The 230,686-nt window shown below is 50.6% G+C and carries 215 protein-coding genes, 1 tRNA gene, 1 other RNA gene and 10 pseudogenes (1 of these 227 only partly in view); 142 read left to right on the top strand and 85 right to left on the bottom strand.

Going from position 1 to position 230,686, the window contains the following annotated elements; translation table 11 throughout:
* From EP25_RS0104440 to EP25_RS0104405, 7 genes are all read left to right on the top strand, one after another.
* Positions 1–224, top strand: partial view of an FAD:protein FMN transferase gene (locus tag EP25_RS0104440; protein WP_031432777.1) — the final stretch only. 703 nt of this gene lie to the left of the window's left edge; only the last 224 of its 927 coding nucleotides appear in the window; its start codon lies beyond the left edge, outside the window; it ends in the stop codon at positions 222–224.
* Complete coding sequence (gene nqrM / locus EP25_RS0104435; protein WP_031432776.1) at positions 221–406, top strand: (Na+)-NQR maturation NqrM; 186 nt, start codon at positions 221–223, stop codon at positions 404–406. The genes EP25_RS0104440 and nqrM overlap by 4 nt, the downstream gene beginning before the upstream one ends.
* 203 nt (positions 407–609) lie before the next feature.
* Positions 610–1,005, top strand: coding sequence for a CBS domain-containing protein (locus tag EP25_RS0104430; protein WP_031432775.1), 396 nt, complete (start codon positions 610–612; stop codon positions 1,003–1,005).
* A 13-nt stretch (positions 1,006–1,018) separates the two neighbouring features.
* A complete protein-coding gene (gene sbcB, locus EP25_RS0104425; protein WP_031432774.1) occupies positions 1,019–2,461 on the top strand; it encodes an exodeoxyribonuclease I in 1,443 nt (480 codons plus the stop codon).
* A 156-nt stretch (positions 2,462–2,617) separates the two neighbouring features.
* On the top strand, positions 2,618–3,220 hold the full coding sequence (locus EP25_RS0104420; RefSeq protein WP_031432773.1) for an SRPBCC family protein: 603 nt from the start codon (positions 2,618–2,620) through the stop codon (positions 3,218–3,220).
* Between the two features lie 102 nt (positions 3,221–3,322).
* A complete protein-coding gene (locus tag EP25_RS0104410; protein WP_031432772.1) occupies positions 3,323–4,270 on the top strand; it encodes a cytochrome D1 domain-containing protein in 948 nt (315 codons plus the stop codon).
* A gap of 69 nt (positions 4,271–4,339) precedes the next feature.
* Positions 4,340–4,627: a hypothetical protein gene (locus EP25_RS0104405; protein ID WP_031432771.1), complete on the top strand. Its 288-nt coding sequence runs from the start codon at positions 4,340–4,342 to the stop codon at positions 4,625–4,627.
* 22 nt (positions 4,628–4,649) lie between these two features.
* Here EP25_RS0104405 and EP25_RS0104400 read toward each other — a convergent pair whose 3' ends face one another.
* The 5 genes from EP25_RS0104400 to EP25_RS0104380 all read right to left on the bottom strand — a co-directional run bounded on the left by EP25_RS0104400 (position 4,650) and on the right by EP25_RS0104380 (position 10,104).
* Positions 4,650–5,078, bottom strand: coding sequence for a YcgN family cysteine cluster protein (locus EP25_RS0104400; RefSeq protein ID WP_031432770.1), 429 nt, complete (start codon positions 5,076–5,078; stop codon positions 4,650–4,652).
* Positions 5,075–6,085 carry a M14 family metallopeptidase gene (locus EP25_RS0104395; protein ID WP_031432769.1) on the bottom strand — a complete coding sequence of 337 codons (1,011 nt, stop codon included), beginning with the start codon at positions 6,083–6,085 and terminating at the stop codon, positions 5,075–5,077. Before EP25_RS0104395 ends, EP25_RS0104400 begins: the two co-directional genes overlap by 4 nt.
* 1 nt (position 6,086) lies before the next feature.
* Positions 6,087–7,520 carry a glutamate--cysteine ligase family protein gene (locus EP25_RS0104390; RefSeq protein WP_031432768.1) on the bottom strand — a complete coding sequence of 478 codons (1,434 nt, stop codon included), beginning with the start codon at positions 7,518–7,520 and terminating at the stop codon, positions 6,087–6,089.
* A gap of 97 nt (positions 7,521–7,617) precedes the next feature.
* The gene (locus EP25_RS0104385; RefSeq protein WP_031432767.1) at positions 7,618–8,451 is read right to left on the bottom strand and encodes a PHP domain-containing protein; all 834 of its coding nucleotides are present in this window, start codon (positions 8,449–8,451) and stop codon (positions 7,618–7,620) included.
* On the bottom strand, positions 8,452–10,104 hold the full coding sequence (locus EP25_RS0104380; RefSeq protein WP_235185982.1) for an ABC transporter ATP-binding protein: 1,653 nt from the start codon (positions 10,102–10,104) through the stop codon (positions 8,452–8,454).
* 475 nt (positions 10,105–10,579) lie between these two features.
* On the opposite strand from EP25_RS0104380, the gene EP25_RS0104375 reads away from it, so the two are divergent.
* The 13 genes and pseudogenes from EP25_RS0104375 to EP25_RS0104315 all read left to right on the top strand — a co-directional run bounded on the left by EP25_RS0104375 (position 10,580) and on the right by EP25_RS0104315 (position 24,871).
* The gene (locus EP25_RS0104375; RefSeq protein ID WP_235185838.1) at positions 10,580–12,391 is read left to right on the top strand and encodes a transglycosylase SLT domain-containing protein; all 1,812 of its coding nucleotides are present in this window, start codon (positions 10,580–10,582) and stop codon (positions 12,389–12,391) included.
* A gap of 123 nt (positions 12,392–12,514) precedes the next feature.
* Positions 12,515–12,946: pseudogene (gene tnpA / locus EP25_RS0104370) on the top strand (IS200/IS605 family transposase).
* A 105-nt stretch (positions 12,947–13,051) separates the two neighbouring features.
* A complete protein-coding gene (gene fabA / locus EP25_RS0104360) occupies positions 13,052–13,567 on the top strand; it encodes a 3-hydroxyacyl-[acyl-carrier-protein] dehydratase FabA (protein ID WP_031432764.1) in 516 nt (171 codons plus the stop codon).
* An 11-nt stretch (positions 13,568–13,578) separates the two neighbouring features.
* Positions 13,579–14,799 (top strand): beta-ketoacyl-ACP synthase I, encoded by a 1,221-nt coding sequence (gene fabB / locus EP25_RS0104355; RefSeq protein WP_031432763.1) that lies wholly within the window; start codon positions 13,579–13,581, stop codon positions 14,797–14,799.
* A gap of 133 nt (positions 14,800–14,932) precedes the next feature.
* Positions 14,933–15,318, top strand: a transfer-messenger RNA (tmRNA) gene (gene ssrA / locus EP25_RS22865).
* A 308-nt stretch (positions 15,319–15,626) separates the two neighbouring features.
* Positions 15,627–17,333, top strand: coding sequence for a thiol reductant ABC exporter subunit CydD (gene cydD / locus EP25_RS0104350; protein WP_051906383.1), 1,707 nt, complete (start codon positions 15,627–15,629; stop codon positions 17,331–17,333).
* A complete protein-coding gene (gene cydC, locus EP25_RS0104345) occupies positions 17,330–19,012 on the top strand; it encodes a thiol reductant ABC exporter subunit CydC (protein WP_031432761.1) in 1,683 nt (560 codons plus the stop codon). Before cydD ends, cydC begins: the two co-directional genes overlap by 4 nt.
* Before the next feature lie 583 nt (positions 19,013–19,595).
* The gene (locus EP25_RS0104340) at positions 19,596–20,381 is read left to right on the top strand and encodes a sterol desaturase family protein (RefSeq protein WP_031432760.1); all 786 of its coding nucleotides are present in this window, start codon (positions 19,596–19,598) and stop codon (positions 20,379–20,381) included.
* 202 nt (positions 20,382–20,583) lie between these two features.
* Positions 20,584–21,471, top strand: a complete 888-nt coding sequence (locus EP25_RS0104335; RefSeq protein ID WP_031432759.1) for a LysR family transcriptional regulator — start codon at positions 20,584–20,586, stop codon at positions 21,469–21,471.
* A 5-nt stretch (positions 21,472–21,476) separates the two neighbouring features.
* A complete protein-coding gene (locus tag EP25_RS0104330; RefSeq protein WP_031432758.1) occupies positions 21,477–22,394 on the top strand; it encodes a quinoprotein relay system zinc metallohydrolase 2 in 918 nt (305 codons plus the stop codon).
* Between the two features lie 52 nt (positions 22,395–22,446).
* Positions 22,447–23,271 (top strand): quinoprotein dehydrogenase-associated SoxYZ-like carrier, encoded by an 825-nt coding sequence (locus tag EP25_RS0104325; protein ID WP_031432757.1) that lies wholly within the window; start codon positions 22,447–22,449, stop codon positions 23,269–23,271.
* A gap of 147 nt (positions 23,272–23,418) precedes the next feature.
* Complete coding sequence (locus tag EP25_RS0104320) at positions 23,419–24,021, top strand: GNAT family N-acetyltransferase (protein ID WP_031432756.1); 603 nt, start codon at positions 23,419–23,421, stop codon at positions 24,019–24,021.
* A complete protein-coding gene (locus tag EP25_RS0104315; protein ID WP_031432755.1) occupies positions 24,014–24,871 on the top strand; it encodes a carbon-nitrogen hydrolase family protein in 858 nt (285 codons plus the stop codon). The genes EP25_RS0104320 and EP25_RS0104315 overlap by 8 nt, the downstream gene beginning before the upstream one ends.
* A 72-nt stretch (positions 24,872–24,943) precedes the next feature.
* On the opposite strand, the gene EP25_RS0104310 is transcribed toward EP25_RS0104315, so the two are convergent.
* The 5 genes from EP25_RS0104310 to EP25_RS23230 form a co-directional block, all read right to left on the bottom strand.
* Positions 24,944–25,375: a host attachment protein gene (locus EP25_RS0104310; RefSeq protein ID WP_031432754.1), complete on the bottom strand. Its 432-nt coding sequence runs from the start codon at positions 25,373–25,375 to the stop codon at positions 24,944–24,946.
* 130 nt (positions 25,376–25,505) lie between these two features.
* Positions 25,506–26,435: a hypothetical protein gene (locus EP25_RS0104305; RefSeq protein ID WP_031432753.1), complete on the bottom strand. Its 930-nt coding sequence runs from the start codon at positions 26,433–26,435 to the stop codon at positions 25,506–25,508.
* Complete coding sequence (locus EP25_RS0104300) at positions 26,432–28,339, bottom strand: B12-binding domain-containing radical SAM protein (protein WP_031432752.1); 1,908 nt, start codon at positions 28,337–28,339, stop codon at positions 26,432–26,434. Before EP25_RS0104300 ends, EP25_RS0104305 begins: the two co-directional genes overlap by 4 nt.
* Positions 28,340–28,430: 91 nt before the next feature.
* Positions 28,431–31,754, bottom strand: coding sequence for a VanZ family protein (locus tag EP25_RS0104295; RefSeq protein WP_031432751.1), 3,324 nt, complete (start codon positions 31,752–31,754; stop codon positions 28,431–28,433).
* A gap of 28 nt (positions 31,755–31,782) precedes the next feature.
* Positions 31,783–32,247: a hypothetical protein gene (locus tag EP25_RS23230; RefSeq protein WP_152555597.1), complete on the bottom strand. Its 465-nt coding sequence runs from the start codon at positions 32,245–32,247 to the stop codon at positions 31,783–31,785.
* A gap of 500 nt (positions 32,248–32,747) precedes the next feature.
* On the opposite strand from EP25_RS23230, the gene EP25_RS0104285 reads away from it, so the two are divergent.
* A complete protein-coding gene (locus tag EP25_RS0104285) occupies positions 32,748–33,386 on the top strand; it encodes a S1 family peptidase (RefSeq protein ID WP_235185837.1) in 639 nt (212 codons plus the stop codon).
* Positions 33,387–33,401: 15 nt separating this feature from the next.
* Positions 33,402–34,790: a TIGR03013 family XrtA/PEP-CTERM system glycosyltransferase gene (locus EP25_RS0104280; protein ID WP_031432749.1), complete on the top strand. Its 1,389-nt coding sequence runs from the start codon at positions 33,402–33,404 to the stop codon at positions 34,788–34,790.
* Here EP25_RS0104280 and EP25_RS0104275 read toward each other — a convergent pair whose 3' ends face one another.
* The 4 genes from EP25_RS0104275 to EP25_RS0104260 all read right to left on the bottom strand — a co-directional run bounded on the left by EP25_RS0104275 (position 34,791) and on the right by EP25_RS0104260 (position 42,682).
* Positions 34,791–34,979: a hypothetical protein gene (locus tag EP25_RS0104275; protein ID WP_031432748.1), complete on the bottom strand. Its 189-nt coding sequence runs from the start codon at positions 34,977–34,979 to the stop codon at positions 34,791–34,793. It abuts the gene before it with no gap.
* Complete coding sequence (locus EP25_RS0104270) at positions 34,979–35,182, bottom strand: hypothetical protein (protein WP_031432747.1); 204 nt, start codon at positions 35,180–35,182, stop codon at positions 34,979–34,981. Before EP25_RS0104270 ends, EP25_RS0104275 begins: the two co-directional genes overlap by 1 nt.
* A 152-nt stretch (positions 35,183–35,334) precedes the next feature.
* Positions 35,335–37,074: a sulfite reductase subunit alpha gene (locus EP25_RS0104265; protein ID WP_031432746.1), complete on the bottom strand. Its 1,740-nt coding sequence runs from the start codon at positions 37,072–37,074 to the stop codon at positions 35,335–35,337.
* Positions 37,075–37,195: 121 nt separating this feature from the next.
* On the bottom strand, positions 37,196–42,682 hold the full coding sequence (locus EP25_RS0104260; protein WP_031432745.1) for a glutamate synthase-related protein: 5,487 nt from the start codon (positions 42,680–42,682) through the stop codon (positions 37,196–37,198).
* A gap of 298 nt (positions 42,683–42,980) precedes the next feature.
* Here EP25_RS0104260 and EP25_RS0104255 point away from each other — a divergent pair, with 298 nt between their 5' ends.
* From EP25_RS0104255 to EP25_RS0104240, 3 genes and pseudogenes are all read left to right on the top strand, one after another.
* Positions 42,981–44,195: a UbiH/UbiF/VisC/COQ6 family ubiquinone biosynthesis hydroxylase gene (locus tag EP25_RS0104255; RefSeq protein ID WP_031432744.1), complete on the top strand. Its 1,215-nt coding sequence runs from the start codon at positions 42,981–42,983 to the stop codon at positions 44,193–44,195.
* 173 nt (positions 44,196–44,368) lie between these two features.
* A pseudogene (gene tnpA, locus EP25_RS0104250) lies at positions 44,369–44,800 on the top strand (IS200/IS605 family transposase).
* Positions 44,801–45,190: 390 nt separating this feature from the next.
* A complete protein-coding gene (locus EP25_RS0104240) occupies positions 45,191–45,589 on the top strand; it encodes a PilZ domain-containing protein (protein WP_031432743.1) in 399 nt (132 codons plus the stop codon).
* A 71-nt stretch (positions 45,590–45,660) separates the two neighbouring features.
* Here the strand turns inward: EP25_RS0104240 and glnD are convergent, their stop codons facing one another.
* Positions 45,661–48,300 carry a [protein-PII] uridylyltransferase gene (gene glnD, locus EP25_RS0104235; RefSeq protein WP_235185836.1) on the bottom strand — a complete coding sequence of 880 codons (2,640 nt, stop codon included), beginning with the start codon at positions 48,298–48,300 and terminating at the stop codon, positions 45,661–45,663.
* Positions 48,297–49,061, bottom strand: a complete 765-nt coding sequence (map, locus tag EP25_RS0104230; RefSeq protein ID WP_031432741.1) for a type I methionyl aminopeptidase — start codon at positions 49,059–49,061, stop codon at positions 48,297–48,299. The genes glnD and map overlap by 4 nt, the downstream gene beginning before the upstream one ends.
* A gap of 480 nt (positions 49,062–49,541) precedes the next feature.
* Between map and rpsB the strand changes: the two genes are divergently transcribed.
* From rpsB to EP25_RS24230, 11 genes and pseudogenes are all read left to right on the top strand, one after another.
* A complete protein-coding gene (gene rpsB, locus EP25_RS0104225; protein WP_031432740.1) occupies positions 49,542–50,285 on the top strand; it encodes a 30S ribosomal protein S2 in 744 nt (247 codons plus the stop codon).
* A gap of 142 nt (positions 50,286–50,427) precedes the next feature.
* Positions 50,428–51,303: a translation elongation factor Ts gene (gene tsf / locus EP25_RS0104220; RefSeq protein WP_031432739.1), complete on the top strand. Its 876-nt coding sequence runs from the start codon at positions 50,428–50,430 to the stop codon at positions 51,301–51,303.
* Between the two features lie 87 nt (positions 51,304–51,390).
* Positions 51,391–52,125, top strand: coding sequence for a UMP kinase (pyrH, locus tag EP25_RS0104215; protein ID WP_031432738.1), 735 nt, complete (start codon positions 51,391–51,393; stop codon positions 52,123–52,125).
* Positions 52,115–52,672 carry a ribosome recycling factor gene (frr, locus tag EP25_RS0104210; RefSeq protein WP_031432737.1) on the top strand — a complete coding sequence of 186 codons (558 nt, stop codon included), beginning with the start codon at positions 52,115–52,117 and terminating at the stop codon, positions 52,670–52,672. The genes pyrH and frr overlap by 11 nt, the downstream gene beginning before the upstream one ends.
* A 12-nt stretch (positions 52,673–52,684) precedes the next feature.
* Positions 52,685–53,443, top strand: a complete 759-nt coding sequence (locus EP25_RS0104205; RefSeq protein WP_031432736.1) for an isoprenyl transferase — start codon at positions 52,685–52,687, stop codon at positions 53,441–53,443.
* Between the two features lie 16 nt (positions 53,444–53,459).
* Entirely contained in the window at positions 53,460–54,335 is an 876-nt protein-coding gene (locus EP25_RS0104200) for a phosphatidate cytidylyltransferase (protein ID WP_031432735.1), read from the top strand.
* Complete coding sequence (ispC, locus tag EP25_RS0104195) at positions 54,332–55,516, top strand: 1-deoxy-D-xylulose-5-phosphate reductoisomerase (RefSeq protein WP_031432734.1); 1,185 nt, start codon at positions 54,332–54,334, stop codon at positions 55,514–55,516. Before EP25_RS0104200 ends, ispC begins: the two co-directional genes overlap by 4 nt.
* Positions 55,516–56,877: an RIP metalloprotease RseP gene (gene rseP / locus EP25_RS0104190; RefSeq protein WP_031432733.1), complete on the top strand. Its 1,362-nt coding sequence runs from the start codon at positions 55,516–55,518 to the stop codon at positions 56,875–56,877. Before ispC ends, rseP begins: the two co-directional genes overlap by 1 nt.
* 89 nt (positions 56,878–56,966) lie before the next feature.
* Positions 56,967–57,674, top strand: coding sequence for a DsbC family protein (locus tag EP25_RS0104185; RefSeq protein ID WP_031432732.1), 708 nt, complete (start codon positions 56,967–56,969; stop codon positions 57,672–57,674).
* Between the two features lie 362 nt (positions 57,675–58,036).
* Positions 58,037–58,124 (top strand) — tRNA-Ser (locus EP25_RS0104180).
* Between the two features lie 137 nt (positions 58,125–58,261).
* Positions 58,262–58,627: pseudogene (locus EP25_RS24230) on the top strand (DUF6538 domain-containing protein); the annotation flags it as partial.
* 329 nt (positions 58,628–58,956) lie between these two features.
* Here the strand turns inward: EP25_RS24230 and EP25_RS23415 are convergent.
* From EP25_RS23415 to EP25_RS23410, 4 genes are all read right to left on the bottom strand, one after another.
* Positions 58,957–59,136, bottom strand: coding sequence for a hypothetical protein (locus EP25_RS23415; protein ID WP_160172694.1), 180 nt, complete (start codon positions 59,134–59,136; stop codon positions 58,957–58,959).
* A 357-nt stretch (positions 59,137–59,493) separates the two neighbouring features.
* Positions 59,494–60,807 carry an IS1380 family transposase gene (locus EP25_RS0104165; protein ID WP_031432730.1) on the bottom strand — a complete coding sequence of 438 codons (1,314 nt, stop codon included), beginning with the start codon at positions 60,805–60,807 and terminating at the stop codon, positions 59,494–59,496.
* 365 nt (positions 60,808–61,172) lie between these two features.
* Positions 61,173–61,271, bottom strand: a complete 99-nt coding sequence (locus EP25_RS23795; RefSeq protein ID WP_235185835.1) for a hypothetical protein — start codon at positions 61,269–61,271, stop codon at positions 61,173–61,175.
* A gap of 574 nt (positions 61,272–61,845) precedes the next feature.
* Positions 61,846–62,100, bottom strand: coding sequence for a hypothetical protein (locus tag EP25_RS23410; protein ID WP_160172693.1), 255 nt, complete (start codon positions 62,098–62,100; stop codon positions 61,846–61,848).
* Positions 62,101–62,211: 111 nt separating this feature from the next.
* Here EP25_RS23410 and EP25_RS0104160 point away from each other — a divergent pair, with 111 nt between their 5' ends.
* Positions 62,212–62,685, top strand: a complete 474-nt coding sequence (locus EP25_RS0104160; protein ID WP_031432729.1) for a hypothetical protein — start codon at positions 62,212–62,214, stop codon at positions 62,683–62,685.
* Between the two features lie 21 nt (positions 62,686–62,706).
* Positions 62,707–62,973 (top strand): hypothetical protein, encoded by a 267-nt coding sequence (locus tag EP25_RS0104155; RefSeq protein WP_031432728.1) that lies wholly within the window; start codon positions 62,707–62,709, stop codon positions 62,971–62,973.
* 164 nt (positions 62,974–63,137) lie between these two features.
* On the opposite strand, the gene EP25_RS0104150 is transcribed toward EP25_RS0104155, so the two are convergent.
* The 3 genes from EP25_RS0104150 to EP25_RS0104140 form a co-directional block, all read right to left on the bottom strand.
* Positions 63,138–63,719, bottom strand: a complete 582-nt coding sequence (locus tag EP25_RS0104150) for a ceramidase domain-containing protein (protein ID WP_268745436.1) — start codon at positions 63,717–63,719, stop codon at positions 63,138–63,140.
* Positions 63,720–63,926: 207 nt separating this feature from the next.
* Positions 63,927–65,240 (bottom strand): IS1380 family transposase, encoded by a 1,314-nt coding sequence (locus EP25_RS0104145; protein WP_031432630.1) that lies wholly within the window; start codon positions 65,238–65,240, stop codon positions 63,927–63,929.
* 140 nt (positions 65,241–65,380) lie between these two features.
* A complete protein-coding gene (locus tag EP25_RS0104140) occupies positions 65,381–69,001 on the bottom strand; it encodes a hydantoinase B/oxoprolinase family protein (protein ID WP_031432726.1) in 3,621 nt (1,206 codons plus the stop codon).
* A 133-nt stretch (positions 69,002–69,134) separates the two neighbouring features.
* Here EP25_RS0104140 and cysK point away from each other — a divergent pair, with 133 nt between their 5' ends.
* Positions 69,135–70,043, top strand: a complete 909-nt coding sequence (gene cysK / locus EP25_RS0104135) for a cysteine synthase A (RefSeq protein ID WP_031432725.1) — start codon at positions 69,135–69,137, stop codon at positions 70,041–70,043.
* Positions 70,044–70,207: 164 nt separating this feature from the next.
* Here the strand turns inward: cysK and ppnP are convergent, their stop codons facing one another.
* From ppnP to smpB, 5 genes are read right to left on the bottom strand one after another with little or no spacing between them, the layout of a single operon-like run.
* Entirely contained in the window at positions 70,208–70,522 is a 315-nt protein-coding gene (gene ppnP, locus EP25_RS0104130; protein ID WP_031432724.1) for a pyrimidine/purine nucleoside phosphorylase, read from the bottom strand.
* A gap of 25 nt (positions 70,523–70,547) precedes the next feature.
* Positions 70,548–71,135 (bottom strand): class I SAM-dependent methyltransferase, encoded by a 588-nt coding sequence (locus EP25_RS0104125; protein ID WP_031432723.1) that lies wholly within the window; start codon positions 71,133–71,135, stop codon positions 70,548–70,550.
* Positions 71,113–72,168, bottom strand: coding sequence for an NAD(P)/FAD-dependent oxidoreductase (locus EP25_RS0104120; RefSeq protein WP_031432722.1), 1,056 nt, complete (start codon positions 72,166–72,168; stop codon positions 71,113–71,115). Before EP25_RS0104120 ends, EP25_RS0104125 begins: the two co-directional genes overlap by 23 nt.
* Before the next feature lie 42 nt (positions 72,169–72,210).
* Positions 72,211–72,564 (bottom strand): HopJ type III effector protein, encoded by a 354-nt coding sequence (locus EP25_RS0104115; protein WP_031432721.1) that lies wholly within the window; start codon positions 72,562–72,564, stop codon positions 72,211–72,213.
* Between the two features lie 39 nt (positions 72,565–72,603).
* Positions 72,604–73,089, bottom strand: a complete 486-nt coding sequence (smpB, locus tag EP25_RS0104110; protein ID WP_031432720.1) for an SsrA-binding protein SmpB — start codon at positions 73,087–73,089, stop codon at positions 72,604–72,606.
* Positions 73,090–73,193: 104 nt separating this feature from the next.
* Between smpB and EP25_RS0104105 the strand changes: the two genes are divergently transcribed.
* From EP25_RS0104105 to EP25_RS0104095, 3 genes are read left to right on the top strand one after another with little or no spacing between them, the layout of a single operon-like run.
* Complete coding sequence (locus EP25_RS0104105) at positions 73,194–74,552, top strand: sodium-dependent transporter (protein ID WP_031432719.1); 1,359 nt, start codon at positions 73,194–73,196, stop codon at positions 74,550–74,552.
* 2 nt (positions 74,553–74,554) lie between these two features.
* Positions 74,555–74,989 (top strand): type II toxin-antitoxin system RatA family toxin, encoded by a 435-nt coding sequence (locus tag EP25_RS0104100; RefSeq protein ID WP_031432718.1) that lies wholly within the window; start codon positions 74,555–74,557, stop codon positions 74,987–74,989.
* Positions 74,982–75,263 carry an RnfH family protein gene (locus EP25_RS0104095; RefSeq protein ID WP_407661357.1) on the top strand — a complete coding sequence of 94 codons (282 nt, stop codon included), beginning with the start codon at positions 74,982–74,984 and terminating at the stop codon, positions 75,261–75,263. Before EP25_RS0104100 ends, EP25_RS0104095 begins: the two co-directional genes overlap by 8 nt.
* A 55-nt stretch (positions 75,264–75,318) precedes the next feature.
* Here EP25_RS0104095 and EP25_RS0104090 read toward each other — a convergent pair whose 3' ends face one another.
* Complete coding sequence (locus EP25_RS0104090) at positions 75,319–75,804, bottom strand: outer membrane protein assembly factor BamE (protein WP_235185834.1); 486 nt, start codon at positions 75,802–75,804, stop codon at positions 75,319–75,321.
* A 255-nt stretch (positions 75,805–76,059) separates the two neighbouring features.
* On the opposite strand from EP25_RS0104090, the gene fur reads away from it, so the two are divergent.
* From fur to EP25_RS0104065, 5 genes are all read left to right on the top strand, one after another.
* The gene (fur, locus tag EP25_RS0104085; RefSeq protein WP_031432715.1) at positions 76,060–76,482 is read left to right on the top strand and encodes a ferric iron uptake transcriptional regulator; all 423 of its coding nucleotides are present in this window, start codon (positions 76,060–76,062) and stop codon (positions 76,480–76,482) included.
* A gap of 10 nt (positions 76,483–76,492) precedes the next feature.
* Positions 76,493–77,740, top strand: a complete 1,248-nt coding sequence (locus tag EP25_RS0104080) for a lipoprotein-releasing ABC transporter permease subunit (protein ID WP_031432714.1) — start codon at positions 76,493–76,495, stop codon at positions 77,738–77,740.
* A complete protein-coding gene (gene lolD, locus EP25_RS0104075) occupies positions 77,733–78,413 on the top strand; it encodes a lipoprotein-releasing ABC transporter ATP-binding protein LolD (protein ID WP_031432713.1) in 681 nt (226 codons plus the stop codon). Before EP25_RS0104080 ends, lolD begins: the two co-directional genes overlap by 8 nt.
* A 91-nt stretch (positions 78,414–78,504) precedes the next feature.
* Entirely contained in the window at positions 78,505–79,563 is a 1,059-nt protein-coding gene (locus EP25_RS0104070; protein WP_031432712.1) for an efflux RND transporter periplasmic adaptor subunit, read from the top strand.
* The gene (locus EP25_RS0104065) at positions 79,563–82,658 is read left to right on the top strand and encodes an efflux RND transporter permease subunit (protein WP_051906379.1); all 3,096 of its coding nucleotides are present in this window, start codon (positions 79,563–79,565) and stop codon (positions 82,656–82,658) included. The genes EP25_RS0104070 and EP25_RS0104065 overlap by 1 nt, the downstream gene beginning before the upstream one ends.
* Positions 82,659–82,669: 11 nt before the next feature.
* Here the strand turns inward: EP25_RS0104065 and EP25_RS0104060 are convergent, their stop codons facing one another.
* Positions 82,670–83,398, bottom strand: a complete 729-nt coding sequence (locus EP25_RS0104060) for a DUF2490 domain-containing protein (RefSeq protein WP_031432710.1) — start codon at positions 83,396–83,398, stop codon at positions 82,670–82,672.
* Between the two features lie 113 nt (positions 83,399–83,511).
* Here EP25_RS0104060 and EP25_RS0104055 point away from each other — a divergent pair, with 113 nt between their 5' ends.
* Positions 83,512–84,072, top strand: coding sequence for a thioredoxin family protein (locus EP25_RS0104055; RefSeq protein WP_031432709.1), 561 nt, complete (start codon positions 83,512–83,514; stop codon positions 84,070–84,072).
* Here EP25_RS0104055 and EP25_RS0104050 read toward each other — a convergent pair.
* Positions 84,056–86,281 (bottom strand): zeta toxin family protein, encoded by a 2,226-nt coding sequence (locus EP25_RS0104050; protein ID WP_084190951.1) that lies wholly within the window; start codon positions 86,279–86,281, stop codon positions 84,056–84,058. The genes EP25_RS0104055 and EP25_RS0104050 overlap by 17 nt on opposite strands.
* 198 nt (positions 86,282–86,479) lie before the next feature.
* Between EP25_RS0104050 and EP25_RS0104045 the strand changes: the two genes are divergently transcribed.
* The 11 genes from EP25_RS0104045 to EP25_RS0103995 all read left to right on the top strand — a co-directional run bounded on the left by EP25_RS0104045 (position 86,480) and on the right by EP25_RS0103995 (position 93,791).
* Positions 86,480–87,751, top strand: coding sequence for a cobyrinate a,c-diamide synthase (locus tag EP25_RS0104045; RefSeq protein WP_031432707.1), 1,272 nt, complete (start codon positions 86,480–86,482; stop codon positions 87,749–87,751).
* Positions 87,748–88,284, top strand: coding sequence for a cob(I)yrinic acid a,c-diamide adenosyltransferase (cobO, locus tag EP25_RS0104040; protein WP_031432706.1), 537 nt, complete (start codon positions 87,748–87,750; stop codon positions 88,282–88,284). Before EP25_RS0104045 ends, cobO begins: the two co-directional genes overlap by 4 nt.
* 61 nt (positions 88,285–88,345) lie before the next feature.
* Positions 88,346–88,750, top strand: coding sequence for a ketosteroid isomerase-related protein (locus EP25_RS0104035; RefSeq protein ID WP_031432705.1), 405 nt, complete (start codon positions 88,346–88,348; stop codon positions 88,748–88,750).
* A 317-nt stretch (positions 88,751–89,067) separates the two neighbouring features.
* Positions 89,068–89,433, top strand: coding sequence for a hypothetical protein (locus EP25_RS0104030; RefSeq protein WP_031432704.1), 366 nt, complete (start codon positions 89,068–89,070; stop codon positions 89,431–89,433).
* A 411-nt stretch (positions 89,434–89,844) separates the two neighbouring features.
* Positions 89,845–90,183 (top strand): (2Fe-2S) ferredoxin domain-containing protein, encoded by a 339-nt coding sequence (locus EP25_RS0104025; protein WP_031432703.1) that lies wholly within the window; start codon positions 89,845–89,847, stop codon positions 90,181–90,183.
* Positions 90,184–90,402: 219 nt separating this feature from the next.
* Positions 90,403–90,726, top strand: coding sequence for a cold shock domain-containing protein (locus EP25_RS0104020; protein ID WP_031432702.1), 324 nt, complete (start codon positions 90,403–90,405; stop codon positions 90,724–90,726).
* A 160-nt stretch (positions 90,727–90,886) separates the two neighbouring features.
* The gene (locus EP25_RS0104015) at positions 90,887–91,966 is read left to right on the top strand and encodes an AI-2E family transporter (RefSeq protein ID WP_031432701.1); all 1,080 of its coding nucleotides are present in this window, start codon (positions 90,887–90,889) and stop codon (positions 91,964–91,966) included.
* Entirely contained in the window at positions 91,966–92,739 is a 774-nt protein-coding gene (locus EP25_RS0104010; protein ID WP_235185833.1) for a DUF3530 family protein, read from the top strand. Before EP25_RS0104015 ends, EP25_RS0104010 begins: the two co-directional genes overlap by 1 nt.
* Positions 92,740–92,782: 43 nt before the next feature.
* Complete coding sequence (locus tag EP25_RS0104005; protein WP_031432699.1) at positions 92,783–93,019, top strand: TIGR02647 family protein; 237 nt, start codon at positions 92,783–92,785, stop codon at positions 93,017–93,019.
* 92 nt (positions 93,020–93,111) lie between these two features.
* A complete protein-coding gene (locus EP25_RS21750; protein ID WP_036300217.1) occupies positions 93,112–93,435 on the top strand; it encodes a DUF3301 domain-containing protein in 324 nt (107 codons plus the stop codon).
* A gap of 20 nt (positions 93,436–93,455) precedes the next feature.
* On the top strand, positions 93,456–93,791 hold the full coding sequence (locus EP25_RS0103995) for a DUF2956 domain-containing protein (RefSeq protein WP_031432697.1): 336 nt from the start codon (positions 93,456–93,458) through the stop codon (positions 93,789–93,791).
* A gap of 143 nt (positions 93,792–93,934) precedes the next feature.
* On the opposite strand, the pseudogene tnpA (EP25_RS0103985) reads toward EP25_RS0103995, so the two are convergent.
* Positions 93,935–94,366 (bottom strand): annotated as a pseudogene (tnpA, locus tag EP25_RS0103985) (IS200/IS605 family transposase).
* A gap of 88 nt (positions 94,367–94,454) precedes the next feature.
* Between tnpA (EP25_RS0103985) and EP25_RS0103980 the strand changes: the two are divergent.
* From EP25_RS0103980 to EP25_RS0103900, 14 genes and pseudogenes are all read left to right on the top strand, one after another.
* Complete coding sequence (locus tag EP25_RS0103980; protein ID WP_051906377.1) at positions 94,455–96,146, top strand: SpoIIE family protein phosphatase; 1,692 nt, start codon at positions 94,455–94,457, stop codon at positions 96,144–96,146.
* 955 nt (positions 96,147–97,101) lie between these two features.
* Complete coding sequence (locus EP25_RS0103970) at positions 97,102–98,712, top strand: IS5 family transposase (RefSeq protein ID WP_235185832.1); 1,611 nt, start codon at positions 97,102–97,104, stop codon at positions 98,710–98,712.
* Between the two features lie 35 nt (positions 98,713–98,747).
* The gene (locus tag EP25_RS0103965) at positions 98,748–100,439 is read left to right on the top strand and encodes a SpoIIE family protein phosphatase (protein ID WP_051906377.1); all 1,692 of its coding nucleotides are present in this window, start codon (positions 98,748–98,750) and stop codon (positions 100,437–100,439) included.
* A 982-nt stretch (positions 100,440–101,421) separates the two neighbouring features.
* Positions 101,422–103,005, top strand: a complete 1,584-nt coding sequence (locus tag EP25_RS21745) for an IS5 family transposase (RefSeq protein WP_152555596.1) — start codon at positions 101,422–101,424, stop codon at positions 103,003–103,005.
* Positions 102,998–105,481, top strand: a complete 2,484-nt coding sequence (locus EP25_RS0103950; protein ID WP_051906375.1) for a bifunctional diguanylate cyclase/phosphodiesterase — start codon at positions 102,998–103,000, stop codon at positions 105,479–105,481. Before EP25_RS21745 ends, EP25_RS0103950 begins: the two co-directional genes overlap by 8 nt.
* Positions 105,482–105,639: 158 nt before the next feature.
* Complete coding sequence (locus tag EP25_RS0103945; protein ID WP_051906374.1) at positions 105,640–106,080, top strand: hypothetical protein; 441 nt, start codon at positions 105,640–105,642, stop codon at positions 106,078–106,080.
* Between the two features lie 163 nt (positions 106,081–106,243).
* Positions 106,244–107,155 carry a TolC family protein gene (locus tag EP25_RS21740; RefSeq protein ID WP_051906373.1) on the top strand — a complete coding sequence of 304 codons (912 nt, stop codon included), beginning with the start codon at positions 106,244–106,246 and terminating at the stop codon, positions 107,153–107,155.
* A 6-nt stretch (positions 107,156–107,161) separates the two neighbouring features.
* Positions 107,162–107,581, top strand: coding sequence for a TolC family protein (locus EP25_RS22385; RefSeq protein ID WP_084190950.1), 420 nt, complete (start codon positions 107,162–107,164; stop codon positions 107,579–107,581).
* Entirely contained in the window at positions 107,578–109,071 is a 1,494-nt protein-coding gene (locus tag EP25_RS0103930; protein WP_036300212.1) for an efflux RND transporter periplasmic adaptor subunit, read from the top strand. Before EP25_RS22385 ends, EP25_RS0103930 begins: the two co-directional genes overlap by 4 nt.
* Positions 109,065–112,217, top strand: coding sequence for an efflux RND transporter permease subunit (locus EP25_RS0103925; RefSeq protein ID WP_031432691.1), 3,153 nt, complete (start codon positions 109,065–109,067; stop codon positions 112,215–112,217). Before EP25_RS0103930 ends, EP25_RS0103925 begins: the two co-directional genes overlap by 7 nt.
* A 119-nt stretch (positions 112,218–112,336) precedes the next feature.
* Positions 112,337–112,744, top strand: coding sequence for a MerR family transcriptional regulator (locus tag EP25_RS0103920; protein ID WP_031432690.1), 408 nt, complete (start codon positions 112,337–112,339; stop codon positions 112,742–112,744).
* 81 nt (positions 112,745–112,825) lie between these two features.
* Positions 112,826–113,523 (top strand): annotated as a pseudogene (locus EP25_RS24225) (mercuric transporter MerT family protein).
* A gap of 19 nt (positions 113,524–113,542) precedes the next feature.
* Positions 113,543–113,971: a putative iron-sulfur cluster-binding metallochaperone gene (locus tag EP25_RS0103905; RefSeq protein ID WP_084190949.1), complete on the top strand. Its 429-nt coding sequence runs from the start codon at positions 113,543–113,545 to the stop codon at positions 113,969–113,971.
* 72 nt (positions 113,972–114,043) lie between these two features.
* A complete protein-coding gene (locus EP25_RS0103900; protein WP_031432686.1) occupies positions 114,044–114,652 on the top strand; it encodes a cation transporter in 609 nt (202 codons plus the stop codon).
* A gap of 338 nt (positions 114,653–114,990) precedes the next feature.
* Here EP25_RS0103900 and EP25_RS0103895 read toward each other — a convergent pair whose 3' ends face one another.
* Positions 114,991–116,415 carry an aminotransferase-like domain-containing protein gene (locus EP25_RS0103895; protein WP_031432685.1) on the bottom strand — a complete coding sequence of 475 codons (1,425 nt, stop codon included), beginning with the start codon at positions 116,413–116,415 and terminating at the stop codon, positions 114,991–114,993.
* 144 nt (positions 116,416–116,559) lie between these two features.
* Between EP25_RS0103895 and EP25_RS0103890 the strand changes: the two genes are divergently transcribed.
* From EP25_RS0103890 to EP25_RS0103875, 4 genes are read left to right on the top strand one after another with little or no spacing between them, the layout of a single operon-like run.
* On the top strand, positions 116,560–117,360 hold the full coding sequence (locus tag EP25_RS0103890) for a PhzF family phenazine biosynthesis protein (protein ID WP_031432684.1): 801 nt from the start codon (positions 116,560–116,562) through the stop codon (positions 117,358–117,360).
* Positions 117,353–118,234, top strand: a complete 882-nt coding sequence (ilvE, locus tag EP25_RS0103885; protein WP_031432683.1) for a branched-chain-amino-acid transaminase — start codon at positions 117,353–117,355, stop codon at positions 118,232–118,234. Before EP25_RS0103890 ends, ilvE begins: the two co-directional genes overlap by 8 nt.
* Positions 118,231–118,731 (top strand): DinB family protein, encoded by a 501-nt coding sequence (locus EP25_RS0103880; RefSeq protein ID WP_031432682.1) that lies wholly within the window; start codon positions 118,231–118,233, stop codon positions 118,729–118,731. The genes ilvE and EP25_RS0103880 overlap by 4 nt, the downstream gene beginning before the upstream one ends.
* Positions 118,732–118,739: 8 nt before the next feature.
* The gene (locus EP25_RS0103875) at positions 118,740–119,444 is read left to right on the top strand and encodes a class I SAM-dependent methyltransferase (RefSeq protein ID WP_031432681.1); all 705 of its coding nucleotides are present in this window, start codon (positions 118,740–118,742) and stop codon (positions 119,442–119,444) included.
* Between the two features lie 130 nt (positions 119,445–119,574).
* Here the strand turns inward: EP25_RS0103875 and EP25_RS0103870 are convergent, their stop codons facing one another.
* Positions 119,575–120,588: a zinc-binding alcohol dehydrogenase family protein gene (locus EP25_RS0103870; RefSeq protein WP_031432680.1), complete on the bottom strand. Its 1,014-nt coding sequence runs from the start codon at positions 120,586–120,588 to the stop codon at positions 119,575–119,577.
* A 23-nt stretch (positions 120,589–120,611) separates the two neighbouring features.
* Complete coding sequence (locus tag EP25_RS0103865; protein ID WP_036300208.1) at positions 120,612–121,037, bottom strand: gamma-glutamylcyclotransferase family protein; 426 nt, start codon at positions 121,035–121,037, stop codon at positions 120,612–120,614.
* Positions 121,038–121,145: 108 nt separating this feature from the next.
* Between EP25_RS0103865 and rnd the strand changes: the two genes are divergently transcribed.
* On the top strand, positions 121,146–122,294 hold the full coding sequence (gene rnd / locus EP25_RS0103860; RefSeq protein WP_031432678.1) for a ribonuclease D: 1,149 nt from the start codon (positions 121,146–121,148) through the stop codon (positions 122,292–122,294).
* 55 nt (positions 122,295–122,349) lie between these two features.
* Here the strand turns inward: rnd and gcvP are convergent, their stop codons facing one another.
* The 4 genes from gcvP to EP25_RS0103840 form a co-directional block, all read right to left on the bottom strand.
* On the bottom strand, positions 122,350–125,247 hold the full coding sequence (gene gcvP / locus EP25_RS0103855; protein ID WP_031432677.1) for an aminomethyl-transferring glycine dehydrogenase: 2,898 nt from the start codon (positions 125,245–125,247) through the stop codon (positions 122,350–122,352).
* A gap of 2 nt (positions 125,248–125,249) precedes the next feature.
* Entirely contained in the window at positions 125,250–126,329 is a 1,080-nt protein-coding gene (gene gcvT, locus EP25_RS0103850) for a glycine cleavage system aminomethyltransferase GcvT (RefSeq protein ID WP_031432676.1), read from the bottom strand.
* A gap of 67 nt (positions 126,330–126,396) precedes the next feature.
* Positions 126,397–127,074, bottom strand: coding sequence for a TMEM165/GDT1 family protein (locus EP25_RS0103845; RefSeq protein ID WP_051906985.1), 678 nt, complete (start codon positions 127,072–127,074; stop codon positions 126,397–126,399).
* Positions 127,075–127,164: 90 nt separating this feature from the next.
* Positions 127,165–128,094: a ZIP family metal transporter gene (locus EP25_RS0103840; protein ID WP_031432674.1), complete on the bottom strand. Its 930-nt coding sequence runs from the start codon at positions 128,092–128,094 to the stop codon at positions 127,165–127,167.
* 198 nt (positions 128,095–128,292) lie between these two features.
* Here EP25_RS0103840 and EP25_RS0103835 point away from each other — a divergent pair, with 198 nt between their 5' ends.
* Entirely contained in the window at positions 128,293–130,611 is a 2,319-nt protein-coding gene (locus EP25_RS0103835) for a TonB-dependent receptor (protein ID WP_031432673.1), read from the top strand.
* 515 nt (positions 130,612–131,126) lie between these two features.
* Here EP25_RS0103835 and EP25_RS0103830 read toward each other — a convergent pair.
* The 3 genes from EP25_RS0103830 to EP25_RS0103820 are packed head-to-tail and all read right to left on the bottom strand — an operon-like array spanning position 131,127 to position 137,002.
* Positions 131,127–132,575 (bottom strand): M48 family metalloprotease, encoded by a 1,449-nt coding sequence (locus EP25_RS0103830; RefSeq protein WP_031432672.1) that lies wholly within the window; start codon positions 132,573–132,575, stop codon positions 131,127–131,129.
* A 15-nt stretch (positions 132,576–132,590) separates the two neighbouring features.
* Positions 132,591–135,995, bottom strand: a complete 3,405-nt coding sequence (locus EP25_RS22380) for an EAL domain-containing protein (protein ID WP_051906371.1) — start codon at positions 135,993–135,995, stop codon at positions 132,591–132,593.
* Positions 135,992–137,002 carry an ABC transporter substrate-binding protein gene (locus EP25_RS0103820; protein WP_051906370.1) on the bottom strand — a complete coding sequence of 337 codons (1,011 nt, stop codon included), beginning with the start codon at positions 137,000–137,002 and terminating at the stop codon, positions 135,992–135,994. Before EP25_RS0103820 ends, EP25_RS22380 begins: the two co-directional genes overlap by 4 nt.
* A 54-nt stretch (positions 137,003–137,056) precedes the next feature.
* Between EP25_RS0103820 and tusD the strand changes: the two genes are divergently transcribed.
* The 9 genes from tusD to EP25_RS0103775 all read left to right on the top strand — a co-directional run bounded on the left by tusD (position 137,057) and on the right by EP25_RS0103775 (position 143,465).
* Positions 137,057–137,446: a sulfurtransferase complex subunit TusD gene (tusD, locus tag EP25_RS0103815; RefSeq protein WP_031432669.1), complete on the top strand. Its 390-nt coding sequence runs from the start codon at positions 137,057–137,059 to the stop codon at positions 137,444–137,446.
* A gap of 9 nt (positions 137,447–137,455) precedes the next feature.
* Positions 137,456–137,812, top strand: a complete 357-nt coding sequence (gene tusC / locus EP25_RS0103810; protein WP_031432668.1) for a sulfurtransferase complex subunit TusC — start codon at positions 137,456–137,458, stop codon at positions 137,810–137,812.
* A 115-nt stretch (positions 137,813–137,927) separates the two neighbouring features.
* Complete coding sequence (locus EP25_RS0103805; RefSeq protein WP_031432667.1) at positions 137,928–138,692, top strand: MotA/TolQ/ExbB proton channel family protein; 765 nt, start codon at positions 137,928–137,930, stop codon at positions 138,690–138,692.
* Complete coding sequence (locus tag EP25_RS0103800) at positions 138,692–139,573, top strand: flagellar motor protein MotB (RefSeq protein ID WP_031432666.1); 882 nt, start codon at positions 138,692–138,694, stop codon at positions 139,571–139,573. The genes EP25_RS0103805 and EP25_RS0103800 overlap by 1 nt, the downstream gene beginning before the upstream one ends.
* A gap of 20 nt (positions 139,574–139,593) precedes the next feature.
* Positions 139,594–140,178 (top strand): PilZ domain-containing protein, encoded by a 585-nt coding sequence (locus EP25_RS0103795; protein ID WP_031432665.1) that lies wholly within the window; start codon positions 139,594–139,596, stop codon positions 140,176–140,178.
* Between the two features lie 16 nt (positions 140,179–140,194).
* Positions 140,195–141,187 carry a bifunctional biotin--[acetyl-CoA-carboxylase] ligase/biotin operon repressor BirA gene (gene birA / locus EP25_RS0103790; protein WP_031432664.1) on the top strand — a complete coding sequence of 331 codons (993 nt, stop codon included), beginning with the start codon at positions 140,195–140,197 and terminating at the stop codon, positions 141,185–141,187.
* Positions 141,184–141,909, top strand: a complete 726-nt coding sequence (locus tag EP25_RS0103785) for a type III pantothenate kinase (RefSeq protein WP_031432663.1) — start codon at positions 141,184–141,186, stop codon at positions 141,907–141,909. Before birA ends, EP25_RS0103785 begins: the two co-directional genes overlap by 4 nt.
* A 13-nt stretch (positions 141,910–141,922) precedes the next feature.
* Positions 141,923–143,005, top strand: a complete 1,083-nt coding sequence (locus EP25_RS0103780) for a hypothetical protein (RefSeq protein WP_031432662.1) — start codon at positions 141,923–141,925, stop codon at positions 143,003–143,005.
* A gap of 145 nt (positions 143,006–143,150) precedes the next feature.
* Positions 143,151–143,465, top strand: a complete 315-nt coding sequence (locus EP25_RS0103775) for a DUF1840 domain-containing protein (RefSeq protein WP_031432661.1) — start codon at positions 143,151–143,153, stop codon at positions 143,463–143,465.
* Here EP25_RS0103775 and EP25_RS0103770 read toward each other — a convergent pair.
* Positions 143,462–144,781, bottom strand: a complete 1,320-nt coding sequence (locus tag EP25_RS0103770) for a pyridoxal-dependent decarboxylase (RefSeq protein WP_031432660.1) — start codon at positions 144,779–144,781, stop codon at positions 143,462–143,464. The two genes, EP25_RS0103775 and EP25_RS0103770, sit on opposite strands and share 4 nt — an antisense overlap.
* A gap of 282 nt (positions 144,782–145,063) precedes the next feature.
* Here EP25_RS0103770 and EP25_RS0103760 point away from each other — a divergent pair, with 282 nt between their 5' ends.
* The 4 genes from EP25_RS0103760 to EP25_RS0103745 all read left to right on the top strand — a co-directional run bounded on the left by EP25_RS0103760 (position 145,064) and on the right by EP25_RS0103745 (position 147,490).
* Positions 145,064–145,678 carry a methylthioribulose 1-phosphate dehydratase gene (locus EP25_RS0103760; protein ID WP_200875013.1) on the top strand — a complete coding sequence of 205 codons (615 nt, stop codon included), beginning with the start codon at positions 145,064–145,066 and terminating at the stop codon, positions 145,676–145,678.
* Complete coding sequence (locus EP25_RS0103755) at positions 145,675–146,235, top strand: 1,2-dihydroxy-3-keto-5-methylthiopentene dioxygenase (RefSeq protein ID WP_031432657.1); 561 nt, start codon at positions 145,675–145,677, stop codon at positions 146,233–146,235. Before EP25_RS0103760 ends, EP25_RS0103755 begins: the two co-directional genes overlap by 4 nt.
* Positions 146,232–146,918, top strand: a complete 687-nt coding sequence (gene mtnC, locus EP25_RS0103750; protein WP_031432656.1) for an acireductone synthase — start codon at positions 146,232–146,234, stop codon at positions 146,916–146,918. Before EP25_RS0103755 ends, mtnC begins: the two co-directional genes overlap by 4 nt.
* A gap of 83 nt (positions 146,919–147,001) precedes the next feature.
* The gene (locus tag EP25_RS0103745; protein ID WP_235185829.1) at positions 147,002–147,490 is read left to right on the top strand and encodes a cytochrome P460 family protein; all 489 of its coding nucleotides are present in this window, start codon (positions 147,002–147,004) and stop codon (positions 147,488–147,490) included.
* 116 nt (positions 147,491–147,606) lie between these two features.
* On the opposite strand, the gene purB is transcribed toward EP25_RS0103745, so the two are convergent.
* From purB to EP25_RS0103730, 3 genes are read right to left on the bottom strand one after another with little or no spacing between them, the layout of a single operon-like run.
* Positions 147,607–148,968 carry an adenylosuccinate lyase gene (purB, locus tag EP25_RS0103740; RefSeq protein ID WP_031432654.1) on the bottom strand — a complete coding sequence of 454 codons (1,362 nt, stop codon included), beginning with the start codon at positions 148,966–148,968 and terminating at the stop codon, positions 147,607–147,609.
* A 36-nt stretch (positions 148,969–149,004) separates the two neighbouring features.
* Positions 149,005–150,096 (bottom strand): tRNA 2-thiouridine(34) synthase MnmA, encoded by a 1,092-nt coding sequence (mnmA, locus tag EP25_RS0103735; protein WP_031432653.1) that lies wholly within the window; start codon positions 150,094–150,096, stop codon positions 149,005–149,007.
* The gene (locus EP25_RS0103730) at positions 150,089–150,550 is read right to left on the bottom strand and encodes an NUDIX hydrolase (protein WP_031432652.1); all 462 of its coding nucleotides are present in this window, start codon (positions 150,548–150,550) and stop codon (positions 150,089–150,091) included. The genes mnmA and EP25_RS0103730 overlap by 8 nt, the downstream gene beginning before the upstream one ends.
* Positions 150,551–150,734: 184 nt before the next feature.
* On the opposite strand from EP25_RS0103730, the gene clpS reads away from it, so the two are divergent.
* Together clpS and clpA are read left to right on the top strand one after the other, a co-directional pair.
* Positions 150,735–151,058 (top strand): ATP-dependent Clp protease adapter ClpS, encoded by a 324-nt coding sequence (gene clpS, locus EP25_RS0103725; RefSeq protein ID WP_031432651.1) that lies wholly within the window; start codon positions 150,735–150,737, stop codon positions 151,056–151,058.
* Between the two features lie 11 nt (positions 151,059–151,069).
* Complete coding sequence (clpA, locus tag EP25_RS0103720) at positions 151,070–153,343, top strand: ATP-dependent Clp protease ATP-binding subunit ClpA (RefSeq protein ID WP_031432650.1); 2,274 nt, start codon at positions 151,070–151,072, stop codon at positions 153,341–153,343.
* Positions 153,344–153,380: 37 nt separating this feature from the next.
* Here the strand turns inward: clpA and infA are convergent, their stop codons facing one another.
* The 6 genes from infA to EP25_RS0103690 all read right to left on the bottom strand — a co-directional run bounded on the left by infA (position 153,381) and on the right by EP25_RS0103690 (position 158,334).
* Positions 153,381–153,599 carry a translation initiation factor IF-1 gene (gene infA, locus EP25_RS0103715; RefSeq protein WP_031432649.1) on the bottom strand — a complete coding sequence of 73 codons (219 nt, stop codon included), beginning with the start codon at positions 153,597–153,599 and terminating at the stop codon, positions 153,381–153,383.
* A gap of 154 nt (positions 153,600–153,753) precedes the next feature.
* The gene (locus EP25_RS0103710; protein WP_031432648.1) at positions 153,754–155,061 is read right to left on the bottom strand and encodes a dicarboxylate/amino acid:cation symporter; all 1,308 of its coding nucleotides are present in this window, start codon (positions 155,059–155,061) and stop codon (positions 153,754–153,756) included.
* Between the two features lie 93 nt (positions 155,062–155,154).
* The gene (locus tag EP25_RS0103705) at positions 155,155–155,850 is read right to left on the bottom strand and encodes a (5-formylfuran-3-yl)methyl phosphate synthase (RefSeq protein WP_036300203.1); all 696 of its coding nucleotides are present in this window, start codon (positions 155,848–155,850) and stop codon (positions 155,155–155,157) included.
* Positions 155,847–156,413 (bottom strand): DUF447 domain-containing protein, encoded by a 567-nt coding sequence (locus EP25_RS0103700; RefSeq protein ID WP_031432646.1) that lies wholly within the window; start codon positions 156,411–156,413, stop codon positions 155,847–155,849. The genes EP25_RS0103705 and EP25_RS0103700 overlap by 4 nt, the downstream gene beginning before the upstream one ends.
* Positions 156,410–157,798 carry a DUF6513 domain-containing protein gene (locus EP25_RS0103695; protein WP_031432645.1) on the bottom strand — a complete coding sequence of 463 codons (1,389 nt, stop codon included), beginning with the start codon at positions 157,796–157,798 and terminating at the stop codon, positions 156,410–156,412. Before EP25_RS0103695 ends, EP25_RS0103700 begins: the two co-directional genes overlap by 4 nt.
* Positions 157,795–158,334, bottom strand: coding sequence for a flavoprotein (locus EP25_RS0103690; protein ID WP_031432644.1), 540 nt, complete (start codon positions 158,332–158,334; stop codon positions 157,795–157,797). The genes EP25_RS0103695 and EP25_RS0103690 overlap by 4 nt, the downstream gene beginning before the upstream one ends.
* 80 nt (positions 158,335–158,414) lie before the next feature.
* Between EP25_RS0103690 and folP the strand changes: the two genes are divergently transcribed.
* The 20 genes from folP to dnaQ all read left to right on the top strand — a co-directional run bounded on the left by folP (position 158,415) and on the right by dnaQ (position 184,644).
* On the top strand, positions 158,415–159,239 hold the full coding sequence (gene folP, locus EP25_RS0103685) for a dihydropteroate synthase (protein WP_031432643.1): 825 nt from the start codon (positions 158,415–158,417) through the stop codon (positions 159,237–159,239).
* A gap of 30 nt (positions 159,240–159,269) precedes the next feature.
* A complete protein-coding gene (locus tag EP25_RS0103680; RefSeq protein WP_327036910.1) occupies positions 159,270–160,136 on the top strand; it encodes a 1-aminocyclopropane-1-carboxylate deaminase/D-cysteine desulfhydrase in 867 nt (288 codons plus the stop codon).
* A gap of 409 nt (positions 160,137–160,545) precedes the next feature.
* Positions 160,546–161,991, top strand: a complete 1,446-nt coding sequence (gene gnd / locus EP25_RS0103675) for a decarboxylating NADP(+)-dependent phosphogluconate dehydrogenase (protein ID WP_031432641.1) — start codon at positions 160,546–160,548, stop codon at positions 161,989–161,991.
* 8 nt (positions 161,992–161,999) lie between these two features.
* Positions 162,000–163,487 (top strand): glucose-6-phosphate dehydrogenase, encoded by a 1,488-nt coding sequence (gene zwf, locus EP25_RS0103670; protein WP_031432640.1) that lies wholly within the window; start codon positions 162,000–162,002, stop codon positions 163,485–163,487.
* A gap of 419 nt (positions 163,488–163,906) precedes the next feature.
* A complete protein-coding gene (locus EP25_RS0103665; RefSeq protein ID WP_031432639.1) occupies positions 163,907–164,446 on the top strand; it encodes a copper resistance protein NlpE in 540 nt (179 codons plus the stop codon).
* A 260-nt stretch (positions 164,447–164,706) separates the two neighbouring features.
* Positions 164,707–166,818, top strand: coding sequence for a polyphosphate kinase 1 (ppk1, locus tag EP25_RS0103660; protein WP_051906369.1), 2,112 nt, complete (start codon positions 164,707–164,709; stop codon positions 166,816–166,818).
* A 41-nt stretch (positions 166,819–166,859) separates the two neighbouring features.
* Positions 166,860–167,261 carry a DUF4405 domain-containing protein gene (locus EP25_RS0103655; RefSeq protein ID WP_031432637.1) on the top strand — a complete coding sequence of 134 codons (402 nt, stop codon included), beginning with the start codon at positions 166,860–166,862 and terminating at the stop codon, positions 167,259–167,261.
* Positions 167,262–167,482: 221 nt separating this feature from the next.
* A complete protein-coding gene (locus EP25_RS21735) occupies positions 167,483–167,851 on the top strand; it encodes a type 2 periplasmic-binding domain-containing protein (RefSeq protein WP_036300979.1) in 369 nt (122 codons plus the stop codon).
* Between the two features lie 31 nt (positions 167,852–167,882).
* Positions 167,883–169,091, top strand: a complete 1,209-nt coding sequence (locus EP25_RS0103645; RefSeq protein WP_036300200.1) for a hypothetical protein — start codon at positions 167,883–167,885, stop codon at positions 169,089–169,091.
* Positions 169,092–169,113: 22 nt separating this feature from the next.
* Positions 169,114–171,975, top strand: coding sequence for a bifunctional diguanylate cyclase/phosphodiesterase (locus EP25_RS0103640; protein ID WP_152555595.1), 2,862 nt, complete (start codon positions 169,114–169,116; stop codon positions 171,973–171,975).
* A 131-nt stretch (positions 171,976–172,106) separates the two neighbouring features.
* Positions 172,107–173,108: a terpene synthase family protein gene (locus EP25_RS0103635; protein WP_200875012.1), complete on the top strand. Its 1,002-nt coding sequence runs from the start codon at positions 172,107–172,109 to the stop codon at positions 173,106–173,108.
* A gap of 96 nt (positions 173,109–173,204) precedes the next feature.
* Complete coding sequence (locus EP25_RS0103630) at positions 173,205–173,771, top strand: hypothetical protein (RefSeq protein WP_031432632.1); 567 nt, start codon at positions 173,205–173,207, stop codon at positions 173,769–173,771.
* A 163-nt stretch (positions 173,772–173,934) separates the two neighbouring features.
* The gene (locus EP25_RS0103625; protein WP_031432631.1) at positions 173,935–174,117 is read left to right on the top strand and encodes a hypothetical protein; all 183 of its coding nucleotides are present in this window, start codon (positions 173,935–173,937) and stop codon (positions 174,115–174,117) included.
* Between the two features lie 50 nt (positions 174,118–174,167).
* Complete coding sequence (locus EP25_RS0103620) at positions 174,168–175,481, top strand: IS1380 family transposase (protein WP_031432630.1); 1,314 nt, start codon at positions 174,168–174,170, stop codon at positions 175,479–175,481.
* 186 nt (positions 175,482–175,667) lie between these two features.
* Positions 175,668–177,533, top strand: coding sequence for a B12-binding domain-containing radical SAM protein (locus tag EP25_RS0103615; protein ID WP_031432629.1), 1,866 nt, complete (start codon positions 175,668–175,670; stop codon positions 177,531–177,533).
* 12 nt (positions 177,534–177,545) lie between these two features.
* Complete coding sequence (locus EP25_RS0103610) at positions 177,546–179,291, top strand: carbamoyltransferase family protein (protein ID WP_031432628.1); 1,746 nt, start codon at positions 177,546–177,548, stop codon at positions 179,289–179,291.
* Positions 179,284–181,428: an iron-containing redox enzyme family protein gene (locus tag EP25_RS0103605; RefSeq protein WP_084190947.1), complete on the top strand. Its 2,145-nt coding sequence runs from the start codon at positions 179,284–179,286 to the stop codon at positions 181,426–181,428. Before EP25_RS0103610 ends, EP25_RS0103605 begins: the two co-directional genes overlap by 8 nt.
* 13 nt (positions 181,429–181,441) lie before the next feature.
* Positions 181,442–182,479, top strand: coding sequence for a fatty acid desaturase (locus EP25_RS0103600; protein WP_031432626.1), 1,038 nt, complete (start codon positions 181,442–181,444; stop codon positions 182,477–182,479).
* 151 nt (positions 182,480–182,630) lie between these two features.
* Positions 182,631–183,929, top strand: a complete 1,299-nt coding sequence (gltA, locus tag EP25_RS0103595; RefSeq protein ID WP_031432625.1) for a citrate synthase — start codon at positions 182,631–182,633, stop codon at positions 183,927–183,929.
* A 4-nt stretch (positions 183,930–183,933) separates the two neighbouring features.
* Positions 183,934–184,644 carry a DNA polymerase III subunit epsilon gene (gene dnaQ / locus EP25_RS0103590; protein ID WP_031432624.1) on the top strand — a complete coding sequence of 237 codons (711 nt, stop codon included), beginning with the start codon at positions 183,934–183,936 and terminating at the stop codon, positions 184,642–184,644.
* Between the two features lie 202 nt (positions 184,645–184,846).
* Here the strand turns inward: dnaQ and EP25_RS0103585 are convergent, their stop codons facing one another.
* The 9 genes and pseudogenes from EP25_RS0103585 to EP25_RS0103545 form a co-directional block, all read right to left on the bottom strand.
* Complete coding sequence (locus tag EP25_RS0103585; RefSeq protein ID WP_200875011.1) at positions 184,847–185,161, bottom strand: HigA family addiction module antitoxin; 315 nt, start codon at positions 185,159–185,161, stop codon at positions 184,847–184,849.
* Between the two features lie 11 nt (positions 185,162–185,172).
* A complete protein-coding gene (locus EP25_RS22855) occupies positions 185,173–185,466 on the bottom strand; it encodes a type II toxin-antitoxin system RelE/ParE family toxin (RefSeq protein ID WP_084190946.1) in 294 nt (97 codons plus the stop codon).
* Between the two features lie 184 nt (positions 185,467–185,650).
* A complete protein-coding gene (locus EP25_RS0103580) occupies positions 185,651–186,181 on the bottom strand; it encodes an REP-associated tyrosine transposase (RefSeq protein WP_031432622.1) in 531 nt (176 codons plus the stop codon).
* A gap of 443 nt (positions 186,182–186,624) precedes the next feature.
* Positions 186,625–186,948, bottom strand: a complete 324-nt coding sequence (locus tag EP25_RS21730; RefSeq protein ID WP_235185828.1) for a PIN domain-containing protein — start codon at positions 186,946–186,948, stop codon at positions 186,625–186,627.
* Positions 186,936–187,220 (bottom strand): type II toxin-antitoxin system Phd/YefM family antitoxin, encoded by a 285-nt coding sequence (locus EP25_RS0103570; protein ID WP_031432621.1) that lies wholly within the window; start codon positions 187,218–187,220, stop codon positions 186,936–186,938. The genes EP25_RS21730 and EP25_RS0103570 overlap by 13 nt, the downstream gene beginning before the upstream one ends.
* A 610-nt stretch (positions 187,221–187,830) precedes the next feature.
* Positions 187,831–188,379 (bottom strand): HD domain-containing protein, encoded by a 549-nt coding sequence (locus EP25_RS0103565; RefSeq protein WP_200875010.1) that lies wholly within the window; start codon positions 188,377–188,379, stop codon positions 187,831–187,833.
* A 176-nt stretch (positions 188,380–188,555) separates the two neighbouring features.
* Positions 188,556–189,098: pseudogene (locus EP25_RS0103560) on the bottom strand (SIR2 family protein); the annotation flags it as partial.
* A 20-nt stretch (positions 189,099–189,118) separates the two neighbouring features.
* Positions 189,119–190,729: an IS5 family transposase gene (locus tag EP25_RS0103555; RefSeq protein WP_235185817.1), complete on the bottom strand. Its 1,611-nt coding sequence runs from the start codon at positions 190,727–190,729 to the stop codon at positions 189,119–189,121.
* A gap of 421 nt (positions 190,730–191,150) precedes the next feature.
* Positions 191,151–191,681 carry a hypothetical protein gene (locus EP25_RS0103545; protein ID WP_235185826.1) on the bottom strand — a complete coding sequence of 177 codons (531 nt, stop codon included), beginning with the start codon at positions 191,679–191,681 and terminating at the stop codon, positions 191,151–191,153.
* Between the two features lie 235 nt (positions 191,682–191,916).
* On the opposite strand from EP25_RS0103545, the gene nifE reads away from it, so the two are divergent.
* From nifE to EP25_RS0103470, 14 genes and pseudogenes are all read left to right on the top strand, one after another.
* Complete coding sequence (nifE, locus tag EP25_RS0103540) at positions 191,917–193,308, top strand: nitrogenase iron-molybdenum cofactor biosynthesis protein NifE (RefSeq protein ID WP_031432616.1); 1,392 nt, start codon at positions 191,917–191,919, stop codon at positions 193,306–193,308.
* 1 nt (position 193,309) lies between these two features.
* Positions 193,310–194,170 (top strand): nitrogenase iron-molybdenum cofactor biosynthesis protein NifN, encoded by an 861-nt coding sequence (nifN, locus tag EP25_RS0103535; protein WP_235185825.1) that lies wholly within the window; start codon positions 193,310–193,312, stop codon positions 194,168–194,170.
* 56 nt (positions 194,171–194,226) lie between these two features.
* Positions 194,227–194,658, top strand: a pseudogene (tnpA, locus tag EP25_RS0103530) (IS200/IS605 family transposase).
* A gap of 59 nt (positions 194,659–194,717) precedes the next feature.
* Positions 194,718–195,284: a nitrogenase component 1 gene (locus EP25_RS0103520; protein WP_235185824.1), complete on the top strand. Its 567-nt coding sequence runs from the start codon at positions 194,718–194,720 to the stop codon at positions 195,282–195,284.
* The gene (gene nifX, locus EP25_RS0103515) at positions 195,275–195,760 is read left to right on the top strand and encodes a nitrogen fixation protein NifX (protein WP_031432613.1); all 486 of its coding nucleotides are present in this window, start codon (positions 195,275–195,277) and stop codon (positions 195,758–195,760) included. The genes EP25_RS0103520 and nifX overlap by 10 nt, the downstream gene beginning before the upstream one ends.
* Before the next feature lie 93 nt (positions 195,761–195,853).
* On the top strand, positions 195,854–196,330 hold the full coding sequence (locus EP25_RS0103510; RefSeq protein ID WP_031432612.1) for a NifX-associated nitrogen fixation protein: 477 nt from the start codon (positions 195,854–195,856) through the stop codon (positions 196,328–196,330).
* A gap of 55 nt (positions 196,331–196,385) precedes the next feature.
* Positions 196,386–196,601: a CCE_0567 family metalloprotein gene (locus EP25_RS0103505; protein WP_031432611.1), complete on the top strand. Its 216-nt coding sequence runs from the start codon at positions 196,386–196,388 to the stop codon at positions 196,599–196,601.
* 10 nt (positions 196,602–196,611) lie between these two features.
* Positions 196,612–196,929 (top strand): ferredoxin III, nif-specific, encoded by a 318-nt coding sequence (gene fdxB, locus EP25_RS0103500; protein ID WP_031432610.1) that lies wholly within the window; start codon positions 196,612–196,614, stop codon positions 196,927–196,929.
* Positions 196,930–196,940: 11 nt separating this feature from the next.
* Complete coding sequence (locus EP25_RS0103495; protein ID WP_031432609.1) at positions 196,941–197,264, top strand: (2Fe-2S) ferredoxin domain-containing protein; 324 nt, start codon at positions 196,941–196,943, stop codon at positions 197,262–197,264.
* A gap of 2 nt (positions 197,265–197,266) precedes the next feature.
* A complete protein-coding gene (locus tag EP25_RS0103490; protein ID WP_031432608.1) occupies positions 197,267–197,770 on the top strand; it encodes a hypothetical protein in 504 nt (167 codons plus the stop codon).
* Positions 197,770–198,153, top strand: coding sequence for a hypothetical protein (locus EP25_RS0103485; RefSeq protein ID WP_051906367.1), 384 nt, complete (start codon positions 197,770–197,772; stop codon positions 198,151–198,153). The genes EP25_RS0103490 and EP25_RS0103485 overlap by 1 nt, the downstream gene beginning before the upstream one ends.
* Positions 198,153–199,118, top strand: a complete 966-nt coding sequence (locus tag EP25_RS0103480; RefSeq protein ID WP_031432606.1) for a DUF364 domain-containing protein — start codon at positions 198,153–198,155, stop codon at positions 199,116–199,118. The genes EP25_RS0103485 and EP25_RS0103480 overlap by 1 nt, the downstream gene beginning before the upstream one ends.
* Before the next feature lie 11 nt (positions 199,119–199,129).
* Positions 199,130–199,471 carry a hypothetical protein gene (locus EP25_RS21725; protein WP_235185823.1) on the top strand — a complete coding sequence of 114 codons (342 nt, stop codon included), beginning with the start codon at positions 199,130–199,132 and terminating at the stop codon, positions 199,469–199,471.
* 83 nt (positions 199,472–199,554) lie between these two features.
* Positions 199,555–200,820: a (Fe-S)-binding protein gene (locus EP25_RS0103470; RefSeq protein WP_031432605.1), complete on the top strand. Its 1,266-nt coding sequence runs from the start codon at positions 199,555–199,557 to the stop codon at positions 200,818–200,820.
* Positions 200,821–200,925: 105 nt separating this feature from the next.
* Here the strand turns inward: EP25_RS0103470 and EP25_RS0103465 are convergent, their stop codons facing one another.
* Both EP25_RS0103465 and EP25_RS0103460 read right to left on the bottom strand, forming a co-directional pair.
* Positions 200,926–201,240, bottom strand: coding sequence for a hypothetical protein (locus EP25_RS0103465; protein WP_031432604.1), 315 nt, complete (start codon positions 201,238–201,240; stop codon positions 200,926–200,928).
* A 47-nt stretch (positions 201,241–201,287) separates the two neighbouring features.
* Complete coding sequence (locus EP25_RS0103460; RefSeq protein WP_031432603.1) at positions 201,288–202,478, bottom strand: coiled-coil domain-containing protein; 1,191 nt, start codon at positions 202,476–202,478, stop codon at positions 201,288–201,290.
* A gap of 666 nt (positions 202,479–203,144) precedes the next feature.
* Here EP25_RS0103460 and tnpA (EP25_RS0103455) point away from each other — a divergent pair.
* The 3 genes from tnpA (EP25_RS0103455) to EP25_RS0103445 all read left to right on the top strand — a co-directional run bounded on the left by tnpA (EP25_RS0103455) (position 203,145) and on the right by EP25_RS0103445 (position 206,474).
* Positions 203,145–203,576: an IS200/IS605 family transposase gene (gene tnpA, locus EP25_RS0103455; protein WP_031432165.1), complete on the top strand. Its 432-nt coding sequence runs from the start codon at positions 203,145–203,147 to the stop codon at positions 203,574–203,576.
* Positions 203,577–203,859: 283 nt separating this feature from the next.
* The gene (locus EP25_RS21720; protein WP_051906357.1) at positions 203,860–205,440 is read left to right on the top strand and encodes an IS1182 family transposase; all 1,581 of its coding nucleotides are present in this window, start codon (positions 203,860–203,862) and stop codon (positions 205,438–205,440) included.
* A 542-nt stretch (positions 205,441–205,982) separates the two neighbouring features.
* Complete coding sequence (locus EP25_RS0103445) at positions 205,983–206,474, top strand: retropepsin-like aspartic protease (protein ID WP_084190943.1); 492 nt, start codon at positions 205,983–205,985, stop codon at positions 206,472–206,474.
* 7 nt (positions 206,475–206,481) lie between these two features.
* Here EP25_RS0103445 and modC read toward each other — a convergent pair whose 3' ends face one another.
* The 6 genes and pseudogenes from modC to EP25_RS0103420 all read right to left on the bottom strand — a co-directional run bounded on the left by modC (position 206,482) and on the right by EP25_RS0103420 (position 211,386).
* Positions 206,482–207,609: a molybdenum ABC transporter ATP-binding protein gene (gene modC, locus EP25_RS0103440; protein ID WP_051906366.1), complete on the bottom strand. Its 1,128-nt coding sequence runs from the start codon at positions 207,607–207,609 to the stop codon at positions 206,482–206,484.
* A gap of 55 nt (positions 207,610–207,664) precedes the next feature.
* Positions 207,665–208,045: an alginate export family protein gene (locus EP25_RS24020; RefSeq protein ID WP_268745410.1), complete on the bottom strand. Its 381-nt coding sequence runs from the start codon at positions 208,043–208,045 to the stop codon at positions 207,665–207,667.
* Positions 208,026–209,057 (bottom strand): annotated as a pseudogene (locus EP25_RS21715) (alginate export family protein); the annotation flags it as partial. The pseudogene EP25_RS21715 and the gene EP25_RS24020, both read right to left, overlap by 20 nt.
* Positions 209,058–209,122: 65 nt before the next feature.
* Positions 209,123–209,803, bottom strand: coding sequence for a molybdate ABC transporter permease subunit (modB, locus tag EP25_RS0103430; protein WP_031432600.1), 681 nt, complete (start codon positions 209,801–209,803; stop codon positions 209,123–209,125).
* A 9-nt stretch (positions 209,804–209,812) separates the two neighbouring features.
* Positions 209,813–210,574, bottom strand: coding sequence for a molybdate ABC transporter substrate-binding protein (gene modA, locus EP25_RS0103425; protein ID WP_031432599.1), 762 nt, complete (start codon positions 210,572–210,574; stop codon positions 209,813–209,815).
* A 32-nt stretch (positions 210,575–210,606) separates the two neighbouring features.
* On the bottom strand, positions 210,607–211,386 hold the full coding sequence (locus EP25_RS0103420; protein ID WP_152555594.1) for a TOBE domain-containing protein: 780 nt from the start codon (positions 211,384–211,386) through the stop codon (positions 210,607–210,609).
* A 428-nt stretch (positions 211,387–211,814) separates the two neighbouring features.
* On the opposite strand from EP25_RS0103420, the pseudogene EP25_RS0103410 reads away from it, so the two are divergent.
* The 9 genes and pseudogenes from EP25_RS0103410 (at position 211,815) to EP25_RS0103355 (ending at position 218,295) form a co-directional block, all read left to right on the top strand.
* Positions 211,815–212,722: pseudogene (locus EP25_RS0103410) on the top strand (tyrosine-type recombinase/integrase).
* Positions 212,719–213,816 carry an IS91 family transposase gene (locus tag EP25_RS0103400; RefSeq protein ID WP_036300033.1) on the top strand — a complete coding sequence of 366 codons (1,098 nt, stop codon included), beginning with the start codon at positions 212,719–212,721 and terminating at the stop codon, positions 213,814–213,816. The pseudogene EP25_RS0103410 and the gene EP25_RS0103400 overlap by 4 nt, the downstream one beginning before the upstream one ends.
* Before the next feature lie 687 nt (positions 213,817–214,503).
* Entirely contained in the window at positions 214,504–214,920 is a 417-nt protein-coding gene (locus EP25_RS0103385) for a hypothetical protein (protein ID WP_031432597.1), read from the top strand.
* Between the two features lie 11 nt (positions 214,921–214,931).
* Positions 214,932–215,501 carry a hypothetical protein gene (locus EP25_RS0103380; RefSeq protein WP_031432596.1) on the top strand — a complete coding sequence of 190 codons (570 nt, stop codon included), beginning with the start codon at positions 214,932–214,934 and terminating at the stop codon, positions 215,499–215,501.
* Positions 215,502–215,527: 26 nt separating this feature from the next.
* Positions 215,528–215,842 carry a rhodanese-like domain-containing protein gene (locus EP25_RS0103375; RefSeq protein ID WP_031432595.1) on the top strand — a complete coding sequence of 105 codons (315 nt, stop codon included), beginning with the start codon at positions 215,528–215,530 and terminating at the stop codon, positions 215,840–215,842.
* An 11-nt stretch (positions 215,843–215,853) separates the two neighbouring features.
* On the top strand, positions 215,854–216,240 hold the full coding sequence (locus EP25_RS21710; RefSeq protein WP_152555593.1) for an ankyrin repeat domain-containing protein: 387 nt from the start codon (positions 215,854–215,856) through the stop codon (positions 216,238–216,240).
* A gap of 177 nt (positions 216,241–216,417) precedes the next feature.
* A complete protein-coding gene (locus tag EP25_RS0103365; protein WP_031432594.1) occupies positions 216,418–217,131 on the top strand; it encodes a dinitrogenase iron-molybdenum cofactor biosynthesis protein in 714 nt (237 codons plus the stop codon).
* A gap of 45 nt (positions 217,132–217,176) precedes the next feature.
* Complete coding sequence (gene clpP, locus EP25_RS0103360) at positions 217,177–217,803, top strand: ATP-dependent Clp endopeptidase proteolytic subunit ClpP (protein WP_031432593.1); 627 nt, start codon at positions 217,177–217,179, stop codon at positions 217,801–217,803.
* A 15-nt stretch (positions 217,804–217,818) separates the two neighbouring features.
* A complete protein-coding gene (locus tag EP25_RS0103355; protein ID WP_235185822.1) occupies positions 217,819–218,295 on the top strand; it encodes a GNAT family N-acetyltransferase in 477 nt (158 codons plus the stop codon).
* 116 nt (positions 218,296–218,411) lie between these two features.
* Here EP25_RS0103355 and EP25_RS0103350 read toward each other — a convergent pair whose 3' ends face one another.
* From EP25_RS0103350 to EP25_RS0103310, 9 genes are all read right to left on the bottom strand, one after another.
* Positions 218,412–218,696, bottom strand: a complete 285-nt coding sequence (locus EP25_RS0103350) for a DUF6156 family protein (RefSeq protein WP_031432591.1) — start codon at positions 218,694–218,696, stop codon at positions 218,412–218,414.
* Positions 218,693–218,998 carry a hypothetical protein gene (locus EP25_RS0103345; protein ID WP_031432590.1) on the bottom strand — a complete coding sequence of 102 codons (306 nt, stop codon included), beginning with the start codon at positions 218,996–218,998 and terminating at the stop codon, positions 218,693–218,695. Before EP25_RS0103345 ends, EP25_RS0103350 begins: the two co-directional genes overlap by 4 nt.
* Before the next feature lie 6 nt (positions 218,999–219,004).
* Positions 219,005–219,418: a SoxR reducing system RseC family protein gene (locus EP25_RS0103340; RefSeq protein ID WP_031432589.1), complete on the bottom strand. Its 414-nt coding sequence runs from the start codon at positions 219,416–219,418 to the stop codon at positions 219,005–219,007.
* 3 nt (positions 219,419–219,421) lie between these two features.
* Positions 219,422–219,961 (bottom strand): flavodoxin, encoded by a 540-nt coding sequence (locus tag EP25_RS0103335; RefSeq protein ID WP_031432588.1) that lies wholly within the window; start codon positions 219,959–219,961, stop codon positions 219,422–219,424.
* 74 nt (positions 219,962–220,035) lie between these two features.
* A complete protein-coding gene (grxD, locus tag EP25_RS0103330; RefSeq protein WP_031432587.1) occupies positions 220,036–220,659 on the bottom strand; it encodes a Grx4 family monothiol glutaredoxin in 624 nt (207 codons plus the stop codon).
* A 22-nt stretch (positions 220,660–220,681) separates the two neighbouring features.
* Positions 220,682–221,965: an ATP-dependent Clp protease ATP-binding subunit ClpX gene (gene clpX, locus EP25_RS0103325; RefSeq protein WP_031432586.1), complete on the bottom strand. Its 1,284-nt coding sequence runs from the start codon at positions 221,963–221,965 to the stop codon at positions 220,682–220,684.
* 11 nt (positions 221,966–221,976) lie between these two features.
* Positions 221,977–222,852 (bottom strand): nitrogen fixation protein NifM, encoded by an 876-nt coding sequence (gene nifM / locus EP25_RS0103320; RefSeq protein WP_031432585.1) that lies wholly within the window; start codon positions 222,850–222,852, stop codon positions 221,977–221,979.
* Positions 222,849–223,331, bottom strand: coding sequence for a nitrogen fixation protein NifZ (locus EP25_RS0103315; protein ID WP_031432584.1), 483 nt, complete (start codon positions 223,329–223,331; stop codon positions 222,849–222,851). The genes nifM and EP25_RS0103315 overlap by 4 nt, the downstream gene beginning before the upstream one ends.
* Positions 223,328–223,519, bottom strand: coding sequence for a nitrogenase-stabilizing/protective protein NifW (locus EP25_RS0103310; protein WP_084190941.1), 192 nt, complete (start codon positions 223,517–223,519; stop codon positions 223,328–223,330). Before EP25_RS0103310 ends, EP25_RS0103315 begins: the two co-directional genes overlap by 4 nt.
* A gap of 51 nt (positions 223,520–223,570) precedes the next feature.
* Between EP25_RS0103310 and EP25_RS0103305 the strand changes: the two are divergent.
* Positions 223,571–224,478, top strand: a pseudogene (locus EP25_RS0103305) (tyrosine-type recombinase/integrase).
* On the top strand, positions 224,475–225,572 hold the full coding sequence (locus tag EP25_RS0103295; protein WP_036300033.1) for an IS91 family transposase: 1,098 nt from the start codon (positions 224,475–224,477) through the stop codon (positions 225,570–225,572). Before EP25_RS0103305 ends, EP25_RS0103295 begins: the two are co-directional and overlap by 4 nt.
* 302 nt (positions 225,573–225,874) lie before the next feature.
* Here the strand turns inward: EP25_RS0103295 and EP25_RS21705 are convergent, their stop codons facing one another.
* The 7 genes from EP25_RS21705 to EP25_RS0103250 all read right to left on the bottom strand — a co-directional run bounded on the left by EP25_RS21705 (position 225,875) and on the right by EP25_RS0103250 (position 230,359).
* Positions 225,875–226,072, bottom strand: a complete 198-nt coding sequence (locus tag EP25_RS21705) for a nitrogen fixation protein NifW (RefSeq protein WP_031432582.1) — start codon at positions 226,070–226,072, stop codon at positions 225,875–225,877.
* Between the two features lie 221 nt (positions 226,073–226,293).
* Positions 226,294–226,812: a hypothetical protein gene (locus tag EP25_RS0103275; RefSeq protein WP_031432581.1), complete on the bottom strand. Its 519-nt coding sequence runs from the start codon at positions 226,810–226,812 to the stop codon at positions 226,294–226,296.
* A gap of 4 nt (positions 226,813–226,816) precedes the next feature.
* Complete coding sequence (gene cysE, locus EP25_RS0103270) at positions 226,817–227,578, bottom strand: serine O-acetyltransferase (RefSeq protein WP_031432580.1); 762 nt, start codon at positions 227,576–227,578, stop codon at positions 226,817–226,819.
* Positions 227,579–227,651: 73 nt separating this feature from the next.
* Entirely contained in the window at positions 227,652–227,807 is a 156-nt protein-coding gene (locus EP25_RS23400) for a hypothetical protein (protein ID WP_160172691.1), read from the bottom strand.
* Between the two features lie 11 nt (positions 227,808–227,818).
* A complete protein-coding gene (gene nifV, locus EP25_RS0103260; RefSeq protein WP_031432579.1) occupies positions 227,819–228,943 on the bottom strand; it encodes a homocitrate synthase in 1,125 nt (374 codons plus the stop codon).
* Between the two features lie 210 nt (positions 228,944–229,153).
* Positions 229,154–229,360, bottom strand: coding sequence for a hypothetical protein (locus EP25_RS23790; protein ID WP_235185821.1), 207 nt, complete (start codon positions 229,358–229,360; stop codon positions 229,154–229,156).
* Positions 229,361–229,408: 48 nt separating this feature from the next.
* Complete coding sequence (locus tag EP25_RS0103250) at positions 229,409–230,359, bottom strand: MlaA family lipoprotein (RefSeq protein ID WP_051906983.1); 951 nt, start codon at positions 230,357–230,359, stop codon at positions 229,409–229,411.
* Positions 230,360–230,686: the final 327 nt, after the last annotated feature.

The following is a 230,686-nucleotide window of genomic DNA, read 5'->3' as shown; positions in this document are numbered from 1 at the left end:
CCGGCCGGCCCATTACCCACAAATTGGCATCGGTGACGGTTTTAAGCCAAACGACGATGACGGCGGATGCTTGGGCTACGGCGTTGACGGTATTAGGACCGGTGCAAGGTTTTGAGTTGGCTCAGCAAAAAAACATTGCGGCTTTATTTATAATTAAAACCGATGCGGGGTTTATGGAAAAAAGCACGTCGGCTTTTAACGATTTCTTTGAGGTGAAATCATGACATATTTTCTGATTACATTTGCATTTATGCTGTTGGTCATCGTTATCATGGCGATTGGTGTTATATTCGGGCGCAAGGCGATCAAAGGTTCCTGTGGCGGGGCCAATAATGGCAATTGTATTTGTGTGGAAAAATGCGACAAGCGCAAAAAACTTGAAGCCGAGACCGAAGGGAAACTGTAAAATGTCGAAGTACAGCGTTGAGGGCGCCGTCGCGAAATAGGTAAGCATTGGCTCAGTTGCTGATTATTTCGGCTGTTTTTCAGTTTGCGCGGTATCATATTAAATTTACAATAAAAGCCTTTTCAGCACTCGTATGAAACCTAAGGAACGAGATTGTCGAGCGGCTTATCTTCAATAATAAATTTATTCTAAAGAGGATCTATATGCTGGCTAAAATTACCATAGCGGACTATATGACTAAGCATGTTTTCACATTGAAGAGGGAAACCAGTGTTTTAGAAGCCATTAAGTCGTTATTAGCCCATAAAGTAACTTGTGCCCCAGTCGTGGATGAACACGGTAAGTTAGTGGGCATGTTTTCCGAAAAAGACAGTATGAAGGTTGTATTGGATTGCGCCTATAATCAGGGTATGAGTGGCACGGTCGGCGAGTTCATGACCAGCGACATCATCAGCGTGGATGCCGATGCCAGCATTGTCGACCTAGCGGAACGATTTGAGGATTCAACAATCAGGAGTTTTCCGGTTTTCCGTGATAACGACTTGGTTGGCGTGGTTAGCAGAACAGACGTATTGAAGGCATTGACGTCGATAAAATAACCTTTAGATAGTCATGGCAAAACCTACATTTTATTGGCATGACTACGAAACCTTCGGCACTGATCCGCAACGCGACCGGGTCTGTCAATTTGCCGGTATCCGAACCGATCTGGACTTCAACATCATCGGCGAGCCGTTAATGCTCTATTGCAAGCCGGCCGCCGATTGTTTGCCCCATCCGCTAGCCTGTTTCATCACCGGCATCACGCCGCAAATAGCCGAACGCAATGGCGTTTGCGAGGCAGAGTTTATTCGCATCATTCATCGGGAATTAGTGGAACCGGCCACCTGTACGGTCGGTTATAACAACCTCCGCTTTGACGATGAAGTGACGCGCAACCTGCTTTACCGTAATTTTTACGATCCCTATGCCCGGGAATGGCAAAACAACAACTCACGATGGGATCTGATCGATGTGGCCAGGGCGGCGCGGGCATTACGGCCGGCCGGCATCGAATGGCCCGATAACGAAGAGGGAACCCCCAGTTTTCGCCTGGAGGAGTTGACCCGAGTCAATGGCTTAGAACACGGTGCGGCCCACGATGCGTTATCGGATGTCTATGCGACGATCGCGATTGCGAAGTTAATTAAACAGAAACAGCCCAAGCTTTATCAATTCCTGTTCGATCACCGTATTAAACAAGAAGCGTTAAAATTACTCCGTCTAGGCTCTTACCGACCTGTCGTGCATATTTCCGGTAAATACCCGGCGAGCAGGCATTGCATGGCGGTGGTGGTTGCTATCTGTCAACATCCCGAGAATAGTAACGGGGTGATCGTGTACGATTTGTCGGTGGACCCGCAACCATTACTGGAATTAACGGCGGAAGAGATCAAACAACGCGTGTTTACGGCAACAGCCGATCTGGCCGAGGGGATGGATAGAATTCCGTTAAAAACGGTGCATATTAACAAATGTCCCGTATTAGCCCCGGTATCGGTGATTCGCGAGCAGGATGCCGAGAGGCTCGGATGCGATTTAAGTCAATGCCATGCCAATCTTGAACGCATCAAGGCGGCGAAGAGGTTGGACGATAAGCTCATGGAAGTTTTCAAAAGCAATTTTGATGACACGCCGACAGACCCGGATTTGATGATTTACAGCGGCGGATTTTTTTCTCCGCATGATAAAGCCGAAATGAACAAGGTCAGGGACGCGACGCCTGAGCAGCTGTCGACCCTAGCGCTGGATTTTCGGGATAAACGTTTGCCGAAAATGTTATTCAGATATAAAGGCCGGAATTTTCCGGAAACGCTAAATTGCGCCGAACAACAACGCTGGCGGCAATATTGTATCGAAGTGCTGCAAGACGAGCAGGTTGGGCCATCCTTGAACTTGGCCTCCTTTTTGCCACAGCTGGAACAACTGCGCCGGGAATATCCGGGAAAAAATTCCGTTTTTGAAGATTTGCAAGCGTTTGCCGAGAATAGGAAAAGTTTTTTGTCAACCTCCTGAATGAGGTGTCCTGATGGATTCGTTCAATTGTTATTCACTCGCAGTTCAGGACAATGGCGGAATAATTTATTGCGATCTTAGTGAGTTGTTAGCAATCTCCTAACCACTATCATATAATTAACCGTTTTATTTTTGCGTCCATAATAGGAAATCAATATGAAAAAAATCTCGTTATTTCTGTTTTTCATTCCATTGCTGTTTGTCGCCACGGCGAAGGCGCACGGCCCGGTGAGAGGAAAAATGACCGCTTCCGTAATCGTCAATGCACCGGCCGAGCAAGTTTGGGACGTCATTAAAAACTATGACGATATGTCATGGCACCCCAGCATTCAAAGCGTGACAGCCGACAAGGGTAATAAAAAGGGTTCCGTGCGTGTCTTGACATTAACCAATGGCGGCAAAATCACCGAAAAGATGAAAGATTATAAGGCCGACAAAATGTCTTATAAATATAAAATCATCGAAATGACTTCAACCGGCACCGTGCATCACGCCGGTCAAGACGAGCCAATTCCGGTATTGCCAGTGGAAAACTATGCCGCTACCTTGTCAGTGAAGGATAAAGGCGGCAAAGCCTTAGTCACTTGGGTAGCGACTTACTACCGCGCTTATGTCAACAACAACCCGCCGGCGGAATTGAACGAGGAAGCGGCCGACAAAGCCGTGACTGCGGTTTTGACTGATGGGTTGGCTAATTTGGCTAAAAAATTCGATTCCAGCGCATCTGCTTCCGATGTCAAGATTAAATTGAAACGTTAAATTAGCGTTTTATTCTCGTATCCGGTTCCCGGCTTTCTGTCCGGGGACCAGCTCATCCTCCCGTTTTTCCGAATATTCTGTATCGGCCACGGAACATCAGCCATGAAAAAATTAATTACGGCAACCGTTACCGCCTTTCTGTTCAGCATTGCTGCGCAGGCAGGGACATACGCCTTCATTACCGACCAGCTCGACAATAATGTGTCGGTACTCGATACCGGGCAGCAGAAAGTGATTAAGAATATCGCGGTAAGCGGAAAGCCGGCCGGCGTTGCCGTTAACCAACCTCTGCGTCAAGTTTACATCAGCACCCCGGAGGGTGGTGGTTTCGCCGTGCTGGATAGCCAAAATCTGCAATTACTCGACAAGGTCAAGGTGGGCGGCGCTTCCTTAGGGATCGCCGTCGATATTCCCGGCGATAGAATCTTTGTCGCCGATTGGTACGAAAATACCGTCGACGTTTTCGACAGCCGTTCTTTAGCCCACCTCAGTAAAATTCAGGTAGGCCGGTCGCCATCCGGCATGGTGGTAAGTCCCGATAATCGCTGGCTGTATGTCGCCAACCGCATGGACGATTCAATTTCACAAATAGACTTGAGCAGTCTGAAAATCCGAAATACCACCAAGGTCGGGATACACCCATTTGGCATTACCGTTTCAGCCGATGGTCGACACATTTATACGGCGAATGTGGAAAGCGATGACGTCACGGTGTTGGTCCCCGGTCATCTGAAACGTCGGGCTACCGTTAAAGTGGGTGCCAGACCTTATGCGGTCGCTTTAGCGCTCGATGACAGCCGCTTATTCGTCACCAATCAGGACGACAGCACCGTTTCGGTGATCGATACCGCCAGTTTAAAACCGATTGCGGTCATCGAAGTCGGTGAAAAGCCCGAAGGGATTAGCACGCATCCCGACGACAGGCATGTCTACGTGGCCAATTGGTTCGACGGGACCGTCTCGGTGATCGACGCAAAAACTTTGCAAGTCACCGCGACGATCGTATCCGGAGAAGGCAGTCGTGCATTCGGCCAATTCATGATGAAATAGTGCCGAGCGTATTGGCAGTACGGCATTTACTTGATAGACTGCTGCCCGGTTAACATTTAGGAGAATACTATGGCCGAAACGGTTGATGAACTGACTGTCAGCTATGAAGATGGCGGCATAGAAACAGTCAAAGAGCTGGATAAAAAAGTGCTTAGCAAAGGCGCCTGGGCAACCGTTATTTTTCGATATCAGGATTGGAACCGCAGTAAAGAAGAATACGGTCCGGATAAATTCACTATTCGCCGTTATCAGAAACGCAACGGCGAATACCGGCAACAGTCCAAATTCAATATATCCAGCGAAAAACAAGCCAAAGAAATTATCGAGGCCTTGTCCGAATGGATTGACAAGGAGTGATGTTATTATTTGGCTGGAAGGGTCAATCCAGCCACTCGATAATATGATCCTCCAGATTATCCACTTCGGATTCTTTCATGGCATAACTGCTGATCGCGGCGCCGGCGTCTTTGACCGACTCATGCGTGCCGCTGATTAACGGATGCCAGTCCGGTAAAGGGTGGCCGTCCGCCAGTAAGCGATAGGCGCAAGTCGACGGCAACCACGTATATTCGGTGAAGTCGTGCTGCTTAAGATCCAGACAGTCCGGCACGAGCCGGCAGCGGTCGTCGTAGCGGGTGCAGCGGCAGCTGTCCAGATCGATTAGGTCGCATGCCACGCTGGTGAAATAAATGTCGCCAGTGTCTTCGTCCTCCAATTTATTTAGGCAGCATTTTCCGCAATTGTCACATAATGACTCCCATTCCTCGGTGGTCATTTCGGCCAGTGTTTTTTGCTCCCAAAATCTCATATCGACAACCTTTCCATTAAATAGCAGAGACAGTCCTGGCGGATGACTCTTTCATCCAAGGTTAACATGGAAGGCATGGTTCGACGTTTCATCAGTAACTCATTGTTATTGATTTCAAAAAAATGCTCGGTCACGATGTTGCCCTGTTCGTCCTGGGCAATAACCGGCATTTGACCATTGTGGTTGACGGTGCCGAAGAGGGTGCCGGGAGCGAGTTCGGTGAAATTCATTTTTTCCAGGTCTTTGTCCAGTAATAAGTCGCAGTCTTGCTGTTCGAAGCTGAATTCGATCTCTTCGCGGGTTTTGACCTGGGCCACGGTATGAAAGAGATCGATATTGCGTTCGGCTATCGGATGGTCGCTGATTTCCTGTAAATGAAGGCAAGTATTTAGAAAATCGAAAGCATGTTCGATTCCATGCTGCTGTCCGGGGCGGCCGCATTCCAACGTGACGGCGGGACATAACTCGGCAAAAGCCATCGATTGCACGCCCTTGGGACGGGTAAAGTAGACGATCAAGTGTCCGAACAACGAAGCCAATTGCAAATAGCGGTTATCCAATTTGTTAATACAGGCATAATGGGGATTCAGTCCGGTATTATTGTGCACATCGACGCTGGCGAATACTCGACGGTGTTTCATGACATCGACGATTTCCCGCATCACTCGGGTTTCTTCGCATTCCTCCATTTCCGTGCCCGGCCACACGCGGTTAAAGTCGGGTTGGCGTTGCAAACGGCGTAAGCCGTGTTTGGCGGCTTGCGTGTTGCCGAGAAAGATAGACAGCGAACGCGGTAGCGGCGAATCCTTGTATTTTTTCAACAACTCTTGCAAGGCGAGTAAGCCGGTGGGTTCGTTACCGTGTAACAAAACCGAGATAAACAAAGGGTCTCGTTGTTGGCCCTGTAAGTGAATCAGGGTCGGTTCGGGGACGATTTTCCACAGGGATTTCGCCGATGCCGTTAAAATGCCTTCGGGTAGATAATCCAATTGCCGCAATCTCGACATATCAGGCAATACTCCATTCGCTGACTGGTTTGCCGGATTGTTGGTTGTGCAGATACGTTTCAGTCATTAGCTTAAAGTTCTTACCTTGTTCTTGAATAAACTGCCGTTGCCATTGGCAACCGGTTTGTTTGTTATTGAGTCTTTGCATCATTATATCGAGATAATCCTCACTATCACAGCGACTGACCCCGAGCGATGCCAGTCCCAGCACCGCGCGCTTGATCAGCTCTTTTTGAATAAGGGTGTGCAAGCGTATTTTTTCACCGCCGATCCAATTGATATGGGCATCGATACCATGCCGGGCGGCTTGATAAAAATTATCCTTGGCTTGGGAAAAAGGTATGGGCGGGCCTTTTTCCATAATTTCATCGCAGAGGTTTTTTGCCAGTCCGTAATAAAAAGCGGCGTTGGCGATCGAGTCGATGACCGTCGGCCCGGACGCCGGAGTGCGGTGTTCGATTCTAATATGCGGGGTACCGTCGTCGTCGAATCCGATCAACGGCCGGTTCCAGCGCCAGATGGTGCCGTTATGCAATTTCAAATGGGCAAAGGCTTCAGGAACTGTGTCCAATTTTTCCGGCAATAAAATTGGAAAATGCTGTAGATTTTCGTTAAAGCATTCAAAAATGGATTTTCGGGCATAATCGGTACCGAAACTGACGCGCCTGACCGGCCCTTGCGAGGCGCCCGCATAGCCGCCGGTTTCGATTGCTTGTTCGAACAAGGGAATGCGCGATTCGTGCCATAAATCCTTGCCGAATAAATAGGGCGCGTTGGCGCAAATGGCAACGATCGCGGCCGAGGCGATAATCGAGGCATTGTAGAAATGATGGGCGACGGTTAATGGTACCTGAATATGTATCTGGAAAGAGGTCGTGGCCGACTCCAGCATCACATCGTGGTGGTCGAGCTTCAGGTGTTCATTGCCGTTAATGTCCAGGTGTAACGGTTTGCCCCGTGATTGCAGGATTTGCTCGTTCAAGGCGCGGTAGCGATTAAGGTCCGACATGTTTTTTAGGGTCAGATCGCTTTGCCGCAATGTGGGTAAAATACCAATCATCAGCAACCTGTTTTGCATCGACTCGGCATGTCGCGAGGCGCTATCCCAAGTGGTTTGGAGCTGTTTTTGTAAGCGGCTGAAGACATTGCCGGCCAAGGGCGTGGGGGTGCTGTTCAATTCAATGTTGAACTTTGCCAATTCCTCGAATGCCAAGGGATGGTCGAGCGTCTTTAAGAATTGGGCGTTGATCGGTGAGGGACGAAAATGTCGATCTACTATCCAGGCTTCAATTTCAAAGCCGGCTACCGGAGAACGTGTGGAGAAACCGTTTTTCTCCATGATCCGCTCGAGTAATGCGGTTTCCTGCTGAAGTTTTTGATAATAACGATCAAAATCTCCTTGCTCGAAACTCGAAAATGAGATTTCTTGACCCATGTTGCGGCCCGCGATAGTTACATAGCTGTTGGCAATCTACCGGAATTATCGGCGGCTGGCAAACCTTCTGAAGATCATTTTCTAGGCTTGAAGAGGATTAATCGAACAGATCCCAGACCGGGCGGCTGCCATAAGGGAGTTCGGCCAGGCGCCCCAGTTCTACCCAAGGATCTTTGGGCGTATGAAAATCGGAACCTTGTGATGCAAATAATTGGAACTTTTGCGCCAGGAAATGGCTACGTTGTATGTCATCGACCGAGCTGCGTCCGGTCACGACCTCCATGCCTTGGCCGCCGGCATTCTTGAACGCCGTCAAGGCGCGAGTCATCCAATTTCCGCTCAGGTTATAACGCAAAGGGTGCGCCAACACGGCAATGCCGCCGCTAGTTTTGATCCAGTCGATGGCCTGTTGTAGGTCCGCCCAAACGGTGGCGACGTAGGCCGGTTTCCCCCGGCCCAGATATTTATCGAATGCGTGCTGCTGGCTGTCGACAAAATGATTGGTGACCAGAAAATCGGCGAAATGCGAGCGGGTGATCATGCCCGTCCCGGCAGCTGCCTTGACGGCCTCGTAGGCGCCGGGGATGCGTTTTTTCTCTAGCTTCCAGGCGATTTTTCTGGCCCGTTCCGCGCGAATACCCTGTTGGGTTCGAATACCGTCGAGTAGGGCGGGGTGGCAAGGATCTATGTCTAAACCCACGACATGAAAACATTTGTTTTCCCAAGTGGTCGATAATTCAATGCCGGAGATGAAACGGATGCCGAGTTCCGTAGCGGTTTGTTGCGCTTCATCGAGTCCGTCGATGGTATCGTGGTCGGTCAAGGCCAGAACGGTAACGCCTTGTTCGCGGGCTCTGAGCACCAACTTTTTAGGCGACAAGGCGCCGTCCGAAGCGGTAGAGTGGCAGTGTAGATCGTATTTTTCCATGATTTATTGGTACTCTCCATAGAGTTTGGCATAAAGACCGTTTTGTTGAATCAAAGTTGCATGCTTGCCTTGCTCGCAAATACGGCCTTCTTCGAAGACATAGACATGATTGGCCTGCTTAACGGCGCTTAAGCGGTGGGCGATGATGATGGTGGTCTTGTCATGAAGAAAGTCGGCCAAGGCGCTATGGACTTGATGTTCGGTGTCCGTGTCCAGGGCCGATGTTGCTTCATCCAGGATCACCACCTTGGGGTTGCTGACGATCATACGCGCAATTGCCAGGCGTTGCCGTTGTCCGCCCGACAGGCGCATGCCGTGTAAGCCGACGATAGTATCCAGGCCTTGATCTAAGGCAGAGATGGCGGTTTTTAATTGCGCGATTTCCAAGGCTTGCCATAAATCCTGGTCCGGAATATCGCGGCCCAACGTCAGATTGGCCCTGATCGTATCGTTAAACAGTGCAGGGTGTTGCAATACGGTGGCGACATGTTCGCGGACGACTTCCATGCCGATCCGCTCAATCGGAACATTGTCGAAATAAATTTTACCCCGATTGGGGGGGTACAGTCCGATCAAGGTTTGCGCCAAAGTCGATTTGCCTCCGCCGCTGGCTCCGACCAGTGCAACTTTTTCGCCTTTTTTGATGTTGAGATGAATGCCATTCAGCACCGGCTCGTCTTTGTAACTGAAATGCAAGTCCTCGATTCTGACGCTGACTGTGTTGCTGTGCAGAAACGGGTTGTCAAGATGAGGATAATGCGGTTCTTGCCGTAACTGGTTTAAATTGTTGACTCTATGCAGCGCGGCTTTGGCGGCATAATAGGCATGCTGAATGCCCAAGATTTCCTGAACCGGTGCCATCATGAACCAAAGATAGCCGAACACCGCCAGCATTTGGCCAATGGTTAAGTCCGAATAGAGCACCATGAACATCGCCGTCGCCCTGAAAATGTCGAAACCGAACAAGAAGACCAGAAAGCTGAGGCGGCCGGCGGCATCGCTTTTCCAGGCAAAGGCTGTCGAATGATTTTTTACCGTCAGGGCGGAATCTATCAGGCGTTGGCAATAGTGTTTTTCACGATTGCTAGCACGGATTTGGTGAATGGCTTCCAATGTTTCGGTCAAGGCCTGCTGGAATAGGCCATATGCCCGGTTTTCCCTGGCCTTCAAATCCTTGATGCGGGAGCCGACGACCTTGGCGAAATAAATAACTACCGGGTTTAGAAACAAAATGAATAAGCCTAATTGCCAGTGCATCCATAACAAGATAATTGCCGTACCGATGACAGTCAGACACGCGATCAACAGTTTACTGATTGTCGAGCCGATAAACGTATCGATGGTGTCGAGATCGGTGACCAAATGGGTGACAACCGTTCCACTACCCAGGCTTTCGTATTCCGACATGGAAATACTCTGTAGATGGTTGATTAGGTTGCGGCGGATACGAAAAATGACATCCTTGGCGACCAGTGAAAACTGGCGGGTTTGAATGATATTGAGGATTAGTGCGAACAATCTCATCAGCAGGCTGACGATTAGGATGATACCGATGTAAGTCAGCGGCTGTTGCCAATCGGCGGGAATAAAACGATTAATGAATGCGACGGTTACCCCGGGTTTTTCTAACAGCACTTCGTCCACTAGCAGCGGCATCAAAAGGGGGACCGGCACACTGGCAATCGTGGCTAATATGGCGATGACATGAGCCGAAAACAGTTCCTTTTTGTGTTCCAGTGCTATTTTATAAATATAGTTCCATGAATAATGGCGCGCTTGTGATGAGCGAGAACGAGTCACGTCGAGAATGTGGCGATTGCTTAAATCTGATCAATTATAACTGTCGGAGCAGCGTTTTGGAAAATTAGTTTTGCGTTCTATCGGCATTGTTCTTTCGATAAAATCTTGTGGTTTGTTGGGGAACAACACTCTTATTTCTCGGTCGAGAAGGAAGGCATTGCAGATCACGCAAACTTATACTACCGTTTAGTTTAGTTCACTCATTCACATTTTATCAGACCCATTTCTGATGTTTGACACACTTCGACTGATAATTCTCTGCTGTTTTTGCTTAATGGAAGGTATAACGTTAGCTTCAGCGGCTTCCTTGTCTGAATCGAGAGAAAAATTCTTGCAAGCGGAAAAGTATATTCGTTTACACAAAAATAGCGAATATCAACAATTGGCCGAGCAACTGAGGGATTATCCGTTATATCCCTATTTACGCTATCAGTGGCTAAAAACCCATCTCGATCATAATGAAGAGATAGAAAGCTTTATTTTAAAATATCGAACGACGCGTTACGCCGGTTTGTTGCAAAACCGATGGCTGCGACAATTGGCCAAGAATAAAAACTGGAAAGCATTGATTAAGCATTACCGGAGTTCTAGCAGTGCTGAATTGCAATGCGATTATCATTGGGCCAAGTATAATGCCGGACAAAAAACCACGGCATTGAAAGCGGCCAGAAAACTCTGGGTCGTTGGCCATTCGCAACCGTCCAACTGCGATTCATTATTCAATCGCCTTATTAAATCAAAATATTTTACTCGCGATATGCTTTGGCAGCGATTTCAAGCGGCGCTAGGTAATGACAAGGTGCAACTGGCCTCCTATATTGAAAGCTTAATGTCCACCAAGGATAGGGATGTCGCTGAATTATGGTTGAAAGTCCATCGTAATCCGCAATTAGTCAGTAATGGCACCAACTGGAGTCAGGGGGGCAGCCAGGCGGGTTTGATATTCGCTCATGCCGTGGATCGTATCGCTAGAGGCAACTCGGCCACGGCGGCCGAAATATGGGACCGGTATAAAGATCAATACATTATCCCACAACATCGGGCGGAACAGATTGAAAGGCGTTTGGCGTTGGGCTTGGCATTCAGGCGCGATAAGCAGGCTTACGCTCGGCTTGATAAATTGAATAAATCCGATAAAGAGGTTCGCGAGTGGCAAATCAGAACGGCACTGCGGGAACAGAATTGGCAGCATGTGGAAAAATCCCTGAAGAAACTGAACGAACAGGAAAAGCGCGATATTCCCTGGCGCTATTGGCTGGCAAGATCCTACGAGGAGTTCGGTAATCAAGAACAAGCCAACAAGCTGTTTACCCAATTGTCCGAGGACAGAAGTTTTTACGGGTTTTTGTCGGCGTATAAATTGGATCACAAAATTCAGATTAATCATCGCCCCGTTCCAATTTCGGCTGAGGAAATTGATAAGCTGGAACAACGTGATGATTTTCGTATGGTGGCCGAGTTTAGGGCAATAGGGCGTAATGAAGAGGCCAAGAGGCAGTGGTGGTACGCGGTTTCTAGGCTAGAAACCAATGACATATTGGTCGCCGCGAAATTGGCTGAAAAATGGCAATGGAACCAAGAGGCCATCTTCACCATCGCCAGGGCAAAATATTGGGACGATATGAGTTTGCGCTTTCCGATCAAATATTCCGATCAAGTAAAGCTCAATGCCGAGCGGCAGGAATTGGATCCCGCCATCGTTTTTGGTTTGATTCGGCGGGAAAGCGCATTCAAGCAAGATGCAAGATCGCCGGTAGGGGCAAGAGGATTAATGCAAATCATGCCTAAAACCGGCCGGCAAATCGCTCGCGAACTGAAGGAAAAATGGCGCAGTGTGAGGAGTCTGTACGATCCTGACGTCAACGTCAAATACGGTACATTCTATTACAAGAAGTTATTGGAACAGTTCGATGGCAATTATGCCTTGGCCGCCGCAGCCTATAACGCCGGTCCTCATCGGGTTAAACGCTGGTTACCCGAGGATCGCGCCATTGCCGCCGACATCTGGATTGAGACGATTCCATTTAGGGAAACACGGGCCTATGTCTCGGCGGTGCTTACTTACGCCTTAATCTACCAACAGCGGTTACAGCGAAACGTGCTTAAAATTAAGGATTTTATGCGGGATATCTTGCCGGGCTAAAATTAGGGCTGATTTTTTCCGACGTCTGTTAGATAATAGGGGATTAATTATCCATCATAAGGTTTAAACCACCGGCTTTAGCCGGTCAGCTTTAGCTGCGATAATTTGCCCAAGGAGGTGGCGATGGACTATAGATACGGCAGCCATACGGTTTACCAAATTGAGTATCATTTTGTTTGGGTTACGAAGTATCGTTATAAAGTGCTGAAGGATGAAATAGCCGAACGAGTGAGAGACTTGGTGCGGCAGACATGCGAAGCCTTTGAGATACGGATTATCAAAGGTGTCGTGAGCAAAGATCATGTGCACATTTTGGTGAGTGCGCCGCCGACTATGGCCCCAAGCGAAATCATGAGGCGAATCAAGGGACGAACTTCGAGCTATCTGTTCGAAGAGTTCCCGCACTTGAAAAAGCGATATTGGGGTCGACATTTTTGAGCCCGCGGTTATTTTTGCGCCACAGTGGGGCAAATGACTGATGAGATGATAAAGCAATATTTGGAGCATCACTTTGAACCTAATCCAAACGATAATTTCAAGATGGAGCCCGACTAAGACGCGTCGTTTAGTCGACGCGTATCCGGACTTTCAGTCCGTTATTGGAACCCACCCGCTTGAGCGGGTGGTTGTTTAGTAGAATTATTAGCCAGGTAAATTTTAATGGAGAAACAGCATAGTTTTACGCGCGAAGAATTATTGAAGTCCGGTCGAGGTGAATTGTATGGGCCGGAAAACGCGCAATTGCCCCTTCCGAATATGTTGATGATGGACCGAATCACGCATATATCCGACGAAGGCGGAAAATACGGTAAAGGCGAAATCATTGCTGAGCTCGATATTAATCCCGATTTATGGTTCTTCGATTGTCATTTTCAGGGCGACCCCGTCATGCCTGGCTGCCTTGGATTAGATGCCATGTGGCAGTTAATTGGTTTTTATTTGTGTTGGCTGGGAGGCCCGGGCAAAGGTCGCGCCTTGGGTTGTGGAGAGGTTAAATTTACCGGGCAAGTACTTCCTACAGCAAAAAAGGTTACTTACAAAATTGACTTGAAACGGGTCATTATGCGCAAACTAGTGATGGGAATCGCAGATGGCGTCATGGAAGTGGACGGAAAACCGATTTATGAAGCGACCGACTTACGAGTTGGCTTGTTTACTTCTACCAAAGATTTCTAAAGGTTGAAAAAATGAAAAGAGTTGTCGTAACCGGCTTGGGTATTGTCTCCAGTATCGGCAATAATCGAAACGAAGTAGTTGACGCTCTTAAAAATGGGCGTTCGGGCATTGCTTTTGCCGAAGATTACAAAGAACTGGGGTTTCGCAGCCATGTTCGTGGTCCTATCAATATCGATCTGGATCAATTCATCGACCGTAAAATTAAGCGCTTCATGGGTGATGGCGCGGCCTTCAATTATGTCGCCATGCAACAGGCGATTGACGACTCCGGCCTGGAAGATGATGACGTATCGAATTTTCGCACAGGATTGGTTATGGGGTCGGGTGGTCCTTCCACCTCCAATCTGGTCGAGGCGGCCGATACCTTGCGTTCAAAAGGGGTAAAACGAGTGGGGCCTTATATGGTCCCTAGAACCATGTCCAGCACCAATACCGCCTGTTTGGCCACGCCTTATAAAATTAAAGGGGTAAATTACAGTATCAGTTCCGCCTGTGCGACCAGTGCGCACTGTATCGGCCATGCCATGGAGCTGATTCAAATGGGGAAACAGGATGTCGTATTTGCCGGTGGCGGCGAAGAAGTGCATTGGTCCATGTCGGTGCTGTTCGATGCGATGGGCGCCTTGTCCTCGAAATATAACGATACCCCGGAAACCGCTTCCAGGCCTTATGATGCAACCCGTGATGGTTTCGTAATTTCGGGCGGTGGTGGCGTCCTGGTTATCGAGGAGTTGGAACATGCCAAGGCGCGTGGCGCTAAAATCTATGCCGAATTGGTGGGATACGGAGCAACTTCCGATGGCTATGATATGGTTCAGCCATCGGGTGAAGGCGCGGTGCGTTGCATGCAACAAGCGATGGCCACTGTCGAAGGTAAAATCGATTATATCAATGCCCATGGTACCAGTACGCCGGTAGGGGACATGAAGGAGCTGGAAGCTTTGCGAACGGTGTTCGGCAATGACAACGTACCTGCCGTCAGTTCGACTAAATCGCTGACCGGACATGCACTAGGTGCGGCCGGCGTGAACGAGGCCATCTATTCGCTGTTGATGATGGAAGAAAACTTTCTCAGCGCTTCTGCCAATATTACTGAGCTCGATCCGGAAGCCGCCGGAATGCCCATCGTTCTCGAGCGCTGGGATAATGTGACGCTGAATACCATTATGTCCAACAGTTTTGGCTTTGGCGGAACTAATGCGACATTGATCTTTCAAAGATATAACGGCTAAGGATAGGGAAGTTCTTTAAAGGATGTCGAAAGGTTAAGGAAGGAATGTTTTGGAATAACGCAATTCACATTGAACTTTTCCAAAATTAATTGTCTTATATATATGTAATTTGAGTATAATTACACCATATCTTGGGGGCGACCTGGCTTCGACGTGGGTAGCAAAACCTCGAGTGCATGCCGAGCACAGTACAGCTCGTAAAACCTACTGACTTTAAAGTATTCGCAAACGACGAAAACTACTCAGTGGCTTTAGCTGCTTAAAAACAGCACCACTCCTCTGACTACATGTGCTTATGCGTGTAGAGCAATTCCTTCGGGAAGGGCGTTCAGGGGTCATCTCACATAAGATCGCGTTAGGATTTTGTTCGGAGTCCGAAGCGCTAAATTTAATCGAAATCGTCGTTGATCTTCCTGGCCCGACGGGTAGTCAACGATTAAATCAAAAGCGCGGGATAAGCATGTAGACCTTGTGGCGGAGTGCTTGCGGACGCGGGTTCAATTCCCGCCGCCTCCACCAATTAACTCATTGATTTATAGTTATTTATTTGTAAAAAACGCCAATCAGTGGCGGAAAAATGGCGTTGATTAATTAGAGTTGGCGCTATTTCAATCGATAAATCCAATACAATCCAAGAAAGTCCAGAAACCAGCGGCAATGCTGGTTTTTTTATGCCTAAAAGCCGAAGGTATATGTCAAACAATCTTGGTTCAAATAAATTAGTGGTCATAAGAAAACAAGTGAATATTTGATTTGTATCAAACGTTTAAAGTTCTTATTATCGCTGAATATTCATTCTGTCTACCGATTCCTAAAGCACTTAACTAGTGAAATTAAATCAATCCATCAACCAAAGTGTTTATGACGCCACTAAAGAAAGAGAGCGGCATTGCGCGCGCTGGTTGAAATCCCTGCATAGAACGGTACGACGTCCTCTGGCGCTTTCGGTTTTGGCCGGCAGTGCCCATGGTGCGTTGATTATTGTCCAGTCGGCGTTATTGGCGTTGATTCTGCAACGGTTCATCATCGAACAGAGTCCTTGGCAAGGCTTGACCGTGGAGCTGGCGTGGCTGGCGCTTGTCATGCTGTTGCGGAGTGTGTGTAGTTATTTCACTCAAGTTTGCGGGTTTTCCGCGGCGGTTCAGGTTAAAAGGCAAATACGGCAGGAAATTTTGACTAGGCTTGGTGAATTGGGGCCGGCATTTGTTAAACGCCAACACAGTGGGCAACTGGCTGCTAATACACTGGAGCAGTGCGAAGCGGTGGAAAAATATTTCAGTCGCTATGTTCCGCAGAAAACGATCGCCGCCATCGTACCTGTTTTGATCCTATTGGCCATTTTCCTTGTCAATTGGGTGGTCGGCGTGATTTTTCTCGTAACCGGTCCGCTGGTGCCATTGTTCATGGCCTTGATCGGCATGGGCGCGGCGGCGGCCAGCCGTAATCAATTTCAGGAAATGGCCTGGATGGGAGGTTATTTTTTGGATAGGCTGCAAGGCTTGACTACGTTAAAACTGTTCGGGCAGGCCGACAACGAATTGCAGCGAATCGGGCGCGTGGCTGATTCATTCAAAACCAAGACGATGGCGGTGTTGCGCATTGCCTTTCTGTCATCGGCGGTATTGGAGTTTTTCAGCGCCGTGGCTGTGGCGCTGGTCGCCGTTTATGTCGGCTTGGGGTTGTTGGGGTTGATTCATTTCGGTCCGGCCAGCGATATTTCCTTGCAGCAGGCCTTGTTCGCATTGTTGTTGGCGCCGGAGTTTTTTCAACCATTGCGGCAATTGGCGGCCAATTACCATGATCGTGCGGCGGCTTTGGGTGCTGCCGATCATATTTTGCAGGTATTGGATCGGAATGCCGGCGGCCAGGAAGTGCCGAATTATCGTGAATCTGCTTATTGTCTGGAACTGATCGGAGCCAGCAAATATTATGGACGACGGTTGGTATTGAGTCCTATCGATTTACGCGTTGCCTGCGGCGAAAAAGTAGCCTTGGTCGGCGAGACGGGGGCCGGTAAATCCACTTTACTGAATTTATTGTTGGGATTCGAACAACCGTCCGCTGGCCAAGTCTTGATCAATGGCGGCCGGGCAACGCGGGAACATGCCGCAAGACAGATCAGCTGGTTGGGTCAAAGGTCGGCGATTTTCCATGGCAGCATCGCCGATAATATTCGGTTGTTCGACCCGGAAATTGCCTGGCAAGCGGTTGAGTCCGCCGCGCGAGCGGCCGGCGTTATGGAATTCGCTTCAACCTTGCCGCAGGGGTTGGGCACGCTCATTGGCGAGCAAGGTTACGGCTTGTCCGGCGGTCAGGTTCAGCGTATCGCCTTGGCCAGGGCCTTGTTGAAAAACGCCCCTATCGTATTGCTGGATGAACCCACCGCCAATTTGGATCGGGCAACAAAACTGCGCTTGTTGGATAGCATAGAACGATTGTTTAAGGACAAGACCGTCATCATCGCAAGTCATGATTCCGAGGTCGTCACCCGCATGGATAAACGGCTATGCTTGCAAGACGGAGTGTTGCTATGAAGGATCTCTGGTATTTTTTGCATTTATTTAAACCGTATCGCTATTGGTTGCTCGGTGGGGTGATGATATCGCTGCTTACCTCATTGGCTTCCATTGCCTTGTTGGCCCTGTCCGGTTGGTTCATTTGCGCCGCCGCGGTTGCCGGGGCATTGGCGCCGGACGGCGTGGCGGTGAGTTTTAATTTCATGCAGCCAGCAGCGCAAATCCGGGCGTTGGCCATTATCAGAACCCTGGCTCGCTATGGCGAAAGGTTGGTTACGCATGAAGCGACCTTCCGCGTGTTGGCCGAGATTCGGGGTTGGTTCTTCGCTCGCATGATTCCATTGGCGCCTGGTCAATTGGCATTGCGGCGTAGCGGCGATTTGCTGCAACGCATGACCGGCGATATCGATGCGTTGGATGCCTTGTATTTGCGCCTGTTGGCGCCGATGGCGATCGCTTTGCTGGCTTCGCTGTCGGTTACTTTGTTGGTCGCCGTGCATTCAACATGGTTGGCTGCCGGTCTGGTGTTGATGCTGGTGTTTGGCGCCGTTATCGTGCCGTGGTTGTTTAATCGCCTGGGTAAGAAGGGGGCAGTACGGGAATCGGAACTCATGGCCGAGTTCAAATATCGCCAGGTTGAAATGTTGCAGGGTGTTGGCGACCTGCTTGCTTTTCAAGCCTATAACCGTTTCAAAGATCATTTGTTGTCAGTTTCCGAGCGATTGCTCGCGACCCAATCAGGAAACGATAAACTGTCGGCGCTTTCGTCGGCGTTGACGTTGCTGTTGGCGCAAGCGACGCTGTTGTTGTTTTTGCTCGGTGGCGGGGTTTTGTTACAGCAACATAGCTTGAGTTCGGGGCCGGTGATGGCGTTATTGCTGTTCTGCGCACTGGCCTTGTTCGAATGGATCAATCCGTTGGCGCAGGCGATGCAAATGTTGGGTAAAACGCAGAATGCCGCGCACCGGATCAGGTCCTTGGCGGAAACCAAACCGACGATCGAGGAGCCGGTAATCGACAATCCATTGCCTGCCGGTAATCAATGGCGTTTAGAAGGAGTCGGTTTCCGTTATGCGGAGGAGGGGGATTGGATATTGCGGGGCGTAGATCTTACCCTGGAACCAGGCGCTAAGATTGCCATCATCGGGGCCAGCGGCACGGGGAAATCGACCTTATTGCATCTCATGTTGCGTTTCTTCGATCCGCAACAAGGAAGAATCCTGTTGCAGGATGTCGATATCAGGAAGATACGCAGTGAGCGGCTCTATACACGGGTCGCCTTGCTGTCGCAACGCAGTCAATTATTCGCCGGGACGATACGCGACAATTTGTTGTTGGGCAAGCCCAAAGCGGGCAACGATGAGCTGAATGCGGCGATTAAGCTGGCAGGTTTGTCGGCGTTGTTGGCCAGATTGCCGGAGGGTATCGATACGTTGGTCGGCGAGCAGGGCAGTCGGGTCTCGGGCGGCGAGGCGAGGCGTATTGCCTTGGCCAGAGTGTATTTAAAAAACGCGCCGTTGCTGCTCCTGGATGAGCCGACCGAAGGTCTGGATGCCGGGACCGAAGCCGAAGTCTTGCGGGCGCTGCAGGAAATCAGCCGGGACAAAACGGTCGTGATGGTAACGCATAGAAATGCCGGATTACAGCTGACCGAACGGATTTATCGACTGGAGTCGGGTAGGTTGATCGAGCAATGAGCATCGGTTATGGCAAAGCGAACGATTCAAATAGAGCGCCTTGAGCGAGCGATGCAATCATGAATGGTGCCCAGGGCCGGAATCGAACCGGCACGGTGTTGCCACCGAGGGATTTTCGTCACACTACAGCTTTCGTTGCCAACCGAGGTTGTTCGTGCGCTGGACTTTCTCTTGACCACCACCATGATGTGCTGAGGTCCCGCCCGTCAAGTCTCTGCACCTTCCTGAAATAAATCAGGCTTGGCTCAGGATTGCCATCACCATTACGTGTTAAGGTTTCCCTGAATTTGAGCGGATTCACACTAGCGGTTTCCCGGCTAGGTGCTCATTTTCGCTTAAGTCCCTTGCGTCTACCAATTTCGCCACCTGGGCAGATGACTCTAATCAAGCCATGAATGTCAACCTGATCAGTAAGAAGTGCTTTTTGCACTGCCGTGTTTCGGATGTATGCCGTTCATTTATCGATACAAGCCGAAAGAGCTGGCTATTTTATACATCCTTTTCATAAAATGCCAGTCAATTTTATCGATATTTCAGAAACGCCTTATTGGCATGAAATCATAAACGAGAGTTGGAGGTTGGTTTGGAAGGTTTTGTACGTTTAGGCATTGCCGCGGGTGTTTTTTTGTTGATGATCAGTTGGGAGGCGCTCAACCCAAGACGCACAACGGTCACTCGTAACCGGCGTTGGCCGGTGAATTTGGGATTGGCTTTTTTCAACATGGCCATGATGCGTTTGACGGTTGGCGGATTGGCTTATCTCAGTGCCCTCGACGCCACGGAGCGGTCGGTGGGGCTACTGAACCTAATTAATGTGCCAGTGTGGGTATCTTTCCTGCTGACTCTGCTGGTGCTGGATTTCGCAATTTATTGTCAACACATCATCACCCACAAGTGGCCGTTGTTATGGCGTTTGCACCGAGTGCACCATAGCGATCTGGAGTTCGATGCGACCACTGCCGTTCGCTTTCATCCGCTGGAGATCCTGTTATCGATGTTTTATAAGGTTGCCTGGGTTTATCTGCTGGGTGCGGTGCCGATGGCCGTGATCGTTTTCGAGATCATCCTGAACGGAGCCGCTACTTTCAATCACAGTAATATCAACATACCGGTTAAATGGGACAAGGTCTTGCGTTGGTTCATTATCACGCCGGATATGCACCGGATCCATCATTCGACCCTGCGTAAGGAAATCGACAGTAATTACGGTTTTTCCATTTCATTGTGGGATCGCATGTTCAAGACCTACACGGCCGATCCGGAACAACCGCAAACAACCATGAAAATCGGTTTGCCTTCTTTGCGCTCGCTACAACAGGTAGGGTTTGTGAAACTGTTACTGTTGCCTTTTAAAAGCGTTCCGCGCTAATTGTTTTGTAACGACGCCTATACAAAGCCTTTTGAGCGTCTGATGGGAAGCCGTAGATGGAATGAAATGATCCATGTATTGGAAAGCAATCAGTAATTCTTGGCTTTTATATCAACTTAAATGATATTATAGTTCTCTAATATATGTTGAGGTTAGGTTTCCTACCGGTATATTATTCCTAAGCAAAAACCGGGAATTAAATTTGAATCCAAATCATTTGCTTACTTTCGCCGTGGTCGCCAGATATAAAAGTATTACCCAAGCCGCTCAATTTTTGGAGCTCGGCCAGCCAGCAGTTTCCGGACAGTTGAAGTTGTTGCAGACAGCGGTCGGTGAACCCCTTTATGAACGAAAAGGGCATCAGATTGAATTAACCCCGGCAGGGCTGGGCTTACTAGAATACGCGGAAAAAATGTACGGCGACTTCAAACAGGCGCTCGATTATGTCCGTTGCTTGAAAGACATCAACGCCGGCAGTTTGCGCATAGGCGCGACCAGTACGCTGGCCAGTTTTTTTCTGCCGAAATATGTCGTCCGCCTGCAAACCGAACATCCCGGCGTGCAGGTGTATATGGAGACCGAAGATACCCAAACCATCGTCCGGAAAATACACGATTACGATTTGGGGTTTGTCGAAGGAGCCGTCACGGCGGATGAATTGCCGGCCAATTATGAAATGATTCCGTGGAAAAACGATGAAATCGTTCTCATTCTGGCAAAGGATCATCCGTTGGCCCAGCAATACCGGGATGCGGTGCCGCTGACGGTCTTTACCGAACATCAGGTGATTTGGCGCGAACCGGGATCGGGCGCTCGCCGGGTGGTGGAAAAAGCGCTGGCCGATGCCGGCATCGATGCCCCGGTCAATATTGAAGTTCCCGGAGTAACTGGCGTTAAGGAAGCGGTAAGAGCGGGCCTGGGAATCGGTTTTTCTTCGTCTCAAGCGTTGCGCCACGAAAGCAAAGGTCTGGTCGCCAGACGCATCAATCCGCCTGACGGTCTGCCCTGGGATTTGAATATGATAGCCCCTAAACCCATCATGCAGTCTCGCGTGGCCAAGGCGTTTTTGGCCCTCTGCCTGTCCGAATGATCATTATGAAATTTTTCGTTTTATTCGCAATATTATTATTGAGTCCCGTTTTGTTGGCGCAGCAACCGTTGACAGTGGAACAAGTCGCTCCCGGCATCTATTTGCATTTTGGCGTGCATGAAGTACCCGACCGCCACAATCACGGCGCCATCGCCAATATCGGTTTTATTGTCGGTGATGATTGTGTCGCGGTAGTCGATACCGGCGGAAATCCGCAGCAAGGCTTGGCCTTAAAGAGCGCCATTCGGGCGACCACCGATAAACCGGTTTGCTATGTGATCAATACCCATGTCCATCCCGATCATATTTACGGCAATGCGGCGTTCAAAGATGGCAAGGTCCATTTCATCGGCCACCATAAACTGGCGCGGGCGATGGCGGTGCGCGGCGAATACTACATCGATAAGGCGGCCGATCAATTGGATGTAGCCTTGACGGCTGACAATTTGGTTCCGCCCGACATGCCGGTCAAAAAGCACATGGTTATCAACCTGGGAAACCGGGAATTGGTCTTGACCGCCCATCCGACCGCGCATACCGACAATGATTTGACGGTATACGATAAAAACACCGATACGATGTGGTTGTCCGATCTGTTGTTCATTGGCCATTTGCCCGTTATCGACGGCAGCCTGAAAGGGTGGCTGGCGGAACTGGAAAGGCTGGAAAAGCATCAATACGCCCATGTCATTCCGGGACATGGGCCTTTCGTAACCGATTGGCCTGCGGCGATGCAACCGCATAAACGCTATTTGACCACGCTGTTGACCGAAATCAGGGAAATGATACGCCAGGGAAAATTTCTGGAAGAGGCGGTGGCAACCGTAGGCCGATCTGAAAGCCGGAATTGGCAGTTATTCGATCAGTTTCATCGTAAGAACGTCACAACGGCGTTTGCGGAATTGGAATGGGAAGAAGATTAATCGTTTCCCTATCGACGAATTTTGATGTTGTAAGAGAGTTGAGAGAAAAAACATGAGATTGAGTAAACTTTTATTACCGTTATTGTTGTTCCCAATGTTGGCTATGGCGGCCCAGGAAGAAAGCAAATGGACTAATGAATTGAAACAACAATTCTTTGCCGGCAAAACGATTAAGGAGTCGGACGATGTGATTAGCATCGATGCTCCCTACCGGGCCGAGGATCCGGCTTTGGTGCCTGTGAAGATCATTAGCAAGATTCCGCAGACACCCAATAAATACATCAAAAAGATTTTGGTGTTGGTCGATAAGAACCCGTTTCCCTTCGTCGGCGAGTTCGAATTCACTCCCGCAAGCGGCAAGGCCGATTTGGCGATGCGCGTCAGGGTCAACACTTATAGCTACATTCGGGCGATCGCGGAAATGAACGACGGCGCTCTTTATATGACCAAGAAGTTCGTCAAGGCCAGCGGCGGTTGTTCCGCGCCGATTGGCGCCGACCTGGATGCGGCGATGAAACGTTTGGGCAAAATGAAATTCCGCTTGGATGAAGGGGTCAAATCCGGGGAACCAACCCTGGCGCAATTGCTGATCAGTCATCCAAACATCACCGGTATGCAAATGGACCAAGTGACGCGCTTCGTTAAAAAATCGCATTTCGTCGATCATTTGAAAGTGACTTTTAACGACCAGCCGGTGTTGACCGCAAAGACCGATATCGCCATCAGCGCCGATCCTAACTTCAGATTTTATTTTGTGCCGAACGGAGCAGGGGAGTTGAAGGCTGAATTCACCGATATGACTTGCGAGTCGCCGACCAGTCGCGATAGTTGCCGCAAAATCAACCGCTATAGCAAAGTCGAACAGATCAATCCCTGATCGAATAGCGGCAAAGCTTTCATTTAGCGGATAGGTGTGGCATTATTTTCCGCCCTAAAACTCTGTGATTGATAACTGATACGGCTTCAACCGGGCATTCTTACTCGTTAAGGGATGCGTTGGAAACGTATCGAGACCAGGATAACCATGTCGAAAAATATTCGTGTAGAACGTTTAAGTGGCGAAAAATTAATCAAATACATTCCTGATTTGGCGCGATTGCGCATCGAGGTGTTTCGGGATTTTCCTTATTTATACGACGGCGATTTCGATTACGAGGAAAAGTACCTGCAAACCTATATCAACTGTCCGGACAGCGTCATCGTGCTCGCTTTCGATGGCGATAAGATCATCGGCGCTTCGACCGCAATTCCATTGAAATACGAAACCGATGAGGTGAAAAAACCCTTTATCGAACACGGTTACGATCCCGATGAAGTCTTTTATTGTGGCGAATCGGTTCTGAATAAAGCCTATCGCGGTTTGGGCATCGGGGTTCGTTTCTTCGAGGAACGCGAAGCCCATGCCGAGGATTTGGGCGGTTTCAAGCATATCTGTTTTTGTTGCGTCGAGCGTCCGAACGACCATCCACGACGCCCGGCCGACTACGTGCCGCTGGATAAATTCTGGAACAAGCGTGGCTATTTCAAGCATCCGGAATTAAAGACCACCTATACCTGGAAGGACCTGGACGAAGCGGAAGCGACGCCTAAGCCGATGACGTTCTGGTTGAAGGAAGATCATGCCTAAGATAGCCGCCGCGCAATACGATGTCGGTTTTTTGCCGAGTTGGCAGGCGTATGAAGAAAAGACCGTTCGCTGGGTGGAGGAAGCCGTCGCCGAGCAGGCCGAATTATTGTTGTTTCCGGAATATGCCAGCATGGAGTTGGCGTCATTGTTTCCCGAAGAAGTTTATTCGTCGTTGGCCGAACAATTGAAAGCCTTGCAGACGCTGTTGCCGGATTACCTGAAGCTATATCGGGAACTGGCGGCCAAACACGACATTTATATTCAGGCCGGTACTTTCCCGGTGAAGGTCGAGAGCGGCTATCGCAACCGGGCCTATTTGTTCACGCCCGACGGGGAATTCGATTTCCAGGAAAAGCTGATGATGACCCGGTTCGAAAACGAACACTGGCTGATCGAAGCCGGCCAGGATATCCGTGTCTTCGACACCCGCTTCGGCAAATTGGGCATCAATGTTTGTTACGACAGCGAATTTCCGCATTATGCTCGGCAGATGGTCGAACGCGGCGCTTCTCTGATTTTGGTGCCCAGTTGCACCGATACCCGGGCCGGCTATTATCGCGTTCGCATCGGTTGTCAGGCCAGGGCGCTGGAAAACCAGTGTTATGTCGTGCAGTCGCCTCTGGTCGGTGATGCCGAGTGGTCCGAGGCGGTCGATGTCAACTGCGGCGCGGCGGGCGTTTATACGCCGGTCGACCGAGGATTTCCCGATGACGGTGTGCTAGCCGTCGGTGAATTCAACAAGGCGCAATGGGTTTATGCCGACTTGGATTTGGCAAAGATGGAGCGGGTCAGGCTGGACGGGCAGGTTTTCAATTACAAGGATTGGCCGAAACAATTTGTCGCCGAGTAGTTCCTTTGCTAATAAAACGCCGGTTGCTGTGGTCGACAGCAACCGGCGTTGTTCGTTAATGAAACAACGTAATTAGAACAATTGCTTGCGGATTTCCTCTTCGCTATGGCTGACCAGGTTCTTGTCGAGACTCTTAATCACCATCTTTTTCGATTGATCGGATAGATTGTCTCGCAACAGTCCCAGAAATTTGGGCGGACATACCAGGATAATTTGTTCCAGCTCGCCCTGCACGCGGGCTTTCTCGACTTTTTCGGCGATTTGTTTGGCGAACGTGATCGTCGCTTGTTCTTTGGGGCTGGTATGAGGCTCCATGGCATGCTTGTTTCCGGTAGGGCCGCTTGTGACCGTTCTTCCCGGTAGGTCGGTGGTTAGCTCGGATTCATGAATTTTCGATGCCGGATTGAGCATTTCCGGCAGTTCCTCCAGAGGTTCTTTTTTGGATGGAACGGTAAAAAACCTTGCTTGGCTGCTTTCGGCAGCGATGATCCAAGTTTTATGCATATTACCCTCTCTTTTTGTAGGTTCTCCTTGATATGTATGCCCGTTAACTTCGTCTCTCTCAACCAACAAAATTAATCGGATTTTACAAGATCGAATCGGCTAACGGTAATACCATTTTGCCTCCGTTCGGTTAATTCTGTCCAAGGTTTTTCAGAATTTCTTCTAGAGGCACTAAATTCATTTTCGCCCTGAATAACACCTCGTTATGTTCTAGCAGGCCGAAGCACTCATAAGTGCGTAGCATGATATTGGTTTGATTCAGCGTGTTATGGCGGGATTCGGGCAATTGTTTGACCAGAATATGCAATTTGTCATTGTCCTTGACCTGCTTTAGATGCTGACGGTCGACAGAAATTTCATGAGAAGTGTAGACCATGGGGTTGCGTTTGAAATCGTGGTGCTCCAGCTGCGCTCTCTCCAGCAATGCGCCGGAAGTCAGGCTGCAAGGATAAATTTCCGGATAGTGGGCGATATGCGCCAGTTCGTCGAAATAATCGGACTGCTCGGCCAGTGAACCGGAGAGAAAGTTTTTGGCATTGCCGTTATGCATGTATTTGCGCTTTAGGAAGAATTCCGTGTCTGGGACGATACTTTTGTCGGGAAGATGGCGCAAATCGGGCAGCTGAGTTAAATCGGTATCGGCCAGAAAAAGCGGGTCGTGCGTTTCTTTTTTGAAACCGATCAAGATGGTTTTTTCTTCGGTTTTGATAGCGATGCGGTTGGTCAGCGTCAGATTGGGAATGGTCTTGATCAATGTTTTTTTGATATCGAGATAAAATTCCTGACGCGGACGCAGGGCGTTAACGAAGGTGATTTGATAATTACTGAAACGTAGGCCATTACCCTCGATAATCTGGTTTTCATGGTTCGCTTCGCGATAGAGGCGCATCTGGTATTCGATCAAGGTATTCAATTGAAAACCCAGCGCGATAGGGCCCTTGAAAGGGTTATGGGTGATTTGCAGCCATTTATGCTTATCATGGAATAGATTGAAGTCGTCCGACGCGTTGCGGGCCACTTCCAGGTGAATCTGGTCGAAGACGAACGGTTGCTCTTTCATAGGGTCAAGGCTGTTGCAATAAAATCAGGGGCAATAGCGGGGTCGGCGACCGATTTGTCAAACCAAAAACTCACCGGATAATCGAAACCCATGCCATGCATGTAATTATAGAGTGCTTTTTTCAGACCGCGTCCCAGCAAATCGTGATCGGCCCCGACGGGGTCGATATAAGCGACTTCGTTTTCGGCGAATTGTACGTTTTCATTCGGGATCAATTGAATCCGATATTGCTCCGGGTGCAAGCCTACCGGACTGTGAACGGTCGCGGCAAAACGATGCCAGTAGGCGGATTGGAAGCAGCCGTTGGCCATCAATTGCCTGACAAGTTCCAGCGATTCCACTGTTTCCGCCTCGGTTTGACTGGGAAAACCGTACATCAAATAAGCGTGCACCAGAATACCGGCATCGGCGAAGTGACGGGTAACGCGCGCGACTTGTTCTACGCTGACACCTTTTTTCATTAACTTTAACAGGCGGTCGGAAGCCACTTCCAAGCCGCCGCTGACGGCGATACAACCCGATTCCGCCAATAGCCGGCATTTTTCCGCGGTAAAGGTTTTCTCGAAGCGGATATTACCCCACCAGGTAATGACGATTTCGCGTTCGAGCAGTTGTTCCGCCAGTGCGAACAAGACCTTAGGCGGCGCCGCTTCATCGACGAAATGAAAGCCGCTTTGCCCTGTTTCGGCGATCAACTGCTCGATGCGGTCGACGATAACGGCGGCGCCGGCCTCTTGGTAACGCCCGATATAATCCAGACTGATGTCGCAGAAACTGCATTTTTTCCAATAACAGCCGTGCGCCACGGTCAGTTTGTTCCAGCGGCCGTCGCTCCAGATACGGTGCATCGGATTGAGCATTTCACACAGCGATAGATATCGGTCGAGCGGTAGGCCTTCATAACAAGGCGTACCGGTTTGATCATGAAGAAAGTCCGGCAATTGCTGGTTCTCATGATGATAGTAAACTTGCCCGTCGCGCAGGCGATAGGTGCGAGTTAAGTCATCGACGGAGCGCTGAGACTGGAGATATTCCAGCAGCGTCAGCAACGGCCGTTCGCCGTCGTCCATCGTGACGTAATCGACGAATTCGAAGAGCCGCGGGTCTTTAAGCGAACGGAGTTCGGTGTTGACGAAACCGCCGCCCAGAACGATTTTTAACTGTGAATCGATACGGCGACACGCACTGGCGATCTGCAGCGCCCCCAACATATTGCCGGGAAAAGGAACGGTAATGCCGATTACATGGGGTTGTTCTTCTTCGATATAACCAGCCAGCAATTGCTCGATCAGCTCTCGGGTGTGCGATTTAGTTCCTTTTAATTGGCGATACAAGTCGTCGAAGGAGGGATTGCTGGAGGCCAGGCGTTCGCCGTAGCGTGAGACTTCGAACAAGGGATCGACGCCGTCCTTCATCACGCCGACAAGATCGTTGATAAACAAGGTCGCCAGGTATTTTGCCTTGTCTTGCAGGCCCAAATCGCCGAAGGCGTGATCCAAAACATCGCCGGATAGATCTTCCATCTGATAAAGGCTCTCGAATTGCGGGCCTTCCGGTAAAAAATGGCGAGAGGCGATGCGCAAGGCCAGGCTGGGGTCCTTGCCTTGAAGAAAACGTATGCACGATTCAACTCTTTGTTGGTAGAGAGGGAAATGGGTGAAGAAATGATAAATCGAATCGGGCAATTCTTCGTCGTCGACAGCGGCGAAATTATCCTCGACGATTCGGTAGATTCGTTCCAATCCTTGCTTGCTCAGTATTTCTAATAACAATTCAATGGCCAAGTCGCGTTGTGCGACTGGATAGCCTTGTTTTCGCAGAAATCCGGTCAAATACGCGGTAGCTGGATAAGGCGTATTCAGCTGGGTCATCGGTGGGGTTAACAGCAGGACTTTCGGTTTCATTGAGTTTGAATGTCTGTTTGATGCGGCCAGATACAGTAGATTTTGGGGGGAACATTGTACGGAAAAAAACGAGGGAGGACGATGATTTGAGTTATTGGCGTGACGTGATCAAGTTTCCGGTTTTTTTGGAGGGGAAAGAAATAAAAAGGATGAAAAAAAACAGTAAAGTAATGGCTGGATCATCAAATGGGCTGTTGGCTATTGTAATTATTGAAAATCCTACTATCGAGGATAGTAATATTGCAGCAAAGAATTGTTGATTCATGATTTCACGGAAAAGATGAAAAAGGACATAGATAAACAATGAGATAAAGGCAAGGAGCCCCAAGCTACCTTGTTCGAATAAAATCTGTATCCACTGATTTTCAGTTCGCCAAGGTTTGAGTTTGTCAGTTGTGAAGAACCAGTGATCCATCCCATTGGCAAAATTACCATTCATGATCAGTTTTTTTCCATCTGTGGATATTAAAAAGATATTTTTTAGCTCTACTGTATTGTTTTTATCGGTATAGTTAAAAACCAGTTTAACGGGTTTGGTCGATAAATTGGCAAATACATTGTTATCTGATTCACCAAGTTTTCCACTATTAAAGACCTGAGAAAATTGTTGCCATTCTCGGTGAGTAGATTGTTCTTCCCTCAGGTGGAAGGTCCTGCAATCGAATGAGTGATGGATGGCTTTTTCACAGAGCTGAACGTTAAGACCGTTTATTTGTTCGGTTCTGAAGTCGAATTGTAACTGATAGTGGGTATAGGCTTTTAACGGGATCTTCTGTTCTATATAAAGAGGCGCACCACCTCTTAATTCAAGAAAAGAATTTTCGGCATTGTTTTGAATAGAGAAAGTCGCCGGGGTTTGGTCAAAGGTTTTCCAAAAGTAAGTCCGGGGAAAAGAGCCTAAACCCATGCCAAATAGATAAGTGAAAAAGTCGTTGTCCATCATGTGAATGGCGTGTTTCCAGTGCGAGCTTCGGATATTTGCTTCGTCTATTGATTGATCGAAACGTTTTTGTATGAAGCTCCCTTTCAATACGGGCATGGCCAATGTCATGGCCAATATCATAAACAAAGGAAGCCAGAGTAGTTTTAGCCGTTTTTTTTCCAACTTTTGTTTGTTACAAATGATCAAGCCGAGCAGGAGAATAAAAAAACTAACAACAAAAGCAATATAACTGCCGCGGGAAAAAGTAACGAGTAACGTATAAAAACTGCTGCTAAAAATGAGAAGAGCCAAAATTCTAGGGATTATTTTATGTTCTAAATCGGTGAATAATAGAGCGATAAAAGGCATGGATAGAAGCAGATATGCATCTAGGTGCGCGCCACCGGTGTGCATGCTAAAAAACGATGAGGTAATGCGGAAGTCAGCGTCGAAATTCAGTAGCCCAGTGAAAACGATGCGTTCCCAAATTGCGATGATAGAGGTCAGAGATAGACCGGTTAAGACACCGTAGGTAAATAAGGCGTTAGTTTTTTTGTTGTTGTGTAATTGATGATGGTAAGCGAGTATTGGCAATAGACACAGGGACCAGAATAGCCCCTTCGCTATCCTGATACTGTTGTAGTGGCTGTAATAATGAGAAAAAGCATTGGCATCTAAAGGTTGCAGCGGTAATAAGCCAATAAGCGTGCTTATCATGTAAAAAATAGCATAACAACCCAATAAAAACATTGCCGACAGCCTTATTGTGCGTAAGGGTGAAGCTGTTCTGCCACGCCAGTAACTGATTGTGATGATGGTCAAAACCAGAAAATCCAATTCAGTAAAAAATAGGCGCCCGGTCCAGGGGGCAAGGTTAGAAATTGGGAGTAGGGCCGGTATAAAAATCAACCAGGCAGAGGGATATCGGTATACAACGGTAGCCACTAGCAAGAGAACAATGCCTAATATTACACTGTTACCCGGATAGTCAAGCAGTTTCCAAACCAAGGTAAGAAGGACGGCAATGGCAATCGCTTTATTTAAGGGACTGCTCGGGCTTTGAATATCTGAGTCAGAATCGGCTGAACGCCAATCTTCTTGCGGCTCATCGACCTCTTCCAATGAAGCCTGGCGATGGCCTCCGCTTGCTATGTCGATAGGCTGATGAAACCATCGATACATGACTTCGGCAATGGAATAGGCTAGATAAGATGCAACGAAGCCGATCAATACATTGGTTGGATCGGGGTGTTTCCCGACAAAAAATAACTTACCGGCCTCCATGATTACAGCCAAGCCGGCGGCAAACAGCCCAGCATTTAATTTGCTTGACGAGCCGGAATTTGTGTTAGCCGAAGATCGCCATAACCACAAGCCGAAGCCGACAGGCATATACATTAATGAAATGCTGAGTAAGCTGGTTAAGGCGACGGATTCGGTTGAGTAATAATGATAATAAAAGGGCAACCAATTGATTTTGGATACTTTTCCAATGATGTTGCCGGTTAATTCAGTCTTGGATAATGACCAACCGTTTAAATTAGCAATCAAAAGAAGATAAGGAATTAGCAGGATGGTCAGATATTTGCGGTAATTAAGAGTAGGTAACGTCTTGTGTTGCAGAACGAGTCTGTTATAAAGTTTTCCCCCAAGTCCCATGCCGATGATACGAGTGAAAATCGAGAGGCCTTGAGAGACGCCTGAAACCAGGAAAACCTGAACAGTCTCGATAATGACTCCGAAGATAAAACCCATCAACATGACAGCTGTCAATCTTTGCGGATGCCATTTAAAGATCACGCTGAAAAAAACACCTAATGGAATAGCCATGACTATTTCGGATGCTATTTTGACGGTGCAGCGTAATGAATCACCGCAACCCGAAGCAAATAGAAAGGCGCTATTTTCTGAAGCCAATTTGTCTTGTAACTCCTGGAGCGATGTGACGAAATCGTAGGGGAAAAAGCTAATGGCAAAGTAACTAATGGTGTAAAGAATGGCGCTGGCTATGAAAGCTTCCTTGCCGCCCGCCAGTATGTGTTGATACAACTTGGTAAAGCGTTTTCCATAAAGGTATCCTAAAACCAGTCCTAGCATGCTACCGATAGTTTCGGCGATCAAATCATTGAGGGAAACGGTTCTGGGCGGGAAAAACTGTTGGTAAAATTCGATCGTGATGGCAAGGGCAAGGCTGAAAGCCAGGATGAGGAAAGCAAGAAGAAAAAGTTGAACAGATGATTTAACTTTGTTTTTGAAGTAAGCCGCTAACGAAAAAGTCAGCGGGATGTACAAAATGATATTGGCAATCCAGTCGGCTCTGGAGGCGGCGCCAAGATTTAGATATGGGATATGCTTAAAAGACTGCCAGGCCTGTTCTATGGGTTTGGGGTGGTAGTCTAGTGGGACTAGACTACCGTAAATTATGAAAAACGCATAAATAAATGCAAAGAAAAGGAAGTTAATTGGGTGGGTGTGAACTTTATTGCGCGGCATTATCTATGACATTTTCTTCAATAGATTATTATTGCCCGCATGCATCCGATCCGCCTTCAATTGTGGCTACAACGGCGTCAGTCCCATTATCAAAACAGTATTGAGAGCCATTTTGCCATACTTCATTTTCGTAAGATAAAGAACCGTAACTGTATGTAACAGTTGCAGCATTTGGTGTATTATCATTAATAGTCCAGCTCCCTACTGGGCTCGTAGGATCGATTGCTTTTAACGGATCAGGGTTGCTTGAATTATTAGGTCCGTGTTTATAATCGATTAAACTTCCGGTAACGTCGGTTGGACTGCCAGCATGATATTCCTGTGCATCCCATCCATTATTGCCGTCGCTAACGCAGACCGTATTTCCTATCAATGTACCCTGTAACCCAGGTACAGTCGTAATTTGACTCCAGCCGGCTCCTGGGCACTGGGCGAGGGTATTAGTGCTAATTCCTGATAACAACAGGATACCCAATGTAAGTTGTCGTTTCATAATCTTAATACCTCTAGTTAGTTGGCATTGATTAGCTTGCCGAATGCGAAAAAAAAATTTCAAATAGTGTAGATTATACTAAATTAATCTAACGGGCTATGCACTTGACGCAAGGCAGCGCTATATGTTGTGGTCATTATGACCAACAATTTAGCGTGATCGAACTCGTTGATTGTATGTGGGTAGCCAGTTCCCCACAATCGGTCTTTTCGTTTCCTCCCTGGCGGCCAGTACTAAATGTAGTAGATACTTGCGTCAAGTGCATAGCCCACTTAATCTATTTAAACGTTCATAATGTTAATATGAAGATACGTTAAATCACAACCAAACAATGATTTTAAATCAAAATGCCTTTATTTCATCAGATTTTAAAAGCACTGAGACTATTTTCCTTAATATTGCTTAGTTTGCTATCAACGATCAACTCAGTAAAGGCTGGTCAGAGTCTTGTTAATACGTTACAAAAAATCAAACCCGGAATCGTCGCTGTCGGCACCTTCATGCCGAAGCGGTCACCCCGTGCCGAATTTCGAGGGACCGGATTCGCCATAGGCCAGGGCGATCTGGTCGTAACCAACGCCCATGTTCTGCCCGCTTCGTTGAATATCGAGCAAATGGAGAGATTGGCTGTATTTATCAAGAAAAACGGCAAGGACTCGCTATACTTTGCAAAGGAAGTGGCGGTAGATACCGCACACGATATCGCCGTGTTGGCGCTGGTTAAGGGACGGTTGCCGCCGTTAGCCCTGAGTAACGAAGAGGTCAGAGAGGGAGAGCGATATGCTTTCACCGGCTATCCTATCGGCATGGTGCTCGGTTTGTATCCAGTAACCCATCGGGGGATCATCTCTGCGATTAGTCCGGTTGCCATTCCGATGATAAAATCGAAGCAATTGAATGCCAAGATTGTCAAAAGATTGCGGCAACCTTATATGGTTTACCAGTTGGATGCGACAGCCTACCCAGGGAATAGCGGCAGCCCTTTGTATGACCCTGAAACGGGGCGGGTTATCGGAATTATCAACAAGGTATTTGTCAAAGAAAGTAAGGAAAATATTCTTTCCAAACCGAGCGGCATCAGTTATGCGATTCCGATTGTTCATTTACAGAATTTATTGAAAAACAATAATCTACTCTAAGTTCTTAGTAACATAATGATAAGAATATTCAGACATTATATTTCCAGTGTTTATTTAGGGCTGTTTTTACTGGAATTTTCAGTCTTTTTTATTTCGATGCGTTACGGGCATGATGTTCGTTTTCTTTATATCGATTCCTGGTATTCGGATCAGTATGTTGTCTTATCCAGCATCATTTTTGCTGCCGTGCTTTCCCTTTCCAACATTGGAATCGGACTGTACAGACGCAGCATCACGAGTAATGATTATAAATTGCTCTACAGGATCGGCATTAGCTTTACTGTTGCTACCATCGCTTTAATCATCATCTATTATGCATTTCCTGCATTTACCATTGCCCGCAGTGTTTTGGTCTATGCCTTAGGGCTCAGTTTTACCGGTATGCTGATCCTGCGTTATTTGTTTTATCGCTATGCCAAAGAAAAAAAACTGCAAAAAAAGATTTTAGTCGTGGGCGCAGGACATAAAGCACAACAGCTCATTAGTAGCAATGAGCATTACTTGCACAAAGGGTTTCAGGTCTGTGCTTGCCTGCCGTTGGAAGGGGCCGAGATCAAGGTCAAGAGTTGTCGTTTGGTTGAAGGGCCTAGGGAACTACTTCAAGTCGTTCGGGATTGCAGCATAGACGAAATTGTTATCGCGGTCGATGACAGGCGCAGTCGCTTGCCGATGGATGAATTGTTGGATTGCAAGGTCTTTGGTATTGATGTGATCGATTTACTGACCTTTTATGAGCGGGAAAAGGCGATCATCGATTTGGAAAATATCTATCCGAGTTGGTTTGTATTTTCTGATGGTTTTGCCGGAGGCGGTTTCAGGGCATTCGAAAAAAGATTAGTCGATATCTTTGCCAGCTTATTATTGCTTGCGGTAAGCTGGCCTTTCATGTTGTTAGTGGTTATCGCCATTTTGATCGAGAGTCGTTTTAAAGGACCGATTCTATATCGTCAGACCAGAGTTGGAGAATTGGATAAAAATTTTTCGGTGTTGAAGTTTCGCAGTATGCGCACCGATGCCGAAATAAAAGGAGTGCGCATGGCGAGTGAAAATGACGATCGCGTAACTCGAGTCGGCGCGATTATCCGAAAATTTCGGCTGGACGAATTGCCGCAAATCTGGAATGTATTGCGGGGAGATATGAGTTTTGTCGGTCCGCGGCCGGAACGCCCCGAGTTTGTCGATGAATTCGCCAAAACCATCCCCTATTATCGAAAAAGACATCGGGTCAAGCCTGGGATCACCGGTTGGGCCCAATTATGTTATCCCTACGGGTCGAACGAATATGACGCGATCCAGAAGCTGCAGTATGACCTTTATTATGTGAAGAATTATAGCCTTTTCCTCGATTTAACCATCATCATACACACCGTTGAGGTGGTTCTGTGGGGTAAAGGGGCGCGTTGATTAAAACCTTTTCTGTTTCAGCCCCGGCCATTCGCTAAAGGCAAATACCCATATCATGATAATGTTGACGACAGGAATCAGCAGCACCAGCACCCAGATTTTGTCGATACCTGCCTTCTCTAATATTTTACTGCACAGCCATAAGATGAAAATGGCAAAAGCGGCGCCTAATAAAAAGAACAATTCCATTAGCTGTCACCTATATTGCGATGCTGATTCGGCCAATCGGTCAATGCGAGTTGCAGGCAGATCAATAGCAAGCCGAAGCCAGGCAAGAAAACCAATGCCGCCCAAATAGGGTTAAGGCCGGTTCGTTTGTAAATGATAATGACGGGGACCACGATCATCAAACCCACGATGATGCTGTGCAGGAATTCAGTAAATAAGAACATAGGCCGGCCTTTATTATTTGTTATTCGCTATGGTAAACGTTGCAAACGAATAGCACAAAAATATAAGGCGAAAGCTGGGGTTTTTTGTTTCTAAAACTTGGGTAGCGGGCAGGTGAAGGCTACTCCCGCCCGCTTTTGTGGCCGGGAGTTTTTTAGTAAACGTCCCTGACGTAACGTTTGTCCTTTTTCAGTTGATTAATGTAATTGGTCGCTTCGTCGTCGTTCATATTGCCGTGTTTGGCAACGATGTCGAACAACGCCTGGTCAACGTCTTTCGCCATGCGATAAGCGTCTCCGCAGACGAAAAAGTAACCGCCTCGTTCCAGCCAGGCGAAAATCTCGTCGCCATGCTCGCGCATTCTATCCTGAACATAGATTTTTTCCGCTTGGTCTCTGGAAAAGGCCAGATCCAAACGCGTCAATACGCCCCTTTCCTGCATCGTTTCCAATTCGTCCTTGTAAATGAAGTCGGTGGCCGCGTTACGGTCGCCAAAGAAGAGCCAGTTAGGACCAGTTGCTTTGCGCATTTCACGCTCTTGTAAGAAGGCGCGGAAGGGGGCGATGCCGGTGCCTGGACCAACCATGATCATCGGCAGCGTATCGTCATCGGGCACTCTGAAACTTTTATTCGGTTGAAAGAAAATCTTGACCTCGGTGTCATCATCCACAAGATCAGCCAGGAATGTCGAGCAAACACCTTTGTGTTCACGGCCATGGCTTTCATAACGCACGCTAGCTACCGTTAAATGAACGGCGTCCGGATATTTTTTGCTGCTGGATGAAATCGAATAGGCTCTATGTTGCAGAGGTTTCAACAGGGCTAGAAATTCCGCGGCGGAAAACTCCATGTCCGGAAATTGCTGCAGCAAGTCCAGGGTATCGCGTCCCCATAAATAATCGGATAATTTTTCCTTGTCGCCTGATTCGAGCAACCCGTTCAATTCTTGGTCCCCTGATCGTCTAGCGATTTCCTCCAAGAGTTCCTTGCTGGGTAATTTGATTTCGAAATGCGTGCGCAACGCCTCGGACAAGCTCATTAATTGGCCATTGACCGGTTCGTCTTCGTCGCCGTTACAGCCAATTGCTTTGATGATGTCGGCGACCAGTTGCGGGCAGTTTGTCGGTATCACGCATAGCGCATCGCCGGCTTCATAAGTCAAACCGGAATCGCCCAGGGAAATCTCGTAGTGGCGAGTTTCCTTGGAGGATTCGGCGGCGGTCAGTAAATGGTTGACCAACATTTTGGCTGGGAAGGGGTTTTTACGGTTCCAGGCGGGTTTGGTTGGCTCCGCCCCGGTATCGATAACCGCCATGGTGGCCGCACCCTCGGCCATTAGCGGTACGACTTCACTGATCCATTTTTCCGCCGGTTCCTCGAAATCGACATCGCAATCGATGCGGTCAAACAATTTACTGGCGCCTAGTTCCTCGAGACGTCTGTCCCACTCGATGCCGGCCTGGCAGAACATGTCATAACTGGTATCGCCTAACGCCAATACCGAATATTTCATGGCTTCCAGTCGCGGTGCGTCTTGTGCGGATACCGCTTCCCATAACATTTGCGCGTTATCCGGCATTTCCCCTTCACCATACGTACTGGTGATGATCAGGACATATTCCATCTGGGCAAATTGGGCGATTTCGATCTCGTCCATGCTTTTGATAACCGGCGCTAAGCCATGTGATTTAGCCGCTGAAGCCGCATCGTTGGCCACCGATTCGGAATTTCCTGTCTGGGTGCCGTACAGAATATTGATCACCCTGGCATTAGCCTGATCGACAGTGCCGGCACTTTGCAACATATGACTGTGCATGCCGGCAAAAAAACCACTTAGCCAAGCCCGTTGATTGTCACTGAAAGGTGCGTTATGTGGAATATAAGGTGCTTTCATTATGTTTTTAACCATTAAACCGGGCGCAATTGCTTCCCGGCCATCATTATTTATTAAGTGTATCTCGTAAGTATAAAGCGCCCACTCTCGAAAAGAGTGGGCGTAAAGATCAAATGAGAGTTTAGGCGGCTTGATCCTGGTTCAGCATATCTTGAACGATGGTTAAGCTTGCCAAACTCGCCAAGTTTTCCTCAATGGATGGGACATTGCTTAGCGAAGCTTTGTTAACCTTATCTTGTTCAATAATCCATGCTGTCGATCCTAAAGAATAGATGCTTTGGACATCGCGCTTGATCAGAGCCGTTTTGTAGTCATGCAAACGCTTGGATGCGAGTAGCGAGGCCAACTGTTCATCCGTATAGCTGCTGTAAGCTTCGCGAATGTTCTTGACCAGTGCATCTTGTAATCTGCGCGGCCTTTCAGTGAGTAATTTATAGGCTTTGTCATTGATTAGGCTGACATCGATTGTCTGCTCGCCTTGTTTTTTCAGCTGTTCCTTGACGATTTGTTGGGCTTTGTCGATGACTGCAAAGCTGTTGATCAGTTTGAAAGTCAGGTCGGTGTCGGTCTCGCCATAGGCTGGGATCGCTCCCGCAAAAAGCGGTTGATTGACTGTGTAGGCCTGTTTCACCTGATCGATTTGGTGCTGGGCAAAGGCGACAGATAATTCTTCGATCATTGCCTTGCGGTCCATATCACGGCTTAAATATTCGGCGGTCTGCGTTTTATACAGCCATAAAGGAATCGCAAATCTGAAGTGTTTGCGTTCCTCGCTCCAGTTTTCCAAAATTGCCTTGGCTTTGCTGGAGTCGGTGTATTCGGCGTGTAGTTCCAGCATATGCAGAATAAACTGCTCGTGGCTGGCAGACACTTCCGTTTCTTCCGTCAGGCTATGGAGTTCAACCGAAGATTTATCATAGAGGCTTTGCAGCAAATTATCCGGGTCATATTGGTAGGCATTACCGCCCGACATGCCGGTGCAGAACCCTTTACCGAAGGCACCAAGATTCAAGACGGCGCCGTTAATCATGTATTCACAGGCAAAATCGCCCACGCCTTCCACCACGGCCATCGCACCGGAATTGCGCACCGCGAAACGGTCGCCGGCCTGGCCGTTAATGAACGCCTTGCCGCCCGTTGCGCCAAACAAGGCGAAGTTACCAATCAGGACGTTTTCGCCATCCTTTTTCGAGCCGCCTCCCGGGGATTTAACGATGATGGTGCCGCCGCAGGCGGTTTTCCCGACGCCATCGTTACACGTGCCGGTGTGTTCCATGCGCATGCCGTCGTTGTTAAATGCGGCATAGCTTTGTCCAGCCGAACCGTGAGTACGGATGATCACGCTGTCAGGCGCCAGATAGCGGCGACCATGTTGATTGGTGTAAATAATTTGCGATGAATCGGCGTGTTCTGGGCTGATTTCATAGGCCAAAATGCGCTCGATGTCGATCGCCGTCTGACCGCCAACCGTTTTGTTGCGGTTATTTAGTTTGAATTCATCGCCTTCGATAATCAGTTGTGTTTTATCGCCATAGATCAAGTCGGTTTTGATTTGTTCGATCAGCTTGTCGTCTATATCGAAATTCGCTTCTAGATAGATTGGATTCTGAACCTTGACTTCCTCAACCTCGGCCAACAGTTTGGTAAAGTCCAGTTGACCAATCATGCTTGGGTGTTGGATCAGGTGGAGTAGATCGGTTTTTCCGCGAATATCCTTCAAGCTGCCGTATCCGAGTTCGGCCAGTATCTCCCGCACTTCATGGGCCAGGTTCATAAAGAACTGGGCCAGCACGCGTGGATCGCCCTTGAACTCTTCATGGGCCGTGGTTAAACCGGCCGGGCAACGAACGTTACAGTTTTTCGCCATGACACAGCGCAGCATCATCAAGGCGGTGGTGCCGAATTCGAATGAATCGGCGCCGAGAATGGCCGATTTGACGACATCCAAGCCACTTTGATGGGCTGAACTGCAGCGCAGAACCACTTTGTCGCGCAGACCGTTTACCGCTAAAGCCTGATGAACTTCGGCGATACCGATTTCCGGCGAACGGCCGGTATTTTTAAGGCTGGTGACGGCCGCGGCGCCGGTTCCGCCGGTGTTGCCGGCCACGTTAATGACATCGGCGCCGGCTTTGGCGACACCGACGGCGATCGTGCCGATGCCTTCGGAGGAAACCAGTTTGACGATGACTTTGACCCTGGCCGCTTTGGCATCATGAATTAATTGCCCTAAGTCCTCGATCGAATAGGTGTCGTGATGAGGCGGTGGACTGACCAGTTCGACTTTCGGGGTGCCGCCTCGTAACGAGGCAATCTCCACTGTCACTTTAGCCGCGGGAAGCTGGCCGCCTTCACCCGGTTTCGCGCCTTGGGCGATTTTAATTTCGATTTCCTCGACATTGGGGTCGGCCAGATAGCCGGCCCAGACACCGAAACGGCCCGAGGCGAATTGTTTGATTTTGCTGGATTTTAGCGTATTGAAGCGGCTGGAATGTTCGCCACCTTCACCGGAGTTGCTCAGCGCTCCGACTATGTTGGTTCCCTGAGCCACTGCTTCATGCGCTTCCGCCAATAGAGCGCCATGGCTCATGGCGCCCGAAGCCAGCGTCGCCGTGATTTGATGGGCAGGTTGCACCGTATCCAATGCGATACTATGACGAGCCGGTTTTACATTGCTAAGGTAACGGTGCAGCAGGCCTTCGTCATCATTGACACGGATCACGAGTTCGCCGCCTTCGATCGCGGTGCTGAAATCTTCGTCGTCAAAGCGCGATTTAATGTGCTCTGCCAGTTGTTCTAGGCGATTTTGGCTGCTTTCGTTGCTTAAACTAATGTTGAAAACGACGCCGTTGCTTTGTTTAACGGCCAGGCCGCGAATTAAAAAGTTATTGTTTCCGATCAGGCTTTGGCTGCACAAAATTCGATCGAAATCCTCTTTACTCTGTGCCGCGGAGATGTCGGCCGGAAAAGCCATGATGTCACGCAAGGCGGCCGGCCGCGCATTGCGTTCCAAATACAGGTTTTTAGTGAAACTGCGGTAGGCCGGCGTGATGCCGAATGCATCGATTTGTTCCGGCGTACGTTTTTCGTAGCCTGTGTCCATATAGGCCAGGTCGCTGGCTGCCGGAGCTTTCTGCTTGGGAATATAGAGAATGTCCTCGTCGGTCATATTGATGTATTCTCTGACCGCGGTGTTGCCGAACGTATGGCCGGCGCCATCCTGACGTTCCTTGAACAGGCCCAGGAACGGAATATCGTTTTCGTCTTTGACGTTCAGGGCTTTATGATGCCACTCGGTTGCGCTTGCGGCGATATCGCTAAAATGCGCGCCGCCGACCGGGGCATTGATATTTGGAAAATAGGGGTTCAGTTTGGGTTCGTTAGTGTCGAGATAGTTGGACTCGAAGAACTCGCCGCCTATGTAGCTTTCTACGGTACAGAGCCCGAATTTGCCCATGGTTTTCATCAATGACTTGGCGACGCCTTTTTGAAAGTTTGCCAAAGCCTTCATCTGTGCTTCCCCCTGGTATTCCGTCATGGCGCGGTTATGCACGCTCAATGGACAAAGCGCCGAAGCGCCGAAACCCAGAATGGTCGCGACATCGTGCGGGCTGGCGGCCTGCCCGGTTTCCAAAACCAGTGAGGAATTAAAGCGGATGCCCTTGTGCACCATGTGTTGGTTTGCGGCAGCCACCATTAACAGGGCGGGAATGGCGGCTTTATTTTTGCTGATGTTGGCATCGCTTAAAATAATGATGCCCACGCCGCTTTTTGCGGCCGCTTCAATTTGTTCGCACACAGCCAGGAAAGCACGTTCCAGCGATTGCTCGTTTTTCTCGGCATCGTCGAAGTCAGGCGTATAAAGCATATCCAGCGTGGTGACTTTTACCGCCTGTTGTCTGCGAATCTGTTCTAATTGAGTGCGATCCAGAATAGGGGAGTCGATGATCAGCTGTTTGCTTTGTTCCTCGGCAAAGGTTGGTTTTGCGCCCAAGGCGACGCGTAAGGTCATGCCGTCGCTTTCCCGCAACGAATCCAGCGGCGGGTTGGTGACTTGGGCGAAACGTTGGCTAAAATAGCGTGACATGCCGCCTTCGGCGCCGCTTAAGGCGTTCGGAGTGATGCCGTAGCCCATCGCCGAAACCTTTTCCAGGCCGGCCGCCAGAATTGGGTCGAGCAGGAATTTAAAGCTTTCCTGGTTCAGGGAGTAAGCGGTATGGCGCTGTTCGATATTGAATTCGTGATCGTTATCGATTTCATTGAATTCGATAGCGGGCAAATCGGAAATATGAATGCTTTTTTCTTTCAGCAGCGCCTTGTAGTCTTTTTCGCTGGCCAAGCGTTCCATGACTTGGTGGCTGTCGTATGATTGTTGGGTGCTGTGGTCGAAATAAATCATTCCGCCGGCTTCGATACGGCCCCGTTTCAAGACCTGTTCCGGAGGAAAATCAATCTGTCCGGCTTCGGACGTGACCGCTAAATAGTGTTCGGTTTCGACCGAACGCAACGGGCGTAATCCCAGCCGGTCGAGACGGGCGCCGACACGAATGCCGTTGCCGAAAATCAGCGCGGCCGGGCCGTCGTTTTTTTCCTCGTATAGGCTGAAATACTCCAGCATTGCGCGGACGTCATCGGACAATGTCGGGTCGTTTTCCCAGGCTGGCGGCATCATCGCCAGGATAGCGGTGACGATATCCAAAGCATCTTCGTTGATGCGGCGGGTCAGCGTTTGATCCAGGCGGCCCGAATCAGATTGTCCGCAAGGAAAGACGACGTGTTTATTGTTTTGCCGTGCTATCGCATTTTCGCTTAAACGGTTTTTCTTGTCGGTGTTCAACTCGCCGTTATGGGCCATATAACGGAACGGCTGAGCCATCATTGTCGCAGGAGCCGTATTGGTGGAAAACCGGGTATGGAAGAATAGGGTATGAATTTCGTGGTCTTTGTCGTATAAGTCAGTGAAATAAGGGATTACTTCAAAAGAATTAAGGCGGCCTTTGTAGACCTGGGTGCGTGAACTCATCGACAACGGATAGAAACCTGTCAATTCGTCACGGCAAAATCCTTCCGCTTCGATCGCCAATAAAGCCTCTTGAATATATTTCTCAAAAACGTCATGAGTGGCATCTTGTAGTTTTTGCGGGCGGGCGAAAATGACTTGTTTGATCGGTAATTGCGCCTTAATCGCCGCGGCATTCAGAACATTGGTGTCAACCGGGATATCCCGCCAGATCATGACGGGCAGATCGAATTGCGCTAATTTTTTATTGATAAGCTCTCTCGCCGCGGAATCGTAATGGGCATGATCCTCCGGGAAGAAAAAATTGGCGACGCCAAATTGACCAAGCTGCAGGTCACTGTTTCCGGTGATTTTGCGGAAAAATTTAAGCGATAGGTCTATATTCACGCCAGCGCCGTCGCCGATACCTTCGGCGCTCATGCCGCCACGGTGCGGAATAGTGCAAAGCGCCTCGTGGGCTTTGACCAACAAGTCGTGCGTTTGCTTACTCTGTTTATGGGTAATAAAACCGACACCGCAGCTGTCTTGCGAAAAATCAGCGTCGTAAAGCGTCGTTTTTTTATCGTTTTGTTGGGAGTTTTTGCTCATCGTCATCCCGATCCTATCCTACCGTTTAATTGTTTACCTGATTGAGTTAGGTAGCAGCGCGTGTGGTTTTTTTGCCAGTTGCGTGTTAGAGTCCACGTAAGCAGGTGAGTTCGTTATCTTTCGCCATGGCTACTAATTCTCTTAGGGCAAATCTGACCTAAATTTCAGTTAGTGAAACCGTGAAACTATACCATGAATGGCAAAAAGTGTCATTTTATGAGCCATGAATTGATGTTTTTGTGTTTGTGATAGATTTGTCGCTTAAGTTCCAGTGGTCATTGGTTAAAAAAATTAAAATATGAATGAACAATTTGATGTAGTCATTGTTGGGGGTGGCATGGTGGGTGCCGCTGTCGCCTGTGGATTGGGAGACAGCGATTTAAAGGTCGCTGTGTTGGAACAGGATTTGCCGGAATCGTTTTCCATGGATCAGCCTCATGATCTCAGGGTTTCGGCGCTCAGCATCGCATCGCAACGCATTTTGCAGGCGGTCGGTGCCTGGGATGGCGTGGTCAATCGGCGCCTTTGCCCTTTTCGTCGTATGCGAGTTTGGGAGACGGCCGGGGACACCGAATTTAAGAGCGATGATATCGATTATTCCGAATTAGGGTTTATTGTCGAAAACAGAGTGACCCAGTTGGCATTATTGGATCGTTTGCGGCAGTTTGACAATGTTGAATTAATTGCGCCGGTTGCGGTTGCCGGCATCGATTATCAATCGACCGGGTCTTCTGTGCAGTTGAATAACGGACGCGTATTGGATGCCCGCTTGCTGGTGGCGGCCGATGGCGGGCAATCACGAGTCAGGCGGGCGGTCGGGATTGGGGTGACCAGTTGGGATTACAATCAGCATGCTCTGGTTATCTATGTGGAAACCGATTATCCGCAGCAGGACATCACCTGGCAGCGTTTCGTGCCGACAGGGCCGCAAGCCTTCCTGCCCTTGACGGGAAATTTTGGCTCGATCGTTTGGTACAACTCCCCTGACGAGGTCAGGCGCTTAAAAAAACTCCCTCCTGAGCGGTTGATCAGTGAACTCACGCAAGCATTTCCATCGTGTTTGGGCAAGATCAATAAGGTTCTCGGTACCGCTAGCTTTCCGCTAAAACGGCAGCATGCTCAAGAATATGTCAAGCAAGGTGCGGCTTTGGTCGGGGATGCCGCGCACATGATTAATCCATTGGCCGGGCAGGGCGTCAATATTGGCCTGCTTGATGCGGCGGCGTTGGTCGAAGTAGTAGTCGAGGCGGAAAGGCAAGGCAAGGATATTGCCGATATTAGGGTGCTGAAACGGTATGAATCGATGCGGCGAAATGACAATCTAAAAATGATGACGGTGATGGATTTGTTTTATCGCTTTTTTAGTAACGATGTGTTGCCTGTTAAATTCCTTAGAAATTTGGGGTTGGGGATGGCGGAGCGGATTAAGCCCGCAAAAAATAAGGTGATGCGTGCCGCGATGGGGTTGGATGGCAATTTACCGAAGTTGGCGCGTGGCGAAAGGTTGAGCTGATCTTTTGTGTCGGTGAAAGGAGTGGCGCGTTCCCTTAAATGATGTGAATTTGTGAGCTGTTCAGGTTTTTCTTTTTATCGATAACTATAAAATTTAATTATCCATCATAAGGTTTAAACCACCGGCTTTAGCCGGTCAGCTTTAGCTGCGATAATTTGCCCAAGGAGGTGGCGATGGACTATAGATACGGCAGCCATACGGTTTACCAAATTGAGTATCATTTTGTTTGGGTTACGAAGTATCGTTATAAAGTGCTGAAGGATGAAATAGCCGAACGAGTGAGAGACTTGGTGCGGCAGACATGCGAAGCCTTTGAGATACGGATTATCAAAGGTGTCGTGAGCAAAGATCATGTGCACATTTTGGTGAGTGCGCCGCCGACTATGGCCCCAAGCGAAATCATGAGGCGAATCAAGGGACGAACTTCGAGCTATCTGTTCGAAGAGTTCCCGCACTTGAAAAAGCGATATTGGGGTCGACATTTTTGAGCCCGCGGTTATTTTTGCGCCACAGTGGGGCAAATGACTGATGAGATGATAAAGCAATATTTGGAGCATCACTTTGAACCTAATCCAAACGATAATTTCAAGATGGAGCCCGACTAAGACGCGTCGTTTAGTCGACGCGTATCCGGACTTTCAGTCCGTTATTGGAACCCACCCGCTTGAGCGGGTGGTTGTTTAGTGGTAATTGTGAGGATATGCGTTCAGGCTGTCACTTTTTGGCCTGTTGATGCCCGCTCGGAGTCAGTAACGGAAAGGAAAATGTATGACGGCTAGTTTTAGCGCTGAGGAGTCTGGCAAGGATTGGCTCGACTTCTTCAAAAACGGTGCGGGGCGTCTTTAATATCAGCAATTGTTAAGATAAGTTAAGTAAAATAGCTTGTAAAATATCATAGATATTACATTAAATAGATGTTTCAACCTTTTATTTAGGCTAGAAAAATATATAATTTAAGCTAATTTTATAACGAGTGAATTTTACTTGGGTGCGGCATGGAAAAAAGAATTTATCCTCGTGTCACTGCTAATTTGTCGGCCGTTATTGCCAATGAGGATGGGATTCGTCTGAAAGTAGTGGCTTCGGATGCTTCCAGTGAGGGGCTGTGTGTGGAATGCAATACGATTGAACGGAATTTAGTCACGCCTGGCGGTAATTTTGTGCGTGACGGTAAGCCGGTTGAATTGTTTGTTTGGTTGGATTTGCCTGATGAAAATGGCGGTACGGCGAAAATCGAGGCGCGATGCCATGTGGCGTTTTCACGACGCGTGGCCAGCGATAGGTGCAAGATCGGTATGCGTTATATGGATTTAGATAAAAGCCATTATGAAAGGCTGGTGCGATTTATCGAATCTTCATTACCGTCAAACGACCAGCGCCATGATGCTTTGTAAAAAATTATAGAGATTGTCTGTACAACCGTTTTGGCGGCCATTTTTTTGCATGGCTCCCGCTGTTCGTATTTTTAATTGTCCAACGAATCTAACATCAAGTCTTGCAATTGCCTCAGGACGGTAGGATCCTGGATTGGCTGGGATTGTTTGTCGGTAATATAGAACATGTCTTCCGCGCGGCTGCCGATGGTTGTGATTCGTGCGTCATGCAGCTGAATGTCCAGTGCCGCGAAGGATTGGCCGATAATCGACAATAGGCCTGCTCGATCGGTGGTGATTAACTCCAGTATTGTATGTTGATGTGTAGGGTCGTCCAAAAAGGATATCCGCGTTTTGATGGGGAAATGGCGGGCTTGCCTGGATTGCTTATGGATGTTTTTGTGGGGTTTTATCTCTCGACTCACTAAATTGTTGCGTAAAGACGTGCAAATATGCACTTCCCTAAATAGATCCTTTATTGGTTCTCCCGATTGCTCCAGTATTTGAAAGCTGTTCAGGACATATTGATCGGCGGTCGTGAGGATGCGTGCATCCAGGATGGTTAATCCTAACTGGTCAAGGGTGGCTGTGCAGATAGAGAATAACAGTTCTACGTTTTTGGTATAGATAAATATCTCGGCGCTGCCGCGCTGGGTTTGCGGTCTGAGCAATACCAAGGGAAAGTCCTCTGGGCGGGATGCGGCGATTGCGACCGTGTGCCAGGCGATTTCGTCAGGCGAATAGCGTAGAAAGTAATCGTCATTAAGGTGTTGCCACGCTTTTTCGATGCTGGTCAGGGAGAGATTGAGTCGGAGTAATTGATCGGTTGCCTCTTTCTTGTTTTCCCCAATTCTTTCTGACCGGGCAATCGGCTTGTCCAGGCCGCGATGTAAGGCGTTGTGAGTGGCGATGTAAAGCTCCTTTAACAAAGAGTCTTTCCATGAATTCCATAAACTTGGATTGGTTGCGCGAATATCGGCTACGGTGAGCAAGTATAGATAATTCAAGTATTTAATACTGCCAACCTGAAGAGTAAATTCGTGAATGACTTCGGGGTCGCTGATATCTTTTCTTTGTGCCGTGGTCGACATTAATAAATGGTTGCGGACCAGCCAGGTAATTAGTTTGGTATCGCCTGAAGGGATATCGTGTTGCAGGCAAAATTCGCGGGCAATATTTTCTCCGAGAACCGAGTGATCTCCGCCCTTGCCTTTGGCTATGTCGTGAAATAGCGCGGCAATGTATAAGATATGCGGGGTGGGGATTAGGAGAAAAATATTGTTGCAGAAGGGAAGTTCTTTATTGTGTTTTGCCAGCGAGAAGCGGCGCAGATTGCGGATAACGAACATGGTGTGTTCGTCTACGGTGTAAATATGAAACAAATCATACTGCATGCGCAGGGTAATATTGGCGAAGCCGGGTAAGTAGGCAGCCAGTATGCCATATCGATTCATGCGGCGTAACTGATGGGTTATTCCTCGTGGCTGGCGTAAGATCTCCATGAATAAGCGATTAGCTTTTTTGTTATGCCTAAACTCATCGTCGATTAGATGCACGCTTTTGCGTATCAGGCGGATGGTGGTGGCTCTGATCCCTTTCAGTGAAGGGCTTTGTTGTAGAAGTAGAAAGATTTCCAATAGTGTCAGCGGATTGTCGTTAAAGACATTTTTATGACTGACTTCGAGATAGCCGTTGATGGCGGAGAAATCGGCGGTGATGGGAGTGGGCTCGTTACGCTTGTTGCTATCGATGAAGCCTTCGCTGAACACTTGCAATAAAATTTCATTCAGCTGTTCCATGCAAACCACGGTTTTAAAATAAAACTGCATGAAGCTTTCAACGTCCGGTTGATCGTTTTTATCGGTATAACCGAATAATTGCGCCAAGTCGCGTTGATAATCGAACAATAGCCTGTCTTCGCATCGATTGGTAAGCGTGTGTAAGGCAAATCTAATGCGCCACAATATGTTTCTGGCTCTGATTAGTTCTTCATATTCCGAATCCGGCATGAAGCCGTATTTAATTAATTCTCTGAGGGTCGTCGAGCCGTAATGCCGCTTAAACACCCAGGCAATGATCTGCAGGTCGCGCAGGCCGCCGGGCCCTTCTTTAATATTAGGTTCCAGATTGTAGGCAGTTTCATCGAATTTGCTGTAGCGTTTTTTTTGTTCCTCCATTTTTGACTGGAAGAATTCCGCGGAAGGCCATAGTCGTTCGCTGGAAATTCCCTGTTTCAGTTGTTCGAATAAGTGCGAGGCGCCATCGATCAGTCGCATTTCCATCAAGCTGGTGATGATGGTTTGGTCAATGCGGGCGTTATCTATGCACTCCTCGACGGTGCGTACGCTCAGTCCGGGCTTGAGGCCGATGTCCCAAAGAAAGTTGCTGAACTGGGTCAATTCTTTTCCGACAACATCCTGGTGGTCGGCGTCGAGCAGTATGACGAGATCGATATCGGAATGAGGAAATAGCTCGTTGCGGCCATAACCGCCGGTAGCGATCAGAGTATGGGAGGCGGCATATTGGTTTAGAAAGTGTCGCCAGCAGGCGCTGAGTAGGCGGTCGATAAACTCCGATCTTGCCTGGAGTAATTCCAGAACGTTTTGTTGCGGGTCGAATTGTTGTTGTAGTTGTCGGGTTTTGTTTCGGATCGCCTCTTTAAACAGACTGATGGATTGGGGCTGGCTAAAGAAGTTCTTGTATCCGCTGCTAATGTCGCTGGTGTGTTTCACAATTCTTCCTGGCGTAAGGTCAGAATATCGTAGCCGCTTTCCGTGACCAAAATGGTGTGTTCCCATTGCGCTGACAAGCTTCTGTCTTTGGTTACCGCGGTCCAACCGTCTTTTAATATTTTCATGTGGCGTTTGCCTAGATTGATCATGGGTTCTATCGTGAAAATCATACCGGGTTTTAACGCCTCGCCTTGACCGGGTTTGCCAAAATGCATGACGTGGGGTTCTTCGTGAAAATTTTTGCCAATGCCGTGGCCGCAGAACTCACGGACCACGGAATAGCGATTCGATTCGGCATGTTTTTGAATGGCGTGACCTATGTCGCCCAGCGTCGCGCCAGGTTTGACTTGTTCTATGCCCAAAAACATTGCCTCTCTCGTCACTTCCACCAGTCTTTTGGCGTGAGGAGCAACGTTGCCGATGCAAAACATTTTGCTCGTATCACCATGGTAGCCATCTTTGATGACGGTAATGTCGATATTGACTATGTCTCCGTTTTTTAATTTTTTTTCACTGGGAATGCCGTGGCATATTTGCTGATTGATTGATGTGCAAATGGACTTGGGAAAGCCTCGATAATTCAAGGGGGCGGGAATAGCTTGCTGCACATTGACGATATAATCATGGCAGATTTGATCGAGTTCATTGGTGCTAACGCCGGCGACGACGTGTGGGGCTATCATTTCCAGTACTTCAGCCGCCAGTTTGCCGGCGATTCGCATTTTTTCTATTTCATCAGCAGTTTTAATTAGAATGCTCATTTGCGATGGGTTAATGTTGGTAATGCCAGTTGTTAAAAATTTAAAAGGCGTTGATTGGTTACGTTTGCGGCGAAAAGCCGGGAGGGTTTTTAGAACCGTCGCTGTTTAAAGCAAAGCATCAATCCTTGTGTCGGCGACCATGGAATCAGTCGGTTGATTTACTATAACAAAAACTAATAAATGGCAGCAATTCTCACTAAAGCTTTTTGTAAAATGATGTTCTGTATATGCATTCTATTCAAGGCTTTTTTCTGTATTGATTAACGGGTGTCAGCAAGCTTGGAAAAATTGGAGGATAGTGGTTTGTTGTTGGTGTCTGTTTATGGTATAAAGGTAAATTAATTTTAATACTCACATCTGTCGGCACGGCTGGTAGGGTGCTCATGTCTCGTTTTCGAGTCTACGGGTTTCCAGGCGGGGCAGGTGGAGGCGTAACCCAATGCCGGAATATTTTCGGCAAAACATTAGGAGAAACTATCAATGGCAGCAGTGTCAATGCGTCAAATGCTCGAAGCGGGCGTTCATTTTGGACATCAAACCCGTTATTGGAACCCCAAAATGGCTCCTTATTTATTCGGGGCCCGTAATAAAATTCATATTATAAACCTCGAGCAAACTTTGCCGCTGTTTAACGATGCAATGAATTATCTCGGGCAAATGACCGCCAACAAAGGCAATATTCTGTTTGTTGGTACGAAAAAGGCGGCGCGCAAAGTGGTTTCTGAAGAAGCCAAGCGTTGCGGCATGCCTTACGTGAATCATCGTTGGTTGGGTGGCATGTTAACCAACTTCAAAACTATCAAGAAGTCCATCAATCGTCTGAAAGAGCTGGAAGCCATGAAGGCGGATGGTACTCTTTACCAACGTTTCAATAAGAAAGAAGCATTGGGCATGGAACGCGAGATGGAAAAATTGGAGCGCAGCCTGGGCGGTATCAAGGATATGAGAGGTATTCCCGATGTCTTGTTCGTGCTGGATGTCGGTTATGAGAAAAATGCCGTCATGGAAGCGAAAAAATTAGGTATACCGGTAGTTGCCGTGGTCGATTCCAACAATTCTCCTGATAATATTGATTACATTATTCCGGGTAACGACGATTCGATTCGAGCAATTAAGCTGTATTGCGAAGCCGCTTCCGCCGCGATCACCGATGCGAAGTCTGCCGTTATGGATGCATCGGCAAAAGCTGATGAATTTGTTGAAGAAGTGACTGCTGAAGAATAATTAATTTCGCTTTGCGCGGGCGGCTTAAGGGTGCAAAGTGAAAAATTTTCTTACCCTGAGCTTTTCAGGATAAAAATTGAGCCTTTCAAAACGCCTCCTAGTGAGGCGTTTTTTTAGTTTGAAAATATTGAGGAAAAAAACAATGAGTATTACTGCCGCAATGGTAAAGGAACTGCGTGAGAGAACCGGTTCCGGCATGATGGAATGTAAAAAAGCCTTGGTCGAAGCGAACGGCGACATGGAAACCGCTATTGAAAATATGCGCAAAGCCGGTTTGGCTAAAGCCGATAAAAAATCGGATCGAACCGCTGCCGAAGGCGTAATTGGCGTTCAAATTTCCGACGATGCGAAAAAAGCGGTGATGGTGGATGTTAACTGCGAAACTGATTTTGTTGCCAAAGGTGACGATTTCGTTAATTTTGTCAACGATATAGCCAATACGCTGTTGAATAATGATGTAGCCGACAACGAGCAGTTATTGGCGATGACTCTTTCCAATGGATCGAGCGTCGATGAAACACGGCGTGGTTTGATTGCGAAATTGGGCGAAAATATCACAGTGAGACGTTTTGTCAAATATGATGCTCAAGGTGGAACAGCTTGTTATTTGCATGGTAATAAAATTGGCGTCATCGTGGAATTGGCAAAACCCGATCCGGAATTAGGCAAGGATTTGGCCATGCATGTGGCTGCGAGTAACCCGGCTTATCTGAATGAAGACCAAGTCGAACCGGCGGCAATTGAAAAAGAGAAGGAAATCTTCTCCGCTCAAGCGTTGGAAAGTGGAAAGCCTGCTGAAATTGTTGAAAAAATGATCAGCGGACGTATTAAAAAATTCCTGGGTGAAATTACCTTGGTAGGGCAGCCTTTTATTAAGGACGATAAAATGTCTGTTGGGCAATTGCTTAAATCCAAAGATAATTCGGTGATACGCTTTACTCGCTTTGAGGTAGGCGAAGGCATCGAGAAAAAAGAAGAGAACTTTGCCGAAGAGGTTATGGCTCAAGTAAGAGGCTAATAACTCTGAAAAAACCCGGTTTTGACCGGGTTTTTTATGGAAGCAGTAAATCCTATTACTTTTTAATGACATAGTGGAAACTGGAATATGAGTCGATTGATATGCCGGAGAATTTTGCTTAAATTGAGCGGTGAGGCGCTAATGAATGAGAAGGGGGTCAGTATAGATCCAGACATCGTTAAGCGCCTGGCTCTGGAAGTGAAAGATCTATGCGATGCCGGCATTCAGGTAGGCCTAGTGATTGGCGGAGGCAATATTTTACGAGGCGCTGAAACTGCGTCGGAGGGTTTGAATCGTGTAACCGGCGATCAGATGGGGATGTTGGCAACCGTGATTAATGCCTTGGCGATGCAGGATGCCTTGGAATATCTTGGTCAACCGGTGAGGGTGATGACCGCGCTAAAGATTAATCAGGTATGTGAGGACTACATACGCCGCCGTGCCGTTAGGCATTTGGAGAAAGGTAGGGTGGTTATTTTTGCTGCGGGAACCGGGAATCCATTTTTTACGACGGATACGGCCGCTAGTTTGAGAGCCATTGAAATCAATGCCGAATTAATGATTAAGGCTACCAAGGTAAAAGGAGTGTACTCCGCCGATCCCGAAAAAGTTCCGGATGCGCTGTTTTATCCCCATTTGACCTATGACGAAGCGTTGGATCAGCGGCTGAATGTGATGGATACGACCGCATTGGTCTTGTGTCGGGATAACGATTTACCTATGCGGGTGATGAATATTTTTGAGCCGGGAGCCGTCATGCGTTTGATGCAGGGGGAAAATATCGGCTCCTTAATCGAGAAGAGGAAAACAAATGATCAGTGATATTCAACAGGATGCTGCGGCGCGAATGGCCAAAAGTATCGAAGCATTGCAAAAGGCTTTTTCCAAAATAAGAACCGGCCGGGCGCATCCCAGTCTGCTCGACCAGATTAACGTTTCATATTACGGTTCTGATACGCCTTTGTCTCAAGTCGCTAATGTGTCGGTGGAAGATTCTCGGACTTTGAAGGTTACGCCTTGGGAAAAAAACATGGTTCAAGCGATAGAAAAGGCGATCATGGCATCCGATTTAGGTTTGAACCCGGCCACCCAAGGAGCGGTCATCCGGATTCCGCTACCGCCGTTGACCGAAGAACGGCGCCGGGATTTGGTAAGAGTTGTCAAGCAAGAAGCGGAGCAAGGCAGGGTTGCCATCCGAAATATTCGCCGAGAAGCTAACAACGAGATCAAAGAGGCTTTAAAGGAAAAAATGATTTCCGAGGACGAGGCGCGCGCAGGCGAAGATAAAATACAGAAAATTACCGATCAATACATTAAGGAAGTGGAAAAGTATCTTGAAGAAAAAGAAGCTGATCTACTGTCCATGTGATTGAGCGTCAATATGCCAGCTGACCTGAATAATCAAATAACAACCGATAACGGTAATCCCCGACATATCGCAATTATCATGGATGGTAATGGACGATGGGCGCAAAAAAGGCTGATGCCCAGGGTGATGGGGCACCGTGAAGGCGTTAAGACGGTGCGTAAGATCGTTGAATATTGCGCTAAGCAACAAATCGAGGTGTTATCGTTATTCGCATTCAGCAGTGAAAATTGGCGCCGACCCCAGGCCGAAGTTAATACCTTGATGGAATTGTTCATGATGACCTTGCAGAGTGAGGTCGATAAGCTCGACGAAAACGATATTCGCTTGCGTATCATTGGCGATAAAACGGCCTTTTCCGATAAATTACAGGCTAAAATCGCTCAGGCCGAGGCACAGACTTGCAACAATCGTGGGTTGACGTTGAACATTGCCGCAAACTATGGGGGGCGATGGGACATTACTGAGGCGTTTCGGCAAATTGCCGTAAAGATAGAGCAGGGGCTGTTGCAGGCTTCGGATATTAACGAGGACTTGGTGAATCGCCATTTATCAACGGCCGATTTGCACGAGCCGGATTTGTTCATTCGATCTGGTGGCGAGCAACGTGTCAGTAATTTTTTGCTGTGGCAAATGGCTTATACCGAGTTCTACTTCACCGATGCACTATGGCCCGAATTCGATGAGGCATTGCTGAGTGAGGCCATCGACAGTTTTAGGCGTAGGCAAAGACGTTTTGGTCATACAGGCGAACAAGTCATTAAACAATCATAATTCAACATAAACAATCATGTTATTTCCTCGTATCATAACCGCTTTGATATTGCTTGCTGTAGCAGTCGCGGCAATATTTCTATTGCCGTCAAATTATTTTTCATTGTTCATTGCTGTCATCGTCTTATTGGCTGCTTGGGAGTGGACAAGTCTGATTGGCATGGAAAAAATCCTGTCCAAATTACTTTTTCTCTTGGCGTTGATACTGCCGATGTTTGTCATTTTTTCCTGGACAATGATTCTTGAAGTCATGGCAGAGGTCATGGAATGGCCGGGTATCAAGGAATATTCGGGAGTCCTGGAGTGGTTGGTCATCGGGCCGGTGGTGTTATGGTTATTGCTGATGATTTTAATCAGAAAAGTTCCCGATCAGTTGCTTAAACTGAATCTTAAGGTTAAATATAAGGGCCTCATTGGCTGGTTTGTATTGTTGTCGGCATGGATGTTCTTGAGTCGATTAAGGGCTTTTTACGGAACTGAAATGGTGATGTATTTCCTGATTTTAATTTGGGTAGCGGACATTGCCGCTTATTTTACCGGCAAAAAATTCGGCAAGGAAAAACTAGCGGAACAAATCAGTCCCGGAAAAACCGTGCAGGGAATGTATGGTGCACTAGCGGCAGGCTTTCTATGTGCTGTCGCGTTAGGTCTTTATTACCAATTCCACATCCTAATTGCGACGGATTTTGTTTTTCTTTCGGTATTGACCGTGCTGGTGTCGATCTACGGCGATTTGTTCTTTAGTCTGGTTAAAAGACAAAAAGGCGTCAAAGACAGTGGTTTTTTGTTGCCAGGCCATGGCGGCGTTTTAGATCGGGTGGATAGCGTGATCGCTGCGGCGCCCTTTTTCTACGCGGGAATTCTCTTGATTGGGCGGAGTGTATTTGCATGAAAGGCTTATGTATTCTCGGCGCGACCGGTTCGATTGGCGTTAGCACACTAGATGTCGTTGCCAGGCATCCCGATCAATATCGGGTCGTTGCCCTAACCGCGAATCACAATATTGATGGCTTGTTCGAGCAGTGCTTAACGCATCACCCCGAATATGTCGTCGTTGCGGCGGAAGAAAAAGCCGAGGCGTTTAAGGATAAACTTGCCGATTCGCCGGTATCCGATATCAACGTCTTGACCGGTGCCGAAGCTTTGCAACAAGTGGCAACGTTGGATCAAGTCGACTCGGTAATGGCGGCGATTGTGGGAGCGGCTGGTTTGCTGCCGACGTTAGCGGCAGCAAAGGCGGGTAAAACCATATTGCTAGCTAATAAAGAGGCGCTGGTGATGTCGGGCGATATTTTTATGCGCGCGGTTAAGGAAAGCGGTGCGCATTTGCTGCCTATAGACAGCGAACATAACGCTATCTTTCAGTGCATGCCTGGTGGATATGAAACAGGCCATAAGGCCAAACAAGCCCGTCGTATCTTATTGACCGCATCGGGTGGACCTTTTAGGGAGACACCTGTCGAGGAATTGCATGACGTAACGCCGGAACAAGCGGTTGCGCATCCCAAATGGGACATGGGGCGAAAAATCTCTGTCGATTCCGCGACGATGATGAATAAGGGTTTGGAGCTTATCGAAGCCTGCTTATTATTCAATATGTCTCCAGACGATATTCAAGTGGTGATACATAAGCAAAGTATTATTCATTCCATGGTCGATTATGTCGATGGTTCGGTACTTGCGCAAATGGGCAACCCGGATATGCGGACGCCGATTGCTTATGCGATGGCCTGGCCGGACAGATTTGATTCCGGCGTCGAACCGTTAAATATTTTCGACGTTAAGCAAATGGACTTTGAGGAACCTAATTTGGAGCGTTTTCCCTGTTTGCGATTGGCGTATGAAGCGATCAAGGCGGGAGGCATTATGCCGACCGTACTGAACGCCGCTAATGAAATTGCGGTGGATGCCTTTTTGAACGAACGGGTGCGCTTCACCGATATCGCTGTCATTATCGAGCGTACCATGGCGCATTTCACTCCAGACTCCGCCGATAGCTTGGACATCGTATTGCATGCCGATCGGCAGGCTAGAATCGAGGCACAACGCGTGATTGAGGGGTTATTAAGCTAATGGACATTTTGTACAGCCTGTTTTATTTTGCCGTGGCCGTTAGCGTGCTGGTGGCTTTTCATGAATTTGGCCATTTTTGGGTGGCCAGAAAAGCAGGCGTCAAGGTGTTGCGTTTCTCGGTTGGTTTCGGCAAGGTCGTTTGGTCGTATCGAAAAACACCGGATTCGACCGAATATGCTTTGTCAGCGATTCCCCTGGGTGGATATGTCAAAATGGTTGATGAAAGAGAAGGTGAGGTCAAGCCGGAAGATCTGCCGTTAGCTTTCAATCGCCAGTCTTTATTGGCCCGCGCGGCAATTGTTGCTGCTGGCCCCATTTTCAACTTGTTGTTGGCCGTTTTTTTGTTTTGGACTGTTTTGATACTAGGCGAAACCGGTATTCGCCCCATTATTGGAGCGATCGAACCTGGAACTCTGGCTGCCGATGCCGGTTTGCAGGAAGGCGATGAAATTCTAAAAATCAACGGCAGGAAAGTACCGACCTGGTCCGAAGCCATCAGTACGTTATTCTCGGAGGCGATGAGTGGCAGCCAGGCGATTCAGCTGGCCGTCAAATCTCAGGATGATTTCGAGCGGGTTAAGGTTATCTCAATTTCCGGACATGATATCGAGAAACCGGAAACTCTTTATGAACGTTTGGGATTGACGCCCTGGTCACCGAAGTTGAAACCGATTATTGGTAAAGTGCTTGAGCAAGGAGCGGCAAAACAAGCAGGTTTGCAAGTAGGCGATTTAATTGTCAGCGCGGATGGTCAGCCTATTAATGAATGGATGGAGTGGGTCAAATATGTTCAGGAGCGTCCGCAAACATTAATCAAATTGATCGTAGAAAGAGGCGGGATACGTTTGCCCCTCAATGTGATTCCGGAGGCTGTAGAACAGGATGGTAAAACCATCGGCAAAATTGGTGCAGGGGTGGAAATTCCAAAAGATTTATTGGATTCGATTCGTGTTACTTATAGCCTTTCGCCTTTGCAGGCCTTCCCGGTTGCTTTGGAGAGAACATGGCAGTTTTCTGTCGGAACGTTGATGATGATTGGAAAAATGCTAATTGGACAGGCCTCGGTGGAAAATTTGAGTGGCCCCATCAGTATTGCTCAGTATGCGGGACAATCGGCTGAAATGGGTTTGGTTCCTTTTTTAAAATATCTGGGCCTGATCAGCGTCAGCCTGGGAATTTTAAATCTATTACCCATTCCGGTTTTGGATGGCGGCCATTTATTGTTTTTTGCTGTTGAAGCTGTAAAGGGTAGTCCGGTTTCGGAAAATATGCAGCTTCTTTTTCAACAAGTTGGGGTTTTGCTACTAATCTCGTTGATGACCCTGGCCATGTTTCTGGATTTAGAGAAATTGTTTCAATGAAGAAACTTTATGATGTATCACATAGAAACTAATACTCTTTTTTTCAGTCCATATTTACTCGAAATAACTCAGTATTCGGAAGGAGTATAATGAAAAAACTAATCGGTATTGCAGCGCTATTCAGTGCTGTTTTGGGTGGAGCTGTAGAGGCTGATGAGACTGCAATCAGAAAATCCCTTAATTTATCCATGCCTTCATTACAGCTAGATAGTGTAAAGCCCTCGGAAATCAATGGACTCTATGAAGTCGCTATAGGGTCGAATATCCTATACGTATCCGAAGATGGGAAATATTTAATGCAAGGCCATGTCATCGATATTGATGCACGCAAGGATATAACGGAGGATAAACTAGCCACGCGCCGGAGAGCGGCTATCGATCAGTTGGGGGATGATAAAACCATAATTTTTAAACCGGAAGACAGCCGTTATAAGGTTTCGGTATTTACCGATATCGATTGCGGATATTGCCGTAAATTGCATTCGGAAATCGACCAATACATGGCTGAAGGTATTACTATTCAATATCTGTTTTTCCCGAGAGCAGGAAAAGGGTCGGATTCCTATAAAAAAGCCATTTCCGTCTGGTGTTCGGAGGATAGAAATGCTGAGTTAACAGCGGCAAAGCAAGGTAAAATTCCCGAAGAAAAAACCTGTGAAAATCCGGTCGATGAACACATGAAATTAGGAGCGGAATTTGGAGCGAAAGGAACACCGATGATCGTGACCGAGAAAGGAAATATTTTTCCTGGATATGTGCCGGCAAAGCAATTAGCTAAGGCATTGGCAGCGGAATAATCATATCTACTCTGGATGGGGGGGGCTCTACTAACCCCCCCTTCAAATATGTCTTCAATTACTACTACGTAGTAAGCAATGATTTTCCTAAGGATGATTAAAGGCTTGCCGTGATAGATCTGGGTCTTTCTGAATTGTTCACTAGGAGAAGTTGGTTTATCTAACGGCTTCTCTTTAACGATGCAGACTCATCTCTTATGACACCCAACACTAAAATAAAAAAATATACTGAATCGTAGCCTTAGATCAAGGTTGCATAGAAAATGAGTTGCGGAATAGGATGGCAATACAAAGGAATTTACAATAAATATGCAAATATAACTGGATTTATCGTAAATTACGTTGTATTATATTCTGCTCTTGGAGAGGTGGCTGAGTGGTCGAAAGCGGCGGTCTTGAAAACCGTTGAACCGCGAGGTTCCCAGGGTTCGAATCCCTGCCTCTCCGCCATGAATTAACCTATTGATTCATAAGTCAAAAACAACAAATTCTTACTGTAAGAGCGGTTTTTTGCTACAAAAACATGCTACATAAAGGATTGTTGCTATGGCTAAAATCCCCTACCTAATCAGACGAAAAAAAACGTCTTTTATTTTCGTTTTGTCGTTCCCGCCGAACTCCGCGATTCGGTCAAAGTTCGAGAAATTACCCAAAGTCTCAGAGCCGAAAATAGAACAGAGGCAACCCACAAAGCGTTAAGGCTTGCCGCACACTTCAAAGCCGCTTTAAACGATCTGAAAGCCGGTAAGGTTTGCGATATTGATAAGCCGCTATTCGTTGAGCCAGAAAATAATATCTCTCCCCCTGTTTTACCTATTCAGGTCAAATCTTCCGCGCCGTTGTTGTCGGTTGTTATCGATGATTTTCTTAAACGATATGACCCCAGCAATAAATCCACTTTGATAAAGCTAAAGGCCATGTTGCCGGTATTTCTTCAATTAGTTGGAAATTGACCAATCAATCAGATTTTATAGCCTGATGTAAACGGTTATTTCGATGACGCGTAAAAACTCCCCTCCAAGACGTGATTCTAAAAAATTATTTTTAGGAAATGAATTTAAGGGAAATCATTGAAGCTAATGCTGGTGGGCAAATGTATTTCTAAAGGAACCTTTAAGAACGCTTATCGTGCTTGTATAAGCATTCTTATTAACTGGGGAAGCGTTCACATTATAAAGACCAGGGGTTTTCAGCTTTGAGCGTAAAGGGGGCGGTTTATCATGGCGAGTGCGTCACCGGTATCAATAAGCAACGGGCGATAAGGCCGGATGAACTGCAAATATTATTCGGCCATGAAAAAATGAAAGGGTTTGCCGCTGATCGGATTACATACCGGCTCTAGAATCAACGAGATTTGCCAATTGAACCCCGTCGCCGACATTTTGCAGGATGAAACGACCGGGACTTGGTATTTCAATTTTGATGACGAAGGCGATAGCGCCGAAAAAGTTAATAAATCCATTAAAAACCATTCATCAAGGCGGTTTTTCCGGTTCATTCAAAATTGATTGATTTGGGATTTTTCGCTGTGTAGACAAGGTTAAGTCCGAAAGGCACAAGCTGATATTTCCAGCTTGGCGGCCCCGAAACGGTAATAAAGCATCGCCCAATGCGAGCAAATGGGTCAGAAGTTACCTAGCCCGGATATTTCATCAGTCCCTTGAAACCCTATCGAAACCCTCATTTGTTTTAAAACATGCGATCGTAAGGAGAAATTGAGCGGTCAAAAAGGGAATTAAGCGTTGATTTTCGTTTTTCAGGCGCAACTTCCCCTTACCCCATTGTTTATCAGCGTGCCGGGCACAGCACTTTGTTTGTACTAATCAGGGCACAGGCGCTGACAAACGGATTTAAACAAGGATTGAAACGGATACTGACTGCTGAACAGCAGTCGAATACGACGGGTGTTACGAATGATGACGGCACCGATTTTAAACAATTTCAGGCGAATGGTGGCGCAAGTGGCTGTCGCTAGTTCGGTATTTTTGAGGGCGATTCGGCGAATCGCATGGATCAACGTATAGGCCAGTGTCGATAACAGCAAACGAAACTGATTCGGCCACCACAGGCTGCAACTGGTGCGGTCGGCAAACAGATCCAATTGTTGTTCTTTAATCCGGTTTTCCATGTCGCCTCGCGCACAGTAAACGGTTTCATAGAGTGTTTGTGCATCGCCGTCCAGATTGGTTACGACATAGCGGGGATTACTCCCTTGGCTCATGTGTTCGGCCTTAAGAATGACACGGCGTCGGCGTTTCCAGGTGCCGGCTTTATAGTGGAAATCGGTAAAGAGACGCTGTTTCTGCTGTTCGCTTTGGAACTGTTGCCGGGCTTGTTCAATCCAGGGTTGGCTTAAGCGCGTTAAGCGTTTATTTTTGGCCAACCCGACAATATAGTGAACGCGATGCCGCTCGCACCAACTCAGCATCTTATGGCGACAAAAACCGCCATCGCCGCGAAACGTGATGTCAACGTCCGGCCAAGCCTGACGCAAGCGCCGAACCAGCAAAGCCAGAATCGCCCAGCTGTGCTTGGCGCCATCAATATTGCTGGGACGTAGATAACTGACCAAGCAGTGATGGCCGCAAAAGACATACAACGGCAGGAAACAATAGTGCCGATAGTAGCCATGAAAAAAACGTCCGTCCTGTTCGCCATGAACCGGATCGTCGGTGGCGTCGAAATCCAGGATCAACGATTTCGGCGGTGTCTCATACGAAGCGATAAACTGTGCCAGCAACTCCTCATGAACTCGCCACATCAAGGCGCGATCCGCCTGCTGCTCAAACCGGCACAAGGTCGATGGACTACTGAGGGTGCGATCCTGCTCCACCGCCGTCTGCAAGGCGATATCATTTCTGAGCGTGTCATGATCATTCAAATCCTCATACCCACACGCCAAGCCATAAACCCGTTGACGGAGCAGGTTGATCACAGAGTGTTGCACGCGGTCAGGGGCTCTGGCGTCAGGAATCTGCGCCGCTATCCGTTCGGTTAACCCTAACTGCTGGTCAACCGCTCGTAACAACAGCACACCGCCATCACTGGTGATCGCTCCACCACTGAATTGGGCGTCTATTTTACGGCGTTTTAAGGGAGGAAATTCTATCTGAGCTGGAGTACAATTTGTCATGGGCAAGTTGTTGGTTAAATTCAATATAAGTAACTGAATTTTATCAAATATCAACAAGCTTGCCCGCCTCTATCATGAAATATTCGGGCTAGATAGCGTCGGATTGTCCGATGAAACACCCGGCACACGTTTAACAGGGTTTCATAGCTTCCGGCATGCGTTTGTAACACCCATAATCCAGGATTAAACTTGATTCCGCCGGGAATAAGCGGTTTTAGTCAGGAAAAATGGTAAGATACGATTATAAAATCATCCGCACTTCACTCTATAAGCGACAAGTTGACTATTGAAGAAATTTAGATTCTGAAAGAACAGCGTCACAGAAGGTAGCAGGGCAACTGGGTGACGAATCCAGCTTTCGGGAGCTAACCTAGCCCGGTTAAACTGATTACTTGTAAATGTCTTTTTCGGTGTCCGATCTTGATGATCTGAATGATTAAAATATCGTCTAATACCGAATACACAACGCGATAATTGCCAATTCTTACCCTGTAGGAATGTTCCCCCGACAGTTATTTGCATCCGTCAGGTCGAGGGTTTTCTGCAAGCAGGTAAATTTGCTTTGATACTTCGGTAATAATATCGCTTGGAAACTTTTTTAAGCTGCTTAATTGCTCTCGGCTTAAATTCAATCCTGTAATAAGCCATCGTTATGAAGCTCCTTTTTAACAGTTTCCCAAGAAGGAATAGTGGGCTCGTTTTTCTGTTCTGCAATCGCGGCCAAGTCCTCGAGATCTTACATCGATAAAACGACTGAAACCTGATCTCCGTCAGCATTGGTGATATATTGCGGCTAGCTAGGTCAAGGTTTTCAATAAATATCCAGTACGAATTTCGGGATACATTCCAATATAGATCTTGGGTTTAGTTAAAAATCCTCTCTGCATCTTTTAATACAGTAGCAATACTCCAGAGTATGTTTAATTGTTATTGGCAGAGCACACATAGCGCTTGATTATGATGCTTTGTCGGTAAAGATACGATTAAAGTCGATAGACAGGTAATAGCCGAAACTATCTCGATGGCCAGATTATTGAATCAACGATTACTTGTCCATACTGCTATCATTAAGTAACCAAAACCATGCCGACCGATGCCTGCCAATTTTTTTTCGAATGGAAGTTGGCGGAACTTTACTAAAACCGAAGCAAGGGGCTGCGGGTATTTGTTATTATGTGCCAGTGAAATGTCCGCCGGTTCAATTGCAGAAACCTTGCGGCAAGTAATCACAAGCATTTCAGATTTAAAAAACAGGCCACATAGATGGTTTTTTATAAAGCGTAATTCAAGCAATAATTAGATGTTTTTCTACAATTTAGACGATGAACACTTGAACTCGACTTTAATAGGTATTGTAATAGATGAACGTATGCTTGAGTCTGAATAAAACTAAGAGGAAAAACAATGAAAATAATAAAACTCTGCACTGATTTCATGACGATTTCTGTATTCTACATTTATAGCGGATATGCTTTAGCTGAGGAATTCGAACCCGAACCTTCTTTCAAATATGCACCCTTGATCATTTTCTTAGCTTTACTGGTCATCTTCAGAAAAAAACTGATTGCGGAAGCAACTCCTCATCCTCATGGCGAGGAAGAGCATCATGGGGCCGAAGAAAGCGCTACTAAGACAGATGCTGAAACGCTGCAGAGCGAGAGGATAGAAGAAAAAACCAAAGTTACTCAGCCGGCACAAGAAGAAATAATCGACATGTCGCAGAAGGTGGAACAATGCCAGGCGGCAACGGCGAAAGGGTCTCGATGCAGTCGCACTGCTAATCTTGAAACGATCGAAGTGTCTGTCGAAGGCAAGTTTTATCGTTTTAAAACCTGCAGGCAACATAATAATGAGTCCTTCAAGCCATTTTTGAGCTAAGCCTGGACAAAGGAGTCGTTGATGAGCGTCAGACAGGAACTTGATTCGCTGTTAAAAACATTAATACAGCAGCGTGATGAAATTGATGTACAACTTCATCTTGCCGGCATGGAAGCGAAGGAGCTTTGGCGGCAATCGGAGCCAAAATGGGCGAGTTTTCTCGATCAGCTCGGAATTATTAACGACGATAGTAAAGAAGCTAGTGCTGAATTAATGCATGCGGCAAAAACGATCGGCGATGAATTGAAGGATATATACCAAGAGATTCAGAAACGATTAGGACAATAAAAAACCGGTCATATCGCCCGCTCCTTCAAACTTGGGACTCTTTAGAGAGTCCGTGCATCGATTTGATCGAATGGCTTTGAAAGATTGAAAGGGCAGGCAACATAACCGGTTACACTATCTCCGTATTATTAGATTAAACAATTTCTGAGTAGTTCAGTGGGTAATTAAATTTTTTCCGTTAGATTGACGATCAATGCCCGGGTTAGCAGGTAAACCGTCAATCCGCAACTGAGATGCCATAAAAAATGCGTGCCGAGCGGGATTTGCTGGCAAAGTAGATTGTCCAGTGTACGAAACGACAATGAAAGCAGAAAAAGTGCGAAGACGCCCAAGATTAACCAGCGTTCCGTTTTTTTATGCAGGTAATGGAATAGACTTATAATGGCTAATAGCAGCAGAGTAGGGAAATACAACAGTGAGCCGTTAAAAATTTGCGGATACAGTTTACCCAGACTAATCAACACTAAGAAAACCGACAATAAAGCGATCGATTGAAGCGCTTTCAATTGCATGATTTTACGGCCATACAGCCAATAATAAACCAGTTGAAATAACAATATAGGGATCAGATCCATTATCATGGACCAGCGATTGGCCAGCGTATGGAAGGCGAAACTGCCGAGACCGATGCCGACAATCAGCACGATGAGCACATTTGCTCCGCCGTTCGAACATTTTCGTTGTTTGACCAAACGCCAAGCAAACCATGCCGCGATCAGGAAGGCAATATTGCTGAGGGCGTTTATCGGTTCAGCCCAAAATCCCGGGTCTAGCCCGGATATTTCATCAGTCCCTTGAAACCCTATCGAAACCCTCGTTTGTTTTAAAACATGCGATCGTAAGGAGAAATTGAGCGGTCAAAAAGGGAATTAAGCATTGATTTCCGTTTTTCAGGCGCAACTTCCCCTTACCCCATTGTTTATCAGCGTGCCGGGCACAGCACTTTGTTTGTACTAATCAGGGCACAGGCGCTGACAAACGGATTTAAACAAGGATTGAAACGGATACTGACTGCTGAACAGCAGTCGAATACGACGGGTGTTACGAATGATGACGGCACCGATTTTAAACAATTTCAGGCGAATGGTGGCGCAAGTGGCTGTCGCTAGTTCGGTATTTTTGAGGGCGATTCGGCGAATCGCATGGATCAACGTATAGGCCAGTGTCGATAACAGCAAACGAAACTGATTCGGCCACCACAGGCTGCAACTGGTGCGGTCGGCAAACAGATCCAATTGTTGTTCTTTAATCCGGTTTTCCATGTCGCCTCGCGCACAGTAAACGGTTTCATAGAGTGTTTGTGCATCGCCGTCCAGATTGGTTACGACATAGCGGGGATTACTCCCTTGGCTCATGTGTTCGGCCTTAAGAATGACACGGCGTCGGCGTTTCCAGGTGCCGGCTTTATAGTGGAAATCGGTAAAGAGACGCTGTTTCTGCTGTTCGCTTTGGAACTGTTGCCGGGCTTGTTCAATCCAGGGTTGGCTTAAGCGCGTTAAGCGTTTATTTTTGGCCAACCCGACAATATAGTGAACGCGATGCCGCTCGCACCAACTCAGCATCTTATGGCGACAAAAACCGCCATCGCCGCGAAACGTGATGTCAACGTCCGGCCAAGCCTGACGCAAGCGCCGAACCAGCAAAGCCAGAATCGCCCAGCTGTGCTTGGCGCCATCAATATTGCTGGGACGTAGATAACTGACCAAGCAGTGATGGCCGCAAAAGACATACAACGGCAGGAAACAATAGTGCCGATAGTAGCCATGAAAAAAACGTCCGTCCTGTTCGCCATGAACCGGATCGTCGGTGGCGTCGAAATCCAGGATCAACGATTTCGGCGGTGTCTCATACGAAGCGATAAACTGTGCCAGCAACTCCTCATGAACTCGCCACATCAAGGCGCGATCCGCCTGCTGCTCAAACCGGCACAAGGTGGATCGGCTGCCCAATGTCTGATCCTTTTCCACCGCCGTCTGAAAGGCGATATCATTTCTGAGCGTGTCATGATCATTCAAATCCTCATACCCACACGCCAAGCCATAAACCCGTTGACGGAGCAGGTTGATCACAGAGTGTTGCACGCGGTCAGGGGCTCTGGCGTCAGGAATCTGCGCCGCTATCCGTTCGGTTAACCCTAACTGCTGGTCAACCGCTCGTAACAACAGCACACCGCCATCACTGGTGATCGCTCCACCACTGAATTGGGCGTCTATTTTACGGCGTTTTAAGGGAGGAAATTCTATTTGAGCTGGAGTACAATTTGTCATGGGCAAGTTGTTGGTTAAATTCAATCTAAGTAACTGAATTTTATCAAATATCAACAAACTTGCCCGCCTCTATCATGAAATATTCGGGCTAGCCGTTCGCAGTACAAGTCTATCATCTCGTAACCCTTTTCTGCCGAGCTTCAATCTTTATCATACTCGCTTCCGAAACCACCGCCGCCCGGTGTTTCAATTCTCAGACTGTCGCCCGCATTCAGTTCGATGTGCGTACAGCCCGGTAGGGAAATCATGTTGGCGTTTGCCTTAAGCAAACTGTTGACTCCGATTTTGCCGGCACCGCCGCCCAGGAGTCCAGCAGGCGTCTTCACGCGTCGGCTGGTCAGCAGGTTTGCCGACATCGGTTGCAGGAATTTGATTTGTCGTATTACGCCATTGCCGCCTTTGAACTGTCCGCTGCCGCCGCTGTTTTGACGAATGGCGAATTGCTCCAGCAATACCGGAAATCGCCATTCCAGGACTTCCGGGTCGGTGATGCGGGAGTTGGTCATATGGGTTTGTACCGCGTCGCAACCGTCAAAACCCTTGCCGGCGCCTGAGCCGCCGCATATGGTTTCATAGTATTGGTAGTCCTTGTTGCCGAAGGTCAGGTTATTCATCGTGCCCTGGCCGGCGGAAAGTATCCCCAGAGCGCCATATAAGGCGTCGACAATGTATTGCGAGGTTTCAACATTGCCGGCAACCACGGCGGCGGGATGCCGGGGATTCAACAGCGACCCATCCGGAATAATGATTTGCAGCGGCTTCAGGCAGCCGGCGTTTAACGGAATATCGTCCTCTACCAGTGTCCTGAACACATAGAGCACCGCCGCCTTGCACACCGCCGCCGGTGCATTGAAATTATTGTCTTGTTGGTTGGATGTTCCTGAAAAATCGATACAAGCCGTTTGCCTTTTACGATCGATACTGATTGCTACTCGAATCTCACTGCCTTGGTCGGAACGATGAAAATAGCGACCATCGGTTAACTTGGCAATGACTTGTTTAACGCAATATTCGGCATTGTCTTGTACATGCCGCATATAGCTCTTGACCGTTTGCAATGAATATTGCGCGACCATTTTTTTTAATTCGATGACGCCTTTGTTATTGGCGGCGATTTGCGCCTGCAAGTCGGCGATGTTTTGATCTGGATTACGGGCCGGGTAGTCCGTTGCCCCGAGCCATTGCCTGATCGCTTTTTCCTGAAACACGCCATCGACTACGATCTTGATTCCGCTGCTGACTACACCTTCCTCATCAATATGTTTGCTGGCCGAAGGCATGGAGCCGGGAGAGATGCCGCCGATATCGGCGTGATGGCCGCGCGAAGCCACGAAAAACAATAATTGATTGCCTGCCTCTTCGAAAATCGGAGTGACGACGGTAATATCGGGCAAATGCGTGCCGCCATGGTAGGGCGAATTCAGCATGAACACGTCGCCGGCCTCGATATCATGGCCTTGCTTATCCAACAAGGCTTTCACGCTTTCTCCCATGGACCCTAAGTGCACCGGGATATGAGGTGCGTTGGCCACCAGTTCGCCGTTGTGATCGAAAATCGCGCAGGAAAAATCCAAGCGTTCCTTGATATTGATTGAATGCGCGGTATTCTGCAACACGAATCCCATTTGCTCGGCGATCGAGACGAACAATTTATTGAAAATTTCCAATTTGACCGGATCGACAACCGTTTCGTCCTGCCACGTTTGTCGCACGGTTTCGAATCGAGTTAACAGCAGATTATTTTGCTCTGTCACTTCCGCTTGCCAACCTGGTTCGACGACGATCGTCGAGGTGCTTTCCAGAATGATGGACGGCCCTTTGATAAGAGAATTTGCCTGCAACTGCTCGCGTCTGAATACCGGCGTGTCGTGAAAAGTATTGTTGCTGAATAGCGTGGTTGTTGTGATCGGTCCCGTTTGTTGCGGTGTCTGAAAAGGAATCGACGTCGTGGCCACGTCGCTAATTCCGACGATCTCGACTGTGATTGATTCCAGGATTAATGCTTTGTCCGTATAAACAAAGCCGAAATGTTGCCGGTATTGCTGTTCGAAAGCGCGACGCATTTGTGCCTTATCGGCAAACTCGACAACTAATGCGGTATCGGTGCCTTGAAAGCGGATGTTGACGCTGGCCACGGTATCGATCCGGTTGCCATCGGATATTTGCCGCCGCATTTCGGCAATACCGTTATCTTCCAACTGTTGCCGCACAGTATTTAATTGCTCGAATGACACATCCAGCCAGGGTTGTTCGATGGCCTGTTCCCGTAGCAGCCTGTAATCGGCCAGTCCCATGCCATAGGCGGACAGCAAACCGGCAAAGGGATGTAAAAATATTTTCTTCATGCCCAGGCGGTCGGCTACTTTACAGGCATGCTGAGCGCCGGCGGCGCCGTAACAGCAAAGCGTGTAGGACGACACGTCGTAGCCTTTTTGTACCGAGATCTTTTTGATGGCGGCCGCCATGTTTTCGACCGCGACATCGAGAAATCCCTCCGCCACTTGTTCCGGACTGCGCCGGTCACCATTTTCTGTAGCGATGCGTGATGCAAGTTGCCGGAACAACAGTCGAACGTTTTCATAATCTAGCGACAAGTCGCCATCCGGACCGAATACGGCAGGGAACAGCGGCAGTTTACCCAGCATGATATTGGCGTCGGTCACGGTTAGGGGGCCGCCGCGCCTATAACCGGCAGGCCCCGGGTTGGCTCCGGCCGACTCCGGCCCGACCCGATAGCGCATGCCGTCGAACAGCAATTTCGAACCGCCGCCCGCCGCGACGGTATGGATGCTCAGCATCGGCACGCGCATGCGAACGCCGGCTACCTCGGTTTCGTAACAGCGCTCCAGTTCGCCATTATAATGGGCGACATCGGTAGAAGTGCCGCCCATGTCGAAAGCGATGATTTTATCGAAGCCGGCCGCTTCGGCCGTTTTTACGGCTCCGATGATCCCGCCCGCCGGTCCGGACAGAATGCTGTCCTTGCCGTGGAAATGATGCGCTTCGCTGAGGCCGCCGTTTGATTGCATAAACAACAATTGCGGCTTTTCTTTCTCAGCGAAAGCTAATCCATTGCTTACCTGGTCGACGTAACGGCGCAAGATCGGGGATAAATAGGCATCGACCACCGTGGTATCGCCGCGGCCGACGATCTTCATGAATGGACTGGTTCGGTGCGAAACGGAAATCTGGGGGAAGCCGATTTGTTGGGCCAGATTCGCCAACTGCTGCTCATGGCGGGGAAAGCGCCAGGCGTGCATCAACACGATCGCGACGGAACGTAACCCCGAATCGTAGAGTTGTTGCAATTGCTGACGAGCCTTGTCCAGATTCAGTGCATGCAGGATGTTGCCTTGTACGTCGACTCGCTCCTCGATCTCAACCACCGTTTGGTAAAGCGGTTTCGGCAGTTGGATATGCAGCGCGAAAATATCGGGGCGGTTCTGATACGCGATGCGCAGACAATCGCCCAGCCCCTGGGTAATCAGCAGGGCGGTCGGTTCGCCTTGGCGTTCCAGCAAGGCATTGGTGCCGACGGTCGTGCCCATTTTGACCGCTTGGATATGTTGGGCTAGCGGTTGGTTCTGGTGCGCTTGTAAAATATCGCGAATACCCTGGATCGCGGCATCTAGGTAACGCTCCGGGTTTTCCGAGAGAAGTTTGCGCGTTATCAATCGAGCATCCGGCGCACGGGCGACGATATCGGTAAAGGTGCCGCCGCGATCGATCCAGAATTGCCAGCGGGCAGTAAAATCAGTCATCAATCAGTCGGTTTTAATAGATTTATTGGTTTGATCGGAGTAATCTTGTTTATTTACTGGTTTAAGCGATGCGAGTCCGATGTGTTATAGGCTGTTATTATAAATTCTGAAGATTGTATGCGGGGATTTTATTATGGCTAGAGCGATCAATATAACCAAACTGATCGGCAACACCGATCTGGTTAAATTACAACGTCTAGTTTCCGAACATGCCGCCGAGGTTTTGGTAAAGCTCGAATCGCGTAATCCCGGCGGTTCGGTCAAGGACAGAATTGGGTTGGCGATGGTCGTCGCGGCGGAAAAAGCCGGCAAACTAGATACCGGCGGCACCATAATCGAGCCGACTTCCGGCAATACGGGTATTGCTCTGGCGATGGTCGCGGCGCAGCGCGGTTACCAGTGTATCCTGACCATGCCCGAAACCATGTCGGTGGAAAGAAGGCAGTTATTGGCCCTATACGGTGCGAGAATCGTGTTGACGCCGGGGACAGAAGGCATGAAGGGAGCAATCGCCAAGGCGTTGGAAATTCTCGACGAAACGCCGGACGCCTTCATGCCGCAACAGTTCGAGAACCCCGCCAATCCCGAAATGCACAGGCAAACGACGGCGCAGGAAATCTGGGCCGCAACCGACGGAAAGGTTGACGCTTTCGTCTGTGGCGTGGGAACCGGCGGCACGATTTCCGGAGTCGCCGATGTGATTAAAAAGCGCAATCCGGACTTTCGTGTCGTCGCCGTCGAGCCGGCTGAATCTCCGGTTATTTCGGGAGGTTCGCACAGCCCCCATAAAATTCAAGGTATAGGGGCCGGTTTCATTCCCAAAAATCTGGACGTGGACCTGATTGACGATATCGAACTCGTCAGTAGCGAAGATGCCTTGGCGATGCGCAAACGCCTCATCGAGGAAGAAGGCATTATGGCCGGTATTTCGTCCGGCGCCAGTGTTTGCGCCGCATTACGCGTCGCTGAACAAATGGGGGAAGGCAATACCGTGGTCACCATGATTCACGATACCGGCGAACGCTATTTGAGCATGAGTTAACACGCTAGTCCGTACATTATCTCGAGGCAGGAACGATTCTGCAGGTACCAAGGTTTTTGTCCGGTTGTGATGAAAAGAAATGACCGGAAAAACCGAGGAAAAATCTCTGGTCTATCTGGCTAATGGTACTCCCTGGCAATAAGGATCACTGCTGCGGTCAGCGGTTATTGCAGATAAGAACAACAATAATCGGTCGGTGACAGGATTTTGATTTGGAATTGCGCGTTGGCGGGCACAGTGAAGGTTTCGCCGCCTTTGACCGATTGCCACTCTTCGGACCCCGGTAACAATACCTGCAATTCGCCTTCCAAAATCTCCATCAATTCGGCAGCGGCGGTGCCGAAGGTGTATTCGCCGGGCAGCATGAAGCCCAGCGTTTTGACGCTGCCGTCGGCAAATTTGATGGTTCGGCTGCTGACCTTGCCGTCGAAATAGATGTTGGCTTTCTTGACGACGGTGACTTTGTTGAATTCTGTCATGGTGTAAGCTCCTGAAAAAAGCCGGCTATGATAGCAGCTTATTGCCTTTCTCAAGGTAAAAAAGTCGTGGCGCGCCAGGCTTGTCGATACTGCTAGTATAAATAGTGCAATGAAAATGCGATGGCTCCAATCGTTCCAGCCATTGTTGTACTTGTTCGGTTTCCAAATCGCCGCCGGCATGGCCGGGATAGGCCAGTATCGTCATGACTCCGGCCGGCGCCAACGCCTCGCAGGCGGCGCCAAGCGCGGTCAAGGTCGATTCGGCGCGGGTGATGACTGTTTTATCGCTGCCGGGCAGATAACCGAGATTGAACATGACGGCTTGAATTCGGCCCTGCTGTTCGGGTGGAATGAAACTGACCATGTCGGCATGGCTGGCGTGGAAGAGGGTGACGTTAGCGATCAGCCTGGCTTGAGTCAGGCGCGCGCGGGTAGAATCAAGGGCATGTGACTGAATATCGAAGCCGTAGACATGCCCTTCCGTTCCCACATGTCGTGCTAGAAATAGGGTGTCGTGGCCGTTGCCGAGCGTGGCGTCTATCGCTATATCGCCGTTCCTTAGTCGTTTTTCGATCAATCTGTGGGCGGTTTCAGGCAATGAAATGCGACTCATAATGGCGTTTGATGTCGATATGGTTTGGCAGTGGGTTATCGTTAAGTAATGTGTCGGCGAATTGTTGGCAGTGGCGGGGAATCAATAAGCTGCCTTTGGCGCCGAAGCCGTTGAAAATCGCTAAGCGCGGATAACGGGGATGGAGACCGATGAAAGGTTGTCTGTCCTGGGTAGCCGGGCGAATGCCGGCCTGCTGCCGGAAAATCCTGGCCGCTGCCGAGGGCGGATAGGCGCGGTGCAAATCGCGCAGCAGAGCGGCTTTGGCCGGCTCGGTGACGGTCATGTCCAGTCGATCGCGGTCGAAGCTCGCGCCGGTCTTGAAGTATCCGTCGGGCAAAGGAATGAACCAATGGCCGTAATTCAGGATTTTCCCGATCGGTTCGCCAAGGGAAAAGCCGGTCAGGATCTCGCCTTTTACCGGTTGCCAGGGCAACCAGTTAAACCATGGGTTGCGTCTCGCCAGATGGCCTTCGCAGAAAATGATGCGGCGCGGCCTAAAGTGGCGCCAATGAAGCTCAGGTTCAAGCTTTATATCGGCGTAGTCGATATCGGCTTGCAGATAGCCGTTTCGTTCGCTGAAGAAATTTTTAAGGGCGCTTAGCAAGGGAACGGTCAGTAGATACCCGGTTTGCGTCTGCCGCAGCAAGCCGAGAGGGCTGTCGACGTTCGGCTCGGCTTCGCTGATGCCGGCCAGGTAATCCCGATAGCCGGCTTCGAGCAGGCGCTTTTCGGCGCTTTGGCGTTCTTTCTCGTTGCGTAGCAAGCGCAGCATCGGTTTTTCGACAAAAAAAGTCTGCCGGAAAAACCGTTGCAAGGTCGCATAATAAGATCTTGCCAGCGGCAACAGCATATCCACGTCGGCCGTTTTGACGAAGCGCTGCCCGGTCACCGGATTGATCAGGCCGGCGGCCACCTGCGACGCGTTTTCCTTGCCGTTGTCGACCAACAGGATTTTATGGCCGCGCCGGCATAACTCCCAACCTAACAAGCTACCGGCCAGTCCCTGGCCAACGATCAAAAAATCGATCTGCATGCCACCATGATGAGCTGGATTGGCGAAGGAAATAACAGGGTATTATTTTTCCGTCAGGGCGTTGGCCGAGAAATGAATGCCTTCCCAACCGTATTTCATGAAGTTGCGGATGTTTTGATGGCCGCTGCCGGTTGGATCTTCAAGCACATCCTTACGATAATAATCGCCGAACAATTGCAGGGTTTGCGCCGGATCGAGCCGATGTAAGCGGGCAAAAGCGAATATTTTGCAGGAGCCTTCGTTGGTCCCCCCCGGATTGTCCAGCTTGTCTGCGCCCAGGCCGTTGCTGAAAGCGGTCGGTTGATAATGATAGTGGTCGGCAATGACCGCCATGGAGTCGGCAAAGTCGATGGTTTCATTGTTTTTCAGGCGATCAAGAAATTCTGTAACGGTCATGTTTCGGGTTTATGAAGAAAGATTAAAAGTTGGAGGGATTCAGCCGTGCTTCATCACGCGCGCTTTTTCGCGTTGCCAATCGCGATCCTTGGCGCTGGCGCGCTTATCATGCAGTTTCTTGCCCTTGGCCAGGCCGATTTTTAACTTGGCCCGTCCTCTGACCCAATACATGGACAGAGGGATCAGGGTATAACCCTTGCGTTCGACCGCGCCGATAAGCTTGTTTAATTCCTGGCGATGCAATAACAGTTTCTTGCGGCGCACGGCGTCGGGGACGACGTGGGTCGATGCCGACAAAAGAGGGGAAATATGGGCGCCGTGCAACCAGGCTTCGCCGTTCTTGATTTGGATGAAGCTCTCTTTCAGCTGCACCCGGCCTTCGCGTAAACTTTTGACTTCCCAGCCTTCCAAAACCAAGCCGGCTTCGAATTGCTCTTCGATGAAATATTCATGCGTGGCTTGCCGGTTGAGAGCGATGGTGTTGTCCGGCTGCTTCTTGTTTTTTTTGGATTTTTTGCTTGCCATATTGCTGCAATTAGCTTTTTTGACCTGACGTAATGAGATAAATTTGGTATTTTACTCGATTACTCGAGAAATATTTGATTTTAATTGACAGGCTGAGCAAGCAAATGACGGATACAACAAAATCAATTCATGGTGAATGGTCTTCACGTTTCGCTTTCATTCTGGCCGCCACCGGCTCCGCGGTCGGCCTGGGTAATATTTGGAAATTTCCCTATATCACTGGCGAAAACGGTGGCGGTGCGTTCGTATTGGTTTATTTGCTGTGCGTTTTGGCAATCGGTATTCCCATCATGATTGCCGAAATCATGATGGGAAGGCGAGGCCGGCAGAGTCCGATCAATACCATGACCACCTTGGCCGAGGAGGCGCAGGTCGATAGTCGCTGGCATTACCTGGGCTGGATGGGGGTTGCGGCCGGTTTTCTCATACTTTCTTATTATAGCGTGGTAGCCGGCTGGGCATTGTCCTATGTGGTCAAGGCTTTTTTTGGCGGTTTTTCCGGCGGCGATGCCGAGGAAATCAAAAGCCTGTTCGACGGTTTGGTGGCAAGTCCCGTGCAATTAGTTTTCTGGCATAGCGTGTTCATGTTGGCAACGATGATGATCGTGCGGCGTGGGGTCAGCGGCGGGCTGGAAAAAGCGGTGCGTTTTTTGATGCCGGCCTTATTTGTCATTCTGTTATTGCTAGTCGGTTATGCGATGACTACGGGTTTCTACCAACAAGGTCTGGATTTCATGTTCGAGGCCGATTTCAGCGAGATTGACGCGAATGCTATTTTGACCGCCATGGGGCATGCTTTTTTTACCCTGAGTTTGGGGATGGGGGCGATCATGGTGTACGGTTCTTATCTGCCCCGCCACATTTCCATCGCCAAAACGGCGATCTACATTGCCGGGGCCGATACTATTGTCGCCTTGCTCGCCGGTATTGCGATATTCCCGATTGTTTTCGCCAATGGCTTGGAGCCTGGGGCCGGCCCCGGATTGATTTTTCAAACCTTGCCGATCGCCTTCGGTAACATGAGTGGCGGTTGGTTGTTCGGTTTTCTGTTTTTTGTCTTGTTGGTTTTTGCCGCCTTGTCTTCGTCGATTTCTTTGATCGAACCGGCCGTCGCCTGGTTGGTGGAAAATAAAGGCATGGACCGGCATAGCGCTTGCATTTGGTCCGGATTGGTTACTTGGCTGTTGGGCGTCGCGGTAGCGTTCTCCTTTAATATTTGGTCTGATATCACCTTGTTCGATAAGTCGATCTTTGATTTGTTGGATTATTTGACCGCTAATCTGATGCTGCCGCTCGGCGGATTATGTATCGCCTTGTTTGCCGGGTGGATGATGAAACGACAGCATACCCTGCAGGAACTGGAAATGCCGGAACAACAATATGGCGTCTGGAAATTTTTGATTTGCTATATCGCGCCGGCGGCCGTTTTTTTAGTCTTTTTGCATGTAGTTGGAATTATTTAATCATGACGTTGGTACAAAAGTCTGCGCTGGTCAGGTTTTCGGCGCAGCAGATGTATGATTTGGTCGACGATATCGAATCCTACCCGCAATTTTTACCCTGGTGTGGCGGTAGCCGCGTTTTGCGCCGCGAAGACAATATCGTCGAGGGCGAAATTTTGATCGCCAAGGGCGCTATCCGTAAAACCTTCGCCACCCGCAACCGGGTGGAGCCCGGCAGCAAGATCTACATGAGTTTGCTCGAAGGTCCGTTTCAGTCGTTGGAAGGGGTGTGGAATTTCATCCCGTTGCGCGAGGACGCCAGTAAAATTTCCCTGGATCTGGAATTCGAGGTATCCGGTAAGCTGGCCGGTTTGGCGTTTGGTTCGGTGTTCAACCAGATTTGTAACACCATGGTGGTGTCATTCACCGAGCGGGCGAAGGCATTATATGGTGGCTAAGTCAATCCAGGTGGAGGTGGCTTATGCTGAGCAGGACAGGCAGGTGATTGTTACGCTGACGGTCGCGGAAGGAACGACGTTGGCCGAGGCGATTGCCGAGTCTGGTATGACGCAACAGTTTCCGCATATCGATTTGAACGTCAATAAAGCCGGTATTTTCGGTAAAATCTGCAAGTTGGAACAAAGGCTGAGGGACGGCGACAGGGTGGAGATTTATCGTTCTTTGGCCCAGCATCCGATGGACGCGCGGCGCAATCGAGCGGCGGGGCGCTGATTCAAGGGGCCCTACACCGTCAGAAGTTTCCATTTGGTGACGAAGAAGGTGAGCGTTAAAACGGTTCGTCGAATACTTTTTCGTTGCCATCATCTCGGCGCGGCTCGTCTGCCCCCGTTTTTCTTTTACTAGCCTGTAAATCCGGTTCATCGCTGAAAAGACCGCTGATTTTTTGCCACATGGTCTTGTCCAGGTTGCGTTTCGGTATTTCTACCGTAGTTTCCTTGGACTCGGCGACTACCGGCAGGGAAGACGGCCTAAAATCACCTTGTACGCCAATCAGTTTGTCATCATCGAAAAACAGCGACAGGCGTTTTTGCACTCGGGCTCCACCACCGGGTTGCTCAGAATACAAATAATCCCAACGCTTCTGATGAAAAACATCAATCAGCATCGGCGACCCCATGATATATAGAACTTGACGTTTGGTCATATTGGGCCTGAGCTGGTCCACCATTTCCTGATTAACGATATTGCCTTGTTGTATGTCCAGAGAATAAACACCGGGAAGATTGTTCAGAACGGTAGAACAGCCAGCCATGCCGAGGAATCCGGTTATGATCAATGTTGAACAAGCTTTTTTCATGTTTTCGGCAATTGTGATGCGATCGGTGATGAACAAAATAATCAGTTTTATAAAAAATGATGGTTCATTATCCCATAAATCAATCAGCGTGCCGCGTTAAAAGCAGTTAAAATATCAGCTTTTGCTTTTATACGTTCGTCGCTGGGCTGTCACCGGGAACTGTTTAACGGCTTGACGGATCAGACTAGTATTTTTAATGGAGATTTTGTTTTGGAAACGCAGGATTTAAGAGATGCCGGTCTCAAAGTGACCTTGCCCCGATTGAAAATTCTGGAGATTCTGGAAAAACAATCGGATCAGGATCGCCATCTGACCGCGGAACAAGTATATAAAATTTTGTTGAGCGAAGACGAGGAAATCGGTCTGGCGACAGTTTACCGCGTGTTGACGCAATTCGAGGCGGCTGGATTGGTATGCCGGCATCATTTCGAGGGCGGCAACTCTGTGTTCGAATTGAATAAGGGTTTGCATCATGACCATATCATGTGCGTAAAATGCGGTCGGGTCGATGAATTTACCGACGAGGTGATCGAAAAGCGGCAGAAAGCCATCGCTAAGGAACTGGGTTATGAATTGACCGATCACAGCCTTTATCTATACGGGTTTTGCGCCGACTGCAAACAGTCTTCCTGAGACTTAATTCATGTTTAAACCTCTGATCCTATACATAGGGCTACGCTACACGCGAGCCAAACGGCGCACTCAGTTCATCTCCTTCATTACGCTGACGTCCATACTCGGCATCGCCCTGGGCGTGACTGCCCTGATCACGGTTTTGTCGGTCATGAACGGGTTCGAAGCGGAATTGCGCCAGCGCATACTCGGCATGACGTCGCATACGACGATAACCGGCCGCTACGGCAAGTTGGAAAATTGGCGGCAACTCAACCAACGATTACAGGGTTACCCCCATGTCGAAGGAAGCGCGCCGTTCGTCCACGGCCAAGTCATGATCAATGTCGACCGCCAGGTCAGCGGTACGCTATTGCGCGGCGTATTGCCCGCCATGGAGCCGGAGGTATCGGAAGTGGCCGCTAACATGGAAGTGGGTTCGTTGGATGATTTAAGGCCGGGACAATTCGGCGTTATTCTCGGCGCCGAACTGGCCGCCTTCCTTGGCGTGACGGTCGGCGATCGGGTTACGATCATCAGTCCGCAGGTCAATTCGACGCCGGCCGGCATTTTGCCCAGGCTGAGGCGTTTTACCGTGGTTGGCGTTTTTCGTGTCGGCATGTATGAATACGACCGCAATATGGCCTTGACGCATATCGATGACGCCGCGAAATTGTTTCGTCTCGGCGATGCGGTTTCCGGACTGCGCTTGAAATTGGACGACTTGTTCAATGCCCCGCAAATCAGTCGGGCGTTGGCCAACGAACTGTATCGGGATTACCGGGTCAGCGACTGGACCAAGGCGCACAGCAACTTCTTCCGGGCGATCAAGACCGAAAAGCGGGTCATGTTTATCATTTTGTTGTTGATCGTCGCGGTCGCCGCTTTCAACATAGTTTCCACGTTAGTCATGGTGGTGACCGATAAGCGCGGCGATATTGCAATACTAAAGACGCAGGGGCTGACCAGCCGTTCCGTCATGGGCATCTTCATCGTACTCGGCGGCGTAATCGGCATATTCGGTACGTTGATGGGAACATTGGGAGGCGTGTTATTGGCGTTGAATGTCGAAACCATCGTGCCCGCCATCGAAGAATTTTTCGGTGTGCAGTTTATGGCCGCCGATGTCTATTACATCAGTGAAGTGCCGTCTAAACTGGACTGGAACGATGTCTATGTGATCGCGGCCATGGCCTTTTCTTTGTCGCTGCTGGCCACCTTATATCCAGCCTGGCAGGCATCGCGGGTCAATCCGGCCGAGGTGTTGCGCTATGAGTAATGACATCATTCTGCAATGCACCGATCTGCGTAAGACTTACGTCCAGGGCGATTTGAATGTTGAAGTTCTGAAAGGGGTCAATTTATCCGTATCGTCGGGAGAACGGGTCGCCATCATGGGGGCCTCGGGTTCCGGCAAGAGCACGTTGCTGCATCTGTTGGGCGGCCTGGAAAAACCTAGCGCTGGCGAAGTGATACTGGATGGGGAAAATCTGAATAAGATAAATGGCGGCCGCTTGAGCCAATTGCGCAATCAGTCGTTGGGGTTTATCTATCAGTTTCACCATTTATTGGGTGAATTCACCATGCTGGAAAATGTCGCGATGCCGCTCTTGATCGGTAGGCAATCGATCAAGCAGGCGCAACAACAAGCGACCGAATTATTGAAAAGAGTCGGCTTGGGACACCGGATTAAACATAAACCGGGCGAGCTTTCCGGCGGGGAAAGGCAACGCGCGGCGGTCGCCAGGGCCTTGATCAACAAACCCAAATGCGTTTTGGCCGACGAACCGACCGGCAATCTGGACAGTAAAACGGCTGAGCAAATTTATCAATTAATGCTGGAATTGAACGAGGAGTTGCAGGTCAGTTTCTTGGTTGTCACGCACGATCCGGATTTGGCCGGACGCATGGATCATGTCTTGCATATGGAAGATGGCGTGATAATCTCTTAAAAGATATCGCCTTATCTTCAAATATCGCCGGACTTTAACCGGTTCTCTCGACAAGTTCATTAATGCCTTTGGCGTTCATTATGGAAAGCAAATGAAAAAATCGATATGGATGGCAATTTCTGCAATTGTGGCGGTCGCTTTATGGTTGCTAAGTGGGCAATTTGTAGCGAGGCCGTCGGTTGAACACGCAAACAATAACAGCGGCGCGGTCCCCATGATGTCCGTCGAAGCGCTGGCTTCGGAGGCCGAGACGGTCAAAAGTGAAGTCATCGTTCAGGGGGTGTTGGAGGCGCAGAGAAAAGTCGGTCTGCGCGCCGAGACGGCAGGCATGGTGCGAAAACTGCACGTGGATCTAGGGGATAAAGTCGAATCCGGACAAGTCCTGCTGGAATTGCAGGAAAAGGATAGATATGCGCAGATTGCCAAGGCCGAGGCCGAGATTGTCAGCAAACAATTAGTGGTCGAGGGGATGCGGCGTCTGCATGATCGCGGACTGCAGTCGGAAACCAATCTAAAACAGGCGCAGGCCGATTTGGCGGCGGCGCGGGCGGAAAAAAAACGTTTGCAGTTGGATCTGGCCGACACGGCCATCAGGGCGCCGTTTGCCGGCATGGTGGAAACCCGTGCCGTGGAATTGGGAAGTTACGTCGATGTCGGCGACAGCGTGGCCGAGATCATCGATGTTTCCCGCTTAAAGGCGGTCGCCTATGTCACGCAGCAGAATATCTCCCGCCTTGCACTCGGGCAGGCGGTGCTTATTCGGTTGCTGGATGGGCGGGAGGCGACCGCCGAATTAACGTTCATCGCCAAGGAGGCGGATGCCGCAACGCGAAGCTTTCGAATCGAAGCGGAATTCGCAAATGAGGCCTTGGTAGCCGGCGTCAGCGCCGAACTGCATATTGCCGTTGGCAAGACCCAGGCTCACTTTATTTCTCCCGCCATTTTGACGCTGGATGAATCCGGCAGGCTGGGCGTTAAGACGCTGAACTCCGACAATAGAGTCGTGTTTAAGCCGGTGACCGTTGTCAGGACCGAAAGCCATGGCGTCTGGGTCGAGGGCTTGAATGCCAGGGAAAATATCATAGCCCGCGGGCAAGGCTTCGTATTGCCGGGGGAAGAAGTTAAACCGATGTATCCGCAGGCGGACTGATGGCGGGAGTTATCGATCAGGCTTTTGCCCGTAGCCGCACGATCATTTTACTGCTGTTGTTTATCTTGATTGTCGGCGCTTTCAGCTACCAGGCGATTCCCAAGGAAGCGGAACCGGATATCGCCGTACCCTTTATCTATGTTTCGATGAGCCACGAGGGGATTTCTCCGGAAGATGCCGAGCGTTTGTTAGTGCGGCCCATGGAAAAAGAATTACAGGGCATTGAAGGCGTCAAGGAAATGACCAGTGTCGCCAGGGAAGGGCATGCCTCGGTTCAGCTGGAGTTCACCGCTGGTTTCGACAACCGCCAGGCATTGCAGGATGTGCGGGAGAAGGTCGACCTGGCCAAAACCGAATTGCCCGAAGACACCGAGGAACCGGAAGTCCACGAGATCAATGTGGCATTGTTTCCGGTATTGACGGTGGCGTTGTCCGGGCAAGTGCCGGAAAGGACACTGGTGCGCCTGGTGCGCGACCTGAAGGACAAAGTCGAAGCCTTGCCGGGCGTCTTGGAAGTCGATGTCGGAGGCGACCGCGAGGATTTGCTGGAAATCGTCGTCGAACCCAGCATACTGGAAAGCTATGCCATCGATTTCGAAACCCTTTTCGGTTTGATCAATAATAACAATTTATTGGTCGCGGCCGGGGCGATGGATACCGGTGCCGGCCGTCTGGTGGTCAAAGTACCGGGCGTGGTGGAAGGCATCGAGGACTTGCTGGGAATGCCGGTCAAGGTCACGGATGATTCGGTCGTTACGGTCGAAGATGTGGCGGACGTGCGCAAGACTTTTAAGGATGCCGAGGGGTATGCCCGGGTCGGAGGCAAGCCGGCCATCACCTTGGAAGTCAAAAAACGGGTCGGCGCCAACATCATCGAAACCATCGCGGCAATACGGCAATTGGTGGAAGACGAACGGCAGCATTGGCCCGATGTGATCGAGGTCGCTTACATGCAGGACAAGTCGAAGCAGATACGCACCATGCTCGGTGACCTGCAAAATAACGTCTTGTCGGCGATCATCCTGGTCATGATCGTGATCCTTGCGGCGATGGGGGGGCGTTCATCGCTACTGGTCGGCTTGGCCATTCCCGGTTCGTTCCTAGCCGCCATCATCATCCTCGATACCCTGGGGCTGACCTTGAATATCGTGGTACTGTTCAGCTTGATTCTGGTGGTCGGGATGCTGGTGGACGGGGCCATCGTCGTCAGTGAGCAGGCCGACCGCAATTTGAAAGGGGGCATGGAGGCTGTTGCCGCCTATGCCGGGGCTTCCAAACGCATGGCTTGGCCGGTGATCGCTTCGACCCTGACCACGTTGGCCGTGTTCTTGCCGCTATTGGGTTGGCCCGGCATGGTGGGCGAGTTCATGAAATTTTTGCCCATTACCGTGATCATCGCGATGTCCGCTTCCTTGGCGATGGCGTTGCTGTTTATCCCGGTACTGGGTTCCGTGTTGACGGGAAATTCCCGGAAAAGAAGTGGCTTCGAAACGGGCGAGGTTGAAGGGAAGTTCACCGATTGGTACGCTAGATTGCTCGCTCGGATTTTAGCTTATCCCGGTAAAATTTTGCTATCGGCCCTAGTCGTCCTGGTCTTGAGCTATCTGGCTTTTGGCGCATTCAGCAAAGGGGTGGAGTTTTTTCCCGATGTCGAACCGGAATTCGCCTTGATTCATATACATGCCCGGGGCGATTTGTCGATCGAGGAGAAAGATGCTGTCGTGCGCCGGGTCGAGAAGCGAATTATGGCATTGCCGGAGCTGAAATCGGTGTATGCGCGTTCGTTCAATCAGGCAGCGGGTCGTAACGTGGCCGAAGATGTGATAGGCACGATACAGTTGGAATTCATCGATTGGGATAAGCGGCGTAAGGCCGCCGTCATCATGGAAGAGATGCGGCGAATGACTTCCGATATTCCCGGCATCATCATCGAGGTGCGGAAACAGGAAAGAGGCCCCTCCGGCGGTAAACCGATTCAACTGGAATTCAGTTCGCGCGAACCGGCGCGTATTCCGGGGGCCGTCGCCCAAGTGCGGTCATTGATGGCCAAGATTGGCGGCTTCGTCGATGTCGAGGACAATCTGCCTTTGCCGGGCATCGAATGGGAATTGAATATTGACCGGGAAAGGGCCGCGCAATTCGGTGCCAATGTCGCCAATGTCGGTAAAACTGTGCAATTGGTCACGGGCGGGATCAAGGTGACGGATTATCGCCCGGACGACAATGACGAGGAAGTCGACATTCGTATTCGTTATCCGCGCGCTTATCGCAATTTGGAACAATTGCGCCAGTTGCGCGTGCCCACCAACGCCGGCATGGTGCCGATCGGTAATTTCGTGACGTTGACGCCGGAACCGAAGACGGGAACCTTGAACCGGGTCGATGCCCGGCGTGTGATTACGCTGCAGGCCGATGTGGCCGAAGGCCTTTTGACCGACAACCAATTAACAGCCTTGCAAAAGGCGTTGCTCGACGCCGAGATCGACCCGCTGGTCGATATCAAATACAAAGGCGAAGATGAAGACCAGCGTGAAGCGGCGACTTTTTTGCAAAATGCTTTCGCCGGGGCCATTTTTTTAATGGCGCTAATTCTGGTAACGCAATTCAACAGTCTCTACCAGTCATTACTGGTGTTATCCGCGATCGTTTTTTCCACGGCAGGGGTATTATTGGGCTTGCTGATTACCGGCCAGGCCTTCGGCATCGTCATGGTGGGGCTCGGTATCATTGCGCTGGCCGGGATCGTGGTCAACAATAATATCGTCTTGATCGATACCTATAACCAATTGCGTGGCGAAGGCATGGCGATCGTCGAGGCGGCCGTCCAGACCGGCCGGCAACGATTGCGTCCGGTACTATTGACGGCTATCACCACGGTCTTGGGATTGATCCCGATGGTGCTGGCCATGAATATCGACTTGCTGAACCGCGATATCAGCTTCGGCGCGCCTTCGACGCAATGGTGGACGCAACTGGCCAGTGCCATCGCCGGCGGTTTGAGTTTCGCCACTCTGCTGACGTTAGTCTTGACGCCCTGTCTGCTGGTCATGGGAGATAATTTCTTTCGAAAATTCAGTAAGTCCGATAGCAAGTAGAATACATGATGTCAGAATTTGAATTGCAAGCTGCCCAGCAGCATGTGATTCATCAGATCCTTGTCGTCGGGATGATGAATATATTGATTCATATAGCCGACTTCGAACCAATAATGCCCGCCCGGGTCAAATTGCCAGCCCAGGCCGGCGAATACCCGGTTTTGGTCGAAGCCGCTTTGCGGTCCCCAGTCCACGCTATAAACATTCAAAAAAATCTCTTCCCAACCGACCAGGTGCAAATAAGGATGTATCTGGGAGAGTTGGTATTTGCCCCGTATCCTTTGCCGTACTCGGGTCGCCATTTGACTGTCATCATTGACGAAACGCCATTCGATCATGGTGCGGGTCGATAGCGTTCCCCAGGATTGGGGCTTGGTCCAATACATGGCTTGGTTAATATCATGTTCATGGTGGGTCTGGCCGTTGTCGAGTACGGTCGGTACCCAGGTATAACCAAAAAACAAGGAGATTTCATCGCTGTACTGGTATCCCGGCATGATACGGATAATGCCCTGGGTAAAGCGATCGAAATCTTCGAAAAAACGCGCTTCGCCGGTACCCAGTAGTAGAAAACGGTCCAGCTTCGGATCGAGCTTGCCGAGGTCGAAATGGCCTTCGATCTGACTCCATAGGCCGGAATCGTTGATCAGGTCATTATCGGCCTGGGCCGAGTTATTAACGAAGCTGAACAACGAGCCGATCAGCAAGATAAGGACCGTTCTAAAGCGGAAGATGTTCATTAGCATCCTGTCATTTCTCTATTCGGCAAAATCCAAGTCGAAAAACTGTATTGATTGCTGTATATAATGAAGCTTTTACCCACGTCCTGCAACTTGAAAACCGAGGAGATACTATGGCTGCCACCGAATCCGCTATGCTGCCTTTAGGCACGATCGCACCGGACTTTGATTTGCCCGATACCGTGACCGGCGTCAACAAATCCTTACAAGGGTTGAAAGGGGTCAAGGGAACCCTGGTCATGTTCATTTGCAATCATTGTCCCTATGTGCAGCATATTAAATCGCAATTGATAGATATTGCCGATCATTACAGTTCGCAGGGGATTAGCTTCATCGCGATCAGTTCCAATGATATCGTCAATTATCCCCAGGATGCGCCGGATAAAATGCGGGGAATGATGGAAGAATGGGGCAATCCGTTTGCCGCTTATTTGTATGATGAAACTCAAGAAGTCGCCAAGGCCTACCAGGCAGTCTGCACGCCGGATTTCTTTTTGTTCGACGCGAAACTGGCTTGTGTCTATCGAGGCCGTTTGGACGGTTCCACACCTAAGAACGATATGCCGCTAACAGGGGGGGATTTGCGCGCGGCGCTCGACAACCTGATGCTCGGCCAGCCGATCAATCCGCGCCAGGTTCCCAGTATCGGCTGTAATATCAAATGGAAAGCCTAGTCAGGTGCCGGTCATCCGTGAGCTGGTCGACTTCGTTGGTTTCATAGGATGAACCCTGCAAACGCGTGATCCAGGGAGCTTTGCTCAAGGGATTGACATGAAAAGCCAGGTACTCGGGTTTATGCAGCAAGCCTTCCTCGCCCGAGGCATTGGGATTCAGTTGCCTTTTCTCGATGAAATCCACCATTCTGCGTGTGTTGTATATCGCCAGCACCCGGTGGCCGATATGACTGCTGTAAACCTGATAGGCGACATTGCTTTCATCGAGGGCCGGGTTGCGCTCGATCAAGGCGTCGATCTCGCCATCGTCCTGGGCCAGATTCTTCAATACCGAGTTATTGTGGTTGCGAATCAATGACGTCAAGTAATCCGACAAGGTACCGTTGAGTTGATGTTGCTGTAGAGCCTTGACTTCGCGGTCGGCAAAAGAAAAACTTTCCGCGACCAGATAATGCTGATCTCTGTCGCCGTCGTTGGCGAACAGGGCGATTTTATCCAGCGAGGTGTCTTCCAGCGCCTTCAAAAACGATTGCGGCGCGCGGATATGCTTGTCGATGGTAATGACCCAGGGCAGGGCGCGGCCCGTTTTCTCGAAGCGGGCCTTGACACTGTGAATCACGCCGGAACGCGACAATTCCTCCTCGCGCCCGGCCGGTTTGACCAGAAAGGCATCGACGGCGGTGATCTGGGTATGGAAACCGGCCGCCTTGAATTGGTTGATGATGGTGGAATAGCGCGGTTGATAGGGAATGCCGGTGCCGTCGTAAAGCAGATTGATTCCGGCCTCCTTGGCGTGCTGGGCGACCATGTCGCGCAGACGGTTGGCGAAGGGTTCGACATAGACATAATCGTCGCTGTGGTGATTGGCGGCGGTCAGTATGCGGTAAAGATCGCTGACCTTGCGGAATTCATCCAGCGAGGCAACGACATAATTATCGCCGCATTGCGCCTTGGCGATCTCTTCCACGGCGGTCTTGCCTGAACCGGCGCCGCCCATGCACATGAATAGCTTCGGGTTGACGTCGGGGGTTTTGCCAGCAAAGATTTCCTGGGTGGCGTTGACCAGAATCCGGTTGATCCGGCCGAGGCGTTCATAAGCGATCTCGACCGTGCGCACCAGCCGGGCATCGCCGTTGGCGGCGCTAATCAACGTGTTTCTCAACGGTTCGTTATTGGCCAGTTTGAACAAGGCGGACTTTTCGCCGGTCCCGGTATAGGTTTTCAGCAGTTCGACAAATTCGATATGGCTGGGCGAGCGTAACCCGGTCAGCATGTTAACATCCAGACAGAATAATGGCGCCGTGCCGTCTTCGCCAATATTGATGCCATCGATAAACTTTTTGTCGGGGCGGCGAAATTCCTCGGTGCCGGGCAGGTAGCCGACGACATGTTGCGAGACATTGAGGGGATAATCGGCAAAATGCTTGCCTTTAACGAAATATTCCTCGCGGATGCTGTCCACGGGCACCAGCCCGCCATTGACCGTGACCAGGCAGTCGAGGCCTTGTTTGGTGCGGTGCGATAAAAATGGCATACCGGACAAAAAGCGTTTGTTTTCCGGCCAGATGCCATAGCGATTGGGCTGGTTTTGCAGACTTTTGGTTCGGGTCGGATCTAGGGCGTGTCCGAAAGCTTGGGTGACAAGTCGGTGACTGCTTTGCGGGTCGTGCAAAATATCGGCATCGCCGTGGGCCAGGCGCCTGAAATCGATGCCTTGTTCATAGACGGCTTTAAAGGCAGGTAAATGACCGAGCGCGGTCATGAAAAAATCCAGCGTGATACGATTGCCATAAGCGAACGGCCTGATCGCGCGGATTTTGATGTAAAAGTCGGCCAGGCGCTCGGCGATATTGTCGGTTTTGATAACGAAACCGTTATTGTCGAACAGCGCCGTGTCGCAATTTTTATCACCGTCCAAGACCAGTCTGGCGAAGGTTTTACGAAATTGTTGCCGGGTTTCCGCATCGGTAATGGTTCCGGGGCGGTGGGCGACGGTGGCTTGCTCTTTCCAATCGACAAACATTTCCCGGTGTATCCGGGTAAAAAGCATGGTCAGATAGGTGAAGCGTTTGGTTTGATCGTGGGAAACCGTACTTTCGGCTTCCTGCTGCAGCGTCGACAATAATTTGGTTCCCTGCAATATTGCCAATGCCGTTCTCAGTTTTTTCAGATACGCATAGCCTGAAATGTAGTTGTTATTGTTATGCATGATTTCAACCTTGCCTTGCCGGATAACGCGAAGTGATCAGCGCCGACTCATTGCCTAGCATACCGTTTCAAATGCTTTCTGTCATGTTGGCGAGTGATAATGCCCTCAAATTTGTAGGGAAGACGGCGCTGACCGCTTCGGGTTAAAATTATCAAATTTTATAGCTTTGGGAAAAAATCCCATGTCACTCGGGAAAGCATGAAGATAAGCCTACTGGCGGGAACACATTCGGGATGTGGCAAGACCACGGTCATGTTGGCCTTGTTGCAGTATTTCAAAGCGAGGCGGCAATCCGTCATTGCTTTTAAAAGCGGGCCTGATTTTTTAGATCCGCTTTGGCATCGCGCGGTTACCGGGAAGCCAAGTTATAACCTGGACACCCTGATGATCGGCGTGGAAAAGTCACGGGAAATTCTGGCGCGGCAGGCCGGTCGCGCCGATTGCGCCGTTATAGAAGGCGTGATGGGGTTGTTCGACGGACGTAGCGGAGTCGGCTCGACCGGATCATCGGCGGATTTGGCTCGCATCTTAAACGCGCCGGTAATGCTGGTGGTCGACGCCGCCGGCATCAGCGGCACGATAGTGCCCTTGGTCGCGGGAGTCTGCGCTTATGCAACCAGAATGGGCGTCGCCATCGGCGGCGTGATCGCCAATAAAGTTGGAAGTCGGCACCATGCCGAGTTGTTGCGTGAGTTATTGCAAGAACACGACATGCCGCCCTTAATTGCCTGGATGACGAAAGGGGCGCCCGTGTTGGCGGAACGGCATCTCGGCCTGGTTCGGCCCGGCGAGGGCGATATCCCAGACTTCTTACCCTTTTTTCAAGTCGAAGACAACGCGCTGAAACAGGCTTTCGCCGAATGTCAGCTTCAACCGGAATCCGATCAATCGGAACGCCAGTTATTGAACGGTAAAACGGTGGCGGTGGCTAAGGATTCCGCCTGCTGTTTCATTTATCAGGCTAACCTAGATTGGCTGCGGGCTCAGGGGGGCGAGTTGCGATTTTTTTCCGTGTTGGCCGGCGAGCCGGTGCCGGATGCGGCAGATGCCTTATGGTTGCCTGGTGGATATCCGGAGCTTTATGCCGAGCAGTTGGCGCAATCGGCCAGTTGGCCGTCCCTGAGACAATTTATCGAAAACGACAAACCGGTGTTGGCCGAATGTGGAGGGGCCATGATATTGGGAGAATGTTTAATCAATCATGAAGGCGAGCATTGGCCGATGGCTAAGATGTTGCCTTATGTATCCAAAATGCAAGACAAATTGGCCTCATTGGGGTATCGCCAGGAGGCCAGTGGCGCCAGAGGGCACGAATTTCATCATTCGGTTAGGGACATGGCAGGGACATTGCCGGCGGCCTTCGATTGTCCGCGCGGTGATCGCGGCGTGCGCTACCGGAATCTGCGCGCTTCCTATGTGCATTGGTTTTTTCCAAGCGCGCCGGCTGTTGTCGCGGGGTGGTTATCATGAAAAGCAGGGACAGGCGGCAAGGCATTGTGGTAGTAAACACAGGCGAAGGCAAGGGTAAGTCGTCCAGCGCCTTCGGCATGGTATTTAGAGCCGCCGGCTGGGGCATGAACGTCTGCGTGATTCAGTTTATCAAAGGCCAATGGAAAACCGGCGAACAGGAGGCGGCCAAGCGGTTCGACAATATCGAATGGCATGCCTTGGGCGACGGCTTTACCTGGGACACCAAAAATCCCGAACAGGATATCAAAACCAGCAGAGCGATTTGGGAATTCGCCAAGGAAAAAATTCGCTCGCAACAATACGATTTCGTGTTGCTGGATGAAATCAATTATTGCTGCGGATATAACTGGATTTCGGGCCAAGAGATCGCCGATTTCATCCGCCAGGAAAGACCTTCCTGGATGCACCTGGTATTGACCGGGCGTAATGCGGCGGAAGAGGTGATGGAGGTGGCCGATACCGTGACGGAAATGCGCAAAATCAAGCATGCCTACGAGAAAGGAATCAAGGCCGCGCAAGGAGTTGAATTTTAATGCTGAAAATCTTGGCGAATTCTGGCAAAATCGCCCCTTTTTTTACTAGCGAAGTAACAATATGAAACAGGCAATTGCGCTTATCAAACAATATTATCAAGCGTTCAACGACGGTGACATGGAGACTTTTCTGAGTCTTTTGGCCGACGATGTCGTACATGATGTCAATCAAGGCGGCCGGGAGCAGGGCAAGGAAGCATTCGCGCGTTTCATGGACAAAATGAATCATCATTACCGTGAGCAACTGGTGGAAATGGTGGTCATGGCCAACGAAGAGGGCACCCGCGGCGCTGCCGAGTTCGTTGTATTGGGCGAATATCTGAATACCGACGAAGGTTTGCCCGAAGCGAAAGGACAAAAATACCGTCTACCGGCCGGTGCGTTTTTCGATATTCGCGAAGGTAAGGTGGCTCGGGTGACCAACTATTACAATCTGGAAGACTGGGTCGCCCAGGTGTCGGTTTAATACCGTTGTTCGTAAATAGAGTGAGGTGTTTGGATTTGCCTTTCCATTTTTTCCGGCAACTACGAAGTGTCCTTATGCGCTCATGGGGACATATCTCCAACCCATCTACATGCGACCCGTCCAGTCAGATTTAACTTTTGAACCGGCATATTCGGCAAAAAAGTTTGAACAAGCTTTCTTGCATTGCCGAGATCGTGCGATTGGCATAGAATTCATGGGGAAATGGCATATGCGTCGCGCTTGGCCAAGACATCGTTGCAATGAATAAACGATGTTACGCAGATGTCGTTCCGATAATAATAAATTAGGAGAAGCTAATGGGTAATACGCAAAAATTAATCGCTGCCGTGGTCGGGGCTATTGTGATAGGGTTCGTTATGGTCGGGGGCAGCAAACAGCAAACTACAGAGCAAAAAGAGGCCGCTTCCATGATCCGAGCGGTGTCATCGATGCAAAGCATGGCAAACCAAAAATGTCCGCAACTGATTAAAGAGAAGACCGGTTCGCAGGTTTATTTTCCTTCCAAAACCGATACCGATAAAGCGACTTATGTCACAATGGAATGGGTCGGCGAACCTGGCGACAATTTCAAGAAAGCCTCTTGCACCCTGCATATTTCGCTGGGCGGCGTTTCCAAGCTTGTTATCGATGATAAAGTTTTAATCGATAAGAAAGTTAGATAATTTTTTAAGGCAAAGAATGATCTATATTGGCCTACAGGGATGTGGCTAATATCTATTTACCTGGAATTTGTATAACAGGCATAGAATCCATAACGTATTTGGCGCAGTCCTTAGCCTGTCAGCAAAATGGTGCTATCCAGTTTTAGCTTGGCTATAAAGCGGAATCTATTAGCGCTCAAACCCTTGGCTGTTCTCGTTTAGCGTCTTTTCGATCTTCTTGTCTGACATAACGGTTTCCAAGCCGAGCCTGTTATGTTTCCCACTTTTTCACTGGGTTATAATAAACCCCGTATTGGGTAATATTCTTCCAATGATTTTCCGAAATATACTTGTCCCTTTGGCTGAAAAAAGCTAATGACATTAAACACATTGGGGCAATGAATGAGCCAGGGGCGCTATGAGAGATAGACGATGACAGAAATGATGAAGCCGAAGATGAGGGACTACAAGCGCCAAGTATTGGTATGCGTAGGGACAAAATGTTGTGAGCATAACGAGGGACAAGCTTTATATGAGCAGTTAAAGATTAAATTAAAACAGTCCGGGCTAGACATCGGCGAATTGCGGGTCATTCGCAGCAGGGTCGGTTGTCTAGGTACCTGTCAAGCGGGACCGTTGCTGTGCGTGCAACCCGATGGCGTTTGGTACTATGGTATCGACGAGCATAAATTGGACAAAATTATCGAACAGCACTTAATCGCCGGTAAACCGGTCGAAGAATGGGTCTATCATCAGGGACCCGTAAAGTGAAAGTGACTAAAACGCCTCAATATCTCCTTCTTTCCTTGGGAGAGAAGATACAGTGTTTCGTGTTCTGGCGCTTTCACCGTAGTCGAAATGTAGGAGCTGATGAAGTTTAGTCGGCGGAAGAGTGACGGAAATATAAGCGAAACTATTAAATCCGCGCCTTTCCCGTAACAACAAGGAGGTCTTTGATAGAGAAGCAGTCTTTAAGAAGTAGGTATTTATATGGCAAACACAGAAATGAAAGGTTATTTAAAAACCTGGAAAGATGATAGGGGGTTTGGTTTTATTAAACCCGAAGATGGTAGCCAAGATGTTTTTATTCATATCTCTGCGCTGAAAGGATCCGCACGCAGACCCGTCAAAGGAGACACGATTCATTTCAATATCGAGCAGGATGACGAAGGCAAGTCAAAGGCGGTCAATGCCCGCATCGAAGGGGTCGCCCATAGTGAAGAAAAAAGCTCGATTAATAAATTTTGGTTGTGGTTTATCGCCGCGTTATTAGGTTTGATCAGCGCGGCCGTCGCCGCTTATCTGAGCCAATAATGATTTGGCCGGGTTGCTGCCGTGGGATGGCGGCAACCCTTCTAATCGTTTTAGCCATAAAACGAGTCTTCGACTACTATTAAGGTCAATGAATGATCTTGGCCTAATTCCTTAGAGCTCGAGTCAACTTTCTCTTAATCCTTGGAAAGGTAATCACGCAGTGACCGATTCACAAAAATGGTTGTTCCTCACCTTTACCGTATTAATGGGATGGTTGTTGTATCTTTTAAGCCCGATTCTTTTGCCTTTCGCTATTTCGGCAATACTGGCCTATCTGGGCGACCCTCTGGTGGACAGGTTGGAAACCTTGCGCATCAAGTCCTGGCAACTGGGACGCAGTTGGTCGGTTGTTCTTGTGTTTGCCACACTAACCTTACTGTTAATCGCCGTACTGCTGGTAATCATTCCTAGCATTGAATCGCAAATATCACTGTTCTTGAGGAAGTTACCCGACTATTTCAATTTGCTGAACAATGATTTTATTCCGTTTTTGAGACAATCTCTTGATATAGATATCCAGCCGTTCGATAGCGCAAAGTTGATCGATGTGTTGAAGAATCACTGGCAGAAAGCCGGAGGCATCGCAGCCACCGTTATTGGTTCGGTGTCACGCTCCGGCACGGTCATCTTACAATGGTTGATGAATCTGTTATTGATACCGGTCATCACTTTTTACTTACTGCGGGATTGGGATGCCCTGGTCGCCAATGTGCATGATTTATTTCCGCGCCGCTTTGCCGCAACCGCTGGAAAATTAGCCAGCGAGTCGGATCAAGTATTGGGGGCTTTCATGCGCGGTCAGTTTTATGTGATGATTGCCTTGGGATTGATATACAGTACCGGCCTATGGTTAATCGGTTTGGAACTGGCCTTATTGATCGGCATGATGGCGGGTCTGGTTAGTTTCGTGCCTTACTTGGGATCTATAGTCGGCATCGTCGCGGCATGTCTGGCGGCGTTATTGCAATTTCATGATCCGATGTATTTAGTGCCTGTCGCGATCGTTTTTATGGTGGGGCAAGCATTGGAAGGAATGCTGTTGACCCCTTGGTTGGTCGGGGATCAAATCGGCTTACACCCGGTCGCTGTCATCTTTGCCGTCCTGGCCGGCGGACAGTTATTCGGTTTTCTCGGCGTGTTGCTGGCCTTGCCGTTGGCCTCGGTCATTATGGTGCTGTTGCGCCATATCCATCACCGCTACACCGGAAGCGGTTTTTACAGCGAAGATTACAAATTATGATGCGAACGTCGGTTCTGGTCGGCATTATGTGGCTGTTACCGTTGCTGGGCCAGGCCTCGGACAGCAGGCGCGAACAGGAATTCGCCGCCGCCATCAAGCGTCACTTGACAATAGGTGAAATTGTCGATTTACCCGTCAAAGACCGGACGTTTTTAGCGATACACACTCGAAGTTTAATCGATGAACCTTATGGCACGGCGATTATCCTGCACGATCAGGGTGGCTTTCCCGACCAGGGGGGTGTCATCCATAGCTTAAGAATCACGTTGCCACAGCATCGCTGGAACACCTTGGCCATACAATTGCCGTTATGGGAAATGGGCGTGGCTGAGCACGAATATTATGATTTATTTCCTGAGGCCAAGGAACGGATAGGGGCGGCGATCGCTTTTCTGCGTCAAAGCGGAGAGCAATCCATCGCCATGGTCGGTCATGGCCTAGGAGCGTTAATGGGGCTCTATAGCCTAAATGGCGACCCACAAAATATTGCGGCGTTTGCAGCGATCAGTCTTGCGGTACCCGATACCGGTCGGCAATACGCTCAAACCTTGGCATTCATCGAGCAACTGCAATTGCCGCTGCTGGACATCTATGGCGAAAATGATTTGCCGGCAGTCGTCGATAGCGCCCGTAAACGTCGCCTAGCGGCCCTAAAAAATCCCGATTACAGACAAGTTCAATTGGACGATGCCGGCCATTTGTTCCGCCATAACAATTACTTGTTAAGCAAGCGCGTTGCTGGGTGGTTAGGTCGGGGTTTCATAGAGCGGTGAAAGCTGGTAATGTTGGCTTTTTAATGATTTATGCGAGATTGCCATGGTTTTAACGGAAGAATTGGCGGAAGAAATCAACTTGTTGGCTTTATTTAATTTGGCTACCACGCAGGAGGGTATTAAAGTCCATGCGAATGCCGGGCCACAAGTCGTCGCGGCGGCTCGGCGTTTATATGAAAAGGGCATCATTTCCCAGGTCGATGGTGGCTATTTGACTGACTTGGGAATTGAAGTCGCCGAACATGCCCAACGCATGTTGACTATTTTATCCGCCCGATGACATTACGCAGGGTGGACTAGATCTATGGCGCAATCTTTACAATCATAAGTGGCGATTGCGCCCGGTTCGCAAGTTTTCCCAGTCCCGCGGTCATGAGCGAAATCATCTTTATTATTATCTTACTCGCCATCGGTTGGTTTTGGTCTAACAGTCTCAAGGCCAGGGAAATCGCCTTGGCCGTGGTTAGCAATTATTGCCGAAAGATGAATTTACAGTTGCTCGATGATTACGTCGCGTTAACCGGTTTATGGCCAAAACGGGACGACACGGGCAAAATAAAAGCATGGCGGTCTTATATCTTTGAATTTTCGGTTTCCGGCGCCGAACGCTATCACGGCAAGATTGTGTTGCTCGGATCAAAAGTGGAAGGCATTTATTTGGAACCGCACAGAGACCCCAATCAATTCGATTCCTGAATCCTATTTACTGCAACATTATGAGCAAAAAAAAATCGCGGCAGGTCATATCGCCGCAAGCACAGGACGAAGCAATGAAAGTAGCCAAAGCGACTCAGAGACCTGGGCAAACCAAGGAACAAACCAAATTGATTGCCCAGGGCATTAAAAAAGGGATCGAACAATATAAAAAACAACAAAGCGCCAAGGCGAGGGAACTGGATAAGAGGTTAAAAAAAGTCCGTCATCAGCAGGAAGAAATCACGACGGATCATGTCCAGCCTGAAGTGGTGACTGAATATCGTCAAAGTAAATTAGCATGGATTTTGTTGTTGCTAAGCTGGACCGGATTTGTTCTTTATGCGGCAATCTTTTGAAAGGTGACCTTCTACTAAGAGTTTTCGTTAGTGATCCGCTATCATTGTGCTGGTTGTATAAATACTAAACAACCACCCGCTCAAGCGGGTGGGTTCCAATAACGGACTGAAAGTCCGGATACGCGTCGACTAAACGACGCGTCTTAGTCGGGCTCCATCTTGAAATTATCGTTTGGATTAGGTTCAAAGTGATGCTCCAAATATTGCTTTATCATCTCATCAGTCATTTGCCCCACTGTGGCGCAAAAATAACCGCGGGCTCAAAAATGTCGACCCCAATATCGCTTTTTCAAGTGCGGGAACTCTTCGAACAGATAGCTCGAAGTTCGTCCCTTGATTCGCCTCATGATTTCGCTTGGGGCCATAGTCGGCGGCGCACTCACCAAAATGTGCACATGATCTTTGCTCACGACACCTTTGATAATCCGTATCTCAAAGGCTTCGCATGTCTGCCGCACCAAGTCTCTCACTCGTTCGGCTATTTCATCCTTCAGCACTTTATAACGATACTTCGTAACCCAAACAAAATGATACTCAATTTGGTAAACCGTATGGCTGCCGTATCTATAGTCCATCGCCACCTCCTTGGGCAAATTATCGCAGCTAAAGCTGACCGGCTAAAGCCGGTGGTTTAAACCTTATGATGGATAATTAAGTTTCAACATGAATCCAACGCATGATGAGCCGCTATGCGCGATATTACTTGGCGGACGCGAAGACCAACAGATTAGGGAATGTTGTGCCGTATTGACCCAGTTTAATTACCGATATTCGCGCTATGAAACGGTAAAGAGTTTGTTGAATGGGATCAGTTCGGCCAATGTCGATTTACTATTATTAGATCAACAATCCATCGATGCCGATGAGCTTGGGCATATAAAAAACAAATTAGCTAATGTTTGTATCCCAATCATCATTCTCGCGGGGCATACCAGGGAAGAATTATTAGAGCCTTACTTCAATCAAGGGGTCGACGACTTTCTCGCTAAACCGGTCAATCCTGCCTTATTGAAGGCCAAGCTCCGTTCGCTTACTAAAGTTCGGCAAATGCTGCATCAGCACAAAGTCGACTGCAAACAACTTTCCGCCTATCATCAACTGGTCGAACAGGAACAGGCTGTTGCCATAAATCTTTATGAAAATATATTAAGGGTCAATTATTTGGAAACCCCTGTAGTCAAGCCGTGGGTTTCCGCCCGTTCATTGTTCAAGGGTGATATCGTGTTAGTGGGGAAGACGCCGGATAATCGTCTTCACGCGTTATTGGGTGACTTTTCCGGTTACGGCATTTCGGCCTATGTCGCGGCGGCGCCCACGGCGGAAATATTCTATGGCATGAGCGCCAAGGGTTTCGATATAACCGAGATAACCCAGGAAATAAATCGTAAATTACATCAATTGTTGCCGAGCAATATGTTTTTAACGGCCGCCATCGTAGGGCTTGATCCGAATACCAAAACTTTACACGCACTAAATTGTGGCATGCCTGAACAAGTTTTGGTGAAACGCTCGAGCGGTAGCCACAAGCCGATCGTTTCCAATAATTTACCGTTAGGTATTCTCGGCGATGTCGATCTGCAATTGCAAACCTTTGAAGTGAGCGGCAAGGATTATCTGTATTTGCTCTCGCGTGCGGTCAGCGAGGCTAAAAATGCTGCTGGACGCGGATTTGGCCATGAAGCCATCATGGAATGCCTTAGTCAACATGAGGCTTCCGCTTTTGATGACCTTATAGCCCGACTGCGGCAACATTGCGGAAATAAGCATATTCAGCAGGAGATTACTTTTGTCGAGTTACATTGCGATGTCGACAATGCGCCTTGGAAATCCGATGTGATAGCGCACGAATTCGGCCATATTGACGCACTAGCATGGAAAACGATGATGGAATTCGATATAACTACCCTAAAGAAATTAAATCCGGTTCCCGTCGTCGTTAATGCCTTGATGGAAATTCAAGGTTTGCAGGAACATCGGCAAACGATTTTTTTGATCGTGACGGAATTATTCGCCAATGCGCTCGATCATGGCCTGCTAAAGCTTGATTCCGCTATTAAGCAGACAGCGGAAGGGTTTATGCGATATTACGAACTCAGGGATGAACGTCTAAGAACGGTGCAAGCAGGGACTGTCCGCATTCAGTTCAACCATCAGCCGACAGAGACGGGAGGACGCCTGATCATAAAGCTCAAGGACAGCGGAGATGGATTCTTGCGCAACGAATGGGTTGAGGATCTGAATAACAACAGGGGATTTTCCGGTCGCGGCATCGCCTTGTTAAGATCGTTATGCAGTAGCATCAGATATCAAGGGGTCGGCAACCGGGTCACTGTCGTTTTCGATTGGCGCCATTGAGCTTGTAGAGTCAATGACTCATTAGAATTGGATAGATCGTTTTAAAATTCTATCTTAATCAGTGATTTCAATAATTGATTGGTCATTAAATTCTTGGGTTTTCCAAAATTCAACGATTTTAAATGCAATTCAGAAAGCAGCGTTTAAATGAGGAGTATTGGACCTCATTTTCATGGATTTTGAGAAGATGATAGGGGCATGGCGTTTTTTTTGGGCAAAGAGACATTTAATGCGGTGTTGCCGCGCTGATGGTTTGGTGCCAAAAACTTTGAAAGCCTGGGACTTGTAACATTCATTGAAACCCACGTGCAAGCGAGCCGATCCGGATGAGGAAACTATCGACTGGAAAGCCGTATGCGGGAACGATAGCTCAGATCCTGGAAGTTATTTAAAGCCATATCTTATACAGCTGTTGCTTTTCAAAAAACTGTTGGATTCGGTTTGCATATCCTACACGCCGATGCAAACTTGTAGCCAATACAAATCATTATTAACAGATTAGGTATTCTGTGTCTCAAAATTTCATACCACTGAAACATTAGAACCACTGCGATTTTGTGAGGAAAATCACAAAAACTATATTGAATTATCAGGTAAGTATGGCATGATAGTCAATAACATTAAAATTACCATGGTTATTTGGCCGAACAGCATGCCCGCGCGTGAAAAATTATTGCTTTCAACGAAATAACTGAACGCCAAGTGGCGCTAAGAAGACCGAGTAAGAGTCGTTATCTAACTACGCTGTATGACCTGGCTTCGATGCTAATCGGGATTATCCCGGAATGATGAAGTTTTTATTGTTTCAGCGATTCGTCATGTTGGCCGATATAAATCTAGACTAGCTAGAGTCTACTCAGAAAATATAACCTACTGATTATAAATATTTATTAGGTGATATTTGCTATAATTAATGCACAAAAAACATGCCTTTGACTTCAAAAACCGTGCAGAGATGATTCGAACCACCAGCGCAAAACAACTGACGATAGCCGAATTCGACTGGCCCTTTGAGACGGCCCTGGATAAGAATAATCGCTGGGTCAAGCTCAGTGACTGCATTCCGTGGGACGAACTGGCGGAGAGCTATTATCAAGGCCTGCCGACTGATAGAGGCCGTCCGTTGAAAGACGCGCGCCTGGTGATCGGCGCCGTGATCATCAAACACAAGCTATGCCTGTCTGACGTAGAAACCGTGCTGCAGATCCAAGAAAACCCGTACCTGCAATACTTCGTAGGCCTGCCGGGTTATCAGGCAACGGCACCGTTTGCCCCGTCGTTATTGGTCGAAATCCGCAAACGCATGGGCGAGGCGGTGTTCGAAGGCTTTCATCGGGCCATTATCGAGGCGCATGAAGGCAAAAAGCCGGTCAAGCCTGAACCGCAAGCACCGCTTGATGCGGCCCTGGGTTCCAAGTCTGACACCGGCCCAACCGAAGAAAAGCCCAGTGCTTCCGTGGATGCCGCCTCTGAGCAAACTGGGCCAGAAGGCATGGCGCCTGCGCATCGCGGCCAATTGATTTTAGATGCCACCGTGGTCGAACAAGCCATCCGTTTTCCCACTGACTTGAGTTTGCTGAACGAAGCGCGTGAATTCAGTGAACAAATCATCGACACCCTGTGTGTCCACCTGAAGGTTGGCACTAAACCCAGAACCTATCGCCGGAAAGCCCGCGCCGCGTATCTGGCCATCGCCAAACAAAAGCGTCCTGGCCGGAAAACGTTGCGCCGGGGCATCAAGCAACAATTACAGTATCTGCGCCGCAATCTGGGCCATATCGAGCAACTCTTAGCGCCGATTCCGGAGGGCCAGCCGCTGCCGCTACCCGGCTGGCTGCTTCATCGTTACTGGGTGATCCAGCACGTGTACCAGCAGCAATGGGAGATGTATCAAACCCAGACACGCCGCTGTGACCATCGCATCGTCAGCATCAGTCAGCCCTATGTGCGGCCCATGGTGCGCGGCAAACAAGACCAGCCGGTCGAGTTTGGTGCCAAGCTCAGCGTCAGTTTAACCGGCGAGGGCTTGGCCCATGTCGACCGCCTGCGTTGGGATGCCTTTCATGAAGGCTTAGACCTGGCAGCACAGGTTGAGGCCTACCGCGAGCGATTCGGCCACTATCCGGAACGGGTGATCGCCGACCCCATCTATGGCACGCGCGCCAACCGCGACTACTTGAAACAACGCAGCATCCACTTTGCCGGCAAGCCGCTCGGCCGCCCCAAACAAGTCACCGACGCCAATCGCGAACAACTCAAGCAAGCCAAGGCCCAACGCAGACAAGACTATTTGCAACGCATCCCCATCGAGGGCAAATTCGGCCAGGGCAAGAATGGTTACCGGCTCAATTATATCCGGGCCAAGCGTGCCAACACCTCATTCGCCTGGATCAACACCATCTTCCTGGTCATGAACCTGTTGATCCTGGAAAGGATCTTTTTTGGCCTTAGTCAATGCGGCCTTGCTAGTTTGATGAGGGCAGTTGCACAGGTCTGGGAACAAAGGGTTTTAACTCAGCGCGCTCAGCTCCACTTAGCCGTCCGGCTTGTACATAACTATGGCTGATTTACTGAGTAAACTCTAAATAATTAAGTTTCAACATGAATCCAACGCATGATGAGCCGCTATGCGCGATATTACTTGGCGGACGCGAAGACCAACAGATTAGGGAATGTTGTGCCGTATTGACCCAGTTTAATTACCGATATTCGCGCTATGAAACGGTAAAGAGTTTGTTGAATGGGATCAGTTCGGCCAATGTCGATTTACTATTATTAGATCAACAATCCATCGATGCCGATGAGCTTGGGCATATAAAAAACAAATTAGCTAATGTTTGTATCCCAATCATCATTCTCGCGGGGCATACCAGGGAAGAATTATTAGAGCCTTACTTCAATCAAGGGGTCGACGACTTTCTCGCTAAACCGGTCAATCCTGCCTTATTGAAGGCCAAGCTCCGTTCGCTTACTAAAGTTCGGCAAATGCTGCATCAGCACAAAGTCGACTGCAAACAACTTTCCGCCTATCATCAACTGGTCGAACAGGAACAGGCTGTTGCCATAAATCTTTATGAAAATATATTAAGGGTCAATTATTTGGAAACCCCTGTAGTCAAGCCGTGGGTTTCCGCCCGTTCATTGTTCAAGGGTGATATCGTGTTAGTGGGGAAGACGCCGGATAATCGTCTTCACGCGTTATTGGGTGACTTTTCCGGTTACGGCATTTCGGCCTATGTCGCGGCGGCGCCCACGGCGGAAATATTCTATGGCATGAGCGCCAAGGGTTTCGATATAACCGAGATAACCCAGGAAATAAATCGTAAATTACATCAATTGTTGCCGAGCAATATGTTTTTAACGGCCGCCATCGTAGGGCTTGATCCGAATACCAAAACTTTACACGCACTAAATTGTGGCATGCCTGAACAAGTTTTGGTGAAACGCTCGAGCGGTAGCCACAAGCCGATCGTTTCCAATAATTTACCGTTAGGTATTCTCGGCGATGTCGATCTGCAATTGCAAACCTTTGAAGTGAGCGGCAAGGATTATCTGTATTTGCTCTCGCGTGCGGTCAGCGAGGCTAAAAATGCTGCTGGACGCGGATTTGGCCATGAAGCCATCATGGAATGCCTTAGTCAACATGAGGCTTCCGCTTTTGATGACCTTATAGCCCGACTGCGGCAACATTGCGGAAATAAGCATATTCAGCAGGAGATTACTTTTGTCGAGTTACATTGCGATGTCGACAATGCGCCTTGGAAATCCGATGTGATAGCGCACGAATTCGGCCATATTGACGCACTAGCATGGAAAACGATGATGGAATTCGATATAACTACCCTAAAGAAATTAAATCCGGTTCCCGTCGTCGTTAATGCCTTGATGGAAATTCAAGGTTTGCAGGAACATCGGCAAACGATTTTTTTGATCGTGACGGAATTATTCGCCAATGCGCTCGATCATGGCCTGCTAAAGCTTGATTCCGCTATTAAGCAGACAGCGGAAGGGTTTATGCGATATTACGAACTCAGGGATGAACGTCTAAGAACGGTGCAAGCAGGGACTGTCCGCATTCAGTTCAACCATCAGCCGACAGAGACGGGAGGACGCCTGATCATAAAGCTCAAGGACAGCGGAGATGGATTCTTGCGCAACGAATGGGTTGAGGATCTGAATAACAACAGGGGATTTTCCGGTCGCGGCATCGCCTTGTTAAGATCGTTATGCAGTAGCATCAGATATCAAGGGGTCGGCAACCGGGTCACTGTCGTTTTCGATTGGCGCCATTGAGCTTGTAGAGTCAATGACTCATTAGAATTGGATAGATCGTTTTAAAATTCTATCTTAATCAGTGATTTCAATAATTGATTGGTCATTAAATTCTTGGGTTTTCCAAAATTCAACGATTTTAAATGCAATTCAGAAAGCAGCGTTTAAATGAGGAGTATTGGACCTCATTTTCATGGATTTTGAGAAGATGATAGGGGCATGGCGTTTTTTTTGGGCAAAGAGACATTTAATGCGGTGTTGCCGCGCTGATGGTTTGGTGCCAAAAACTTTGAAAGCCTGGGACTTGTAACATTCATTGAAACCCACGTGCAAGCGAGCCGATCCGGATGAGGAAACTATCGACTGGAAAGCCGTATGCGGGAACGATAGCTCAGATCCTGGAAGTTATTTAAAGCCATATCTTATACAGCTGTTGCTTTTCAAAAAACTGTTGGATTCGGTTTGCATATCCTACACGCCGATGCAAACTTGTAGCCAATACAAATCATTATTAACAGATTAGGTATTCTGTGTCTCAAAATTTCATACCACTGAAACATTAGAACCACTGCGATTTTGTGAGGAAAATCACAAAAACTATATTGAATTATCAGGTAAGTATGGCATGATAGTCAATAACATTAAAATTACCATGGTTATTTGGCCGAACAGCATGCCCGCGCGTGAAAAATTATTGCTTTCAACGAAATAACTGAACGCCAAGTGGCGCTAAGAAGACCGAGTAAGAGTCGTTATCTAACTACGCTGTATGACCTGGCTTCGATGCTAATCGGGATTATCCCGGAATGATGAAGTTTTTATTGTTTCAGCGATTCGTCATGTTGGCCGATATAAATCTAGACTAGCTAGAGTCTACTCAGAAAATATAACCTACTGATTATAAATATTTATTAGGTGATATTTGCTATAATTAATGCACAAAAAACATGCCTTTGACTTCAAAAACCGTGCAGAGATGATTTGAACCACCAGCGCAAAACAACTGACGATAGCCGAATTCGACTGGCCCTTTGAGACGGCCCTGGATAAGAATAATCGCTGGGTCAAGCTCAGTGACTGCATTCCGTGGGACGAACTGGCGGAGAGCTATTATCAAGGCCTGCCGACTGATAGAGGCCGTCCGTTGAAAGACGCGCGCCTGGTGATCGGCGCCGTGATCATCAAACACAAGCTATGCCTGTCTGACGTAGAAACCGTGCTGCAGATCCAAGAAAACCCGTACCTGCAATACTTCGTAGGCCTGCCGGGTTATCAGGCAACGGCACCGTTTGCCCCGTCGTTATTGGTCGAAATCCGCAAACGCATGGGCGAGGCGGTGTTCGAAGGCTTTCATCGGGCCATTATCGAGGCGCATGAAGGCAAAAAGCCGGTCAAGCCTGAACCGCAAGCACCGCTTGATGCGGCCCTGGGTTCCAAGTCTGACACCGGCCCAACCGAAGAAAAGCCCAGTGCTTCCGCGGATGCCGCCTCTGAGCAAACTGGGCCAGAAGGCATGGCGCCTGCGCATCGCGGCCAATTGATTTTAGATGCCACCGTGGTCGAACAAGCCATCCGTTTTCCCACTGACTTGAGTTTGCTGAACGAAGCGCGTGAATTCAGTGAACAAATCATCGACACCCTGTGTGTCCACCTGAAGGTTGGCACTAAACCCAGAACCTATCGCCGGAAAGCCCGCGCCGCGTATCTGGCCATCGCCAAACAAAAGCGTCCTGGCCGGAAAACGTTGCGCCGGGGCATCAAGCAACAATTACAGTATCTGCGCCGCAATCTGGGCCATATCGAGCAACTCTTAGCGCCGATTCCGGAGGGCCAGCCGCTGCCGCTACCCGGCTGGCTGCTTCATCGTTACTGGGTGATCCAGCACGTGTACCAGCAGCAATGGGAGATGTATCAAACCCAGACACGCCGCTGTGACCATCGCATCGTCAGCATCAGTCAGCCCTATGTGCGGCCCATGGTGCGCGGCAAACAAGACCAGCCGGTCGAGTTTGGTGCCAAGCTCAGCGTCAGTTTAACCGGCGAGGGCTTGGCCCATGTCGACCGCCTGCGTTGGGATGCCTTTCATGAAGGCTTAGACCTGGCAGCACAGGTTGAGGCCTACCGCGAGCGATTCGGCCACTATCCGGAACGGGTGATCGCCGACCCCATCTATGGCACGCGCGCCAACCGCGACTACTTGAAACAACGCAGCATCCACTTTGCCGGCAAGCCGCTCGGCCGCCCCAAACAAGTCACCGACGCCAATCGCGAACAACTCAAGCAAGCCAAGGCCCAACGCAGACAAGACTATTTGCAACGCATCCCCATCGAGGGCAAATTCGGCCAGGGCAAGAATGGTTACCGGCTCAATTATATCCGGGCCAAGCGTGCCAACACCTCATTCGCCTGGATCAACACCATCTTCCTGGTCATGAACCTGTTGATCCTGGAAAGGATCTTTTTTGGCCTTAGTCAATGCGGCCTTGCTAGTTTGATGAGGGCAGTTGCACAGGTCTGGGAACAAAGGGTTTTAACTCAGCGCGCTCAGCTCCACTTAGCCGTCCGGCTTGTACATAACTATGGCTGATTTACTGAGTAAACTCTATTTACCCATTTACCGCAAGGGGACGAAGCTTGATACCGTGACGGCACGACGCGAGGCCATCGAAGCCTGGGTGGATGTGCCTTTTCGCATGCGAGATCTGCTGGCGGGAATGCATCGACTATTAGACCCGGATATCCGGCTTGAAGTCCACGACGGCGAACCACGGCAAGAACAAACGTTAATGTACCGCTCTGACGTTAAATCTGACGGAAGAGATTTTGCATGCGGAAAATTGAAGACCCGTCGCCAACTCAAGATTGGCGGCCGGGAGTGGACGTTGCTCATGTGCACGACACCGGCTTTTGAAACGCGCGTGTCAAATCGCCGGCGTTCGATGATGACGGCTACTATCGGTGTCGTGTTAACACTGACGTTGAGTTGTTTGGCCTGGCTGCTGGCCAGGGGACGTACTGTGGCGCTAGTGCGTTACCGGAAATTATTCGATCAGGCCGGTGACGGCGTTTTGCTCGCTAGCCGCGATTACCGTTTTGTCGATGCCAACGCCGCCGTTTTGAAGTTGCTGGGTTATCGCCGCGAAGAGCTGATGAAGCTGCGATTGTTCGATGTCTTGGCTTGGCACGAATGGTCGAGGGTTGAACCGGCTGCGGCCGTAATCATGATTGGTAAACCACATCTGCAGGAATGGATGTATAGACGCAAGGATGGTACCGAATTTCCGGCCGAAGTTAACTTGCGTTGGCTGGATAACGACTGTTATCTGGCAATCGTCCGCGATCTTTCCGAACGAAAAAAAGCGGAACAACAATTGTACCTGAGCGCGAAGGTATTCGAATCGAGCCGGGAGGGCATTGTCATTACCGACGCCGATAATGTGATCGTGTCCGTTAATCGGGCCTATACTGAAATCAGTGGCTATACGAACGAGGAAGCGATCGGCAAGACACCGCGCCTGGTATCTTCCGGAAAGCATGGCAAGGCGTTTTATCGGGCCATGTGGAACGATATTCACAATCGTGGATATTGGCAGGGTGAGGTCATTAATCGGCGCAAGAACGGCGACTTGTATCCGCAATGGATTTCTATCAATGTCATTCGTGATCGGACCGGTCAAATTACTCATCATGTCGGTATTATGAGCGATCTTTCCGAATTTAAAGCGGCCGAAGAACAAATTCAGTTTCTCAGCAATTTCGATTCACTGACCCATTTGCCGAATCGTTCTCTGTTACGTGATCGGACGCAGCTGGCTTTGGCGTCGGCACGCCGGTCGCATCAACAAATTGTCATGATGTATATCGACCTCGATCGTTTTAAAATCATCAATGACTCGCTTGGGCCCGACGCCGGCGACCGCCTGCTTAAAGAGTTGTCTAGACGGTTGGTCAAACACTTGCATCCGGACGATACTCTGAGCCGTCAGGGCGGCGACGAATTGATGCTGCTGTTGCCCGATACCAACGCGGAAGGTGCCGCTCATGTCGCCCAGAAAATTTTATCGCTGCTCGCGCAACCATTTGTTATCGACGGTCGACACCTTACGTTGACGGCCAGCATCGGTATTGCCGAATATCCCCAGGACGGGGATACCTTCGACCAGCTTGCTCAATCGGCGGATGCGGCGATGTTCCGCGCTAAAGAGCGGGGCCGTAATAATTTTCAATTCTATACCCGCCAACTGCATGAAAAAGCAAGACATGTATTGGAGATTGAGAGTGATTTGCGCCAAGCGCTTCAGCGCGGCGAATTAATGTTGTACTATCAACCGCAGGTAGATGCGAAAACGCTCGAAATCATCGGGGCGGAGGCGCTGATACGATGGAGCCATCCGCGCAAAGGCATAGTGCCGCCCGGACAATTTATTCCGGTGGCGGAAGAAAGCGGTCTGATCGTGGATATCGGCGAATGGGTGTTACACGAAGCGGTCAGCCAGGCAGTCGCCTGGCAAGCGGCGGGGCTCCGGATCGTTCCGGTTGCGGTTAATATATCGGTCGCGCAATTTCGGCAAGATGAGTTGTATCAGAAAGTGGTGCATGCGCTGGACGAGCATAAACTTGAACCGGCTCTGCTGGAGTTGGAAATTACCGAAGGCGTTGCGATGGAGAATTCCGAACGGACCACCGGCATGCTGGACAATCTCAACGCCCTGGGTGTCAAGCTATCGATCGACGATTTCGGTACCGGTTATTCGTCACTGAGTTATCTGAAGCGGTACAAAATCGACAAATTGAAGATCGATCAGTCTTTTATTCGCGATCTTTGCAGTGATTCAGGGGATGATGGTATCGTTACCGCCATAATCAGTATGGCTAAAAGCTTGGGTTTCAAAACCATCGCGGAAGGGGTCGAAACCCGCGAGCAGCTGGATTTTCTGAAGCGAAAAGATTGTGATGAAATCCAGGGTTACCTTTTCAGCAAACCGGTTCCGGCCGAGACATTTGCCGAGTTGTTGCGACAGGGCAAAATCCGATCGATAGACGAGAAAGACGTTGTCTTTTAATATGTTCTTTGCCAAACTGCCGCTTTAAGCTTGTCGAAGCGGGTTTTTCGTTCGGCATTTGTATGATGACGGCTCGTCAGTCGGGGGAATTATGTACCGATAAACAACGACTCCAAACCAACCATTGAAAGCCGAATAGGTCTCATTGAAATTGCAGCATGGTCTTTTTTCGTAACGCGATATTGCAACGCGCCATTTGTTTTATCTTTTTGAGTGCGGCGTTGTTATCCCATACCCAATTGTTGTTCGCCTGCGAGTCCATGCAGGGCGAACCGAAAATGGTGTGCTGTTGCGGCGATTCCATGCCCGACGATACCTGTCCGATGAGTGAGAGCTGCGGCATGCGGCATGACTCGCATCAAGACACCTGTTGCGAAGTCAGCCAGCAAGCATTGACCGATCTGGCCGTGACGGATGCTTCCGCTACGGTTGAAACGTTGACCTTGGTGCTGGATGGCCCGCAGCCGCCGCCACTATTCGATCGCCGGGAAACGACCGTTTTCCCGCAACCTCTTTTTTTCGCAATCTTTCCGCACGAACCGTTGCCGGCAAGCGGCGACGGGCAAATTTATCTGCGCACTCTCCGTATTCGGCTGTAAGCCGGTCTCTATTGATAAAAATCCATGCGCCTGTGATGCGGGCGTTTAGCCGTAACAAGTTTTTCGTAATACATCGCGCTTGATGCCGGTTCCGGACTTCAGGCGGTTAAACGCGGTATGAGCTTGTTTACCCAAATGACGATTTTTCAAGCAGAGATTCTCCATGAAATCATATCTCATCGTTTTTCGATGGTTGTTAGTGACCGCGGCCTTTGTCCCTGCAATCATTTCCGCTGCCGACGGAGCCCATGGCGATTTCGGTTCAAATAGTCCGATGCTTCTCGACGACGAGGTACCGGAAACCTTGTCATCCACGCGGTTGGTATCCGCTATTCTGGACGCCAATCCGCAATTGGAAATGGTTCGGGCGGTATGGCGGGCGATGGCCAGTCGTATCGAACAATCATCGGCCCTGGACGACCCCGTGCTATCGCATGGATTTGCACCGCTGACGATCGGCCGTCAGGGCGGCGGTTTTTCGCAAAATACGGCCATTTCCCAAAAATTCCCCTGGCCTGGAAAACGGCAGTTGCGGGCCGAAGCGGCTGCTTTCGACGCCGAGGCGGCTAAAGAAAACGTCGTGACATTGCGCTTGCTGCTGACGGCGACCGCGAAGGCATTGTTCGCGGATTGGTATTACATCCATCGAGCTCTGGAAATATATGAGCTTAATCGGCTTTTATTGACCGATTTTCGCGACACCGCTCTCGATCATTATGCGACAGGACTCGCCGGCAAGCAGGATGCGCTGCGCGCCGAGGTCGAAGTCGCGCTACTTGAGCATCAAACAATCGCGCTGGAACGCGAAAGGCGCACGCTTCTCGCGCGGATTAACACATTGCTGAACCGTTCGCCGGATACGCCTCTGCCGGCGCCGGTCGGACTGAGCTCCGAGCTGACATTGCCTGAACCGGAGGCATTGCAACGAATCGCGATGCGATCTCGACCGGAATTGAAAGAACTGACGGCCCGCATCGAGGCCTCCAAAACGCGTCGCGATTTAGCGGCAAAAGCCTTTTACCCCGATTTCAAAGTGTCCGCGGGTTACAACAACTTCTGGCGGCTAGAGGAGTAGCGTTTCATCGTCGGCGTCGAGGTCAATCTGCCGTTGGATCGAGACAAACGGCTTGCCGCCGAAGAGGAAGCGCAGGCTCGTATCAGGCAAGCCGAATGGAACCACGTCGATCGCACCGCACATATCAGGGAAGAAGTGCAGATTGCCTACGAGCTAACCTTGGAAAGCCTGGATGTCTACAAGTTGCATCAGGAAAAACTGTTGCCGCTGGCAAACGCAACCTTGAATGCGGCGATGGCCGATTACCGTGGCGGCACCGGTGATTTTCTGAACTTGATCAGCTGCGAGAAAAATCTGCTCCAAACTCAATTACAGAGCGAACGGTCGTTGGCGGACATGCACCGCCGTCTGGCCGAACTCGAGCATGCGGTCGGCAGCGTCTCGCCTTTTTCAACAGTAAGGGCGCAGCAGGATACAGTACTATGAAGGCAAAGCATAAATTGGGTGTGTTTATCGGGTCGGCCATGTTTTTCACGCTGTTAGGAAGTCTCGCATTGATGCACATTGGCCGAGCCCACGATACCGCGACCGTGCTTGACAAAGCTCCAAGCCAGCGGGCTGGCTCATTCGGCGTAGATGTCATGCTGGCACCGGAAAAACCGCGAGTCGGGAACAATACATTGATAGTATTCCTCCAGGACGAAGACGGACGTCCTGTTGTCGATGCCCGAATCGAAGCGCTGTCGGAGATGCCGGCAATGGGCTCGATGCCGGCCATGCCGGTGCCGATCGACATGAAAATGGATAGCCCCGGCCATTATCGGGGCCGGTATGAATTGCCGATGGCTGGTTACTGGCCGTTGACGCTGTCTATTCGGTCCGACGCTAAGGGCACGGCGCGATTGACTTTCGACATGAGTACCGGCCGTGCCGGTGTCGAATTGACCTCCGCCACGCCCGGCGATGACGAATCGAAGCGAGTCGCTGCCGGTCAAGCCCCGTCGCAAGCGGCTACGTTCACCATCGATAGCAACCGTCGGCAACTGATCGGCGTGAAAACCGGCCGCGTCGAATACCGGCCGTTGATCAAAACCGTTCGTTCGCCGGCGCGAATCGTCTACGACGAAACCGGTCTGACCGACGTCAGGCTCAAGTTCGACGGCTGGATAGGCGAACTCAAAGCCGATTACCTTGGCAAGCCGGTGAAAAAAGGTCAAACCTTGTTAACCGTCTACAACCCGCAGTTGATCGCTACCCAGGAAGAATATCTCGACAGTCTGAAGCGAAGCGATAAACATCTGGACAAGCTTGCCGAGGCGGCCCGTCGTCGCCTGACGCGGTGGGGCATTACCCCCGCTCAGATTCAGGTCGTGGCGCGTCGCGGCCAAGCCCTGGAATATTTGCCGATACTATCGCCCGTCAGCGGCGCCGTCGTCGAAAAACACATCGTGGCCGGCTCGGCCGTGAAGGCCGGCACGCCGCTGCTGCGCATCGCCGATCTATCCGCGGTCTGGGCGGAGGCCCAGGTTTACGAATCCGATCTGCCTTGGATCAAGCCGGGCATGCGCGCGGAAGTCGTGTTGGAGGATCAGCCGGATCGGCGTTTTTGCGGCTTTATCGAATTCGTCGATCCGATCGTCGATAGTGTCACCCGTTCTGCCAGGGTGCGGATGACATTGCCGAATCCGGACGGCGGGCTGCGTCCGGACCGTTATGCCCGCATGAACCTTCAAATCAACCTAGGTAAACGCCTGCTGGTGCCGGAGCAGGCGGTGATCTATGCCGGAAAAAAACGCGTTGTATTTCTGGACTTGGGCGAAGGACGCCTGCAACCGAAAATAATCAGAGCCGGTCTGCGCAACGCCGACTATATCGAAGTGCTGGAGGGGCTGGCCGAAGGCGATGAAATCGTCACGTCCGGTAATTTCCTGGTCGCTGCGGAAAGCAAACTCAAATCGGGGTTGGAACAATGGTAGACGAAGCTCCTAAACATCAACCGGGTCCGGTTCAGCGCTTGATCGCCTATTGCGCTAACAATGCCTTGGTCACGCTGTTGATTGTGTCGATTTGCGCATTCTGGGGATACAGGTCATTGCTCGCCACGCCGCTGGATGCAATCCCCGATCTATCCGATCCGCAGGTCATCATCTACACCGACTGGCCCGGCCGCAGCCCGGATCTGGTCGAAGACCAGATTACCTATCCTCTCTCCGCGACACTGCTGGCGGCGCCCGGCGTGCGCCAGGTGCGCGGGCAAAGCTTCATGGGACAGAGTTTTGTGTATGCGATCTTCGAGGAAGGCACGGACCTCTACTGGGCGCGTTCGCGAGTCGGCGAATACCTGGATCAGGTGGCGGCGCAATTACCCGACGGCGTGCAGCCGACCCTGGGCCCTGACGCCACCGGCGTGGGCTGGGTGTATCAATATGCCTTGGTCGACAAATCCGGCCAACAGGACCTAGCGCAACTGCGCAGCCTGCAGGACTTCAAGCTGCGTTATTGGCTGGAGTCGGTCGAAGGCGTCGCCGAAGTCGCGGCCATCGGCGGTTTCGAGAAGGAATACCAAGTTACGGTCGATCCCGATAAGCTGGCCGGTTACGGCATTACCTTAAACCAGATCGCACGAGCCGTCCGCCAGTCCAACAACGATGTCGGCGGCCGGGTGCTGGAAATCGCCGGCCACGAACATTTTATTCGCGGCCGCGGCTATATCCACGGCATAGACGATATCGAACGCATCGCGTTGACCGCCAATCCGGCCGGCGCGCCGGTCACTGTCGGCCAGATCGCAACGGTCAGTGTGGGGCCGGCCATGCGGCGCGGTTTGGCGGAACTGGACGGCAACGGCGAAACGGTGGGCGGCATCGTCATCATGCGCCACGGCGAGGACGCGCTGGACGTCATCGAGCGGGTCAAACAGCGCCTGGCCGACATCAAGCGCTCGCTGCCGCCAGGCGTCGAGGTCGTCACGGTCTACGACCGCTCGGACTTGATCGAACGCGCGATCGCCACCCTGAAGAACACCTTGTTCGAAGAAATGGCGGTCGTGTCGCTGGTCATCATCGGATTCTTATGGCATTTTCGCTCGTCGCTGATCGCGATCCTGACCCTGCCGGTCGCGATCTTACTGGCCTTCATTCCGATGTCCGCGCAGCATCTGACCGCGGACATCATGTCGTTGGGCGGCATCGCCGTGGCCATCGGCGCGATGGTCGATGCCGCGATCACGCTAATCGAAAATAGCCATAAGCGTCTGGAAAACCGGGAAAACATCGGCGAAGCCGAACGCCGCCACATCATCATCCGGGCCATGCAGGAGGTAGGCCCCAGCATTTTCTTTGCATTACTGATCATCACGGTCTCGTTTCTGCCGGTGTTTGCGTTACAAGGCGCCGAAGGCCGCTTGTTCAAGCCCCTGGCCTACACCAAGACCTACGCGATGGCCTTTGCGGCCCTGCTGGCCGTCACGCTGATTCCGGCCCTGGCGGTGCATTTGATTCGCGGCAAGCTGCACGGCGATAAAAATCGTTTCACCCAAAAAATCGTGGCCTGGTACATCCCGGTCGTGCGTTGGGCGCTGCGTTTTCGCGGCTGGGTGATCGGCGTGTCGCTGCTGGCGTTGCTTGGTTCGATGCCGGTGTTTTTCAAGCTCGGCAACGAGTTCATGCCGCCTCTGAACGAAGGCAGCATACTTTACATGCCCACGACTTTGCCGGGCATGTCGATCACCGAAGCGGGCAAGGTGCTGCAAGCTATGGACCGCCAGTTGAAGGCCTTTCCGGAAGTGGAACGGGTATTCGGCAAGATCGGTCGATCGACATCCCCGACCGATCCGGCGCCGTTGTCGATGGTGGAAGCCGTGGTCACGTTAAAACCTAAGGCAGAGTGGCGGGAGGGCTTGAACTGGGACGACCTGATCGCCGACATGGACCTTACCCTGCGTTTTCCGGGCATGCCCAATATCTGGTGGATGCCGATACAGACCCGCACCGAAATGCTGGCGACCGGTATGCGCTCCAACTTGGGCATCAAGGTGTACGGCGACGATTTGAAAACCATAGAAAGCGCCGCGCTGACTATCGAGCAGGTCTTACGGCAGGACGAACGCACGAAGCCTTTTACCCGTAGCGCCTTTAGCGAGCGTCTGACCGGCGGCAATTTCATCGATTTCGTGATCGACCGGGACAAAATCGCCCGTTACGGCCTGACGGTGGATGACGTGGAACAGGTTTTGATGGCCGCGGTCGGCGGACAAACGGTGTCCCGGACCATCGAAGGACGCGAGCGCTATGCGATCAATCTGCGTTACGCGCGCGAGTTTCGCGACAATCCGGAGGATTTAGCCCGGATCTTGGTGCCGACGCCCGGCGGCGCGCAAATCCCGATCAGCCAGCTCGCCCGCATCGATTTCATCAGCGGTCCGCCGATGCTGCGCAACGAAGAGGGGTTTATGGTTTCCTTCGTGCTGGTCGATGTCAAAAGCATCGGCATCGCCGATTATGTCGATTTGGCGAAACGGGTCGTCAGTGAAAAAGTCGACTTGCCGCCAGGCGTTCGCTTGGAGTGGGCCGGCCAATACCAATATTTCGAGCAAGCCAAGGCCGAACTGAGTGTGCTGGCGCCGTTGACGCTGGCAATCGTGTTTTTAATGCTCTTTTTAAACCACGGTTCCGTTGGCGAATCCCTGATCATCATGCTGACGATTCCTTTTTCGTTGATCGGCGCCGTCTGGTTGTTGTATTGGTTCGATTACAACTTGAGCGTCGCGGTCTGGGTCGGCATGATCGCGCTGGCCGGACTCGCTGCCGAGATGGGCGTGCTGATGATGCTGTATCTCGACTTGAGCTATCGAAAGCGTCTAGTCGAAAACGGCCTGCAATCCCGGCATGACCTTGCCGAAGCGATCGTCGAAGGCGCCGCCCGCCGCATTCGCCCGAAACTGATGACCGGCATCACGACTCTGGCCGGATTGACGCCTATCCTGTGGCAGACAGGAACCGGCGCCGACGTGATGAAACGCATCGCGGCGCCGATGGTGGGAGGGATCGTTTCGACACTGATCGTGGCATTGGTCGTATTCCCGGCGATTTATTTCTATTGGAAGAGTTGGAAAGTTAAATAAGATGAAGGCGCCGCGAATCGTCCATCGCCGATTTGTTCATCCATTGCTATCGATTTTTTGTTATTCTCGATGGTTGTAAAACGATTGATTCTCATAATCAGAGATCGCATTAGAAGCGAATGAAACTGACCATCGGTAAGCTGGCCAAGCACAGCGGCGTCACGATAGAAACCATTCGTCACTATCAACGCATCGGGTTGCTGGACGAACCTGAAAAGCCGCCCGGTGGTTATCGTCTTTATCCGGCCGAAGCGGTTTCCAGGCTTCGGTTTATCAAACGGGCTCAGCGGGCCGGTTTTACCTTAAAAGAGGTAGCCGTTCTGCTTTCGCTGGACGGCAAACAGTGCGTCGAGGCTTGCCGGCTCGCCGAGCAAAAATGCCGGGAAATAGACCGTCAAATAGACGCATTGACGACGCTCAAGCAAGCGCTGCAACAGCTGGTCGACGACTGCCGTCAGACCGGATCATCGGAGCAATGCGCCGTTCTAAACGCGTTTAACGATGACGATACGGCAAGTTCCGATTAAAATCGGATCATCATCCGCTTGACCCTGTTCCCGAGAACAGGGTTTAGACTGCCGACCAAGGTTTCGTTAGGGCGAGTCTCTATGCAAACAAATCCTGAAAAGTCCAATAAACAATCCCTTTGGCTCGGCATAGGCGCCGGATTGGCCGCCATCGGCGCTTCGGCCTGCTGTGTCGGCCCGCTGTTGCTGGTTTCTTTGGGGATCGGCGGCGCCTGGATGAGCACGCTGATGTCAATGGAAGCGACGCGTCCTGTCTTTATCGCCCTGACCTTGATTTTTCTGGTCTTGGGATTTAGACGGCTTTATCTGCTTCCCAATCTCTGTCGAGAGGGCGACGCGTGCGCTCAATCCGGCGTTCGGCGCCGGCAACGCATTATCTTTTGGATCGGCTCCAGCCTGATCCTGTTGCTTTTGGCATTCCCCTGGATTGCGCCATACTTTTTACTATGAGAACTATCGCGACGAAAACCGCTTTGTTAACGTTACGGCTGGCATGCGCCTGCCTGTCTGCGCCTGTCGTTCATGCCGCTGCCGACGTTGGCCAGCAAAATACGATGCAGGTGGTGACGCTGGACATACAAAACATGACTTGTCAGCTGTGCCGGTTCACGATCAAAAAGGCGTTGCAGAACGTCAGCGGCGTTCAAGGCGTCACTGTCGATTATGATACGAAGACGGCGGAAGTCGATTTTGACCCCAGGCAAACCGACGTTCATGCTTTAATCAGGGCCAGCACCGATGCCGGCTACCCGGCAACCGCCCGCAGAACCTCTCAGTAATTGCCGCGAGTGACCAGCCATGTCCGATTGTTGTCCAAAAACTTCCGCTAAAACCAAACGGGTTTGCCCGGAGTGCGGATCGACTTGCATCAAAGTCGGCATGGCGACGCTGTACCATCAGGTCCGGTTCCCGGAAAACCAGCATATCGCGGTCGGTGACTATTATTTCTGTTCCTCGACACAATGTCCGGTCGCCTATTTTTCCGTCGCGGGCGAAACCGTTCCGAAACAACGTTTAAGAACCTACCAGGAGATGCAAAATGGCAAACTTTGTTATTGTTTCGATATCGATGCCGAACAATACCTGTCCGCATTGAGGGCTAATCGGGGCGCTCAGATCAAAGACTTCGTCGTACGACGAACTCAATTGGGCGATTGCGCTTGCGACATCCGAAATCCTTCGGGCCAATGCTGTTTAGCCCGCTTCAAACGCTTGGAAAATGCGTGAAATCATATTTTCCCGCAATTTATCATTTATCGAATAATCAAACCTAACTGTTAAATCATTAGCGAGAAATCCATGGCCGGTTGTTGTGATAATCATTGTTCTTTAGAGCGCATGCGCGAACGCCAGCGCGGCACCTTGCAAATCGTCCTGGCCATCAATGCGGCGATGTTCTTCGTCATCGCCGGCGCTGCTTTGTACGGCAATTCGACGTCCCTGTTGGCAGACAGCCTCGACAATCTGGGCGATGCGTTGACCTATGGACTAAGCCTTTATGCGGTGACGAGGGAGGCGACCGTCAAGGCCAAGGTCGCCTTGTTCAAAGGCTTGCTGATCGGATTGGCTGGCGTCGCAGTTATCGCCCAGATTATCTACAAGCTCTATGTTCCCAGTGTGCCCATCTTCGAAGTGATGGGAGGGTTCAGCCTGCTCGGTTTGCTGGCCAACGGCGTTTGTCTTTTCCTGCTTTGGCGGCATCGCCACGAAGACGTCAATATGAGTTCGGTTTGGGAGTGCTCGCGCAACGACATCGCGGCCAATCTGTCGGTTTTCGTGGCGGCCGGCGCCGTTTGGTTTACCGGTTCAGGTTGGCCCGACATTGCGGTGGCAATCGGTTTGGTATTGCTGTTGATCCGCTCTTCGGCCCGCGTCATTTCTTCGGCTGTCGAAGAACTGCGCCGATAATCGGTTATTCATGAAGCAGAAGTCATTCCGAAGCATCGGCAACAACATATGTGGCGCCAAAGGCCCTTATAAGATTACTTTTCCGTCACTCAGGACCGAAATGCCAAATTTTTTAGCCGAAGGATTGCAATACGCCGCTCATCATCGCAGGGCCTTTTTAGACGCTCATCAGAGAGCTCTCTGAACGGCCGGGAAACAAAATATTGAACACGCTCGACGCCTTTGCCTCTCACAAGATCCCGCAAGATAAATGGGGAACGAAGAAATATTCGTCGTTACTTCGGAAAACGGCTTTTTTGCGTTTTTTGGATAAGTATCTACCAATCTACGAATAACGATCATTTTTCCGCCATGCGGGTGATGAGTTGTCCCAATGTTACCAATGCCTCGTCCACCCGTTCGTCCCAATCGCAGGCACAACTCAGGCGAATGAAGTGACGGTATTTTTGCGTCGCCGAAAAAATCGGCCCCGGCGCTATGCTGATGCCTAAGGCCAAGGCCTGTTGGGTCAATGCTATCGCATCGACCTCGGCGGGCAGTTCCAGCCACAGCACGAAGCCGCCGGCAGGCTGCGTGACTCGCGTGCCGGCCGGAAAACTGGCGGCCACCGCCGCCGTCATGCGTTCGACGGCTTGCAGATAGCGGCTTCTTGCCTGGCGCAGATGGCGGTCGTAGCCGCCATGTCGCAAGAATTCGGCGACCGCCAGTTGCGGCAGGGTCGGTGTCGCCAGATTGGTCACATATTTCAGGTATTCAATTTTTTCCAGCAAGGCCGGGCCGGGGGCGGTCCAACCGATGCGTAACCCAGGCGACAACGATTTCGAGAAGGACGAACAATACACGACGCGATCTTCGTTATCGACGCTTTTGACCGGCGTCGGCCGTTGCAGGCTGAACCCTAAATCGCCGTAAATGTCGTCCTCGATCACCAGGATGCGTTGGCGGTTCGCCAGCTCGATCAACTGGCGTTTACGTTGGTCGGACATGCAGTAACCCAGTGGATTACTGTAGTTGGGCACGACGATACAGGCCTTGATCGGCCATTGTTCGCAGGCCAGCTGCAGGGCGTCCAGGGCAATGCCCTCGCGCGGATGGGTCGGAATTTCGATGGTCTTCAATCCCAGGGATTCGATAATTTGCAACAGTCCGTAAAAGGTCGGCGATTCGATCGCAACGATATCGCCGGGAACGGTGACGGCCCGTAGCGCCAGCGTGATCGCCTCCTGACAGCCACTGGTAATGATGATTTCGTTGGGGTTGATCGGGCAACCGTTTTCCGACATGCGCTTGGCGATCTGGCGTCTCAGTTCCGGCGCGCCGGGCGGAAATTCGTAACCGGTTATACGGTTGCGGTAACGCCTGGAACATGCGGCGAGCATATGTTCGATTTTTTGCGTCGGCAGGAAGGAGGGGGATGGCACCGCAGCGCCCAACTGAATGAATCGTGGGTTGTTGGCGGCCTTGACCAGGTGCAGGACGAGTTCTTGCCCGGTGACTCGAGACGGTTCGCCGGAGGGGGCGGACAATGCCGGTTCTTGCAAATGCGAACGGGTGCGGGGGCGCACATAGTAGCCCGATCGTTGCCGGGCTTCGATATGACCGTGATCTTCCAGATGACGCAAAGCCGATACGGCCGTGGCCGTGCTGATTTGATGGCTCTGGCTCAGTTGTCGGACGCTGGGTAAACGTTCACCCGGACGGTAAACCCCTTGCTCGATCGCTTTGAGCAGGTGTTCGGCAATGTTTTCGTAGAGTAACGTCATCGTTTTTCCGGTACAGATCGGCAGGTTGACTAGCGATACAGTGCAGTAATGACGGCAACTGTATCGGTATTTTTATTGAATGTTGCATCTGTAATGCTGACGGCATCTTAGTTTAAAGTAATGCACTCGATCAAGGAGTAAATTATGGCTACGAAAACACCGCTTTATATTATCGATGCGTTCAGCGACAGGCCTTTCGGCGGCAATCCGGCGGCGGTTTGCTTGCTGGAGGCGTATCGGGACGAACGCTGGATGCAGAATGTCGCCGCCGAAATGAATCTCTCGGAAACCGCGTTTCTACGCCCTGTTAGCGTCAATCTCTGGGCGCTGCGCTGGTTTACGCCGACCGTCGAAGTCGACCTCTGCGGCCACGCGACCCTGGCGGCGGCGCATGTGCTGCGTAGCGAGTGCGGCGTGACGGCAAATGACGTGACATTCCGTACCCGCAGCGGCGATCTGACGGCGCATTGCGAGGGCGAGGCGATCTGTCTCGATTTTCCGAAGGTTTCGGCGGAGCCGGCCGAGCCGATGCCCGAATTTTGCGAGGCGATCGGGGCGGAAATCGTTGCCGCGTTGCGCAGCCGCGACGATTTGATTCTGGTGCTGCCCGACGCCGAGACGGTTGAACGACTGGCGCCGGATCACGGCAAAATACGCCACTTGGCGCCGCGCGGCGTCGTTGTGACGGCGCAGGCGGAAGAAGGCGCCGACTGGGATTTCGTGTCGCGCTTTTTCGCCCCCCAATCGGGCATTTCGGAAGATCCGGTCACCGGCTCCGCGCACTGCTATCTTGGACCTTATTGGGGCGAGATACTAAACAAAACGCAATTGTCCGGCTATCAGGCTTCTGCGAGAGGCGGCGCGGTCGGCGTCAAACTCGCGGGCGACCGGGTCATGTTGCAAGGCCGGGCGACGACGGTGCTCAAAGGGGAATTACATGCTTGAACAGGCGCTTTGTTGGTTGAATGGCAGGATAATGCCGTTGGCGGAAGCCGCCATTCCGGTCAACGATCACGGCTTGCTTTACGGCGACGGCGTTTTCGAAGGCATTCGCTTTTATCGCCGGCGGGCATTTCGTCTGCGGCGGCATTTGCAACGGCTGGAGCTTTCGGCGCGCGCGATCGATTTACAAATCCCCTATAGCCGAACTGAACTGACCGTCGCCGTCGAACGAATGATCACGGCCAGCAACCACGATTCCGGCTACATTCGGTTAATGGTGACGCGCGGGGCAGGCCTGTTGGGCCTGAATCCGCAAGGCTGCGGGACTCCGAACGTGATTATCGTCGCCGATCAACTCGATCTGGTTGGGCAACAAAGCCGGGAACGGGGCGCGCGATTGATCGTTTCATCGGTGAGAAGACTGGCGGCCGATGGATTGGACCCGAGAATCAAGAGCCTTAACTATCTGAACCACATCTTGGCCAAGATAGAGGCCAATCATGCCGGTGCCGATGAAACGGTATTGTTGAACGCCCAGGGGCGCGTCGCCGAGGGGACGGCCGACAACATCTTCATCGTGCGCGGCGGCACATTGATGACCCCGCCCTGTAGCGAAGGCGCCTTGGAAGGCATCACCCGCGAGCTGATCCTGGCGTCGGCGGAAGAGCTGGGGATTCCGCACCAAATTACGCCGCTAGGCGTTTACGACCTGTACGCCGCCGACGAATGTTTCTTGACCGGCACCGGCGCGGAAATGATCCCGGTGGCAAGCATCGGCAACCGGCGGGTCGGCCAGTGCCCGGGGCCCCTTTTTGAACGTTTGCAGCGAGGGTTCCACGAAGCGATCGCGGCGGAATGCGGAGGAATAGTGCCATGAAAATGATCGATTATTTCTACTTACAACACCGTTACAGCGCATGGGTGAACGAACGCTTGTACGCGGTCTGCCATAAGATGTCGGATCGGGAACGAAAACGGGACTTGGGCGCCTTTTTCCATTCGCTGCACGGCACGCTGAACCACCTGCTGCTGGTCGATCGTTTATGGCTGTACCGGCTAACCGGCCAACCCGTTTCTTACCTGACATTGGACCAGAAACTTTACGCCGATTTCGCTAACCTGCACGCAGCGCAGCGAACCACCGATACCGAATTGGGCGAGTTTCTGCGTGGACTGGACGAGGAAATCCTGGAACGTCGAATCGGTTATGTCAGCTTGTCGACGGGACAAGAAAAGTCGTTGCCGGTCCAAACGATGCTGACCACGCTGTTCATGCACAAAATCCATCATCGCGGCCAGGTCAGCGCGCTGATCAGCCAACTGGGCTATGATTACGGCGGCATCGATTTCATCTGCGCGCCATTCGTTTCATGAGGTTATCGATGGACAAGAAAATAAACTGGCAATACGAAGAATTCCAGCAAGTCGGCAAAGATTACGGCCGGCCCGAGGAAGTGGCGGTATACGACGACAGCCATGCCGAGTTTCGCGAGGTCGACGCGGAAAACCAAGCGATTCTGGACGAACTGGAGCTTCGGGCCGGCGCTGTGCTGGTCGACTTAGGTTGCGGTACGGGCGCCTTCGCCGTGCAGGCCGCTCCTTATTGCCGGCACGTGCATGCGGTCGACGTTTCTGAGGCGATGTTAATGTATGCCAGGGACAAGGCGAAGCATGCCGGGGTGACGAATATCGCTTTCCACCACGCCGGTTTCTTGACTTATTTGCATGAAGAAGCGGCCGTCGACGCCATCGTGACGACTTTCGCCCTGCATCATCTGCCCGACTTCTGGAAAGGCATTGCATTGCAGCGCATGCACCGTTTGCTGAAACCGGGAGGAAAGCTCTTCCTGCGCGATGTGGTCATTCCGGAGCATAACGCGTTGCAACACATAGCCGGTTTCATCGCCAAACAGGCCGAGGCCGGCGGGGATTTCCTGCGCGAAGACGCCGAGGCGCATTTTCGCGAGGAGTATTCGACCTACGATTGGATCATGGACGGCCTGCTGTTTAGAGCCGGATTTACCATCGACACGAAATGTATTCAAGAGGGTGTGTTGGCTACGTACAAATGCACACGGAAGCGATAGCCTGTTATAGTAATGTAGCCATGTTCGGTGATTATTTCCCCAAATTGGAATTCGGGGTTAATAACCGAGGTATTGGCCGCGTGCCTGGTTTTATGCCGTAAAAGCTTCAGTCACCTGTTTACCCAAACGATCAAAACTCTTCCAGAACCACCTTGCCGCAGGCTTGTTCGCTTTCGATGAAAGCATGGGCGCGTTTCAGGTTGCTGGCGTTGATCTTGCCGAAATGCTCGCTCATCGTGGTACGGATGATCCCGGCATCGACCAGTTCGGCGACTTCCGTCAACAGCTCATGTTGCCTGATCATATCGGCTGTCGCGTACAGTGAACGGGTGTACATGAATTCCCAATGCAAGGAAATGCTTTTTTGTTTGAGCAGGCCGATGTCCAGGCGCTCTGGGTCGTCGATCAGTCCCAGTTTGCCTTGCGGTGCCAGTATATGGGCGATGTCCTCGAAGTGATTGTCGGTATGCGTCAGGCTGGCGACATGACTGACGGAATTGATGCCGATGCTTTTCAGTTGGGTCGGCAACGATTGGCTGTGATCGATGACATGGTTCGCGCCCAGTGACGTCACCCAATCCCGGGTTTGTTGGCGAGAAGCGGTGCCGATGACACTAGCCCCGGTCAGACGATGTGCCAGTTGAGTCAAAATCGAACCGACGCCGCCGGCGGCGCCGATGATCAATAATTGCGAGTCATTTTTCTTATTATTCCTGGCGATGGCCAGGCGGTCGAACAGCAATTCCCAGGCGGTAATCGTGGTCAGCGGCAGGGCGGCGGCCTCGGCGAAACTCAGCGAACGGGGCTTTTTCGCGGCGATGCGCTCGTCGACCAAATGCAATTCGGCGTTACAGCCCGGGCGGTCGATGGCGCCGGCGTACCAGACTTCATCGCCCGGTCGGAACAGCGTGACTTCGTTACCGATCGCCTTGACGACGCCGCAGGCGTCCCAACCTAAAATTTTGACCTCGCCGGCAGCGGGGAGGTAGCGCTTGCGAATCTTGGTATCGACCGGATTGACCGCTATAGCTTTGATTTCCACCAATAAGTCCCTGGGGCCGGGCACGGGCTCGGGAAGTTCGAGATCAAGCAGGGCGTCATTTTCCTGTATGGCCAAAGATTGCTTGTAACCGACTGCTTTCATAATGGACCAAAACCTCTCTTGGTTTATGTGAGTGCCGAATTTCGTAGGCGCAGAAAACGCAGATAATCTCCGTCCGGGATTCGCTCCAGTTGTGTTGTGGAGCGACGATAAATATACGCCCATGCGGAAAGCATGTCACCTCGAATGGTGTGGACAGTGACAATTTTACGCTGATATTCATGTGGCTTCGGGAATTTGTTCGAGCATTCTTCGTAGTCATCCAACAGGGCGAACAACCTTTTCCGATCATTGATTCGGTATAATTCACCCTTAACGCGATGGCTGGGGTTAAACGATTCGATCGCACCGGGGTAACCCGCTATGTCGAATAGACACCCCTGCATATAGGCGTCCCGATACCATTCGCCATACAATTTTAATGGACGATGCAGGGGGTGACCCACTTTTTGCCGCAGCGTTCCATAAACAAAGAGCAATTCGTTGAGCATGTTTCTGAATGAAAGAGAAAAAGCAAATACATTATGCCGGCTATTTTATCGTGATTAAGCCATACAATTACTGTTAAATTTGGGGAAAACTGCTATTGTTACGGCACTATGACCATTCAATACATTAATACGACCGAAAAGCTGGACGCATTGTGCCGGCAAATCGCCAAGGAACCGTGGATCGCAATGGACACGGAATTTTTACGGGAAAAAACCTATTATCCCCAGTTTTGCCTGTTGCAAATTGCCACGCCTGATTGGGTCGCTTGCGTCGACCCCCTGGCCTTGCCCGATTTAGGCAAGTTGTTCGACGTGATTTATCGCCCCGACATCATCAAGGTATTGCATTCCAGTCGCCAGGACCTGGAAATCCTTTATCAATTGACCGGCAAGGTGCCGGGACCGATTTTCGATACCCAAATAGCGGCGCCGTTGTTGGGATTCCAGGAAAACCCCGGCTATGCGATGCTGGTGTCCAGTTTTTTGAATATCAACCTCAGCAAGGCCCACACCCGCACCGATTGGACTGTCAGGCCCTTAAGCGAGGCGCAGATCCAATACGCGGCGGACGATGTCATTTATTTGTGCAAGATCTATCAGATCATGTGCGAGCAACTGGAGAAGCTAGGCCGTTTGCATTGGCTGGATAACGATTTCAAGCAGCTTAACGATACCGAGCTTTATCAGATCTCGCCGGCCAATGCCTGGTTGAAGATCAAAGGCAAGAACAAACTGACCGGACGGCAGTTGTCGATCGTGCAGGCCTTGAGCGAGTGGCGGGAAAGCACGGCACAATCGGTCAACAAACCCCGTAATTGGTTGGTCCGCGACGACATGCTGTTGGAACTGGCCAAGCTGCAACCGGCCAATGTGGCCGAATTGGCCAAAGTGCGCGGTATCAATGAAAGGTTGGTCAATCGCTATGGCCGGGTGATCTGCGATTTGATCAACCAAGCCAAGCAACGTCCGCCGATCCCTTTGCATGAAAAGGGCAGGCCGCCGAAGAAAACCCAGCAGCAGGAGGCCGTTCTGGATGTTTTGACCGCGGTGGTGCGCATCCGGGCGGAGGAGAATTCGTTGAATCCGATCGTGTTGGCGACGCGCAAGGATCTGGAGAAGCTGATCTTCGGTGAGAACGATGTCCCCTTGCTGCACGGATGGCGTTACACGATGGTCGGCGAGGAACTGCAATGCTTGCTCGATGGCTGTTGTTCATTGAATTTGAGTAAGGAAAACGTCGTTATCAATAAATCGTAGCTTGAGGGCATAAACGGCCTTCCCGACGTGCCCTGTCCATTGCCACGGCCGGCTTTCATTCAACGTATTCCGAAACTGGCGGGCAGGTGCATTGCAGGTGGCGGTCGCCGTAAACATTGTCGATGCGTCCGACCGGCGGCCAATACTTATCCACGCTCTGATGAGGTCCGGGGAAAAAGGCTTGCGTTTTGGAGTAAGGCAGTTTCCACTCGCCCAATAATAAGCAGTGGCAATGCGGCGCATTATGCAGGACGTTATTGGCTGGATCGGACTGGCCGTTTTCGATGGCCGCAATTTCCTTTCTGATTTCGATCAAGGCGTCGCAGAAGCGGTCGATCTCGGCCTGGCTTTCGCTTTCGGTCGGTTCGATCATCATCGTGTCGGCCACGGGGAACGATACGGTGGGAGCGTGGAAGCCGTAATCGATCAGGCGTTTGGCGATGTCCTCGACGGTCACGTTGCACGATTGCTTGAACGCCCGACAGTCGATGATGCATTCGTGGGCGACATGATTGTTCTTGCCGGTGTAGAGAATCGGATAATGCGGCGCCAATCGCTTGGCGATGTAATTGGCGTTCAATATCGCGGTCAACGTGGCTTGCTTCAAGCCTTGCGCGCCCATCATCGCGATATAGGCCCAGGAGATGGTCAGGATGCTGGCCGAACCCCAGGGCGCCGCGGAGACGGCACCGACCGTGCCGGCGGGGGTTTGATGCGGATTGACGCCTTTTATTAGAGGATGGTCGGGCAGATAGGGCGCCAGATGCATTCCGACGCCGATCGGCCCGACACCGGGGCCGCCGCCACCGTGCGGAATGCTGAAGGTCTTGTGCAGATTGAGGTGGGCGACGTCGGCGCCGATCTTGCCGGGCCGGCTCAGGCCGACTAAGGCGTTGAAGTTGGCGCCGTCCAGATAGACCTGGCCGCCGTGTTGATGGACGATGTCGCAGATGTCGCGGAACGCTTCCTCGAACACCCCGTGCGTGGACGGATAGGTGATCATCAGCGCCGCCAGTCGGTCGTGATAATCGGCGGCCTTTTTCTTTAAATCGGCCACGCTGACATTGCCGTTGTCGTCGCAAGCCAAGACCACCACCTTCAGACCAGCCATCACCGCGCTGGCCGGATTGGTGCCGTGGGCGGAAGCGGGAATCAGGCAGATATCGCGTTGACCTTCGCCGCGTACTTCGTGATATTTTCGAATGACCAGCAATCCGGTGTATTCGCCTTGCGATCCGGCGTTGGGTTGAAAAGAGAAGGCGTCGAAGCCGGTCAGGTCGCACAGCATGTCTTCGAGTTCCTCGAACAATTGTTGATAACCCAGCGTTTGATGCAGCGGCGCGAAAGGATGCAGGCCGTTGAATTGATGGTAGGACAGCGCCTGCATCTCGGTGGCGGCATTCAGTTTCATCGTGCACGAGCCGAGCGGGATCATGCTGCGGTCCAGGGCGATATCCTTGCGCGCCAGTCTGCGCATGTAGCGCATCATTTCGGTTTCCGAATGGTATTGCTCGAACACCGGATGCTGCAGGATAGCGTCCTTCCGCAACAACGCATCGGGAATGCATTCCTCCAGACTGTGATCGATCGAGTTGATTTCCGGTTGTTCGCCGCTCGGGCCGGAGAAGACCCGCCATACCGCGCGAATGACATCGCGGTTGGTGGTTTCGTCCAGCGCAATGCCGAGGTGATCGGGGTCGATGATGCGCAGGTTGATTTCCGCTTCCTGGGCCTTGTTGGCGATACGCTTGGCCTTGCCCGGCGTATGCACGACGAAGGTGTCGAAAAAATGGTGCGTTTGTACCGCGTACCCCAGCCGCTCGAGGCCCTTGGCCAGAATTTGGGCGTAGCGATGCACCCTCCCGGCGATCAACGATAGCCCGCTTGGACCGTGATAGATGGCGTAGAAACCGGCGATCACGGCCAATAGCACCTGCGAGGTGCAAATATTGCTGGTGGCCTTGTCGCGGCGGATGTGCTGTTCGCGCGTCTGCAGCGCCATGCGCAGGGCATATTGACCGTGACTGTCCTTGGAGACCCCGATGATGCGGCCGGGCGTGCTGCGTTTGAAGGCGTCGCGGGTGGCGAAAAACGCCGCGTGCGGTCCGCCGTAACCCATCGGCACGCCGAAACGCTGGGAGTTGCCGACCACGATATCGGCGCCGAATTCGCCCGGAGATTTCAGAACGACCAGGCTGAGCAGGTCGGCGGCGACCGTGACCAGCGCCGCTTTGTCGTGGGCGATGCGGACGGCGTCGCCGATGTCGTGAATCTCGCCTTGACTGTTGGGGTATTGCAGCAATAGCGCGAAAAAATCCTGTTTGTCCAATTGCCGATAAGGATCGCCGATGACGATATCATAGCCGAAAGATCGGGCCCGGGTTTGCATGACGGCGATCGTTTGCGGATGGCATTCGTGATCGATAAAGACCTGGTTCGAGGCGCTTTTCGACAAGCGCCGCGACATCGCCATCGCTTCGGCGGCGGCGGTGGCTTCGTCCAGCAGCGAAGCATTGGCCAGTTCCATGCCGGTCAGGTCGCAAACCATTTGCTGAAAATTCAGCAGGGCTTCCAAGCGTCCCTGGCTGACCTCGGCTTGGTAGGGGGTATAGGCGGTATACCAGCCGGGGTTTTCCAATACATTGCGTTTGATCACGGCTGGCATGATGGTGTCGTAATACCCCAAACCGATCAGCGAAGTGTAAACCTTGTTGCGGTTGCGCATTTTGCGCAGATAGTTGATGACGGCCCGCTCGCTAATGGTGTCGGTCAGCTTCAACGCGTCTTTGTTGAGGATGTTGTCGGGGATCGCCTGACCGATCAGGTCTTCCAGTTTATCCAAGCCCAATGCTTCCAACATCGCCTGCTGTTGTCGCGGGTTAGGGCCGATATGGCGTCGGATGAAATTACCGCGCATTTCAAGTTGATTCAGGCTCGGGCGGGACATAGACATGATTATCCTCGATAATAGCGATGGGGCACGAATGGCAGCGGAGTCGCTCGGAGCGTGATTTTACGATTCCTGATCCGGGCGTAAAATGTTTGCTCCCGGCAGCGGCTATCGACTAATGCCAGGGCGATCGGTTGTTTCAGGGTCGGAGAAAAGCCGCCGCTGGTGGTGACGCCGACTTCATTTCCATCGGCATCGAACAGTCGGCAGTGTTCCCTAACCGGAATTTTGCCCTCGACCAGCAAACCGATTCTTTTTCTGCCGGCCCCATGTTGCAATTGTCGCTGTATGATTTCACTGCCTGAAAACGTATGCGTGTTTTTGCTGATCAGCCAACCTAGCCCGGCTTCGACCGGGCTAATGTCCTCGTTGAGTTCATGGCCATAAAGGCTCAAACCGGCTTCCATGCGTAAGGTGTCTCGAGCGCCCAAGCCAATAGGCTTCACGGGGGCAAACGACAAAAGTAATTCGGCCAGAGGGCGGGCATCCGTATGGGCGACGGAAATTTCGAAGCCGTCCTCGCCGGTATAGCCGCTGCGGCTGATGATGCAATCGATGTTGCCGAGTCGGTCGGGACGGATCTGCATGAATTTTAGATGGCCGGCCTCGGGCGCCAACAGCTGGATGACTTCAATCGCGGCCGGACCTTGCAAAGCGAACAAGGATCTTTCGCTGGCGATATAGCAGCGTTCGCCGAAATGATCGGTCAATAGCGTGAAGTCCTTGTCCTTGCAGGCGGCGTTGACGACCAGCATATAGCTTTCCTCCAGCCGGCTGATGATGATGTCGTCGATGATGCCGCCCTCGGTATTGGTCAACACCGTGTAACACTGGTCGCCGATCTCCAACTTCCTGGCCACGGCAGGAGTCAAGGCTTCCAGTTGTTCGGCGACGTTGTCCCCGCTGATGAAGCATTGTCCCATGTGGGAAATATCGAAAAAGCCGGCCTGCTCGCGGCAATGCAGATGTTCGGCGATGATGCCGCCGGGATATTGCTGCGGCATCGCGTAACCGGCGAAGGGAACCATCCGGGCCTGCAAAGCCAGATGGAGATCGTATAAGGCGGTGCGTTTGAGATCGGACACTGGACTCGATCGGTTGCTGGGTGACAACTATAGTCTAAGTCCGAGCGAGGGCGATTTCAAATATTCGCTATAGCCAATCTTGCCAGAATAACGGGAAGGTACCGTCAGCCAGAGCAATCAGGACGCTATCATAAGTACGGACCACGGCGATGCCGGCCAGGATCAGAAAGATGATGCCGCTGATTTTATGCAACAACGATAGCGGCAGCTTTTGCAGAATCGTGCGTCCCGCCAGCACGCCCATCGCCGAGGTGAAGATCAAGGCCAGTGTCGAGCCGATCCATACAGCATAGGGATTGGCGGTACTGCTGAAGGCGACGACGGCAAGCTGGGTCTTATCGCCGAATTCGGCGAAGGTGATCAATACGAAGGTCGTGAAAAAAATACCGTGGCCGCTTTTTTCCAAGACTTCCTCGTCTTCATCTTCGTCGTGATTAAGCAAGGCATGCAGGCCGAAGGCGGTAAACAACAAGGCAACCGTCGCCGCGACGACGTAATCCGGCAGCCATTTGGCGATGGCGGCGCCGAACACGACAGCCAGCGTGTTCAGCAGGGCGAAGGCGGCGACGGCGCCCCAGATGACTGGCCTGCCACGGTGTCTTGACGCCAACGTCATACAGACCAATTGGCTTTTGTCGCCGATTTCCGCTGCCGCGATCAGGGCGAAGCTAGTACCGGCCGTCGCCGAGAGCTCGGCAAAATGTTTTGAAGTCAAAAAATCGGCAATTGTTTGCAAGTATTCCATTATCAACATAGTTAATTAAGAAGGCGGTCCGGGCGTTTAAACTGATCCTGGATAGTAAAAAATGTCCGAAAGTAATCAGGGCCGCAAAAATTAACCGAGAATTTTCTCCAAAGACAACATGACAATGAAGCCGGCCATCAGCGCGAAGGTGGCGACCCGTGACCGGCCGGTAGCGTGCGTTTCCGGAATGATTTCCTCGCTGATGACGAATAGCATGGCGCCGGCGGCGAATCCCATAGCGATCGGCAGAATCGGGGAAAATACCGAAACCATCGTCGCGCCCAGCAGCCCTCCGACCGGCTCGACCAGCCCGGTCAGCGTGGCGATGCCGACTGCCTTCCATTTGTTGTAGCCCAGGCCGAGCAACGGTAGTGCCACCGCCAGTCCTTCGGGCATGTTTTGCAGGCCGATGGCGATCGCGAGCACGGTGCCGTTTTTGACATCGCCGGCACCGAAGCTGACCCCGACCGACATGCCTTCGGGGAAATTGTGGATCGTGATGGCGACGATGAACAGGGAAATTTTCTGCAAGGTGTCCAGGTTAGCGCCCGGCGCGGAATCCAGATGTAGATGAGGTAATTTCTCATCGGCATAATGCAGGAACCAGGCACCTATGATCATGCCGGCGCAGGTGACCCACAGCCCCTTGTTGGGCCAAAGCTGGTCGCCGAATTCGATGCCGGGAACGACCAGCGAGAAGGCCGTTGCCGCCAACATGACGCCGGCCGCCATCCCCAGCATGCTGCTGAATACGCGCGGCGAGATTTTTTTGAACAATATGGCCGGAAGTGCTCCGACGCCGGTTGCCAAGCCGGCCAAAATACTGGCGATAAATCCGAGAACGACAATTTTGCCGAAGAACAGATATAAGCCGCCGAAGATAACTAGTTGAGAGAGCAGAAACAATCCGATTAACGAAAGATTACGTTGCGGCTGCGGCTGGGCCATGATTTTCTGATAATAAGGGCTGGCTTGTAAACGGGAATACTGGGCTTCTAGGAAGGTTTGAATATTTGCCATGGAATTTCCTGTTTTTCTAATTATGGAGTGTCGCCATTATAGCCAAACCCATGACCAAAAGTATGGTTTTGCTATCGATTCATTTTTATAAGGGACGTGATCAATTCTCCTGGGAATTTTTCCTTTTTTGGTTTTGACGGTGTATGCAGCCGCCTATTTTCATTATTATTTTCCTTTTTTGCTGAACACGAGAGAGAGATGAAGAAAGTTGTGCCAGGCCTGCTGCCTTTATTCTGCTTGAGCGGAATCGGGGAGGCGCTTGCCGATGAAAAACCGGCGGTCAGACTGGATACCGTCGAAGTCATCGGTATAACGCCGCTGCAAAGTGGAGAAATTGCTGCGGAAAAAGTACCCGCTCATGTGCAGACGGTCACCTCGGAACAATTGCAAGACGCACAAAGCCTTTCCCTGTCCGATTATATGAATCGCTATATGGGCAGCGTGCATATCAACGAAGCGCAGAACAATCCGTTACAGCCAGACGTCTATTACCGTGGTTTTGTCGCCTCCCCGTTGCTGGGGTTACCGCAGGGTTTGTCGGTTTATGTCAATGGTGTGCGCTTCAACGAACCCTTCGGCGATTCGGTTAACTGGGATTTGTTACCTCCAGGTGCGATCGACACGATGACGTTGAGTCCGGGCTCGAACCCGGTTTATGGTTTGAATACCCTGGGCGGCGCGATTTCGGTCAAGACCAAGACCGGTTTTTCCGCGCCCGGTCATCGACTCGAAGCCTATGGCGGCTCCTGGGACCGGCACTCCGAGGAATTGAGCAGCGGCTGGAACAACGGCACTTTTGGCTATTTCATCGATCTGCGCCATTTCGACGAGGAAGGCTGGCGCGATTTTTCCCCGACCTCGGCGCAACAGGTATTCGGCACCTTGAGTTGGCGTAACGAGCGCGGCAGTCTGGATTTGACCTTGGGCGCCAACGACAACGACATGAAGGGCAACGGCGCGGTGCCTGAACAGCTCCACAATCTACAGCGAAAGGCGATCTTCACTCATCCGGACCAGACCATTACCCGTATGTTCTTTTCCGAATTGTCGGGAAGTTTCGACGTGACCGATAACATCCAGTTGAGCGGCAACGCCTATTTCAGACAGAACCGAATCAAGACATTCAACGGCGACGATAGCGATTTCGAGGAATGTGATCCTCCAAACGGTTTACTCTGTGATGAAGAAAACGAGATTGTCGAAGATATTTTTGCTAGTCCGGTGGCTGCCTCTGACAGTGTTGAAGGTGCGACCAACAATACCAGCCAGACCCACATGCGCAGCACCGGCGGCACGATACAGTCGTTGTTCAGCCATGATATCTTCGGGCATGAAAACAGTTTCATCTTCGGCGCCGCCTACGATTACGCCGATGTCCATTTCGAGTCGGACACCGAGCTGGCGCAGTTGACCGATTCGCGCGGGACGATCGGAAGCGGTATTTTGATCGATGAGGCGCGGGTCAGATTGAACACGACGACGGAAAACTACAGCTTCTATTTCAGCGACACCTTTTCGCTGACCGACGATTTCGACGTGACTTTCGCCGGCCGCTACAATCATACCAGCATCGATATGCGTAATATGCGGTCCCGTTTTCTCGATGGGGAAGACAAGTTGAGTGGCCACCATAATTTCGAGCGCTTCAATCCTTCGGTCGGCTATACTTGGAGAATGCTGGATAACGTGACGATGTACGGCAGCTACAGCGAATCGTCGCGGGTGCCGACGCCGATGGAGTTAAGTTGCGCCGATCCGGAAGATCCTTGCCGCTTGCCGAATTCCTTCTTGGCGGATCCGCCGTTGGACCAGGTGGTGGCGAAATCCTGGGAAACCGGTTTTCGCGGCAACCTCAACGAGTTGATGGGCGAGGGGCGTTTGTCGTGGAATGTCGGCTTTTTCCATACCACCAATCACGACGACATCATTTTCCGTCGTGACGGCGACAGTCTTAGCGAAGGCTACTTCAGCAATGTCGGCCAGACATTGCGTTATGGTGTCGAAAGCGGATTCAGCGTGGGCTTGCCGCAATTGTTCAGCGAGATCGACGATTGGCATTTTTCCACCAATTATACGTATCTGAACGCGCGCTACCTGGACGGTTTCACGATTCAAAATCCTCTGGATAACGACGAGGCCGCGAGGGTGAGGCGTGGAGACAGGATACCGGGGTTGCCCGAGCATCTCTATAAAGCCACTTTGGGTGTGACGTTATGGCAACGCTGGTCGCTGGCGATCGATACTCAATACAGCGGCGAGCAGTATTTTCGTGGCGACGAAGCTAATCTGACCGATCCGCTGGGCGGCTATTGGCTGTTCAATGCGCGAACCGAAGTCAAGGTCACGGATTATCTGACTGTGTTCGGCAAGATTGACAATATCTTTGACCGCGATTACAAAACCTTTGGCGTTTATGGCGAAGCGGACGAGGTACTGGGAGATGACTTCGACAATCCGCGTTTCGTGTCGCCGGGTGCGCCAAGAGCGGGCTGGGTTGGCGTGAGGATCACGTTGTAAAGACAAAGAAGGGGGCCAACCGACCGGGGGCGTAACGATCGTTCCCGGTTTTTTACGCCAAAAATTAAAAAATCTGAAAACGATAGGAATGTCTTGCGTGCTTAGATTATCAAGGATATAAAGGTTGAAGCTCAGGGAAAACTGAGGCCGGGCGATTTTCCTGCGGGCAATAAAAAGCCCGCTTTACGCGGGCATCTCCAATGTTTGTTTTTATTATTGTTTTGGATGTGTATGCTTGCCTTTAGGCAATAATAACTAAGCAGTTACTATATATTTATTATAGTTGTTGTCAATAGCCTTCTAATCAGGCCGCTCTCCTCCTCATATAACGACTTAATGTCGAACTCACTCCGTAAGTTGCGTAAGAGTTTATATCAAAAAAAACTTAGGTGTCCATCAAAAAAAATGATTTTATAAAAAAAAAAGGTGTCGACACAAAAATAGTTATAAATTACAGTAACTTAAAAAAATAAGATATTTCTTATAAAATGAAATTCTCTCGCAACATGTGCCGGTTATTGATTTCGTTTGCGCTGTCTTTCTTCATTAAGAAAGAACTCCATGCGTTCGTTTAGAATCGCTTGTTGATAAAAATTCAGTTTATTGCCTTGTTTGGCCAACTTGATTTGCATAATGGCGGCTTCCGTTTGCCCCTTGGCATAATAATATTCAGCCATGTAGCGATGCGATTCCACTTCCTGGTCCAATGCGGCTTCGGATTGCGCCATGAGTTCATAATAAATCGGTCTTTTTTGCAGACCGCTATCCAGCGTCTTCAAGGTTTGCAAAGCTTGGTCGGCATGCCCGGTTTTCAACAGCGTTTCGATCAATTCAATTTTTATCGCCGTGTCGTTGGGAAAGTTATACAAAGCTTGTTTAAACAAGCTTAAGGCCTTGTCGAATTGGCGGCTGTCCAAAGCCGTCCGCGCCAATGCGGTGGCGAATTGCGGCTGGTTGGGATAGCGTTCGGCGAGTTGACGAAAGGTTTTTTCCGCGGCATCGAATTGTTGTGTCTTAAGCTTGACCAAGGCGATTCCGTAACTGGCGACGGCGCGTTGGAAATCGGTTCCCTGATGCTCTCGTACCTGGAAATATTGCAAGGTGTCGCTGTCATCTTTGCCGGTCAGCACTCTAAGCTTGGCTTTCGCCAACTGATAGCCTTTGGAATCCGGATATTGTTTGTAAGGATATTTATCGGCACGCCCCCGGGTATCGGCGATGCGGGAAGCCGATACCGGGTGGGTACGGAGGAATTCCGGTATCCCTTGACCGTAGTAACGGGTCGATTGTTGCAGCCGTTCGAAGAATACCGGCATGCTGCGAGGGTCGTAATCGGCGTTGGCCAGTGTCTGCATGCCTACGCGGTCGGCCTCCATCTCGTTGTCACGGGTAAAATCAATTTGAAATTGGGCGCTACCGGCCTGCACAGCCATGATCGCGGCTTGACCCAATTCGGGGGATTGAGTGCCTAACAGGATTGCCGCCAGCATGGCGGCGGCTGTCGGCAAAGATAATTTGCTGGCCGCCTCGAACGCACGGTACAAATGACGCTGCGTGACGTGCGCCACCTCGTGGGCCATCACCGAGGCCAGTTCGCTTTCCGCTTCGGTCAGCAGAAACAGGCCGGAATTGACGCCGATATAGCCGCCTGGGCCGGCAAAGGCATTGATTTCTTTATCGATCACGACAAAAAAATGAAACGGATAGCCGGGAGCGTCACTGTTGACGACCAGTTGATGTCCTATCGTTTCGATATACTGTTGGATTTCGGGGTCTTCATTAATTTTGATTTGAGCGTGAAGATTGCGAAAAAAAGCTTCCCCCAGTTCTTGTTCTTGTTTTGGCGAAATCAGAGTGCCCGAGGAGTCGCCCATGTCGGGCAATTCGATTTTATCGATATCCATCGCCGTCACAGTGGAGGAAAAGCCCAGCAAAAAGGCGAGAATAAAACAAGTAATTTTCATGCGGGATATGACCGGCTAGCCGGAGTTTAGTTCATCTTGGGGATGTTCGGTGAGATAGCTTTCGAAGGCGCTGCGTGGCAACGGTTTGCTGAAGTAATAGCCCTGGTAATGATGGCAGCCCTGCATTTTCAAGAAATCTATTTGCTCGCGCGTTTCGACGCCTTCGGCGATGACTTGCAGCTTCATATGCTTGGCCATTGCGATAATGGTTTCGATGATGACCCGGTCGTTGACATCATGGTTGATGTCGTCGACGAAGTTTTTGTCTATTTTCAACTCTCCCAGGGGGAGTCGTTTTAGATACACCAATGACGAATAGCCGGTACCGAAGTCGTCTATGGAAAAGTCGACGCCGATTTCCTTCAACTGGCGCATTTTGTCGATAATATCGTTGATGTCGGTCAGTAATAAATTTTCCGTGATTTCCAGAATGATAGTGCCGGGCGGAAGATTGTATTGGCGAATGATCATGGAAACTTCGTCGACGAATGTTTCTTGTTTAAATTGTTTGGGACTGATATTAATGGACAGTGTTTGCCGGGGTGTCATGATGCCATTGTCCAGCCATGTGCTCATTTGCAAGATTGCGGTTTGCAGGACCCAGCGGCCCAGCTTCAATATCAGTCCGCATTCCTCGGCGATCGATATAAATTGTTCCGGACTGATAGGGCCTTTTTCAGGATGATGCCAACGGATTAACGCCTCGGCGCCAATGACGCCGCCCTCGGCATTCAATTGTGGTTGATAGTACAGCTGTAACTGATTGCTTGCCAACGCCGCATGCAATTCTTTTTCCATCTGCAAGCGCTGGTGCGCCGCTTCCTGCATTTCCTGGCGAAAAAACTGGAAATGATTGCGTCCTTGTGCTTTGGCTTGGTACAGGGCGGTATCGGCCTGTTTCAGCAGCTCATTTGCGCTCAGGTCGTCCTGGGGATAAAGGGTGATGCCGATGCTGAGGCTCAAATGGTATTCGTGCCCTCCCAGAAAATAAGTATTGTGCAGATTCCGGTGTATTTTTTCCGTCACATTGCGCACCTTATCGACCGCATCGATCTCATTGTTGCCGATATTGTCCAATAACACGACGAATTCGTCGCCGCCCAATCTTGCCGCGGTATCTTCGGCGCGCAATAAGCCTTCCAGGCGGCGCGCTATTTGAACCAACAGTTCATCGCCGGCATTATGTCCCAGCGAATCATTGAGGTTTTTAAAATGATCCAAATCGAAAAACAAAATGGCACCGAAATAATGATGTCTTTTAGCGGCCGGTAATTGGTGTCTTAACCTGTCCGTGATCATGCGCCGGTTAGGCAGATTGGTTAGCGGATCGTAGTACGCCAGTTGCTTGATTTCCGCCTCCGCCCGTTTACGTTCGTTGATGCTGATACCGGCGCCAAGAATTTTGTAGGCTGCGCCGTTGCCGTCCATCAGGACTTGACCTTTTACTTCTTCCCAAAAAACTTCTCCATTCGCCGTGATGTTGCGGTGGTTCAAGGTAAAACCGCCTCGCACGGCGATGGCATCCTTGACAATGCGGCGGCAGTGTTCGGCATCTTCTTCCGGCATGAATTCGAAAGGTTGGCGGCCAAGTAACTGTTCACGAGCGTAACCCTTCACGCGCTGGACTTGTTCGGTGAGATAGGTGTAGCGCAGTCGTTTATCCAGCTCCCAGACATAGGTGCCTGACACTTCGTTGGCATGGCGGAAGCGTTGTTCGTTTTCTTTCCGTTCGGCCTCGATGCGGTATTGTTCCGAAACGTCCTGAAAAACCAGAATGACGCCGATGGTTTTACCTTCTCGATTGGTTATAGGTGCCGCGCTGTCGGCTATTTGGTATTCATTGCCGTTTTTGGCAATCAGAGAGGTATGATTGGCAAGTCCGACTATTCCTCCTCGTTTCAACACCTTTTTTACCGGACTCTCCGCGGGTTGCCGGGTCAGCGTATTAACGATGTGAAAAACCTCCCGCAGGGGCCGGCCTTTGGCGTTGTCCAGATGCCAGCCGGTGAGTTTTTCCGCGACTGGATTCATGCGGGTAATCAAACCCTGTGCGTCGGTGGCGATAACTGCATCGCCGATTGCATTCAGGGTAATGGACAAGTTTTCTTCGCGTTCGCGCAAATCGTTTTCCGCTTGTTGCCTGATTTCGGTTAGTCTTAAATTGTTTAAGGCATAGGAAATGTCATCGGCCATGCTGCGTAGTAAAGCGACGATATCCTCGTTGAAAAAATTGCGACGATCGGAATAGATTTTCAAGATTGCAACCATGCAGTCGAAGCGCTTGATGGCGAAGGCCGCGCCGGCAGCAATATTGAATTGGTGGGCAAACTCATGCACCGAACGGGTCAGCGGCGAATGTTGGTAATCATTGATGACGATGAAGCCGTGTTCCTCTATGCGGTGATGGATAACATCGGAGGCGCAGAGTAAAGTCACTTGTGGTTGTTGTATGAACTCCTTGGCCGGACCCGAGCTGGCGAAAATATCTTCCTGTTCGCGCTGTTGTTCGAGCAGGCTGATCCAACTCAATACGAAACCGCCATGTTCGACGATGATCCGACAGGTTTCATCGAGCAAAGTGCGTTGATCCGTCACCCGGGTGATTAAACGGTTGGTCTTGCTGAGGGTGTTGTAAAGGTTTTTCTGTTGAATTAATGCTCGGTGGTTCTCAGCTAGACTCCGGGTAAGTTGGTCGAAGGAACGCCCCAAAACCGCCAGCTCACCGTTTCCGGTCAAGCCGGAACTGATTGGCTTTTCATCCTTGGTGTATTGTTGTATGACCGAGACCAGCCGAGTAACGGGATGGGTTACCAGTTTGGTCAAAATGTGCACTAGAAATAATATGAAGACCAGGCAAAGCAGCCATAAAAAAACGCTCTCGACCAGCGTATCGTGCCATATCAGAGCGAACTGTTGGCTCAGGTCGTAATCTATATAAAGTATGCCGTATTTCGTGGTCCGGATGTGTTTGTCATTTGAACTCAAGCGTATCGGATAATACGCTTGAATGGTGTGTTGTTCGGGAAAATATTCGATATGAAATTGTTTGCTATCGACAACTTCGTTGAACAGGTTCCTGTCGAAACGATTATAAACCTGCTCTATAGGCCGGTTTTTCCAGGTATAGCGCAGAGCGAATTCGACTTTACCGTTCTGATCGATTACGCTCAAGGCGCTGATTTCGGGAACGGTGCCGAATGCGCTGATTTCCTGTTCGATATTATGCAAATTTCGATGAGAATAATCTTCCTCAATCCTTCTTTGCAGCTGCGACATCAGTTGTTGGACGTAAGCTTGGCTTTCCTGGCGCAAATTGTTGCCTAGCTGTGCCGTTTGAAACAATATCATGGCGGCAATGACCAGATTGCTTGAAATCAGTACCAATAAGGGTATCCACAAACGTAGGTTGAATGTTCTCATGAAGTTCCCGGCAGTAACGAAGCGTCGGTGAGAGAACGGGTGTCGATCGGTTTAAATAACAATTCCTTCCGGTACATAATTTCTGTCAATCTGGCTATATTGGCCTTTAATCGGCTATTGCCGTTTTTCAGCAATTGTCGATTTTCCGTAATATCCGGTATTTTTAGTCCGGCGTATTGTGGCAAAATCTGGTCGCTGGACAAGCCCATACGGGGAGCGATGCGTTTGGCCGAATCGAGAGGAGCCTCGGCCAAATAACCCAGGGCCTCGAAATAGGCCGACAGCAATCGTTTTAAATCTTGGGGGCGGTCTTCAATGACCTGGCGGCGCGTGATAAGAACGTCGACGATGCGTTCCGGTATTTGAGAGCTGTCGAAAAGGTTGACCGCGCCCGCGCTCAATAGTTGGTTTTTGACCGGTTCGAAAGTGACTATGCCATCGACTTCACCGTTCAGGTAAGCGAACAGGTGTTCGTCGACCGTCAATGGAACGATTTCGATATCGGCCGGCGTGAGACCAGCCTCGGACAAAGCTCCGTCCAATAGGATCGCCCCGACCGCCGTATTTTCAACGCCAATACGCTTGCCTTTGAGCTTCGGCAATGTTGTTATGGAAGGCTGTGCCAGCAGGACATCGCCGCCGTGGGAAAAGTCGATGACCAAAATGATCTTGATGTCGCTTTCCGATTCCAATAGCGTCAGGGTTTCATCCAATGTCAACGCAGCGACTTCCAAAGTGCGATTGCGAAAGGCGTGAATCGTTTCGGTGGCAGAGGGTAATTCGACCAAACGGATTGGAGCGCTGTCCAGAAAGCCCAGATTTCTGGCGAGATATAGGGTTTCGTAGCCTATCCAAGTATTGGTGCCGACTCTCAGTGGCTTTACAGGCTTTTCATCACAGCCCATGAGCATTAAACAAAAAAACAGTAACGACAACAAAGGAGCGTATGTTCGCCTATTCAGTATTTTTTGTCCTGTAAAATAAACCGGCATGGTCGAAGTGATCATATTAAAATGCGTTATTTAAGTATATGCTAATTCAAATCTTTTCCCAATCAAGCTATGAAATTCACGATTCAGGTCAACAGCAGCCCTTTTGCCTCCCATGGCGGATTAAGCGCTGTCCGCTTTATCGAAACAGCGTTACTAATGAATCATCAAATCGACAGAGTTTTTTTTTATAAAGAGGGCATTTACCATGCTTTCAAATATGTAACGCCGCCGGACGATGAATTGCAGCTGACAAAAAAATGGAGCGAATTGGCCGAACGTCATCGGTTGGATTTAGTCGTCTGCATCTCGGCGGCGCAACGGCGCGGCTTGTTGAGCAGCGACGAAGCAAAAAGGCGAGGCAAGTTAGATGATGATGTGGCTTCGGGTTTTCGTATCGGCGGCCTAGGGCAACTGGTCGAAGGCATGTTATCGTCCGATCGCTTTATCGAATTCGCGTGAGGGGAAACCGTGAGGAAAATATTATTTGTCATGAGTCATGCGCCCCATCATGGCACGGATTTGCAAGAAACGCTAGATATTGTCTTAACGGCCGCGGCTTTCGATCAGCGAGTGAGTTTGTTATTTTTGGATGACGGGGTTCTACAATTGCACCAAGGACAAAGTCCGGAAAAATTCAAGTTAAAGGATACAGCGGCTATTTTTCGCGCCTTGGAAATTTATGATGTCCGCGATTATTTTATCGAAGTCGAATCGTTACAGGAGCGAGGCCTGAAACCGGGCAATCTGATATTGCCGGTAAGGGAAGTATACCGGCGCAATATCAACGAATTGATAAGCCATCATGATGTGATATTGTCGGGTTGATTGAACCGCGGGGAATTCCGGCGGGAAAAAATAATTTTTATGAATATACTAGAATAATTGCTGATGAACATGGCACCAATGCATCAGTGTCAAATGATTAACGACGAGGTCAAAAGTGGATATTGCATCCTTGGTTGGATTTTTATTGGGTATCGGGATTATTACGGCGGCGATCGCGACGGGGGGCGATCTCATGTTGTTCGTCAATGTTCCCTCTCTTTTGATCGTTCTTGGCGGAACCTTCGGTGTGTCCTTGATGCGGGTTTCCTTGTCCGACTTTTTGCGTTCTTTCGCCATTTTGGGCAAAGCCTTCATGAATAAGAAAGTCAATCCTGCCGATTTGATCGACGAGGGTGTGCGCTTGGCTGACGTGGCGAGAAAAAATGGTTTGCTAGCTTTGGAGGGGGAGGAGATTTCCCACCCTTTTTTACAGAAAGGGATCAGCTTATGCGTCGATGGCCATGACCCTGCCTTCGTAAAAAAGATGCTGCAGCAGGAAATTGATTTGATGGTCAGTAGAAACGAAGTGGGGCAGGATATGTGGAAAGGCGTCGGCGATTTGGCACCGGCGATGGGAATGATCGGTACGTTGGTTGGTTTGGTTCAGATGCTGGCTAACATGTCCGACCCGGCCAGTATCGGACCGGCCATGGCGGTAGCCTTGTTGACGACTTTATACGGTGCCATCGTGGCCAACTGTTTCGCCTTGCCGATGGTCGACAAGTTGGCTAGCGTACTGGTTTATGAAAAAGCCAATAAGGAATTGATTTTGGATACTATCAGCGGTATCCAGGAAGGAATGAATCCCAAGGTATTGGAAGCGCTGCTCCATTCCTACATATCAGAAAAAAAGCGTCAGACTGATGCCGGAGAGTCCTGATGGCGAAGGAATGTCCGAAATGTCCGCCGGTCGGGGCGCCGATGTGGTTGGCGACTTTTGCCGATCTGATGTCGTTGCTCATGTGTTTTTTCGTGTTGCTGTTGTCGTTTGCGACGATGGACGCGAATAAATTCAAGAAAATGTCGGAGTCGATGATGAACGCTTTCGGCGTGCAAAGGCAGATTCCCGCCGATGACGTGCCGATGGGCACCAGCATTATCGCCCAGCATTTTTCCCCGGCGCAGACCGAGCCCACGTTGCTGGAAGAGGTCAAGCAGTCGACCAATCAAAATGACACCCAACTTGATGTCAGTGCCGAAAACATGGAAGATTTAAAGAAAAAAATCCTGGAAGAAAAGATTAATCAAATCAAGGAACAGGCGGAAAAAATCCGTAAATCGCTCAAAAAAGAAATCGATGAGGGGTTGGTGACGGTGGAAACGGAGGGGCTCAGGATTATTATCCGAATCAATGAAAAAGGTTCTTTTCCTTCCGGTAGTGCCGTGTTGAAAGCGGGTTTCGAACCGGTCATGGACAAGATCACCGAATCGGTCAACCATTCGGTGGGCCGGGTAGCCATTGCCGGTCATACCGACGATGTACCCATCGCTACCGACTGGTATCGTTCCAACTGGGAACTTTCGGCTTCGCGCTCGGTGACGGTCGCGCATTATATGCTGACAAAAAAGGAAACCGATCCCAAAAGAATCGTGGTCGAAGGTTATGCCGATACTCGGCCGTTGGTGCCGAATGACACCCCTAAACACCGAGCCATGAACAGGCGGGTCGAGATCATTATCCAACAGGATGATCCGACCGCCGCTCTGGATAGAAAGTCAACGGTTATCCAAAGCGAAGAATTAAAAGAAAAATTACAATAATGTCTCCCGGGAACTTGCCTATGAACTCCGAACAAAAGGAAAGACGCCGTTTTTTCCGCATAGAGGATACGGTTAATTTATTCTACAAAAGAGTCGATGAAAAAATGGTGACTGCGTTAAGCCATGTTTCCGACGACGTCCTCAGCAATTGTTCGCTGGCGGCCGCTCTGGATGCGATGTCCCAGGAAGCGCGTATTGTCGGCTCCCGGCTGGAAAAGAACGAACCCGAACTGTTCGAATATTTAAAGATCCTGGATAGCAAAATCCATTTGGTTGCGCAGGCGGTGATGATGCAAGGGAATGAATTTGGTGAACACGACAGTCGTAATGTCAGTATCAGCGCGTCCGGCCTGGCGTTCGAAGTCGATGAAGCTTTGCATCCCGGTGAATTTCTGGAAATCAGGATGATGCTGACTTCCTGCATGGCCGTTATCGTCGCCTATGGCAAGGTGATTCATTGCAAAAGAAACGTGGCTGGGGGGGATTTTCCTTTCTATGTCGGAGTCGATTATGTCAACATGAAGGATGATGACAGGGAGCTGCTCATCAAGCATGTCGTCAAGAAACAAATGCAACAGATCCGAGAAAGCAAGCAAGGTTCATAGAGAGTCTGATTCCGACATGGCCATTTCTTCCAAGCTAAAATCGGTGCTGAATCTGCTGGCCGACGGCGGTTTTCATTCCGGCACGGAGTTGTCGGAATCGCTAGGCGTGAGCCGTTCGGCGATCTGTAAACAATTGCAGGGGCTTGCCGAGCTCGGTATCGAATTCACCGCCGTCAGCGGCAAGGGGTATAAATTACACCGGCCTTTGCAACTGCTGTCTATGAAGGAAATCGAACATTATTTATCGAAGCAAGCGGATGGCTTGCTGGAAGGCATCGAAATTCACGACCTCATCGCATCGACTAACACCCATTTATTACAACAAGCCCATGCGAGCGGCATGCAAGGCATAGCTTGCTTTGCCGAGTTTCAATCGGCCGGCAAAGGGCGCCGGGGGAGGAATTGGGTTTCTCCGTTTGGTTGTAATATTTATCTTTCTTTACTTTGGCGCTATCAAAATGGTCCGGCATCCCTGGCCGGCTTAAGCCTTGCCGTTGGCGTGGCCGTGGTCAGGGCGCTGAATGAAATGGGGATCGAAGGCGTCGGTTTGAAATGGCCTAATGATATCTATTGGCGCCAGAAAAAACTGGCCGGCATTCTGATCGAAGTTTCCGGCGAAGCGGGCGGTCCCTGCGATGCGGTAATCGGTCTCGGATTAAACTGTTACATTCCGCGAGAGGCGGCGGCTAACATCGACCAGGCTTGGATCGATTTGGATTCCATCCTTGGGCGTCCGACTCATAGCATTAGAAATCAGCTGGCGGCGGTGTTGCTTAATCATATCCTACCGGTGGTGGCTGAATTCGAACGTCAGGGCTTAAGCGATTATTTGAACGAATGGCGTCGCTATGACTGCATGCAAGGCAATGCCGTCAATATCAATTTGGGGCAACAATACTATCAAGGTGTTGTTGAAGGCGTTGACGAGCAAGGTATGCTCCTGGTCAAGGATGAAAAACAGCGGGTGAAAACCTTTGCGTCCGGTGAAATAAGTATTAGAAAGCTATGAAGATTTTGGTCGATATCGGAAACTCCAGATTGAAATGGGGTGTGGAAGAATTCAACGAGGTCAATTTTTGCGGTGCCGTGGATTATCGTCAAGACGATTATATCGAACCACTGGTGCAGTCCTGGAAGAATTTGAGCAGACCTAAGGTATTGGCGATTTCATCGGTGGTCGAGCATCATCGGGTCGAACAGCTAATCCAAATTGCCCAGCTTTTGTGGCCGGATGTCGACATTGTCCTACCCGCTGCCTCCGCTTTTGCCTGTAATGTAACGAACGCTTACGCGCAACCGGAAAAATTGGGAATCGACCGTTGGTTGAACCTATTGGCATTACGCCATTTTTATCCTGGACAGGCCTGCGTGGTCGATTGCGGTACCGCGATTACCGTCGATTTTCTGGATGATCTGGGCCAACATCTAGGCGGTTTGATCAGTCCCGGATTGACGCTGATGAAAAAATCGCTGTTGCACGGCACCGCCGACCTGCCTTTTAGCGAGGTCGTGCAATGTCCGGGGTTGGCCGATCACACCGATGCGGCGATTTATTGCGGCACGCTCTATGCCGCGGTAGGGTTGATTGAGCTGGCGTTGTCGCGGCAACCCGATCAGCAAAATATTATTTTGACCGGGGGCGACGCTAGCGTCATTGCCCGTAATCTTGCCGTCAGGACCGTGGTCGAACCGGATTTCGTATTGAAAGGGATGGCACTGTATTGCCAGTAAGTCACTGTAGCTTATGAAATTCTGGTTCTACGCCGTTATTTTGGCGAATGTCATGTTTTTTCTTTGGGAACTGCAACGAGAGCGGTTCCAGTTGACAGTAGCTTCTCCAAAAACTGCGGAGCACTCGGCAAAACAAATTCTCTTGCTCAGCGAATTGCCAGAGCGCTCGGTGGCGGCGGACGGAGGATTGTCCGCTGAAGAAAATGAAGCAAAAAATGAACCCAACGAGAAAATCGTTGCTCCAGATGCCCAGGGTGCCGGACAAGTGGTGGCAATGGCGCATGACATGAACGGAAGTCAGTCATCGGATGATAGTGGTGCGCCCGTCCTGGAAAACCACGATGTAATCGAAACACGACGAGCAGGCCGAGCCGGGCAGGACAGACCGTCACTCGGAGAGAAAGCAACTGAAGCCAGGATGACTCAACCAGAGCGAGCGGATACTGGAGAGGATGAAAGTGTAGCTGATTCAACATTGCAGGAAGGGGGGGCGAAGAGCGGGAGCGAACGGAGTGTTGTTAAGGATGAAACCATTACGGTAGTTGAGCAGGCAAACAATATTGCCGATTCCCAGCCAGCCGCTGAAGTAGTAACAGCGGAACAAGCGCTAGATGAAGCTGCAGACGATGGTGAGGAGGAAGCTATTCTTCCTGTTTGTTATGAAGTCGGTCCTTTCGGCAACAAGCGACAATTGAATGCCTGGCTAGATAATCAGCAAATCGATAGAAAACGGAGCGAACCCATTTATAAGGAACAACAAATCCCTCATGCCTATTTAGTTTATTATCCGGCGGCAGAGACTTTTGCCGAGTCGAAAAAAAACGAGGCGATGCTCAAGGAAAGAGGCGTAAACGATTTATGGTTGTTTCGTAAGGGGGAAATGAAGGGAATGATCTCGTTGGGTTTGTTCAGGGAAAAATTCCGTGCCGAAAGACTCCTTCGACAGCTTGCCGACAGGGATGTCGCTGCCGAAATGCAAGAACGGTATAAAAACGAACAAGTGTTGTATGTCAGAGTCCGCCAGGCAATCTCCCTTGAACAGCCGGAAGCGCTGACAGTGACAGATTGCGCCGACTCGTCCCAAGCCGGCCAATGATGTGGCTTGCGCGAATAGTTCAGGTAACGATAGTCTTGGTAGATCAAAATCGCTACCGGAATGCTTGTCACATTTGGGCACTGCCGGAATTTGAACTAGGATCAGCATACAATGTGATTGGATTACTTTTGAACGGGAGCAGAGCGTGTTAGTGACCTTTTCTTGCTCGGCCTATGCCAGCATAACGATGTTCGGCGACATAGCGGTTCGATTATTGAAAATGATGGGGCGTAGCGGGACTGTCCCCGGCGCCATTCTTGCCGAAGATGTCCCCGCTGCTCTGAATCATCTTATGGTTGAGCTTCAGCGACAACAAAAATTGTCGGAACCGGTGGAAAAAAAGGACGAAGAAGAGGGCGAACCGGCGGTGAGCCTTTCCCATCGTGCTTTACCCTTGGTCGAACTGCTCGAGGCCGCGGCAAGGGAAAAATGCAATGTGATGTGGGATAAGAATTCTTAACTCCCTGAAGATAAGTCGTGTTCCAGATCGGTCAGGAATTCGTCGATAATATGGCGATCGACATGCGGCATGACCAGGGCATGCGCATACTCTTGTTTCCCTTGTTCGCTATTTAAGTGCATGGTTGCCAGTGAATATTTTCTGACAATGTTATCGGCCGGTTTTCTGAAATAAATCGTATTGGAAGCCTCATTCGCGCGGATCGGTTGCAGCGGCGGCAAATGGCGCTGCATTTGTTCCATCAGATAAGTCGTATTGCGCAGCATGTTGCCGGCGTCCTCGGCTTGTTTAGTTAATGCCGAGGGTGTCGAATAAAAATAGAATTCGGCCGGTTTGACGCCGTCGCGAGAGCAGGTGATCGTACCGGGGACATGGTGAATATACTCGGGATTATGTATCCGGCTGAACAGCTCGTTGAATTCGTCGAACAGGCTTTGTCGGCTAATGAACAAGCCGGCGGGAGACGTGAAACCGAAAAATTTATGACAGGAAACGGCAATGGAGTCGTAGCGCGCGCTACTGTCGGCTGTCTGCTGTAGTACCTCGTTGGCCCGGTCGGTGTGGGGCAGATAGCCGCCGAATAATGCCGCATCCAAGTGCAGATAATTGGGATGATTTTCGAGTTTTTGCCGAATTTGGTCGAGTGGGTCGATCGCCCCCTTGAAGGTCGTGCCGATCGTCGCGACCACCAGGGCAGGGTAATCCGGGTTGGCGGCCAATTTGCTTTCGAGGTCGGCGGGATCCATGGCCCCGTCCGGCAAGGTGTCGACAAAAACCGTTTCAAGCCCCAGCAAGTCCCTTAAAATTTGCACCGAATAATGCGCTTCGCAGGTGAAATAGGCTTTCGGTATCATCCCCGTGCGCGCTTTCAATAAAGTTCTTCCCATGTACATGCCGTGCATGTTGCTGTCGGTTCCGCTGTGGGAAAGAAAGCCCCAGGTATCGTCCGGTGGAAAGGCATACACCTTGCCGAAATTGCGGATGAGCTCCCGCTCGAAATCGTGGGTGTTGAAGGGGAAGGGACTGGCTTGGAACGGATTGCCGACATTGTTATAGGGGAACATGCCGATTCCGGCATCCTGCAATTGCCGGCGCCAGGCAAAAAAATCCTCGGGCGGCGTGTTCATGTTGACCGGATACCCCAACATCAGGTCTTTAAAACGCTTTAATTTTGCCTTTTCCGCCAGGGAGAGTTCGGCTGAGGTTGTCGAACCTTCCAGGTTTAACAGCAAATCGAGATGTTGTGGACGGCATCCGGCCGTGGCCGCCAACATACCCGTTGCGCTAAAGGTTAAAAAACGGCGTCGTGAAAGCATAAACTCCCCACCATAAACAAAAGATACTCAGCGTAACAATTCGAGTAGGTGAATGAAGGTCAAGTTCAAAATTTTACTCAGATCCCTTCTGGCAACGGTTGCGTAAGGATCCGGTCAATGCCCCGACCGAATCCAACCTGCACTTTTAGAAAAACTATAGAGTAAGGCCGATACCTGTCAAGAGATCGCCGGTTCTCGATGGCGGGGATAATTTTCCTCAAGCCAGCTAGCATTTGGGCGTAAAATACACGGCTAGGCATTTAACTTAGGATTTGAATGAATATGAGCAATGGGGAATTCAATCGTGTCGCCGAGCAATTGATCAGCGCGGGACAGTTTATCGATAGCAAGGGTTGGGTGCCGGCCACCAGTGGCAATTTCTCCGCGAAACTCAGTGATGGCCGTATCGCCATTACCGTGTCGGGTAAACATAAAGGCCGGCTAACGCAGGACGATATCATGCTGGTCGATGGCGAAGGCTGGTCGTTGGACGGCAAAAAGCCTTCCGCCGAAACGCTGCTGCACACCTCGCTCTATAAACGTTATCCCGAAGTGCGGGCTGTGCTGCATCCGCATTCGCTGAACGCGACCTTAGCCGCGCGCCTTTTCAAGAATGAGATGGTGCTGGAAGGCTACGAATTGTTGAAGGCCCTGCAAGACGTCGATACCCATGAGACCCGGATTGTGATACCGATATTCGCCAATGACCAAAACATCCCGCGCCTGGCCTCGGCTGTGGAAAATTATCTCGATAGGCATGGCGCTATACATGCTTATATCATTGCGGGTCATGGTTTTTATACCTGGGGGCGATCGGTGGCGGACACGCTGAGACATTTGGAAGCCCTGGAGTTTTTATTCGAATGTGAAATACGTATGCACGGAGTCAAATCATGAGTCAATTAACCGTTTATAACGATCGCTCCGCCGAACCAGGCAGGCAGTTTTCCGATTTCGATGATATCGCCGCACAATTGCAGCAAATCGGCGTGCAATTCGAACGCTGGCAGGCCAGCCAGGAATTCGCCGAAGATGCCGACGGCGATACTGTATTGGCCGCCTACCGAGATTCGATCGATCGTTTAAGGCAACAATATCGTTTTCAATCGGTCGACGTCATCGGGCTAAAACCGAGTCATCCCGACAAGGCCGCCTTACGACAGAAATTCCTCGACGAACATACCCATGACGATTTCGAAATACGCTTTTTTGTCGAAGGCAGCGGTTTGTTTTATTTGCACGTCGACGATAAGGTCTATGCGGTGTTGTGCGAACGGGGCGATTTGATCAGCGTGCCGGCCAATGTGACGCATTGGTTCGATATGGGCGAAAACCCGGATTTCAAATGCATCCGTTTTTTTACCACCGAAGACGGCTGGGTCGCCCGGTTTACCGGCGACGATATCGCCAAACGATTTCCGAGCTACGACCAATATCGGGCGGGGCGCGCATGATTAACGCCATCGTAACCGATATTGAAGGTACGACCTCGTCGTTGTCGTTCGTCAAGGAGGTGCTGTTTCCCTATGCCCGCGATCATATCGCCGATTTCGTCCGAAAACATCGGCAACAAGCAGCGGTTCGGCGCTTGCTCGACGATGTTCGCTCAGAAGTTGGCCGAGATATCGATATCGAAACGCTGATCGAACAATTGATCGAGTGGATCGACCGCGACCAAAAGGTGACGCCGCTCAAATCCCTGCAAGGGTTGATCTGGGAGGCGGGTTATCGCCGGGGGGATTTTCAAGGCCATATCTATGCCGACGCCGTGGAGTCCTTGCGTGCCTGGAAGCGGCAAGGGGTGGAGCTGTACGTTTATTCTTCCGGTTCCGTCCATGCGCAAAAATTATTGTTCGCGCACACCGAATACGGCGATTTGACCCCGTTGTTTAGCGCCTATTTCGATACCCATATCGGGGCGAAAAGGGAAATCCAGTCTTACCGGGCTATCGCCGAGAAAATCAGTATACCGACCCAGCAAATCCTGTTTCTGTCCGATATCAAGGAGGAACTCGATGCCGCCGCCGAGGCCGGTTTGCAAACCGGCTGGCTGGTCAGGGAGCGGTCGGAGATCGATCCGCAGGCGCCACATCGCCAGTCCAGAAATTTTACCGAGATCGATTTAGCGGCTTTTTGAAACCACTAGGTTTCAGCGTTTAGATTTGCTATAAACAAACCGAGTGATTCGATAGGTTTTTTAACTCAAGCGGGAGAAGCGAAGTGAACAAAACACTCATGAAAACGACGTTAGGTGCGGTCTGTCTGACTCTTTCCGTGGCCGCCTGGGCCGAAAAGGCTAGCATTAAAAAGCCGGGACAAAGCATTTACAAGGATTGGCGCCTGATCAGCGTCTCGCATCGTCTGGAAAATAAGACCCTGCGCGCTATTTTAGGCAACGATACCGCGATCGAAGCCGCAAGAGCCGATAAAACCAAACCGTGGCCTGACGGCACGGTGTTGGCCAAAGTGGTATGGAAGGAACGGGCACATCCGAATTGGCCGCAAGCCGTCGTGCCCGGCGATTTCGCCGCCGCCGAGGCGATGATCAAGGACAGTAAGAAATATGCCGCGACCGGCGGCTGGGGCTTCGCGCATTGGGTCAACAACAAGCTGGAAATGCATGATGCCGAAACATCGGCGAAATGCTTCGCTTGCCACACGCCGATGAAGGACAATGACTATGTTTATACCTTCGATGCCTTGCAATAAGGCTGTTTAGGTTTGGCGAGAAACGCCGAGACGACGTTAATTCCGCGTCGGCTCGGTGTTTCATAAGCGTCGATAGCCGATGGATATGGCCGATCGGTTATCGCGTTCAGTCCCAGTTATATTTTTCTGGCCAATTTCTCGGCGTAGCCGGTGTAATCGCGCGGCGTCATCTTCAGTAGTCCGGCCTTGGCATCGGCGGGGATGTCCAGTTTTTCGATGAACTCGCGCATGCCTTCGGCGGTAATGCGTTGGCCACGGGTCAATTCCTTCAGCTTTTCATACGGCTTTTCGATGCCGTAACGGCGCATCACGGTTTGTACCGCTTCCGCCAGAACTTCCCAATTGTTGTCCAAGTCGGCCTCGATCATGTCGGCATTGATTTGCAGTTTGGAAATGCCCTTAAGTGTGGATTGGATCGCGATGCTGGTATGGGCGATGCCGACGCCGATATTGCGCAAAACCGTCGAGTCGGTCAAATCCCGTTGCCAACGCGAAACCGGCAGTTTTTCGCTCAAGAATCCGAACAGGGCGTTGGCGATCCCCAGATTGCCTTCCGAATTTTCGAAATCGATCGGGTTGACCTTGTGCGGCATGGTCGATGAACCGACTTCGCCGGCGATCGTTTTCTGCTTGAAATAACCCAGCGAGATGTAGCCCCAGACATCCCGGTCAAAGTCCAACAAAATGGTATTGAAACGGGACAGGGCATGAAAAAACTCTGCAATGTAGTCGTGCGGTTCGATTTGTATGGTGTAGGGGTTCCAGGTCAGACCCAGCGATTCGACGAAGTCTTTAGAGAAAACTTCCCAGTCGATCTCCGGGTAGGCGACGCTATGCGCGTTGTAATTGCCGACCGCGCCGTTGATTTTTCCCAGTAATTGCACGGCCTGCAGTTGTTCCCGCTGGCGCAGCATGCGCGCGGCGACATTGGCGAATTCCTTGCCAGTCGTGGTCGGGCTGGCGGTTTGGCCGTGGGTGCGCGACATCATCGGTTGAGCCGCCGTTTTCAAGGCGACCTTTTTGATCGCGTCGATGCAGTCGTCGATTTGCGCCAGAATGACGGCGCGGCCTTCTTTCAGCATCAACGCGTAAGACAGGTTATTGATGTCTTCGGACGTGCAGGCAAAGTGAAAGAACTCGCTGATTTTTTCCAGTTCCGCGTGGCCGGTGATTTTTTCCTTCAGGAAATATTCGACCGCCTTGACGTCATGATTGGTGGTTTTCTCGATGTCCTTGACGCGCTGCGCATCGTCCTCGGTAAATTGGTCGACGATGTCGTCCAACAGTTTTGTCGCCGCGGCCGATAATTCCGCGACTTCGCCGATTTGCGGATGTTTGGCTAAGGCTTGCAGCCAGCGCACCTCGACTTCGACGCGGTATCGGATCAGGCCGTATTCACTGAAAATGGGACGCAGCGCTTCTACCTTGGAAGCGTAGCGGCCGTCGATCGGTGAAATTGCGGTAAGGGCATGTGTCATGATGATGTCCTGTGAAAGTGTAAAGTCATTCTGAATTTAGTGGTTGTATTTGGTTTCGATAATGCCGCCGCCCAAGCAGATTTCGCCGTCGTAAAACACCACCGACTGGCCCGGGGTGATGGCGCGCTGGGCTTGCTCGAACGTCACTTTGACTCGGTCTTCTCCCATGGGCTCGACGCGGCAAGCTTGGTCGGGTTGGCGGTAGCGGGTCTTGGCGGCGCAGTCGAGGGTCTCGGTCAACGGTTTGTTGCTGCACCAATCCAGTTGCGCGGCTTCCAAAGTATTGTGCAGCATCAGCGGATGGTCGTGGCCTTGGCCGACGATCAGCACGTTGTTGTCCAGATCCTTGTCGAGCACGTACCAAGGCTCGTCCGGCGCATTCTTGACGCCGCCGATGCCCAAGCCCTGGCGTTGTCCTAGCGTGTAATACATCAGACCGTGGTGGCGGCCGATGTATTGGCCTTCAGGGGTGCGCATCTCGCCGGGCTGGGTCGGTAGATAGCGTTGCAGGAATTCCTTGAATTTGCGTTCGCCGATGAAGCAAATTCCGGTGCTGTCTTTTTTACGGTAGTTGGCGAAACCGGCTTTCTCCGCCATCTTGCGGATTTCCGGTTTATGCAGGTGGCCGATCGGGAACAGCGTTTTGGACAGCGCCCGTTGTCCCAGTGTATAAAGGAAATAACTTTGTTCCTTGTTCGGATCCAGGCCTTTCAACAAGAAGAATTGGCCGTTTTCTTCCCTGACCCTGGCGTAATGGCCGGTGGCGATGTACTCGGCGCCCAGGTCTTCGATGGCGTAATTCAAAAAGGCTTTGAATTTTACGTGCTTGTTGCAAAGAATATCGGGGTTGGGCGTGCGGCCCGCCGCGAATTCGGACAAGAAAACTTCGAACACTTCGTCCCAATATTCGGTCGCGAAATTGACCGTTTTCAGTTCGATGCCCAACTTGTCGCAGACCTGCTGCGCATCGGCCAAATCTTCCATGGCCGTACAATATTCGGTGCCGTCGTCTTCTTCCCAGTTTTTCATGAATAAACCGGTGACCCGATGGCCTTGTTCCAATAAGGTTAGAGCGGTGACGGAGGAGTCCACCCCTCCGGACATGCCGACGATAATGTTTTTACTCATTTGTTAAATCAAAGAATGCTTGCAACATGGACAGCGGATAACGCTGGCCACTCAAATAGTTGTCCACGCAAATCAAGACCAATGGACTGCGTAGTAATTCTGGTTTGGCGGCGATCGCTTCCCGGCTCAGCCAATGCGTCCCGATGATTTCGTCGTCGAGCGGCTGCAATGGATCGTGGGAATGAATCCGGCCGCAGAAAGTAAAACGCAAAAAACTGGGATGGTGGGGTTTTTTTCGCCACAATTGAACCGAAACGATATTTTCAGGTTCAAACTGCCAAGCGGTTTCTTCGCTGACTTCCCGTTTGACCGCCGAGATCAAGTCTTCGTTTTCTTCCAGATGACCGGCCGGCTGGTTCAAGCGCAAACCGTCAGGCGTATGTTCCTCAACCAACAGAAAGCGATTGTTTTGTTCGATCACGGCCGCGACTGTAACATGCGGTTTCCAAACCATCTGTTAGCTCCGATAGAGGTTGATGTGCGGGCGCGAAACTTGTTATCCATCAAGGTTGTCAATAGTCACTGAAAATAAATTGTATATTTTACAAGAATTGCTATTTCGATGTTTGTAAAGATTGAAATTTGTAGGCGAAAGCACTATGTTAAGCGTTGATTGATCTAAGTTTATATTGCAGAAAATGTCCGGAACTGACCCTTATAGAGATAACGACAGTGGTTTGGCTGTCCAGGAGGCAAAACCGAAATTAAAGAGACCGCCGCTTTTTAAAGTTATCTTGCTGAATGACGACTTTACCCCGATGGATTTTGTCGTCGAAATTCTGAAGAGTTTTTTCAATATGAATGAAGATAGGGCGACCCAGGTGATGTTGCAGGTTCACACCCAAGGCGTGGGAGTTTGTGGGGTTTACACCAAAGATGTCGCGGAAACCAAAGTGCATATCGTTAATGAATATTCGCGGGAACATCAGCATCCATTGATGTGTACAATGGAAGAAGCGTAAAGAGAGAAGCTATGTTAAGTAAAGAACTTGAGTTGACACTGAATGCGGCCTTCACCAATGCCCATAACAAGCGACACGAATTTATCACGGTCGAACATTTATTATTGGCCTTGCTGGATAATGAAACGGCCATCCCTGTTCTCAATGCATGCGGGTGTAATATCAATGCCTTGCGCGGCGAATTGACTCAGTTTATCGATGAAACCATGTCCCTGATTCCGGAGGGCGTTCAGCGGGAAACGCAACCGACCTTGGGTTTTCAGCGAGTGCTGCAGCGCGCCGTTTTTCATGTCCAAGCCTCGGACAAAAAAGAGGTGACCGGCGCCAATTTGTTTGTCGCCTTGTTCAGCGAACAGGATTCTCATGCCGTTTACTTGTTGAGCAAGCAAAACATCACCCGCCTGGATGTCGTCAATTATTTGGCCCACGGCGTTTCCAAGCAAGACCAGGAAAAGCCTAAGGACAACGACGAAGTGATGTCGGGGCCCGTAGGCGCGGAGAGTTCTTCAAACCCGTTGGACAAATACGCCACTAACTTGAATGAAGAGGCGTTAGCCGGGAAAATCGATCCGTTGATCGGACGGGAAGCGGAAGTCGAGCGTACCATCCAAGTCTTGTGCCGTCGGAGAAAAAATAATCCATTATTGGTCGGTGAATCCGGCGTTGGCAAAACGGCGATCGCCGAAGGTTTGGCGAAACGCATTGTCGAGGAAGACGTCCCCGAGGTGTTGCTGGATAACGTCATTTATTCATTGGATTTGGGGGCCTTGGTCGCCGGAACCAAATACCGCGGCGACTTCGAGAAGCGCCTGAAAGCCTTGGTCAATCAATTGAAGAAAGAGCCTCATTCGATTTTGTTTATCGATGAAATTCACACCATTATCGGCGCCGGCTCGGCTTCCGGCGGAGTGATGGATGCTTCCAATTTAATCAAGCCGATGCTGGCTTCCGGCCAGCTGCGTTGCATCGGTTCCACGACCTACCAGGAATATCGCGGTATCTTCGAGAAAGATCACGCCCTGGCGAGACGTTTTCAAAAAATCGACATCGTCGAACCGTCCATCGAAGATACCGTTAAAATTCTGCAAGGGCTTAAAACGCGATTCGAGGAGCATCATCAGCTTAAATATACGATGGATGCATTACGTGCGGCAGTCGAGTTGTCGTCCCGTTTCATTACCGACCGGCACTTGCCGGACAAGGCCATCGATGTCATCGACGAAGCGGGGGCTAGACAACGTTTGTTCAAGGAGGAGGATCGTAAACAAACGATCGATAGCTTGGAAATCGAGGAAATCGTCGCCAAGATTGCTCGCGTCCCGGTCAAGTCGGTTTCTTCCAGTGATATAGACAAATTGGAAAATCTCGAGAAAAGCCTGAAAATGTTGGTATTCGGCCAGGACGAGGCGATTTCGGAATTGGCTTCGGCCATCAAGCTATCTCGTGCTGGATTGCGGGATACGACCAAAACCATCGGTTCATTTTTGTTCGCCGGCCCGACCGGCGTGGGCAAAACCGAAGTGACGCGGCAACTGGCGAAAGTGCTGGGTGTCGAGTTGATTCGTTTCGATATGTCCGAATATATGGAGCGACATACCGTTTCCCGTTTGATTGGCGCGCCACCCGGCTATGTTGGTTATGACCAAGGGGGCTTGTTGACCGAAGCGGTGACCAAGCATCCACATGCCGTGTTATTGTTGGATGAACTGGAAAAAGCGCATCCCGATGTTTTCAATTTGTTGTTGCAGGTGATGGATCACGGTTCGCTGACCGATAACAACGGGCGTAAGGCCGACTTCCGTAATATCATTTTGGTTATGACGACCAATGCCGGTGCGCAAGAGGGAAGCCGGGCATCGATTGGCTTTACCCAACAGGATCATAGCTCTGACAGTTTGAAGATCATCGAAAGAACTTTTTCGCCGGAATTCCGCAATAGGCTGGACGCTATTGTTCAATTCAAGCCGTTGGATATATCGATTGTCGGCAGCGTGGTCGATAAATTCATCTTTGAATTGGAGGCCTTGTTGGCCGATAGAAACGTGACCCTGGTACTGGAGTCGGAAGCGAGATTATGGTTGGCCGAACATGGTTGCGATCCGCAAATGGGAGCTCGCCCGATGGCGCGATTGATCCAGGAAACGATCAAAAAACCGCTGGCAAATGACCTGTTGTTCGGTAAGCTGGCTAATGGTGGGCAGGTGCGTGTTTATGTCGAAAACGACCAACTTGCTTTTTCTATAAAGAGCAAGGAATTGACTGTTGCCGATAAGCAGCCGCTGTAATCATGGAAAGAGCGCTTTCCCGTTTACATAAACGGGATTAGCGCATACGGAAAGTGATACGACCTTTGGTCAAGTCATAGGGAGTCATTTCAACCTTGACCCTATCGCCAGTCAAAATGCGGATGTAATGCTTGCGCATTTTTCCGGAGATATGAGCGGTCACGATGTGGCCGTTTTCCAGTTCGACACGAAACATGGTGTTTGGAAGGGTGTCGATAACCTTACCATCCATTTCAATTTGATCTTCTTTCGCCATAATGAATACCTCAAGTAAATAAAAACCGCAATATTAGCACATTCAGTCAAGAAGTCATAGTCAGTTGATTATCTTGGCTGAGTGAAATCTTTGTAAACAGATACAAAACAATTGTGCTTTTTATACCCATAGACAGCCACTTCAACGAAACAGTTCAACTTAAACCATGCTTCTTATGAGGTAATTCGATTTCGGTGATGATGCCTGCCTCGGGATCGTTGAAGACATCCTCATCGATCTCATTTTCCCCGCGAGCGACGATGCAGGTCACGGTGGCGTCTCCAGTGACGTTAACGACCGTGCGCAACATATCGAGAATCCGATCTACGCCGAGAATCAGGCCTATTCCCTCGACCGGCAGGCCGACCTGATTGAATACCATGGCCAGCATGATCAGGCCGACTCCCGGTACGCCGGCGGTGCCGATCGAAGCCAAAATTGACATGCCGATCACGGTTGCGTAATCGGTCAATCCCAGTTCGATATTATAGACATTGGCGATGAAGACCGTGGCGACGCCCTGCATAATGGCGGTACCGTCCATATTGATCGTCGCGCCTAGCGGCACGGTGAAGGACGCGGTGGCGTTATTGACGCCAAGACGTTTTTCGGCGACCTGCAGTGTCACCGGAATGGTCGCATTGGAACTGGCGGTGCTGAAGGCGAAAATATGCGCCGGACGCATTTTGCGGATGAACATTAACGGATTGAGTTTGGCCAGTAACAGCAATAGCGTGCTGAAGGTGCCGAGAGCATGTAGCAGAAGGCACAGGATAACCACGGAAAAATAGCCGATCATCGGCATGATCAGGCCGATGCCTTGTTCTGAGAAGGTTTTCGCCATCAGGAAAAAGACCCCGATAGGGGCAAAATCCATCACCAGCGTGACCACTGTCATCATGACTTCATTGAGTTTCTCCGCTCCATCGGCCAGTTGTCGCCCGGCTTCCCCGCTCATCAACATGGCCAGTGCAAAGAAAATGACGAAGAAAATAATTTGCAGCATGTTGCCTTCGGCGAAGGCATGCACCGGATTGCCGGGAACGATGTTGATGAATACCTCGCTTATCGGCGGCGCCGGCGGCGGACTGAAATCCGAGAGCGGTTGTGCCTGTTCGAACCCCTGGCCCGGTGCAATCAGCAGGGCGATCGTTAAGGCCAGCGTCACGGCGATGCCGGTGGTCAATAAATACAGGGCAAAGGATTTGATGCCCACGCGGCCCAACACCGAGACATCGCCGATGCCGCAGACGCCGCAGATCAAAGAAAACGTAACCAACGGCACGACTAACATTTTCAAGGCGTTGACAAAGGCCGCGCCGATGACATGAAACAGGCCTTGTACCAGGTAGTCATGTACAAATTCAATGTCTAGGGCGAAGGCATTGATCAGACTGCCGACTACCAGGCCGATAAGCATGGCAATCAGGATTTTGGTCGTGATGGCTGTTTTATGGGGCATGATTTTTCCGCTGCTGATTTGGAGTGGATGCAATACACCGTTGCCGATTTATGTGACGCTAATGACCGGAATGGCGTGGTCATACTGGGGCATTCAGGCCACGGCCTCGGCCTCGTAGTTATTAAAAATCTCGATTAATTCGAAGATTTTTTGCATACTCAGATGGGCTACCCGGTTATGCTGTTCGCAGAGTCCTCCTCTAAAACCCAGGTAGTCGGCGTTCAAGGCTAATAATGCTGGAACGTCGCCGCTTTGCAACGAACCGGCCAAGCCGCATAGTAAGTCGAGTTGTTTGGCTTGATTGACGAATTGTGCCAGATCGGCCATGGTCATAATTTCGCTCAGCGAGCCTCTGGACTTGTCCATGGTATCGAGCATCACGCCGGAAAAGCCGGCTTGGCGGAGAGTCGGCAGATACGATAAGTCGGGGGCGTTGTCGGCAAACAGTACGGCGATCAAGGCATGGTCGGCGGTAAAGTCGGATAACGCATCGATGCTATCCGTCCACTTATCGCCGGGGAAAAAACCGATTTTGACATAGTCGACGCCGGTTGCCGCCATGCTGGTGACGGCCGGACACAAAATTTCCGGTAGCATCGGTAGGTCGCCAACGGTAGCGCTGACCGGCTTGCAGCCGTCGATCGCCGTGACGATTTGGTGCACCTGTTCTGGCGGCAGGGCGCCCAGGGCCCCTTCGGCCGGTTGTTTCAGGTCGATAATGTCTATATCCAGAGGGTTGATCAGCAAGGCTTCCTCAAGACTGTTGACGCTGGCCAGCATTCCTGTCATGCCTGGATTACCTCGTGTTTGTAATCCTCGATGACTTCCATCAGCCAGCGCCAGGCTTCCATTTCCCGCTCGCCGGCGGTTTTGTCCAGGCCGATATGCAGATACTCCAGTTCCGATTCGATTTTTTTCCACGGCAGCATATGCAGGCGACTGACCAGAATCGCCGCTTCGATCACCGAAAATTGGGCCCGGTTGAATCCTCTGAATGGCTTGTGGTTGACCGTGTGTAGGGCCTTGCAGAAAATCATCGGCCGGACCTCGTTGTCCTCGATGCGGTCGATTGCCAGTTCGCAATGGGCCAGCGCCGCTTCTAGATATTGGCAATCGACTTTTTCCGCTTTTTTCAACGGCCAGTCGCGCCTTCCGGTCAGGCAACCGGCGAAGATGCGCACGTCATCGACGTAATTGATCACGGCGGTATTGGTTTCCAGAATGTTATTCAAGGTATTGCACGGACGAAACGGCAGGATGACGAAGCGGTCGCCGTTGACGTGAATGCCCATCGGCGCGATATGCGGATCGCCGTTACTGTTGACGGTCGTGACTATGGTTTCTTGTATCATTTTTTTTGTAACGTGGTTCCGGCTGGTTTAAAGGTATGCAGATCGACAGTGGGTTCATTATGTTCCGATGCGCAGCCCCAGTCTAGTGCCTCATCCTGAGTAAAGCGCTTGCCCAATTGCCAGGCGATCTCGGCCCGCGCCAGTTCGATACCCAGATAGAAGGCATGTCCGCCGTCGTTTTCCACGTTTAACTTGGGGTATAGGTCGAAAGGGTCCCGCGCCGTGTGCAGTCCGTCGCGGTTGAAAATGTGCAGGCCGTCGCGGCTGGTTTGGATGCGGTAGCTGGGATCCTTGATCTGTCCCGCCAGTTCCTGGATTTCGGCGAAGCTGTAAGGGAAAGGGGTGGTATCGTGTACTGTCATCAGGCCCGGGTCGATATGCTTGGGCAGCGTGTTATGCTCCTTGGCGGCATGCATGATGCGGCGGGCCCGATCGGCTTCCCGGATCGCGCGGCAGGCATGTTGGCTGACTTCGGTGGCGAGAATATGATTAATGTTCAATTCCGAGCAGATACCCAACAGCAGCGCGTTCATGCCGGAAGTATCGGCATGGGTCAGTTCGGTGATGTTGCCGACCCCCATCATCATCTCGATATCGGGATGCTTTTGCCGAAACTGATAATTGCGCACGATCGATTCGGTGAAGCCGAAATGGATCGGGTCCAGGATCGGGTCGACGATGAATGGTCGCTGCTTCTCTTGCATGACCGCGATAGCAGGGTCCAGCGTGCTCAGGTCGCCGTGTTTTTCCGGGATCAGGATCGGCGTGCTGTCGACTTCATCGGCGATCCAAATGCTTTTATTGGTCAGGCTGAGCAGATAATCGGCGCCGGCTCGGCCACCGCGCAACAAATCGTCATCCTCCAATGAGTCGATACTGACCTTGAACCCTTCCTGTTTCAGGGTACGGATGCACTCCTCCAGATGGGGAAAAGCCGTGCCGGGCAGGCAACCGATGTCGATCACATCGGCGCCGTTGGCACGATAATACTGGGCGCGCTTTACCACCTCGTCGACACTAATAGTTGGCGCATCGGTGATCTCGGCGAAAATCTTGACCCGGTATTGGCTCAAGTCCATTTTGTGCGCTTCCTTGCCGAAAAACATCGGCAGGTCCTTGATTTCTTCCGGCCCCCGTTCGATCGGTAGACCCAATTGTTCGGCAGTCTTGTCCAGATCGCCGCGGCAACGCCCCGGTACGATGATGCGATCGGCGCCGTAGGTGTCATGCAGGCGCCGCCCGATCATCTCGGCCGTCATCAGCGCGGCGACCTTCAGGCCCAGCTGATGTATCGTATAGCGAAAATCCGGTTGCATCTTTTCCAACACTTGATGAACTTGTTTTTCCGCCAGCGAGCCGGTTAAAAAAAGAATATGTTCGGTCATTTTAAAGAGGCCAGGCGTTTATGGACGGCTTCGATCAATTCGTCGACGCTTTCCACCACCGTGGTGTATTCAAAGGTGCGGATCTTCGCGGTGCCTTCCAAATCGATCTTGCGTGGGTAGACCATGACTTTTTTACCGCGCGGGGCGGTAGTCTCCATTTCCGGGGCGATGTCGCAAGGATAGACGATGCTCGGAACGCGGCATTTGCCGGCCTGAGAATACAGGTTGGTCACCAGCGAGTCGGCGATGCCCAGCACGCATTTGGCGATGGTGTTCGAGGTGGTCGGGGCCATCACGAAGGTATGGTAATAACCGCTGTAGAAGTGGCCGACCGGCGGTGCAGAAGCCGCCTTATCGCGGTAAACCGGCATTTTGTCTTTGATATCCTTGAGGTTTATCCCGTACATTTGCAAAACCTCCTCTCCAGCTTGGCTTAAATAGAGATCGACATGATCCAGGGTCAGCAGGAATTCGATGCATTCTTCTATATAATGTCCCGAGCCGGTTACCGCCCAGGCGAGTCGCGGTTGTTTCATTCTCTATGGTTTTGTTCGATATGGCGGTCATTATACCCGAATAGGTGCTCGCTTCCGCCACTACAGGAATTTTTTAACGCATGTTTGAAAATATTAATAAGCCCTTGATTATGGGGATCTTAAACGTCACGCCGGACAGTTTTTCCGATGGCGGACGTTTTACTGTCGTCGATACGGCGCTACGCCAATGTGAAAAAATGCTAAAAGAGGGGGCCGATATTATCGATATCGGCGGAGAATCGACCCGTCCCGGCTCCGAACCGGTTAACGCGGCGGAACAAATCCGCCGGGTGGTGCCGATTATCGCGAAGATCAGGCAACAAATCTCCCGTGAGATACCCATCAGCATCGATACTACGTTGAGCGCAGTGGCCGAAGCCGCCTTACAAGCCGGCGCCAATATCATCAACGATATATCCTCAGGTCAGGGCGACGACAAAATTCTGCCATTAGCCGCCGCCAGTGATGTGCCGATCATTCTGATGCACATGCAAGGCACGCCGCTCACGATGCAGGACAATCCTTATTACGACGATGCCGTCACTGAAATCCTGGCCGCCATACGACAACGGGTCGATGCGGCCCTCGCTGCGGGCATCGCGAAACGTCGCATCGCCATCGACCCCGGCATCGGTTTCGGCAAGCGCAAACAGGATAATATCGACCTGCTGGCGCATTTAAGCGATTTCGTCGCTACCGGTTATTCGGTATTGCTGGGGACCAGCCGCAAGCGCTTTATGGGCGGCATCTTAAATGTCGAACAACCGGCGGAGCTGGTGACGGCGACGGCGGTTACTACCGCATTGGGCGTCATGGCCGGGGTGCGGATGTTTCGCGTGCACGACGTCAAGGAAAACCGGCAGGCGGCCGACCTGGCCTGGGCCATCAAACAGGCGTCGGACTGATTCATGCGCTTGCATGAACTGGAACGGAAGTTGTCAGCGTCTGTATTGACGCGGATCGATGAGCCGTTGTTGCGACAAAAGGCCATTGAATTGTGGTTGAAACGTGATGATTTGTTGCATCCGATTGTTTCCGGCAATAAATGGCGCAAATTAAAATACATTCTCGAGCACGCACTCGGTTTGGGGTGCCGGCGCATCATCAGCATGGGAGGCGCCTATTCCAATCATTTGCATGCCTTGGCCTATACCGGCAAATGCCTGGGACTGGCGACCGCCGCCTTCATCAGGGGCGAGCGGCCAAAACGCTTAAGTCCGACCCTCAGGGACCTTCTGGACTGGGACATGCGATTGACTTTCGTTTCGCGCAGTGATTACCGAGAGTTGAGAGCTTACCGACGCCATGACAGTCTGCCGGGATTGCAGAACGGCGACTATTGGTTACCGGAGGGCGGAGCGACCGGACTGGCATTGCAAGGCGTGGCCGAGATTGTTGGCGAAATCCATTTAAGTTTCGATGTATTGTCTGTGCCGTGCGGTACCGGCACGACGTTGGCGGGCTTGATCAAGGCGGTTCCGGATTCGGCGGAGGTGTTGGGCATAGCGGCCTTGAAGGGGGCGGATTTTCTCTATCATGATGTCGCTGAATTGTTAGCGGATGCGGCGCATAAAAACTGGAGTCTGGCCTTGGATTACCATTTCGGCGGGTTTGCCAAAAGTAACATGCTATTGACCGAGTTTATTGACCGCTTCGAACGGCGGCACAATATCGCGTTGGACCCGGTCTATACCGGCAAGATGCTCTATGCCTTGTACGACCTGATCGAGCATGATCATTTTTCCTCCGGAAAACGTATTATTGCCATACATACCGGTGGCTTGCAGGGAAGGCGGCGCTGACTGTTTTAGATTTGCGCGAGGGGCACGACAGGCTCGATTTTATCAATATGATTGGATCAAGGCTGTCAAGGCGAGAGAAATCAATGTTTGGGACTGGCAGAGCCTTGGTTTTTATGGCAGGATGCTTAAGTATTCAACAATGTGGATTATGAATGGTAAGCGTTGCAAGTCGAAGCCATCGAACGCAAAACGTTATCATGAGCCGTCCCGGTCTTTACTCAATCTGCATTAATTTTTCCTGCCGTTCATCGTTTGCTGAATCCTCGATCGACGGAATCGTGTTTCTCGGTGATGCTTGGTCATCCATATATCAGAACGGCAAAATCATCAGTTTCCGAAAGCGGTGTGGATGCTTCGAAGAAGGTTTTCACATGCGAGTCAGTAATTTAATAGCAACGAAAGGCGCAATATGAAAGCAAATATTGGATTGATCGGCCTGGCCGTAATGGGGCAAAACCTGGTTTTGAATATGAATGACCACGGCTTCAAAGTTGCCGTTTATAATCGAACGACCAGTAAGGTCGATGATTTTTTGCATGATGCGGCCAAGGGCACTCATGTGATCGGAGCCCATTCATTGGAAGAATTAGTCGACAAGCTGGAATCGCCACGCAAGGTCATGTTGATGGTCAAGGCCGGCGAGGTTGTTGATCTGTACATCGATCATCTGCTGCCGTTGTTGTCGCCCGGCGATATCATCATCGACGGCGGTAATTCGCTGTATTCCGATTCCAACCGCCGTACCGCGTATCTGAAGGAAAAAGGGATTTTATTTATCGGCACCGGCGTTTCCGGAGGCGAGGAGGGGGCAAGGCATGGTCCTTCGATCATGCCGGGCGGCAATAAGGACGCCTGGGAAGCGGTCAAACCGATTTTTCAGGCCATTAGTGCCAAGGTGGACGGCGCGCCCTGTTGCGAGTGGGTGGGCGATAACGGCAGTGGCCATTATGTCAAAATGGTACATAACGGCATCGAGTATGGCGACATGCAGTTGATCTGTGAAGCCTACCAATTGCTGCGCGAAGGGCTGGGCCTGAGTGTCGATGAAATCCAAGGTATTTTCGCCGACTGGAACAAAGGCGTGTTGGATTCCTATTTAGTTGAAATCACCGCCAACATTCTGGCTTATAAGGATGAAAACGACCAGCCGTTGATCGACAGCATTTTAGATACCGCCGGACAAAAAGGCACCGGTAAATGGACCGGCATCAACGCCTTGGATATGGGCATTCCGTTGACCCTGATCGCCGAATCGGTGTTCGCCCGCTGCCTGTCGGCGCAAAAGGATGACCGCGTCAAGGCGGCCCAGCATCTGCCGAAAAAAGCCAGCACCTTTAACGGTGATAAGCAGAAGATGGTCGATGCCATTCATGACGCCTTGTATGCCTCCAAAATCATTTCCTACGCCCAAGGTTTTCAATTGATGCGGGAGGCGGCTTCGGAATACCGCTGGTCCCTGAATTACGGCGAGATCGCGTTGATGTGGCGCGGCGGTTGTATTATTCGTAGCCAGTTCCTGGGTAATATTAAACAGGCTTTTGACGCAAATCCGGAGCTGGAAAGTCTGTTGTTGGCCGATTATTTCGCCGAGGCGATGAGCCAGGCCGATGCTGGTTGGCGCAAGGCCGTGATTCAGGCGATCGAATTGAATGTGCCGACGCCGGCATTCTCCTCGGCCCTGGCCTATTTCGACGGTTATCGGACCGCTCGTTTACCGGCCAATCTGCTACAGGCGCAGAGAGATTACTTCGGCGCCCATACCTATGAGCGCATCGATCGGCCACGCGGTGAATTCTTCCATACCGATTGGACCGGACACGGCGGCAAGACGGCATCCACCACTTACACAGTATAGGTGGGTTCATGAAAGCAGAAGCATGTACTTATGTGATTTTCGGCGCGACCGGTAATTTGTCGCGCATCAAGCTCATGCCGGCCTTGTATCAGTTGGATGACGGCAATCTGCTGCCGGAAGGCACCAAGATACTAGCCGTCGGCCGGCGTGATTGGGATCAACAACAATGGCAGGCCGAAGTGCGCGATATGTTGCAGGCAAAAGCCCGTAACGGTTTGGACGAATCGGTGTTCAAACGCTTCAGTCAACGCTTGTATTTTCAAAAGGGCGATTTGAAAGATCCCCAAAGTTTCACTGCGTTGGCGGAGACATTGAATGATGCGTCACGTTTCCCTCAAAACAAGGCATTTTACCTGGCGGTCAGTCCGGCCGATTTTGGCGGTACGGTAGAGCGACTCAGCACTGACGGCTTGCTGGAGGAAGATATCGGCTGGAGCCGGGTGATCATCGAAAAACCGTTCGGCTATGACCTGCTCAGTGCCCAGGCCCTGCAAAAGCGCATTGGCCACTATCTGCGGGAAGATCAGATTTACCGCATCGACCACTATTTGGGCAAGGGGACCGTGCAAAACCTGTTGGTGTTTCGTTTCGCCAATACCATGCTGGAACCGTTGTGGAACCGAAATTATATCGACCATATTCAGATCACTCATTCCGAGGAACTGGGGATCGGTTCGCGCGCGCATTATTACGATACCTCCGGAGCGATGCGCGACATGCTGCAAAGCCATCTGATGCAATTGATGACGTTGGTGACGATGGAACCGCCGGCGTCGATGGATGCCGAATCATTGCGCGATGAAAAAGTCAAGGTATTGAAATCGGTGCGGCCGATTCCGAAAGAAGCGGTCAACGCCTATGCTTTTCGTGCCCAATATAGCGGCGGCAACATCAAGGGCGAGAGGGTGAACGGTTATCTGCAAGAGGCCGATGTGCCGTTGAATAGCGTCACCGAAACCTATGCCGCCTTGAAACTGTATATCGACAATTGGCGCTGGAAAAACGTACCGATTTACATGCGCACCGGCAAGCGCATGAGCAAATCCCAGTCGGTGATTTCGATCTGTTTCCGCCGTCCGCCCTTGCATTTTTTCCGCGATACCCATATCAGCTGCAATAGCCCCAATTGGTTGTTGTTGGGTATTCAACCGGAAGAATGTATTCGCATGGAAATGACGGTCAAGGAACCGGGACTGGAAATGAGTACCCGTATTACCAGCCTGGACGCCAGTTACCGTCAGGAAGACGAGTTACATACCGACGCTTACGAAGATTTACTACTCGATGTCATCCAAGGTGATCGTTCGCTATTTTTGCGCTGGGACGAAGTCGAATATGCCTGGCGCATCGTCGATCCCATTCTGCAAAGGTGGTCCGAAGATCGCGACTACATCGCCACCTATCCGGCAGGTTCCTGGGGGCCGGAAGAATCCCGTCGCCTGTTCGACAAGGAACATCAGCATTGGCGCCATTCCTTGACGCCGGAGTGTTCGTAAGGTAATGATTGGGTTAAGTTGTATGTGATCTACCATGTTCCATCGACATCGAGCATTCGCTTGGTAATTTTTTTGATTAGCGGCATCGACCAAGGGGTATGCGTTTTAGATCCTCGATGAATATCGTTAGCTGGAGCAAGCATAAATCAGTACCCAGCATAGACGGTGTTTCTTGGCGATTGCCTTACAACAGGGCCGTCATTATTTTTTGTTGTTTATTAGTCTATGGTTAATGGCTTTTATCGGCTATATTAGCCGCTGAAAATTTATCTCTAAGTCGTATTAATGGCAACAGGAGGTTGTGGACCTAAGCATTGTCGCCATGTAACCGAGCGTTTTATTCTAGGCCGGTTCGCCTTCGATGCCGTTGTGGGACTTTTTAAAAATTTGGCTTATAGTTTGATACACAAAGAGTTTATATGTACGAAATCAATAGAAAAATAAGAAAAAAGGGGATGTTGATTGCTTTTGCCGCATTGTTTTCAACGTTCGGCACTGTGTGGGCGGAATCGGACATGCAACTTATGGAAAAAGCGTTGAAGATACGTGAAGGAAGGGACCATAAAGGCATGGATCATTCGGCGCATGCAAAATCGCAAGATGCCAGCAAAATATTTCGAGGCGTATTCTATGGTTATTTGCCTTGTGATCAGAAAGATTGCGACGGTATCAAAACGACCTTGTCGCTTAAACAAAAAAACAATTACTTGTTGGTCACGCAGTACGCAAAAGCCTCAACCAGAGAATATTACGAGAAAGGCAAGTATGTTTGGGATGAACAAAATCGCCTGCTAACCCTGACGCCTAAAAAAAAGGAAGCCAAAAGGCTATACAGTATTCAAGATGAAACCTCGCTGATTCAACTTAATGTCGACGGAACCCCCCTGGCTGGTAATTCAAAAGACTATACTTTGCAAAGAAGCGATTCAATCAAATCACGGCAGGTCCACATACATTAGAAACGGTTAGGAATTGAATAAAGGTTGTTCTTTTTCAGGTTTTGAGAAAGAGGATTAGACAACCTCCTGGCAGCTCAATTAACAGTGTTTTCTTTACGTTCCATTGACTGATACTTTTGAGTTGGCGGAAAGCCGTCCACGGATGGATTCTGCCCGCATCCAAAAATCATGGGCTATGATTCATTCTGGTTTATTTATAGGCGACCCTGTGTGGAGATTTCGCAAACGTAGAGTAATAATGACAATGACAGGCAATTAACATGGTAGATGGAGTAACAACAAACGCGGAAATAGTTGACGACCCAATCGATCTGACCAGTTCCGAATTTTATATTAATCGTGAACTGAGCCTGCTCGAGTTTAATATCCGAGTGCTGGCGCAGGCCAAGAACGAAAAGTTGCCATTGTTGGAACGCCTCAATTACTTATGTATCTCCTGTTCCAATCTGGATGAGTTTTATGAAGTTCGTGTCGCCAGTGTGATTCAGATGGCGCAAATGGATTCGGGTGTCATTGCGGCGGATGGATTAACGCCGCATGAGCAGCTGGAAAAAATTGCCGTGAAAGCCCATGATCTGGTGGATGAACAATACCGGGTGTTGAACGAGGTTTTGATCCCGCAATTGGAAAATGAAAATATTCGTTTTATCCGAAGGGATCATTGGAGCGAAGAACAAAAGAAATGGTTGTCGCAATATTTCAACGAAGAATTATTGCCGATCCTAACCCCGGTCGGGCTCGATTCCGCTCATCCTTTTCCGCGCATCCTGAACAAAAGTTTGAATTTCATCATCTCCTTGACCGGCAAGGATGCCTTTGGCAGGAACAGCGGTCGCGCCATCATTCAGGCACCACGGGCGTTGCCGCGCATTATTCAATTGCCGGCCGATGAGACCGGTAGCGGTTCCCACGACTTTGTTTTTTTGTCCTCGATTATTCATGCATTTGTCGATGAATTGTTCAACGGAATGAAAGTGAAGGGGTGTTACCAATTTCGTGTAACCCGAAACAGCGACTTTTTTGTCGACGACGATGCGATAGACGATTTGCTGCATGCCGTGGAAGGCGAGCTGGCCATGCGCAATTATGGCGATGAAGTCCGTTTGGAAATCGATATCAATTGTCCGGAAGAAACGATAAATTTTCTGCAGTCACGCTTCGAACTAAACGATAACCAAGTCTTTTTAGCGACAGGGCCAGTAAATCTCAGCCGGATTCAAGCCATTTACAATATGGTGGACCGCCCCGACCTGAAATTTTTGCCTTTTAAACCCAATGTGCCGAAACCGCTAGGCAGAAAAAAGGATATTCTTGCCGCGATCAGAGAACAAGACCTATTACTGCATCATCCTTTCGAATCCTTTATGCCGGTCGTGGATTTCATTCGCCAGGCCGCCGAAGATCCGGATGTCATTGCTATCAAACAAACTCTGTATCGTACCGGTGTCGATTCCCCCGTCGTGGCAGCTTTGATCAAAGCTGCCAGAGCGGGAAAAGAAGTCACCGTGGTGATCGAATTGCGCGCCCGTTTCGATGAAAAGGAAAATATCGGCCTTGCCGCAAAATTACAGGAAGCGGCCGTGCATGTTGTGTATGGTGTCGTCGGCTATAAGACCCATGCCAAAATGTGTTTGGTTCTCCGCAAGGCGAGTAAGGAATTGCAGTATTATGCGCATTTGGGCACCGGTAACTATCATCCGAAAACCGCCCGCTTATATACCGATTACGGCTTGTTTTCGAGTAATAGGGAGTTGGGCGAGGATGTCAGGCGGATCTTTGCCCAATTGACCAGCTTGGGTAAGGTCACGAAGTTAAATAAATTGCTGCAATCGCCGTTTACCTTGCATTCCGGCCTCATCAAAATGATTGACCGGGAGAGTGAAAATGCCAGGAAAGGCAAACCGGCGAAAATCATTATCAAGGTTAATGCCGTGGTCGAAGAGCAGGCGATTCAGGCCTTGTACCGCGCGTCTCAAGCCGGGGTCGAAGTAAAGTTAATCGTGCGGGGCATCTGTTGTCTAAGGCCTGGCATGCCCGGCGTTTCGGAAAATATCGAAGTGCGTTCGATCATTGGCCGCTTTTTGGAGCATACCCGGGTATACGCATTTTTCAATGATGGTAACTGGGATATTTATGCAGCCAGTGCCGATTTGATGGACCGCAATATGTTTCGCCGGGTCGAAACCTGTTTTCCGATTGAGGATAAAAAGTTGCATGCCAGAGTTTTGAATGACTTGGAATGTTATTTGAAAGATAATTCCCAGGCCTGGGTGTTACAGAGCGATGGCCAGTACCAATTGATACAACCTTCAGAAGGGGAAGTGGAGTATCAGGTGCAAACCGAATTATTAAAATCGTTTACCACAGGTTGAATGATGGCATTATGGAAGGCTAAGGAATTGAAAGGCTTGTTATGAAACAATCCCAATTGATTAAGATTGTCGATGTATTTTCCTTTATCGCCCTTTTATTGATTGTGTCTACGGGAACACTGCTGGAATTCACCTTGCCGATACGAAGCGGACCAGCCACGGTGTTGGGCATGACCCGCCATGAATGGGGAGCGCTTCATCTTTACGTGTCGATTGGTTTCCTGGTGATGATGAGTCTGCATTTATTTACCCACATCAAATACATCAAACAGTTGTTGCTGGGTAATGCCAGCACGGCCAGTAAATACAGAATGGGTGTGGGGTTGATCGGCTTGGTGGCATTACTTTTGATTATTTTGGCACCGTTCTTGGCTCCTGTTAACGAAGGTGAAGGCAGCGGCCGTCGTCATGGGGCGGGCTATCGTCTAAATTCGGGGAACTAACCCTAATAAAGCCTTGAAAAAATGATATCTCCTTGAGCGTTTCCCATTCTTCTTTAACGTGATTTACTGGCGTAATCACTGTGCTTTGTAAGAATCTACTGACCTTATGTTGCTAAATGTGATGATCGAAACTATATTCAATTACTATGAAATTTTTTCGCTTGTCATATCACAGAAAAATAAGCCGGTTTTTGCGAACCTTGGCTTTTGCTTTTAGCGTTATGACTGGCTCTCTTTCGCTGTTCTGGACCGGATATATTCATGCCGGCGATTCCGTAGTAACGCCTTTTAGTTTGGTCGAGCAATATCGCAAACTGTCTCGTGCGGAATTACGGGAAATTTTTTTCGGACGGCAGACACGTTGGCCGGACGGTTCGCCGCTAAGGGTTTTTGTTTTACCCGACAAGCATCCTGTCCATATTCGTTTTGCCAAGGAGGTTCTGGGAATTTATCCTTATCAATTGCGGTCCGCCTGGGACAGGATGATTTATTCAGGCACAGGCACGCCACCGGTTGTTGTGGAGTCACTCGAGCAAATGAAAAAACAAATTCGTAGTACGCCTGGAGCAATCGGCTATATCGAGGAATAGGAGGGGGCAATTGGATATACGAGACACTTTTATGTGTTACCGCAAAGCTGTTCAGGGCATTTTAATCGTCCTATCATTTACCTGGATGACCAATTGCGGGGCTTTGGAGCTTGGTTTGGGCGATTGGCAGGCCCATGGATTTGTGAGTCAGGGTTATACACTGACTTCTAATTATCATGTCTTTGGACAAAGCCGCAATGGCGGCAGCCTAGACTTTACCGAAGTTGGCGTCAATGTTCTGGGACACATCACCCCCAATTTACTGATGGCTGCGCAAGGGTTGTATCGCTCGGCAGGAGGATCTGATAACGAGGATTTTCGGCTGGATTTTGCCAATCTTGACTACCATACTTCGATCGGTGACCGGGCAATAGCGGGCATACGCATGGGTAGGGTCAAAAACCCCTTCGGTCTCTATAACGATACTCGCGACGTTGTTTGGACGCGGCCCGGTGTTATGATGCCTCAGTCGGTTTATTTCGACTCTTTGGCGCTGCGGCAAGCGATGATTTCCTCGGATGGAGGCGTGTTGTATGGGCGCTATGCCTTTGGCGACCATGCCTTAACGACAGAATTTGTCGTGTCCGAACCTCTGGACGACCAAGGCGGAGCAACGGCCTTTTTGACCGGTATTCCCAATGTTCAAGGGCATTTAGAAGGACGGCCATTGTTTGTCGGCCGCATGGGTTATGAATGGCGGGAAGGGCGCTTCAAATTATTGTTCAGTGTTGTCGACCTCGATCGTGACTTCGAATCCAAGACGCCTGGTTTGCCATCCGGCAATATAAAGGCGTTTTACCCTCTTGCTTCGGCGCAATTAAATTTGGAGGATTGGAGCTTTAGCGCTGAATACGGGCAGGTGACCACTGTACGCAGCGGTTTTATTCCGGGCGGCGGAACGATTGAAAACACCTCGGAAAGCTTTTATGTACAAGCGCAATACCGCTTTATGCCCGATTGGTCCGCGTTGTTACGTTATGATAGTTTTACCGCCAACATCGACGACCGCGATGGTGAAAGCACTGCTCGCTTAACAGGTCTCCCCAAACATAGCTTTTATGCACGTGATCTGACGATCGGCTTGCATTGGGAGTTTTTGCAGAATTGGCTGTTGGTTTCGGAATATCATTCCGTTTGGGGAACCGCTTGGCTGTCGCCGGCGGACAATCCAGATTTGGGGACGCGAACAGGGCCTGAGCGTTGGGATATGTTTTCATTGATGCTGTCTTACAGGTTTTAAGGCGCGCAAGTTAGGTGGCAATGTGTTAGCGAGGACAAAGGGAAATCAGATTGGCAGCCGATTCATCGGTCTGCGATGGAAGAGTTTTCTGTGGATCAGTCTGCTATTGCTCAGCATGAGTTCGGTGTTTTATGCCTTGAACTATCATGCGCTTATGAGTCAGTTTCAAGCGCGCCAAGACGCCGATATCAATTTTCTTCGTCACCATATCAAAGGGCTTTTCACCGGTACTTCCGACCGCTTGATGCGATTAGGAGGGGCGCTGGCCACAATGACGGACTTGGGCGCGGCATTACATTCCCAATCCCGACAACAAATAAATGAACTGGTTTCCACCTATTACGCCAGTTTAGGCTATGAATTGGATATGAGGCAAATTGAGCTTTATACGACCGACGCCGCTCGGGTTGGGCGTTGGGCGCAGTATGGCGCGCAAGAGTTGCCGTCCGACCTTTATCAACTCACCGTTAAGCAAGTACAAGAAGAGGAAAGACCGAAAGCATTGCTCAATTGCCATCCTTTATGCTTGCTTTATGCCTTTGTTCCGGTCCTTGCCTCCGGAGAAAATGTGGGTGTGATCGCTCTAGGACAATCGGTTGCCGATTTTATTATAGACTTCAAGTTAATTACCGGTGCCGACATCGCATTGGCGGTCCCTTCAAGCAGCGGCGCGGCAAAACTGGAGACGTGGGGAGTGAGAATGCCGGCCTTGACCGACGCTGGGACATTATTGCCGCTATTACAGCATTTATCGCAACAATACACGGATCCATCGGCACTCGATCATGGCCGCATCATCAATTGGAACAAGGCTTATTATGACGTCCATCGAATTCAACTCGATACGATTATTCCCGGCCAAGCCGGTTTTATTCTGTTGATCACCGATGTGAGTCGGAATTTTCAGGAGATAAACCAAGCTTTGCAACAAGGTCTTATCACGACGCTGGCCAGCCTTTTGGTGGCTGAAATCATTTTACTTTATCTGATTCGAGTCCCCTTGCGACGATTGAGCCGCCTGGCTTTGCATTTGCCGTTACTTGCCCAGGGAGAGCATGAGCAGGCGCGACAATATTTTTCATCGCCGCAAAAAAGCAAAGGGTTTCGGGATGAGATCGATTTTTTATATGAAAGCGCCGTGCAACTTTCTCATCAACTGGAACAGAACAGTTTATCCCTGGCGGCGAAGAATCGCGAGCTGGCGGAGGAACGGGATTTTATCCAGGGCTTGCTGGCTTCGGCGCAAGTGCTCGTAGTGACGCAAACCAAATACGGCGTCATCCGAGGCGGAAATGATTTCGCCTCGCAACTTACCGGCTATACCCAAGAACAACTTTACGGCCGACGTTTTGTCGATTTGATCGCCGACAATGAATTCAGGGAAGAAGTACAAAATCAATTACAAGCCCTATGTGAAAGCGGACAGCGGCAAATGGAGCATGAGCATGATTTGATTTCCAGGGGCGGAGAAAGGCGTAAAGTCGTTTGGGTGCATACCCCGTTGCATGAAGAATATAGCGATGGCACCGCCTTGCTTTCGGTCGGTATGGACATCACCGAACGGGTGCAGGCCGAATCGAGAATGCGTTGGCTGGCCAATCACGATCCTTTGACGACGTTAACCAATCGCCACCGTTTTATCGAGGATCTGACCCGTTTTTACGAAGAAGTGGCCCGCACGGGAAGCGCCGCAGCCCTATTGGTATTCGATCTCGATCATTTCAAGGAAATCAATGATACCAGCGGTCATGCCGCGGGGGATGCCTTGCTGCGTATGGTAGCCGATGAATTGAAAAACAGGGCCAGAAAATCCGATATCGTGGCCCGCCTAGGCGGAGACGAGTTCGCCATGTTGATGCCGCAAACCGATGCTTATGGCGCGGAAACCTTTGCCAAACAATTGAATGAACGACTGGCGGGTACTCCATTCGTTTATGAAGAAAAAAGGTACCGGATTGGCGCGAGCATCGGTATCGCATTTTTACCGCAACATGGCGCGGATGTTCAGGAGGTGATGGCGAATGCGGATCTGGCCATGTTCGAAGCGAAACGAAGCGGGCGCTCCCGTGCCCGGGTCTATTCCGAAGAATTGCAGCAATCGCATGCCGTGACCCAAAATGTCTATTGGAAGGATATTTTGACCGAGGCGATGGAAAACCGGCAGTTGTTTTTTTATTATCAACCGGTTGTCGATATCGCTACGGGACAAGCGCTGTATCATGAGGCTTTGCTGCGCATGCATATGTCCGATGGCAGAATTGTCATGCCTGGTGAATTCCTGCCTTCCGCGGAACGGGCAGGGTTGAACTATGCCTTGGATTGCTATGTGGTTGAAATGGCCTTGCGGGAACTGTTGGCCGATCCGCATAAACGCCTTTCCATCAATTTGTCCACCGCGGCGCTGAATGATTTCGGCTGGACCGAATCGTTGGTAAACGCCGTTCACCAGCAAAACCTCGACCCTAACCGTCTGACCTTCGAAGTTACCGAAACCGCCGTAATCTCGGATATGGAGAAGGCGAAAAACATTGTACAGGATGTGACCGATTTAGGTTTTTGTCTCGCCGTCGATGATTTCGGAGCCGGTTTCAGTTCCTTGTATTATTTGAAACAGTTGCCCGTTTATTACGTCAAGATCGATCAATCCTTGATTAAAGATATCGACCGGGATCAGGAAGATTGTGATTTCGTGCGCGCGCTGGTTTCGATGATTCATGCCTACGGTAAAAAAGTGGTAGGAGAAGGGGTGGAAAACGAAGCGACACTGCGGTTGCTTAAAACCATGAAAGTGGATATGGTACAAGGTTATTACCTTGGCTATCCTTCGGCTGATTGCGTGATTGATGGCAATGAAAGCAACGAGTTTAAAAAACCGGCCGAATAGCTGAAGTCGGCAACGTCATGATTAATTAACATAGCAAATGCAAGGGAGTTAAATAAATTGTTTAATGAAATTAGGGTTATTGTAGGGCAATTGCAAGGCATAATTTTGGCAAAAACTTACAAGGATTGAGAATGAGTCAACAAATCACCATCCCCACGTTTTATTGTCCTTTTCCTTCGATCATCAGCCCCTTCGCCGATACCTTACAAGAAAGAACCCTTAACTGGGTGCAACAATTTCGCTTGATTTCCGGCGAAGAACCCTGGAAACGCCTGCAGCGTTCCAAATTCGGCTTATTGGCGGCAAGGGCTTACCCAAATGCACCACTCGATCGATTGGAAATCGTTGCCGCTTGGAATACCTGGTTGTTCATACTAGACGACCAATGCGACGAGTGGGGGCTGGGCAAGGAACCCAAGCAATTGGCCGTATTGCATGGTCGTTGTCTCGAGATATTAACTGGTGAAACGCCAGATGCCGAGGACCCGGCCTTGGTTCACGCCATTCATAATATTCGTGAACGTCTCCAGGCGTTGATGCCTTTAACCTGGCTGACTCGTTTCATGCAAAGTGCCGAGGAATATTTTGAATCGACGCAATGGGAAGCCGAAAACCGGAAAAACAATCGTTGGCCCGATGCCGAGACTTATACCCGCATGCGTCCTTATACCGGCGGTTTGCTGACCGATATCGATTTGATCGAGTTGACCGAATCCATCAGTCTTCCGATATCGGCGCGTAAGCATCCTACCATGGTTGAATTGATTGAGATTACCAACAATGTCGTATGTTGGTCCAATGATATTATTTCGCTGCAAAAAGAGCGCAAACACAAGGACATGCATAACCTGGCTCTGATTATCGATCACCATCAGTCTATCGGAATGCAAGAGGCCATTGATCGAGTGAGTGAACAGATCGAGCAACAGGTAAGGCGGTTCATGAGACTGGAACATTCGCTACCTCATTTTGATGATAAAGTCGATAACGATATAGCTAAATTCGTCGCCATCATGCGGGCCTGGATGCGCGGTAATTTGGATTGGTCCTTTGAATCCGGACGCTATCTCTCCCCGGACATGATGCAAACGTCGTCATCAGCACCGAATCAGACGGTTGTCGATTTGGCTTAATCGGATACTTTTGCTGTATAAATAACGAAATACTTTACAGCGTGAAGGTTTAGCTAATAAAATATCGATTCGATACTTTATCAATGGGGAGGAATTATGAGAACTCAGATTGTAAGTTGTTCGATACTGTTGGCTGGCGTTTTGAGCCTACCGGTTCATGCCGCCGATAAAACCGGTTATCTGCAATTAAAAGAGGTGGAAACGGAAGTCAAGGCGGAAAACGGTAAAAAAACCTTGGAACTGGAAGTCGAGACGCAAGGCAATATACCGATGGATGGAAAGTCCGGCGCGTTTGGTTATGCGGCGTTGACCGATGGCGGTAACAATCTGTTGGTTGCGGTGACGCATTTGCCGATCGACGACAGCTCTTATGAAAAGGTGCCGAGCGGTTTTCATACCCACGTGCTGGATTTGAAGGAACCCACGTCAGCATGTAAAGGCGCCAATTTCGAGGTGGATCTGGACAATTCCGGCAAAAACAAAGCATTCGATGCCGATTACAACTGGTCGGTGAAAAAGAATAAACTTAAGGTTGAAGACGTGCCGGTAAGCGAGTTGGGTGATGCCGGCGTCGAAGCAGTGGTTTCGTTCACGTTGAAGCCGGTCCTTGATGGCCAGCAAAAGCCGACTAATCTGTGTGTGCACGTGGTCGACCAGAAATAATATCCTACCAATCTTACCGCCTGGTTTTGCCCAGAACCGGGCGGTATCACATGCTAGCGCTGAATTTCAATCGGCTTACTGGCTAAAAATGGTCTTGCAAAGGTTTTTGGGCGTGGTAAAACCGTACTTCTGATCTCGTTGATTTTGTAGATGGTTGATCCCGTTGAACGAATACCTTGCCGACAAGGCCGTACTGATTTATCCGCAATTCGATAGCGGCGATACCTTTTGGAGTTATAGCCGCAGCCTGACTCTATATAGCAAGCGGAATCGCTTCGGCATGCCGCAACGATTGCTGCCGCCGTTAGCCCGAATATTTCATGATAGAGGCGGGCAAGTTTGTTGATATTTGATAAAATTCAGTTACTTAGATTGAATTTAACCAACAACTTGCCCATGACAAATTGTACTCCAGCTCAAATAGAATTTCCTCCCTTAAAACGCCGTAAAATAGACGCCCAATTCAGTGGTGGAGCGATCACCAGTGATGGCGGTGTGCTGTTGTTACGAGCGGTTGACCAGCAGTTAGGGTTAACCGAACGGATAGCGGCGCAGATTCCTGACGCCAGAGCCCCTGACCGCGTGCAACACTCTGTGATCAACCTGCTCCGTCAACGGGTTTATGGCTTGGCGTGTGGGTATGAGGATTTGAATGATCATGACACGCTCAGAAATGATATCGCCTTTCAGACGGCGGTGGAAAAGGATCAGACATTGGGCAGCCGATCCACCTTGTGCCGGTTTGAGCAGCAGGCGGATCGCGCCTTGATGTGGCGAGTTCATGAGGAGTTGCTGGCACAGTTTATCGCTTCGTATGAGACACCGCCGAAATCGTTGATCCTGGATTTCGACGCCACCGACGATCCGGTTCATGGCGAACAGGACGGACGTTTTTTTCATGGCTACTATCGGCACTATTGTTTCCTGCCGTTGTATGTCTTTTGCGGCCATCACTGCTTGGTCAGTTATCTACGTCCCAGCAATATTGATGGCGCCAAGCACAGCTGGGCGATTCTGGCTTTGCTGGTTCGGCGCTTGCGTCAGGCTTGGCCGGACGTTGACATCACGTTTCGCGGCGATGGCGGTTTTTGTCGCCATAAGATGCTGAGTTGGTGCGAGCGGCATCGCGTTCACTATATTGTCGGGTTGGCCAAAAATAAACGCTTAACGCGCTTAAGCCAACCCTGGATTGAACAAGCCCGGCAACAGTTCCAAAGCGAACAGCAGAAACAGCGTCTCTTTACCGATTTCCACTATAAAGCCGGCACCTGGAAACGCCGACGCCGTGTCATTCTTAAGGCCGAACACATGAGCCAAGGGAGTAATCCCCGCTATGTCGTAACCAATCTGGACGGCGATGCACAAACACTCTATGAAACCGTTTACTGTGCGCGAGGCGACATGGAAAACCGGATTAAAGAACAACAATTGGATCTGTTTGCCGACCGCACCAGTTGCAGCCTGTGGTGGCCGAATCAGTTTCGTTTGCTGTTATCGACACTGGCCTATACGTTGATCCATGCGATTCGCCGAATCGCCCTCAAAAATACCGAACTAGCGACAGCCACTTGCGCCACCATTCGCCTGAAATTGTTTAAAATCGGTGCCGTCATCATTCGTAACACCCGTCGTATTCGACTGCTGTTCAGCAGTCAGTATCCGTTTCAATCCTTGTTTAAATCCGTTTGTCAGCGCCTGTGCCCTGATTAGTACAAACAAAGTGCTGTGCCCGGCACGCTGATAAACAATGGGGTAAGGGGAAGTTGCGCCTGAAAAACGGAAATCAATGCTTAATTCCCTTTTTGACCGCTCAATTTCTCCTTACGATCGCATGTTTTAAAACAAACGAGGGTTTCGATAGGGTTTCAAGGGACTGATGAAATATCCGGGTTAGGCTTGCTCGGTTTATACAATCATTTAAAGCCTTATTATCGTAAAATCGAGCTGGTCGACCTCAATGTCGATCCGCGGCCTCTACCTCAATTGATAACCGATGCCGGGCACGTCTACATGGGCGGCATGTCGGCGCAACAGCAGAGTTATTATCGTAATGCCGTTTCGATCAAACAATGCGGCAAAACCCTGATCGTCGGCGGTACCGCCGTGACAGGCCAGTCGCCTTTAATGGACGTTGCCGACCATCTGATCGAAAACGAAGCGGAAATGGTGATCGATGATTTATTGCAGGGTCTCGCCACTGGTACGGCCAGGAAGTATTATCGCGGAACTCCGGCGCCGGCAGACAAGTTTTTTCAGCCCGATTATTCCGCCATCGATCTGAGCAATTATGCCCACATGGCATTGCAGATCAGCCGTGGCTGCCCGGAATCCTGCGAATTTTGCGATATTCCGGCGCGATTCGGCAAAAACTACCGCGTCACTCCCTGGCGGCAAACCCGGGCGGCTTTCCGCCAATTGAGCGAATTGGGCTGGCGGGGGCCGGTTTTCATCGTCGACGACAATTTCATCGGCAACCCGAAGTCGGCGTTGGAAGCGTTAAAAAAACTTTACCATATCGGCGAGGAGCTGGGTATCCATCATCCTAAATATACCGAGATGACGCTGCGATTTGCCGACGAATCGGAGACCATGCACCAAGTCAGGGCGTGGTTTCGGCGCTGCAATTTCAGTCAGAGTTTCTACGGTGTGGAAACACCGAATAAAGCGGCGCTCAGAGAAACCGACAAACGCCAAAACCTGCGGGGCGAAAGAAATCTGACTGAAAAATTAACCTATATCAGCGAACAAACCGGCTCCGGTGTCATGATGGGGATGATTTTCGGGTTCGACCACGATAGCGACGAGACGGTCGAGCGCTTTATCGACTTCGTCAACAGCAGCCATGCCCCCATCGTTATGGCCGGTTTGCTGAACGCTTTACCGCAAACGGCCTTGATGCGGCGCCTCGTCGACGAAGGGCGATTTATCCAGAACAGCAGCGGCAATAATTCGGATGGCGTGATCAATTTCATTCCGTGGCGAATGTCCGTGCGTCTGGCGGAACGCAATTACCTAAAAATATTGGAGGGCATTTATTGCCCCAAAGCGTATTTCCGTCGAGTCATGCGTCATTTGGGTATGGTCGATCCGGGCTTGAAAGGCGATTTCCGCGGCAAGGGCGAGCAACTGTTGGCGGTGGGCAAGATCCTGACTCGAAATCACGCGCCGATTTACTGGCGTTATCTGCCGCAGGCCGTGGCCATCGCCGGTCGGCGTTTTTCGCCGGGTAGCGCGGATTTTCAAGGCGTGTTGGCCGAATTTTTTGCCCTTTGCGCGCAATATACGCATTTCATCGGCCAGACTCGCGCCTTGCAGCGGGAAATCGCGCAGAGGCAATATCAAGATTGGCAACTTTTTTCCTGGCAACAATTTTTGCAGGCCGATATCACATCGGTGGAATTGCTGCAAGCTCATCCCATGACACCAGTCCTGGATACCATCAGAGTCAGGCTTCAGCCGATCGATTTTTCCTACCAGGCCAGCCGCTTGCAGATCATGCGTGTTTTTTGCCAGCCGTTTCTCGAACGAGGGTTTGCCGAGTTTCAGGGAGCGACATTATCGTCGGAACAATGTCTGACACTGCAAATCCAAGCCTTCTCCGAAGCTTTTCGGCAACGCTCGGCTTTGTCTGCGCAGATCGCCTGGCCTGTCTGGGAACGCTACCTTAAGGAATTTCTCGTCCAGGATCCGGAATTCCCCGGTCGCGTGCGTCAGGCTTGGCGCAAATACCGGGCTATTCGGCAATTGGCCGATGCGGGTTGAGGAAACGGTAGGATGAGACATTATTACATCGGTTTGTCGGTGACTTATCATGACCCGGCTCTGGCGATCATCGATCAGAATGGCGCGGTGTTGTTTGCCGAAGCGACCGAGCGTTATCTACAGCATAAACGGGCAATGAATTGCGAGGCCGATACGCTGTTACGCTTGCCCGAGTTGTTGCAACGCTATTGCCGGTTTCCTTGTCAATTCACGCTGGCCATCAATTGGCGAAAAAAACGCCCCTGGTATGAAAATGTCGTCGCGGCGTTGGGATGCCTCGATGCGCCGGGGTTGTTGAAAGAAGGGTTCAAACGCGTCCGTTCGCCTTTGCCGAATTACCAACTGCACCACATGATCGCCTGCCAGCGCAACAAAATCCGAAGCGCCGGCTTGAATACGGTTCGTGTGCTGCGCGAATGCTATCCGCAGGCGCCGATCCATTTTGCCGATTTTCCCCATCATCTCACACATGCGGCGACGGCCTGTTTCGGCAGCCCCTTTACCGAGGCAGCTTGCGCCGTGATCGATTCATTCGGCGAACGCGGTTCGATGGCATTTTACCGCTTCGTCGACGGCCGCTTGCAACTGATCCACGAAAACTGCGGCACCGGCAGTCTCGGCTTCTACTATATGAAGGTTACCGAACTCTGCGGATTCGACTGGCTCAAGGGCGAAGAATGGAAAGTCATGGGATTGGCGCCTTACGGACGTTTGAACCCGGAATTGTATGACATATTGCAGAACATGATGACGGTCGACGGATTGCGCTGCCGCCATCCGGCTCCGGCAATATTCAAGCAAGCGGATCGTCTGCAAGGTTTTCGGCGACAGCAAAACCAATCGATTGAGATGGCTGCGGACATCGCCTATACCGGCCAGTATTTTTTTGCCGAACTGTCGGCAAAACTATTGCAGAACCTGCAGGAACGGACCGGGGCAAAGCAATTGGCTTTTGCCGGCGGCTGCGCCTTGAATTCGGCCTTCAATGGCCAGATCAGCGAAAGAACCGGTTTCGAACGGGTTTATATTCCGTCGGCTCCGGCCGATGACGGCACGGCGCTGGGCGCCGCCTGGCTGGCCTTGCGCCGGGATAGGCCAAACCAACCGTTGCCGTCCGGCTGTTTGTCCCCCTATCTAGGCTCCGACATTTCCGACTCGGCGGTGGAACAGCTTCGGAAGTATCACGGGGGATTAAAGATTAGTCATTTGCCGGGGCGGATTTGCGAAACGACCGCGCAATTGTTGGCGGACGGAGCTTTGGTCGCCTGGGTACAGGGTAGGGCGGAATTCGGCCCGCGGGCGTTGGGCAATCGCTCGATCCTGGCCGATCCGCGACACGCTGCAACCAAAGACCGGATCAATGCCGAGATCAAGTTTCGGGAACGATTCCGGCCTTTCGCGCCATCCATTTTGGCCGAATACGCCGAGAAATATTTCGAAAATCACCAGTCTTCTCCCTACATGGACAAAACGTTGCGGATCAAGGCGGAGCGGCGCGATCGGCTGGCGGCGGTTTGTCATGTCGACGGAACCGGACGCTTGCAAACGGTTACTAGGGAGTTTAATCCGCGTTTTTACCACTTGATCGAACAATTTCACCGGATCAGTGGCGTCCCGGCGTTGCTGAATACCAGCTTCAATGTCATGGGTAAACCGATGGTGCACACGCTGGAAGATGCGCTTGCGGTGTTTTTAACCAGCGGTCTCGACCATTTGGTGATCAACGATTATCTGATTAGCAAGCTCCGACATGAGTAAGATGCCCTCTGCCGCCACATCGCTGTCTGCGAAGGAATGTCCCGATTCCGGGAAAATTGCTGTTACGGGCAGGGAGGTGTTTTACCGTCTGTTGCATTTTCATGAATATCATGACAATTGCAGCCTGGCTCAGGCCTATTTACGACATTATCTTGATGAAGCCGAGCGTTATTTTCTGCCGCAATTCAAACCGTATTGCCCGACGGCGATTGCGTCATTGCATGTTACGAAGTCTTCCGATTGCGTGTTGACCGGCACGGATAAATTCAAGGAAGCCCTGAGACTGTCGGCTCCGTTGATTCTGACCGAACCTTGCTGGCTGCAGGATATTTATATCGCCGCCAGTAACCAGGAAGCGTTATGCGCCGCGTTGTTTCGGGTCTATTTGGCCTTTCACGAAGCCGATTATGCCGGCTCCTACCGGAACCTGCTGGCGCGCTTTGGCATTGCTTCGCCTCCCATTTATGCAAAAAGTTACTGCGGAAAGGACGGTTTATTGGACGGCGTGTTCGACTTTGCCGCGGTACAACTGGCTTTGGCCTACATGCCTCGGTCTATGTCGGCGGAAATTCTGGGATTTACCTTGGCATTTTGTCGCTCTCACACCTTATGCGAACATTATTTTCCCGGAAAGGTACAAAATATCGATTTTTTTTCTCAACGTCGGGAGCTGTTGGCACGGCAAACGGATCTGATCGAAAAATCGATCGAGCAATATCTGCAAGATAACTCGGTGCAAAGAGAGCGGCGCTGGAAACGGATTCAATCCGGTTTTTGGTTGTACCAATACCTATTCAGTAAAACGACCGCGCAGCTTCACGATAAATTAACCCAGCACATGTCTCCGGCACAGGCGATGCTGAAGCTGCTTCAGCGCAAGGCAGCGGCGGCAACAGGGCATCATGGCCGAATCGTTTTGGCGGGGCGCAGTCTGGACGACTGGTTTGACCGGTTGTCGACAAACGGTGAGGCATTTTTGACGGCGTTACGCCAATCTCCCTATGTCGATATCGACAGTCCGGAAAAGAGTAGACTGTTGCGTCTGTTTAGCTTTGAAGGGCCGATGTTCGGCATTTTACAACCGGACGAAGTGGCTATTGTCCGAAACTGGCTATGCAGTGGTGCGCAAAGCCAGCCGAAAATCGGCTTGGCTACGCCAACAAGCGGGAGTTTCTGTTTTCAGGTGAATAAGAGTCCGGTTCCGGAAAGCCGTTTTGAGCGACTTTCCAACCGCCAGTTGTTTTATTATTTGATCAACTCAGAGCGTTATCCCGAAGTATTGCCTCAGGCCGAAACCAAACTCAAACTCAAACGGCAACTTGCCGTGTGCAAAATACTCGCCGATTCGCCCATTAAGATTTATACCCATGAGGCGTTCGAGCATTATTTACAGACCCTTTATCGGCGTGAAATGGCCGCGTATCAACCGTTAACCGGAAAACCGAAAATTTCAAGGCAAGCTTATGTCTGGGGGCTGGAGCAATTTGCGCCGACGGTGTTAATCGATGGCGCCTGGTTGCAACACTGCCAGTGGCTGAAATATCGCTATCCCGAGATAAGCGCTATTTTGTTTCGTATTTATGCCGATGAGTTGGGCAACGGCAAAATGGAACAAAGCCATCCGGTCGTTTTTCGTAAACTCATGCAACAGTTGGGACTGGATATGCCGCCGATACATAGCAAAGACTTCAGCGAACGGCAGCGCTTTGTCGACGGTGCCTTCGATTTACCGGTTTTTATGCTGAGCCTGGCCAATTACCCGCAACGCTATTTGCCGGAGTTGTTGGGCTTGAACTTGGCCATAGAATTGAGCGGACTGGGCAATGTTTATATGCATATGGTCGATGAACTGGATTATTGGCAAATCGACTCGACTATCGCGCGCCTGCATATCACGATCGACAATTTTGCCGACGGCCACGCGGCCCAAGCGAAACGGGCCATACAATGCTACTTGGACGAGGTGCTTGCCGCTCAGGGAGAGCGAGCGATGCAGCAACATTGGCGTAGAATCCACATCGGCTACTGTTCGCTGAAAATGGTATGCTGGCGTTTCAAATTGGCGGTGCCGATGGTGTATATGCGAAATAAATTATTTTTTCGCCTAACCGCCCATTCAGATAACAACAATAAATAGAAAGTCTGAAACCATGAAATATTTGTTCAGTTTCGTTTTTCCTCTTTGTGTGCTGCTGTTTCTTTATCACGGCCCGCACGGTATTGCAAACGCCTTATTATGGACGATGCCGTTGTGGTTGCTTTGCCTGGCCGATTTATTTAGTCCTAAATTGCGGTCGGGCCATGATCACGCCATGCGGCACCATGGCCTTTTCGACTTAATGCTGGTGCTGTTGGCGCTGATCCAATTCGTCAACATCGTGCTGCTGCTGTTTTATGCGGAGCGGTTGCAATGGTACTCGTTGGATGATGCGGTCGTTAGTATCGTCAACCTGATCGTTCTACGCATTCTGGTCGGGACTAGTTCCGGCAGCTCGGCCATCATCGTCGCCCATGAATTGATCCATCGCCGGCAACAAGCGATGCGCCTGTTGGGGCATCTGTTGCTTTACACGGTGTGTTACGATCATTTCGTCATCGCCCATTTACATGGCCACCATCAACAAGTGGCAACGCCGGATGACATTGTTACCGCCAGACGGGGAGAAAGTTTCGACAGCTATTGGAAGCGAGTGGTCCGGGAAAACTTTTGCTATGCCTGGCGTTATGAAACAAAACGGCTGGGTCTGCTCGATGGCGGTAAATCACGCTGGCTATGGTTCCGGCATCGGGTCTTGCAGGGCGTTCTGATCGAAATTTTATTCGTGGCCGCAATTGTTTATATATTCGGTTGGGTGGCGGCCTTCATCTTTCTTTATCAGGCTCTGGCCGCGGTTCGCTTGTTGGAGACCATCAATTATTTTCAGCATTGGGGTCTGAATCAGCGACAGGGCAAACAAGAACTGGCTTGGGTCAACCGTTCCTGGTTGACGCAATATGCACTGGTCGGGTTGTCCAAACATATCGGTCACCATCGTCATGCGCAAAAAACCTTTCCCGAAATACCCTATCTGGAACAAGGGCCGGAAATGCCTTGCGGTTATTTTGCCACGAATCTATGGGTAAAATGGCATAACAGCTCCTATCGGAGAGTATCGGAACGGCTCATCAAGGATTACAATAATACGTGAACCGAAGATGTGCCGATTTAAAAGGGGCGCACCAAAAAGAGTCACTTCAATCATCAAATCGGGGAACAAATGCTGTCAAAACAGCTGGCTCGGTAATTGCATTAGCATATTAATATGTCTCTAAACTATTTAACCAAGAAGGGATTTAGCCATGAGCGATGATAAAACAGCAGTCTTATCCTTGAACGGCGATAACAAACTGTGTGAAATGCCGGTAGTGTCAGGAACTATCGGGCCCGATGCGGTTGATATCAGAACATTGCATAAACAAACCGGCATGTTTACCTATGATCCGGGGTTTACCTCGACCGCCAGTTGCAGTTCTAAAATCACCTTCATTGACGGCGAGCAAGGAATTTTGCTGTATCGGGGCTATCCGATCGAACAATTGGCGGAAAAATGCGATTTCCTGGAAGTCTGTTATCTGTTGTTGAACGGCGAATTACCGCATCCCCGGGAAATGAAAGAATTCGTCAGCCTGATCACCAACCATACATTGGTGCATCAACAACTGACCAGTTTCTTCAACGGTTTCCGTCGTGACGCCCATCCTATGGCGATTTTGGTCGGCGTCATTGGCGCCATGTCCGCCTTTTATCACGAATCGATGGACGTGGAGTGCGAGGAGTTTCGAAAATTGTCGGCGATACGCTTGATCGCGAAGATGCCGACGATCGTGGCGATGTGTCATAAATACAGTACCGGGCTCCCATACATGTTTCCGAAAAATACCGTCGGTTACAGCGAAAACTTTTTGCGCATGCTGCACGGGACGCCATGCGAGGAGTATGTTTCGAATCCGGTTTTGACCCGGGCTTTGGACCGCATTTTGATCCTGCATGCCGATCATGAACAGAATGCCTCTACCTCGACGGTGCGCTTGGCCGGTTCCAGCGGCGCCAATCCCTACGCCTGCGTCGCGGCCGGCATCGCTTGCCTCTGGGGCGCCGCGCATGGCGGCGCCAACGAAGCGGTATTGGTGATGCTGGAGGAGATAGACAATGTGTCGCGCATCAATCAATATATCAAAAGAGCGAAAGACAAGGAGGATTCCTTTAAACTGATGGGCTTCGGCCACAGAGTTTATAAAAATTTCGACCCCAGGGCGATTTTGATGCGGCAAACCTGCCATGAAGTGCTGGATGCCTTGGGCTTACACGACGATAAATTGTTCAAGCTGGCGATGCAGTTGGAAAAGATAGCCCTGGAAGATGAATATTTCATCAAGAAAAAATTGTATCCGAATGTCGATTTCTATTCCGGTATCGTATTGCGCGCCTTGGGCATTCCCACCGAAATGTTCACGGCCATCTTCGCCATGGCCCGCTCCGTCGGTTGGATCGCGCAATGGGACGAAATGATTACCGACAGCGAACAAAAAATAGGTCGTCCCAGACAAATCTATAAGGGTGCGCCGAAACGCGATGTCGTACCGATTGCCAACAGATGAGTTCATGAAAGCGAAAAACAGACAAGTTGTACTCGATACCGAAACCACGGGCCTGAACCCCAAGGAAGGGCACCGGATTATCGAAATCGGTTGCGTGGAATTGATTAACCGACGGCCGACGAATAACCGGTTTCACGTCTATATCAATCCCGATCGTATCATCGATGACGGGGCGATAGAAGTTCATGGTATTACCAATGAGTTTCTGCAAGACAAACCGCGTTTTGCCGATATTGTCGAGGATTATATCGAATTCACCCGCGGCGCCGAACTGGTCATCCACAATGCCCCCTTCGACGTCGGTTTCCTGAATCACGAACTTTCCCTTCTGGATGGGGAAGAGCGGCGGGTCGAGACAATCAGCGGAGTGTTCGATACCTTGGAGTACGCGCGTAAAAAGCATCCCGGAGCCCGTAACACCCTGGACGCCTTGTGTAAACGCTATGGCATCGATAACAGCCACCGGGAACTGCACGGGGCTTTGCTCGACGCCGAGATTCTGGCCGATGTCTATTTATTGATGACCGGCGGCCAGGCGTCGTTATTGGAGGAAGAGGAAATCGGCGGACCCCAAAGCGCTCAACAAATTGTTCGTTTATCTGCCGATAGACCAAAATTGAAAGTGATTCAATGCAGCGAGGAGGAATTGCAAGCTCATGAAAATCACTTACAACTGCTGGAAAAGATCAGCGGCAACTGTTTATGGAAACAATAAACCTTTGCTAATGTGTAGCGACACAGACCCGATCTGGCAATTTTTAATTAGATCACAATCACATCGTACCATTTTTTGAGTAACTGGTTTCGGCCACTTTGCGACATTCAAAGATTTCAATGTATGACTGCAATAAAACCGAAACCAGTCGCATAACGCCAAAATCACCGGCCCGCGTTAGCGGGTCAAGCGAATTTTATGGTCATGCCATTTTTTGTACGTGCTTATAATCTTGTATTGACTCAATTTCTTTTTTTTCAATACTTTGCGCTTTATACAGCTCCCACCTCATTTGCAGATTTAGCCAAAAATCAGGCGAGACTCCAAAAAACTTCCCTAGCCGCAAAGCTGTACTTGGGGTAACCCCTCGTTTTTGATTAACTAACTCATTGATGCGTTGATAGGGAACATGAATCGCCTCTGCAAGTTCACGCTGCGTAATTTCCATAGGAACAAGAAATTCTTCACGGAGCATTTCTCCAGGATGAGTTGGTTCTCTATGGGTTGGGACTCTCATAATATTTGCCTCTAGTGATAATCAGTTATTTCTACATTTGCTGGGCCTAATTCTTCCCATGAAAAACAAATTCTATATTGTTCATTGATACGAATACTGTACGAACCAGCTCTGTTTCCCAAAAGACTTTCTAACCGGTTCCCAGGAGGAACTTTCAATTCTTCTAGGGATTGAACAGAGTCTAATTGATCTAATTTCCTTGCTGCAATTCGCCATAGAGTTTGTGGGCAAGCCTTTCGTGCCAATTTGGAATTGACCCCATTAAATATATCTTCTGTCGCCTTATCATTGAACGATACAATCATGGGATCATGATAGCACGGCTTCCATGATATTCAAGGTAGCTCCACAAATCACCGGCAAATTGGAGCAACGAGAAGCTTGTGGCATTTGCCACAAACGAACGTCGCGGAAATTTGTCCGCGTGAATTTGCATTGTTAGGTGAGGGCCGTAGGCTGGGTTGAACAACGAGAAACCCAGCATTACAATTATTCCCAATCCTGTTCGATTAAGTCCGGTGCGGCAGCCCAATCTTCACTGTAAATCCCTAATTTAACCCAACGATGAAAGGATGAAAAAGGCCATTCCTTCACTTTCGTTACAAGCCCATGTTTTACTGGATTGTAACGAATATATTCAAAATGCCGCTGAAAATCTCTATCATCGCGGATTTGGTGCTCCCAATAACGGCGTTGCCATAGGCCGCGTTCTTTGTTACGCAATCGACTGCCGGATACTCTTTCGCCTTTCTCGATAGACCTGGAAAAATGCGATTTGATCAAACGCCAGCGCATCGGATAATCGTCGTCGCCTTCTGGTAATCGCCAAATACAATGTAAATGTTCCGGTAATATTGCTATGGCTTCGATGACCAGAGGATGGCGTTGTTTCGTATAGCGAAATGCTTGGCGTAAATCGTCGACACGCCGAACCAGCAAGTCATTTTGTTTTCGTTGAGCAAGATTGACGGTAAAGAAATAAACGCCGCCTTTTGCATGGCTACGAATGTAAGTGCGCATAATTTATTCATTCATAAGCTGGGTTTCATTATCATTCAACCCAGCCTACTTCTGCAAACCTAACTTCGGCTTATTATCAATTTGCGGACATTAACAAAACTAAAGAGATCGTCGCTTATGGGTCGATAACCTGATGGCTCGCTTATTTGAAATGAATCCTTTCCAGCGGCCGCTTTAGAGAAATTTTACATAGCGGGATTGTGTTGAAACCGTAAGGTTCTATTCAAATGCTCCCGCCACTCCAATTTAGGATTTGCCTGCATCGATCACATCCTATAATTCGATTGCTTCACAAGGTACCACCACATATTCTGGAAACCACGTAAAAAACCTAGAGAGCCTCTATTCTTCAAACCAGTTCGCTAGTTCCAACCCTTGAAAGTCAAAAAAGTCACAAATATTACGCGTGACTAGGGTCAGCTGATTGACTACTGCTATAGCGGCTATTCGCCATCGGCATAAGCCGGTGTGTTACCCTGAGATTTCAAAGCGGCCCGCTGGCCGGCAAACCATTCCGCCGCGGCTTGATCGTATGGCAGAATGATCAAGCCATTTTCTTCCAGCATCGCCAAATAGGATTGCAATTGCGATTTACGTTTGGAATCCGGTAAACACTCGCAGCCATAACAGAGTTCATGCCAGACGATAGCGGCGGTTGCATATTGGCCGTCCTTTTCAGCAAAGTGTTGCATGACGTTGTCATTGGGCTTTTTCCTTGCCGGTTCCGAAAGAATATTGGTGTCCAGCAAATAGGTTACTCCTCCCATGAGAACTCGCGTCCTTGGCTTTCTTTTCTGAGTGTTTTCAGTTCATCAGCATTGAAAGCGCTTTCCTCATCGCAACTCAGGCGACTGCGCCAATTTTGTATGGCGGCATGTAAACTTTTCTGAGGCTTCATGAGCTTTTGGTATTGGTTTTCCGACATCATCACCGCGACAGGCTTACCATAACGGGTTAGGTGAACCGGCTCGTCATTCTCAAGCTGATGAATCAAATTCGATAAATGATTTTTTGCATCCGCGATTGTCGTTGTTTTCATAGCGAATCTCTTAATGACAGATACCCAACATTATAGCCTTCATTTAACCGCTATTGCGATGAAAAACTGATACCTAGACTGAGATACATTCAACCAAAAAACCATCGGGTTTTCCTGTCTTTTTTATCATTGTGGCAAGAATGGCACATCGTTTTTAGCCCGACCCGATCTTCTGCAAACCCAACATCGGCTTATCGTCATTTGCAGACATTAATAAAACTAGAGCGATTGTCGCTTACGGGTCGATAACGACCTGTCGGTGCACAATCAAACGCGATTAGGTGCCCCAGATAGGATGTGCCGACGTTAGGAGGCACATCGGTCGCGTCACTCAATACCTTCAATCTTGTTGTTTTGATTTAAGATTCAACACCATATATCAAAACGTGTAACTCTTTTCTTTTCAAGTCGATTTGCCAGATCTAGTCGAGACTAATTCTTGTCTGGTCAAGTTCGAACTACTACAATCTAATTGATTACAAATAAAAAGTCAGTTCTTTGTTACTAAATCAATTAGTTATTTGTTACAGAACTGAGTTTTTTTTATTCCTGATGGGGAGGACAAGTTTCTTTTGTTGCCGGGTTGTGCGGTATTAAGCGCTAAGAGGCTTCAATCGAGGTCAGGTTGCCGGGCATATAACGCATCGAAAATGGCTTCCAAGCCTGAATGCGTGCCACGCAACCCATCGATCACATTCTTGGCCCAATCGAAATATTCACGCTTGCGCTCAACCGGCCAACCGGCAGGCGGTGAATCGAGAACGTCACGCAAATTGCAAATTTTATCGGCCAGTTTGACCAGTTTGGCTTCGTAAGAAATATGTGGGGCGTGCTCGATTTGGCGTTGCTTGCGTTCGGCTCTTTTCAGTGATGTGTCGTCGGTGACTTCCAGAACCACCGCAGCGATTCGTGGGCCAAATTCCGCTTCCAATTCGGCCGCCGTCGTTTCGGTATCCTCGATCGTGTCGTGCAGAACGGCGGCGCATAGCACGTCGACGTCCGTGATGCCCGCTTCGTGGCACAGGACATTGGCCAGTCCTATCGGATGGTTGATATAGGGCGAAGCGGCGGCATCCTTGCGTCTTTGATGGCGGTGTTTTTCGGCGGCGAAAGCCACTGCCTTGATAAATTCGGCCAAAGTCTGTTGCTGATTTCCCATGATAGCTCCCGGTTTTGCGATTTTCACAATGGGTAACTATCTTAATCTAATTCATTGCCTGGCATTGGCAAAGTCGTCGATCAGCAAAGATACTTTTCTGTTGGCCCGTTATTCGTCCCCCTTTATAGGCTGTGAGGTTATGAATTGAATGGCCGGCTTTCCAATCTCTCTGGGTTTCACGCGCTTTGTTGCAGCTCGCGCTTGAAGCCGACGGCATCCAGAAATTCTTCGACATCCATATCGATGATTTCCAGTCCCAATCGGTTACAGAAACGTTGCTCCTTGGCGGTCGGTTTCTTGTTCAACACCCAGCCTTTGGGATCTTCCTTGGCGCCGAAGATGATATCGCTCATGACCATGCGTTCGGAGTCGCGGTTCAAGGGCATGCCGAGTAATAAGTATTGCTTGTCTTTGCGGTATTCCTTTAAAAAGGAGGGAATCGCGAAACCGCCCATCAACTCGGTGATGTAATCGACGTAATCGGCGTCTGAAGCGATGAAATTCGCTTCGGGCAGCGGCGTTCCCATCGGTTTGAACAGGATAGGAAGTAATGGATCGACTTGTTCCTGGATAATTTCGAAATATTCCTTGCCGTCGAATTGATACAGGCGGAAACGAAACTCGCTGGCGCTGATGCGGGCGATACCGCAAATCAGGGTATGTTCTTCGTCGGCGTAACTTAGCTGCAACTGCGTATCGCGGTTGATGTCGACGACATAATTGGAGTTTACTCAGTAAATCAGCCATAGTTATGTACAAGCCGGACGGCTAAGTGGAGCTGAGCGCGCTGAGTTAAAACCCTTTGTTCCCAGACCTGTGCAACTGCCCTCATCAAACTAGCAAGGCCGCATTGACTAAGGCCAAAAAAGATCCTTTCCAGGATCAACAGGTTCATGACCAGGAAGATGGTGTTGATCCAGGCGAATGAGGTGTTGGCACGCTTGGCCCGGATATAATTGAGCCGGTAACCATTCTTGCCCTGGCCGAATTTGCCCTTGATGGGGATGCGTTGCAAATAGTCTTGTCTGCGTTGGGCCTTGGCTTGCTTGAGTTGTTCGCGATTGGCGTCGGTGACTTGTTTGGGGCGGCCGAGCGGCTTGCCGGCAAAGTGGATGCTGCGTTGTTTCAAGTAGTCGCGGTTGGCGCGCGTGCCATAGATGGGGTCGGCGATCACCCGTTCCGGATAGTGGCCGAATCGCTCGCGGTAGGCCTCAACCTGTGCTGCCAGGTCTAAGCCTTCATGAAAGGCATCCCAACGCAGGCGGTCGACATGGGCCAAGCCCTCGCCGGTTAAACTGACGCTGAGCTTGGCACCAAACTCGACCGGCTGGTCTTGTTTGCCGCGCACCATGGGCCGCACATAGGGCTGACTGATGCTGACGATGCGATGGTCACAGCGGCGTGTCTGGGTTTGATACATCTCCCATTGCTGCTGGTACACGTGCTGGATCACCCAGTAACGATGAAGCAGCCAGCCGGGTAGCGGCAGCGGCTGGCCCTCCGGAATCGGCGCTAAGAGTTGCTCGATATGGCCCAGATTGCGGCGCAGATACTGTAATTGTTGCTTGATGCCCCGGCGCAACGTTTTCCGGCCAGGACGCTTTTGTTTGGCGATGGCCAGATACGCGGCGCGGGCTTTCCGGCGATAGGTTCTGGGTTTAGTGCCAACCTTCAGGTGGACACACAGGGTGTCGATGATTTGTTCACTGAATTCACGCGCTTCGTTCAGCAAACTCAAGTCAGTGGGAAAACGGATGGCTTGTTCGACCACGGTGGCATCTAAAATCAATTGGCCGCGATGCGCAGGCGCCATGCCTTCTGGCCCAGTTTGCTCAGAGGCGGCATCCGCGGAAGCACTGGGCTTTTCTTCGGTTGGGCCGGTGTCAGACTTGGAACCCAGGGCCGCATCAAGCGGTGCTTGCGGTTCAGGCTTGACCGGCTTTTTGCCTTCATGCGCCTCGATAATGGCCCGATGAAAGCCTTCGAACACCGCCTCGCCCATGCGTTTGCGGATTTCGACCAATAACGACGGGGGAAACGGTGCCGTTGCCTGATAACCCGGCAGGCCTACGAAGTATTGCAGGTACGGGTTTTCTTGGATCTGCAGCACGGTTTCTACGTCAGACAGGCATAGCTTGTGTTTGATGATCACGGCGCCGATCACCAGGCGCGCGTCTTTCAACGGACGGCCTCTATCAGTCGGCAGGCCTTGATAATAGCTCTCCGCCAGTTCGTCCCACGGAATGCAGTCACTGAGCTTGACCCAGCGATTATTCTTATCCAGGGCCGTCTCAAAGGGCCAGTCGAATTCGGCTATCGTCAGTTGTTTTGCGCTGGTGGTTCGAATCATCTCTGCACGGTTTTTGAAGTCAAAGGCATGTTTTTTGTGCATTAATTATAGCAAATATCACCTAATAAATATTTATAATCAGTAGGTTATATTTTCTGAGTAGACTCTAAGTAGGTTGCAAAAAGCTTAAATCCAGTCTGATAGGAATTATGCTACATAAAATAAAAATTTGATATAAGGAATGGTGATTTTACTTCGCTTTGGAGAACTTCCGCGTACTGGATAATAAGACGGGCCTGGGACCATTTTAGCCTGCCTGGGTTGGAACCTAATTTGGTTCCGACGAATGAAATGCAAGCCACTAAGGGAAATTGACATCCAATAGAAAATATGAACATTGATTGGCGGACCACTCTGCGAGCATCCTCCCTAAGATTGGCCGGAGTTCCATGGTTGAAGATGGCATAATCGCCACTCATGTTCAAGGAAAAAGCCGCAATATACCTGATACGCCTTTCATATCGCCGACCACCCAAATCTGTTCGAACGGATGCCGTTCCGGTAACGTCACCTGATGAAGATTGGCTTCCAGGTCATGCCGGCTCCACAGCGGGTTGGCGTTGCGCAATACCAGCCAAACCCGGTCGCTGTGGTAGGACTTTTCGGCCTTACTGGCCAGGATGGCATTCAGCGCGTTCAACAGGCGATGGTCGATAGGCACATTGATCAAACGGTGGAGCGCGTCCAGAGTGCGGAGCGTGATTTCGCGGCCGAGGATCAATTGCGCTTCTTCTTCGCTACCGTAGAGATGGGCAATTTCAAGGTCAAGGCGTTCCCCGTCGAGATAGCAGGAGACATCCGGTTTTTTCGGTTCGTTATGCCAAATATGCCGCATTTTAATCCCGAAATTCTGCTCGTAGAGCCGCATGAACAGACGGGCCGCCTCGTGCTCTAATTTTATTTTTTCCAGCATTCTCGGGTTCATCGATCGTTGCTCTTGCGTATCGGACATAAGACGGCTGACAGCAAGTGAATCAGCCTAACCGAGATAATAAGGCTTTTGTCGTTCGGCGTCCTCATAATTCTGACCGTCATAATGGTCCGGAAATTGTCGTTCCCCGTATCAGGAATACGAATTTTGTAGCAAATGCTACAAAACAATTTTAGTTATAGTTCAAATAAATCAAACAATTAGTGTATGGCACAACAGTTGCTGTAAAGCCAGTAAAACTATCGGATGTTGCGCCATGAAATCGAACAAAGACATTGCCGAATTGCTGGACGAACCGGCCTGCGAGCATAACAAGAAGGAAAAATCCGGTTGCGCGAAGCCGAAGCCCGGCTCCGCCGCAGGCGGTTGCGCCTTTGACGGCGCCCAGATCGCGTTATTGCCGATTGCCGACGTTGCTCATATCGTGCACGGACCGATCGCCTGCGCCGGCTGTTCCTGGGACAATCGCGGCACGCGTTCGTCAGGCTCCCAATTGTACCGGATCGGCATGACCACCGATTTGACCGAACAGGACGTGATCATGGGACGCAGCGACAAACGTTTGCTGCACTCGATCAAGCAGGCGATCGAGACTTACCAACCGCCTGCGGTGTTTATCTATAACACCTGCGTCCCGGCGTTGGTCGGCGACGACATCAGCGCGGTGTGCAAGACCGCCGAACAGAAATGGGGCGTGCCGGTGGTACCGATCGATTGCGCCGGTTTTTACGGCACCAAGAACCTGGGCAACCGGATCGCCGGCGACGCGATGGTCAAATACGTGATCGGCACCCGCGATCCCGATCCGCTGCCGGCGACTTCAAGCCGTGAGAATATCAAGGTTCATGATGTCAATCTGGTCGGCGAATATAACATCGCCGGCGAATTCTGGCATGTGCTGCCGTTGCTGGACGAATTGGGTTTACGGGTGCTGTGCACGTTGTCGGGCGACGCCCGTTTCCGCGAGGTGCAGACGATGCACAAGGCCGAGGTCAACATGATGGTGTGCTCCAAGGCGATGGTCAACGTCGCCCGCAAGCTGCAACAATCCTACGGCACGCCGTGGTTCGAAGGCAGTTTCTACGGCATCACCGACACCAGCCAGGCCTTGCGCGATTTCGCCCGCTTGATCGGAGACGGCGATTTGACGGCCCGGACCGAGGCGTTGATCGCCCGCGAAGAGGCCCGTATCAAGAATTTGCTGGAGCCATGGAAGGAACGGCTGAACGGCAAGCGGGTGCTGTTGTTTACCGGCGGCGTGAAAAGTTGGTCGGTGATCTCGGCCCTGCACGATCTGGGTATGGTCGTAGTCGCGACCGGCACCAAGAAGTCGACCGAGGAAGATAAGGCCCGTATTCGCGAACTGATGGGCGAGGATGCGCTGATGATCGAAGACGGCAGCCCTAAAGCCTTGTTGAAAGTGGTGCGCGACTATAAGGCCGACATTCTGATCGCCGGCGGCCGCAATATGTACACGGCCTTGAAGGCCAAGATTCCGTTCCTCGATATCAACCAGGAACGCGAATTCGGTTACGCCGGTTACCAGGGCATGCTGGAATTGGTTCGGCAACTCGCGTTGACGATCGAAAGCCCGGTTTGGCCGGCGGTACGTGCGCCGGCACCGTGGAAAACCCAAAAGGTGGCGTGACATGGCCGACATCATCAAACGCAAAAAGGCCTTGTCGGTCAATCCGTTGAAAGCCAGCCAGCCGGTCGGCGGTTCGTTGGCGACCTTGGGCTTCAACCGCGCCATGCCCATGCTGCATGGTTCCCAGGGCTGCACAGCCTTCGCCAAGGTGTTTTTCGTGCGCCATTTCCGCGAGCCGATTCCCTTGCAAACGACGGCGATGGACCAGGGCAGCTCGGTAATGGGGGCCGACGAGAACGTCGTCGAAGGCATCAAGAACATCGCCGAAAAAAGCAAACCGGCGCTGATCACCGTGCTGACGACCGGACTGGCGGAAACCCAGGGCGCCGACGTGCAGCGCAACGTCCGCGAATTCCGCGAAAAATATCCGGAATATAAAGATGTCGCGGTGGTCGCGGTCAATACTCCGGATTTTAACGGCTGCGTCGAAAGCGGTTATGCCTTGACCGTGGCCGAAATCATCAAGGCGCTGGTGCCGAAGGCCGAACAAGCCGGCACGCAGCCCGGCAAGCGCAAGCGCCAGGTCAACGTATTGTGTAGCGCCATGCTGACGCCTGGAGATATCGAGGCGCTGACCGATATCATCGAGGCCTTCGCTTTGCGGCCCGTTTTCGTACCCGATATCGCCAATTCGCTGGACGGTTCGTTGACCGAAGAGGAATTTTCGCCGGTCACGATCGGCGGCACGCCGATCTCGGAAATGGCGACGCTGGGCGATGCCAACGCGACTCTGGTGATCGGACCCTCGATGGCCAAGGCCGGTGAATGGCTGGCGGAAAAAACCGGCGTGCCCAGCTACAGTTTCGACCACCTCTACGGTTTATCGGCCAACGACGCATTAATTATCCATCATAAGGTTTAAACCACCGGCTTTAGCCGGTCAGCTTTAGCTGCGATAATTTGCCCAAGGAGGTGGCGATGGACTATAGATACGGCAGCCATACGGTTTACCAAATTGAGTATCATTTTGTTTGGGTTACGAAGTATCGTTATAAAGTGCTGAAGGATGAAATAGCCGAACGAGTGAGAGACTTGGTGCGGCAGACATGCGAAGCCTTTGAGATACGGATTATCAAAGGTGTCGTGAGCAAAGATCATGTGCACATTTTGGTGAGTGCGCCGCCGACTATGGCCCCAAGCGAAATCATGAGGCGAATCAAGGGACGAACTTCGAGCTATCTGTTCGAAGAGTTCCCGCACTTGAAAAAGCGATATTGGGGTCGACATTTTTGAGCCCGCGGTTATTTTTGCGCCACAGTGGGGCAAATGACTGATGAGATGATAAAGCAATATTTGGAGCATCACTTTGAACCTAATCCAAACGATAATTTCAAGATGGAGCCCGACTAAGACGCGTCGTTTAGTCGACGCGTATCCGGACTTTCAGTCCGTTATTGGAACCCACCCGCTTGAGCGGGTGGTTGTTTAGTTCAGCCTTGCACGAGATCAGCGGGCAGGAAGTACCGGCCAAGATCGAACGCCAGCGCATGCAATTGCAGGATGCGATGCTCGATACCCACTTCATGCTCGGCCAACTGCGGGTTGCGGTCGCGTCCGATCCCGACCAGCTCAACGCCTTTGCCCATCTACTGAGTGAAATGGGGGCAGAAGTGGTCGCCGCAGTGGCGCCCAGTTCTGCGGCCTGTTTGGCGGCGATGCCACTTGCGCAGGTCAAGATCGGCGATCTGGAAGACTTGGAAATCATCGCCCGGGATAACGGGGCGCAATTATTGATCGGCAACTCGCACGCGACCGACACGGCCGAGCGCTTGAACGTGCCGATATTGCGGGCCGGTTTCCCGCAATACGACATTATCGGCGGTTATCAGAAAACCTGGGTCGGTTATCGCGGCTCGCGCCAGGCCTTGTTCGACCTGGCCAATCTGGTGATCAATTTCGCGCACGAAGAGATCCCGGTATTCCACTCGGTTTATGCGCAAAAACCGGCCGACGAAGTGAAACCGTCATGTCATTAACCCGACGCATGCACGTCGTGCAGTGCGAACAACAGCAGGCGCTTATGGACACATCATTAAGAATCGCTTTCGCGACCACCGACATGAAACATGTCAACCAGCATTTCGGTTCGGCCAAATCCTTCGCCAATTACGCGGTCAATCCGGAGCAGACACAGTTCGTCGAGGCGGCCGAGTTCGGCCAACAGGTTCAGGATGGCAACGAAGACAAGCTGGCGGTCAAATTCGATCTACTGAAGGATTGCGTTGCCGTGTATTGCCAGGCGGTCGGCGCATCGGCGGTTAAGCAATTGGTGGCATTGGGTATACAGCCGGTCAAGGTCCAGGAGGGCAGTCCGATCCAGAAATTGGTCGAGGATCTGCAACAGGAATTGCGGTCCGGTCCATCCAGTTGGCTAGCGCGGGCGATCAAGCAGCAAGGCGGCGGCGACGACAAACATTACGACGAAATGGCCGACGAGGATTGGCAGGAATGATGGCGTGATGGGTTTAAATCGAATCAGTGTAGGCCGGGGTTTGGCGATAGCCGTATCCCGACATTATCAGTTAAAAACTAACAGGAGAATCATGTGAGCAGTGCAGCCGAATTAGTGGTCGCGGAAAGCGACCCGTATCTGGAAAACGACTTCGTCAACGAAATGGTCAAGCAATTGAGGGCCTTGGATACCTACGATACCTACGAGGGGTGGTCTAAGGAGAAAATCATCGATCCTTTGGTACTGACCAAGGAGGGTAAGAAAGAGATTCCGGTCATCGGCGATCCCGACGAAATCACGCTGGCACGAGTCAAGGCCTATTACAACGCCATTGCTTCGACGATAGAAAACGAAACCGGATTGATGGCGGTGCCGGTCATCAATATCACCCATGAAGGTTTCGGCCGGGCGTTCGTATTGGTCGGCAAACTGATCGTCGTCGATAAGACGTTGCGCGATATTCACCGCTTCGGTTTTCCCAGCCTGGAAAAAATGTGCGAACAAAGCGGTCAGATGATCGCCAAGGCGAAAGGCCTGATCGAGAAATATAACGAAGCGGCCAGAGATTGATTGGTGCGTACCGAGCGATAGCGCGTACGACGAATGAAATAGGAAGGTGTCTATCATGAGTCCCGAAGAACTGAAAAAACTGGAAAAAACTGTGAAAAAAAACAAGCGTCTGGCCGGCGAGAAAGCGATGGAGCTGCACGATCTGGTCGAGGATAAGCTCCCCGCCGGTTATCTGGATTTGATGGCCGTCGCCGAAGAAACTTTCGAGGCTTGCAAGGCCTGGGATGATGCCAACAAGGCTTTGCAGGCCGCCCAGGCGGAAACCGCATAGGAGTGTAGATATGACTGAACTGGTAACGGGTGTGACTTTCGGCGGTAGCGAATGGACGCCATCCTATGTCGCGGATTTGAATCAAGTCACGTGCATCGGCTGCGGACGTTGTTTCAAGGTTTGTCCGCGCGATGTCTTCGATCTGGTGGAAAAGGACTCGGTGCTCGATCCCGAGAACTTCGACGACGATTACGGCGATTTCGAGGACGAGGACGATAACAGCATGGTCATGAGCCTGAAAAATCGAAACGATTGCATCGGTTGCGAGGCTTGTTCCAAGGTTTGTCCGAAAAATTGTTTTACCCACGAACATAAACAGGCTGCATAAGGAGTCCCGCCATGCCAAGACCAGAGAAACATGTCTTCGTTTGTACTCAAAACCGTCCCCAGGGCCATCCCCGCGGTTCCTGCGCCAGCAGCGGGTGCGCCGAGGTCATGAACGAGTTCATGAACGAAATCCAGGCGCGCAACCTGTTTGAGAAAATCGGCCTGACCAACACCGGCTGCATGGGGCCGTGCATGATGGGGCCGAGCGTATTGGTCTACCCGGAGGGGATCATGTACGGCAGGGTCGGCAAGGACGATGTCAAAACCATCATCGAACAACATTTGCTCGGCGGCGAACCGGTAGCCAGCCTACAGGTGCCCAAAGAGGTCTGGTAGCGATGACAGCGGTCGATCTTATCGACGAGACGGTGCTGTTCAGTCCGGACATGCCGCAAGCGGTCAATGCGCTCTTGCAACAGGCGGTCGTGGCCAGCCGCAAGGACAAGGCGCGGGCCGAGGAACTTTTCCGACAAGCATACGAGTTAGACAAAGCTTGTCTGCAAACTTATTTCGCCTTGTACAAATTCTATTTTTACCAGGCCAGGCTGGCGGAAGCGGAGTGTTTTGTCCGGGCAGGATTGGAGGAAGCGGCCAGGCAGGGCGGTTTTCCGCCGGATTACCGCCGTCTCTATCGGGAAAAGGAACGCTGGAATCTTTATGCCGATGAGGCGTCATTGTTTTATTTGTATACGTTGAAAGCGTTGGCCTTCATCAAGTTGCGCCAGGGTCATCTGGAACAGGGCCAGGATATTCTGTTGTCACTGCAGGCGCTGGACCCTGAAGACCGCGCCGGTGCCTCGGTGATCATGGCGCTGGCCCAAGCATTGCGGGAGGAAAGTTAATGTCCATGCAAGTTCTGATCGATCATCAATTGGAAATGCATCGTCTGTTGGGGCGGCAGATCTGCCGGGAAATGAGTCAGGCCATCGTTAAGCTGGGTTTCCCCAAAAACGAAATAGAACACTTGCCCGAATTCGACAAGGCCGAATTTTCTCTCAAGAAAGATCCTTATACCTGCGATGAAAACCTGACCGGATATTGGTATGACGGAAAAAGACAACGCATCGGCAATATTCAATTTCTCAGCGACGGTTCGTTTTATGCCGAATACGATGTCATCAAACCGCATCCGCTCAAGAAGCGCTGGTTCGTCGAGGCCGTCAATGCCTGGGGTAGGAAAGGGCATATCAAAACCGAAGCGAAACTATTGCCGGCGTTGGAATAATGGACGATCCTAAGCGCCTTTATGAATGTCTGTTGGATTATTGCAGCAGCACGCAGACCATCGCCCGTCTGAGCATCGGATTAGTCTGGACAGTTTGCCAAAGCCAACCCTATCAAACGTTGAATTCGGGGCTCGCCATGACGCCGTTTATGCCGACGCGCACCTTGCGATGGCCGGGCACCTTGACCGGTAAAGCGCTGAAGGAGGTCGGCAAATGGATCATGGAATGGGAACCCTACCAGGCCACGGTCGGCATGGCTGCCGTCAACTGCAGCATCAATGCCGGCCCGATACCAGACGGCGAATTGCTGGAGGTTAAGCCTGGCGCCGCTAATTTAACGGTATTCGAGCATTTCCTGCCCCGGCTGCGGGATAAAAAAGTGGTCGTGGTCGGCCATTACCCCGGTATCGAACAGTATGTCGAACAATACGGTTGGCGAGTGTTGGAACGGGCGCCGCAGCCTGGCGATTATCCCGACCCGGCTTGCGAGTATTTGCTGCCGGAAGCCGATTGGGTGTTTATATCGGCCAGCTCTATCCCCAACAAGACCTTTCCTCGCTTGGCCGAATTATCGTCCGGGGCAAAAACGGTATTGATGGGGCCGTCCGTTCCCTGGATGCCGGAAATGTATCATTTCGGTATCGATTATCTGGCGGGTGCTGAGGTTGTCGATGCCGACGCGCTGTTTCGGACTGCGGCCGAGGGCGGCGGCGTGCGTATTTTCGAGACAGGCGTGCGTTACAAAGTCGTGGCCCTCGGTGAGGAAAACAGTCTGGCCTGGCTCAAGAAAAGCATCGCAGAAACCTATGACAACAAGGAAAGGCTAACGCAAACGATGGAGCAATGGTACCTCAAGGGAAATTCCAGCCGTTTTCCTCAATACGCCGACCTTCATGACGCTAACACCCGCCTGTCCCGGCTGGACAGCGCCTATAAAACGCTATGGGATGCCCGGCGGCAATAATCCGTTGATTTATGCAGCATAATCATCTCATTCTTTACTATAAAGGGGATATCAGCGCGTTGACGCTGTTTTGCCAACAGGCCGACGGTTCGGTGTGTTTTCCTCCCTTGCCGAAACTGTCCGTGGCGGTCGACGAAGACCAGCGTACTCCGCAGCCGGTCGATCTATTTCCCACGCAGTCGATCAAGGCGGTCAATAGCCAGCTTCGGCTCGATAACGATCTGCTGATGGCCGAAACCGGCTTTTACGAACAGGTGGAAACGCCGCAAGGCATCGCCATGGTTTATCTGGCGCGTTTTCAGTTACTTGATCCGCCGCACCGATTGATGGAAGCCAGACAATGCAGAATGTAGCCATTAACCGGTTTGATCGGGCGGCCGCCGGCCGAAATGGAGCTACTGCGGCGTGCTTATACTTTGCTGATGGAGTCTTGACTATGTTCGATATGATGGATTTCGACGGCGGCTCGATGGGCGAAATTAACGAACCGTGCGGACCGATCGTTCCCGAGCCAATGGATTGCATGCGTTGCGGGCTGTGTCTGCGTTCGTGCCCTACCTATCAAATAAGCGGGGACGAGCAGGAAGGTCCAAGGCAGCGTATTCGCACCCTCGGCCGCTTGCTGCTAGAAAAGCAGCCGGTGACCTCAGAGGCATTGCGGCATCTGCAAAATTGCGTGCAATGTCGGACCTGCGAGGCTGTGTGTCCCAGCCGGATGAACTATGCCGAATTGTTCGAACAAGCCCAAAGCCAATGCCAAGCAATGCGTATACGAAGTGTGTGGGCGGCGCTCGCCTTATACCTTGTCGCTCGTCCGAACGGGATGAAAGCGCTAATACCTTTGCTTTGGTTTTATCAGGCCAGCGGCTTGGGATGGTTGCTGCGCAAGTTGAAACTACTGAAATTCATAGGGCTGGAACATGCCGATAGACTGGCGCCGCATCCGGTTTTGCAGGGCTTGAAACCCTTTTATCCTGCTGCCGATGCAAAAGGAACCGTAGCCTTGTTTAGCGGCTGCATCAGCGACCGTTTCGACCGCGCCACGCTGTTAGCCGCCATTCAGGTTCTGAACCAAATCGGATACAGCGTAGTGGTGCCCGGCCGGCAGAACTGTTGCGGTGCCATTCATCTGCATAACGGGGACCGGGACACCGCCGAGCGATTATTACGGCATAATATCGAAGTGTTTTCCGCTCTGCCAGTCGATGCGGTCATCTATTGCGCCACCGGTTGCGGCAGCCAGATGCGGGACTATTCGCGCCTTGTTGCCGACGATCAGGGGGTTGCGGCCGCGTTTAACGACAAACTGTTCGAAATTTGCGATTTTGTCGAGCGGCATTGGCCGGAACGATTAACTTTGCAACCCAGCGACGCCAGTGTATTGGTCCATGAACCGTGCACCCAGCGCAATGTACTGCAAAACCCGCAAGCGGTTTATAAGTTACTGCAACGCATACCTTGCTTGAATGTTAAAGAGTTGCAAGACAATCATTTATGCTGCGGCGCTGGCGGAAGCTATATGCTGACACATCCCGACAATGCCGAAAAAATACGCGAGCAGAAATTGGGGCATATAGAGAGCAGGGCGGATATGCTGGTTACCACCAACATCGGTTGCGCCTTACATTTAAACGGAGTTTCAAACCGGGAAAAACAGCTCGCTGTCGTGCATCCGATCCGGCTGATCGCCGACCGAATGTGATAGTTTTACTGTTCTAGCAGAAAGGCTCAATCGTTCTCGCCGGTGAAACAAAGGAATGGACGGACGATTAGCCAAGGACTGGAGGATTGATGCATGGCGGGAATTTTAATCCCACCAATCCTCACTGCCATCCAAGTTGCAAGTATCCCACCAAGGTTCTCCGCCAGGTCCTCTAGCAACAGTTTGATTTTCTTTTAACGCTTTATAAAGTTCTTTGTCTTTACATATTTTATGGCTGGCTTCATGTTGAAATAAATCTATTTTTTCTTGGTTGTTCAGTGTTATTCCAGCTTTTTTATTGATTACAATAATTGTCTCGTTAACTATCTCACATAGATTGTTTTGATTATCTTTGTCAAGGTTTTTGATTGTATGCTCTACGATTTTACGAGCTTCTTCTTCCCATGATATATCACTCATTGTAATAACCTTTTTTGTTACTATGGGGTTATTTTATATATGTTTTATCACCCTTGAATCTTTTTGTACAAGGATGAATATTGTGCCTCCGCTTTTTTTTCTAGTGATGAACCAAATACTCCTATAAAACTATCCAAGCTATAGCCTAGCAAAAATGAACTGATCATTGTTATACTTCCTGATGAAAAAGTAAAAGCGAATAAACCAAATAAAGCGGTAAGTAATTTTAATGTAATATCGCCTTTATGAGCGCTAACATAAATCAACCAATCGCTGGTAGCGACAACCTGAGGCAAACCAGTTTCCTGACTGCGCTTAAATTTTCCAATTATGATGTGAATAAACATCCCGGCTAGCACGGCTAACCAGGCTAACAAGATAAGCTTTGGCGTTATATCGGTGAGGCCGAAATATGTTGCATGCTTTCCAAAGAGCCAAATGCCAACAGATAAGGTATAAAATATCAACAAAAGAAACAAAAAACCGCAATATTGGGCAGATCTTCTTGGGTCGTAACGGTAAATCAGGCCTGATTCTATATTGATAATGCCCGACTCCATTGCTTTAGGCGCCCAAGCCATCGTGTTAATAACTCTTTGTCTGTCTTCTGCGGATGGTAGGTCTTCTTCAAATAATAAGTGGAAGGGTAAATAGTATCCGGGTCTACTCTGTTGCAACCAGATATTGACGCGGTGAGGAATGGTGAGAAAACAGATAGCCAAAATCATTTTTTTGGCCTTAGCTTCAAGCATGCTTAAATGATGAAGCTGATCTTGAGGAGACATCGATTGGGAAGGGTCGACTAAGATCGGGTTGTATTTCATTTGCTCCCAGTAATTATTGATATTCCGAATGGTATCGCTGTGAAAGTCTTCGTTAAGATCATTAATTGTGGAAAATAATTTTTTTACGTCTTTATTTGTTTTTTGAATATAGTCGGCAATTGTAGTGACGGTGGTTTTGCCTTGCTTAATATCATCGAAAGAGGAGTTAAGATCGCTGATTTCAGCTCTTAGTTCTCTTAGAGCCTGATTAAGGATTTTTCGTTTTTGTCTGCGCTTTTCTTTTTCTTCTTTGTCTTTAGGGCTTATGTATGAATCATCTTCATTACTCTTGTTTATTAGTGACCTAATATAAGGTATTTTGATAAATAAAATAATAAGAGTAAGTGTTATTATTGGAGCTAACGCATCAATATTGGCTGAGAATAGGTCTTTTATATTATTTATAGTATCCATAGTTTTGTCTGCCCATCATTCTCTACAATTGCTTTTAATTTCCTATTAGTACAGACCTCACGTTATTTTTGGCCTCGGCGTTGGCTTTTGGAGGCTGACTAGAATTCCCAGATTCACCGTGACGTATATTGCATGGTCCAAATCGGTTAATGTTTTGCCGGAATGATGGTGTCAATTCCTGGTTACCGACATATAGAACCTGTTACCACAAATGCACTAATGGAATTATTCCAAATGCTAGCTCACAATGCGGTTAGGCGCAATTTGTAATGACTAAATTAGGCGATGCCGGATCGTGATGCGTTATTTACTGAAGCGGAGAGTTGAGCAGGAGGAACGGAAACATAATCTAGTTGAAAGGATTAAGTCTCATTCAGTGCAATTTTTTCAATTATTGCACCTACCGTTGTGAGATGATATCTGCCGAATTCGGCAACGAAATAGTAACTGGCGATAGTGCTTTCGGCGGCCTGTTTAGTACTGATTTTGCATGACTCCACCCAATTTGCTTAAATTTGATACAAACAATCAGGAAAGATGCCTAAAATTCGATTCATCGGGCCGCTCAAAAGCCTAAGTCGTTAATTTAATTATCCATCATAAGGTTTAAACCACCGGCTTTAGCCGGTCAGCTTTAGCTGCGATAATTTGCCCAAGGAGGTGGCGATGGACTATAGATACGGCAGCCATACGGTTTACCAAATTGAGTATCATTTTGTTTGGGTTACGAAGTATCGTTATAAAGTGCTGAAGGATGAAATAGCCGAACGAGTGAGAGACTTGGTGCGGCAGACATGCGAAGCCTTTGAGATACGGATTATCAAAGGTGTCGTGAGCAAAGATCATGTGCACATTTTGGTGAGTGCGCCGCCGACTATGGCCCCAAGCGAAATCATGAGGCGAATCAAGGGACGAACTTCGAGCTATCTGTTCGAAGAGTTCCCGCACTTGAAAAAGCGATATTGGGGTCGACATTTTTGGGCCCGCGGTTATTTTTGCGCCACAGTGGGGCAAATGACTGATGAGATGATAAAGCAATATTTGGAGCATCACTTTGAACCTAATCCAAACGATAATTTCAAGATGGAGCCCGACTAAGACGCGTCGTTTAGTCGACGCGTATCCGGACTTTCAGTCCGTTATTGGAACCCACCCGCTTGAGCGGGTGGTTGTTTAGTGCTTTGAGAGCGTAATTTTCTCGCGACAGCTCTCGGCACGGAGCGTAACCTGTGTTGTGTATTGTCGGCCGCGCTATCCGAAACTTTCACCGCACCTGTTTCGAAGGCAGAAAATTCCGCACGCTATGGAGGGTGTCGTAAAAGCCCCAACCAGCTACACATACGGTAAAATAACCCTATCCAAACCTATTAGAAATAGATCAATGGCAGCCGAAGCGAACATTAGACCCGTCAAGACATTGTATAGCGCCAAGCAATATTCGCTATTCGATGAATGCGAGGTTGAACCGTTACCTGAGTTGATCGCTCAATCGATCTCAAGCGAACCGATGGCCCGTTTTGAAGCGCCCGACCCGCGCGGCTTATCGATCAACGGTAAACCGCTCGGCGAACATCTGGAGCACGCCGGCTTAACCATCCCGTTGAAATTGCGCCCCTTCTTGCAATCGCTATCCTTCGCCGAGTTCGAAGCCCGTTATCGGCCCGGCGGGCGTCCGCCGTATGCGCCATGTGCGATGGTGGGGATCATTCTCTACGGCCTGTTACAAGGCATCAGCAGCCTGCGCGACTTGGAGCGTTTAGCTCGAGCCGATGTGGGGTGTTGGTGGCTAAGTGGCGGTATCATGCCGGATCACTCCGTCATTGGCCGTTTCGTCCATCAGCATGCCGACTCATTGACGACCGAATTTTTCGATCAACTAACGCGTCGTACTTTGAAAGTCACCGGCTCCGGCACGACGGCGTTGGCGGGTGACGGTACCGTGATCGAAGCCATGTCCTCCCGGTTTCGATTGATGAAGGAAGAAGCGCTCAACCAAGCCTTGGCGCAAGCGAAGGAAGCCGCGCAAGCCAACCCAAACGATGCGGCTGCGACTAAGCGTTTGAACGGTCTGGAACAAGCCCAAGCCGAGCTAAAGTCTCGCCAGCAAAAACAAGCCGCCAAAGGCAAAGATCCGGCCAAGACCCAAGTACAAAGCAACGAGCCGGAGGCGGTATTACAGCCGCAAAAGAACTCCAAAGACTTTCGCAGCAGTTATAAACCGTCGGTATTGGCGAACGACAATCGAGTGATCGTGGCTTGCGACGTTCATCCTTCCAGTGAAACCGAGGTGGTGCCGGGCTTACTGGATCGCGCCCAAGCCCTGGGAGGCGTCGAAACAGCTCTGTTCGATGCTGGCTATTTCAGCAATGGCGTCTTGGATACTGCTGAGCAACACAACATCGAATTGCTTTGTCCGGAAGGCCAAAGTGAAGGAGACGATTGGAACAAACAATCCAACAAACAAATCCCCAAAAGCCGCTTTATTTATCAGGCCGACGACGACACTTATCGCTGTCCGGGGCAACAACGCTTGACTCGCCGTCACACCTGCAAAGGCGGTAAAAGTGGCCATGCTTATACCGTCTACGCCTGCGATGCCTGTTCAGACTGTCCGCTGAAATCCCAATGCACGCGTAGCGAAAGCGGTCGCACCCTCAAACGCTATGACAGCGATACACAAAAAGAAGCCCTGCGCCTGAAAATGGCCCAGCCCGAACCTCGGCAACGCTATCGGCAGCGGCAGGCCATGGTGGAGCCAGTCTTCAGTCAGCTACGCGGTCGCCAAGGCTTGAATCGCTTTCGCCGTAAAGGTTTGGCGGGCGTCAAAGTGGAATTCGCCTTGCACGCCATGGCCTACAATCTGAGCCGCGCATTAGTGGCAGCTCTTTTTCGCGCTTTATATCATTGGCTTAGCCGGTTTATGAGCTCGTTTGACCGAAAGTTCGACATTTGTCATGGTTAAACTACTGACTTGCCAGCTTCGCCGGCCGTGGGAAATACGGCCGGTTTCCAGTGGTAAATCAAAGAAATTGGGGTTTTACGACAGCCTCCTATGAGGGAAGGTTCTTGGCTTTCGTCACCACGCAATTATAAGGAGCTTTTGGGTAGTAGCTTCTACAGTTATTGACGTCCGCAAAAGCGGTTGATGAGAGCGTGGCCGCTCCCAAGGTAATACACAGACTTGCAACTTGAGTTGTTTTTTTCATTTTCATAGTCCCGATATTCTTTAGTTATAAAAAAATTTACTCCACACACCATTCCATTTGTCTCACAGAGAGCCTGATTGTATTGAATCGAAATTAGCCGTGCAAGTTCTAGCGTGATTTATTTTATGCTGCTCTAATTTGGTGCATTTCAATCCGCCATGGTCTGTTTTGGTGCGTACAGAACCTGAGCCGCACAAACTTGTATCCCTAACTATTTTGAAAATCAACGATATCCATTAATGGCATACGATGTGCTTCGCGTACTAGGCATGTATTAAGCCAATTTTCGGAGATCGTTATGTTTGCACATATTTCGACCCTGGCATTTGTTAGCCTGTGCTTTTTGGCGCCATCCATCCAAGCCGCCCAATTCGGCACCACGGTTCCGATGAGTAAGAAAGGAACCGCTACCTACTATGTGCCCGTCGAATTTGACGGGGTAGCCGGCAACCACTTGATGGTCGATACCGGTTCCGACTATGTCACCATTAACAAAGCCACTCTCGATTTATTGAAGGAACGCGGCAAGGTTGACTATGTCAAGCAAGTCGGAGGTACGATGGCTAACGGTATGGACATTATCGTTCCGATTTATCGCATCGCGAAACTAAATATCGGTTGTTGTTGTATTCTCCATGATGTGGAGGCGGCAGTGTTCGAAGGAACCGAGCGCCAGATCCTCGGCTTAAGCGCCTTGAGAAAAGTCGCCCCGTTTGCGCTCTCGGTGGATCCCGCTCACTTGATTCTCAGTGACTGTAAGCCGCATTCGCCGGAACTCGCCAAGAATTAATACAACGTTATTCGATAATCGCCGCAGACTTGATTTGGGCCCATACCTTTTGTCCGGGTTTTATTGCCAGCATTTGGGCGGAACGGCTGGTCAAACGGCATAGCAGGGGAGAGTCTCCCACCTGCAATAGCACTATTTTGATGGCTGGGTGTTCCCCGGCGCCGATATCCTGGATCACAGCCGACAATCGATTCAATATACTGTTGGATACGGCAGGGAGTTCTTTGGTCAAACTGACGTCCCGCGCCAAAATCTGCAAACGGACCGCTTCACCTAAGTTGAAATCCAAATCTCTCACCCAGACGCTGCCGCCGGCGAACTCGGCGCGAGCCAGATGCCAATCCAGATCCTGTTCTATAATCCGCGCCTTCAAGACGACCGCCGCTTCCTCATCGGGTCGGACCGGCAAGTCCAGGCGGGCAAGAGTTTCCGTCAAGGGACCGCTAGCGACCGCCTTGCCCTGCGACAGGATGACCAAGTGATCGGCCAGCCGTGCCACTTCGTCGCTGGAATGGGTCACGTAAAGAAGCGGGATTTCCAATTCGTCGTGCAATGTCTCCAGGAACGGCAGGATTTCCCGTTTGCGCGCCTGGTCAAGCGCCGCCAGGGGCTCATCCATCAATAATACTTTCGGGTTGACCGCCAGGGCACGGGCAATGGCGACGCGTTGGCGCTCGCCACCGGAAAGCCGCGTGGTTTTGCGTTCCAGCAAATGGCCGATAGCCAGCAAGTCTATCGCCTGATCTAGGAGAACCTTACTGTCCTTGAAGCGCGTTCGTTTCAGTCCATAGGTCAAATTACCGCGGACGCTCAGGTGCGGAAACAGATTGGCTTCCTGGAACACATAGCCTAGCGGGCGCCGGTAGGTCGGCAGAAACAGTTTGTCGTCTTGCCAGACTGCGCCGTTGACCGAGAGCCGGCCCATGGGCCGTTCGAGTCCGGCGATGCAGCGCAGCAGAGTCGTCTTGCCGGACCCCGAATGGCCGAACAGCGCGGTGACGCCCCGGCCGGGAAGACAAAGATCGACATCCAGCGAAAACTCCGCATAATCGAGTTTGAAACGGGCCTCGATCGCATCTCCGTCAGTCAAGGTTGGCGTTTCATGGATACCGTTAGTGAAAAGTGTCGTTTTCATCGAAGCTGCGTGTTTATCTTTTCGTTGGTCAATTTGTTATTTCAATCAACCTAAATTAAAACGTCAATGTGGATTGGGCATAGAAATAATCCGCGTCCTCTTTATCCTCGGGCGCGCCAGGCGCGTTCTTGGCAAAGTCGCCCTTGAACAAATGGGCCCAGCCGGTTTCCAGTTTAACCAACTTGGGAACGGCCTCCCATCTGAGTCTGGCTTCGAGCAATTGGCCTATGTAACTGCCCGATTGGCCTGTGGTGTCGCGCAATTTCGTATTCGCCCAGGCATCGCGTTTTTGCGCTAGCCAGTGGGCGCGATGAGCGATGAAACCGCTGACATTCGAGCGCGGTTTGAACTGCAGGCGGATGCCAGGAGATTGAATGTTGACCCGGGCAAAGGCGCCCAATACCGGTCGGCCCGAATTCGAAGCGTCTTGCGCCATAAAGGGTTTCGAAACGGCCGTTTTTGCCGTCGTTAGGGTCCTTGTCGCCGCTGGCGTAATCGTATTGCAGCAGCAGGCGGGGCGACCAGGGCAGATCGAAGGTATAACCAAAAGCGACATGGCCGAAATAGGCGAAATGGTCGAGTTTGGTGGTGTCAGTGGCATCCTTGCTGGCATGCGAGGTGCCGGTTTGCAATGCCGCTTCCAGTTCGAAATCCAGGCGATTCTTTTGCGGAGCGCGAACCCATCGCATACCCGGCGTGGACAAGTTGCGGTTTTTGCTAGCGGTAGTGGCGGTGTCTTCCTCGCTCAATTGAAAGAAATACAGTTCGCCCGTGCTGTCGAAAGGCAGCTGGCTGACGCTGAGAAAAGAGCCGGCGAACAGTACCTTGAAATTCTCTTCGTCGAATTCGACGACGCCACGGCGTAGCGAATCCGCATCGTTTGGCAGGCGAGAGATAGGCAGTACCGCGAAATTGCGCCATTGCCAATGGGCGTTTTTCAACTCGAAGTGGATACCGTTGAAACTATTGATGGTGTTGCGGAAACGGTTTCTCGCCACCAGCCTGCGGCTGCCGACATCCATCGTTTGGCGGCCGAACTTGATTTCTGCATTCAGGCCAGAGTCGAGAAAATTATCGCTTTGCCAGGCTAAATAAGCTTGCAGCAACTCCGTTTCATTGACGTGGGTCGTGTTGATCGGCGTTCCCTCGTCTTCCAGCTCCAAGCGTGAATCGATGAATTCGGCGCCTAGGCGGAACTGTTCATAGGCGGCTTCGGCGAAAACATTGGTTCTGAAGGCGATGACCTGGTCGCCGCCATTACCGTTTTTATTGAAGGTATTACTCAGGGTTTCGTAGCGAGTGCGCTGTTGCACCGAAAACGTCAACCAATCGGGAAGTCCGGCGGCATTATGGACATTCCATGGAGCAGCGGAAGTCTCTCCGGCTCTTGATAAGTTTGCGTTGAGCAATAATGCCAGTACAGCTAATAGACGTATTATCTGTTTCATATCAATCCTTCTTTACTTTGCAGCGAGATGCCTGATCGCCGAACTATCTCAGGCTGTTTGATTTTTTATGTTCCGGTCTTTACCTTGCCCGGATTCAAGGTGTACAACGCCAACAACACCAGGAAGGAGAACGCCAGCATCACTGCCGCCAGTTCATGGGCAGAGCCATATTCCAGCGCCTCGACATAATCGTATATTTGCACCGAGATCACGCGGGTGACGCCGGGAATATTGCCGCCGATCATCAAGACGACGCCGAATTCGCCGACCGTATGGGCAAACCCCAATACCATGGCGGTCAAGAATCCCGGCCAGGCCAGGGGAATTGCGACGCTAAAAAAACAGTCCCAGGGGCTGGAGCGGAGTGTCGCGGCCGTTTCCAAGGGGCCTTCGCCGATCGCTTCGAAGGCATTTTGGATCGGTTGCACGACGAAGGGCAGCGAATAAAATACCGATGCCACGACCAGACCGGGAAAAGTAAACGGCAGCGTACCCAATCCCAATGCCTGGGTGAATTGTCCGGCCGGCCCGTTAGGCCCCATGGCCAGCAACAAATAAAAACCGAGTACCGACGGCGGCAGCACGATGGGCAATGCCACCAATGCCGCGATAGGGGCCTTCAGCCGCGACCGGGTTCGAGCCAGCCACCAGGCGATCGGCGTGCCGATCAACAGCAATAAAATCGTAACGATCGTGGCCAGCTTCAGCGTCAGCAGGATGGCGGTGAGATTCGCTTCGGTGAGCATCGCTATGTCCTAGTCGGATAAGAGCCGGTAGCCGTAGGATTTGATGACGACTGCCGCCCGGTCGGATTTGAGGTAATCCAGCAAAGCGCTCGCAGCCGGATTGTCCTTGCCGTTGCTCAGCAGTACGGCGTCCTGGCGGATGAGGCTATAAAGTTCGGCCGGAATATGCCAGGCGGAACCGCTTATCAGTTGGCCGTCTTTCATGACCTGTGACAGCGCGACGAAGCCCAGTTCGGCGTTACCTGAAGCTACAAATTGATAGGTTTGAGCGATGTTTTCTCCCAACACCAATTTGTCTTGCAAGGTCGACCACAGTCCCATTTGTTCCAAAGTCTGTTGCGCGGCCAGGCCATAGGGGGCCAATTTGGGACTGGCCATCGCCAAATGTTTAACATCGTTTTGCCTTAGTACTTCGCCCTTCGTATCGACCCCATCCGGGCGGGCGGACCATAACACCAGGGAACCCAGCGCATAGGTGAAACGGCTGCCGGCCACGGCCAGGCCTTCCTGCTCCAGCGTTGCCGGTTTCTTGCTATCGGCGGAGAGAAAGACCTGGAACGGCGCGCCGTTTTTGATTTGGGCAAAAAACTTGCCGGAAGAGCCAAAGGCGAGCTGGGTCTTGTGTCCCGTCTCCTGTTCGAATTGCGCCGCGATCATTTTCATCGGCGCGGTGAAGTTCGCGGCCACGGCTACATTGACGGTTTCGGCATGGGCGTACGTGCCGAACAATAAGGCAAAAAGGGCTAGCTTTAACATGACTAATCGATTCATGGATTATTTCCTTTTACTAATGAATAAAACGGTTAGGATGATACGGCCAGAATGACATGAGAGGCCTTGATCAAGGCGCAAGCGCGCATGCCCGGCTTGAGACCGAGATCATGGTAGCTGTCATTAGTGACAATGGCGGTCAAGTGCTTGCCGCCCGGAAGTTCCAGGATAATTTCCGAATTGACCGCGCCTTCCTGGCAGCGGGCAACGGTGCCACACAAGCGATTACGGGCGCTGGTTTTTAGGTCATTGTCGGTGCAGAGGATGATCCATTGTGCCTTGACCAAGGCGTAAGTCTCCGTGCCTTCGACAAGCTTCAAGTGGTTTAGGCTGTCCAGCGTGATGCCGGCGACCAATTCATCGCCGCCGCCGATATCCAGGACGACTTCGGCGTTAACCGCTCCTTCTTTGATCCTGACGACCTTTCCTAAGAATTGATTGCGCGCGCTAGTCTTCATGTCAAATCTCCTAATGATTTCGTAATAGGTGTCGAAGTCGTCCACGACCTGGTTGAGATGGGCCAGAACACGTTCTCTCTCTTTGTCCAGTCTGCGGTAAGCGGCCACCAGGCGCCTGCCGTGTGTCGTCAATACCGCGCCGCCGCCGTTGCGACCACCCACTCGGCGCTCTACCAGCGGCTGCGCGGACAGGTTGTTGATGTTTTCGACGGCATCCCAGGCCGCCTTGTAACTCATGCCTAAGGCATTGGCGGCAGCGCTGATGGAACCGCTGGCATCGATGCGTTCCAGCAATTCAAGATGATTGTGTTTTCTTCCGCTGCCGAGCAGGTTTTGTTTACTCATTTGTTTCATCGTGTTCTCCCGCTACCTCAATCTCATCACCAATCCGATATTAATTATGTAGTGCTACTTTATAGCGCTTGCCATGGCGAAAGCCTTGCTATTCCTGTTGTTAAGCAAGCGTTATAAAGAATTAGTATATAACGATAGCCACGACAACGAAAAACCGTTGTCGCTTATTGGCTATGCGTTTATCACCATGAAAGCAAAAAGCAGGCCATAAAAAATTTACCTGTTGTTTTGGAAAAATTCGCTAGGCGGATCATTTTTGCCCAAGACATTGAAAGATCTTAATAAAAAAGTTTTATCTAATAAAACAGAGGGTTGGACGAAGCCGCTAACGCGGAGAAAAGCGGCAGTAGCCGGTAATTTATAAAATGTAATCTCACGCCCTCTTTTAAGAGGGATTATTCCATGACGAATCATGAGGTTACGCGACAATGACAACATCATTCGAATCCCATTTCAAGCAAAACTATCAAAGCCATCTGAAACACCTCAAACTTAAAGGGTTGCAGCCCAAGACGATCGAGGCCTATGCCCGTGCGATTCGACGTATCGGCCAGTATTTCAACGAAGACATCAATGCGTTGACCGAACAGCAACTGACCGATTATTTCACCGATTTGCTGGAGTCGCATTCTTGGAGTGCGGTCAAGTTGGACCTGTACGGTCTCAAGTTTTATTACACCCATGTACTGCGCAAGCCTTGGGTCGCGCCGCAGTTGGTCAAGCCGCCGAAGGCGCAACGTTTGCCGGATATCGTCACTGTCGACGAGGCGCGGTGTATCTTCCAGTCCACGCGTATTCTCAGTTACCGGGTGTTCTTTTTCACGCTCTACAGTCTAGGTTTGCGCCTCGGCGAGGGATTGCGTCTTGAGGTTGGGGATATCGATGCCGGTCGCCAACGCGTGCATATCCGAGATGCCAAGGGCAATAAGGATAGACTGGTGCCGTTGCCGGCTGCCACCCTGGATTTGCTACGCCGCTTCTGGCAAGTTCACCGGCATCCGGTCATGTTGTTTCCCAATCGCCATGGCGGTTTGAAGGGCGCGCAGCGCGCGCAGAGCCCTTTGGATCGCGGTGGCGTGCAAAAGGCTCTGCGCCAAGTCGCGCAAGACTGCGGTTTAAAAAAAAGATTACCCCGCACTGTCTGCGGCATAGCTATGCCACACATTTGATTGAAGCGGGCGTCGATCTACTGGAAGTGCAGAAAATCCTCGGTCACCACAGTATCCTCACCACTGCCCGCTATACTCACCTGACCGACGGCACGAATCAAAATACCGGCCAGTTGATTAATGCCTTAATGAATGGCTTCGACATCGACTGGGGGGCGGTCAAATGATCTTGCTTTCCGCCATCATCCAAACCTTCGAAGCCGAGTTTCTGGTCGCTTACCAGGGTCGCTTGTCACCCAGTCAGCGTCAGGCGCTGGCCGCGATGAAACACTGCCGCACGTCGCAAGGCCCTGTGATGTTGGCGCAATGCGATGATTGCGATCGGCAACGCTTGGTGCCGCATTCCTGCGGCCATCGCAGCTGCCCGCATTGCCAGTCGCACGAATCGCAACAATGGCTGGAAAGGCAGTTGCAGAAGCAGGTGCCGGCCGAATATTTTTTGCTGACGTTTACTTTGCCCAAAGAACTCAGGCCGTTGGCCTGGCAACAGCAACGTACGTTGTATGATCTGCTGATCCGCTGTAGTTGGGATACCGTCAACACCTTCACCCGCAACGATCAACAGCTTCAGGGCAATGCCGGTGCTATTGCTGTGTTGCATACCCATTCCCGCCGATTGGATTACCATCCGCATGTACACTTGGTGATGCCGGCGGCCGCCATCGATCCTGATAAACGACTGTGGCGCACCAAACAGGGTAAAAAGGGCCGGAAAGGCTATTTGTTCAATCACAAGGCAGTGGCCAAAGTGTTTCGGGCCAAATTGCTTGAAGCGATCTCGCAGGCCGGTTTGACATTGCCTGACTACTATCCGCAACAATGGGTCGTTGACGTCAAGTCGGTCGGACGCGGCGATAAAGCCTTGGTTTATCTGGGACGTTATCTCTATAAGGGCGTTATCCAGGAAAAGGACATTATTGCCTGCCGAGATGGCCAAGTAACCTTCCGTTACCAGGACAGCAAAACCAAAAAGTGGCAGACTCGAACACTACCCGGCGTGAAGTTTCTGTGGCTGATGCTCCGCCATGTTCTGCCCAAAGGCTTTAGGCGGACTCGCAACTTCGGCTTTTTGCACCCCAACAGCAAACGGCTGATTCGTCTGCTGCAAGTCTTGCTCGGCGTCAATCCCAATCGTGCTATCGCTTGGCTCAGGCCCCGCCCGAAACTCCAATGCCCATGTTGTGGTGGAACCCTGCAGATTATCAAAACGCGCATTCTCGGTTCTTCGGCTGTCATGGCATTGAATTCGACCAAAGCGTAGAGGCAAAACCGGTTATGTAAGCGGCATTTCTCACTGACCCAAACCGATCATCGGGCATTTTAGCACCGAGGCTTTCGTTCGGTCTGAATTCAGGGCAAAATGCCGCTAAAATCCGAAATTCCGGGTGTGATGATCAGCATCACGCCCATTTCAGCCCGTTTATCGACGTCAACGCTTGAAATGGGCCAACACATCCCCCAATCCTTCGAAAAGCTATTTTCTTATATAACGCTCCCTCCGAATACCGGGCTTGTCCAACAAACGGTTCAGATTGTGGCTCGCTCCGCGATTACAATCTAACCTTATTCGTTATGTTTTTGGCCGGTAACCTCGAAACAAAGAGGGATACGGGATAATAATCAGCGGATCGAACCGCTCATGGCCGTTAGCGATTCGTTGCAATTCCAACCAAATTGGCAAAAAAGTTTTTCGCTTTTGTCGGGTTTGCGACAAATACGACGCGGTGACGATCAGCAGTCCGCAGAAGACAAGATGGCATCATTTTTCAATTATTTTGTAAGTCATTGAAATTTGAGGTTTCATCCTGTCTTGTGGCCGATTGCGGACAAACAACAACATTATGGCAAAGGTTTTGCTATCTAACCCATATCTGTTCAATATTGCGCCATTGTTCGATCGGGATGAAGAAAACAAAGATCGTGGCGGCTTCGTCTTAGGGGAGACTACATGGCTTTATTTATCGGGGCGTTTTTGCCCGATCGACAACTCGACGATAGCGCGTTTTGCAAGGCGTTGACAAAGGTGGCGATCGATTTGGCCCAATACCGGCAACATCCGTTACAAACAAGTAAGCCAAATCTGGATTTGTATTTTCTAATGCCGGGCAAGGATGAAATGCCGGAATTTCAGGGCATGAGGCTACATTCTTTCGATACTTCTTCCAACACATTGAGAATTGAGTCATCGGTACCTAAAAAGTTGATTCAATCCACTCATGCCGAGGATTTTGTCGTTGCCGCAATGCAAGATGCGGTAGACGGGGCGCACAATTGTTTTGCAATAAAGCAAATGACGTTTCTGCGAGACGAATATTTGAATCTGATCGATAAGCTCAGCGTCAATAACGGTGTTTCATTACAGTAAAGGTGATTAGGATGTTGGTAGCGAACTATAACGAGAAAGGTATGTTGTCGATCACGTCGGTGTTGGGGCAGGCGGGGACTACTGGACAATACGCTTTTCGCGGCGATCTGGTTTTGAAGGAAGGTGGGTTGCGGGAAGGATCGGAGCGCGACCGCAAACCGCCCGAGGTGGTCATTCATCAAGCGATTGTTTTGGCCGGCAACGACAAATTGTTATTCGTCGGCGGATTGATTTACGCGTTGGCCGACTTGTCGCTGTTTTTCGACAAATATCAGTCGGATATGACCAGCGATACCGTCTTGTTGTTTTATGTCGAGGATATCGCCGAGAACATGAAAGTCGCCCATGCCGGGCTTACCTTGCTGTTATTGCCTTATCCCGGCGGCATGGTTTGGAACGAATTGCTGGAAACGCTTTATCTGGAAAAAAGCGATTTGAAAGGACAATCGGCGGAAGAAAAGGTCGTCACGGCCTATGAGGCGGCGAAGGATTTCGACACCAAAACGACGGCTATCGGTTTTGATGACGCATTGGCCCAAACGATCGAAGTGGTCAAGGAATTGTCCGCGGGCCCGGTTTGAGTCCAATATCGAATGGAATCAAGATTATGAAGAAATTCAAGACCGTCTCTTTGGCCGAAATGCGGGATTTACTCGTCGATGAGCGCACGATGTTGCTCGACTGCCGTGATCTTAAGGATTACCGCAGCGGCAATATCGACAACGCCATGCATGTCCATGAAGGGTTAAAGGAAACCTTGCTGACAAAAGGCGACAAAAATATAAAATTGGTTATTTATTGCTATTACGGACATGTCAGCGAGCATCTGGCGGAAATGTTCGGCGATTTCGGTTTCAAGCATGTTTACAGTTTGGAGGGCGGCTATGCCGCCTGGAAGGAAAATGGGGCCATAACCGGTTGAACCGCGATTTTATGATCCTGGATTATAAAAAATGGTTTAAGGAACATGGATTCAGCGAGCGGGAGCCCCTGTCGGCCAATACCGATGGCGATTATGCCTTGATTCTGGCCAGCCACCAGGGCCGCTATGATCTGGTGCAAAGGTTGCTCGCGCAAGGCGCCGACCCGGACTGTCTCGATCGTTTTGGCAATAACGCCTTGTGGGCGGCTTGTTACGCCGATAGCGAGGCGTGTCTGCGCTTGCTGGTGAAAAGCGAGGCCGATATCGATTATCAGAATCCCGCCGGCAACACCGTGTTGGCTTATGCCGCATCGAGCGGCAAGGATAACATGGTCCGGTTACTGCTTAAGTTGGGCGCCGATCCAAGATTGCAAAACCAGGACGGCATGACGGCATGACGGCATTGGATTTGGCCGCCAGCCTCGGTTCATTGCGATGTCTGCGCGCCGCTGGCGAGTCCTTGTGATGATAATAGGCGGTAAGGTGGTTTTATTCCATCCAACCTAGCTTATGCCGAATTGTCTCGTTAGCGGCTGGATGCCTTTTCATTATCAACCAATACCTGAGGTTCAATCATGGAACAATTAGATCGTAATTTGGCCTTGCGCATCGCCTTGGCTTCCCGCATGCTGCCGGGAGTCGCCGTCGGCGAGTTGCTTGAAATCCTGCACGACCGGCTTGGTTCGCCCCTGGACGACGAAAAGCTGAAGGCGATTACGGTGACCAATCTGAAAACTGGCATCGGCAGCCATGACGGCGAAGAAGACGGCGAGGACATCGGCATCGGCTTGGCCAATATCAAACAGGCGGTGCGATATCTATGGGGCGAGGAAGCCGAGGACGAACATCTGCCCGAAATCCAAACCTATCGCGACGGCGATATGCCGGGGTCGATCCGGGTGGCGATGGCTTCCAACAGCGGGGCAACGCTTAACGGTCATTTCGGTTCCTGCATCCGCTTTTTGGTTTATCAGTTAGCCAGGGACGATATGCGCCTGATCGACATCCGTTCCACCCTCAAGGCGGACAGCGCGGAAGACCGAAACTTGTTCCGGGCCGATTTGATCAAGGATTGCCACGTGTTGTTTGTACAGTCGATCGGCGGCCCGGCCGCCGCCAAAGTTATTCGGGCCGATATATATCCGATCAAGGTGCCGGATGTGGTCGAAGCGGAGGAAAAGCTGCGCGAGTTTCAGTCCGTTTTCGATGCGCCGCCGCCGTGGTTCGCCAAACTATTGGGCGTGTCCGCCGAACAACGCAAACGCTTTAACTATTCCTTAGAGGCTTAATCGCCAACAAGAGGAGAAAGCCGAGTGAATGAAATTCAACCAGCCATGAACGAACCGATGGCCACCGGCCTGGTGCCCATCGTCGTCGAACAGACCGCCCGCGGGGAACGGTCTTTCGATATCTATTGCCGCCTGCTTAAGGAGCGGGTCATCTTTTTGGTCGGCCAGGTTCAGGACCACATGGCTAATCTGATCGTCGCCCAATTACTGTTTTTGGAATCGGAGAATCCGGACAAAGATATTCATCTATATATCAATTCGCCCGGCGGTTCGGTCACGGCCGGCATGGCGATATACGATACCATGCAGTTTATCAAGCCCGATGTCTGCACGATGTGCATCGGCCAGGCCGCTAGCATGGGGGCGTTATTGCTGACCGGTGGCGCCCAGGGTAAACGATACAGCTTGCCGCATTCGCGCATGATGATCCATCAGCCTCTCGGCGGTTTTCAGGGACAAGCCTCCGATATTGCCATTCATGCCAAGGAGATACTCGGTATCCGCGAAAAATTGAATAAAGTGCTGGCCGAACATACCGGACAACCGATCGAGATAATCCGCCAGGATACCGACCGCGACAATTTTCTCAGTTCCGCGGATGCCGTCGAATACGGTCTTATCGACAAGGTTCTGAGCAGCCGCTTGCCCGGCGACGATCCTAATAACGTCTGATACGGCGACAGCGCGTTGAAATCGTCTATCATGAGGGATGTCGCGATCAGGCAGGCAAGGGCCGACGATATCGACGCCATGGTCGTTTTATTGCAGGACCTGTTTGGGGTAGAGAAGGATTTTAGTTGCCATCCGTCTAAGCAACGCCAAGGTCTGCAATTGTTGTTGGCCCGGCAACATGATGCGCAAGTGTATGTGGCCGAGCATCAAGGCAGGGTAGTGGCGATGTGTTCTCTGCAAAAACTGGTTTCCACCGCCGAGGGCGCCTATGTCGGCTTGATCGAGGATGTGATTGTCGAGCCGTCTTTTCGTGGCCAGGGCTTGGGTAGCGCCTTGCTTGCGGCCATGGAATCCTGTGCGCAGACTCGAGGCTTAACTCGTTTGCAACTACTGGCCGATCGCAACAATCGATCGGCATTGAATTTCTACCATGGAAAGAAGTGGCACGGGACCGATCTGATCGGGCTGAGGAAGCGCTTGTCGGAATCGTAGTTATGGAAGCCATAGCCCGGGTGCAGCAAAGCGGAATCCGGGATGTTCGTGTCCCCAATGCACCGCATTTCGCAGGGTTACAGGCGGGTTACGAGCTAAGTCATTAAGTCATTCCTTCAACCTGAACCGTCGAAGTTCAGGGTCGTCAATTCATTTTCCTCTTCACTGATCAATGCTTGTTTAAGCCGGCCATCCTCGTAGTAACTGTAACGATGCTCGAATTCGGTTTCGCCGTAAACGATTTTCAGGCAAATGCTTAAGCGATTGTCCTTATCGTAGCAGCCCTGAAAATAGATGTTGCGGTTGCGCAGGTCCTGTTCGCTGATTTCGCAGACCAGGTTTAACGGAAGGCTAACGCCGCTGTAACTGGTGTAACAACGTATTTGATATTGTTCTTTCATGATGATAAATCGAAATGGGTGTTGAGAATAGCGAACAACTGTTCCATATTCAGGTTTTCGTTAGCGCCGATGATGTTATGTTCTGGCAAAGGGTATTTCAGGTCGACGGCATAGCTGTTTTCGTTTTGCGCGAAGGTATAGATATAGGCGCTCAGTTCCGGAAGTCCGCTTTGATAAATTTCCACCGCCCGAAATTGGTCGGGATGTTCGTGCAGGGAAAAGGTGTTCTCGCCGTGGCGATGCACCAGTTCGATCAAAAAATGTTTCAGGGCGAAATCTTTTTCGATGGACCAGACATTCATGGACTGTCAGAGTTTACGAAGTATTTGCGGCGGCGAGATCAGGTGGCGGATAAAACCGTTTTGTAAACGATAGAACAAATAGTACGAGACAGACAGGGTTGCAACCGCCAGCGGCACGGTCGTTTGGTCGTCGCCTCCGCTTAACCCGACGATGCCGAGCAATAGCAACAGAGGCAATAGATACATTATAAACGACGCGCGCAATAGTTGGTTTTCCTCTATGCCGACGATGACCCAGTCGCCCGCTTGCAATGGCAGAGGGCTGGACAAAGCCATTTCCCGGTCAGGCAACAGATGGGCATAGTGGGTCGTCGCGCAGGACTGGCGTTTCAGACAATGGCCGCAGGCGCTGCCTTGCAGGCTTTTGATAAAGACTTTTTGCTCGTCGGTACGGGTGACCAAGGCCTGTTGCTCCAGCACCGGTCAACTCCAGGCGGGTGCCAACTGGTCCAGCCAGCTTTGTAGTCGCAACGGGGTCAAATCCCTTTGGTTGTCCTCGTCCAGCACCAAGCCGACGAACCGGTCGTCCAACATCGATTCGGAATGTTTGAAATCGTAGTCATTGCCGGCGATCGGCCAATGACCTATGATTTGGGCGCCGCATTCGCTGAAGGCGTCGTGCAGATAACGCAGGGCGCTGGCGAAATTACCGCTGTATTTTTGCTGATCGCCTGCGCCGTACAACGCGACTTTCTTGCCGGCAAAATCCGCGCCATTCAGTTTAGGCAGGAATTCTTCCCAACTTTCGGTCATGTTGCCGGTGGAAAGTCCTGGCAATTCGCCGTCGCCGTAAGTCGGCGTGCCGAGGATCAAAACATCGTAGTTCAATAAATCCGCCACCGTCGCATTACGGATATTGACCGGTTTGTCGGCCATGTCTGGACCCAGGGTTTTGGCGATGGTTTTAGCGATGCGACGGGTCGTGCCGGTATCGGTACCGAAAAAAATGCCGACTTTAGTCATAAAGCCTCCGAATAATTAATGTTGGGGTACAGCAACCAGGATTCCGGCAACTCCTTTCGTAATAAGGAACCTTCTCAAACCTGGATCTGCAATAAATCGTTAGCCGTTTTACTGGATGCCAGCTTTTCTTGCCATTGTTGCGGGGTAAAGGATTTGACGGTGACGGCATGCAAACGGCCGCTGCTCAACGGTTCGGCCAAGCTGGCCATGACGCCTTGTTGCTGCTTGAGCATGCTCAAGCCGTTAAACTTCTCGCTGATCACGGTGATTTCCAGATCGCAGCCTTCCCCTTCGATATGTATCTCCGCATCGGCAAAGTCGCCTTTAATCAGTCGTTCGACTTCAGTGTGGGTAACCGTGCCGTTTTTTTCTTCGCTTGGTCGGCTGAATTTCGCGGACTGCAAGGCCGGAAGCAACGTGCCTTGTTCGGCCATCGCTTCGATAATATCGCTGCCTCCTATCAGTTCGCCGTTGATGAACAATTGCGGAAAGGTCGGCCATTTGGAGACTTTGGGTAGTTTTTCCCGAATAAAGGGCGACTCCAGTACATTGACGTAAGTAAACGGGATGCCGGTCGCCTTCAAGGCCGACACCGCCTTGGCGGAAAATCCGCATTCCGGGTTGTCCGGAACCCCCTTCATATAGAGGATGATGGAATGGTCCTGCAGTTGCTTGCGGATGCGATCTTCTGTGCTCATGTTATGTTCCTGGTCAATAACTTTACTGACCGGCTTGTTGCCGGTTTTCTTGCGGGTGGCTGAAAAGCTCGATTTCCGCCGTTCCGTTGACGACCGCTTCATTGATGAGGCATCGCTCGAGGTTTTCATAGGACGGCAATTCGAACATGGTTTTCCGTAAAATTTGTTCCATGATGCTACGCAGCCCCCGGGCGCCGGTGTTGCGTGCAATCGCTTTTTCGGCGATGGCGACCAGGGCAGGGCGGTCGAAATCCAGCGTAACGCCTTCATAGGCGAACAACTGTTGATATTGCTTGACCAACGCATTTTTCGGTTCGGTCAACACCTGGATCAAGGCGTCGACATCCAAGGGTTCCAACGGTGCCAGAATCGGGAAACGGCCGATAAATTCCGGAATGAGGCCGAAACGTTTCAGATCGTCGGGTTCGGTGGCGTTCAGCATGTCCTCCAATTCCGGTTTCAATTCCGGATTGCTGACCGCGGCGTGGAAACCGATAGCGGTATCCTTCGGCAGTAATCTCTTCTGCACGTGTTTTTCCAGGCCCGGAAAGGCGCCGCCGGCGATGAACAAGATATTGCGGGTATCGACGAGCGTATGATCGGCATTACCGCCGTCCTTGCGCCGGCCTTTATTGGGCACCTTGACCTGCGCTCCCTCGACCAGACGCAACAACGCCTGTTGAACCCCTTCGCCGGACACGTCGCGGGTGCCGAATTGCTGTTCCGGACTGCGCGCTATCTTGTCGATTTCATCGATATAGACGATGCCCCATTCGGCCTTGCCGACATGGCCTTCGGCGATATCGCACAGGCGTACCAGGATATTCTCCACGTCGTCGCCAACATAGCCGGCCTGGGTTAATGTCGTCGCGTCGACGACGACGAAGGGCAAGCCGACGATTTTGGCCAGGGTGCTGGCCAACAAGGTCTTGCCGGTACCGGACGGACCGATCAGCAGCACATTGGACTTGCCGATTTCTACCTCCTGGTCCAACTTGCCGAGTCCGGCTTCGCCGCTTTCGAATTTCAAGCGTTTGTAATGGTTATACACGGCCACGGACAGAATTTCCTTGGCCAAGTCCTGTCCGATCACGTAATGGTCGAGTTTGTCCTTGATCTCTTTAGGCTTTGGCAGCGGCCCCTGCATTTCCTTGAGCGCCTTTTTACGGCCCCAACTGCTGACGACCTGGCTCGCCAACAAGACGCAGGCTTCGCAGATATAACCGTTGGTTCCGGCAATGAGCGGGACCGAAGGTGATTGTTCGATATCGCAAAAGGAACAGTGCTTGCTGTCTTTTTCCGCCATGGCGAGGTCCTCTAGTTGATTGTGGAGAGAGTGTCCCGGTCGACCGGCAGGCTTGCCAGCCAGGTCCGCTGGCAAGTGCGCCGGGCGCGCTCCTGCATCAGTTGGCGAATCTTGGATTGCGCTTTTTTCAGCGAAATCGTTTCGGCGCCGTGTATCTTGCCGCATTGAACGATGTGAAAACCGGCCTCGGTTTCGATGACATCGCTGATTTGTTTTTCCTTCATGCCGAACAGCACGGCCTCGATTTGCGGAAACAGTTGGCCCCGGCCGAAAGTGCCCAATTCGCCACCTTGCAGGGCGGTGGGGCATTCCGAATATTTCAATGCCAGATCGGCGAATTTATGCGGTTTCTGTTTGAGCCGGGCGGCAATGTCGCAAATTCGTTGCCAGGCATTGGCGCGACTATTTTCCGGAAATTCCTCGTTGATCGTGATCAGGATGTGTTTGGCGCCGCGCTGTTCGGGACGGTGAAATTTTTCCGGATGCAGGTGGTAATAAATGCCGATTTCCACTTCCGACACCGTGCTGGCCCTGGCCGCAACTTTTTCCAGGACGTTTTCCACCTTGCATTGGCGCAACATTGCGCTTTGCAAGGAGTGTTTATCCAGCCCGTTGTGCTCCAGCGCTGCGACGAAACTTTGCTCGTCCGGAAAGCGTTCGCGAATCTCCTGGACGGCTTTAGCTAACGTTCGTTCGCTGACGATAACGGCGGCCGCTTCGGGCGAGCGCAACACTCGGTTTTCGATTGCGTGCTCCTTCAATGCCTGATCGCGGGCTTGAGTCAGTTGTCGTTCATCCAGTTCGGACGGTGTTTTTTGAAATAAAGCCAACGACGCACGCAGCAGGCTATAAGGGTCGATTTCAATGACGGTGGCGCAATGGTTCATGTTTCCTCCATGGCATCCTGTTTATCGGTTTCGCAAGGTGACAAGGCGGATTCGGGGACTTGCAGGGTTCGACCGGGAAAACGCACATGATAGTGCACGGGATCGTTGTCGCGGAGTACTTTCAGAATTTCTCCTTCGCTCCCTTTTTCGACGATGACTTCGCCGGCTATGGCCAGATCGAGTTCGCATTTGACCTTATCCCTGAATTCGTAACGGCTGGGGTTCCAGGCAGCCTCGGCGGGAATCAATTCCTCGGCGCGGCAACCGACCATCAGGCCCTGATCGAGAAAATGGACCGTGTAGATAACCTGGTCCTGCAAAAACGTTCCCATCTCGACGACGTTGCCCACGCTGCCCCGCCTGACCAGCAGGTCGCCGATGGCCTTGCCGGGATAGGTGCCGTCGTTACGGACATTGCGCGTGACCCGGACTCTTTCGCCGAAGTCGAAGCGCTCTTCGTCGTAGCGATCCGGATTCATGACTGAATGTCGTTCAAGGAGACGAAAACGGTTTGCGGCTCGGCCATTTTGAATACCTTGAACACCTTTTCCGTTTGGGCGTCTGATTCGACAAAATCCTGGTAGGCGCGCTGCAATAGTTTGTTGGACGAAGCCGCTAACGCGGAGAAAAGCGGCAGTAGCCGGTAATTTATAAAATGTAATCTCACGCCCTCTTTTAAGAGGGATTATTCCATGACGAATCATGAGGTTACGCGACAATGACAACATCATTCGAATCCCATTTCAAGCAAAACTATCAAAGCCATCTGAAACACCTCAAACTTAAAGGGTTGCAGCCCAAGACGATCGAGGCCTATGCCCGTGCGATTCGACGTATCGGCCAGTATTTCAACGAAGACATCAATGCGTTGACCGAACAGCAACTGACCGATTATTTCACCGATTTGCTGGAGTCGCATTCTTGGAGTGCGGTCAAGTTGGACCTGTACGGTCTCAAGTTTTATTACACCCATGTACTGCGCAAGCCTTGGGTCGCGCCGCAGTTGGTCAAGCCGCCGAAGGCGCAACGTTTGCCGGATATCGTCACTGTCGACGAGGCGCGGTGTATCTTCCAGTCCACGCGTATTCTCAGTTACCGGGTGTTCTTTTTCACGCTCTACAGTCTAGGTTTGCGCCTCGGCGAGGGATTGCGTCTTGAGGTTGGGGATATCGATGCCGGTCGCCAACGCGTGCATATCCGAGATGCCAAGGGCAATAAGGATAGACTGGTGCCGTTGCCGGCTGCCACCCTGGATTTGCTACGCCGCTTCTGGCAAGTTCACCGGCATCCGGTCATGTTGTTTCCCAATCGCCATGGCGGTTTGAAGGGCGCGCAGCGCGCGCAGAGCCCTTTGGATCGCGGTGGCGTGCAAAAGGCTCTGCGCCAAGTCGCGCAAGACTGCGGTTTAAAAAAAAGATTACCCCGCACTGTCTGCGGCATAGCTATGCCACACATTTGATTGAAGCGGGCGTCGATCTACTGGAAGTGCAGAAAATCCTCGGTCACCACAGTATCCTCACCACTGCCCGCTATACTCACCTGACCGACGGCACGAATCAAAATACCGGCCAGTTGATTAATGCCTTAATGAATGGCTTCGACATCGACTGGGGGGCGGTCAAATGATCTTGCTTTCCGCCATCATCCAAACCTTCGAAGCCGAGTTTCTGGTCGCTTACCAGGGTCGCTTGTCACCCAGTCAGCGTCAGGCGCTGGCCGCGATGAAACACTGCCGCACGTCGCAAGGCCCTGTGATGTTGGCGCAATGCGATGATTGCGATCGGCAACGCTTGGTGCCGCATTCCTGCGGCCATCGCAGCTGCCCGCATTGCCAGTCGCACGAATCGCAACAATGGCTGGAAAGGCAGTTGCAGAAGCAGGTGCCGGCCGAATATTTTTTGCTGACGTTTACTTTGCCCAAAGAACTCAGGCCGTTGGCCTGGCAACAGCAACGTACGTTGTATGATCTGCTGATCCGCTGTAGTTGGGATACCGTCAACACCTTCACCCGCAACGATCAACAGCTTCAGGGCAATGCCGGTGCTATTGCTGTGTTGCATACCCATTCCCGCCGATTGGATTACCATCCGCATGTACACTTGGTGATGCCGGCGGCCGCCATCGATCCTGATAAACGACTGTGGCGCACCAAACAGGGTAAAAAGGGCCGGAAAGGCTATTTGTTCAATCACAAGGCAGTGGCCAAAGTGTTTCGGGCCAAATTGCTTGAAGCGATCTCGCAGGCCGGTTTGACATTGCCTGACTACTATCCGCAACAATGGGTCGTTGACGTCAAGTCGGTCGGACGCGGCGATAAAGCCTTGGTTTATCTGGGACGTTATCTCTATAAGGGCGTTATCCAGGAAAAGGACATTATTGCCTGCCGAGATGGCCAAGTAACCTTCCGTTACCAGGACAGCAAAACCAAAAAGTGGCAGACTCGAACACTACCCGGCGTGAAGTTTCTGTGGCTGATGCTCCGCCATGTTCTGCCCAAAGGCTTTAGGCGGACTCGCAACTTCGGCTTTTTGCACCCCAACAGCAAACGGCTGATTCGTCTGCTGCAAGTCTTGCTCGGCGTCAATCCCAATCGTGCTATCGCTTGGCTCAGGCCCCGCCCGAAACTCCAATGCCCATGTTGTGGTGGAACCCTGCAGATTATCAAAACGCGCATTCTCGGTTCTTCGGCTGTCATGGCATTGAATTCGACCAAAGCGTAGAGGCAAAACCGGTTATGTAAGCGGCATTTCTCACTGACCCAAACCGATCATCGGGCATTTTAGCACCGAGGCTTTCGTTCGGTCTGAATTCAGGGCAAAATGCCGCTAAAATCCGAAATTCCGGGTGTGATGATCAGCATCACGCCCATTTCAGCCCGTTTATCGACGTCAACGCTTGAAATGGGCCAACACATCCCCCAATCCTTCGAAAAGCTATTTTCTTATATAACGCTCCCTCCGAATACCGGGCTTGTCCAACAAACGGTTCAGATTGTGGCTCGCTCCGCGATTACAATCTAACCTTATTCGTTATACACCGCTTTTTTTATATCGGGATCATCGGGAATCTCTTCCCCGGCTTGCGCAATGTAATCGTGGAAACGTTGCAAGATATGCAGCCGGTTGACATGGACGACGCGTTGATCGTAATCCAGTTCAAAATACTGCAGAAAATCCTCCGCCGATTCTAATTCTTCCAGGTCTTCTTCGAAAGTCATCATGCTATCCGCCTTTAATAAGGGCCAACAATATTGGCGTCGCTGGCCATCAGGTAAATGGTAAAAATCAAGAATAAAATGGCTGGGACAAATAATCTTAGGGTTTCTTGGATCGGTTTCATGACATGGCCTCCAATTTCAGTTTATGGGTTAATTACTATTTGTCCCTAAGCGGATGTCGACCATAACAGCGACATCCATGGCACACTGACGCTTGTTTTGAATTACGTCAATTGCTCTTGTGTCGTTTCCTCAATTTTACGGTTGACCAATTCCAGCAAGGCCTCGGCACCAATTCTGTCCTCGCTGTCCAGGGCAACCAGTTTTTCGAAAATATGTTTGCTCGGTTGCAGTTGATGCTGCCGCATTTTTAAAAAACCGATCGATTTCAGGGTAAACAGATACAATCTGACCCAGGTCAGTTGCTCTCTGGGAGCGGCATGGATATGCTCGAGTTGCAATAACCGCCAATCTTGGGGAAATTGCAGCCGGCAGCGGATGATTTCCAATGCCTTTTCCGAAATCAGTAAGGCTTCGGCCAAACGGTGCTGGTAATAATAAAAACGGTTCAGCGCAACCAACACATTCAAAGACTCGGGGGCGCGGAGAAATGCCTTCAGTAACGGAAGTTCGGAACCGCCGTGCAGATAGTCGCTACTGGCCTGCAGGATCAGGTGTTGAACTTCCTCGCTGTCTTGTTGCTGGAAGTACAAGTCTTTGGCTTCGAAATCAAGTAAATCCATGGTTTTAACCGACCGCCTTTTTCAATTGAATTTGTTTCGGGTGTGGTTGGCAGACATCGTCCGCCTCGCAATCGTGGCAGGATTCTTCGGAATTCAGGGCGAACGTTTTTTGCGTCGCTTCCAATTGCTCGATGCGCTCTATCAGACATTGTATGGCCTTGCCCACCGGGTCCGGCACCAAATGGTGATCCAGGTCGATGCCGTCTTGCAACTGGATTTTTACTCCTTTACTCTGAATAACACGGCCGGGTATGCCGACCACGGTACAACAAGGGGCGACATCCTTGACTACGACCGAATTAGCGCCGACCCTGACGCTGTCGCCGAGGGTGATATTGCCGAGAATCTTGGCGCCTGCGCCGATCAGCACTTTATTGCCGAGGGTAGGGTGGCGTTTTTCCTTGTTCCAGGTGGTTCCGCCCAAGGTCACGCCGTGATAGAGCGTAACATCGTCGCCGATGATCGTCGTTTCGCCGATCACGACTCCCGCGCCGTGGTCGATAAAAAGGCGACGGCCTATCGTCGCGCCGGGATGAATGTCGACATTGCTGATTGTGCGGCTGAGGAATGACAGGATTCTCGCCGCGATATGCCAGCCGGCCAGCCACAAGCGGTGACAGACACGATGTACCAGCAAGGCATGGACGCCCGGATAAGTCAACAGAATTTCCAGTGTGTTACGGGCCGCCGGGTCACGGGCGAACACGCAGCGGATGTCCTCTGTCCACTGTTGCCAAAGTGTCAGGCTGTTCGAATGCTGTTGCATGGTATTGCTCTCCACGATGAATGCGTTTGAAATGGCGCGATATTACGCTTCGACGTTTCTTAGTAGGAGTGCGTCAGGATGAACGCCATGCGGTTTTGCCGGGACGCGGTACCCCCGGCACTTTGAAGAACGATCCTGGATAGCGGTCGTCTTCGTAAGGCACATCTTTGTAGGAATGTTTTTTGGTTTCGACTGTGGCCGGTTGAAGTTTTTGCTGGGAATTTTTCATGATGATCACCTCTAAAGTGAGAGTAAAAACTGATTCAGTTCCTGGTCCAGCGGCGCCCTTTTATGTTGCTTGACGAAGTTGCGCACTAACGGCAATAACGTCTGTGCCGGTAGACGGTTCAGTTCGACGCCCATTTGCCGGTAGGCATGGATGATTCCCTTGCTGCCCGAATGTTTGCCTAAAATTAATTGATGCGTGCGGCCGACGACGGCCGGGTCGATGCCTTGATAGTTGAGTGGGTTTTTCAGCAAGCCGTCGACATGGATGCCGGCTTCGTGACTGAACACATCGCGTCCGATCAGGCTCTTGCGGCTGCCGATGGTGTCGCCGGAAGCTTGGGCGACCTGATCCGACAGCTTGCTGAAATCGTGCAGATCGATACCAGTTTCGATACCGTATAGTTGCCTCAGGCCGACGACGATTTCCTCCAGCGGAGCATTGCCGGCGCGTTCCCCCAGACCGTTGACGGTGGTGTTGACATGGGTCGCCCCGCCCAATGCCGCCGCCAGGGTATTGGCCGTAGCCAGACCGAGGTCGTCGTGGGCGTGTATTTCGATCTCAAGGCCCGTGACCGATTTTAGTCTTCGGATTGCCTCCAATACGCCGAAAGGTTCCATTACGCCAACCGTGTCGGCGAATCGAACACGTTTGGCGCCGGCCCGTTCGGCCGTTTCCGCCATGCGGGCGAGAAAGTCGGGATCGGCGCGCGAGGCGTCTTCCAGGCCGACGCAAACTTCCAGGTCATAATCCAATGCCTTGGCGACGAAACGGTCGATGCTTTGCAAGACCCAGCGACGGCTTTTACGCAACTTGTGTTTGATGTGTTGGTCGGAGGCCGAGATCGACAGATCGACCATGTCAACGTTCAGGTTCTGACATGAGGCCAGATCTTGCTCCGTCATCCTGGACCAGACCAGTAGCCGGCAGGGCAGACTTAAGGCGGCGATGGCGTTGATTTCCTCGCATTCTTCCGCCCCCATCGCCGGAATGCCGATCTCCAGCTCCGGAACCCCCATTGCCGCGAGACTGGAGGCTATGGCCAACTTCTCCTCCAGCGAAAACACCACGCCAGCGGACTGTTCGCCGTCGCGTAATGTGGTGTCGTCGATGGTGATGTTGCGTGTGTCGGCTTTCATCTGTGAACTCTAAGGAAACCAGGATCTTTGCGATGTCATCGACATCTTGCTTTATCCGAAGCAAAAGACTTGCCAACTTGTTAGGTTCAAGAAATCAAGGGCTTAAGGAATTTGTTCGGCCCATGACGGCACAATAGGGGAGAAGGGTTACACGAATTGTAGGAAAGCCGACAATTATATAAATCGCAACATTGCTGGAGAGGACGAGGGTCAGGAAAATGCAATTTCGTTAACCGTTGTTTTCGACAGACATTGGCGCAAAACAAGCAGAGTTTGCTTATCGAGCATCAGGCATTCTAAATTTCCGACCATACCTGTTAGCTTGCAACTGTAAACTTTGGCCTGCACCCTGTTGCCGGCCGCCGCCATGCCGAGATCAATCACGACAGGTGGAGCCGGCTCGACACTCTCTGTCACTTAGGCGTTGTTTTGGGAAAGTGCAACTCTAGTAGAGCCTAATACTCGTTAAGGTATGGTTTGATTGCTCAATTGATCGACTTTGATCCAGGCTTGATCAAAAGAAAGAAGCATATCGTCAAATGTCGAGCTCTGGGCCGTGAGGCTATCGGAAACAGCAATGGATAACTGTCTTTCATCATCGATGTCTTGTGTTTCTTCCGCCTCGAAGTCAGGCGTAGCCTCCAGCGTTAAAGCGGTCTCGATATCAAGGTCGAGTCTATTGTTGTCGCTTTGTCCGTCATTTATCAAATAACGGCGATGTTGCAGATAAGCTTCTCGGATAAACACATACTGATCCAATGCTGCTTCCTCGATAAAGCTCAGCGATTTCTCGGCATTAGCGCGATCATTGATACCTTCTAGAATGCTCGTGAAGGGAACATACGTGCCCGGATTAGCCGCTCTGTCTAAGATACTTCCGCCCCCGTCGCGAATCGTCGTCGGTCCCAAAATGGGCAACACGAGATAGGGACCTTCATCGACACCCCAAACGGCTAAAGTTTGTCCGAAGTCTTCGACGTTTTGTTGGAGTCCGAATTCACTCGCGACATCAATCAAGCCGCCGATTCCGAGCGTTGTGTTGGTTAGGAAACGGCTGGTATCTGCAGCACCTTGCCGGAATTTTCCTTGCAGAATGTCATTTAATACAACATTGATGCCTTTCAGGTTATTAAAAAAATTACTAACGCCGATTTCAACAAAATCAGGGGCGATGAATTTGTACCCGTCCGCGACCGGTTTTAATACATATTGATCCAATCCGTTATTGAATCTGTAGATGCTACGATTAATGTCCTCATAAGGGTCGATTTCGCTTGGTTTGGCAGAAACAATTGCCGCCGAATTTTCTGCGTGTTTTTCAGTATGCGCACATCCAATTACCATCAATGGAATGACAGCCAAAAATACATGTGCTAAAGATGGACGCTTTTTGTTTGAACATGATCGGGTAGACATCATCACTCACCACTCAGTTACTGTTCGCTGTTGTTTTCATGTTAAGGATAGGAAGTTAAGTCATGCCGTACCAATAGTATCGAATCGATACACAATATAGCACTCCAACCTTTCATGTACCTTTCACGACAAGATGCCGAGGGAAGAATAAGTAATTAATCATTGGGTAACCCCCCGACTATGCCGGGGAGACTCTTGCAGGTTTTCCGCTGCGGTAGTTCGTAGTCAGGATGCAGCGTAGCGGAATCAGGGGAATGGGGTTGTTCCGAGGTTCCGCTTTCCGCGATGCTTCAAGCGCGCTCTTTGTTATTGATATTAGGAATTGCT

Origin of the sequence: Methylomarinum vadi (assembly GCF_000733935.1) — a bacterium.
GTDB lineage: Bacteria > Pseudomonadota > Gammaproteobacteria > Methylococcales > Methylomonadaceae > Methylomarinum > Methylomarinum vadi.
The sequence above is the reverse complement of the archived record's forward strand: the minus strand, read 5'-3'. Positions and strand labels throughout refer to the sequence as shown.

What these genes read in the sequence shown, in the direction of transcription:
- nqrM (WP_031432776.1), top strand. Translation starts at nt 221, where the DNA reads ATGACATATTTTCTGATTACATTTGCATTTATGCTGTTGGTCATCGTT.
- EP25_RS0104430 (WP_031432775.1), top strand. Translation starts at nt 610, where the DNA reads ATGCTGGCTAAAATTACCATAGCGGACTATATGACTAAGCATGTTTTC.
- sbcB (WP_031432774.1), top strand. Translation starts at nt 1,019, where the DNA reads ATGGCAAAACCTACATTTTATTGGCATGACTACGAAACCTTCGGCACT.
- EP25_RS0104420 (WP_031432773.1), top strand. Translation starts at nt 2,618, where the DNA reads ATGAAAAAAATCTCGTTATTTCTGTTTTTCATTCCATTGCTGTTTGTC.
- EP25_RS0104410 (WP_031432772.1), top strand. Translation starts at nt 3,323, where the DNA reads ATGAAAAAATTAATTACGGCAACCGTTACCGCCTTTCTGTTCAGCATT.
- EP25_RS0104405 (WP_031432771.1), top strand. Translation starts at nt 4,340, where the DNA reads ATGGCCGAAACGGTTGATGAACTGACTGTCAGCTATGAAGATGGCGGC.
- EP25_RS0104400 (WP_031432770.1), bottom strand. Translation starts at nt 5,078, where the DNA reads ATGAGATTTTGGGAGCAAAAAACACTGGCCGAAATGACCACCGAGGAA.
- EP25_RS0104395 (WP_031432769.1), bottom strand. Translation starts at nt 6,085, where the DNA reads ATGTCGAGATTGCGGCAATTGGATTATCTACCCGAAGGCATTTTAACG.
- EP25_RS0104390 (WP_031432768.1), bottom strand. Translation starts at nt 7,520, where the DNA reads ATGGGTCAAGAAATCTCATTTTCGAGTTTCGAGCAAGGAGATTTTGAT.
- EP25_RS0104380 (WP_235185982.1), bottom strand. Translation starts at nt 10,104, where the DNA reads ATGCCGCTGCTAGTGGACGAAGTGCTGTTAGAAAAACCCGGGGTAACC.
- fabA (WP_031432764.1), top strand. Translation starts at nt 13,052, where the DNA reads ATGGAGAAACAGCATAGTTTTACGCGCGAAGAATTATTGAAGTCCGGT.
- fabB (WP_031432763.1), top strand. Translation starts at nt 13,579, where the DNA reads ATGAAAAGAGTTGTCGTAACCGGCTTGGGTATTGTCTCCAGTATCGGC.
- cydC (WP_031432761.1), top strand. Translation starts at nt 17,330, where the DNA reads ATGAAGGATCTCTGGTATTTTTTGCATTTATTTAAACCGTATCGCTAT.
- EP25_RS0104330 (WP_031432758.1), top strand. Translation starts at nt 21,477, where the DNA reads ATGAAATTTTTCGTTTTATTCGCAATATTATTATTGAGTCCCGTTTTG.
- EP25_RS0104325 (WP_031432757.1), top strand. Translation starts at nt 22,447, where the DNA reads ATGAGATTGAGTAAACTTTTATTACCGTTATTGTTGTTCCCAATGTTG.
- EP25_RS0104320 (WP_031432756.1), top strand. Translation starts at nt 23,419, where the DNA reads ATGTCGAAAAATATTCGTGTAGAACGTTTAAGTGGCGAAAAATTAATC.
- EP25_RS0104315 (WP_031432755.1), top strand. Translation starts at nt 24,014, where the DNA reads ATGCCTAAGATAGCCGCCGCGCAATACGATGTCGGTTTTTTGCCGAGT.
- EP25_RS0104310 (WP_031432754.1), bottom strand. Translation starts at nt 25,375, where the DNA reads ATGCATAAAACTTGGATCATCGCTGCCGAAAGCAGCCAAGCAAGGTTT.
- EP25_RS0104305 (WP_031432753.1), bottom strand. Translation starts at nt 26,435, where the DNA reads ATGAAAGAGCAACCGTTCGTCTTCGACCAGATTCACCTGGAAGTGGCC.
- EP25_RS0104300 (WP_031432752.1), bottom strand. Translation starts at nt 28,339, where the DNA reads ATGAAACCGAAAGTCCTGCTGTTAACCCCACCGATGACCCAGCTGAAT.
- EP25_RS0104295 (WP_031432751.1), bottom strand. Translation starts at nt 31,754, where the DNA reads ATGCCGCGCAATAAAGTTCACACCCACCCAATTAACTTCCTTTTCTTT.
- EP25_RS23230 (WP_152555597.1), bottom strand. Translation starts at nt 32,247, where the DNA reads ATGAAACGACAACTTACATTGGGTATCCTGTTGTTATCAGGAATTAGC.
- EP25_RS0104285 (WP_235185837.1), top strand. Translation starts at nt 32,748, where the DNA reads ATGCCGAAGCGGTCACCCCGTGCCGAATTTCGAGGGACCGGATTCGCC.
- EP25_RS0104280 (WP_031432749.1), top strand. Translation starts at nt 33,402, where the DNA reads ATGATAAGAATATTCAGACATTATATTTCCAGTGTTTATTTAGGGCTG.
- EP25_RS0104275 (WP_031432748.1), bottom strand. Translation starts at nt 34,979, where the DNA reads ATGGAATTGTTCTTTTTATTAGGCGCCGCTTTTGCCATTTTCATCTTA.
- EP25_RS0104270 (WP_031432747.1), bottom strand. Translation starts at nt 35,182, where the DNA reads ATGTTCTTATTTACTGAATTCCTGCACAGCATCATCGTGGGTTTGATG.
- EP25_RS0104265 (WP_031432746.1), bottom strand. Translation starts at nt 37,074, where the DNA reads ATGAAAGCACCTTATATTCCACATAACGCACCTTTCAGTGACAATCAA.
- EP25_RS0104260 (WP_031432745.1), bottom strand. Translation starts at nt 42,682, where the DNA reads ATGAGCAAAAACTCCCAACAAAACGATAAAAAAACGACGCTTTACGAC.
- EP25_RS0104255 (WP_031432744.1), top strand. Translation starts at nt 42,981, where the DNA reads ATGAATGAACAATTTGATGTAGTCATTGTTGGGGGTGGCATGGTGGGT.
- EP25_RS0104240 (WP_031432743.1), top strand. Translation starts at nt 45,191, where the DNA reads ATGGAAAAAAGAATTTATCCTCGTGTCACTGCTAATTTGTCGGCCGTT.
- map (WP_031432741.1), bottom strand. Translation starts at nt 49,061, where the DNA reads ATGAGCATTCTAATTAAAACTGCTGATGAAATAGAAAAAATGCGAATC.
- rpsB (WP_031432740.1), top strand. Translation starts at nt 49,542, where the DNA reads ATGGCAGCAGTGTCAATGCGTCAAATGCTCGAAGCGGGCGTTCATTTT.
- tsf (WP_031432739.1), top strand. Translation starts at nt 50,428, where the DNA reads ATGAGTATTACTGCCGCAATGGTAAAGGAACTGCGTGAGAGAACCGGT.
- pyrH (WP_031432738.1), top strand. Translation starts at nt 51,391, where the DNA reads ATGAGTCGATTGATATGCCGGAGAATTTTGCTTAAATTGAGCGGTGAG.
- frr (WP_031432737.1), top strand. Translation starts at nt 52,115, where the DNA reads ATGATCAGTGATATTCAACAGGATGCTGCGGCGCGAATGGCCAAAAGT.
- EP25_RS0104205 (WP_031432736.1), top strand. Translation starts at nt 52,685, where the DNA reads ATGCCAGCTGACCTGAATAATCAAATAACAACCGATAACGGTAATCCC.
- EP25_RS0104200 (WP_031432735.1), top strand. Translation starts at nt 53,460, where the DNA reads ATGTTATTTCCTCGTATCATAACCGCTTTGATATTGCTTGCTGTAGCA.
- ispC (WP_031432734.1), top strand. Translation starts at nt 54,332, where the DNA reads ATGAAAGGCTTATGTATTCTCGGCGCGACCGGTTCGATTGGCGTTAGC.
- rseP (WP_031432733.1), top strand. Translation starts at nt 55,516, where the DNA reads ATGGACATTTTGTACAGCCTGTTTTATTTTGCCGTGGCCGTTAGCGTG.
- EP25_RS0104185 (WP_031432732.1), top strand. Translation starts at nt 56,967, where the DNA reads ATGAAAAAACTAATCGGTATTGCAGCGCTATTCAGTGCTGTTTTGGGT.
- EP25_RS23415 (WP_160172694.1), bottom strand. Translation starts at nt 59,136, where the DNA reads ATGGATTTATTAACTTTTTCGGCGCTATCGCCTTCGTCATCAAAATTG.
- EP25_RS0104165 (WP_031432730.1), bottom strand. Translation starts at nt 60,807, where the DNA reads ATGACAAATTGTACTCCAGCTCAGATAGAATTTCCTCCCTTAAAACGC.
- EP25_RS0104160 (WP_031432729.1), top strand. Translation starts at nt 62,212, where the DNA reads ATGAAAATAATAAAACTCTGCACTGATTTCATGACGATTTCTGTATTC.
- EP25_RS0104155 (WP_031432728.1), top strand. Translation starts at nt 62,707, where the DNA reads ATGAGCGTCAGACAGGAACTTGATTCGCTGTTAAAAACATTAATACAG.
- EP25_RS0104145 (WP_031432630.1), bottom strand. Translation starts at nt 65,240, where the DNA reads ATGACAAATTGTACTCCAGCTCAAATAGAATTTCCTCCCTTAAAACGC.
- EP25_RS0104140 (WP_031432726.1), bottom strand. Translation starts at nt 69,001, where the DNA reads ATGACTGATTTTACTGCCCGCTGGCAATTCTGGATCGATCGCGGCGGC.
- cysK (WP_031432725.1), top strand. Translation starts at nt 69,135, where the DNA reads ATGGCTAGAGCGATCAATATAACCAAACTGATCGGCAACACCGATCTG.
- ppnP (WP_031432724.1), bottom strand. Translation starts at nt 70,522, where the DNA reads ATGACAGAATTCAACAAAGTCACCGTCGTCAAGAAAGCCAACATCTAT.
- EP25_RS0104125 (WP_031432723.1), bottom strand. Translation starts at nt 71,135, where the DNA reads ATGAGTCGCATTTCATTGCCTGAAACCGCCCACAGATTGATCGAAAAA.
- EP25_RS0104120 (WP_031432722.1), bottom strand. Translation starts at nt 72,168, where the DNA reads ATGCAGATCGATTTTTTGATCGTTGGCCAGGGACTGGCCGGTAGCTTG.
- EP25_RS0104115 (WP_031432721.1), bottom strand. Translation starts at nt 72,564, where the DNA reads ATGACCGTTACAGAATTTCTTGATCGCCTGAAAAACAATGAAACCATC.
- smpB (WP_031432720.1), bottom strand. Translation starts at nt 73,089, where the DNA reads ATGGCAAGCAAAAAATCCAAAAAAAACAAGAAGCAGCCGGACAACACC.
- EP25_RS0104105 (WP_031432719.1), top strand. Translation starts at nt 73,194, where the DNA reads ATGACGGATACAACAAAATCAATTCATGGTGAATGGTCTTCACGTTTC.
- EP25_RS0104100 (WP_031432718.1), top strand. Translation starts at nt 74,555, where the DNA reads ATGACGTTGGTACAAAAGTCTGCGCTGGTCAGGTTTTCGGCGCAGCAG.
- EP25_RS0104090 (WP_235185834.1), bottom strand. Translation starts at nt 75,804, where the DNA reads ATGGCTGGCTGTTCTACCGTTCTGAACAATCTTCCCGGTGTTTATTCT.
- EP25_RS0104080 (WP_031432714.1), top strand. Translation starts at nt 76,493, where the DNA reads ATGTTTAAACCTCTGATCCTATACATAGGGCTACGCTACACGCGAGCC.
- lolD (WP_031432713.1), top strand. Translation starts at nt 77,733, where the DNA reads ATGAGTAATGACATCATTCTGCAATGCACCGATCTGCGTAAGACTTAC.
- EP25_RS0104070 (WP_031432712.1), top strand. Translation starts at nt 78,505, where the DNA reads ATGAAAAAATCGATATGGATGGCAATTTCTGCAATTGTGGCGGTCGCT.
- EP25_RS0104065 (WP_051906379.1), top strand. Translation starts at nt 79,563, where the DNA reads ATGGCGGGAGTTATCGATCAGGCTTTTGCCCGTAGCCGCACGATCATT.
- EP25_RS0104060 (WP_031432710.1), bottom strand. Translation starts at nt 83,398, where the DNA reads ATGAACATCTTCCGCTTTAGAACGGTCCTTATCTTGCTGATCGGCTCG.
- EP25_RS0104055 (WP_031432709.1), top strand. Translation starts at nt 83,512, where the DNA reads ATGGCTGCCACCGAATCCGCTATGCTGCCTTTAGGCACGATCGCACCG.
- EP25_RS0104050 (WP_084190951.1), bottom strand. Translation starts at nt 86,281, where the DNA reads ATGCATAACAATAACAACTACATTTCAGGCTATGCGTATCTGAAAAAA.
- EP25_RS0104045 (WP_031432707.1), top strand. Translation starts at nt 86,480, where the DNA reads ATGAAGATAAGCCTACTGGCGGGAACACATTCGGGATGTGGCAAGACC.
- cobO (WP_031432706.1), top strand. Translation starts at nt 87,748, where the DNA reads ATGAAAAGCAGGGACAGGCGGCAAGGCATTGTGGTAGTAAACACAGGC.
- EP25_RS0104035 (WP_031432705.1), top strand. Translation starts at nt 88,346, where the DNA reads ATGAAACAGGCAATTGCGCTTATCAAACAATATTATCAAGCGTTCAAC.
- EP25_RS0104030 (WP_031432704.1), top strand. Translation starts at nt 89,068, where the DNA reads ATGGGTAATACGCAAAAATTAATCGCTGCCGTGGTCGGGGCTATTGTG.
- EP25_RS0104025 (WP_031432703.1), top strand. Translation starts at nt 89,845, where the DNA reads ATGACAGAAATGATGAAGCCGAAGATGAGGGACTACAAGCGCCAAGTA.
- EP25_RS0104020 (WP_031432702.1), top strand. Translation starts at nt 90,403, where the DNA reads ATGGCAAACACAGAAATGAAAGGTTATTTAAAAACCTGGAAAGATGAT.
- EP25_RS0104010 (WP_235185833.1), top strand. Translation starts at nt 91,966, where the DNA reads ATGCGAACGTCGGTTCTGGTCGGCATTATGTGGCTGTTACCGTTGCTG.
- EP25_RS0104005 (WP_031432699.1), top strand. Translation starts at nt 92,783, where the DNA reads ATGGTTTTAACGGAAGAATTGGCGGAAGAAATCAACTTGTTGGCTTTA.
- EP25_RS21750 (WP_036300217.1), top strand. Translation starts at nt 93,112, where the DNA reads ATGAGCGAAATCATCTTTATTATTATCTTACTCGCCATCGGTTGGTTT.
- EP25_RS0103995 (WP_031432697.1), top strand. Translation starts at nt 93,456, where the DNA reads ATGAGCAAAAAAAAATCGCGGCAGGTCATATCGCCGCAAGCACAGGAC.
- EP25_RS0103980 (WP_051906377.1), top strand. Translation starts at nt 94,455, where the DNA reads ATGAATCCAACGCATGATGAGCCGCTATGCGCGATATTACTTGGCGGA.
- EP25_RS0103970 (WP_235185832.1), top strand. Translation starts at nt 97,102, where the DNA reads ATGATTCGAACCACCAGCGCAAAACAACTGACGATAGCCGAATTCGAC.
- EP25_RS0103965 (WP_051906377.1), top strand. Translation starts at nt 98,748, where the DNA reads ATGAATCCAACGCATGATGAGCCGCTATGCGCGATATTACTTGGCGGA.
- EP25_RS0103950 (WP_051906375.1), top strand. Translation starts at nt 102,998, where the DNA reads ATGGCTGATTTACTGAGTAAACTCTATTTACCCATTTACCGCAAGGGG.
- EP25_RS0103945 (WP_051906374.1), top strand. Translation starts at nt 105,640, where the DNA reads ATGGTCTTTTTTCGTAACGCGATATTGCAACGCGCCATTTGTTTTATC.
- EP25_RS21740 (WP_051906373.1), top strand. Translation starts at nt 106,244, where the DNA reads ATGAAATCATATCTCATCGTTTTTCGATGGTTGTTAGTGACCGCGGCC.
- EP25_RS0103930 (WP_036300212.1), top strand. Translation starts at nt 107,578, where the DNA reads ATGAAGGCAAAGCATAAATTGGGTGTGTTTATCGGGTCGGCCATGTTT.
- EP25_RS0103925 (WP_031432691.1), top strand. Translation starts at nt 109,065, where the DNA reads ATGGTAGACGAAGCTCCTAAACATCAACCGGGTCCGGTTCAGCGCTTG.
- EP25_RS0103920 (WP_031432690.1), top strand. Translation starts at nt 112,337, where the DNA reads ATGAAACTGACCATCGGTAAGCTGGCCAAGCACAGCGGCGTCACGATA.
- EP25_RS0103905 (WP_084190949.1), top strand. Translation starts at nt 113,543, where the DNA reads ATGTCCGATTGTTGTCCAAAAACTTCCGCTAAAACCAAACGGGTTTGC.
- EP25_RS0103900 (WP_031432686.1), top strand. Translation starts at nt 114,044, where the DNA reads ATGGCCGGTTGTTGTGATAATCATTGTTCTTTAGAGCGCATGCGCGAA.
- EP25_RS0103895 (WP_031432685.1), bottom strand. Translation starts at nt 116,415, where the DNA reads ATGACGTTACTCTACGAAAACATTGCCGAACACCTGCTCAAAGCGATC.
- EP25_RS0103890 (WP_031432684.1), top strand. Translation starts at nt 116,560, where the DNA reads ATGGCTACGAAAACACCGCTTTATATTATCGATGCGTTCAGCGACAGG.
- ilvE (WP_031432683.1), top strand. Translation starts at nt 117,353, where the DNA reads ATGCTTGAACAGGCGCTTTGTTGGTTGAATGGCAGGATAATGCCGTTG.
- EP25_RS0103880 (WP_031432682.1), top strand. Translation starts at nt 118,231, where the DNA reads ATGAAAATGATCGATTATTTCTACTTACAACACCGTTACAGCGCATGG.
- EP25_RS0103875 (WP_031432681.1), top strand. Translation starts at nt 118,740, where the DNA reads ATGGACAAGAAAATAAACTGGCAATACGAAGAATTCCAGCAAGTCGGC.
- EP25_RS0103870 (WP_031432680.1), bottom strand. Translation starts at nt 120,588, where the DNA reads ATGAAAGCAGTCGGTTACAAGCAATCTTTGGCCATACAGGAAAATGAC.
- EP25_RS0103865 (WP_036300208.1), bottom strand. Translation starts at nt 121,037, where the DNA reads ATGCTCAACGAATTGCTCTTTGTTTATGGAACGCTGCGGCAAAAAGTG.
- rnd (WP_031432678.1), top strand. Translation starts at nt 121,146, where the DNA reads ATGACCATTCAATACATTAATACGACCGAAAAGCTGGACGCATTGTGC.
- gcvP (WP_031432677.1), bottom strand. Translation starts at nt 125,247, where the DNA reads ATGTCTATGTCCCGCCCGAGCCTGAATCAACTTGAAATGCGCGGTAAT.
- EP25_RS0103845 (WP_051906985.1), bottom strand. Translation starts at nt 127,074, where the DNA reads ATGGAATACTTGCAAACAATTGCCGATTTTTTGACTTCAAAACATTTT.
- EP25_RS0103840 (WP_031432674.1), bottom strand. Translation starts at nt 128,094, where the DNA reads ATGGCAAATATTCAAACCTTCCTAGAAGCCCAGTATTCCCGTTTACAA.
- EP25_RS0103835 (WP_031432673.1), top strand. Translation starts at nt 128,293, where the DNA reads ATGAAGAAAGTTGTGCCAGGCCTGCTGCCTTTATTCTGCTTGAGCGGA.
- EP25_RS0103830 (WP_031432672.1), bottom strand. Translation starts at nt 132,575, where the DNA reads ATGAAAATTACTTGTTTTATTCTCGCCTTTTTGCTGGGCTTTTCCTCC.
- EP25_RS22380 (WP_051906371.1), bottom strand. Translation starts at nt 135,995, where the DNA reads ATGAGAACATTCAACCTACGTTTGTGGATACCCTTATTGGTACTGATT.
- EP25_RS0103820 (WP_051906370.1), bottom strand. Translation starts at nt 137,002, where the DNA reads ATGATCACTTCGACCATGCCGGTTTATTTTACAGGACAAAAAATACTG.
- tusD (WP_031432669.1), top strand. Translation starts at nt 137,057, where the DNA reads ATGAAATTCACGATTCAGGTCAACAGCAGCCCTTTTGCCTCCCATGGC.
- EP25_RS0103800 (WP_031432666.1), top strand. Translation starts at nt 138,692, where the DNA reads ATGGCGAAGGAATGTCCGAAATGTCCGCCGGTCGGGGCGCCGATGTGG.
- EP25_RS0103795 (WP_031432665.1), top strand. Translation starts at nt 139,594, where the DNA reads ATGAACTCCGAACAAAAGGAAAGACGCCGTTTTTTCCGCATAGAGGAT.
- birA (WP_031432664.1), top strand. Translation starts at nt 140,195, where the DNA reads ATGGCCATTTCTTCCAAGCTAAAATCGGTGCTGAATCTGCTGGCCGAC.
- EP25_RS0103785 (WP_031432663.1), top strand. Translation starts at nt 141,184, where the DNA reads ATGAAGATTTTGGTCGATATCGGAAACTCCAGATTGAAATGGGGTGTG.
- EP25_RS0103780 (WP_031432662.1), top strand. Translation starts at nt 141,923, where the DNA reads ATGAAATTCTGGTTCTACGCCGTTATTTTGGCGAATGTCATGTTTTTT.
- EP25_RS0103770 (WP_031432660.1), bottom strand. Translation starts at nt 144,781, where the DNA reads ATGCTTTCACGACGCCGTTTTTTAACCTTTAGCGCAACGGGTATGTTG.
- EP25_RS0103760 (WP_200875013.1), top strand. Translation starts at nt 145,064, where the DNA reads ATGAGCAATGGGGAATTCAATCGTGTCGCCGAGCAATTGATCAGCGCG.
- EP25_RS0103755 (WP_031432657.1), top strand. Translation starts at nt 145,675, where the DNA reads ATGAGTCAATTAACCGTTTATAACGATCGCTCCGCCGAACCAGGCAGG.
- mtnC (WP_031432656.1), top strand. Translation starts at nt 146,232, where the DNA reads ATGATTAACGCCATCGTAACCGATATTGAAGGTACGACCTCGTCGTTG.
- purB (WP_031432654.1), bottom strand. Translation starts at nt 148,968, where the DNA reads ATGACACATGCCCTTACCGCAATTTCACCGATCGACGGCCGCTACGCT.
- mnmA (WP_031432653.1), bottom strand. Translation starts at nt 150,096, where the DNA reads ATGAGTAAAAACATTATCGTCGGCATGTCCGGAGGGGTGGACTCCTCC.
- EP25_RS0103730 (WP_031432652.1), bottom strand. Translation starts at nt 150,550, where the DNA reads ATGGTTTGGAAACCGCATGTTACAGTCGCGGCCGTGATCGAACAAAAC.
- clpS (WP_031432651.1), top strand. Translation starts at nt 150,735, where the DNA reads ATGTCCGGAACTGACCCTTATAGAGATAACGACAGTGGTTTGGCTGTC.
- clpA (WP_031432650.1), top strand. Translation starts at nt 151,070, where the DNA reads ATGTTAAGTAAAGAACTTGAGTTGACACTGAATGCGGCCTTCACCAAT.
- infA (WP_031432649.1), bottom strand. Translation starts at nt 153,599, where the DNA reads ATGGCGAAAGAAGATCAAATTGAAATGGATGGTAAGGTTATCGACACC.
- EP25_RS0103710 (WP_031432648.1), bottom strand. Translation starts at nt 155,061, where the DNA reads ATGCCCCATAAAACAGCCATCACGACCAAAATCCTGATTGCCATGCTT.
- EP25_RS0103705 (WP_036300203.1), bottom strand. Translation starts at nt 155,850, where the DNA reads ATGACAGGAATGCTGGCCAGCGTCAACAGTCTTGAGGAAGCCTTGCTG.
- EP25_RS0103700 (WP_031432646.1), bottom strand. Translation starts at nt 156,413, where the DNA reads ATGATACAAGAAACCATAGTCACGACCGTCAACAGTAACGGCGATCCG.
- EP25_RS0103695 (WP_031432645.1), bottom strand. Translation starts at nt 157,798, where the DNA reads ATGACCGAACATATTCTTTTTTTAACCGGCTCGCTGGCGGAAAAACAA.
- EP25_RS0103690 (WP_031432644.1), bottom strand. Translation starts at nt 158,334, where the DNA reads ATGAAACAACCGCGACTCGCCTGGGCGGTAACCGGCTCGGGACATTAT.
- folP (WP_031432643.1), top strand. Translation starts at nt 158,415, where the DNA reads ATGTTTGAAAATATTAATAAGCCCTTGATTATGGGGATCTTAAACGTC.
- gnd (WP_031432641.1), top strand. Translation starts at nt 160,546, where the DNA reads ATGAAAGCAAATATTGGATTGATCGGCCTGGCCGTAATGGGGCAAAAC.
- zwf (WP_031432640.1), top strand. Translation starts at nt 162,000, where the DNA reads ATGAAAGCAGAAGCATGTACTTATGTGATTTTCGGCGCGACCGGTAAT.
- EP25_RS0103665 (WP_031432639.1), top strand. Translation starts at nt 163,907, where the DNA reads ATGTACGAAATCAATAGAAAAATAAGAAAAAAGGGGATGTTGATTGCT.
- ppk1 (WP_051906369.1), top strand. Translation starts at nt 164,707, where the DNA reads ATGGTAGATGGAGTAACAACAAACGCGGAAATAGTTGACGACCCAATC.
- EP25_RS0103655 (WP_031432637.1), top strand. Translation starts at nt 166,860, where the DNA reads ATGAAACAATCCCAATTGATTAAGATTGTCGATGTATTTTCCTTTATC.
- EP25_RS21735 (WP_036300979.1), top strand. Translation starts at nt 167,483, where the DNA reads ATGACTGGCTCTCTTTCGCTGTTCTGGACCGGATATATTCATGCCGGC.
- EP25_RS0103645 (WP_036300200.1), top strand. Translation starts at nt 167,883, where the DNA reads ATGTGTTACCGCAAAGCTGTTCAGGGCATTTTAATCGTCCTATCATTT.
- EP25_RS0103635 (WP_200875012.1), top strand. Translation starts at nt 172,107, where the DNA reads ATGAGTCAACAAATCACCATCCCCACGTTTTATTGTCCTTTTCCTTCG.
- EP25_RS0103630 (WP_031432632.1), top strand. Translation starts at nt 173,205, where the DNA reads ATGAGAACTCAGATTGTAAGTTGTTCGATACTGTTGGCTGGCGTTTTG.
- EP25_RS0103620 (WP_031432630.1), top strand. Translation starts at nt 174,168, where the DNA reads ATGACAAATTGTACTCCAGCTCAAATAGAATTTCCTCCCTTAAAACGC.
- EP25_RS0103610 (WP_031432628.1), top strand. Translation starts at nt 177,546, where the DNA reads ATGAGACATTATTACATCGGTTTGTCGGTGACTTATCATGACCCGGCT.
- EP25_RS0103605 (WP_084190947.1), top strand. Translation starts at nt 179,284, where the DNA reads ATGAGTAAGATGCCCTCTGCCGCCACATCGCTGTCTGCGAAGGAATGT.
- EP25_RS0103600 (WP_031432626.1), top strand. Translation starts at nt 181,442, where the DNA reads ATGAAATATTTGTTCAGTTTCGTTTTTCCTCTTTGTGTGCTGCTGTTT.
- gltA (WP_031432625.1), top strand. Translation starts at nt 182,631, where the DNA reads ATGAGCGATGATAAAACAGCAGTCTTATCCTTGAACGGCGATAACAAA.
- dnaQ (WP_031432624.1), top strand. Translation starts at nt 183,934, where the DNA reads ATGAAAGCGAAAAACAGACAAGTTGTACTCGATACCGAAACCACGGGC.
- EP25_RS0103585 (WP_200875011.1), bottom strand. Translation starts at nt 185,161, where the DNA reads ATGAGAGTCCCAACCCATAGAGAACCAACTCATCCTGGAGAAATGCTC.
- EP25_RS22855 (WP_084190946.1), bottom strand. Translation starts at nt 185,466, where the DNA reads ATGATTGTATCGTTCAATGATAAGGCGACAGAAGATATATTTAATGGG.
- EP25_RS0103580 (WP_031432622.1), bottom strand. Translation starts at nt 186,181, where the DNA reads ATGCGCACTTACATTCGTAGCCATGCAAAAGGCGGCGTTTATTTCTTT.
- EP25_RS21730 (WP_235185828.1), bottom strand. Translation starts at nt 186,948, where the DNA reads ATGGGAGGAGTAACCTATTTGCTGGACACCAATATTCTTTCGGAACCG.
- EP25_RS0103570 (WP_031432621.1), bottom strand. Translation starts at nt 187,220, where the DNA reads ATGAAAACAACGACAATCGCGGATGCAAAAAATCATTTATCGAATTTG.
- EP25_RS0103565 (WP_200875010.1), bottom strand. Translation starts at nt 188,379, where the DNA reads ATGGGAAATCAGCAACAGACTTTGGCCGAATTTATCAAGGCAGTGGCT.
- EP25_RS0103555 (WP_235185817.1), bottom strand. Translation starts at nt 190,729, where the DNA reads ATGATTCGAACCACCAGCGCAAAACAACTGACGATAGCCGAATTCGAC.
- EP25_RS0103545 (WP_235185826.1), bottom strand. Translation starts at nt 191,681, where the DNA reads ATGTCCGATACGCAAGAGCAACGATCGATGAACCCGAGAATGCTGGAA.
- nifE (WP_031432616.1), top strand. Translation starts at nt 191,917, where the DNA reads ATGAAATCGAACAAAGACATTGCCGAATTGCTGGACGAACCGGCCTGC.
- nifN (WP_235185825.1), top strand. Translation starts at nt 193,310, where the DNA reads ATGGCCGACATCATCAAACGCAAAAAGGCCTTGTCGGTCAATCCGTTG.
- nifX (WP_031432613.1), top strand. Translation starts at nt 195,275, where the DNA reads ATGTCATTAACCCGACGCATGCACGTCGTGCAGTGCGAACAACAGCAG.
- EP25_RS0103505 (WP_031432611.1), top strand. Translation starts at nt 196,386, where the DNA reads ATGAGTCCCGAAGAACTGAAAAAACTGGAAAAAACTGTGAAAAAAAAC.
- fdxB (WP_031432610.1), top strand. Translation starts at nt 196,612, where the DNA reads ATGACTGAACTGGTAACGGGTGTGACTTTCGGCGGTAGCGAATGGACG.
- EP25_RS0103495 (WP_031432609.1), top strand. Translation starts at nt 196,941, where the DNA reads ATGCCAAGACCAGAGAAACATGTCTTCGTTTGTACTCAAAACCGTCCC.
- EP25_RS0103490 (WP_031432608.1), top strand. Translation starts at nt 197,267, where the DNA reads ATGACAGCGGTCGATCTTATCGACGAGACGGTGCTGTTCAGTCCGGAC.
- EP25_RS0103485 (WP_051906367.1), top strand. Translation starts at nt 197,770, where the DNA reads ATGTCCATGCAAGTTCTGATCGATCATCAATTGGAAATGCATCGTCTG.
- EP25_RS0103480 (WP_031432606.1), top strand. Translation starts at nt 198,153, where the DNA reads ATGGACGATCCTAAGCGCCTTTATGAATGTCTGTTGGATTATTGCAGC.
- EP25_RS21725 (WP_235185823.1), top strand. Translation starts at nt 199,130, where the DNA reads ATGCAGCATAATCATCTCATTCTTTACTATAAAGGGGATATCAGCGCG.
- EP25_RS0103470 (WP_031432605.1), top strand. Translation starts at nt 199,555, where the DNA reads ATGTTCGATATGATGGATTTCGACGGCGGCTCGATGGGCGAAATTAAC.
- EP25_RS0103465 (WP_031432604.1), bottom strand. Translation starts at nt 201,240, where the DNA reads ATGAGTGATATATCATGGGAAGAAGAAGCTCGTAAAATCGTAGAGCAT.
- EP25_RS0103460 (WP_031432603.1), bottom strand. Translation starts at nt 202,478, where the DNA reads ATGGATACTATAAATAATATAAAAGACCTATTCTCAGCCAATATTGAT.
- tnpA (WP_031432165.1), top strand. Translation starts at nt 203,145, where the DNA reads ATGGACTATAGATACGGCAGCCATACGGTTTACCAAATTGAGTATCAT.
- EP25_RS21720 (WP_051906357.1), top strand. Translation starts at nt 203,860, where the DNA reads ATGGCAGCCGAAGCGAACATTAGACCCGTCAAGACATTGTATAGCGCC.
- EP25_RS0103445 (WP_084190943.1), top strand. Translation starts at nt 205,983, where the DNA reads ATGTTTGCACATATTTCGACCCTGGCATTTGTTAGCCTGTGCTTTTTG.
- modC (WP_051906366.1), bottom strand. Translation starts at nt 207,609, where the DNA reads ATGAAAACGACACTTTTCACTAACGGTATCCATGAAACGCCAACCTTG.
- EP25_RS24020 (WP_268745410.1), bottom strand. Translation starts at nt 208,045, where the DNA reads ATGGCGCAAGACGCTTCGAATTCGGGCCGACCGGTATTGGGCGCCTTT.
- modB (WP_031432600.1), bottom strand. Translation starts at nt 209,803, where the DNA reads ATGCTCACCGAAGCGAATCTCACCGCCATCCTGCTGACGCTGAAGCTG.
- modA (WP_031432599.1), bottom strand. Translation starts at nt 210,574, where the DNA reads ATGAATCGATTAGTCATGTTAAAGCTAGCCCTTTTTGCCTTATTGTTC.
- EP25_RS0103420 (WP_152555594.1), bottom strand. Translation starts at nt 211,386, where the DNA reads ATGAAACAAATGAGTAAACAAAACCTGCTCGGCAGCGGAAGAAAACAC.
- EP25_RS0103400 (WP_036300033.1), top strand. Translation starts at nt 212,719, where the DNA reads ATGATCTTGCTTTCCGCCATCATCCAAACCTTCGAAGCCGAGTTTCTG.
- EP25_RS0103385 (WP_031432597.1), top strand. Translation starts at nt 214,504, where the DNA reads ATGGCTTTATTTATCGGGGCGTTTTTGCCCGATCGACAACTCGACGAT.
- EP25_RS0103380 (WP_031432596.1), top strand. Translation starts at nt 214,932, where the DNA reads ATGTTGGTAGCGAACTATAACGAGAAAGGTATGTTGTCGATCACGTCG.
- EP25_RS0103375 (WP_031432595.1), top strand. Translation starts at nt 215,528, where the DNA reads ATGAAGAAATTCAAGACCGTCTCTTTGGCCGAAATGCGGGATTTACTC.
- EP25_RS21710 (WP_152555593.1), top strand. Translation starts at nt 215,854, where the DNA reads ATGATCCTGGATTATAAAAAATGGTTTAAGGAACATGGATTCAGCGAG.
- EP25_RS0103365 (WP_031432594.1), top strand. Translation starts at nt 216,418, where the DNA reads ATGGAACAATTAGATCGTAATTTGGCCTTGCGCATCGCCTTGGCTTCC.
- clpP (WP_031432593.1), top strand. Translation starts at nt 217,177, where the DNA reads ATGAACGAACCGATGGCCACCGGCCTGGTGCCCATCGTCGTCGAACAG.
- EP25_RS0103350 (WP_031432591.1), bottom strand. Translation starts at nt 218,696, where the DNA reads ATGAAAGAACAATATCAAATACGTTGTTACACCAGTTACAGCGGCGTT.
- EP25_RS0103345 (WP_031432590.1), bottom strand. Translation starts at nt 218,998, where the DNA reads ATGAATGTCTGGTCCATCGAAAAAGATTTCGCCCTGAAACATTTTTTG.
- EP25_RS0103335 (WP_031432588.1), bottom strand. Translation starts at nt 219,961, where the DNA reads ATGACTAAAGTCGGCATTTTTTTCGGTACCGATACCGGCACGACCCGT.
- grxD (WP_031432587.1), bottom strand. Translation starts at nt 220,659, where the DNA reads ATGAGCACAGAAGATCGCATCCGCAAGCAACTGCAGGACCATTCCATC.
- clpX (WP_031432586.1), bottom strand. Translation starts at nt 221,965, where the DNA reads ATGGCGGAAAAAGACAGCAAGCACTGTTCCTTTTGCGATATCGAACAA.
- nifM (WP_031432585.1), bottom strand. Translation starts at nt 222,852, where the DNA reads ATGAACCATTGCGCCACCGTCATTGAAATCGACCCTTATAGCCTGCTG.
- EP25_RS0103315 (WP_031432584.1), bottom strand. Translation starts at nt 223,331, where the DNA reads ATGAATCCGGATCGCTACGACGAAGAGCGCTTCGACTTCGGCGAAAGA.
- EP25_RS0103295 (WP_036300033.1), top strand. Translation starts at nt 224,475, where the DNA reads ATGATCTTGCTTTCCGCCATCATCCAAACCTTCGAAGCCGAGTTTCTG.
- EP25_RS21705 (WP_031432582.1), bottom strand. Translation starts at nt 226,072, where the DNA reads ATGATGACTTTCGAAGAAGACCTGGAAGAATTAGAATCGGCGGAGGAT.
- EP25_RS0103275 (WP_031432581.1), bottom strand. Translation starts at nt 226,812, where the DNA reads ATGGATTTACTTGATTTCGAAGCCAAAGACTTGTACTTCCAGCAACAA.
- cysE (WP_031432580.1), bottom strand. Translation starts at nt 227,578, where the DNA reads ATGCAACAGCATTCGAACAGCCTGACACTTTGGCAACAGTGGACAGAG.
- EP25_RS23400 (WP_160172691.1), bottom strand. Translation starts at nt 227,807, where the DNA reads ATGAAAAATTCCCAGCAAAAACTTCAACCGGCCACAGTCGAAACCAAA.
- nifV (WP_031432579.1), bottom strand. Translation starts at nt 228,943, where the DNA reads ATGAAAGCCGACACACGCAACATCACCATCGACGACACCACATTACGC.
- EP25_RS0103250 (WP_051906983.1), bottom strand. Translation starts at nt 230,359, where the DNA reads ATGTCTACCCGATCATGTTCAAACAAAAAGCGTCCATCTTTAGCACAT.